Source organism: Vibrio sp. B183, assembly GCF_000740665.1.
GTDB lineage: Bacteria > Pseudomonadota > Gammaproteobacteria > Enterobacterales > Vibrionaceae > Vibrio > Vibrio coralliilyticus.
Map to the genome: position 1 here is coordinate 1 of NZ_JPQB01000015.1, position 230,686 is coordinate 230,686.

Below are 230,686 nucleotides of genomic sequence, written 5' to 3' on the forward strand. Positions count from 1 at the left end.
GCAGGTGGATTTTTACTCTTCATCAAACCGGATTAAAAGCTTTGAGGCTTTGCCATTGCAGCGCTGGCTTTATTGCTAGCAACCTGGCTGCCTGCACCTTTAGATAGGTAGCGCTCTTCTCGGAAAGGTGCAGCAATCACAGTAATCTCTTTCATTTCTGTGGTTCCTGGTGCTTTCGCCATCGGAGCAGAGGCGTGGCCTTTAAATGCTGTCGGTACGATAATCTCAGAGCTTGTATTAACAGGGGCTGGTGCTGCTTCCGCTTCTACAATAGCAGCCGTGTCTGCAACTGGTTCTGGAGCAACTTGTGACTCAACCGCTTTAGGTGCAGGTGTCTTCACAGGTGTGGCTTCAACCGTAGCAGCTTGCTCAACAACTTTCGGCTCTTCAATCACTGGCTCTTGGCGACGTACGATAACTTTGCCCATTGCCATTTCAGGGCAAGCAAACCCACCAAGTGCTTGAGTAGCCACTTCTGGTGTTGCAGCCTGTTCAGCTTTTGCTTTGTGCTTCGGTTCTGGTTTAGAGATACCGTAGCTTGGCATGACTTTACCCATTGCCATCTCCGGTGAAGCAACACCACCTTTGCGTAAGCGGAATGGGTTAGGGCGACGATCGCGACCACGACGACGACGTTGGCCACTTGCACGTAGATGACGTGGAGAACGGCGGTTACGACGTTGTTTAGGTTGTTGTGCATCTTCTGCTGCGACTTCTTCAGTCGATTGCTCGATAGCTTCTGCTACAGCTTCAGCTTTAACCTGTTTTACTTCTTCAACCGCTTCAGCTTTCGCTTTCTGGTCTTTAACTCGAACCTGCTTGCTCAGTTTACGACGCTGACGGCGTTCTTTTACCTTGGTCGTTTTCTCTTCTGCACGGTTCGGTTTATCGTCTTTTTGCGCTTCAGCCGCGAGCTTCAAACCTTCCTCAGCAACCTTGCTCGCTTTCGCGTCGTCTCGCTGCTTGTTACGGCGATCCTGCTTAGGCTTGCGATTTTGTTGCTTACGTTCGTTCGAAGCTGCTTTGTTTTCATTGGCAGCTTCATCACGTTCGCGTTGAGGTTTATTGCGTTTGTTATCGCGTTTATCTTCACGATTCTCGTTACGATTGTCACGAGAATTGCGACGGCGTTGGTCGTTGCGATTACGGCGGTTGCGGTTGTTACGCTGACCGTCTTTCTTCGCTGATTTTTCTTGTTTCTCTTCAGTCTGTTCTTTTTCTGGTTCAGAGCTGAATAGACTACCCAACGCTTTGAAGAATCGAGAGACTAGACCCGGTTTCTCTTCACGAGGTTCTGATTTTTTCTCTGGTGCTTTCTTTGTTGGCGGTTTTGGTGCTGGCGCAGACTGAGCTGGTGCGGCAAAACCTTTTAGTGCTGGTTCTTCAAGCTTCTTAGGTTTAACTTCAGGCTCTACAACCTCACGGCCTTCGGCTTCTTTCATAGACTCGAGCTTTTTAGGCAGCAAGTAAGACAGCAAATCAAACTCTTCGCCTTCACGAACTCGAATCACTTCGAAATGCGGCGTTTCCATATCTGAGTTAGGAACTACCGTGATCTTGACTTCCTGAATGCGTTCAATGTGGTTGATTGAACGACGCTTTTCGTTCAGAAGGTAAGACGCGATCGGGACAGGAACAACAGCCAGAACTTGAGCCGTGTTGTCCTTTAATGCTTCTTCTTCGATCAAACGAAGAACAGAAAGAGCAAGAGATTCATTATCACGAACCACACCTGTACCGCTACAGCGAGGACAGATATGATGGCTTGCTTCTGCTAGAGATGGGCTCAAGCGTTGGCGAGACATTTCTAGTAGGCCAAAGCGTGAAATACGACCAATCTGGACTCGAGCGCGATCAAGACGAACTGCGTCTCGCAGACGGTTCTCAACTTCACGTTGGTGACGCACTGGCGTCATATCAATGAAGTCAATAACGACCAAGCCGCCTAGATCACGTAGGCGAAGTTGACGTGCAATTTCGTCGGCCGCTTCAAGGTTGGTATTTAGTGCAGTTTCTTCGATATCGCCGCCTTTCGTTGCGCGAGCGGAGTTGATATCGATTGACGTTAGTGCTTCGGTTGGGTCAATAACGATTGAACCACCTGATGGCAAGCGCACTTCTCGCTGGAAAGCTGATTCAATCTGGCTTTCGATCTGGTAGTGACTAAATAGTGGAACTTCACCGTCATACTTTTTGACTCGATTGACGAAGTCTGGACGAACTAGTTGGATATGTTCTAGCGCACGTTCGTAGATGGTGTTGCTATCGATAAGAATTTCACCAATATCACGACGCAAATAATCGCGAATAGCTCGGACGATAACGTTACTTTCTTGGTGAATAAGCAGTGGAGCTGGGTTGGCATCAGAAGCTTGTTTGATGGCGCCCCAGTGATTAAGTAAGACGTTAAGATCCCACTCTAATTCTTCAGCGCTTTTGCCTACACCCGCTGTACGTACGATAAGACCCATACCTTTTGGTAGGTCTAACGTGTCCAGTGCAGCTTTCAGTTGAGTACGCTCATCTCCTTCGATACGACGAGAAATACCGCCAGCACGAGGGTTATTAGGCATCAGAACAAGGTAACTACCTGCAAGAGAAATGAATGTCGTTAGCGCAGCACCTTTGCTGCCACGTTCTTCTTTCTCAACCTGTACAATTACTTCCTGACCTTCAGTCAGCACTTCTTTAATGCTTGGACGACCTTGGTAAGTGTAACCTTCAGGGAAATATTCGCGGGCAATTTCTTTTAGAGGGAGGAATCCGTGTCGTTCGGCACCGTAGTCAACGAAGGCTGCTTCCAGGCTTGGTTCGATGCGAGTGATACGTCCTTTGTAGATATTTGCTTTTTTGGATTCGTGGCCTGGGCTTTCGATATCTAAATCATATAAGCGCTGACCATCAACCAAAGCAACACGCAACTCTTCTTTTTGAGTTGCGTTGATTAACATTCTTTTCATTGATAAATCTCGTTGTCATTCTATGTTTTCTTGCTGCCTTGATGTGTCTTTCACGGTGCCGGATCCCATGGCTTAAATTTGTGCAGCCTCCCGGCTGGAGGGATGCTCTTTGGGCACGTCAGTCTTACAAACAAGTTTGGCTTGTAAGCCGCAATGATGGCGGATAATACTCAACATGAAAGATTTATGAGTAGGGCAACAAGTTGTACTAATCCCGGAAATGTCTTACGCCGTGTGCTGCATTTTGGTAAATTAGCGGGCTACTCAATATCTTGCTCAAAAACGATTGGGTTTGATTAAAATGCAACCTAATCATTCATTGCAGGTGTGAACTATAGCAGTACCCATTAAACTCAGCAATCTGCTTTATTATAAAACGCTAAAAAACCCATTTTTAATTTTTGTAAGATTCTGTATTTAAAGGCTTTGTGTGATAGTTTCTGAGAATTGTAAATATGTTGATGGATTTTTATCCGTAGCTGAACAGAAATTCATTCTTAGAGAGCGATTTACCAGATTGTTGCCTAGAAAACGTGAACTTACGCAAGTTAGAATGGTAGAATATCGAAATGAGCGAAATTAGAACAAAAGTCCAATTTGTCGATATCGACGAAGATATGGCTGGCCAGCGTATCGATAATTTTTTACGCAACCAACTGAAAAGTATTCCTAAAAGCATGGTTTATCGTATCTTGCGTAAGGGAGAAGTACGCGTAAACAAAAAACGAATCAAAGCCGAATATAAATTGAAAGCGGGAGATTTGGTTAGAATTCCTCCAGTTACGATTGAAGAGAAGCAAGACGAAGTTGCGCCGAGCACCAAGCTGAATAAAGTTGCTGAACTGGAACATATGATCATCCATGAAGATGAACATATGCTTATCCTCAATAAACCTTCGGGTACGGCAGTTCACGGAGGAAGTGGGCTTAAATTTGGTGCTATTGAAGCTTTACGGGCACTGAGACCGCAAGCTCGTTTTCTAGAGTTAGTGCATCGTATTGATCGTGATACTTCGGGAATTCTTTTGGTTGCGAAAAAGCGTTCAGCGCTGCGTCATCTGCAAGCTCAGTTTCGTGAGAAAACCGTGCAGAAATACTATTTCGCATTGGTGATGGGGCAGTGGAAGAGTAGTTGCAAGGTCGTAAACGCACCACTATTGAAAAATGAAGTGAACAGTATCGTTCGCGTCAACCCACAGGGTAAGCCTTCTGAGACCCGTTTTAAGATTATTGAAAAGTTTGCTGAGGCCACTTTGATTCAGGCGAGCCCAATAACGGGGCGTACGCATCAAATTCGTGTCCATACTCAGTATACTGGTCATCCAATTGCTTGGGATGACCGTTATGGTGATCGACGTTTTGATGCCTACACAGGAAAAGTTGGGTTAGACCGACTGTTTCTTCATGCCGCTAATATTAAATTTAAACACCCATCCAATGACGAGTGGATGGAAGTGAGTGCACCAATGGAAGCAAAGTTGGAGAAGGCGCTAGCGAGTTTACGTAAGCTGTAAGAGCAGTGAACTCTCTCACTCGAAGACTAGAGTTGTTTGCTTCGATTAAGAAGGCCAACTCTAGTTATTCCGTTTTTACAAGATTGAGAAACCTTGCGTTTCAAGCATATCAATTAAGTCAATCAGTGGTAGCCCAACCAAAGTATTGGGATCTTTCCCTTCTAACTTTTCAAATAGTGCGATACCCAACCCCTCACTTTTAAAACTGCCAGCGCAGTAATACGGCTCTTCTTTCTCTACATAGCGGCTGATCTGTTGTTGGGTTAGCCGGCGGAAATGAACAGTGAACGTATCCAGTTTGACATCTGTGATATTCGTCTCGGTGTTGTGAAGCGCAAGCCCGGTATAAAACTGGATGGCCTTACCGCTTTGGCGGCTTAATTGTTGGATAGCGTTTTCTCGATTCAGAGGTTTGCCAATGATTTTTCCATCAATCACACAGACTTGGTCGCTGCCGATGATAAGACTAGGCTGATTGGTATGGCATGATTCTGCTTTTTCCTTCGCAAGACGTTTCACTAGATCCTCAGGTCGCTCGTCAGAAAAAGGTGTTTCGTCACAGTCAGGTGAGGCGGTTTCAAAAGGGACCGATAGTTTATTGAGCAGTTGTTTTCTAAACGGTGAAGTCGATGCTAAAACAAGTTGGTATTGCGGCATTTTCCAGTACAATCTTTCAGGGAGTTAGCGATAGCTTAATAGATATTATGATGGTAATCCTAGCTCTTCTGATAAGAAGGAAAAAAACTGCAACTTTTTATCCTTTTTCTTTGACTCAAAACGAATTGGAAGATAGAATTCGCGCCCTATGCAAAAGGTAAAAATACCGCGAACGGTTGATCCGGCACGCGCTGCTCAGAAGCGACTTGACTATGATGGTATCATTCAGGTTAGTCTTTTTAAGCGTTTGTTCGAATCAGTTGAAGGCGTTAAACGCGACGCTCAAGTGTCATTGTCATTTGAGTTAGATGAACAGCGACTCGTTGTTATCTCTGGTAAAGCTAACATCGAAGTTGATTTAGAGTGTCAACGCTGTAATGAGGTTTTCGCACATGAGTGCGATGTCCAATTCACTTATACACCTTACAAGGGTGAAAAGACTGAAGAGGAAGCACCGGAAGAGTACGATTTGGTAGATCTGAACGAGTACGGTGAAATTGACCTGATACAGTTAGTTGAAGACGAGTTCATTCTAAACTTGCCTCAAATCGCAAAGCACGAAGAAGCGGATTGCAGCGTTAAATCAGACAATTTGGTATTTGGTGAAATTCCAGAAGAAATTGTGGAAGAAAAGCCGAATCCATTCGATGTTTTAAAAAACTTAAAGAAGTAATTCTTTAAGAATTAACATAGGAGTAGGGTCAATGGCCGTACAAAAGAGCAAGAAATCACGTTCAAAGCGTGGCATGCGTCGTTCACACGATGCCCTATCTACAGCTGCACTATCTGTAGACGCAACTTCAGGTGAAACTCACCTGCGCCACAACGTAACTGCTGAAGGTTACTACCGTGGTAAAAAGGTTATCAACAAGTAAGGTTGACCTTTGCCTAATATAACCGTTGCACTTGATGCAATGGGCGGGGATTTCGGTCCTCGCGTCACAGTGCCTGCCGCCGTGCAGGCACTGTCGCATTTCCCAGAGCTGAAAGTGATCCTCACAGGTGATCAGACCGCGATCACAACTCAATTATTGTCTCTTGGTTATCAGCCTGATGCTCGCCTGAGTATTCAGCATAGTGACCGAGTGATCTCAAACTCAGAAAAGCCTTCTCTCGCACTTCGAAACAGTAATGGCACCTCCATGGGGATGGCGATTGATGCTGTCGCTGAAGGTACTGCCGATGCCTGTGTCAGCGGTGGAAACACTGGTGCACTCATGGCTTTGTCACGTTTTCGGTTGAAATTATTACCAGGAATTGAACGTCCAGCATTAATTTCTGCCTTACCTACCGCTTCCGGTGGCAGAACTTGGATGCTTGATCTGGGCGCTAATGTGTCCAGTGATGCTGATTCATTGTTCCAATTTGCTGTGATGGGAAGTGCGTTAACTGAACAATACTTAGACCGACCTCCACGTATTGCGATTCTTAATATCGGTGCTGAAGAAATCAAAGGCAACGATCTCGTCAAACGCTGTGCTGAAATGTTGTCTCAGACGCAGTCCGTGAATTTTGTCGGCTATATTGAAGGTAATCAGTTACTCCACGATGCAGCGGATGTGGTGGTATGTGACGGTTTTGTTGGTAATGTTTGCCTCAAAGCATGTGAAGGTACAGCCCAGCTATTTATCGATAAGTTGAAATCGAGCATGATGGCCTCATCTATAAAGGGTTGGATTGCAAGAAAATTATTTTCTGGGTTATTTAATGAACTAAAAACATTGAACCCCGACCAGTATAACGGCGCAAGTTTGCTAGGATTGCGCGGCATTGTCATAAAAAGCCACGGAAGTGCTGATGTAGACGCGGTCATCAATGCCATTGGTGAAGCGTTACACGAGGTCAAACGACAAGTACCAAGCCGTATTAGCGATCGTTTGGAAGCGGTTTTACTCGAGAGGCATTATTAGTCTTCATGTATAGCAAAATTTTAGGTACTGGCAGCTACCTGCCATCTCAGGTGCGTTCAAACGCAGACTTGGAGAAAATGGTAGATACAAGTGATGAGTGGATTGTCACTCGCACAGGTATTAAAGAGCGTCGTATCGCAGCCGAGAATGAAACCGTCGCCGACATGGGATATATCGCTGCTCAAAACGCGATCGAAATGGCAGGCATCGATAAGAATGATATTGACCTGATCATCGTAGCGACCACCAGTAGCAGCCACACTTTCCCTTCTTCTGCTTGCCAAGTTCAAGCTAAGCTGGACATTAAAGGTTGCCCCGCATTTGATATTGCCGCTGCATGTTCAGGTTTTGTCTACGCACTTTCAGTTGCAGATCAGCATGTTAAAACAGGCATGTGTAAAAATGTGCTTGTAATCGGTTCAGATACTCTGTCTAAAACCTGTGACCCAACTGATCGTTCAACCATTATTCTGTTTGGTGATGGTGCAGGCGCTGTTGTTGTTGGTGCAAGTGAAGAGCCTGGGATTCTTTCAACGCATATCTACTCGGATGGCCGTTTTGGTGAGTTGCTAAGCCTTGAAGTTCCTGAGCGCGGCAAAGATGCTGACAAGTGGCTACACATGGCGGGTAACGAAGTCTTTAAGGTTGCTGTGACACAGCTATCAAAACTCGTTAAAGATACGCTGGCTGCCAACGATATGCATAAGTCTGAACTAGACTGGCTAGTGCCTCACCAAGCGAACTATCGCATTATTTCTGCAACAGCAAAGAAACTATCTATGTCGCTTGATCAAGTTGTCATTACACTAGACAGACATGGCAATACGTCTGCCGCTACTGTACCTACGGCACTTGATGAGGCTGTTCGTGACGGACGAATTAAACGCGGTCAGACGCTTCTACTAGAAGCATTTGGTGGCGGCTTTACCTGGGGCTCAGCACTGGTTAAGTTCTAATCCCAACCAAATTTAAAAGATTAAGATGCCTTTTTAGGCATCTTAATCTTTCTTACTTTGTTTTAAAGGAAAAGAAAATGAGCAATTTTGCTATCGTATTTCCAGGTCAGGGCTCACAAGCAGTCGGTATGCTTGCTGAACTTGGCGAACAGTATGAAGTAGTAAAAAACACTTTTTCGGAAGCATCTGAGGCGTTAGGTTACGACCTATGGGCGTTGGTTCAAAATGGCCCAGCTGAAGATCTCAACCAAACTTTCCGTACTCAGCCAGCACTGTTAGCATCCTCGGTGGCTATCTGGCGTGTTTGGCAAGAACTTGGCCTAGAACAGCCAGCAAACCTTGCGGGCCACAGTCTAGGTGAATATTCGGCATTAGTATGTGCTGGTGTGATTGACTTTAAAGAAGCAATCAAGCTGGTTGAGCTACGTGGTCAACTGATGCAAGAAGCTGTGCCAGCAGGCACTGGTGCTATGTTCGCGATCATCGGTCTAGATGACGAATCTATTGCTAAAGCATGTGAAGAAGCAGCTCAAGGTGAAGTGGTATCGCCTGTAAACTACAACTCACCAGGTCAGGTTGTGATTGCAGGTAGTAAAGACGCAGTCGAACGCGCAGGTGCTTTGTGTAAAGAAGCTGGCGCTAAGCGAGCTCTGCCGCTACCTGTTTCCGTACCTTCTCATTGTGCGTTGATGAAGCCAGCAGCCGACAAACTGGCTGTCGCTCTTGAAGAGATTGAATTCAATGCTCCTCAGTTGCCAGTGATCAATAACGTTGATGTTGTTGCTGAAACTGACCCTGCAAAAATTAAAAATGCACTTGTGCGCCAGCTATACAGCCCAGTCCGCTGGACTGAAAGTGTACAGCTAATGAGCGAGCAAGGTGTTGAAAAACTTCTTGAATTAGGCCCAGGTAAAGTTCTAACGGGTCTGACAAAACGTATTGTGAAGACACTAAGTGGCGCTGCAGTAAACGATGCTGCATCTCTAGAAGCCGCTAAGTAAACTTTTAAGGAATAACAATCATGATGAACCTAGAAGGCAAGATTGCACTGGTCACTGGCGCAAGCCGTGGTATTGGTCGTGCTATCGCTGAAATTCTTGTTGAACGTGGTGCGACGGTTATCGGCACTGCGACTTCAGAAAATGGTGCCGCTGCAATCAGTGAATACCTTGGTGAAAATGGTAAAGGTCTGGCACTAAACGTGACAGATATCGAATCAATTGAAGCAACTCTGAAAAACATTAACGATGAGTTTGGTGCAATCGACATTCTGGTAAACAATGCAGGTATTACGCGTGATAACTTACTTATGCGTATGAAAGACGATGAGTGGAATGACATCATCAACACTAACCTGACACCGATCTACCGCATGTCTAAAGCTGTACTTCGTGGCATGATGAAAAAGCGTGCAGGTCGTATCATCAACGTTGGTTCTGTTGTTGGTACTATGGGTAATGCAGGTCAAACTAACTACGCAGCAGCAAAAGCAGGTGTGATTGGTTTCACTAAATCTATGGCACGTGAAGTGGCTTCTCGTGGTGTAACTGTTAACACTGTTGCACCAGGATTTATCGAAACTGACATGACTAAGGCGCTAAATGACGAACAACGTGCAGCAACGTTAGCGAACGTTCCTGCTGGCCGCCTAGGTGACCCTCGTGAAATTGCATCAGCAGTAGCGTTCTTAGCTTCTCCAGAAGCTGCTTACATTACTGGTGAAACTCTGCATGTTAATGGTGGCATGTATATGGTTTAATGCCTAAGTTGGAACAAAACGGGCTATTTGCTGTCACAAAAATAGCCTATAGTTTGTGATAACTGGCATTGATATGCGCAACATTTGTGCATGATATAAGTCAAAAATGTATTGAATTTCGGTTAAAATCGCGAAAATTGTGGTTTGACCAGCAAGGACCCCCTTGCAACTTTCAATAGTTCGAATAAACTACGGAATCATCGCATTGAGCGAAATCTGTAAAGGAAAAGAAAAAATGAGCAACATCGAAGAACGCGTAAAGAAAATCATTGTTGAACAGCTAGGTGTGGACGAAGCAGAAGTTAAAAACGAAGCTTCTTTCGTTGACGATCTAGGTGCTGATTCTCTAGACACTGTTGAACTAGTAATGGCTCTAGAAGAAGAATTCGACACTGAGATTCCAGACGAAGAAGCTGAGAAGATCACTACTGTTCAAGCTGCTATCGACTACGTGAACAGCGCTCAGTAATATCTCTCCCAGGCGGCCTTCTGGCCGCCTGTGTTCTTTTAAACCCTTCTATACCTCTCATAGAATCATTTCAATCCCGGAGAATAAAATCGTGTCCAAGCGTCGTGTTGTTGTCACTGGCATGGGTATGTTGTCACCGGTAGGCAACAATGTAGAATCATCCTGGAAGGCCCTGCTAGCTGGTCAAAGTGGTATCGTTGATATCGAGCACTTTGATACTGAAAACTTCTCAACTCGTTTTGCAGGCCTAGTAAAAGATTTCGACTGCACAGAGTACATGTCTAAAAAAGATGCGCGTAAGATGGACTTGTTCATCCAGTACGGCATTGCTGCGGGTATTCAAGCCCTAGACGACTCTGGCTTACAAATTAATGAAGAAAACGCAGCACGCGTTGGTGTCGCTATTGGTTCAGGCATTGGTGGTCTAGACCTTATTGAAGCGGGCCATACTGCGCTTGTTGAAAAAGGCCCACGCAAAGTCAGCCCTTTCTTCGTACCATCAACCATCGTAAACATGGTTGCAGGTAACTTATCTATTATGCGTGGTCTTCGCGGTCCAAATATCGCGATTTCGACGGCGTGTACAACGGGTCTACATAACATCGGCCATGCTGCTCGTATGATTGCTTACGGTGATGCAGAAGCTATGGTCGCCGGTGGTGCTGAAAAAGCTTCAACTCCTCTAGGCATGGCTGGCTTTGGTGCAGCTAAAGCGTTGTCAACTCGTAACGACGAGCCTCAAAAAGCTTCTCGCCCATGGGACAAAGATCGTGATGGTTTTGTTCTTGGTGATGGCGCAGGTATCATTGTTCTTGAAGAATATGAGCATGCGAAAGCACGTGGCGCTAAAATCTATGCAGAGCTTGTTGGCTTTGGTATGTCGGGAGATGCTTTCCATATGACTTCACCTAGCGAAGATGGCTCAGGTGGTGCGTTGGCTATGGAAGCAGCAATGCGCGATGCAGGCATCACTGGTACACAAGTCGGCTATGTGAATGCACATGGCACGTCTACTCCGGCTGGCGATGTTGCTGAAGTGAAAGGCATCCGTCGTGCGCTAGGTGAAGAAGGTACTAAGCAAGTGAAAGTTTCTTCAACTAAGTCAATGACTGGTCACCTACTTGGCGCTGCTGGTTCTGTTGAAGCGATCGTGACCATCATGTCATTGGTTGATCAAATGGTTCCACCAACGATTAACCTAGATAATCGAGATGAAGGCCTTGACGATATTGACCTAGTACCACATAAGGCAAAACCTATCGATTCAGAGTACGCAATCTGTAACTCGTTTGGTTTTGGTGGTACTAACGGTTCTTTGGTTTTCAAAAAGATCTAAAGAGTCACAATCCAATTTGTGATAAAACGGCTTAATGCTTTGGCATTAAGCCGTTTTCTTTTATGTGGATATCAATTATGTACTTGGTAAATGGACACACCACAGACTCAATTTCCCTTTCTGATCGCTCATTTCAATATGGTGATGGTTGCTTTACGACCATGCTGGTTATCAAAGGTCGTATCCAACACTGGGATAAACATCAAGAGCGAATGCAATCCTGCCTGAACTTGCTCGGCATAACTCCTCCAAACTGGAGAGAGGTTGAGGGTTGGTTAGAAAAAGCGAGCATAGAGTCTACTCGTTCAGGGTTGAAGTTACACATTAGCCGAGGAGAGGGGGGACGTGGATATAGCCCTACTCAAGTGACCTTACCAAATGTTACTATTAGCGCCTTTAACTATCCGACTCATTATGAACAATGGCTAGCGGATGGTATTTGTTTAGGTGTGTGCCATAAGAGACTAGGGATTAATCCTTTACTCGCGGGTCATAAGCACAATAATCGCCTTGAGCAAATTTTGCTCAAGGCGGAAATGGATCAACAAGGCTTCCCCGACGGGATTGCATTAGATGTGAGTGGCCATGTGATTGAGACAACAATGGCGAATGTTTATTGGGTCAAACAGGGAGTCATCTATACCCCCGACCTGATGAACGCTGGTGTTGCAGGTGTTATGCGCCGCGTTATTGTAGAACGCTTATCGAGCTGTGGGCAAACGTTGTCTATTGGGCACTATACGTTTGAAGAGCTAAGTGATGCAGAAGAAGTTTTTATCTCAAATTCGATTCTTGGTGTCGCCCCAGTAAAAAGCATTGGCACACAGACCTTTTCAATAGGAACAATAACAAAAAAAATTCAGGAGATGGTTAACCCGTGATTAAGAGAATCACCTTATTTCTGGCACTTGTATTACTGATTACTGGTGCAGGATTTATTTATGTTACTAAACAAGTCGATGAGTATGTGACTCAGCCATTAAAGCTGCAAGAAGAACAGATTTATACGATTGAGACGGGTATGAGTTTCAACCGTTTACTGGCAGATTTGACAAACGATGAACTGATTGTTTCTAGCGATGTGGCAAGACTAGTGCGGCGATTCCACCCAGAACTGACGCAAGTAAAAGCAGGGACCTACCTTCTCACTCCCAGCATTAACCTTACACAAGCGCTAGAACTGTTCAAAACCGGTAAAGAGCATCAATTTGCAATTACCTTTGTGGAAGGTTCAACATTCGCCGAATGGCGAGCAGCATTAGAACAAGCCCCTTATCTAGAGCACAAAATATCTGGGCTCAGTGAAGCAGAGATCGCACAACAAATTGGCATCGAGAAAGCCAAGCTAGAAGGACTATTGCTCGCTGAGACTTATCATTACACGTTCGGTACCTCTGATCTCGATATCATCAAGCGCGCCGCAGATAAACTGCAAAAAATTCTTGATAAGCATTGGCAGCAAAGGCAAGAGAACTTGCCACTGAAGACGCCTTACGAAGCGCTGATCCTTGCTTCTATTATCGAAAAGGAGACGGCTGTTGGTGCAGAGCGTGAGCGTGTTGCAGGGGTGTTTGTAAACCGCCTTAATAAGCGTATGCGTCTACAGACTGACCCTACGGTTATCTATGGGATGGGAGATAAGTACGACGGCAACATACGTAAGAAAGATTTACGTACTCCAACCCCATATAATACGTATACGATTTTTGGTTTACCACCAACACCGATTGCGATGCCGGGGGAGGCGTCTATCGCCGCCGCGACAAACCCAGAAAACAGTAATTACTTGTACTTTGTGGCCAGCGGAACTGGCGGGCACGTTTTTTCTAAAACGCTGAGTGAACACAATCGCGCGGTACGCGCTTATCTAAGACAACTAAGAAGTAACAAATGACACAAGCGAAATTTATCGTAATTGAAGGCCTAGAAGGGGCAGGGAAAAGCACAGCAATTAATGCGGTGCTTGAGACTCTTAAACAGGCTGGTATTGAGCAGATAAAGAATACTCGTGAGCCGGGCGGAACAGCGTTAGCCGAGCAACTCAGAACTTTGGTCAAACAAGACCATGAAGGGGAAGAGTTGCAAGACATGACCGAATTACTCCTTATGTATGCAGCGCGGGTGCAGCTGGTTGAAAATGTGATTAAGCCAGCTTTAAACAACGGTACTTGGGTGGTGGGAGACCGACATGATATGTCTTCTCAAGCTTATCAGGGAGGCGGCCGTCAAATCTCCCAACACACCATGACAGCACTTAAGCAGACAACATTGGGTGACTTTAAACCAGATTTGACCATTTACCTTGATCTTGACCCGCGCATCGGTCTCGAACGCGCGAGAGGGCGAGGCGAGTTGGATCGAATTGAGAAAATGGATATGAGCTTTTTTGACCGCACCAGAGCGCGTTACTTGGAATTGGCTCAATGTGATTCGAGTGTTGTAGTGATCAATGCTGAGCAGACGATCGAATTAGTCGCGCAAGATATCAAGCAAGCGCTGCGTAGTTGGTTGGAACAATAACCATGAATTCTACCTACCCTTGGTTAACAGACATTTGGTGTGAATGGCAGGCAAGTCTGGAGTCAGATAGGTTTTCCAATGCAGCGCTACTGACAGCAGAAGAAGGGCTAGGCGTTGAGCAGCTAGTAGAGCGATTTAGTGAAGCTGCCATGTGTAGCAATTATGCCAGTGAAGCTTGCGGCTTTTGCCATAGCTGCCAGCTAATGAAGTCGCATAACCATCCTGATTATCACCTAGTGAAACCAGAGAAAGAAGGCAAAACTATTACGGTTGAGCAAATTCGTCAGTGTAACCGCCTAGCACAGGAGTCATCGCAGCTATCTGGACGTCGATTGTTTGTTATCGAGCCGGCTGAAGCGATGAATGACTCCGCTGCCAATGCGTTGTTGAAAACACTCGAAGAGCCCTCTAGCAGTTGTATGTTTTTACTGGTCAGTCATAAAGCACACCAGCTTTTGCCCACGATTACCAGTCGTTGCCAACATTGGCATGTAGTGACTCCGAGCTCAGAATTGCTTGCTCAATGGTTAAATGAGCAAGTTACTTCGACAATCCCTGCTTTTGCAGCACATATTAATGGCAATGCGCCACTGAAAACTCAAGCGTTTGTAGAGCAGGGGCAAATTGAAAAATATCAGCAGGTTGAAGAACAATTTCTTGAAGTGGCTCAGTTGAGAGGCGACAGCGTTAAGTTAGCAAAAGAATTGGCGACTTCACCCTCTGAGTATCTACAATGGATATGGTACTTGTTGACAGATGCTCAAAAGATTCACTTTGGCGTTCAGATGCCTTATTTCACTCCAGGCTCGAATGCTCTGTCGGCTAATCTTGGTTATCAATTGCTCTATACTCAGACAGCAAACCTAAGTCTGCTGCTTGAACAGTTACGTGAGCACACAGGTTTGAACAGCGAATTGCTTATCTTAGATTGGCTATTTAAATTTAATGAGGAATCATGTTTGTAGACTCTCATTGTCACTTAGACAAATTGGATTATCAGGATCTCCACTCTGGTATTGAAGATGTAGTTGCCAAAGCTCAAGCTGCTAACGTTTCTGAGCTACTGTCCGTTGGCGTTACGTTGGATTCTTTCCCTGGAATGATGGAGATGATCGAACCCTTCGACAACATATTTGCTTCATGCGGTGTTCACCCGCTGGATGTTGAGAGTGAGTTTGCCTTAGATCGATTACATGAATATGCCTCGCATCCCAGAGTTGTGGCGATAGGTGAAACGGGGCTGGATTACCACTATCAACCTGAGACTGCTGAGTTACAAAAGTTACGATTCCAACAGCAAGTTGAATTAGCAGTTAAACTGAATAAACCTTTGATCATCCACACGAGGAATGCTCGCCAAGATACGTTGGATATTCTACGTCGAGGTCAGGCAGATAAATGTGGTGGCGTGATTCATTGTTTCACTGAAGATCTTGCTTTTGCAGAAGCAGCGATGGAGCTTGGTTTTTATATCTCTATCTCTGGGATCGTCACTTTCAGGCAAGCTACTGAACTTAAAGAAGTGGTCAAAGCTCTGCCGCTTGAGAGACTATTGATTGAAACTGACTCACCATATCTCGCGCCTGTGCCACACCGAGGTAAACAGAACCAACCAGCATACGTGGTTGAGGTTGCCTCCTATATTGCCCAGTTAAAAAATACGTCATTGAGCGAAGTTGGGTTAAAAACCAGTGAAAACTTCCGAAATCTTTTTTTGAGGTAGAAAAAGAGTTTTGATTAAAAAAGGGGCGGAAGCTCCTTTTTTTGTGTCTGAAATCACTCTAGGTTACATAAATTCCCTTGTTTACTAAATATGTTGAAGCTGGGAGGCTGAAAGTATCAAATTGTAATTTTGTTACATAAAATAACAATTGGGTTTATTTTATTTACCCATCAAAATTAATCGGTGTTAATATTAATTTAATAAATATCAATTAGATAGGTTGTAAATATGGTCTCGATTTGCCGATTTTAGATTGTGATCTATCTATTAGTTTGAAACTAAATTCCGTAACCAGCTAGAAAGTTTGTTCACCATCAATATATATTTAGAGCCGGAAAATATACTACTAGATGTGGTTACATTTTTTCTGGGTGCTAACATTTAAGGCTACGGGGGTGTGCCGTTAGAGCCCAATAATTCTTATAACTTTTCAGGAGCATAAACATGTTTAAGAATCTTTTTGCTAACCTGCAAAAAGTGGGTAAAGCTCTGATGCTACCAGTATCGGTTTTACCTGTTGCAGGTATTCTACTCGGGGTAGGTGCTGCCGACCTGAGTTTCATTCCGGAAATTGTTTCCAACTTAATGGAGCAAGCGGGTGGCTCGGTATTTGGTCAGATGGCACTACTTTTCGCAGTAGGTGTTGCACTTGGCTTTACTAACAACGATGGTGTAGCAGGTCTGGCTGCAATCGTTGGTTACGGCATCATGACTGCGACGCTTGGCGTTATGGCTGGTGTTATGGGTGTTGAGAAAATCGACACTGGTGTTCTGGGCGGTATCCTTGTTGGTGGTGTTGCTGCATGGGCATTCAACCGTTTCTTCAAGATTCAGCTTCCAGAATACCTAGGCTTCTTCGCAGGTAAGCGCGCGGTGCCTATCATCACTGGTTTTGCTGCTATCGCATTGGGTATTGTTCTGTCTGTAGTATGGCCTCCAATTGGCGGTGCTATCGCTTCTTTCTCAGATTGGGCTGCACACCAGAACCCACAAGTTGCATTCGGTATCTACGGTATCGTCGAGCGTTCTCTAATCCCATTCGGCCTACACCACGTTTGGAACGTACCATTCTTCTTCGAAGCTGGTACTTGTGTGAATGCTGCTGGCGAAACACAAAATGGCGTTCTAACTTGTTACCTAGTTGCTGACGAAGCATCTCGTGCTGCAGGTAATGGCTTCGGTCAGCTTGCAGGTGGCTACATGTTCAAGATGTTCGGTCTACCAGCTGCTGCTATTGCTATCGCTCACTCTGCTAAGCCAGAGAACCGCGCGAAAGTAATGGGTATCATGGCGTCTGCTGCATTGACTTCATTCCTGACAGGTATCACAGAGCCAATCGAATTCTCATTCCTATTTGTTGCTCCTGTACTGTACGGTATCCACGCTCTACTAGCTGGTTCTGCATACGTTGTTGCAAACACTCTAGGTTTTGTACACGGTACTTCGTTCTCACACGGCCTAATCGATTTCATCGTACTATCTGGTAACGCACAGAAAATCGGTCTGATGGTGGGTGTCGGTTTGGTTTACGCGGCTATCTACTACGTAGTATTCCGCACTGTTATCAAAGCGATGGACCTTAAAACTCCTGGTCGTGAAGATGAATCTGAAGAAGCAGCCGCGACATCTGGTTCAGACATGGCAGGTGAGCTTGTTGCAGCATTCGGTGGCAAAGCAAACATCACTGGCCTAGACGCATGTATCACTCGTCTACGCGTTGCAGTAGCGGATACAGAGGCTGTTGATCAAGACAAACTGAAACAACTAGGCGCGGCTGGCGTAGTGGTTGTAGCAGGTGGTGTTCAGGCTATCTTTGGTACTAAGTCTGACAACCTAAAAACTGAAATGGATGAGTGGATCCGTAACCACGGCTAATACTCACTTACCCATTTAATTGATAGAGGAGGCCTAAGGGCCTCCTTTTGTTTTATTAGAACGTGACTCTCTGAAATCAAGCGCTGTTAGCGAATACGTTTGGTTGAATTTTATTGCATAGTGGAAGCGATAAAATACTCTGCTTTCTAACGACCTCCTTACCTTTCTATGACATTTTCTCATTGGACAACTGGAAAATTGCACGCTGTTTTATTTAAATCAAGAGCAGAGTGATGAAGAAAAGTACACTAGTTAAAAGCTTATTAGGTGTTGCGGCCGTCGCAGGGAGCGCAAGCGTCATTGCTGAAAGTTCAGAGTCCATGGATCTCTCGGTTGGAATGGCAGTAGACCAAGACTTAAGTGCAGTCATTGAATTGGATAATCAGTACCGTTTTACAGTAGGTAATGACGGAGCTGCATTCGACTACATACTAGCTCGTGGAGAGTTTGGTCAGGACGTACCTTTTACTTGGTATGTCGGTGCGGGTGCGTGGAGCGAATGGGACCATAAAGAGTTTGGGGCGCGTGTTCCCCTTGGTCTGAACTGGAACTTCAGCGAAGGCTGGAATATGTATGGTCAAATTCAACCAGAGTTAGATATGTATAGTGGCCCAGAATTACAGATTGGCGGAGCACTCGGCGTTAAATACACATTCTAGCTCTGACCAATCAAAAATGCCGACACTCAGTGTCGGCATTTTTATTTCAAGCAACAACAGCAATCACTGCTGCTGTTTGTTCATTGCTCGTTTAATACAGATAGCAGCGCCGCCCCAAGTTATTCCAAGGCCCAGTACCATCATAATAATCGCACCTGTTGTCATAATCAGGCCTCCTTACGACTTGTTGCGTTAATCAATACACCAATGACAAATAGAGCGGCAATCATTGCCCAACCAAGAGTTAGGTCGTAGCCACCGTAGCCTTCAGTGAATAGTGTTTGTAGTTTGGTTGCGAGAATAACTGCCAGCATAATTGGAGTGATGAAGCGCAGACAAACCACGAACCAAGCACCGATAGAAAAGTCAGAGATCTCATTGACGTATTCGCGTACATCACCAACTTTATTCAGTAGCCAAGCCATAAGAATAATCTCGACAAAACCACCCACCATGATGCCGACATTGTTCGCGAAGTGATCGACCAAATCTAGTAGTAGTAGGCCGCCATTGGTTGCAAATGCCATAGAAACGACAACACCAACACCAATAACAACGGTTGCTGCTTTCTTACGGCTCCACTTTAGTTTGTCGATAACGGCAGACGTCACGGCTTCCATGATGGAAATGTGTGAGCTTAGACCTGCAACAACTAGTGCGAAGAAGAAAAGTGGGCCTAGGATGTACGGCGCTGGCAGCAAGTTGATTGCAGCTGGCAGTGTAACAAATGCTAAACCAACGCCCGCTGATACGACTTCAGTCAGAGGCTTGCCTTGCTCTTGCGCCATATAGCCGAGGACTGAGAAGATCATGATGCCAGCTAGGATTGAGAAACCACAGTTAATCAAAACCGTCATGAAGGCGTTGTTAGTAATGTCTGACTTTTCAGGTAAGTAGCTTGAATAAGCCAGCATGATGGCGAAACCAATACTCAGAGTGAAGAAGATCTGACCATACGCGGCTGCCCAAACTTTCACATCCCAGATTTTGCTAAAGTCAGGCTCAAACATGTAGTTTACGCCATCTAGAGCACCAGGTAGGAAGACCATACGGCCAATCAGTAGCACGACCATGATAAATAGAATTGGCATCATGATCTTAGATGCGCGCTCAATACCTGCTTTGACACCACCGACAATAGCAGCGTAAGTGATACCCCATGCAATCAGCATTGCAATAGCAATTTTCCACTGAATGCTTCCTAGATTGGTTGGTGAGTTGTCACCTAAACCGAGGTATTCACTGAAGAAGAAGGCGTTAGTGTCAGTGCCCCAGCTCTGGTTGAAAGACATACCAAAGTAGGAAATCGCCCAACCGATAACAGCAACGTAGTAAACAGCAATAACCGCTGCAACACCTACTTGGAACCAGCCTAGCCACTCAAACTTAGAGTGAATTTTCGCTAGCGTACGAGGTGCGCTCCCACGGTATTTCTGACCCATGCTGAATTCAAGGATCATAAAGGGTATGCCTGCGGTGATCATGGCAAAAAGGTACGGTATAAAGAAAGCACCACCACCGTTTTCATAGGCCATATACGGGAAACGCCAGATGTTTCCCAGACCGATAGCCGATCCGACTGCAGCTAGAATAAATCCAGCGCGGGACCCCCATTGTTCTCGCTTCATAAAAAGACTCCTGTAAATCCGATATCTGAGATTGAAGATGCCTTAAAATCACCAGTCAGGCTGAACGGACGCCTGAGTAAACTTACTACTAGTAAAGCAGGCACGTGTCTGTTTGTGCCAATATGAATAATTAACTATCTTTTATTGCGTAAGTTTGTGGTTTTTTGTGCTGTGAAGTTAAAGGCTTCTCAGATTTTAGTTCTTTAAAGTTAAATGTGTGTTTGCTCTAACTGAAATATTCAGCTGTGCATGATGAAAAGACTAACTACTAACAATAGTTAAAGCAATAGATTGTAGTTGTGATGGTATTGTTCGTTTGTGGTAATAAAATTGTGTTTTATTGTATTTTATAGAGTGATTGGACTGACTTGTATTATTAAACTGGAAGCATTTTATGGTTTATGGCTTTTATGCAAAATATAACGCTTTTATAATTTAGAGAGCGTATGACTGAAAAATATACGCTCCATTAATCTATATTACTAAATTATTAATATTGTAAAGATATTGTATCTAGAAGCGCCAAGTTAATCCGAGGTTTGCTGAAAACTGGTTCATCCAATCAGTTTTGAATTTGATGAGACAACTTCCTTCCTGTGAAGCGGGCAGATTGCATACGCCACTGGTATCGTTATCGACAACTGTGCCAAGCCAACGCAGCTGAGTATTCAGTGCAAAGTGTTCAGTGAGAAGATATTCAAACCCACCAAAGATACTGGCTGAAAAGCCAAACTCGTCTGTGACCCAATCGGCATCTATGTATGAACCCCCAAGCCCTATACCAAGATAACCGTATAGAGACTCCTCTGCGGGGTAATAAATGCTACTCTGAAAGTGCAGGTAGTGCATGGTGGAGCTGAGGTTCACTGTTTCGACATCAGTATTTTGATTGGCGTAAAACAGGCCAATTCGCCCTTTATCCAACGTCATTTCTGCGCTTAATGCGAAACTCTCAGAGCCTTTTAGGTCATATTTTTGCTGATCTTGATTTTCTACTTCTCCGCCTGCGGTAAAGCCAAACCAAGGGGTCAGATAGATATCAGCTAAAGCGGGTGATGAGAACGTAAGTAAAATGCTACAAAATAAAGAGAGGTTCTTGCTGTTCATAGTCACTGTCCTATCAGAGTGATATACCCACTAATTGTGATAGTAACGTCATAATTACGCACAAAAAAAAGGGAATATTTGAAGATGACTCACAACGATGTTATTACTTTGTTACACAATAAAGGAGGTGTCTATGGAACACGATCTAAAATATGCGTTGGTCATCACTGTAACAGTCTTTACTGTTTTGATTGGTTTTGGTCTAGTCGCCATTACTTCAGCCTAGGTTGGGTATATGGACAATAGCGGTGTCGTTACCAGCGCTGCTATCCAGCTGGATACTCAACGTCTTGCTAAGTACACTGGTGGTAAAAATGCGCTGGTAGCCCAAGGTGGTGGACAGCGTGGTATCTTTACTTCCGGTGTGCTTGATGCCTTCCTTCTTTCTAACTTTGACCCTTTTCACGCTTTCTATGGTACCTCTGCTGGTGCACTAAACCTTTGTGGTTATCTGTGCCGTCAACGGGGAATAGGGCGCTCCTTTATACTCGACCTCACCACCGCTCCTGAGTTTTTCAATCTCTTCCGCTACATACGCCGTAAACAATACCTTGGGATTGATTGGGCACTTGATAAGATCAGCGATTTTCCTTATCGGCTTGATATTGATATGGGAAAAAGAGTATTGGCCAATAGGCAAGCCTTTGCTGCGGTGACCGATACTAGCCGGCTGTTCGATCACTATTTGCCTATGTTGCAGGATGACTGGAGAAAAGTGTTGATCGCCACATGCGCGATCCCAAGGCTTTATCAGGAGCCCGTTAAGTTTGGCCATGGAGAGTATGTGGACGGAGGAGTTTCGGCGTCTATTCCAGTTCAAGAAGCGTGGCGTAAAGAGGCGCGTTGCATTGTTGTGATTCGTACAGAAGGAGAAGATTTAGAGACGGACATAGAGCAAGTGACTCATGAGAATGAGGTTAAGTGGTATCGTGATTCATTTAACGTGGTGCAAGATCATTGGCAGCAAAAGCTGGTTCAATGGAAAGAAGACTGGGCGAGCTTTTTCACAGAACAGTTGCAACGTTCTCAGGAGGACAAATTGCAACATCGCCACTTGGAGTCACTCAATGGCGGGCGTTGGCTATTTGGAGCCGATGACATCTACCGATTAAGTCATCTACTGGGAGAGAAGTTTGATTCCGGATTGGCGGATATGTTGATGGTTCACTACCAGACCTATTCTCTTACTCAAGACTTTCTCCACAATCCGCCAGACGATTGTTTTATTGTACAGATAAAGCCTGAGCAGCCACTTAGATCTAATTCTTTGATGAGTGACCGAGACGATCTGCTTCATGACTACCAGATGGGGCTTGATTCAGGTTTTCGCTTTGTTGAAATGTATTCATCGCTGTCTAAATCCGCAACGACTGCCATTCAGAAGTAACTGTCATTCAGAAGTTACAAGGGAGCCCAGCAGGCTCCCTTTTTGATGTGAAGTCCAATATCAGGCAGAAAGAATACGCATACAGTTGGTTGATCCTACCACATCCATTACATCGCCTTGAGTGATGATGACCAGGTCGCCATCATGCAGTAACCCCTTGCCTTTCAAACACTCCACAGCGGCTTTAGCTGTTGGTAAGCCTGAGTCGCCTTTAGAATCAAAATAGACGGGCGTCACTCCACGATAAAGCGCAGTGTGGTTAAGAGTGCTTTCATTACGTGATAGGGCAAAGATAGGTAAACCAGAACTAAGACGAGACATCATTAATGCCGTTCGGCCGGACTCAGTCAGAGTAATGATGCCTTTGACACCTTTCATGTGGTTCGCGGCAAACATGGTCGACATAGCGATGGTTTCTTCACTGCCTTTAAAAACCGAGTCCATCCGATAGCTGGACCGGTTAATGGCTGACATTTTCTCTGCTCCCAGACACACCTCAGCCATTGAACGCACCGTTTCCAACGGGTATTTACCTGCTGCTGTTTCTCCTGACAGCATGACGGCATCAGTACCATCGAGGACCGCATTGGCTACATCCATGACTTCTGCACGGGTTGGCATTGGATTCTCAATCATGGACTCCATCATTTGTGTCGCGGTAATGACGGTGCGGTTGAGGCTTCTTGCCCTGCGAATGAGTTGTTTTTGCACACCAATTAATTCTGGGTCTCCAATTTCTACCCCTAAATCGCCGCGAGCGACCATTACGGCATCTGAAGCGAGAATGATGTCATCGATATTCTCCTCACTTTCCACTGTCTCGGCGCGCTCCACCTTTGCGACTAATTTCGCTTCAAGACCCGCATCTCGTGCTAGGCGGCGAGCGTACTTCATATCCTCCCCATTGCGTGGGAACGAAACTGCGAGATAGTCGACTTTGATTTGGGCGGCAATCTTGATGTCATTCTTATCTTTTTCAGTCAAAGCGTCGGCCGATAAGCCTCCGCCTTTTTTATTGATGCCCTTATTATTGGAAAGCGGGCCGCCAATGATGACTTTAGTAACGACTTGATTGCCAGATACCTTAGTTACCTGCAGCTGCACACGACCATCATCGAGCAGCAAAATATCACCCGTTGAGACGTCTTGTGGCAGCTCTTTGTAGTCGAGACCTACGGCACTCTGATCACCTTCCCCCTGAGCGAGATCACTGTCGAGGATAAAAGTGTCACCAACAGTGAGGTGAATTTTGTTGTCTTTAAATGTCGATACGCGAATTTTAGGCCCTTGTAGATCACCAAGAATGGCAACATGAGTACCGTACTGCGCTGCGATATTGCGTACGCGAGTGGCACGCTGGATATGATCTTCTGCGGTACCATGTGAGAAGTTCATTCTGACAACATTGGCTCCTGCCTGAATGATCGCTTCGAGAATCCCTTCTTTGTCCGTCGATGGACCTAACGTAGTGACGATTTTTGTTCTTCTTTGTATAGCGGTCATGATGATTTCCTTGATCAAGCTTTTTGGGTCGGCAATAAATTATAAAAATATAAAGACCCCAATTGAGTATATGCAAAATGCTGAGTTATGAGAGATTTAGGGATAACTTATCTTGTCAGGCACACATATTTATTAATGCAAAAAAATGGCGCTTTAAATGTGATATCTGTTTTGCAATTTGATTGAACGCCCAAAGAATCATGTTTATCCGTGATGCTTGTCACGGCAATCTACCAAAGCTCTTCACAATTACTTCGCAAAGTAAAAAAATTGCTTAGTTGTTGATATTTGGAGCACCCTATGTACATGGCTCAACCAGGCCATATTGATCATATCAAGCAGGTCAATGCTGGCCGTGTATATAAACTCATTGATCAAAAAGGTCCTATCTCTCGAATTGATTTGTCAAAAGAGAGCGAGCTTGCCCCTGCGAGTATTACCAAGATTACTCGTGAGCTGATTGATGCTCATCTGATCCACGAAACTACCGTGCAGGAAGCGACCAGTCGTGGCCGCCCGGCAGTGGGGCTACAGGTGAACAATGAAGGCTGGCAGTTTCTCTCAATGCGTCTCGGCCGTGGCTATTTGACCATTGCTTTGCATGAGTTGGGCGGTGATGTTCTGATTGACACTAAAATCGATATCCATGAAATCGATCAAGACGATGTGTTAGCTCGCTTGCTCCATGAAATCGATGAATTTTTCCAGACATATTCCGAGCAACTAGACCGTGTAACCAGTATTGCACTTACTCTTCCTGGTTTGGTGAACTCTGAAAAAGGCATTGTGTTGCAAATGCCGCACTACAATGTTGAAAACCTTTCTCTTGGCCCTGAAATCTACAAAGCAACAGGTCTTCCCGTCTTCATCGCTAACGACACCCGAGCGTGGGCATTGGCAGAGAAGTTGTTTGGTCATTCTCAGGAAAACGAAAACTCAGTACTGATTTCTATCCACCATGGTCTTGGTGCGGGTATTGTTCTTGATGGTCGTGTGCTTCAAGGGCGTCACGGTAACATCGGTGAACTTGGCCATATTCAAATCGATCCTAATGGTAAGCTTTGTCATTGTGGCAACCGAGGATGCCTTGAAACTGTTGCCAGCTCTCAGGCGATTCGTAGCGAAGTGGCGGAACGTTTGGCAAATGGTGAAGAATCAACGTTGTCAGACATTGAAGAGCTGTCAGTTGAAGATATTTGTGAAGCTGCAGCAAATGGTGATCCATTGGCAGTGGATGCTGTCGAAAAACTTGGTCGCTATCTGGGCTCGGCGATTGCGATCGTCATAAACCTCTTCAACCCGGAAAAAATTCTCATTGGTGGGGCGATTAACCAAGCAAAAGACGTATTGTACCCTGCTATCCAAAACTGCATTAAAGAGCAAAGTCTGCCTGTTTATCATCAGGATCTTGAAGTTGTAGAGTCTCGCTTCTACAAACAGGCGACCATGCCTGGCGCGGCATTAATCAAACAGGCCCTCTATGATGGGTTATTATTGATGAAGGTGATAGAAGGCTAAGCTCGCAGTTAATAAGCTTTATCTTTTATGTAAACCCATATAACCTTCAAGTTGTATGGGTTTATTTTTGTTTAGCCTAGCTTTAGGCTATTTTTGATATATTACAAAGTAGTTGAGAGATCGTATGTCCGGAGTTTTAAATAGCGTTGATCAGCGAACCAACCTTGTAGGTGAAAACCGATTAGAGTTGCTGCTGTTCAGTCTTAACAGCCGTCAGGTCTTTGCGATCAACGTTTTTAAAGTTCGTGAGGTTATCAAAGTCCCGCCATTGACTAAGATGCCTGGCTCGCACCACCATATTACGGGCGTGGCTTCTTTACGCGGTGTATCCGTACCTGTGATTGACTTACGTAGCGCGATAGGTTTTCCACCATCTCGTCAGGAAGACCAAGAACAAAATCTAATCATTACCGAATACAACCGAACAGTGCAGGGCTTTTTAGTCGGTCAGGTACGTAATATTGTCAATACAGCTTGGACTGAGATTCAGCCGCCGCCGAAAACGGCAGGTCGAGCAAACTACTTAACGGCTATTACGCAAATCAAAAATGAAGACCAGCAGCAAATTGTTGAAATCATTGATGTGGAAAAAGTACTGGCAGAGATCATCGATTACGATGTGTCTATTTCTGAAGGAGTGCTGGATGAAGATCTGTCTGCACAAATGGTTGGTCGCAATGTGCTTATTGTAGATGATTCTTCTACCGCTCGAGCCCAGGTTAAAGGAACGCTTTCTCAACTGGGGCTGAATATTCTTGAGTGTCGCGATGGTCTCGAAGCTCTGAGGCTTATTAAAGGCTGGAGTGAAGAGGGCAAAGATGTACCCCGTGAGCTTCTTTTGATGATTACCGATGCCGAAATGCCAGAAATGGATGGCTATAAACTGACTCACGAAATACGCAGTGACCCTAAGCTGAAAGATCTTTATATCACCTTGAATACATCGCTCAGTGGTAGCTTTAATGAAGCGATGGTGAAGAAGGTGGGGTGTGATCGATTCATTTCCAAGTTCCAGCCAGATTTATTGGTTGAAGTGGCACAAGATCGACTGCGTGATATTTTGTCGAGATAGTGTCTCGATTGATATAAAGCATGTAATTCAGTTAAATTATTGATAGTATTTATTCGATTATTTACTTTACGAATTAATTAATCTTCACTTTTCATCAGAAGCTAAAGGTAGTTCCTATTCATGATATGGTTCACGTCTAAGGTTGTGATGACCTTATGCATGTTACTGTACAGGGAATACAAAAAGAGACGTATGGACGCTGAAGACGATGTGTAACTCGTCTAACTGTTAATCTAAAGGGAGCCGAATGGCTCCTTTTTCCGTTTATGGTGGTTAGTGGAAATCTCGTGATTTGCTTTTGAGCCCTTCTAGCTTGTCCGTCATATCGATCAGCCTCCCAGCAATGATGTGCGTGACTTCTCCTTCTCTTTCTAGAATGCCTTTTACCATCATTACCTTGGCTGTGAGATAGGCCTGTTTTTGCGCTCGCGCCGTTGCCTGCCAGACCACGACATTCATGTTGCCGCTGTCGTCCTCTAAAGTGAAAAAAGTGACGCCAGCAGCGGTACCGGGAGCTTGTTTACCTGTTACAACACCGACGATGGTCACCAGGGACTGATGCGGCTTATGAATAAGCTCCTTCATTCTTGTAAAGCGCCCTAGGACACCTGCTTGTTCCAAAAGCGTAATAGGGTGTTTGCTGAGTGATAGCTCAATGGAAGAATAGTCTTCCAGCAGTGTTTGAACCTCTGAAGGCTTACTGATTGAGTCACTTTGTGGCTCTTCTAAATCTTTAAATAGAGGTAAATCGGATAACGAATCCATCATTGCCCAGCGGGTTTGAAAACGGTTATTCGCAATAGTCTGCATAGCATTAGCCGAAGCGAGCAGTTCCAGATCTCGCTGATTCAAACCGATATGCTTGAGTTGCTTGGGGTGTTGAAAGCCCTGCTTGCCGCGTGCTTTGAGTAGTTGTAGAGTGCTTTCTGCGCTGAATCCTTTGATTTGACGAAAGCCGAGTCGAATCGCCAGCCTGTTGCCGCAATGAACGACCTGATGATCATAATGTGACTGGTTGACGCAGACAGGCAGAATCAATACGTTGTGACGCCTTGCATCCTGAACTAGCTGCGACGCACTGTAAAAGCCCATGGGCAGGCTATTGAGGAGTGAAGCGTAAAAAGCTTCCGGATGATAATGTTTGAGCCAGGCAGAACAATACGCCAACACAGCAAAAGAGGCGGAGTGACTCTCAGGAAAGCCGTACTCACCAAATCCAAGTATCTGATCAAAAATGCGTTCAGCAAATTCTTCTTCATAGCCGCGAGCCAACATACCCTCAATCAGCTTGGTGCGAAACTTCACCAGATCGCCATTTTTTTTCCAAGATGCCATAGCCCGGCGCAATTGATCGGCTTCACCACCACTAAAGCCTGCTGCCACCATCGCCAGCTTGATTACCTGCTCCTGAAAGATAGGCACCCCCATAGTGCGAGATAAGACATCTTTGACTTCATCTGATGGGTAGGTCACGGGCTCGATACCATCACGACGTTTAAGAAAAGGGTGAACCATGTCCCCTTGAATCGGCCCCGGGCGAACAATAGCAATCTGGATCACCAGATCGTAATAAGTCTTGGGCCTGAGTCTGGGAAGCATGCTCATTTGGGCTCGTGATTCGATCTGAAATACACCGACTGTGTCGGCCTTCTGGATCATGCCATACACTTCAGGATCATCTTGCCTTCGGGTGATCTCTGCAATAGTCAGATCTTGCTGATGGAAGCGTTTGACCAACTGGAAACATTTATGGATAGCACTGAGCATACCTAGGGCGAGGACATCAACCTTCATTAGCTTGAGGCTTTCCAGATCATCTTTGTCCCACTGAATAACTGTCCTGTCTGCCATAGAAGCATTCTCAACTGGCACCAGTTCATACAAAGGGCCAGCGGCAATCACAAAGCCACCAACATGCTGAGACAAGTGACGAGGAAAACCGAGAATATCATTAACCAGAGCGATGAATTGTTCACCTTTGAGAGAATCCGGCTGAAGGCCAAGCTCGACGATCTGCGCCTGCCAGCCGAGCTCACGATCTCGACGGTTAACGTTTTTGATGAAGTAATCGAGTTGGCTTTCTTCAATCCCAAGCGCTTTACCTACATCGCGAACGGCACTTTTAAAGCGATAAGTGATCACTGTTGCCGCAAGCGCTGCTCGTTCACGGCCATACTTCTGATAAATGTATTGAATGACTTCTTCACGACGTTCGTGTTCGAAGTCTACGTCGATGTCAGGTGGCTCATCACGTTCTTTACTGATAAAGCGCTCGAAGAGAACGGAAATTTGTCGAGGGTCGACCGCTGTAATTTCCAGACAGTAGCAAACGACAGAGTTGGCTGCTGAGCCACGCCCTTGATAGAGAATATTCTGACGTTTGGCAAACATCACTATGTCGTGAATGGTCAGGAAATAGTAGGGGTAGTTGAGCTCATCAATCAGCTCAAGCTCTTTGTCGACAGTTTCTGAAATATCGTGAGGAATACCTTCGGGAAAGCGGCGACGCTTGCCACTGTCTACCAATTTGCGCAGATAGCTCATCGGCGTTTCACCACTGGGTACTAGTTCATGGGGGTATTCGTACTTGAGTTTTTCTAAACTGAACTGGCACTGCTCGGCGAGGCGAATACTCTCTTCCAGCCATTCTTGTTTAAACAGTCGGGCGAGCTTTTCTTTGCTTCGCAGTGTTCGTTCTGTATTAGTAAGTAGGTGCTTACCAATTTTATCAACGCTACTACCATGCCGGACTGCGGTCAGAACATGTTGTAGAGGAAGACGGTTAGCGGTATGCATGAGTACACCACCGCAAGCGGTGATTGGCACCATCAGTTCCTGAGCGAGTTCCTCACAGTGAGTAAGGTAGCTTTTATCGTCTGCATCTAAATGGCGCTGAACCCCTAACCACAATCTTGGTTGATGATGTTGAGCAAGCCAGTGTCCCCATTTCTGATCGCTATGTTGATGGCTGGGGAGCCAGACAATCAGGCAGTGGCGAAGCGACATTAAATCCCATTCTGCCAGCTGATATTGCCCTTTCTCGGTGCGTCTTCTTGCGTTTGTTATGATTCGACAGAGTTCGGCATAGGCTTCACGGTTTGGGCAAAGTAATACGAACTGACACTCATTGTTTAACCAGAACATACTTCCTATGATCAGTTTGATATTGAGGTTATGAGTTTTGATCGCTCTATAAGCTCTGACCACTCCTGCTACGGAGCATTCATCGGTAATCGCCAGTGCGTGATAGCGTAAAAAGTCTGCTTGTAGAATAAGCTCTTCTGCGTGAGAAGCGCCGGTGAGGAAAGAGAAGTTGGTCTGGCAGAAGAGTTCAGCGTACTTCATTATCGCATCTCCGCTTAGCTAAATAACCCATGCAGAAACCACTGCATTTCTTGATTGCGAAATACCCAGAGCCAACGTCCACTGTCACTGCGCGCAATAAAATAATCCCGCGTCATTTCCTCACCATCCCACCAGCCAGTCACAAAGCGTTCAGGGCCGTGCATAATATTGACCTTTTCTGTTAAAGGCTCAGGGTTTGGTAGCATCAAAGAGGGGCGTAAGCCAGAGAGCGAAACTTTAGTAGGAATGGGGAGTTCGGGGGCACACAATGAAATCGATTTCTCTGGTCTAGGGTCATCTGTTGGTGCGACTTTAAGGACTTGGTGATTACCTAGCTTAGCTTGTAGCGTGGCTATCAACTCCAGTTCCGTTTGTTGGCCTTTACGTCCTGCGAAAATGTCTTGACTGGTGGACTCAAGCTCGCCACTACGTACCACTTTCAGAGTCAAACCTTGGACTGGAGCATCAAGTTTAATGGACTCCATTGTCAGCTGACAAAGCTTAGCCCAGCGCTGAGCGAAGTAATCTCCACAGGCGGAAGTAAATGCAATCACACCAGCGGCATGATCGCGTTGATGGAGGGTCAGCTCAAGTTCATATGCGACCTGATTACGTAATGTCAGAAACCCTTCCAGTTTTTCCAGCAGTTTCAATAGCGGTTTTTCCAACCACTGGGTATTTTCGATATCGAACAGCAACTCAAGATAACTTTGGAAGTGCTCAGGTGGGTGGTAGAAGTTTACTGGATGTTTAAACTGACCCATCAGTCGTCCGACGTAGTTAACCAGGTCGATATCAAAACGTCTGGCGACTTCTTGCATCGGCAGTTCCAGCAGATCGTTGAGGGTCAACACTCCCACACGGGAGAGTTTTTCAACCTGTTTACTGTCAAGCTCAGTCGCTGAAATCGGATAAGATTTGAGTGCTTCACAGAGTTGAGATCTATCTTGGCTGATCAATGCACTTCCAGATTTTGCCAGCAGAATGGCAGAGAAAGGGGAAAAGCCGGTAGCGTACTGATACTGGATATTCAACTGCTGTAAATGCTGAGAGACTCGGCGCCAATAAGCATCCAGCCCACCATAGAGTGACAGCATATCAGTGACTTTTAGCAATAACCCTTGTGGCGGAAAGAGCACCAGATCAGAGGTCACCATATACAGCCACTGGGCGATATCCAGTAAGGTTTGTTGCTCGACTTTCTCATCATAGGGATGGACCTGAAGCGAGTGACACAAAGCGCTGGCGCTGCCCAGTCCCATTCCCGGTCGAATACCTTGTTCGTGCGCGGCGAAATTGCATTGCACGATTTGGAAACGTTTGGAATCAACCACCACCAAGGGCTGCTGAGCCTGTTCAGAGTACAGCGCATCCAGTTGTAGAGTAGGGAAATACAAATACAGCCACACCTGCATAGTTAGCCTTGTTTACGCAGTGGGAAAGGAAGAATGACAGGCTCAAGTCTGGACTCTGTTAATGAAGGCCAGAGTGTACTCATGTCCAGAACGAAGCTGGCATGTGGCCACCCACCTTTGCGTTTGGTGATGGTGATTTCAATTCCAAGTGAGTGGGGGAGTAGCGTCATGCTCAAACTAACGGGCAGAGAAAAGAGACTGCGCTGTTCGGTTTTAAACAAAAACGAGAGGCAATTTCCAGTTTCACTGGCGACCTGAAGTCGACGAGCATGGTGGACTTCTAGCCCAGAATGCCAAAGCAGCACGTTACTGCAAGCGCCGCTTTTTAGGCATTGCTCTGCAGCCCATAAGGCTTCGTTATCTGTTTTCGGATAAAGCAACAGAACATGATTCAGATCGAGGCCTTCTGCTGTCAGAGACTGCGCAGACAGATGACCAGGTGGTTGTATGAATACGGACAACCTATCCTGGCTGCTGTTTTTAAGGTGAGGGAGTAGCAGACGAAGCTCTCCGATGCCGGGAGTCGTTTGCAATTCCACCACACCATGAATGGGAAAGCCGCCTTCCAGTTTTTGATCCAGAAGATCAAAACCAGTCGGGTGGTGATCTCTGGACTCAGGAATGTGATTGCCCTGCCAAAGCCATTGTTTTTTCTTAAGATGTTCGATCAGTTCATACATAACAATTTACCTGTATATATATACAGTATAAATTATTATTATTTATCAGCAAGGGAAGGGCTGAATAAGTGGATAAAAAAACGCCTTGTGTTTCCACAAGGCGTTGAATATCTGAGAAGTTTTTTTCTATTTCTTTGGCTGTGCGTCAATGCACTGACCACGAACGTCTTTGCTCTCGTTCGACATCAGGTGAAGATAAAGCGGCATGATATCCAGTGGTGTTTTGAGCAACTCAGCGTCTTCCGCTGGGTAAGCCTTCGCGCGCATGGAAGTGCGTGTACCACCTGGGTTAATTGCATTGACACGGATGTGTGTATCGCTCAATTCATCTGCCAGAATCTGCATCATGCCTTCCGTTGCGAACTTAGATATTGCGTAAGTTCCCCAGAAAGCACGGCCAGCATGGCCAACCGTTGATGAAGTAAAGATAACGCTGGCATCATCTGATTTATGCAGTAGCGGAAGGATTGCCTGAGTCATCAGGAACTGAGCTTTAACATTAACCTGCATGATATCGTCGTAAGTGTCTTCACCAATCTGATCAAATGGGCTCAGTACACCCAGTTGACTGGCATTGTGTAGCACTCCATCAAGTCGACCAAACTGACTACCAATGGTATCGGCCATATCAATATAGTTTTGCTTGCTTGCGCCTTTCATATCCAGAGGAATGATCGCTGGTTGAGGATAGCCAGCAGCTTCGATTTCATCGTAAGTTTGCTCAAGCTTCTTCACTGTACGACCTAACAGAATGACGGTGGCACCATGCTGAGCAAATGAAATTGCGGCTTGTTTACCGATGCCGTCACCGGCACCTGTCACGAGAATGACTTTGTCTTTTAAAGCGTCTGAGGAAACGGAATAATCCACGACATGCATCCTTATTGTAATGTTCTGCTTTATGAATCCGTAAGATGGTGGTTACAATACACTAATTCGCACATTAGGGGATATCACATTGGAATTTTTGTTGGACTACGGGCTGTTTTTAGCCAAGATTGTGACTGTTGTAGTCGCAGTGATTGCGATTCTTGTTATAGCCAAAGCCGTAGGGGGTAAGAGTGGTGCTGCAAAGGGTGAATTGGAGATCACCAACTTGACGGATCAGCATAAAAACACCGTTGAGCAGCTTGAGCATCACCTGCATGATTCAGCGTTTATCAAAGCGCGTGATAAGGCAGAAAAGAAACAAGAGAAAGAGAAAACAAAAGCCCGTGAAAAAGAAGTGAAGCAGGCTTCAAAAGACGGTGATTTGGACAGCAAGCGTGAGCCTCACCTATTTGTTCTGGATTTCAAAGGCAGCATTGACGCCAAAGAAGTCGCGTCACTACGCGAAGAAGTGACCGCAATTCTCGCGGTAGCTCGTGAAGGGGATGAAGTACTACTGCGCCTAGAGTCTGGTGGCGGTATGGTGCATGGCTACGGCTTGGCATCGTCTCAACTTGATCGTATTAAGGCGGCTAAGCTACCACTAACGATTGCAGTAGATAAAGTGGCTGCCAGTGGCGGTTACATGATGGCATGTATTGCTGACAAGATTGTTTCAGCACCATTTGCAATCGTAGGCTCCATCGGCGTGATTGCTCAGCTGCCTAACTTCAATAAAGTACTCAAAAAGTACGATATCGAGTATGAACAGCTAACAGCAGGCGAATACAAGCGTACCTTAACCATGTTTGGCGAGAACACCGATAAAGCACGTGATAAGTTCAAACAAGAGCTCGAAGAAACACATGGCTTGTTTAAAGACTTTATTCGTGAGCGTCGCCCTGAACTTGAATTAGATAAAGTGGCAACTGGTGAACACTGGTTTGGCACTCAGGCGCATTCATTGGGTCTGGTTGATGAAATCAAAACCTCTGATGATCTGGTTGTGGAAGCGTGCAAAGATAAAACAGTCTTAGCGATTCACTACGTAGAGAAGAAAAAGCTGACATCTAAGCTGGCAGGTCTGGCAGGTGAAGCGGCTGATAACGTACTGATGAAGCTAATTGATCGTGGTCAGCGTCCTATCGTGTAAGCTGACTTCTTTTGTTTAGTTAAATGAAAAGCCCCTCAACTGAGGGGCTTTGTGTATTTGGTTACTGTGCTTTAGGTTGTGAATGGTTTGGCTTGCGGTTCGCTGGTCTACGACGTTTCTGTCCATTATTGCCAGTATTGTTTGAGGCTTTGCTATTGCCAGAACTGCCGTCCTTACGTTTGCCACCATTATTACTCTTGGAGCCATCACCGTTGGGCTTGTTATGGCCAAAATGACGTTTGTTTTTCCCCGCTGGCTTATGACCACGAGCATTGTCACCTGAGCGCTGACCATCGGCATGGTCGACTTTTGGCTTCTTAGGCTTTTTCGGTTTCTTAGGTTTGATTGGGCGAGTATTTAACTTAGATTCTGGCAGCACATTGACGGGCTTATAGCCTTCCAGCTCCAAACGAGGTAATACTTGCTGGATTAGTCGTTCAATACCAAATAGTTCACTGGCTTCCGCTGCTTCAACTAAAGAGATCGCTTTGCCGACTTCACCGGCACGGCCAGTACGGCCAATTCGGTGGACATAATCTTCTGCCACGTGAGGCAGCTCGAAGTTAACGACCTGAGGGAGTTGAGGAATGTCGATACCACGTGCGGCAATATCTGTAGCAACTAATACGCGCACTTCTCCGGATTTAAAATCAGCCAGTGCCTTGGTGCGCGCACCTTGGCTTTTGTTACCATGAATAGGCGCTGCCGTAATACCTTGATCATTAAGGTAATGAGAAAGTCGGTTCGCTCCGTGTTTGGTACGGCTGAAGACCAGAACTTGTCTCCAATCACCATCTTTGATGAGCTTCACCAGCATAGGTGCTTTTTTACGCTTATCTGCTGGGTAGATAGATTGTTCAATGGTGACCGCAGTGGAGTTCTCAGGGTTAACAGAGACTTCGACCGGATCATTGACTAGACCTTTGGCTAGTTCGCGAATCTCAGCTGAGAAGGTTGCAGAGAACAGTAGGTTTTGGCGCTTTTCCGGAAGCAGTGCGAGAATTTTACGGATATCGCGAATAAAGCCCATATCCAACATGCGATCTGCTTCATCCAGCACTAAAACTTCTAACTGGGAGAAGTTAATTGCATTCTGCTGGTATAAATCGAGTAATCGACCTGGGGTTGCGACAAGCACGTCTGTGCCTTTACGCAGCTTCATCATTTGTGGATTAATCTTCACTCCGCCGAATACGACATTTGAGGTCAGACGTTGATAACGGCTGTACTTGAACACGTTTTCCTGAACCTGAGCCGCCAATTCACGGGTCGGTGTCAGCACCAGTGCTCTTACATGGTTGCCTTTGACTCGGGTGCCATTATCTAATCGTTCTAGAATCGGTAATGTGAAGCCTGCGGTTTTACCCGTACCTGTCTGAGCCGCTGCCATGACATCTTTACCTGCTAACACTGCAGGAATGGCTTGCTCCTGAATTGGAGATGGTTTGTCATAACCCTGATCGTCGATGGCTTTGAGGAGCGGGGCAGAAAGGCCTAAAGCGGTAAAACCCATAAATTGTTCTCTGTTTAAGGTGAGATAAGTGCTCTGGCGGCAATCGACCACCAGCAAAAGGGCGCCATTCTGAGCCCTTTGGTCAGGAACATCAATAGAAATTATCTCTGAGAGCGGTTAAGTCTTGTCTGAAAGTTTAGCTTAGTAGTGACAAAAGCAAGCACGAGACCGGTCAATGCGCCAAACAGATGAGACTCCACCGCTACACGGGCATTGATTAACTCACTGGTCGATTGCGAGGCGCCCATGGTCATTTCCCAGCCCACTTTGGCTAATACACCAATGACAAGTAACCAGCTACCTTTACGACCTTGTAAGGATTCCTGAAGCGCATAATAGGCAAAGATGCCATGCAGCACACCAGAAAGACCAACATAGCTAGTCATGCTTGTTGCCAGGTTGAGTACACCCACGGATAAACTAATCACGAACAATACACAGAGCAGAGAAGTTACTCTTGGCTTAAACAGATAAGTGATAACCCACAAGCCAGCCAGATTCATGCCTAAATGAGCAAAGTTGGTGTGGGTGAAGTTTCCTGTTAGGATTCGCCACCACTGGCCTTCAGAAATAAGTTGATGATGCCAGTATGTCAGGCTGGCTAACGGCTCGAACTGCACGCCTAGGCAGACTAAGCTGATAGCAATTAACAGAAGAAGTAAACGCACGCTATGTCCCGATATTGTTCTCAATGTGGTAAGTCACTCAAAGCTTGTATTTGTGAGTGGATACAAAGCCTAACATCGAATGTTGAGCTGGTCATCTTACAGCATCCGACAGAAACAAACAGGCCTATGGGCACCGCGCGTATTCTCAGGCTCTCGCTTGAGAACAGCTACCTGTTTGAAGGTGAAAATTTTACTCAGCATAGTGAACTGAATAAGCTGTTGGATGAAGAAGGCTATCAACATTTTGTGCTTTACCCGGGAGAAGTGTCTGTCAGCCATGAAGAGGTAGCTAAAGCCATCGTTAGAGAAGAAAAAGTGCGAATCATTTTGCTCGATGGCACGTGGAAAAAGGCATACAAAATGTGGCAACTGTCTGAGAATTTGCAGGCATTACCTTTAGTACATTTGCCGGAGACCCTACAGGGCAATTACCGTATTCGCAAAGCGCCAAGTGACAATAGCTTGTCTACTGTGGAGGCTGGCTACCATATCCTGACTTTGCTGCAACCAGAGCGAGACTTCACCCCATTACTTGATACGTTCAATCACATGATTGACTTTCAAATCAAGCAGATGCCACCCGGTGTGTTTGAAAAAAATTACCGGTAATAAACGCAAACTCGTCATTTGAGGTCTAAAATTATTTTCAAGCGCAGCGTTGTACAGTGAATCTTTGTCAGAATATAATGACGCGCAATCGTTTAGTTATGGCTGTTACGTCATAAACGATGCTTCGTATAATCCCACTGATAGGGTGTGGGAGTCTCTACCTGAAACCGCAAATTTCAGATTACGAAGAGTGAAGTGCATTGCGCTTTTCTCTTTGTATGCCTGATTATCTTCACAAGAGAAAAGCGTTTGTTGAATACCAATCGAATTGAATGGGGAGACAAGCGTGAACCAAACCGAATTTATTCGCCAGTTACCGAAAGTTGAGCTGCATCTGCATATTGAAGGCTCACTTGAACCTGAGATGATGTTTGAACTCGCATTACGCAATCAAATCGCGCTGCCATTTACCACGCCTGAAGAGGTCAAAGCCGCGTATGAGTTTACTAACCTTCAATCGTTCCTTGATATCTACTATCAAGGTGCCAACGTGTTGATTCATGAACAGGATTTTTATGATTTAGCCTGGGCTTATTTGTTGCGCTGTAAGGCTGACAATGTCATTCACACCGAGATCTTCTTCGACCCACAAACTCATACTGAGCGTGGTATCGCGTTTGACACAGTGATCAACGGTATTCACCGCGCTTTGCGAGATGCGAAGACGCAATTGAATATCAGTAGTCGGATCATCATGTGCTTTTTACGTCATCTGGATGAGGAAAGTGCTTTTGCCACCTTAGAGCAAGCACTGGCACACAAAGATAAAATCATTGGTGTTGGTCTGGATTCATCGGAAATGGGTCACCCGCCAGAGAAGTTTGCTCGTGTTTTTGCCAAAGCACTCGAGGCTGGTTTTCTCACGGTCGCCCATGCAGGAGAAGAGGGGCCTGTTGCCAACATTTATAACAGCCTTGAATTATTGAAAGTGTCGCGCATTGACCATGGCGTTCGCTGCGCCGATGATCCGAATCTGGTGGTGTCGCTGGCTCAGTCGCGTATGCCGCTGACGGTTTGCCCACTGTCCAATACTAAGCTCAAAGTATTTGAGGAAATGAAACAACACAATGTTGTCGATTTATTGAGACAAGGGCTGTGTGTGACGATCAACTCAGATGACCCGGCCTATTTTGGTGGCTATATGACCGACAACTTTCTTGCTGTAGCAGATAGCCACATGTTGACGCAAGAGGAGTTGGCGCAATTTAGTCGCAATGCGATTGAAGCGAGCTTTATCAGTGACAGTGAGAAGCAACGCCTGACAAGCCAACTCGATGAATTTGTCGACAGGTGTTAACAGAAAGCGGAGCATAAGCTCCGCTTTCTGTTAATGAGATGAGAACAACTGCTGGTGCAGCCGCTGAGCATGGCCGTCGGTCATCGAAGAAATATAATCTGCAATCACACGATAACCTTCGCTTTCACATGTTGCCTGCTGCCATACATGACGAATTGGAGCTGGCAACAATCTTTCAGGATCAGCACTAAACGCTTCGAATATATCCATAATGATCTGTTGCCCCTTGTACTCGACAACTTGAACATGAGGCACCTGAATCACATACTCACTGACAAAGCGCTTAAGGACTTCCAACGCCTGAGCCATTTCTGGCTCCAGATAAGCGTTAAACGCCAGCAGCTCACTTTCGAAAGGCGCGTCAACGGGCTTGATGGAAATACTGGTGAGTAAAGCGTTCACCATGCCACCGATGGCATCTTTACGTTGGTGGTGAGTACCGGAAAACAGCATGTCCGTAATGGAGTCGATATGGGCTTCAAACCACGGCTCACCGTATTCTGAAAGCAAACTCGCCGCGCCTTCTATCCACTGGTGTCTTGTCACCATGCCAAGCACCACCGCATCTTCGAGATCATGCACCCCATAGGCAATGTCATCGGCCAGCTCCATGATAGAGCAGTCGATGGACTTAAAGCGGGTCTTTTTATGCTGACGCTCCGTTAATTGCTCATCGCGCATCTGGCTGAAAAGCTGTTTGTCTGACTCACTGAGCGGCTCAAGTACCCAGTCAAATAGTGGCTGGTCACAGTCATATAAACCTTTGGCGGGCGCCCACTCTTTGGCTTTGAGCTTACGCTGGTGAGAGACGCTGTCTGGAGTCACATCTGCGCATGTTTTACTGATTAGCGCCGGGTATTTGATTAGGCCAAGCAAAGTTCGCCGCGCCAGGTTCATACCAAAGTGCTCGGTATAAGGCTCAAGCTTGGTCACGATGCGAAATGTCTGTGCGTTTCCCTCAAATCCGCCATGCTCACGCATCATATAGTTGAGGGCGACTTCACCACCATGCCCATACGGAGGATGACCAATATCATGGGCTAAGCAAAGCGAGTCTATTAAGCTATCGCTAGGCAAAAGATCGCGAAACTCGGCTTGTTTCTTCTTTATCTGCGCGACGATTCCCGTCCCTAACTGAGCCGCTTCGAGAGAGTGGGTAAGTCGAGTGCGGTGAAAATCGTCAAAACTGTTGCCGTGAACCTGAGTTTTCGCCTGCAAACGTCGAAACGCTGCGGAGTGAAGAATTCTCGCTCGGTCACGTTGGTAAGGACTACGGTGATCGTCTCGACGAATCTTATGTTCATCATCGTGGCGTTGTTCCCATAACAGTTTACTGTTTGAACCCATATAAATTTTGGCCTTTAACTGCGTGAATAATATAGCGCTTTAACGACGCCGCCTGACATGTTGGTGGAGATGCATAGGTTTATTGTGCTTGAGTATGACGCTGAGAGCAAAGGAAGCTTCTCTCCTGGAGGTGGGAGAGTGGTATTAAAAAATCCCTGCATTAATGCCAGTCTCATTTTATGTATCCAAGTTTTTAGAATGATTCACCTCTTCCTGCCTATTTTTTATATCTTTCGTTCTAAATTGAACTCGCCAATATGAAATTGGTTTGTATTAAATTTGTGTCATTTAAACGTATGTACACAAAACAATTTGGAATCTAAGAAATGAAGCTAAATTTATTAACAACGTCAATTTTAGTACTCATAGCGTCTACTGCCACTGCGGGTGATTTTACTCGTGAAGATGAGAGATACATCTCTCCGGAAGAGTGGGCGGAACGGACAGATCCATTGGCACCGAAAGGGCCTGTTGCATCAGGTAGCCCGTTTTATGTCAATGAGTACGAAGAGAACTCTGAACTGCCTAAAATCTCGGCTTATTTATCTAACTGGGGCTTTTATGCTCGTGGGGTTGATCTATCCAAATTTTCCGAGGGTTACGACAAGATAATACTCTCCTTCTTTGGAATGTGTGGATCCGAAATAGGTGATAGCTCGAATACGTCCGCGGTTGAATCACTAGAGAGGCTTTGTGGTTTTGCCAAAGATGCTAACCCTGAGCATGGTAAGGATTTTGAGGTCCTGACCACCGATGCTTGGGCGGATATGGCAACCGATGGTGCCGGTGTCTTAACGGATGACGAAATTGCCGATGCAGGTAACCCAAACTGGGAAGAGGAAGATGTTTTGCTCCAGCGTTGGTACCAGGGAGAAGACAAAGTTGCAGGCTTCTTAGGGGCAATGAAAAAGCTTAAGGGGCAGAATCCAGATTTAGCCGTCGCCTTTAGTGTCGGAGGCTGGTCTCTATCTGAGCCGTTTTCACGCATGGCTGCCGATCCGGACAATCGCGCCATCTTTATCGCAAGTGTTGTGGAGATCTTCAAGCGCTTCTCTTTCTTTTCTCAGATTGATTTAGACTGGGAGTACCCTGGCGGAGGTGGTGCTGATGGTAACAGTTCAAGCGACGCGGATGGTGAGAACTATGCGACGTTGATTAGAGAGCTGCGGAGCGCTTTAGATGACGCAGGTCTTGAAGACGTCGAAATTGCTATTGCTGCCCCTGCGCCCGTCGATAAAATTCAAGCAGGTGATATCGGTAATGTCTATCGAGCGGGTGTCGATACGATTCATCTGATGACATATGATTTCTTTGGCACGCCTTGGGCGGAATCTCTCGCCCACCATACCAATACTTTTCCTTATGCAGAGGCTGAGTGGTCAGCGGATGATTCTATCAGCTACTTGATTGAAAATATGAATGTTCCATCTCAGGCGATTCAGATTGGGTACGCCACATACAGCCGTAATGCGACAGAAGCTCAGGTGACCAGCTTTTCTCCACTTGAGGGTAGTTACAGTATGCCTTCGGACCCTGATGTAAAAGTGGGTGGGTCATGGGAACCTGGAATTTACGAATGGTATGACATTGAACAAACCTTTGCTTCGATTTCAGAAATCGACGGCTTTCAAATTGACAAGATAGAAAGTTACAACTTGTATACCGATACACATGCTAACGCTGATTACATATACAGCCCCGAGAGAAAGTTCTTTATCTCTTTAGATACTCCACGTACTGCTTATATGAAAGCGAAGTATGTAGAAAAGTACAATCTGGGAGGGATTTTCACTTGGATGGCTGATTATGATAACGGCATTCTGCTTAATGCAGCTCGTGAAGGCTTGGGGTACCAGCAGACAGATGCTTCAGGCAACATTGATATGAAGAATATCATATACAGCTGTGGTACAAACATTACATCACCTCAGCAGTGTCGTGAGTTAACGAACCTAGAACCTGAAAACGCGGAAACGGCTGCGGATGCTGGAGCGGATATGAGTGCTGAGCTTGAATCCGGAGTGCAATATACGCTTGATGGCAGCCAATCAACCAGTGCACAGGGTGCGTTGACTTATGCATGGTCCTTGGTGGATGTGGAAGGTACAGATGCTTCGGCCATCTCTATTGATGACTCAACCCAAGCAACGACACATTTTACCGTGTCTGATGTAGATTCTGATGTGACGGCAACCTTCCAGCTTACCGTTACAGATGAAGCGGAAGCTAGCTCAAGCGATACTATGGTTTACACCTTGACGGTACCTACACCGGATAATCAGCCACCAGTGGCGGATGCGGGGCAAGAACAGTCCATTATCCGTGGTGATAGTTTTACTCTGAATGGCTCTAACTCGAGTGATCCCGAAGGGGAAGATCTGAGTTACCAATGGGTACAAACACAAGGCCAGAGTCTGCCACTTGAAGATGGTGGGGCGAAAGCTGTGATCGAGGTTGATAGTAGTAGCCTGAGAAACTATGACCAGACGCTAGCCTTTACACTAACAGTATCCGATGGAAGTCTAGAAGACAGTGATTCCGTGACGATTGTGGTGTCCGGAGATGCTGACGCCAATGAAGATCCTCACGCTGATATCGCCGTAACGGTAGAAGGAGGAGAAATTCATTTGGATGGTTCTAAGTCCAGTGACGATGGAAGGATTGAGTCATTCTCGTGGAGCGGTACGGCACCAAATGGTGACGCGCTGACGATTCCGGGCTCGGATCAACCCACGACGGTTTACACGCCTGAGATGGAAGGAGAGTTTAACTTCTCGCTAAACGTAACCGATAACTTCGGTGCAACGGACTCCGCAAGTGGAAGCGTGAACTTTACTTTCCCTGAAGGGGATAGCTGTGAACCTCAGCCAGACCCAGATGCGGGCAACCATCCAGCTTGGGATAGCAGTGCACAATACCCAGATTCAGGAACACTCGTTAGTCATAACGGTTTTGTATGGCAAAACCAATGGTATGCGAATGTAGGGGAAGAGCCAGGAGTCGCTGATGTTTGGGAACTGGTCAGTGACGTTGTACTGCCATGGGATGACTCGAAGTCGTATGCTCAATATTCTGAAGTGACTCATGATGGTTACTTCTGGATTGCGGCATACTGGGCGAGCGCAGGTGATGAACCAGGTGTTGCTACCATGTGGGAGCAACAAGCGGCTTGTAACTAGTACAATCGCATTGATGTAAATAACAACGGCTCCTTTAATAGGAGCCGTTTTAAATTTACGTTATGTCATCCGAGATTGTGGCTTGAAAAGAGCTGCTCAATTTTAACTAATCTCGTCCAAAGATAATTCAAAGCTTGGGGCAAACGTGGTGAGAAAGTAGTCCATTTCAGGGGTTCGTCTTTCTTGCAAAGTGACATCCAGGCGTTTTTTGGCCAGCGCATATTCATGGTTACCTGCACTGAGTTCTTCTAAGCATTTGAGGTAGGCGCAGATAGTATCGGCTTGTTTGACGATTGCTTCGTCCTCCGGATACGCAGCTTGAGAGACCAGATAAGGCGCAAAATCTTCCTGAAATTCTTCAGGCAGCATTGATAGTAGTTTTTTTTCCGCTGCGGCTTCTATCTTCTTATATTCCTTTGCGATTTCTGGGTTGTAATACTTGACGGGAGTGGGGAGATCACCAGTTAGCACTTCACTGGTATCGTGGTACATTCCCAGCAAGGCGATGCGTTCAGGATTGAGATTACCGCCATACTTTTTGTTTTTTATTAATGCCAGAGCGTGGGCGACAAAAGCAACTTGAAGACTGTGCTCTGAGATATTTTCTGTCGACACGGAGCGCATTAATGGCCAGCGCTGAATCAGCTTCATACGAGCGAGGTGAGCGAAGAAATGACTTTCTTTAGACTTACTCTCTGTCATGGATCTTCCTCCTAATAAAAAAGAGCACTCACTGAGTGCTCTTTAAGCATATGAAAGATCGAATCTAATTACTACTGGCTATACGTCGACAGGAATCGTTCAAAGCGTCCAATCGCCATTTCGAGATCTTCAACGTGTGGCAGGGTCACAATGCGGAAGTGATCGGGTTTTGGCCAGTTGAAGCCTGAGCCTTGAACCAACAGAACTTTCTCCTGAATCAGGAAGTCGAGAACCATCTTTTGATCATCTTTGATGTTGTACATCTTGGTGTCGATTTTCGGGAACAGATACATTGCGCCTTTAGGCTTCACGCAGGAAACCCCTGGAATCTGGTTGATCAGTTCAAAAGCGCGGTCACGCTGTTCCAATAAGCGGCCGCCGGGCAGGATCAGTTCATTAATACTTTGATAACCACCCAGTGCGGTCTGAATTGCATGTTGCATCGGTACATTGGCACACAAACGCATTGAAGCCAGCATATCTAAGCCATTAACGTATCCTTGCGCGAGATGTTTCGGGCCGGTGAGGAACATCCAGCCACCACGGAAACCACAAACGCGATAAGCTTTAGATAAGCCGTTAAAGGTAACAGTCAGTACATCATCTGAGAGTGTCGCAACAGAGGTGTGTGTGGCGCCGTCATAGAGTACTTTATCGTAGATTTCGTCAGCGAAGATAATCAGCTTGTGCTGACGGGCAATCTCAATCACTTCCAATAAAAAGTCGCGACTATAGACTGCACCTGTTGGGTTATTGGGGTTAATTAAGACGATACCACGGGTCTTTGGTGTGATTTTCTTGCGAATATCATCCAGATCTGGATACCAGTCTGCTTGCTCATCACAAAGGTAATGCACGGCTTTTCCGCCAGACAGGGCAACAGAGGCTGTCCAAAGTGGGTAATCCGGAGCCGGGACCAGCATCTCATCGCCATTGTTGAGCAAAGCCTGCATCGCCATAACGATCAGTTCTGATGCGCCATTACCGATATACACGTCTTCGACATCTAAAGAACGGATGCCTTTACGTTGATAGTGCTGAACGACGGCTTTACGAGCAGAGTAGATGCCTTTCGAGTCACAGTAACCTTGTGAAGTCGGTAGGTTGCGAATGACATCAACCAAGATTTCATCTGGGGCGTCAAATCCAAATGGGGCGGGATTACCGATATTCAACTTCAGTATTTTATGCCCCTCTTCCTCCATGCGCTTAGCATGTTTGAGTACAGGCCCCCTAATGTCATAGCAGACATTATCGAGTTTTGACGACATCCCGATATTTTGCATTGTGTAAAACCTAAAAATGATTGTATTTCTTTATTAAAGTACATCAAAAAGGTCTTTGTTAGAATAAAAAACTGAATTAATACGCTTTTTTGTATGCGCTTTGTTCGTTTGCAATCACAGGATTATGCAAAAGATGGGCTACAACCTTGATCTGGGTAAGGTCTATTAATAGAGTAGCGATCTAAAATGAATAAAAATCCCTAGGCATACGAGGCTGATTTGTCACATTTTCATCAAGCCGTTATTGAACTGATCGAACGCGTAAAGGATGCAGAAGACGGCGTAAACCGTCTGGTTCAAGTTCTTGAGGAAAAACCAGATTTTGCATTCATAGATTGGTTGGAAGCCCAGCCAATCTTTCCAAAGTTTTATTGGCAGTCTCGTGATACCCGTGAAGAAGTGGTGGCATTGGGGCAGTTACACACCTTTGTTGATCCTGCTCCGGCCTATACGATTCTGGCGGATGACCAACGCATCTGGGGTGGGCGTTCTTTTGACGGCCAGACAGAAAAGAATCGTCGCTGTATGTCTTCCTTTTTCTTCCTGCCGCAAATTGAGCTAATTCGTTTTGATAACCGCTGGTCATTAGCCGTCAACCTGACAGCCGACAAACACCGCACGCTGGCAGGGCTCAGTAAACTTAAAGTTGAAGCTGGCGCTCTACTGCCTGTTTCTGCGCAGATCAAAAGCATCAGCCACATACCGGAAAAGCCGCAATGGTCTGAACTTGTTGAGAAAGTTCTGACTGGTATAGAGAATGACGACTTTAAGAAAGTTGTGCTGGCCCGTAGAACTTCCGTACAGATGGACAGCACGGTAAGTGCTGCGCAGCTACTCAAATCAAGTTATCTGCAAAACCACCATAGCTTCCACTTTATGCTCTCTCTGGATAAAAAGCACAGCTTTATAGGCTCTACACCGGAACGTTTGTATGCCAGACAAGGTCAGGAGCTCTACACTGAAGCTTTGGCGGGCACGATAGGCCGAGGCGACAACGCCAGCCACGATATGGAATTGGCAAATTGGTTATCGCAAGACAGCAAGAATCTTAATGAGAACCAATATGTCGTCGATGACATTATCGATCGACTAACGCCTCACTCGGAGCATGTCGAGGTTGAGGAAGAAGCCCGTTTGGTTAGGCTGAGAAAAGTTCAGCATCTTAAACGCAGTATCCACGCACACCTTAAGCCAGGCATTAATGGTGTTCAACTGTTGGGAGCATTGCAGCCGACTGCAGCAGTTGCTGGATTACCACGTAAGGAGTCGATGGCCTTTATTCAAGACAACGAGCCCTTTGCACGTGGTTGGTATGCGGGCTCGATGGGTTTTATCAGTCATCAGCGTGCGGAGTTTTGTGTGGCGATACGCAGCGCTCTTATTCTCGGGGAAGAGGTTCAACTATTCGCAGGCGCGGGTATTGTTCCGGGCTCTGTGGCGGATAATGAATGGCAGGAGTTGGATAAGAAAATGTCGACCTTGCTATCGCTGATCACCGATATTCCTCCACTGGGAGTAGCGTCGTAAATGGGTAGTCAAAACCAAGCCGTCATCAATCGCATTTGGTGTCAGACCTTGCTTGAAGAGTTATCTCGTCTCGGGGTGACTGAAGTGTGTATTGCTCCTGGCTCACGTTCGACTCCATTAACGCTAGAAGCGCAAGAAAATACAAACCTGAATCTTCATACGCATTTTGATGAACGTGGTTTAGGTTTTCTCGCTCTCGGATTGGCAAAGGCGAGCAACAAGCCCGTCGCACTGATTGTGACATCGGGTACAGCGGTAGCAAACCTGTTGCCTGCGATTGCCGAAGCTAGACTGACGAGTGAAAAGCTGGTGGTGCTGACCGCAGACAGACCCATAGAATTGATTGACTGTGGGGCCAATCAGGCGATCCATCAATCTGGAATTTTCTCAACTCATGTCACCTCTAGCCTTGAGTTACCAAGCCCTTCGGACTCCATATCGCTTAAGTGGCTGCTGACTTCCATTGACCAACACATGTTTGAACAAGCAGAGAAAGGCGGAGCTGTTCACATCAATTGCCCGTTTCCTGAGCCTTTGTATGGTTCTGAATCGAAAGGAATATTTCAGGCATATCTTGATGAAGTAAAATCTTGGTCTCACTCTGACAAGCCTTATAGTTGTAAGGCTCGAACTCAATCATTACCCGCTCTTCACTACGCCGACTTAGCAGATAAGCCAGGAGTTATTGTCGTTGGTAGTGTCACCCTAGAGGAAGCACAGCAGGCGAAACTGCTGGCGGAAAAATTGGGCTGGCCATGCTTGTGCGATCCGCAATCGGGGACTTCATCTCCTTTCGCACATTATGATCTTTGGTTGCAGAGCCCGTCTGCAAAAGAAGTGCTGAATCAGGCTCACGTTATTGTGCAGTTTGGCTCGCGGATTGTATCAAAACGGCTCAATCAGTGGATATCTCAGCAAGTTGAATCCAGGCAAGCGGATTATCATTTTGTTTCTCCCCGCATAGAGCGCAACAACCAAAGTCACTTACCACAAACTCACCACGTAGTGGGCATCGGGGGTTGGATTGAGAGTTGGATGAAAGAGCTTGCAGAAGATAAGAGCTCTCATTCTGGTTGGGCAGCGGAGTTAGAGCATTATTCTCAGCGCGTGGCAGCGATATCTTCTCAATATGAACAAAGTCAGCAGTCAGCCAATGAGATTGCGCTGGCTACATCTATCAAAGAGTTACCACAGCAAGCTCAGGTCTTTTTGGGAAACAGTCTGTTTGTTCGTCTGGTGGATATGTTCGGTTCGCTGCCAAACCTTGAAACGTTTAGCAACCGAGGCGCATCGGGGATCGACGGTCTGATTGCGACTCTAACGGGTGTTGTACGAGCCACTTACAAGCCAAGTATATTGTTCATTGGTGATACGTCGGCATTGTACGATCTGAACTCTTTGTCTCTGTTGACCCATGAAAAAACGCCGGTCGTTATTGTGGTCACCAATAATGACGGAGGGGCTATCTTTGATTTGCTCCCTGTCCCTCAAGCGCAGAAACAATCTCTGTATCAGATGCCTCATGGTTATACCTTCGAGCATGCCGCGCTACAATTTGGTATTCGATACGAAAAACCAACTACGCTTGCTGCATACACTGAGTTAGTTGGTCAGCATCTACAACAGGGTGAGGGGGCATTGCTTGTCGAAGTGCAGACACCTCCTGAGCAGGCCTCCTCACAACTGAAAGAAATCACTCAGCGCCTTCATGCTCTATAACCGCCTTTACAACAATGTGAGCAATGATAGCTCGCAGCCGTTGATTGTTTACCTGCATGGTCTACTTGGCAGCAGTGATGATTGGGACCGCTGTGCGCAATTACTTCCAGAATACCCTACTTTATGTATTGACCTTCCTGGTCATGGGATGAGCAAATTGATGCATTGTCGCGATTTTAAAACGTGCTGCGATCAAATATCTGACGTTCTACTTACTCAATTTCCTCACCGACCACCTATAGTGTTAGTGGGTTATTCAATGGGAGCTCGAATTGCGATGGTAGGGCTCACTCAACAGTATTTTTCTGCACACAATATCCAAATGCTTATTTCTGAAGGTGGTAATTTTGGATTGTGTAGTGGGGCAGAAAAAACAGCTCGCTTAAACAATGACTCTCGCTGGGCTGAGCGATTTCATCATGAGCCAATTGAACAAGTGTTAGGCGATTGGTATCAGCAGCCGGTATTTAGTTCACTAAACCATGAGCAAAGACAAACACTCATACACAAGCGCAGTGCTAACCTAGGCCCATCAATTGGCAAAATGTTGATGGCAACCTCATTAGCAAAACAAGATTATTTGCTTGAGTCACTAACAGACTTGAGCATTCCAGTACATTACATTTGTGGTGAAAAAGACAGTAAGTTCAGCCGCTTGGCTGAACAGAGCGGTTTGTCTTATAGCCAGGTAGAGCAAGCTGGGCATAATGTTCATATCGAACAGCCCGAAGCATTTACCGCCATTGTTAAATCTCAAATTCGCGCATTTCTCTAACAGCGCAACGTCAACAAACAGGAATCACCATGGCAAAAACAGTCGGTATTTCAGAAGAAGAACTATACGCACCAGTACACTGGAACGATTGCACAGGTGAATATGAAGATATTCAGTACCATAAATCCGAAGATGGTATCGCAAAAATTACCATCGCCCGCCCTCAGGTACGCAATGCGTTCCGCCCTCAAACCGTAAAAGAAATGATCAATGCGCTAGCGGATGCTCGCTATGACGAAGGCGTTGGCGTGATCATTTTGACAGGGCTTGGCGAAAAGGCTTTCTGCTCGGGTGGTGATCAAAAGATCCGTGGCGATTACGGGGGCTATCAAGACGACTCAGGTACTCATCACCTGAACGTGCTTGATTTCCAGCGCCAGATTCGTACTTGCCCTAAACCAGTTATCGCGGCTGTTGCAGGTTGGGCTGTGGGTGGTGGTCACGTACTGCATATGATGTGTGACTTGACCATTGCCGCAGAAAACGCTCAGTTTGGTCAGACGGGGCCAAAAGTTGGTTCGTTTGATGGCGGCTGGGGTGCCTCATACATGGCTCGAATTGTTGGCCAGAAGAAAGCGCGTGAGATTTGGTTTCTATGCCGTTTCTATGATGCTCAAGAAGCTCTGGATATGGGGCTGGTTAATACAGTTGTGCCACTTGAAGAATTGGAAAAGGAGACCGTTCGCTGGTGTCGTGAAACATTGCAACACAGCCCGATGGCACTGCGTTGCCTGAAAGCTGCACTGAATGCTGATTGTGATGGTCAGGCTGGTCTCCAAGAGTTGGCTGGTAACGCAACCATGATGTTTTACATGACTGAAGAAGGTCAGGAAGGTCGCAATGCGTTTAATGAAAAGCGTCGACCAGACTTTAATAAATTCCCTCGTAATCCTTGATACGCAGTTCGGTTTATAGCGTAAAAAGTAAAGGTGTTTTGCTAAGCGCCTTTAGTTCTCGTTTAAATCGGAAGAATTAAATAAACAACAGCGTATATCAACGATTACAAAACGATTAGAAGGGATATTGGTATGAGAACAGCCAAACTGTATCGCTACGAGCTGCCTATGGATAGCGGAGTGATACTGAGAGAACAAAGGCTCACGGAACGAGAAGGCTTTGTGGTTGTACTAGAAAGTGACGGGGAAGTAGGTCGAGGTGAAATCGCGCCTTTGCCGGGATTTAGTATCGAGAGTATGGACGACGTATACTCTCAGCTCATCGAACAACTGGCCCTGTGGCAGAGTGGCCAAGCACTCGACTATACAGATTTATACCCATCGGTGGCTTTTGGTTTATCTATGGCTCAACTGGAGTTAGCTAATGGTCTTCCTGATACAGGCTGTTACCAAGCTGCGCCACTGTGTTCTGGAGACCCAGATGAACTGTTACCTAAGCTTGATAGCATGCAAGGCCAAAAAGTGGCGAAAATCAAAGTGGGGTTGTATGAACCTGTCCGGGATGGGCTGCTAGTCAGTCTGTTTTTGGAGTCTATTCCGGATCTGACACTAAGATTGGATGCAAATCGTGCTTGGACTGCAGAAAAAGCGCAGCAATTTGCCAAAAAAATTGCCCCTTCTTTGCGCCAACGAATCGCATTCGTCGAAGAGCCGTGTCAGGCTCCGGGTGATAGTTTTTCTTTTGCTATCGATACTGGGATAGCAATTGCTTGGGACGAAACTCTTCAACATGCTATCCGTAAAGATGACTTTAAGCTAGAAGACTTCAACGGCGCCAAAGCCATTATTATCAAGCCAACATTAATTGGTTCTCTAGAGCGCTGCATCGAGCTTATCAATCGTGCTAAAGAGCTAGGTATTAAGCCTGTGATCAGTTCAAGTATTGAATCCAGTTTGGGTCTAACACAATTGGCTCGCTTCGCACAATGGCAGCTACCTGAAGAGATTCCGGGCCTTGATACCATAGGTTTGTTTGCCCAGCAGCTAGAAGTTACTTGGCCTGGCTGTGAGCTTCCGGTGACTTCTCTGTCAGACCAGTCACTAATCTGGCAGTCTTAATGCACAACCAACTCTCTCCTTTGAAACAATGGGCTCAGTTGAGCCCATCTTTGTTAGCCCTGCACCATCAAGAGAGGCAATACAATTGGGCTGAGCTAGCGCAACTTGTGGATGAAGTTTCCGCAAGCCTATCTGCACAGGGGCTAGCGCGCGGCGAGGTGTTGACGTGTGTTGGTAAAAACAGCTTGGATCTATTGTTAGCCTATCTTGCGTGTATGGAGATTGGTGCTGTATGTGCCTTGACCATGCCACAGACCCAAGTGGAGCTAGAAACCAAGTTAACATCACTCTATATGACAGGATCTGAGCGGAAAGTCTGGGTGGCACCACCTAATTTGATGCTTTCTTCCTTGTCGACGATGACGATAGAGCGTGCAGATTTGACGGACTATCCCGCGGGTTATCAAGAAGACAATTTAGCTTCGATTGTATTTACGTCAGGTTCAACAGGAACACCGAAAGCGGTCGCGCACACCTCTGCCCAACACCTTGCTTCTGCATCAGGATTACTGGAAAAATTCACCTTCAAGCAAAGCGATAGCTGGTTGTTAAGTTTGCCTATGTATCATGTCTCTGGGCTGGCGATTATCTATCGCTGGTTGCATGCTGGCGCGACGTTAAAAGTGGGAAGCGGGCTACTTCAAGAAGATATTCGTCACGTGACGCATGCGTCGTTGGTTGCAACACAACTTCAGCGGTTATTGGACAGTAATACGCCACTGGAACTGACTCATGTCTTACTCGGGGGCAGTCACATCCCCGTTTCTCTGAGCCACAAAGCTGAGCAACAGGGGGTTGAAACGTGGCTAGGTTATGGGATGACAGAAGCCGCTTCTACTGTGACGGCTAAGCGGGTGGATAGCGACTATACGGCAGGGAAGGTATTGCCCAAGCGCAGAGTCAAACTTGAGGGGCAGAGGATTTATATCGGTGGTGAAACGCTAGCATCTGGTTATTATCAGCAGGGTGTTCTTGAACCTATCGTGCAAGACACGTGGTTTGATAGTAAAGATCTCGGTGAATGGACAAACGGTGAGCTGAGAATTATTGGCAGAGCAGACAATCTGTTCATCTCAGGTGGCGAAAACATTCACTGCGAAGAGATAGAAGCCGTACTCAACCAGCTCCCAGAAGTCATTCAATCCATCATAGTACCGACTGAAGACATAGAATTTGGACAACGACCTGTCGCAGTCATTCAAAGTCATCAACGTTTAGATATAGAGTGTATCGAGCAGCGTCTCGGTCAGTCCTTAACTCGGTTTAAGTGGCCTGTAGCCTACTATGAGTTGCCGGAGTTTCTTTGCCAGACGGGGATCAAAGTGTCGCGAAAAGCAGTCAAAGATTGGCTTTTAAATCAAATCGATAAATAAAGTGAAGTGCAGCATCGGTGACTAGTCGATCTTGCACTTCAGGGGGATGGTGAAATCACCACATTCTTCTCTGTTAACTGACGAGTGTTTTTTCTTTGGCTGAGCACTAATGCTCAAATTACTGAATTAAGCAATGGCTCGTACGTTAACTCAATCTGTAAATGCGAAAGTCAACTTAGTTGAAATTGATCTTTCATAGTCCAAATCTGAATTTATCAAACTTATAACTCTATCTCATAATGCTTTCGGGAATATGAGTATATGGATATAAGAGGCGTTCATGAAAGCCGTCATTGTGTTGGCAATATTGATTCAGATTCTAGTCGCAGTCCAAAGTGAAGGCTTAGTGCGATCACTGGCTGAGTTATCTGCGTTTCTATTTATCGCCGCTTTGGTCTTAATATACCAACGACAAAAGCGCAGAAAGCTCAAAATAGAGCCTGAAGAACTTTAGCTAAGTGTCAACCATGCCAATGAGCTGGTCGATATGGCAATCCACAGCGTGACACCAAACAGCAATGGCTTAGGCCCAGCAGACTTGAGTTTTTCCACCGAAATTCCGCAACCAATCAAAAACAGACACACCACTAAAGCCCGCTTAGCAACATCAAAGATTCCCTGATAGATCACCTCAAACTGTGGCAACAGATCGCTGACTGCAATGGCGACGCAATAAAACAAGATGAAGTAGGGGATAGTGATTTTCTTCGAATCACTGCGGAATAAAAAGGCACTGAACAACGCAACCGGAATAATCCAAAGAGCTCTTGCTAGTTTTAAGGTTGTCGCGGTGGTGAGTGCTTCATCACCGTAGGCGGATGCCGCACCAACGACGGATGAAGTGTCATGAATGGCAATCGCAGCCCATGTACCGAAAGTATGTTGATCGAGATTCAGCGCATGGCCAATCACAGGGAAGACAAACAGAGCTATAGAATTGAGGACAAATACGGTGGCTAAAGAAAGGCCGATTTGCTCATCGTTTGCTTTGATAGCAGGGGAAACCGCGGCGATAGCACTGCCACCACAGATGGCTGTTCCGGAAGAAATCAGGTACCCCGTCTCTTTATTTAGGCCAATGGCTTTTGCTACCCACCAGCCTATGAATAATGTGCCGATAATGGTGGTAACGATAAGGCCTATGCCATCGGAGGTAACCGCAAGGGCATTTTTGAATTGAATACCAAAGCCCAAGCCGACGATTGAATAAGCCAATAGCTTTTTGGTCACTTTTGCCAGATTAAAATCGTGTGGCACCATGCCCAATGAAGCCAGCAAGAAACCAATCACCAATGCGGTTGGTGAAGTAACCCATGGTGTTAGGCAGATGATCATTGCCAACCAAAATGGCAGTTGCTTTTTAATCGTTGTCATTACACAAAATAGCAATCAAAACAGCTGGTGAGTGTAACTAAAACCAGCCGATAAGTAGATTTGAATGAATTGAACATACGTTCATATTTAGTGAACGTATGTTCGCAAAGTTATTTCCAATCACCTCTGAGCTGAGAGACCTGATGCTGCATTAACTCAGTGGTTGCCGCCGCGGAATCAACAGGTTGGCCTGCTTCTATCTCTAACTTGGACCAGAATCTAGTTGGTAGGCCGCTACAAGCCTTTCCTTTATAGCGACTGAAGAAGCTACCCCACAAACCTTTAATCGCAATCGGGATCACTGGGACAGGACTCCGTTTTAGAATGATGTCCATGCCACGCATAAAGTCATTCATTTCACCATCGCTAGTGAGGCGTCCTTCAGGAAAAATACATACCAAATGGCCTTCTTCTAACGCTTGTTCTATCTCACCAAACGCATTGCGAATGGAGCGTCGGTTGGAAGCAGAGATAGGGATTACTCCCGCGCGCTTAAGAAAACGACGCAAAGGTGGAAGGTTGGCGTAATCTTCTTCCATCACAAAACGAATCAGCCTTGGGCAAACCGCGCTTAGCAGCAAAGCATCCATATAGCTAACGTGATTGCAGACGAGCAACGCTCCGCCTTTTTCAGGTAGGTGGTGTAAGTTTTTGTGTTTAACGCGATACATAGTATGGGTGAGAACCCAAACGATAAAACGCACGGCGAAAATGGGAACTCGTAAGAACAAGGTAATAGCAACCACTAGGTTCATGAGCGCGAGTAATAGGAATAGCTGTGGAATACTCATTTCTATAATCGCTAGACAGATGATACCGAGTACGGCACTGCCCACCATAAACAGTGAGTTATAGATGTTAAGTGCTGCAATCACCTGAGCGCGCTCTGTGACTTTGGCACGCTGCTGCATCAATGCATAGAGCGGAACAATAAACACGCCACCGGATGCTCCCAGCATCAGCAGCGAGATAAATACAGGCCACAGTGGCTGATAAGAGACAAAGTCTGTAAAGGTTTCAAATTCTGGCAGGCTGGTTGGTACAGACGTTGCCATTAAGAACCCAAAGATGGTGATACCTAAGCTGCCCAGCGGGACGATACCGATTTCAATGCGATGGTTGGATAGTTTGTCACAGGCCAAAGAGCCGAAGGCGATGCCGACAGAAAAAAGTGCCAATAGAAACGAGACTGCACTTTCACTGCCATTAAGGTAGATTTTTGTGAAATTGGGGAACTGGGTCAGGTAAGCTGCACCTAAGAACCAGAACCAGCTAATTGCCATCAAGGCTTGGAAGATCGTTTTGTCTGATTTAGCGATGGCGATGGTATTGCGGGTTTGTTTGATCGGCTGCCAGCGGAACTTTAAGTCTGGCGCGCTGGCGGGTGCTTCAGGAATTGAACGACTGGCGAGATAACCAAACACTGCAAACAATACGACGCATCCGGCTGCTACGTATTTGGCGCTTTCGGCTGAAGCAATAATTCCAGCACCTAGCGTACCAAGAAGAATTGCGAGAAACGTACCCGTTTCAACCAGAGCGTTGCCAGGCACCAGCTCTTGGGGTTTTAACTGTTGTGGAAGCAATGCGTATTTGACCGGGCCAAAAAACGCAGATTGTGTCCCCATCAAAAACAGTAGAATAAGAAGAATGATGTAGCTTTCAGTAATAAAGCCGATAGCGCCAAGGCACATGATACCGATTTCAGCGAGCTTTACTTTGCGAATGAACCAAGACTTTTCGTATTTATCGGCTAAAACACCAGCGGACGCGGAAAAAAGGAAGAAGGGAAGAATGAATAGTCCCGCAGCTAGGTTAATAAACAAGTCGCTAGAGATAGGTAGCGCTCCAACTCCAGCAAAAGCAACAAACAACAGTAAAACGTTTTTGAAGATGTTGTCGTTGAAAGCACCAAAAAATTGAGTCACGAAATAGGGCAGAAATCGTCTCTGCCCTAAAAGAGAGGTTTGGCTGTTTGGCATGATTATCCCTGTTCCTTTAGGATGCGATTACCAGTTCGCGATATAGTGAGATAGCAAGTTGTTGATGAGCTCTTTGCCGTCAACTGGCTCAGCTGCGAAGAATTTATCATCGACACTAAGTAGCGTAATTCCATGAACACCTGACCACAGAACGCGGCTTGCTTGCAACACTTCTTTCGATGAGCGATGAGGTGCAAGAACCTGTAGAAGCTGTTCAAGCATGCCAGTCATGTTATCAATACGTTCAGCTTGCCACTCAGGGAGGGTTTCGCCATTCATGTTGTGCTCAAAAATCAGCTGCCAGCGATGAGGGTGGCGCTGAGCAAAATCATGATAGCAGTAGGCTAACTCGTAGAGCGCGGTTTTAGGATCTTGGCTCTGTGAGACGACGACCTTAGCTTCTTCAGCCAGTTCATCGAGAGTCTGGGCAACAGCATGGAGTAGCAGTAAGTTGTAATTGCCAAACACATTGACTAGCGTGCTCGGCACATAACCGATCATATTAGCGACTTTACGTAGGCTTAACTCGTGGTAGGAGTTTTCGCTGAGGAAGTCTTTAACAGTGTCGAGAGTGAGAGCGATGAGCTCTTCACGCGTATGATCGTTTCTACGGGCCATGATAAATTTTCAAAAATGAACAACGTTCAATATTCTAATAAGGGTCTTGGCTAAGCGCAACTGGCGAAGCGCTAATTTGCAATACTTTGATACATGTATTCGACTTTGGCATATTTCATTCTCTAGATACAAAGGCTACTATTGCCCCATAAGTATAATTCTTACCTTATACAGGAAACCCTAAGGAAAAATATGAAACGACTTTTTTCCCTCGTTGCTTTGCTAATGGTCTCTGTTGCTATTACTCCTATCGCAGAAGCGAAGAAGTTTGGTGGCGGTAAGTCATTTGGTAAGAGCTTTAAAACAGCTCCTGCACCAAAGCAGCAACAGCAAAACACAAACACGATTGGTAAAGACCAGGGCGCAAAAACGCAAGGGTCGAGTAAAAAAGGCCTAATGGGCGGATTGCTTGGCGGTCTTTTAGCAGGTGGTCTTTTAGCTGCATTCTTCGGGGGCGCGTTTGAAGGAATCCAGTTCATGGATATCCTGATCATGGGCTTAGTGGCGTTTATCATCTTCAAATTGATGCGCGGTTTGCTTGGCTCGAAGCAGGGCAGTATGAATCAGCAAAGACAGCAGCCTGCATTTGGTGGTTCTGCACCTAAGTTTGAGCAACCGAATGTTCATAACTTCGAGCAACAGCCTCAGTCTGGTAGCCAAGGTGGCTTTGGCTTTGGTGCGCAATCTGATATTCCACACAACTACCCACCGGGTTTTGATAAAGTGGCCTTTATTAATGGCTCTCGTGAGCATTACCGAACTCTTCAAGGCGCATGGAACCACAACCAGCTTGATACGATTGAAGAATATGTTTCTCCAAGTCTGTTTGAAGACCTGAAAGCTGAGCGTGCGAAACTGGAAGGTGAGCAACACACTGATGTTATGTACGTTGATGCAGAAATCGTTCGTGCAGACTATGACGCAAGTAAAGCTCAGCTTAGCTTACAGTTTAGCGGCCGCTACCGTGATGCTGTAGAGAATGTTGAAGAGAACATTGAAGATATCTGGCACCTTGAGCGTGACCTAACGGTACCTAACGCTCCATGGTTGATTGTCGGTATTCAAGGTTAAGCACAATTTTGTAATAAACGCCCAAGCCAAGTGCTTGGGCGTTTTTGTATTGGGCCAAGACTTGATAAGATAATTCGATACAGAACAACAATAGGTAAGTAAAGTGGCTGAATTTAAATATAAAAACCTTTCTCAAGAAGAGCAGGACAAACTCGATGCTGCGGTATTTCGCCGTTTGCTCTCTCACCTTGATGAGAATAAAGACGTGCAGAACATTGATCTGATGATCCTTGCGGGGTTCTGCCGTAACTGTTTCAGTAAATGGTATAAAGCTGAAGCGGAAACTCAGGGCTTAGAGCTGGACATTGATGACGCTCGTGAGCGTGTTTATGGCATGACTTACGATGAGTGGAAGCAGAACCATCAGCCGAAAGCGACACCTGAACAACTCGCCGCTTTCGAAGCACGCCAGAAAAAGAGCTAATCAGAGCTTGCAGCTTATGGCTTAATATGAAAACGCCACTCAGATGAGTGGCGTTTGAGTTTCCAACTGACGTTGTTATTGTTATTTAGATTTGGCCAGTTGCTTCAAACGTCTCTAAATTCGTTAGGTAAGGTTGCAAATCGCCGATGTTTTGTTTTACCCAATCACTATTGTAGTAGGTGTCTAGGTAACGTTCACCACTATCACACAAAAGTGTCACGATAGAGCCTGTTTCACCACGTGCTTTCATTTCACTTGCTATCTGTAGTGCACCGTACAGGTTAGTCCCTGTTGATGCGCCCACTTTACGGCCAAGGATCTTTTCAAGCCAGTGCGCAGTGGCGACTGAAGCGGCATCTGGAATAGTGCGCATCTCGTCAATCACACCCGGAATGAAACTTGGTTCTACGCGAGGTCGACCAATACCTTCGATCTTACTTCCGCAGTTTCCTTTGAGTTCAGGGTTGCCTGTTTTGAAGAAATCATGGAAGACCGAATTTTCTGGGTCAACGACGCAAAGTTTAGTCGAGTGTTGCTGATAGCGAATAAAACGGCCAATGGTCGCGGAAGTCCCCCCCGTGCCCGGGCTCATGACCACCCATTTAGGAATAGGGTTATCTTCAAGCTTCATCTGGCTAAAAATGGAATTGGCAATATTGTTGTTTCCACGCCAGTCTGTCGCACGCTCGGCATAGGTGAACTGGTCCATGTAATGACCATTAAGTTCTTTCGCTAATCGATGCGATTCTGCGTAGATCTGATCTGAGCGATCAACCAAGTGTGCCTGACCACCATAAAACTCAATCTGCTCAATTTTCTTCTTCGCTGTGCACTTCGGCATGACAGCAATAAATGGTAATCCAAGTAGACGAGCAAAATACGCCTCAGAGACAGCGGTGCTGCCTGATGACGACTCAATAATGGTGGTTTCAGGGCCAACCCAGCCATTACAAATCGCGTATAGGAAAAGTGAACGCGCTAGACGGTGCTTTAGAGAACCTGTTGGGTGTGTACTTTCATCTTTGAGGTAAATATCGATCCCTTCCACACTTGGTAAATCCAGTTTGATCAAGTGGGTGTCTGCGGAGCGTTGGAAATCAGCCTCAATTTTTCGAATCGCGTTATTAATCCAGTTGTGATCTGTACACATGGGTATCTCCTTAGCATCGTTATGCTAATAATCTATCTATATAATAGGAGAAATACTTTGCCTAATTGCCTTTAATTTGTTTTATTTGGAGAAAACTTTTCTATCATGAGACGGTGAGTATGGAACTGGATAAAGTAGACCGAAAAATCCTAGCGTTGTTACAACAAGATGGGACTTTGTCGCTCAATGATTTGGCAGAAGCGGTAAACCTGACGACAACACCATGCTGGAAGCGATTGAAAAAGCTGGAAGAATCAGGGGTGATTGAAAAACGGGTCGCTTTGCTCAACCCAGAAAAGCTCGACTTATCTTTTACTGCCTTTGTTTTGGTGAAAACCTGCGATCACTCCCATGAGTGGTATAGTCAGTTTGTGTCTACAGCCTCGGATTTTCCTGAAGTAATGGAGTTCTATCGCATGGCCGGAGAATACGATTACATGATGAAAGTTCAGGTCAAAGATATGCAGTGTTTTGATAACTTTTATAAAAAGCTGGTTAACTCTGTCGCAGGGATATCCAATGTTACCTCAACCTTTGCGATGGAACCGCTCAAATACACAACAGCGTTGCCGATAGGAGAAACGTAAAGAAGTGTATAGACACGTAAAGTCTGGTAAATCAGATTTATAAATTTGGAGGTCTGGCTAATCTCACTAAAAATAATCATAAATAGAGTGAATAAAATGCCAGTCTCAAATCTAGTCTCATATTCCTCGACGGCGGCAATAACGTTGTTGCTGTTTGGTTGCAATAGTGGCGAGGAGGAAAGCTCTGCCACGGCTTTCGGTTCCGGCTCTGACATCACAAATACCTTTTTCACCAATCTTTCCGGTGATTGTCAGCAGTATTTAGGGAATTTTTTTTCTTCAGTTAACGATATTCAGCGGTCGCTACTGTTTACAGGACAAGTGGATATTTCCTCCAGTGGCACTAAGTGTATCGTGCAGTCGAATGCAATTCCCAATCATGACTTTAACGATGCGACTGCGTCATTTGCAACAAATGTGTCGGAGCAGAGTATTGGTTATGAATTCACAGCTTCTCCGAGCGCCGCTTCCAGTGTAACCGAGCTGAGTCTTGGCACATCAGAAGCGATTTTACTTAATGGTGTAAAAGTGGATTTGCTTGCTGCTGCTTGCTATGGCGTTGGAGATGAAAGAACAGGGTATGGTCAGGACCAGATTAACAACCCTTGGCGTTACGATCCTATGTCTTCCTTGAATGGTTTCGGTACTGATATCCACAATGCCCATGTACAACCAACAGGCGAGTATCACTATCATGGTAATCCGGTGGCAATGTTTATTCAGGATTGTGCTGGTGGTGAAGCGTCGCCTGTTATTGGCTTTGCTGCCGATGGTTTCCCAGTATACGGAAGTTGTTTTACTGACAGTTCAACAGGTCAAGTAAGGAAGGCGCTTTCAAGCTATCAACTGAAATCGGGAGCTCGTGTTGATGAAGGAAGCTATACCGCACCAGTTGTGGGAGGTAATGTAGCCAGTAGCAATTACGATGGACAGTTTCGCGGGGATTGGGAATATACGGTCGGGTTGGGGGACCTTGATGAATGTAACGGTATGACGGTAGATGGGCAGTATGGCTACTATGTCACGGACACTTTTCCTTGGGTACTCAACTGTTTTAAAGGCACAACCGATTCGAGTTTTAGTGGTTACAGTGCTGAGCGTTCACACGGGCATTCCCATTAGTAATGACTAACAACTTAAAGTGAGACAAAGAAGCCATTGGCGGCTTCTTTTGTGTGTTTACTTCACAGAAAACTGTTCAAACACCAGATTAGCAACTCGATTGATTACACGGTTACGCTGCGCCATATCAAGCTGAGTTTGCGTAAGGTAGATACTGAGGATGATTGGTTTGCGCTGTGAGTTCCACACTAGTGCAGTGATACCTCTGGAGCCTTGATTACCCGCTCCGGAGCGGTCGGCGATAGACCAGCTTTGAGGTAAAACGGAACGAATCAGAGGATCTGAGACCTTATTGTTTTTCATCCACGTCAGTAGTTGTTGTTGAGGTTCCTGATTCAACCCGTCTTGTAGTAAGAGGGTGTTGAGTAACTCCACCATAGTACTAGGTGACGTGGTATCTCGCTTATCTCCAGGTGTGGCCTGATTGAGCTCTGGTTCAAATCGATCCAGTCGAGTGACCTTGTCGTCGAGACTGCGGACAAACTGTGTAACCTGCTCTGGCCCGCCAATTTGATGCAACACGATATTAGCTGCAGTGTTGTCGCTCATCAGCATAGTCGCTTCACACGCCTTTTCAACAGTGATCTCTTGACCAATCAACTTCTCAGTAATCGGGGACCAAGTCACCAGATCGCTTTCTTTGACCTTGGTTGTGGCATTTAAGTTAAGCTTTTTTTGTTCAGCTAAGTAGAGTGCATTGGCACACATGAGTGTTTTAAATGTGCTCATCATTGGAAAACGATCATCGCCGTGATATTGCCATTGGTTGTGATTTTGTGTGTCGAGTACAGCAACGCCCAAACGACCGCCAGATTGCTGCTCAATCAGAGCTATCTGCTTTGTTAGTGAGTCAGCAAGCACTTGTGTAGAGAAAAGAAACAGAATGAGAGTGAGGAAATTTTTTTTCATCGCGATAAGCTAAACATAATGCATATGCCAGCATCCTAATCCGATGAGATGCTCAGAGTAAACCTGAATTCTCTGAGCATACAGAAATTTTACATTGGGTGTCTTTTTGGGGATTGGTTACTTGGTAAACCTCATCACACCTTCCTGAACAGCAGAAGCCACCAGATGGCCCTGACGATTGTATATTTCGCCTCGAACTAAACCGCGAGTATTACTTGAGGTTGGGCTTTCAATAACGTAAAGCAGCCACTCGTCCATCTTAAAAGGTCGGTGGAACCATATGGAATGGTCGATAGTGGCGACTTGGAAATTAGGCGTCATCAGTGATACACCATGTGGATGCAATGCTGTGACTAGAAAACCCCAATCCGATGCGTAGCCCAGCAGGTATTGATGAATCAGTTGGTTGTCCGGCATCTCCCCGTTAGCTTTAATCCACAGATATTGCTTTGGCTCTTCTTTGTGTGGTTTTAGTGGGTTCACTACCGTCACAGGGCGAGTTTCAATTGGTTTCTCGCCACAGAATGCCACTTTAATTTTCTCTGGCAAAAAGTCCGCGATTCGTTCCGCCAGCTCTGATTCTGAGGCGTAATTCTCTGGCCCAGGAATGTCTGGCATAGTGTTTTGATGCTCAAATCCCGGTGCTTCGCCATGGTAGGAAGCGGTGAGATAGAAAATCGGTCGGCCATTTTGAATCGCTTTGACTCGGCGAGTGCTAAAACTTCTGCCATCACGTAGGTTTTCTACATCATAAACAATCGGCTTTTCTGGATCCCCAGGGTAAAGAAAATAGCTATGGAATGAGTGAACCGTTCGATCATCAGCCACTGTGTATCGAGCAGCAGAGAGCGCCTGACCAATCACTTGCCCACCGTAAACCTGAGGTAGGCCGAGATTCTCACTCTGGCCTCTGAAAAGCCCTTCTTCCAGCTTCTCCAGTTTCAATAATTCCAGAAGTTCGTTGAGTGGCTTACTCATTCCTGTACCTTTAACAATTTAGTCAATATACGTCTATTTTAAGCACAAACTGATAAGTTAAACAGCTATTTGGCCGTTATGTGATAAAAATGACCAACGTGTTTAGGTGAGGGAGCATCACGTGGTTAGGAACATGACAAAGCGAACTCCACTGCATATAATCTTCCGGTATTCCATTGTTTATGTGAGGCTTTATGAAGAAAGCGTTGATGCTGTTTGTTTCCGCTATGTTGGGTATGGCATTGCTTGGTTGCCAGTCTCCGCAGAAAGTTGAAGGGGAAGTGGAAATGACAGCTGTATCAGGCACCGTCGCTTATCGACAATTCATTGCATTGCCTGACAGTGCGCTGGTAACCGTGACGCTGCAAGATATCTCACTCGCGGATGCGCCCGCTACAGTGATAGCAAAACACCGATTTGAAACGGGAGGTACTCAAGTACCTTTTAAGTTTGATTTAGCGTTTGATCCGAGAAAAATAAAGCCGCATCACACTTATAGTGTCAGTGCGCGAATCGAAGTAGACGGTCAACTGCGTTTCATCAGTGATACCGTATATCCAGTGATCACCGATCAGAATCAGACCAGTCACGTTGATTTAGTTTTGGTTGGAGTCAGCCACTAGTATGCAATGTTAGATGGCAGCCTAAGGCTGCCATCTAAACTTTCTCAAGCTCACCTTTCCATCGTTGGTGACTTCAATATCTTCCGCTATCAGCAATTCTCTTTGTCTGACTAAATGCTCACCTTTTAGCGAAATTCTTCCCTGACTATTAATGACCCTAAACCAAGGGAGTTTTGAGTCTTTTGGCAGGTTACCTAAGGCTTTTCCGACATGGCGAGCATAGCCCGGATAACCAGCAAGTTTGGCTATTTCTCCGTAAGTGGTTACTTTTCCACATGGAATTTGGTGAATCACCGCAAAGATTTGCGCTAAAAACTGGTCCATAATGATTTTGTCCTAGTTCGATTTTTCCATGGAAGGGATAAGGAGAGGGCATGGTATTTTCTACATTTCAGTTCTTAGTGACAACCTTGTTGGCTGTTGTTTGTGCTCGGGCTATCAGTCTGAGTGACGGCGACATTCCTGTTTTGGCTTTGATCATTCCTGCGTTATGGATATTTCCGCAAGGGGGTGTTGTTGGGCTTATTCTGATGGCCGCGCTAACGACCTATGGTTTGACGTTGCCTTATCAACCGATTGCACTTTCGATTAGCCAGTGGATATTATTCCCGCTGCTGATGGTGGTATTTTCCAGACGAAGCAGTTTAGGTGTCTTATTGACCGCTGCACTTATCGTGTTGACATTGCAGGTGGGAATTATGGTGACTCAGTCGGGAGGCAAACTCGGTGGAGATCCGATGATTACCGTTGTGCAGACTTTGTCGGTGATTGTGACATGGTGGGCTTCACGCCATTGGCAGTCTAACAACAAACATAGTTGGTGGGCATTGGGGCTGATTCTACCTTTGTGGATGGCTGACTTATCCTACGCGGCATTGGTTGCGCTATGTGTCACGGGAATATTTGCGTCCATGGAAAGCTTGTCTAAGTTAGAAAGCTTCCGTTGGGGGAAACTGCTGTGTTGGACACTCCCTACGGTTGGATTTGCAGCGTTAGTGGTAACGCCAACGGTTGAGGTGCCAAACCCTGTCTTTGTCGTGTGGATTTGCTTGCTGGGTACCGCATGGATGACCGACTACATATTGCGCAGCTCAGATGAGGAAGCCGATTTATAGTTAAAGAAGATAAGTTCATTTTAAAATATGCGCTTGGACAATTTCATTATCTATGCCAGAATTGCGCATATTTTAAACATTACTTATTGTGTGGTTGCACTATAACCACCTCCTAGTCGCACTGTCTTTTTGAACGTTCTCTATGCCAATAAAACGACGCTTCGGCTGGATAGCTGTATTGCTTTTCGCTATCTGGTTTCTGCCCGTCAAAGCCCAGAATCCCAGTTATAAAGTTGCCATGGAAGCAGACGACGTAGTGACGCGTGTTCTGTTTGATGCCGTTGCGTCTAAATTTCAGCTTGATGTTCAATACGTTTATTACCCTAGCTTTGATGCGATCCTCGACTCAGTGAAAGCAGGAGAGAGTGACTTTGCGGCGAACGTGACTTACACGCCAGATAGAGCGCTCTACTTTGATTTCTCTAGCCCAACCAATATTGAGTATACCTACGTCTACAGCGCTACTAATGCGACATTAGATAAACTTCATACCGTCGGTGTACCGAAAGGCACTATATATGGCGAGCTGATCCGCAAGGCTTTTCCTGCGATAGCATTGGTTGAGTATTCTGGTCAGTCTGAAGCTCTACAGTTACTCAAACAAGGAACGGTGGATGGTGTGGTTGATGCTATCAATCAGCTCAAGCCTATGTTGCTTGCGGGGTATGATGCGCAGCTGCTCAATCACCAGCTTTCAATCAAGCCTGTTTCTATCGTTTCACTTAAAGGTGCCCACCACCAATTATTGAAAATGATCGAGCACTATGTACATAGCGCTGAAGTGCAAAAGCTTTTACGCGAATCTATCAACCAATATCAATTTGAGATTCGTCAGCAGGCACTGCGACAAGCGGTACTCAATAGTGGTATCAACTTTAATCGTCCACTCAGAGTTAAAATCGAAAATATCGGTCAGTACGCCACTTACCTAAATGATGGTTCTATAGCAGGTATTACTGCGGATATCGTTCTTCAGGCATGTGACATCCTGATGTTGAACTGTAAGCTCGAAAGCACCGCGGATGAATCCTGGGAGAGCATGTATGGTGACTTGATTGCCAAACGTATTGATGTGCTTTCTCCAATTGCGATTTCTGAAGCCCGCAAAGACTTAGTCTACTACAGTGACCCGTATTATAAGCCTGAAGCGATACTAGTTAAGCGCGAAGGGTACAAAGATAATGTATACAGCAATGTCTCTGAGCTGATTGTTGAACGTATTGGTGTCGTTAAAGATGATTTTTACGAAGAGCTGCTAAGGGGGCTACTTCCTAAGAAGACATTGCTAACGTATGACAGCAGTGAGTCGCAATTGAAGGCGCTTATGAATCATGAAGTCGACTACATTGCGATAAGCCGAGCGAACTTTAATACGCTATTGCGAGAGTCAAAAGATCTACTTCCTTTGACGGAAGACCTATTGATAGGTGGATATTACACCTCAGACATTGCAATAGGGTTTGCCAAAAATCAGGTGGGGGCGTCCTTAGCGCCTTTGTTCAGTCGTGCGTTGAAGATGATCGACACCGAACGAATCGTCAAACGCTATGACTATCGGCCAGACTGGAAAGCCACTCTTCAGGCGGAACAGAGCTTTTCACGCCAGAGTAGGGCTTTGTTTATGTTGGTGTTAGGTTTCTTAGCGATCGTGGCTATATACCTTCACAGCCAGTCAACCACAGATAATCTGACCCGATTGAAAAACCGACGCTCAATGCACCGACGTTTTCGTTCTGGTATCAATGCTCATTACACCTTGCTCTATCTGGATATCAACCGATTCAAGTTTATTAATGATACCTATGGACATGAAATTGGCGACCAAGTCTTAAAAGCCGTAGCGCGCCAAATCGAACTTTATTGGAAAGGAAATAGTTATAGGATTGGGGGGGACGAATTTATATTGATTGGTCAGCCTGAGGAAGTAACTCTAAATGCTCTGATTGATAAGTTATCTTCATTGCACTTTGTTTCCGAAGACCATCAAGTCTCCTTGGATGTGTCTGTTGCGATTGGCATATCATGCCCAAGAGACCGCTTTATGACGCTGCAAGAAGTGCTGAACGAGGCAGACCAAGCTATGTACGATCATAAACGAGAGAAGCATCGCTGTATAATAAGCCGTCAGTCCAATGAGCAAAATGTTGTCCATTTTAGTAAGGGTGGTTAACGACTAATCACTTGGCACAAAATCGAAGGCAATATTAAGAATTTCCCTTGAATTACCTGCGGTGATGGCTGATAATCCCCTCACTCCTTAGCCATGCTAAGGAAACAGAATCTATGGAGGCCCTGGTCCTCCCGCAACAATAGCTCGTGAACTCGGTCAGGTCCGGAAGGAAGCAGCCGCAGCGAGTGACTTGTGTGCCGGGATGTGGCTGGGGCTTCCACCCATTAAAAAGCCCGCAAAGTGATTTGCGGGCTTTTTGCATTCTATGGCTCGTCCTGAAATGAATGAGATTATGAGTTTAAATATCAAATGTTTTTCTAGAGGTACATTTTCAAGTTTAGATAAGTCAAAATTTGTTGATTTAACGTCTAACCAGTTCAACCTATCGTATTGTTCTTTTATACCAATTCTCTAGTACTTTGGTACTTCTTGGTCACAGTCTAACTTGAACATTCTTAAGTCTTCAAATAGTGAGCTTTTTCTCGCAAGATCATAAATCTCTTCACAGAATATCGTCGCTGTTTCTGCACCTTTTACTCTGAACAATACTCTTTTATTGAATGGAGTATTAAATAGTTTTTCCTCAGACAAATAGAGAGCCATAATTAGTAATTTATTTCTTTTGGGGGATTTTCTAGTCCTTGATTTAGATTCATCAATGACATCGATGACATTATTCAAAGCCAATATATACCTGTTCTTAAGCACTCCACCCTGCAATCTAAGTTCTGCTGGATAGCATTCAATTCCAAAAGGATCAAAGCTCATAACTAGCTCAGCAAATTCCTTACTTACGCAAAGATCGCCGTTGTCTGATATGCTTCCGACACCTTTTATTGAGCCATCAGTAGCCTCCCAAACAATAGGCTCTGCTGAACTAGTTGGTTCGTAATCTGCTTTACTGTAAAGAGGTTCTCTGTTGTCTACACATGTAAAACTTGTACTCGAAACTTGGTAATTTTCGCTAATAATCGAGAATTTCATAGGTTAAGTTTATCGGTTTTAGACTGATTTGGAGGCCTTTCTTAAATCTTGTTATCAATTTTAAGGTGATGAGTTTGAAATCTATATAATCGTTCTACCAAAGTAGTGGTGCTTTCCAACATACGATAGAAAAGGGTGCACCTACATAGTGCTCCCCTTTAGTCACTAAATATCTCTAACCCAAACGTCTTTGACATGTTTCTTAAGCAAATCGATCACACTTTGGTGGACGAAAATTAACCCAAAATCTTCTTCGAGTTTAAATATCAAACGTTCCTCTAGAGGGATATGTTCAAGTCTAGAGAAGTCAAAATCTGTCGAATTAACGTCTAGCCAGTTCAGCTTACCATATTGTTTTTCTTTGTCCGTCAGTCTATAAGTTTGATGGATATACGGCATTCGATAGTCTTCATAAACCTTTATTTGATCATCTGAAGGCTGGCTTGGAGAACAGTCAACACGAGCATCTAACCATTCAACGCCATGCTGCACTAGCTGCTCTACTTTTGAGGCAATATCGCTGATAATAAACAGCTTTGGTGAAAAGGTCATCTCCAACAGCAAATCAGGTTCCACTGGAACTATAGGTGCTGGAGTTGCTTTGAACGGAAAGTTCTTGAAGTTTTGAGTAGATAGTATTTGATATTCGTTATGCATTTTAAAACACCGGTGCTTCTTCATCAAAGTTAAACGGTTCTTGCACAAGGCCTATAGCTCCATTTTTCTCTGCAATATCCCATACATGATTAACTAATTCCGCAGAGAAGAAAATAGTATCATCAGAACCTTTTACTCTAAATATGTGCTTCTTGTGTTCAGGGATTAAATTATACTTATTCTCACAAATAAAAAGCTCGTCAACAATTAACTCCGGAGGAAGTCCATAATCAGAGTTATCTTCCATATAAGTATGGCTTTCATCCACATTCATTACATCGATTATATTATTTGTGGCCATAATATATCTATTTGAATATTTTTTATCTTCAGATTTTAGCGCTGCTGGCATAAAGATTATCCCATAGGGATCCCAAGACATGATAGCTTTCATTATCAACTCGGATACCATCCTGTCACCTTTGTCAATAATATCGGGTATTTCATCTAGATCATGGTCACCTGCTAGCCAAATGATTGGGCTCAGGGCTGACACAGGAATATATGAATTATTTGAATAAAGATATTCTCTTGCATCATCTGGCTTAGCTATAATGTCGTTTGACAATAAGTTCTCACTAAATGTCGCTAGCATTTCGGTTTCTATCATTTACCTAGCTCCTTTACGTTTCTGAGACGACCTTTTTTTGAGTCAAAAATAATAATTTTAACTTCAGATTTATTTTTTACTTCTTTATAAATATTTTCATAGACAGAGTTTTTATTTGAAGAGGCAAAATACTCTTTGTCATTCTTTTCGTATGTATTATTTTCTACTATAGAACCATTATTTTTTTCTTTATATTCCTGAGTCTCTTCTTTATCTAACTTCCTATTATAAAAAACAAACTCTTTTGAGCTATAGTGGCTATCTCTTGATACACACATGCCACAACCTGTATTGTTTTCTTTGAATCTAACTCCATCTGACTTTAGCAAAAGTTTAAACTTAGATATATATTTTAAGATCTTATTAGATACTTTATCTATTTCCTTAACATAGATTTTAAAGTCTGTGTCACAATCTAAGTTTTTTAATGTTAAAGCAAGCTTAATTGCAACCACTTTATGATACCCAGTAGTTGAGTCAATCGATTTCTTTAGGCTCTTGTCTTTTACTTTAGCTGATTCGGCAGACATTTTAGCTTTTGAACTGTAAAAAGAACCCTCTATATTGGGGTCAGTATGGCCTGAAGAATGCTGTGGGGTCTCATAATAGCAACATATTTCTTCATCTGAGGAAAGCAAAACTAGGTTACTCCCATGATTCATGGACCAACCTTTCCTTTGCATTTGTAAAGTTCGAAAACTTGCTAGACTGCCTACAACCATATCGCTAATAATATGATGAGCATCAAGTGTACCGGATTTTAAGTTTAGAGGGTGTGAAGAACGAAGTTCAGCGCTCGCTAGTTTATATGAGTCTGACTGACGGACTACGTCACCTTCGAACTCTTTAACTGAACATTTGTTGTTTTCGTTTGTACTCGTCATGATTTAGCTTTCCCTTTGCTTCTAAGAGCATCAGAACATTGCCTTTCCCCTTTTCCTGCAGGCCTTTTGCAGATTTTACATCTAGGGCTATCTTTGTCTTTTTCTTCGTTCGCTTTATCGCGGCTTTTTCCCGACTGAGAAGACTTACCAGTATCATGCTTCACCTTTGCTGGATAAGCTCTTTCACTTTTACCTAAGATTCGTGCAAAAAGTTGATCAAATTCGCCCATTGCTTCTTTCAGCTTATCTGGCACCATTTTATCAATCACTTTGACTTCGTCGGCTAGCTTTAAGAAATACGCACCAAGCTCGTCCGCTCCCATTCTATTCGCGTAAGAGGCTAGCTCTGTCGCTACTTCGATACATGGTTTCAGTACATCGGAGATAATGTTGCTTGCTTGTTTGGCGTAGTCCATCCAATCCAGAGTTCTGAGGAACTTTTCGGGGTCTCCTTTTCCAAGGCCTCGAAGTACCGCAAGTAAAGTGTCTTTAGATGTCCCTTTGCCACCTTTTAGCGCGACTTTACAGGTACCTTTAACCGCGCTGCCGAAGGTTGGGATACAACCGATGAGGGTAAGGGAGAGTGCTAGCCAGTTTTCTGGCTTATCACGTTCAGCTTCATCAAGCAGTGTCATGACGTTAGCGGACAGATCTCGTACATCTGCTGCTTGGTCAACGACTGGAATCATAGTTAGTGCTGTGTTAGCGATGATTTGCTCTACTGAGGCGTCATCATTGAAGTCCCCAAGGATAACTCCCCATATCCAGCTAGCTGCACCGGACATACGCTTCCAAGCATTTTCCCAAAAGCCCACTTCACCTTTTTTTGTTTTCTCTATAAGCAGTTGTGCATTAGCATTTGGATTAAAGTTGGGGTTGGTTTTTGTCGGAACATTAGGTGCGAAATCGCGAGAGTCTTCACCATATTCGATAACAAACTCCCCAGGTGCGACACCTCCTACTGATGCCTTACCTTTATCATCCAGTTTGCCTTCAAAAACACCGCCTTTTTGATCGGTTAGCTTGTAGGTCGCACCTTGAACAGGGTCACCATCTGAATAAGAAAGGAAGAGATCAACAGTATAAGTCCCTTCAGCATCTTCGGTTACGGTGACAGAAGGATTTTGGGCACCACCAAGACACATGGTGTTGGCTTTGTTCATTGTCATTTGGTCTGACAAGCGACACACACCTTTTCCTTCCATTGAAACAGTTGGGGAGGCTGAGATGAACTCGGCTTCAGCTTCTATAGTGCCTGACGCTACACCTTTCTTATCGCCACCCGCATCGCCGGTACTTGCCGCGAATTTACTGCCTTTAATCGCAATACTATTGCCGCCATCCATAGATACGGTGGTCGTTCCATCTGCTAGATCAGCGGATTTTGCATTATTACCATATGGGATAGGTACAACGGCATTACCGACTGTGGTCAGACAAACGTCGGGCAATGTGGCATTGGCTTCACCGCCGGATCCCTTATGGACTACGCTAAGTCCATTAGCACAAACTGTTACACCCATGATGCACCTTGAGTTATTCAAACAAAGATAAGCAATGATATAAAAGAAAGTGCACATCAATCTAACTAAAAACATAGGTATAATGAATGGATTGCACTTCAAATTCACCAAAGTAATAGATCTTGGCTACATGTCTCACAAAATGGATGAAATTTTGTTGTTGCTCATCTCTTAGTGAAGTCGCTGGGCTGTGTCATTTCTACTTAAGACTCAATAGTTAATGCTCTATTCTGACATAGTGGACTGAAGCTGTAGCAATGTTGGAATGAAGCTGAGGGAAGATTAAGCCATTATTGTCTTGTTATTAGGAAGGTATAGAGCTGGTCGTACATATCTCTGGCGAGAAAAGCTGCGACCAGCTTGATCTGAGGCTGTCTGTGTGACTGCAAAAATACTATCCGCCCCAATTCTCAGCTTCAATTTTTGCCAGTGCTTTAGCGGCTTTCTGCAGGGCAGGGAGGAACTTGATGGCTTCATCCGGTTTGACTCGAATCACGGGGGCTTGAATAGCTAAACCGAGATTAGATTGTCCATTTGGTGACGGAACCAATACGGCGATACAGACTAAGCCGGGTAAAAATTCTTCGTCATCGATGGCAAAACCGTGGATTTTTGCATCGTCGATGTTTCTCTCCAGCTCATCAAAATTGGTGATGGTGTTGACCGTATATTGGGTTAGCGGGACGCTTTCTATCAAGCGGCGGCGCTGAGACTTGGACATGTGAGCAAGGAACAGTTTTCCTGTCGCGGAGCAATGCACGGGTACTCGTGAGCCGGGGTGGAGATGGAAACGCAATGGCGCTTCGGTTTCGGCACGATCGAGATAGATGATCTCGCCACTGGACAGAGCGGTCAGGTTACAACTTTCACCGACTTCCGCTCTAAGGTTTTCGAGAATGGTGCGACGTGCACTGTGCATGGTGCTATTGAGCAACAAATTCTCAGCCAACTTTCTTAGGCGAATGCCTGAGCTGTAATGCTTTTCATCGCCATCTTTCTGAATGATACCTGCTGATTCGAGCTGCTGAAGCATACGGTGTAGCGTCGGTTTTGGCAGTCCGGTCTCTTCCACTAAGCCTTGCAGTGAAATGAACTCGTCTTTCTGAGCGATCACCTCCAACAATGCAAAAAGTCGGAGTGTTGGCGTATCCCCCTGAATTTGAGGTGCTTCTTTTGTCATACTTTTATTCATCCTTGCGATACATCCAAGTCTAAGATTGTACAGTCCTAATAATAATATATCCATTTTCTGAATAAAAATTGATCTTTTGTTGTCTCGTCATTAACATTAAATTAATATATGGAACATTTTGTCTCACTAAATGGAGTTTGTTAAATGAAAGCGATAAAAAGGATCATCAACAAAGCTCAACAGAATCGTAAGCGGATCATACTGAGTGAGGCGCAAGACCCGCGTGTACTCGCTGCGGCTCGAATGGCAGTGGACAGGAAGATTGCCCACATCACTTTAGTTGGTGACAAACAAGTGATTCGTGATGCCGCCAAGTTGCATCAGGTCAGTCTTGCTGGGGTGCATATTGTCTCTCCTGACAGTTCACCACTTAAAGAAGTGCTGGCTGAGCGATACTACCTATTGAGAAAGGCGAAAGGGTTGTCTTACGACCAAGCACTGCAACAAGTGCAAGACCCGCTGATCTTCGCCAACCTGATGGTTCGTGAAGGCTTAAGTGATGGCACGGTCAATGGAGCGCAATACACAACTTCAGATGTGGTGAGAGCAGCGTTACAGATAATTGGCCCAGCGCCAGACAGTGAATTGGTGTCGAGTTTTTTCTTGATGATGCTGTGTGAACCGTTCCATAACCTTAAAGGGGGATTGATCTTCAGTGACTGTGGTTTAGTGATCGATCCTAATGAAAGCGAGTTGGCCTCCATCGCTGTGGCTGCGTCTCAAAGCGCACGTAACCTTTTGATGGAAGAACCTAAAGTCGCGATGCTGTCCTTTTCAACCAACGGCAGTGCCAAGCACGAGTCCGTCGACAAAGTTCGCCATGCTGCCCAGCTGGTGAAGCAGCGATGCCCAGATATCGCAGTCGATCAGGACGTTCAGCTTGATGCGGCTATAGTGACGGAAATTGCCGCTAAGAAGCTGCCAGACTCTCAAGTCAAAGGGCAATCAAATGTACTTATTTTCCCTAATCTGGAGGCTGGCAATATTGGATATAAATTGGCAGAAAGGCTCGGTGGGGCGGTTGCGATTGGCCCGCTTTTACAAGGTTTGAATCAACCAGCGAACGATCTGTCTCGCGGCTGTACCGCTGACGATATCGTGAATGTCATTGCTGTGACAGTAGTGCAGGCACAAGAAGAGAATAACACGCAACCGGACCCGGTTGACCCCGCGCTCACCAGCAGCGTGAATTAGGAGATTGAATGGAAATACCCGCTTTACTGGCCATACTCGTGACCATCGCCATTGGTACTTACTTTCAAACGGTAACGGGCTTTGGGTTAGGAATCATAGTGATTGGCCTGACGGTCAGTCTGAATTTGGTCTCTTTACCTGTTATCGCCGCTGTGGTCAGCATTGTTACCCTGTTTAACTGTCTGGTAGCTCTTGTTGGTAAGCCACTAAAGGGGGAATTGAAAATCATGCTGGCATTGGTCGTGGGTATCGTGCCTGGGGTCATGGCGGGTGTGTATTTGCTCGATGAACTGAGCGCGTCAGCGACCAATATCATGCGAGGGATGCTGGGGATCATGATTCTCGGTGCTGGGCTGAACTTCATGTTTAAGCCCAAAACGCTTGAAAACCGTTCTGCTTCCACTTCTTTTTTGTTCTCAGGGTTTGGCTCTGGTCTGGCTGGTGGTCTGTTTGGCATGGCTGGGCCGCCGATTGTCTACCACCTCTACAAACAGCCGTTTTCCATTGAGTTAGTGCGCAGCACTTTATTGATGGTTTTCGCGTGTACTTCGGCTTCTCGCACCGCTTATGTCTATCTTGATGGCAGCTTAGAATTGAACATATTGCTACTATCAGCAGTAGCTATTCCTTTGGTAACAGGGGTGACCATCATCGCGCGGCGTTTCCCACCCCCTTTATCCAATCAACAGCTGAGGAAGTTGGTATTTTCAGTACTGTTGATGATAGGCAGCTACCTGATCATTGCCTCTCTTCTTTCACTACAAGTTTAGCAACGCTCTGTTCACCGTTTTAGCATAGTGAACAGGTGACGACAGATGGTAAACAAGCAGTTTTCCTGATGATCAATAATGATGTTACGCTGATAATAAGGGCTGAGATCGACCCCCATGCCAACGCCATAGACGTCAATCTTGGCGTTATTCGTTGCTTGCTCGATGACTTGTTTAAGGTGGTTGTCGAGATAAAACGAATCGTTCGCTGTTGAAGTCGCGGTATCCATCGGGCACCCATCAGAAAAAACGATCAGAATCTTACGTTGTGCGCCTTGTTGGGTGAGCCGTTGGCTTGCAAACTGAATAGCTTCACCATCTATTCCTTCTTTGAAAATGTCGGCTTTACGAAGGCTGGCGATTCCTCGTCTTGCCCGGCGCCAGTGGGTATCAAAGTCTTTGAAAACAATATGGCGCACTTCATTTAAACGCCCCGGGTGCTGGGGTTGCCCTTGCTTCAGCCATTGCCGATAAGCTCTGCCGCCATTCCAGTTTCCTGTGGTGAATCCGAGAATTTCACATGGGATGTCGGCCAGCCCGACAGATTTAAGCAAGGTATCCATTAACATGCTGAGCTTATGGGCGTGTTTTTGCATTGAACCTGAGCAGTCGATCAGGAAGGAAATAGCAACGTTGGAAGAGGCGCCGACATCAGTTTGGAAGAAAATGTGGCGATCATGGGGCGATGTCACCACCCGTGTAATGGCGGCGGCGTCAACGATGCCTTCTTCCAACTGATCCTGATGACAATTTTGCTCTGGCATTAGCACACTGCTGGCTAACATCGCCGCCAGACGTCGGGTATTGATCGAACGCGCCATCATATCATCGGTGAGTTTCTGTCTTAGTTCATCGAGCAGAGCATGGCGGACAAGGGACGTCGCTTGGCGAATTTGATCAAATTCACGTGTATAAACCTGGTACTGCGCATCGGCCAATTCAAACACTTTACTCTGGCCGGTTTCGTCGGCTGGAATGTCAGTGTCTTCTATATCTCCGTCGACGATAAGGGCAATTTGCGCGAGGATTTTGATGTCTTCTTCGACGGTAGGTGTGCTTTGGCTATCGGACTCTTTTTCTTCGTTTTCAATGAGTTCGGAAACACACTGGGCAAGTTGCAGAGCGTAAGTCGAAAACTCGGCTTGCTGAGGCCTATTTTGTTTTAATGACTTGAGCGAATGCCCGATTAACGGCACGATTCCGGCGCGCGTCGCTTCAATCGACTCGGCAATCGGTTCAGCAACAGCAACGCCAGTTAATCTTGAATAGAGCACCTGCATAAGGGTAAACAGCAGAATACCGAGGCGAGACTCAGTAAAACCATTTTGATGATATTGCTCACTCCAATAAGCGAAGTTAAAGCGAGTGCTCCGTTGAACACCTTTGAAATGCTCTGGGATTAATGACTCTACCCGTACTTGTTCGCAGAAGTCGAAAAGCAGCCGTTCAATGTCATGTTCTGGTCGCCGTGCTTGGTGCATATGTGAGTCGGATAAAATCAGTCTCAGTGCGGCTGAGTCCATTTTTCCCTGCGTAGCCTGTTTACTTTTTGTCAGTTCGTGACGAGTTAAAAAAGTCAGGTCATTGGTGTGGGCAGACAGAAAATAAAAAGGGTGATTACCTTTGTACAGACGATCGCCTCGGTAACTTAATGTGTCTTCACCACTGATTGCGCGGGCAACAGAAACACTCAGGTCGAGGATCTTTTTCTGCTGAGAGGAAACACTAACCATGGTTGACGGGCTCCTGTGGCGTGGTCGCGCGGTTGTCAGAGAACAGAGCCTCCCCAAAGCAGCGGTAGTAATACTCAGCGACCAGTTCTTGCTCTTCATCTTCACAACGATTGACGAAAGACAGCCTGAAAGCGGTGGCGACGCTGTTGAAAATCTGAATGTTTTCCGCCCAAGTCAGAACGGTTCTTGGAGACATCACGGTGGAAAGGTCACCGGCGGCAAAGCCATTTCGGGTAAGCCCCGCAGTGGCAATCATCTTATTGACCAGTTGGCGTCCGTTTTCCGTGTTGAGCTGGGGGATCTTCGACAAGACGATTGCGGCTTCATGCTGGGCATCCAAATAGTTGAGAGTTGCGATGATATTCCAGCGGTCCAGCTGACTGTGGTTGAGGACTTGAGTTCCGCTGTACAGTCCAGAAAAGTTACCCAAACCGAGAGTATTGCATGTCGCAAACAGGCGAAAAAACGGATGAGGGGTGATCACGCGATTCTGTTCGAGAGACGTGTATTTGCCATCTTGTTCCAGCAATTGCTGGATAACAAACATCACATCTGGCCTGCCAGCATCGTATTCATCCAGTACTAATGCAATTGGCTGCTGTATGCTCTGAGGAAGAATACCTTCTTTAAATTCAGTGATCTGCAAACCATCTTTGAGCACTATGCTGTCTTTGCCAATTAAGTCGAGTCGGCTCAGGTGGCCATCCAAATTGATTCGCAGACAAGGCCAGTTAAGTCTCGCTGCGACTTGTTCGATGTGCGAAGACTTGCCCGTACCGTGCATGCCTTGGATCAAGGTACGCCTGTTTGAAGTGAACCCAGCTAAAATCGCCAGTGTGACCTCAGGATCAAAGCAATAGTTAGGGTCTATTTTAGGAACATATTCTCCTCTTTTTTCAAATGCTAACACCTCCAAATCACTGTCGATGCCAAAGGTTTCGCGAACGCTAACCTGCTTGTTTGGTGCCATGAGTGCCTGATCCATTTTCCTTCCCTCTTAATACAGCGCTGATCCCCATATGTTCAGTGACGATCTACTAGCTTGAACAAATCTGTGCTCGATTATGAGCAGGTCTGAATGACTTAACGACACTTTCTGTACAAAAAACTATCAATAATGTGATCCAGTTTTATTAATTAGAATGAATTGTTCCAATTTGATGAAAAAATTTGACGGCGAAAAAATCCCCAACTAAGGTGAATTTGAATCAAAAAAAGAGACAATTCATTCCGAAAAGTGAAATTTATGTCAATTCAAGGAGAAGGGAAGAATGAGTGAGCAAGAAAAACGCACGGTTGTTTCCGGCAATGCGACAATGACACCATCAGAAGCATTCGTTGAGACCATGGTTGCCAATGACGTAACAGATATGTTCGGCATCATGGGATCAGCATTCATGGATGCGATGGATATATTCGCTCCTGCAGGCATTCGATTGATTCCGGTAGTGCACGAGCAAGGCGCTGCTCACATGGCTGACGGTTACTCACGAGTTTCTGGACGACATGGTGTTGTTATTGGACAAAATGGTCCGGGCATCAGTAACTGTGTTACTGCGATTGCAGCGGCTTATTGGGCACACAGCCCAGTTGTGATTGTCACACCAGAAACGGGCACAAAGACTATGGGTCTTGGCGGTTTCCAAGAGTGTAACCAGCTGCCAATGTTTCAGGAGTTTACTAAGTATCAGGGCCATGTGACCCATCCAGATCGTATGGCGGAGTACACAGGTCGCTGTTTTGACCGAGCAATGAGTGAAATGGGCCCAACCCAGCTCAACATTCCTCGTGATTACTTCTATGGTGAAATTCAGACTGAGATTCCAAAACCAGCTCGTCTGGACAGAGGCCCAGGTGGTGAACAATCCCTTAATGAAGCGGCAGAGCTGATCGCAGAAGCGAAATTCCCTGTCATCATTTCAGGTGGTGGCGTGGTCATGGCTGATGCGATTGAAGAGTGTGCGGCACTTGCAGAACGTTTAGGCGCTCCAGTGGTTAACAGCTACCTGCATAACGACTCATTCCCAGCTAGCCATCCTCTTTGGTGTGGCCCGTTAGGCTACCAAGGTTCTAAAGCAGCAATGAAGCTGATTTCTCAGGCCGACGTGGTGATTGCGCTCGGAACTCGTCTTGGTCCATTTGGTACGCTGCCACAGCACGGCATGGATTACTGGCCGAAAGACGCCAAAATCATCCAGATCGATGCTGATAATAAAATGTTGGGTCTGGTTAAGAAAATTTCTGTTGGTATCTGTGGTGATGCGAAAGCATCAGCAGTGGCATTAGCGACAAGGCTTGAAGGACGTGCTCTGGCATGTGATGAAAACAAAGCAGTACGCTTGGACAAAGTCGCGACAGAAAAAGCATTGTGGGAAAAAGAGCTCGACGAGTGGACGCATGAACGTGACCCGTTCAGCCTAGACATGATCGAAGAAAATGCCAATGAAACGCCGTTCTCTGGTGGTGAGTATCTACACCCACGTCAGGTACTGCGTGAACTTGAAAAAGCGATGCCAGAAGATGTTATGGTGTCTACCGACATCGGTAACATCAACTCAGTGGCGAACAGCTATCTTCGCTTTGAAAAACCGCGCAGCTTCTTTGCAGCAATGAGCTTTGGTAACTGTGGTTACGCATTCCCAACCATAATCGGTGCTAAGGTTGCAGCGCCACATCGTCCGGCGGTTTCTTACGCAGGTGATGGTGCATGGGGGATGAGCCTGATGGAAACCATGACGTGTGTTCGTCACAACATTCCTGTGACTGCGGTGGTATTCCATAACCGTCAATGGGGCGCAGAGAAGAAGAACCAGGTCGACTTCTACAATCGCCGCTTTGTTGCTGGTGAGCTGGATAACCAGAGCTTCGCAGAAATCGCACGCGCAATGGGGGCTGAAGGGATTACCGTCGACAAACTGGAAGATGTTGGCCCAACTCTGCAAAAAGCCATCGACATGCAAATGAACGAAGGCAAAACCACCATCATCGAAATCATGTGTACTCAGGAATTGGGCGACCCGTTCCGCCGAGATGCACTGTCTAAACCTGTACGCTTCCTCGACAAATACAAAGACTACGTATAAGTCGCGGGCTGGCTGTCCGGCCAGAAAGTGGCCGGACTCAGGGATTGAGTAAGATGGTGGATGTAATGATTTCTAAAACAATGAAAATGCCGCGTAGTCTCTACTTTGAGGCGACAGGCATCGCACCGGGATTGCTGCTAAGTGTCGTGATTGCAGCGGCAGCAACCTTTGTCTCTGATCATTATGGAGGCCCTAAGTTTCTTTATGCATTGTTGCTGGGTATCTCATTGCACTTTTTATCCGATCACGAAAAGTGCGGTGCAGGTATCGAGTTTGCGGCAAAGAAACTGGTGCGGATTGGTGTGGCATTGCTGGGCGTGCGTATTGCTTTCAGCGATGTCAGTGCGATTGGGCTGGAAGGGGTAGGGATTCTGGCTGGCGCAGTCGTACTGACCATTTCATTTAGCCTTATATTGGCAAGACTGCTTAACGTATCGGGAACGTTTGGCCTGCTTGCTGGGGGTGCAACGGGAATCTGTGGCATTTCAGCGGCCATGGCCATTTCATCCACCATCCCTCAAAGCAAGGAGAACGAGCAATACACCCTGATGACAGCAATTGGTGTTGCTGCATTCTCAACAATTGCCATGGTGTTGTATCCACTGATTGTTAATTCACTTGGCTTAACAGCGAGCGAAGCGGGGATGTTCCTCGGTGGTTCGATTCACGATGTGGCGCAGGTAGTTGGCGCCGGATTCATGTTATCGACAGAAATCGGTGATGCATCGACGCTAGCGAAGATGTTCAGAGTCGCCATGCTAATGCCAGTGATTTTACTCATTGCATTAACTTTCAGGGTAAAAAGTCATAACGGCAATTCAGATTCGAATATATCAACACCAATAATGCCGTTCTTTCTGATTGTATTTATTGGATTAATTACGATTAACAGTTTTGGTTGGGTTTCTGCGCCATTGGCAGAAGGTATGTCTGAACTTTCTAAATGGTGTCTGGTGATTTCAATTGCAGCTTTAGGGGTAAAAACTTCATTTGAAAAGCTTTTCTCTCTCGGATGGAAACCAATACTGTTATTACTGCTTAATGCTGTCTTTATAGCAGGATATATGTTGACTGTGATTTATGGTCAACGAATGGTTTCTTAGTATTTGTGATTATTAGTACTGTAAGGATGTAATTATGGATGATAAATACTACATAAGTTCGATTAAAGATTTTTTCAATATAATAGAAACCATTGGTAATAATAGCGGTCCAACTTTATATCATGCACATGAAAATAATAACTCAATATTAGTTCCTAAACTTGGTTGTGTGCGTGCTAGAAATATATATGACTTAGAGCAAGAGACGTTATCAGCCATTAGAGTTTATGGCTTCCATTATCAGGATAAGCGTGAGATTAATGACTGGCTCTTGATGTGTATGGCGAGGCTACAAGGCTTTCCAACCAGGCTATTAGAATGGACTGAGAATGCCAGTAAAGCGCTGTGGTCTGTCTGCCACAGTGATAATGTTCAGAGTATGACGGTACTTAAAGCTAATGATAATCAGCATGTTAGATTTGTTGATTGTCCATACTCTCTGAAAAGCACAAAGATATTTAATGCTGCAAGCTGTGATACGTATGAGCGAGACCGAGAGAAGTGGTATTCCATCCACCCTCTGAAACGCAGCGCGACAGAATACTTTGAATCCTTGTATGCGGAAAAAGAATATGCAAATCGATTGACATTGATTCATATATTACCTTCAGTGAAAAAGAAACTTATAGAGGAATTGATAGCTATGGGTATTTCGTATCAACCTGAAAAAGAAAATACAGATGTGCATACTCACTTAAATGATGCAGAAATCATGAGTAATAAAAATAAAGGAGACATTTCCTCAGAACATGATAATAAAAATGAACAACGTGTTCTTGAACAATACGGAAGAGTTTATCATCAGGACTTTGATTTTGATTGAGCATAAAGTGTCAGTATTATTTAATAATTAAAATTGATAAATTTATTAAATAAATCTAGATTTTATTTTTAATTGAATAATTAAATAGTCATAAAACTGTAATCTGTGAACTCAACGTTTGAATTAAATAAAACTCAAAGATAAAGTGAGGGACCTTGTTAACAAAATGTTAACTAGTCTTGTTGCTCTAATTATAAATGGCAGATCATCTGCTGATATTAAACCAATAACGTAAACATAAAAGGACCTTGGAATATGAATATGCAAACTACTGCAGCGACATTAGTACAAGAAAACCAAGTCGATAGTGCTTTCTTACAATCATTTAGCGATGCGTGGAACAATCACGATGTTGAAGCCTTGATGACGTTCATGACTGATGATTGCGTATTCCACACGGTTGCTGGCGAAGGATTGTTTGGCACCACTATTGAAGGAAAAGAAGCGGTTCGTGACAGCTTTGCAGCGGTCTTCAAAAACTTCCCTGATGCAGCTTGGAGTGATCCGGTTCACTTCGTCTGTGGTGACCAAGCCATTACAGAATCAACGTTCTCTGCCACCAATCCAGATGGCAGTGTGACTGAAGCTCGTATGGTCGATGTCTTCACACTTAAAGATGGCAAGATCCAAGTGAAGAATGCGTTCAGAAAAACTCGACCAGCACAGACTCCTAATAAATAAACGCGCTAAGAAATCGTTATTCACGTGTTATGACCAGGAGAGTCGAATTATGAGTTTAGTCATGGACCAGCCAGCCTTTGATGCTGAAGAGCCTCAGGTAAAAACGACACAAGCAAAAGATAAGTACGATCCCAAGTACGATCCACTTAAAGACAAAAACCCGGGACAGGGTAAGGAATACGCGCCGACTTACTGGGTTGATACGGCAGGCGCACCGCCAGAAGACGACGGCCCGATCACATCCGATATGGATGTTGATGTCGCCATCATTGGCTCAGGTTTTACTGGCTTGAGCACCGCGATTCATTTAGCTGAAATGTACGGTATTAAAGCGACAGTGATTGAAGCCAACCGCTTAAGTTGGGGGTGTAGCACCCGAAATGGCGGGCAAGCGCAATGCGCCTCCGGAAGACTGAAGCGTTCACAATGGATCCAACGCTGGGGTGTTGATACTGCTCTAAAAATGCACCAAGAGTGTGTGGATGGAATGAACACCTTTAAGTCTCTGATCAAAGACATCGACTGTGATCCTCAGCCGGGTGGCCACTTCTATATTGCTCACCGTGCCAAGATCATGCCGACGTTGGAGAAGGAAGCCAAATTGCTTCGTGAGACCTTCAACTATGACGCGCAGATCTTAGATGCCGACACCGTGAAACGAGAATACGTTGGTGATCAGGAAGCGGCGGGGGCGATGCATGAGCCTGAAGGCATCGGTATTCATGCGGGCAAGCTGGCGTTTGGTTACCTGAAAAAGGCGCGAGCACTTGGAGTTAAAGTGCACCCTGCCAGTCCAGTCACAGGGTGGGAAACCCGAGGTGGTGTTCATTATCTCAAGACACCCGGCGGAGTGGTGAAAGCGCAGTCGGTCGGTGTGTGTACGGGTGGCTACACCAGTCAAGGTCTGCACTCTTCTCTCAAAAATCGTCTGTTACCGGTGTTATCTAACTCCATGGTGACGCGTCCACTGACTGCAGACGAAATAGCAGCATGCAATTTCAAAACCAATCAGGTGATCACCGATACACGTGTATTGCGTCACTACTACCGCTTATTGCCTGATAACCGAGTACAGATCGGTACACGAAGTGCTATCACCGGGCGTGATGCTCCGCAGAAAAAGTACGAAGACATGCTAAGAGCAGATCTAGCGCGTAAATTCCCCGCATTGGATCAGATTCAGGTCGATTACTCGTGGTGGGGTTGGGTAGACGTCAGCCACGACATGATGCCGCGGATTTATCAGCCAAATCCGAGCGAGTCCATCTTCTATGCGTTGGGCTATGGCGGAAATGGTGTGATGTATTCGGCGCAGGCTGGTAAGCGCTTAGCACAGTGGATAGCAGGTGAAGGCCATACACTCGACCTTCCAATATTTGAATCAAAACTTCCGTTCCCGAACGTGAGAGAAGTGGTGGAATCGGAGTTATTTGCACCATTTCGACGAGTCGGGCAGCGGTTCCTCTATCAATGGTATCAGCTAAAAGATGAGGTGCTGTAATCAGTTAAACGTTCCAGATTAGGGAAATACAAACGACCAGGAAAGTTGTACCAGGTCACCTTGTGAGCAAAGCGCAGGTAGGGAATCTGCGCGATATGAAAAGGTTAAGACTATGAAACTTATAAAGAATAAAATTGTAGCAGGCATGACAATTGTAGCGATGACAGTATTGTCACACACAGCGACTGCACAAACTTTCAAGATGGCAATCGGCGATGCTGCCGGTGGCACTCAATGGGAACTCGGCACTAAGTTTACAGAGTTGATGGAGCAAAAAACGGATGGCAAGGTCAAAATCGACCTGTTTCCGAATGGTCAGCTAGGTAACGAGCAAGACACCGTCAACGACGCGGCCATTGGACTGTTGGACTTCTCTGTTTTGGCGATCAATAACGTCACACCTTTCTCTCCAACTGTTGGCCTTTTAACTATGCCTTACGTGATTCAAAGTGCTGAAGAAGCCGTGCTATTGACGCAAGGCCCTGTCGGTCAGGAGCTGGTGGAAAACACCATCCGTGATGCTGGTGTGCGTGTTGTGGGCTGGGCCTATTCAGGCTTCCGTGTGCTGACAAACTCGAAAAAACCGGTTGCGTCTCCGGCTGACCTAAAAGGCTTGGTGATTCGTGTCCCTCGTAACGAAATTATGATTGCCTCTTATCAGGCGTGGGGTGTAAACCCAACACCTATGGCGTGGTCTGAGACGTTTACTGGTCTGCAACAAGGCGTGGTCGATGGTCAAGACAACCCTTACATCACTGTCTATGCGATGAAGTTTAACGAAGTGCAGAAGTACGTCACCAACATTCGTTACATCTTCTCGCTTGAGCCACTGATCATCAGTGAAAGTATCTTCCAGCAGCAATCTCCTGAAATGCAGAAAATCATTCTTGATGCAGGTAAAGAAGCAACGGAACACAGCTTTGCTTACCTACAGGAAACAGAAAGCAAAATTCGTAAAGACCTTGAAGACAAAGGCATGGTGTTTACAGACCCAGCTGACGGTGAGAAAGAGTGGATTGATAAAGTCACTAAATCTGTCTGGCCTAAGTTCTACTCAAGTATCGGAGGAAAAGAAAAGCTAGATAACGTTCTTGAACTACTGGGTAGACAATAACGACAAGATACACCCTATCTGTCCCGAGCAGGGCAGGTAGGGTTTTTACATGGCCTTACTTGTTTATCTGTTCAATACCCTTGAGCGACTGGTTGTCATGTAAAGATCAACATCGGAGGCTATATGTCAGTCGCTAAAACAATTAAAAAACACCTGAACAATGTCGAGGAATACACTTGCTGCCTGCTACTGGCAAGTTTTGTCCTGCTGTTGTTCTCACAGATCATTTCACGCCAGCTGTTCGATTACTCCATTCCATGGGGAGACGAAGTCGCCACCTATATGTTTGTTTGGTTTGCCTATTTAGGCGCGGTTGTCGCAGCCAAAATGTCGGCGCATAACCGAGTCAGTTTTCACTTCAAGTTTTTCCCTCCTATCGTCCAGACCATCAGTGAAACCATTGCAGATTTCCTTTGGTTACTGTTCAACGGTTACTTCGTTTATCTGAGCTATGACTTTGTGTTCAACAAAATGAACCTGTTCTGGAAATCTCAGACGACGGGGATTCCGATGAAGTATTTCTACATGATTCTTCCGATTGCGTTTTCACTAATGATGATCAGGATCCTCTGGAACAATTACGAGCGCTTGTTCAAAGGAGTGAAAAGTGAAGACCCAGAGGTCAAGGAGCTCAATAAACTGACAATGCAGAAGTCGCTGAACTCGCAGTAAGAGAGAGAAGTAACGATGGATGAATATTTAACTCTGATTTTGTTTGGCGGCTTTTTAACCCTGCTGATCTTAGGCGCACCGATTACTGTGTCTCTGGCAGGGGCATCAATGGCTGCTTATTTAATTCTGGATAAGAACCCGATAGCGTTAGTGCAAATCGCATTTACTTCAGTCGGTAATTTCCCTTTGATGGCTTTGCCTTCATTCGTACTGGCTGGCGCTTTGATGGAAGCGGCCGGAATTTCCAAGCGGTTGGTGGATATCGCTGAAAGCCTTGCGGGACCAGTGACTGGGGGGTTAGGTGCCGCCACTGTAATGGCGTGTCTGTTCTTTGGTGCTATTTCGGGCTCAGGGCCTGCGACGACTGCGGCGGTGGGTATGCTGATGGTGCCAGCGATGGTGAAACGTGACTATGAGAAAAGCTACGCTTCGGCGGTCACCGCTGCCTCAGGCGGTCTCGGGATCATCATTCCGCCGTCGATTCCTTTGGTCATTTTTGGTATTTCGGCGATGGGCTTGATGGCCCCACCGGAAGCCATTGCGCAGCACGGGCAGTTCGCCTCTCTATCGATTCCAAAGCTGTTTGTAGCTGGGGTTGTTCCGGGTTTGATCATGGCATCGACCTTAGTTATTACCAACTACATGATTGCGAAGCGCAAAGGCTATTCCGGCTTGACAGAAAACTGGTCTTTCGGTGATATCAGGCATACTTTGCGCCGTGGTGTGTGGTCCATATTAGCGCCGTTTCTGATCCTTGGCGGTATCTACAGCGGCATGTTTACGCCGACCGAATCGGCTGTGGTTGCGATCTTCTACTCGCTGTTTGTCGGGCTGTTTATTCACCGTGAATTGTCGTTTAAGAGCATTACTAAATCGCTGTCGACCACAACCTGGATTACAGGTCGCGTCCTGCTGATCTTGTTTGCTGCCACTGTGTTTGGTCGCCTGCTGATCGAACAGAAAATACCAGTGGTAGTGGCGGAATCTCTGCTTGGCTTCACCGACAACATGTACTTAGTGTGGGCGCTAACCATCACGCTACTGCTGTTCATTGGTATGTTTATGGAAACCCTAGCAGCGATCATGATCATTGTGCCGGTATTGCTGCCCATTATGTACATGCTTGGCGCGGATCCAACGCACGTTGGGATTGTGGTGGTATGTACGTTGTCGATTGGTTTTGCCACTCCACCACTGGGAGAAAATATCTTCGTTGCCTCGGGGATAGGCGGGGCCACAGTGGAGCAAATTACCGCTAAGATTCATCCATTTGTGCTTGCCTCGGTAATTGGTGTGTTTGTGATTGCCTTCTTCCCACAAATCAGCTTATGGCTGCCATCTATGGTCGGATACTAGGAGGTATGAACGTGAAATTACAACGAATTCTTCTTTTAGCCACTGTGATGCTGAGTGCTCTCAGCAGCGCGATAGTACAAGCTGAAGAGAGCCAGCAAGCGGTCAATGTACTGGATATCTCGGAGCCGCATGTCGCAACACAGGCAGAGCGCAGAGCAAAAACGCTGCTATCTAAAGCCGTGCTGCATATTCAGAACCAAGGCGATAAGGCGGTCAGTGATTTTTCTACTGACTCAGCATTTGTTGATGACGAACTGTATGTCTTTGCGGTGGGAGTCGATGGCCAGTTTCTCGCCAGCGGTGGCTCATCAATGGTGCTAATTGGTGACAGTGTATTGGATACTCAGGATGTGTATGGTAAGCCTTTCTTTCGTGAGATGATCTCGAAAGCGGTTCACAATGGCTATGGTGAGGTGGAATACCACTGGACCAATCCAACCGATCGAATGGGGGAGCCCAAGAAAACCTTCTTTGAAAGGGTGGGAGATGTGATTGTGGCCGTGGGCTACTATCCTGAGCGTTCCAGTGCGACTGAAGCAAAACAACTATTGTCGAGGGCTATGGCCGCAATGGTGAATTCAGAGCAGCAGAGTTTAGACGCATTCAACGATATTGATGGTGATTTTGTTCAAGGCGATCTGTATGTGTTCGTGCTCGATATTAACTCTGGTAAGTTTCTCGCTCACGGTACCTCTCCAGAGTTAGTGGGGCGTTCGCATAACGAAATTCTTAACCCAGATCTCAAACCAATTGTGACCGAGCTATTGTCATTGGCGCGTAAGAATGGGCGAGGGGAGTACTCCTACCGATGGTTGAATCCGTTATCAGGTAACGTTGAGAATAAACACACTTATTATCGAGTATTAGATAACAAGGTAGTCGCTGTAGGTTATTACACTAAATCGCAGTCGTCGTAATCTAATTAGAGTATAAATACAGGGCTTAATAAGGCCACTCTACGGAGTGGCCTTATTATTTCTTCATTAACAGATATTCATTAGTTTTTTGATTAACAACTTATTTTATTTAAATGAAAGGTTGGAGATGATTGTAACGATATTAAAATATGGGTATAGAACGTTAAGTTATAAGGCCGTCGGTTTTAATGATTATTCTTTCTTTCATTTATAAGTATTAATGGATTTTTCAGTCAAAGTAGGATTTCATCAGGGTAATACTTGAGGATTTAAATTTCCATTTCAGAATTTTTCTATTTAAGTTATTGAAATTGTTTGTTTTTGTGTAATTTACCGTCGCTTGCGTGAATGGGCTGGTTTTTATCGATGAAAAGGTATTAATATTTATCAATTGATTTAATTGATATTATTTTTATCTGAGTTTTTCAGCCATATATGTTTCTATATTGTTTCATTTCTTCACTTTTATTTTTGATTATTATAAAAATCTCAAGAATTAATAATGGTTGATTATTTAATTTTTTGACAATTTAAACGAGGTTGTTGAATTCTGGGATGCTTATCAAAATTTAATTAAGCAACTTTGCCTTATTAAGATTCCCACTAAAAAATAGTTTTGGTTCCGACTTTTCCTGTAAGACAGAGAATTACTGTATTAATACAGGTGATAGTGCATCGGAACAAACTATAAATTTGGCTTAACAAATAAAGGCATCACCTAAGTTTGATATAGGTGCCATAGGATTTAAATCATGAAAAAGACAACGATCAGTTTGTTGGTAACTGCAGCGTTAATGGGATCGCCATTGCTGGCTGTTCAATCTGCCATTGCCGCGCCACAGAATAGTATCGCCGCTTCTCAGAGTGAGTCGGTGGAAACACAGATTACAATGCAAGGCGTGGAGCAGTGGTACTCAACGGCTCAGGTCAAAGTGAGTAACGTGTCCGGTGAAACGTTGGATTTAGACAGTGCTGAAGTTTGGGTCACCACAAGTAAAGATGCGTCAGTGAACACCGTATGGGGTGCACCGGGTTTTAGCGTTAGTAGTCCAGCACCCAATACTTTTGTTTTTACACACGACGCGACGTCTGACCCGCTGTCAGCAGGTGCATCATTCGATCTGATATTTGGTCTTAACTCAACAAACGGAGATTTCATCGATCAAAACGACCTTAATGTTGAGCAAGTCATCATCAAGAATGACCCCGCGTTACAAGGTAAGATTGAACTGATTGCGCCAACATCCCCTCACTCCAGCCTGTCTTCAGCTTCCATTTTGGTTGAAGGGGAAAGTTACACAGAAACGGTTTCAGTCGCATGGGGCTCTACCTACACACTCGACCATTTAAAAGATGGTGAATATCAGGTCACCGCTTTGGATGTGTCGAGTGAAGAGGGGATTGCTACAGCGGCTTCGCCAACCACAACGGTGACAGTGGATAGTGACCAATCCGCACCAACGGCTTCCGTTCAATACGATGCATTTGTTTATTACGCGGGTATCGATCTTACAATGCCTGCCATTGAAGGAGTTGCTGGAAGCCTAACTACAAACGTTGCGGTACATCCTGCAGGCAGCGAAGATATTGAACGCAGCGTCATCGTGCCATTTGGTGGAAATCTGGATATTGGTAAACTGCTTGACGGCCACAGCTACGATCTAAGTTACTCGCCAGTCACCGTGAATAACACTTTGTACCAACCTCAGGACAACTTGAATATTTCAGTCAACAAAGACAGCGAGACTGAAGTAACTGCAGACGTTTCGTCCACTGATATTGATACTGAAGGTTTCCGTATCGTAGAAACAACGCTTTCAGGGCTGCCATCTGAAGCGATGCCAGTCTTGGTGAATTTAGTGGCGACAGATGGTTCTGGTCTTTATAGCTATGAGATCACAGAGAACACGTTCACCCTGCCTGATACGGTAAAACCGGGGGAATATCAGGTAGAGATTGATCCAGTTTCCGCTGGTGAGACGCGCTACGCCTACGATGGCGAAGAGTCAGTTACGGTGACCGAAGGTAGTACTCCGTTTGTGTTAGCCCTGCCGTTCCGAGAAGCGATGAGCCTGGCAGTGAGAGGTTTCCCTGATTTCGTTGCCAACGGCACCGTGACCAATGACAGCGAGCAGGCTACTCAAGAAATCGGAGCTACGCGCGTCGATGCAATCTTTAAGTACGCGGGCCTGAGTGGCTCCGGTGACCCAGATGTCATCTTGCCGAAAGATGGTCTCCCGCTCCATACGACCTACGCAAACGCTCAAACGGCTTCTGGAATTTCTGGAAAGCCTGTGTTGCCTGTCATGGTAGTTTACACCGCGAACGCCAGTGGTGGCGCAAGCTGGGGTGACCTGAAAGACAACAACCTTCTTTACAAACATTACGCTACCTTCATTACTCAGGCGACAGCCGCGCAGGAATACGCTCGTGGCGATGGCAGCTCGCCTATGTCGTTTGTACTGAACCCAGACTTCCTTGGTGAACTGCAGAAAAACCCATCTGACGTTGAAATGCTCAGTGTGTCGGGCAGTGTCGAAGTCAACAATCAGTTGGCGCGTGCTCTGGAGTTCATGGAAGAGACCTACGGCTATCAGCCACCTGTAGAAATCCCGCAGTTTGAGGATACGTTGAAGGGCTATATTGCGTCATTAAACTTCATCATGAACGCGCTCGCTGAGGATGTCACTTACGGTTGGCAGATTAACCTTTGGGCAGTGGGCTCTGCGAATTGGATCCATACGTCCGAGGATCAGTCTGAAGCTAAAGGCCAAGAAGTGGCTGAGTTTATCGCTTCGTTAGATGTCTACAGCGGCACCTACACTCCTGACTACATCGTGTTTGATAAATATGAACGAGATGGTTTTGGGTCGGAAGCGATTGCTAACTACGCATACAATGCAACGAGCTGGACACGTTATCTTTCTTACGTGAAAACCATCAGTGACGGTGCCGATTCACCAGCAATGATTTGGCAGATCCCTGGCGGCCATATGCCGACCGAAGAGGAAGGTAATGATCTCATCGGCGTTGAACATGAAGCGTCAGGCGGCTCTTACTTTATGGGTGACGCTCGTATCAGTACAGATATCAGTACTATTCGAGCAGGCTTACTCGATAAAGCTCTGAGCGCGGAGATCTACAACGGTGCGAGTAACGTTGGTGAACTCCTTGCAAAAGATAATGGCTATGATTGGTCGAGAATGGCGATGCATGATTTGCCGAAGAGTAATGTCTTCTCTATTTTCTGGGGAGGCGGCTCGACTACAGCAGTCGTATCGATTGGCTCCAACGGTACGGACAACGGCTGGTTAGACGGTAAGGTTGACGCCTACGCTCAAAGCCCTGCATGTCTGATGGGCAACGAATGTGATGGTTCTATCTGGGGTGGAGAAGGTGGAGAAACCCCACCTCCTGGTAATCAGCCACCAGTGATTGAACTATCACCAAATTACGAGGTTGATAGTGGGGAAACGGTCACCATTACGGCATCGGCAACCGATCCGGAAGGTGCACAAGTGAGCTACCAATGGACGGTACCTTCAGATCTAACAGTCGTTGGAGACACGAACAGTGCAACGCTCGAAGTGACCGCGCCTGTGACGGATTACAATCTGACCTACTCCATTTCGCTAGAGGCTTCAGATGGTGAGGAGTCAGCGGTTAAGTCAACACAACTGAAAGTGATTGGTGAAAACACCGGTGGTGGCGATGGCATTTGTGCGGATATTCCTGAATTTGAGCCGGGGCAATATGAGGAAGGCGCACAGGTGACATATCAAGGTAGCCTATATGAAGCTGAACGTTGGACGGATGCAGAATTAACGCCTGCGGATCCATATTCTGGCTGGGTGTGGATTGGAAGTTGTGCTGAGTAGTTTCCATTTAAACCACATTAAGTAATACCGCTAGGCCCGATATTGAGTATTCGATATCGGGCCTTTTGTGGGTTTTTTAAAACGACACTTCTACACTTACCCCTTCAATCCAGCGTTCTTCAGGAATGGGCTGATCGAAGCTTAAGTTAACTTTTAGATATGCAGGTTGGCCTTCAAAAGGGCTTTGTAGTTCTTGTGGTAACTTATTCACAACTTCAACTGGGCTTGAAACTGTTGCAATGTAGGTTTCCCCATCCGGATATTTCACTTTAGCCTGAGTGCCTATTGTGCTAAATCGTAAGTACTTTGGATCAAGAAATGCTGTGATTTCGGGCGTTGTGTTCTTTGTAATCGTAATCAGAGGGGTGTTTTCTGAAACTCGCTCTCCTTCAAGGACGTGAATGTCAATGACCCGCCCTTCAAATGGAGCTTTAATGGTTAAGCTCTCTTGAATTGAGCGCTTTACTACAAGTTCTTTCATCAATGAGCGATATTCGGTGGCGATTGGTCCCGCTAACTTTGTCTCAATATCAGTACGTTTTGACTCAGCGAAAGCAATTTTTTGGCTGCTTAACTGGGAGTTAAGAGCATTGGTTATATTGACAATGGACGCGTAGTCGACCTCAGATACCTGACCTTTTGAGCGGTAAGTATCGTAATTTGATTGAATTTTCTGAACTTTATCGAGATTACTCTTTGTTTGGTTTATTGCTTCAGCATATAAGGCTTCAATGTTAAACCCATTGTCGGTTGGTAGTTTCAGAAGTTCACTTTTAATGAAGTTAAGCTCCTGATCCAACGCAGAGTCTTTGAGAAACAGCAACGTTTGGTTATGCGAGACTTTCTTCCCTATATCTGAAGGAATGGGACCGACGATGCCTGTGTGGGTGGCGTTGATGGTAACGGGGTGTGAGGTAATTATCGCCGGAGCCACCACCAATACCTGTGTTTTAAATAAGTAGTAAGCCATTGCTATCAATGGACTAATGACTATAGCCAGAATCAAGTACCAGCGTATTCGATACCCGCCACGCTTAGCTTTGCCGTAGACGACTTTAACGCCATCCTCTGAGTGTGGGTTATTCTTCTTATCTAAATGAAAATTCACTTTCATATTAAAATCTCTTACCTTTCTTAAGTACCCACCAAGGAGCCATACTTGATTCTTCATGACTTCTTCTGACAACCTCATTCACCATTGAAAAAGCGGTTATGAGCCGCATGAAAAATTGGTAAATCGGGTAAAGAGGGAGCCATTTCATCTCTTTGATATCTTCTTTTTTTCGCTCAGACACCAAGCCCACATACACAATGAAAATGATGAGTGACAATGTGAAATAAACGCAATACAGCATGAGTGTCAGTGCCAAAACGAAGGCAATGGGATAGCTGTAGGTGATGAACAAAGTGAAGAAAACAACCAAAAGTGGTAGTAGTACGTTCTGAATTACCCCATATGTGATGGTAAAGATGAAGTTTCCCCATCCCAGCAGAGAAGGGGACAAACCATCTTTGTGCTTGCGAAGAAAAAGGAACAACAAATCACCGTCCCAACGCAGCCTTTGCAATACTAAACCTTTTAAGGTGTCAGGTACGTCAGTATGGCCAATAGCATGTGTTGCGAAGGCGAGCTTGTTCGTTGGGTATCGGCGCTTATATTGTTTGAGGCGCATTGTTAAATCTAAATCTTCCGCGGTATGGGTGTCCCAACCGCCAACTTGCTTGAGAATATTCTTTCTGAAAGCACCGAAGGCACCTGAAATGTTGTTGAGCACTCCCCAGTTTGCCATGCCGGTTTTTCCTGCTTGCATCGAAAGCATGTACTCCAGAGACTGCATTTTAGTCAGGATATTCTGGCTGTGATTCCTCACTCGTAAGGCACCACCACTGGCGATCACATCAGCGGAAGAAAACTGTTTCATCATCGTGAAAACCATGTCGTTATCAAATGACGTATCTCCGTCAACATTGATAACTATTTCACCTGAAGCAACTGATAAACCAGCATTTAATGTGGAGACCCTTCCTCCTCTTTGCCATTTTGGTACAACGCGTACTTTTCGATTTTTTACATGGGCATGGCGTTTTACCCCGTTTACTGCGGCTTGATAAGTCGCTTGGTTTTGCACAGCGCCATCAACAACGGCAAGGATCTCAATTGAGCCTGGGTATATTTGCTCAACTAGTGTATCTATCGTAATACCTATAGCTTCGCCTTCACCATAGCAGGTGATGACAAAGCTAATCGAAGGGAAGTGTTTTGGCTCTTCTGCAGGAGCTTGGTAAGCCCAGCGAAAAATCCCCGTTAGAACAAGTAAATAAAGCGGTAGCTCAATAATGATCATCAGAGGGAAAAGCAAAAACCATAGCTCCTGATTGTTCAGAAGCATGCCTCTAAAGTAATCGAGTAGCGTCAGGCTATCAGACAGCATAAACTTCTCTCAGAAGGTCATCTAACCAAGACTCAGGGCTACCATTTAACGTATTGTCAGGTAGGGGGCGGGCGAAAACGTTCAGTTCGAAATCATCTTCTTCAATAAGTTGACTGAGTTCTGAAAGCTTGCCTTGCAATGCGGATAAGCTTGAGCGGTGGGTTTTTGGCATAAGTACCAAAAGCACATCTTGCTTGTATTGACAGCAAATGTCTGTATCTCTAAATAAACTGCTTAATCGGGTAGTAATTTGTTCTATCAGAGCAAAGAGCTTTGCATCACCATATTGCTCCCCATAACGGTCTATGGAAGGTAAATATAGCGCTAGAAGTAGATGGTTCTCGCTGTGTCTCAATGCCACTTTATTAACCCAACTTAGCAAGTTAACAAAGTAGCCTGCTTCAACTCGACCTTTGATTGACAGCTCAGGAGCTTGGGTTGTTTTGCCATGTTGGTAAATGTATTCACCGGATTCACCCAGTTTGTATTGATAGATCTTTCTTTCGATAAGTTCGTGTACAGGAACTTTGGAGTCGCAGCTCATACACTGTGTTACGGTTGAAGCTTCAACAAATGTATTTGAGCAAGTGTTGCACTTCTGATTCTCTAAAGGACGATCATAATCAACGCCAATGTGGCGAAGCTGTGTGAGGCATTTTGGACATTCAAGTTTCCCTCGGCGAGCAAAACTTTGTTGAGCATCGACGTGTCCACAGGTGAAACAGTGCAACGAGCTTTGAGAGTCAATATCAATACTTTGGCAACTGGGACAAACATCAACATAATTCAAATGCCCACTGTTACATTGCGAGCAAATGCGAATTCGGTCGATTAGCGCTTCTTTTTCTATGATATTGCGGCTCTGCTCCGACAAAACATAGCGGTATGCGGAGTCTAGATCTGGATATAAGGCTTCAATAAGTGGGTATTGATATATAGAGGGCTCACTGACATTTTTAAGTGAGATTATTCGACGCTCGCGATTAACACCTAGCCAACCAATAACAGGGTCAAGAGCACTAATATCTGATACTGCTAAGAGTCGTTTTTGCGTATTACGCCACAATTCAAAAGAAGCATTTTCGTCAAACAGACCATCAGTTAAGCAAGCGCGTAAAGTGTGGTCTGTTTTAGTAAAAAGAGACCAGCTCCATCTCAGCTTTTGGTTGTAGAAAGATTTTAGAGCGTCCTCTTGAGCATCACTATTTGCATAATCAACACAAGCTGCGCCACCAAAGCCTTCAGGTAGTTCATTAATTGAAGGAATATGAATGACTAGATCAGTAAGGTGGTCTGAAGGAGGAGTGTCACTGATCCAGTAAAAGTCTTTTATTGATATCGGCATAGCTAGTCTCATTAGGTAACTAGTCTGACAATCGTGCCACTAGAAATCGCAGACAAGTCTAGTGCGTACTATCGTAAGTCTAGTTGAACAATATTTGCGTGGTAGGTGTATACATACAGCGCAGAATCCAGGCTCCTTTCTTGGCCGAGCGAAGCCATGTTGTGCCTAAATTCCAGCGCGTTTATCCCTAACGAAACGTCTCCTAGTCTTTGATAGAATCTAGTCGGCGCTGATTAAACTATAGTTGCGCGTCTCAAAAATAAGACTGAGATTTTTTAATTATTGAGTCATGAGGTTTTAGATTTTTAGATAAATTTTTATATGGTATGCATGTCTGATTGATATTTTAATGCATTGTTTTTATTAGATTATTCTGGGTTTCTTTCTGGTGCGCCAATTTTCTATGGGCAATAAGTATTAGAAGGTAAAGGCTGGTGGTTAACCCTTCCAGCCTTGGAGTAATGTATATCCTCTGTTTTAGTGAACCAGTTTCCACGCCATTTCCCAATACAATCCGACTCCCGGCTCATATTGATTGGCAGATTCTGACCACTGCTGACAATAGCCGCTGGCTTGACCATCCAGACATTGGTAAATGTTGCCATCTTTTTCCTGAAGTACCTGAGTGCCAGCTTGATAGCTTTCTAAGCTTTCAGGGAAGACGTAATCGTAGCGAGGTAAAGGGTTAGCGTTAGTCACTGAAAGTAACCAATGTTTATAGCTTTCAATGGCTTCTTCTTTCATGAAGATCAAGTGATCCCCATCTAGCTGTAGTGCACCATCTCCGGAGCGATAGTCAGGTGCGGTTTCTAGATGCTCGCGTGTTTCAAGGACGGGCTCAATCAATGGAAGATTACCCAATTCCACCAGTGCTTCACCTGTGTATGGTGGTACAAAGCTGTCTTTTAAGCCATATACCATGCCTATTGGAGTGACCTTATCCTCCAAATAACTAACGCCTTCGCCGATTTCAAACTCTGTCTGCATCATAGACCAGAAAAGTGAGGCTTCTGATCCCGTGGCAGATTCAGGTACGACTCCCTGCCAAGATACTGAGTTAGAGGTGTAAGTAACTGAGTTGGTGAGGATACGGCTAAAGTTTGTGCCGGGGACTTGCAGGAAGCCGCCATTCAAACCTTGACCAGAGGTGGTTGAAAGGAATCCGTGCCCTAGAATCGTGCCGAGAGACGTTCCAAGGAAAGTTATCTTGGTCTTATCTAAGTCAGGCACACCATCGGGCGAAGGTAAGAAGTCCAGCTCTTGCAAAGATGTATTGATTGCATTGAGGAGAGTGTGCATATCTAGGTTGCTTTGCACAGCACCACCTGGCAGGCTGGCTGCATTTTCCGGGGTCATGATTGAACCAACGTGCCCAGAATCATCCTCCGCTCTGGAGCCATGCCATACCCAGTCAATGGCGATAACAGCATGACCATCTTCAAGCGCCGGCGCGGCAGCGAAGCTGGCATCTGATTGGTCGCCATTAAGCCCGTGTGCGTAAATAACAACAGGGGTTGAGTGTGATAGCGCGTCTTTAGGAAATAAGATAGTAAAATCTAGCCAGACATCACGTGCTTTATCGGTGATTCGGCCTGTTTGCTTGTCTCGGAAGTCTTGAGACAGCATGCGTCCCTTGAGCGAATAGACCACTTCATTGCTGTCATGCACATAGCCAGAGTTATTCCAATCAAACTCAACCGTTGGTGCTGACTGAAGCACTTGCTCCTTTAATGGTGCGAACTGCTTTGTTGCGTCATCCTTGGTAACAGTGGTGAAAACTGTCAGAGAAAGAATCTCCTCTCTTTCGATGCCTTTAGTTTCGAGATACTCAATGTAAGGTTCGTAGAAATTGGATAGCTCTGATCCATCTTGGCTCAGTGCTTGTTCCACCCCTTTGGAAGGATGAAAGTGCTCACCGCTTTCACTTTTTAGCTTGTTAGTGACCACCGCAATGTGTGTATTGCCATAGTTAAATCTTGCTCTTGGGTAGACTGAAAGTACGTGGCTATCGTCGTCTTTGACATCCGCTGGCTTGCTCGATAAAGGAGCAACAGGCACTTTTTGGTCGGTGCTGAAGTCGAAAACCTGAACGGTGTTACCACCATCTTCAGGCAAGCTGGATGCATCAAATGGTTGGTGAAATTCAAAAAGTATGGGAGCCGCTACTGAGAATCCGGTTTTACCATTGACAATATCTTCAGGGGTAAAGCTCTTCGGGAGTTCTTGGATAAAGCTGTCGGAAAACACCGCATTCTTGATGTTAATACGAAGCCCAGTTTCTGACTGGCTATCCTCTTTTGTAAACGCCTGATTGCTTGGCCATGGTAAACCGCATGAATCGCTCGCTAATGGATTACAGTGATTGCTATCCACTGCACCCCATGCACTGCCTGTCAAAAATGTCATGCCCAATACAAGCTTGTTTAATTTCATAGTTTTTCTTCTCGCCTCGTTGTTGTGAATTCTTCTTGTCAGCACGTCTTGTGTTATAGATAAAATTATCCATATGCACTTGGTTGCTTTTGTCGAACTCTATGGCGAGAAGAAAATGAATGCTTGCCAATGATCATTAATAGTTATTATTTTTCATTTATTCATTCTCGGTAATGATCATTAATATTCATATTAAATGTAGAGTTAACACACTAACTTTTTGATATGAATAGATAAAATATCTTTATAAAAGCTTAAATCTTGCAGCGACTATAGAATTAGTCAGCAAGTAATAAGCTCGCTTTGAGGTGGATAACTTTCGTCTATGAGATATTTTTTACCGACCAACTTATGGTTTCTGCTAGGAAATGACACAGTAACCTAACCGATGGGCGTCAAAAATGATGTGTATTTGCGGAATTAAGCCCTACGCCTGCCCAATTTTATCTTGTCAGTGATTGCTCACTTTCGACATAATAACTCTTCGTACTATTTGAACCTTGAATGTATGTTTGATAGCGTAACTGTTTGTTAAATATAAGATATTGGTGGCTCGTTGCTGAGTTTTATAACAGTAGTGTTTCACTATCTAGGCTGTTTTACAGACGCGTTCACTGAGTGGGCTACTTCATCTTGATGGACGCTTTTAAGGATCGATAGATGCGTTTTCCCTTAACTACATTAGCTGTATCTGTGGCGCTTATTGCCGGGTGCAGTTCTCAAGGAGTTCAAACTGTGGCTCAACCTTCTCAACTAGAACTCGCGGTTCAGCAAGTTCCGGCTCCTGTGGCCAAGAAAGAGCCCTATGCGCTTAATAATCACGGTGAGCGCCGTATAGATAACTACTACTGGATGCGTGACGATGAGCGAAAAGATCCTGAGATCTTGGCGCATCTCGAAAAAGAAAATCAATACACGGATTCGGTGTTAAAGCACACTGAACAGCTACAGGAAAAACTATTCCAAGAGATCAAAGGGCGTATTGCAAAAGATGACAGTTCAGTTCCTGTAAGAGAAGGGAGCTATTTCTATTCGAACGAAGTCTCTGGCGACAATGAGTACCCTATCTACCAGCGCGCCAAAGATTTTTCAGGGACGGATAAGACCGTTATCTTAGACGTCAATGAGCTGGCGAAAGAGCACGAATTTTTCAGTACGGGTGGCTTATACGTTAGCCCAAATGAGAATTTACTGGCGTACGGTGAAGATACCCTAAGCCGCCGAATTTACACGATTAGAGTCAAAGACCTTGCCACAGGCGAATACCTCAAAGATGAAGTCGAAGGGGCATCGAGCGGTGTGGCTTGGCAAAATGACAATCAAGCTTTCTACTACATCAAGAAAGATCCTCAAACCTTGCTGGGCTATCAGGTCTATCGTCATGTGCTTGGCACGCCACAAAGCAGTGATGAGCTGATTTACCAAGAAGATGACAGCGCGTATTACATGTCATTAGGCAAGAGTAAAGACGGCGAACAAGTTTACATCTTCCACTCAAGTACTGAGACAAGTGGGGTGTCTGTCATTGATGCCAATGATCCTAAAGCCAAGGCTGAACCTTTCTACCCGAGAGAGGAAGGCATTGAGTACAGCATCGCTAAGCTTAACGACTGGTATTATATCTACACCAACTATCAGGCTGTGAACTTTCGTTTAATGAAAGTGCATAAGGGTCAGATGCATGACCGTTCGAAATGGCAGGATGTGATAGCCGCGGATGATAAAACTCAACTGGTCGATTTTACGCTGTTTGAAGACCATTTAGTTTATGAGCAGCGTAAAGACGGCTTAACCACGGTTAAGGTGCGTCAGCTTTCGACGGGCAAGGAGTTTCCATTAGCCTTTAACGACACCGCGTTTGCGGCTTACATGACTGGCAACCGAGAGCTCGATAACTCAAAGGTTCGTATTTACTACAGTAGCCTGACGACGCCGGGGACGTACTACGATTTCGATCTAAAGTCAGGTGAGTCCGAAATCATGAAGCAAACGCCAGTACTTGGTGATTTTGATGCCGATAACTACCAATCTGAACGTATTATGATCACCGCTCGAGATGGGAAGAAAGTGCCAGTTTCGTTGGTTTATCGTAAAGATAAGTTCAAGAAAGATGGTACCAATCCTATCTACCAATACGGTTATGGTTCATATGGTCATACGATCGACCCTACTTTTGGTTCAGCGCGTTTGAGCTTGCTGGATCGCGGATTCGTCTATGCGATAGCGCATATCCGTGGCTCTGAAATGTTGGGAAGACCTTGGTATGAAGATGGTAAAAAACTGACCAAACAAAATACATTCAATGACTTTATAGATGTTACCAAAGGCTTAACGGAAGCTGGTTATGGTGCTAAAGACAAAGCGTTTGCCGTCGGTGGATCGGCGGGTGGTTTGTTAATGGGAGCCATTATAAATCAAGCACCGGATCTGTATCGAGGCATTGGTGCTCATGTCCCGTTTGTGGATGTGGTAACAACCATGCTGGATGAATCTATTCCCCTGACAACCAATGAATACGATGAATGGGGTAACCCGAATGACAAGCCATACTACGATTACATGCTGAGCTACTCGCCGTACGACAACGTCAAAGCGCAGAGCTACCCGAATATGTTAGTGACAACGGGCCTGCATGATTCTCAAGTTCAGTATTTTGAGCCAATGAAGTGGGTGGCGAAATTGCGAGAACTGAAAACGGACGATCATGTGCTGCTGTTTAAAACTGACATGGAGGCGGGGCATGGTGGTGCATCTGGTCGCTTTAAGCGTTTACGAGAAGATGCACTTGAATACGCCTTTTTCTTAGATTTGCTCAACGAAGAGTAAAATTTAACCAAATTGTCGATATGCCCGCCTTGTGCGGGCATTTTTTATCGGCGCAACAAAGTTAACAGAAATTGGGTATTGCAAATAACCTTCTCATATATAAATAAAAATCGCTCTAGATAAACACTGAAGTACCCAGCCTGCTTTTTGTTGGAATCATTCACGGTTCTGATGTTTGGTTGATTTTCCCGATTGATTTGCGGAACAAAGATCACCACTCTACGTGCCGCCCAGAGTCGAGGTATCACTCTGGCTTATAGAACATAAAAACTAACAACGTAGAGCTTTATAATGAAAAAAATCATCACCTTGTTGTCTATCTCGGTGCCTTTGACCGCTGTTGCGGACAATGCACGCATAGATGCATTTATGACGGCGTTTCACGCCAATCCGCAAAAAGTCATGGATGCGTTACCAGAGAAAGAAGGAGACGAATATCAAACCATGAGTGCTGAAGAGCTTGAGCGCTTCAGAGATCAAATGCGTGAAACGGTTATGGAGAGAGCAGAGCCAGTCATTGCTCCTCGATTCTCAGCAAACCTGAACAACGATAACCCAGCGCGTCTGGTTGATGTGGGTAACGCACTGATTCGCAATCTGGTTGAATTGGATAGTGCGGCACCAGATTCAAAATATCTGGACGTTCAGCCTTGGTCTGATACTTACTGGCCTTTGTACTCCGGCGCAGCCGCGTGGCGTTATTCTGACCGTGAACTTTACGCGTCAGACTGGCAGGAATACTACGATTTTTCACATACCATCAAACCGTTGGATAGCTACTCGAGCGAGCAGCGCCACTTACTTTCTCCGGCAGAGAAGTATGACTTATTAGTCGGGGATAAAAACTTCACGCTGACTAAGCGTTCTTGGGACTCGGGTAAAGGTTACTATGAATCTCAGGGTAAAGTAGAGCGTTGGATGGGACTTTGCCATGGCTGGGCTGCGGCGGCTTACATGCTTCCTCGTCCTGAAAAGTCGATTACAGTACCTGATGCCAATGGAGAGATGCTTAAGCTCTATCCGTCAGACGTTAAAGCTCTAGGCACACTGCTTTGGGCTGAAGCGCCGTTCAATACACGTTTTATTGGTGGTCGCTGTAATATTCAAAACCCTGAAAAAGACGAAAATGGTCGTGTTATCGAACCTGACTGTGTGGACAACAACCCAGCAAGTTGGCACTTATCTGTACTCAACCAGATCGGTATTACGGGTCGTAGTATGATTATGGATGCGACATATGATTACCAAGTCTGGAACCAGCCGATCCTTGGCTATCAGGTTAAGTACTTTAACCCAGAGACTAATCGTTCATCAGGCAATCCAGCCGATGTGACCATTGCGATGGCGGACTACAAAAAAGATAAGTTCACCCAGTATCGTGCATCACGTGCTGTCTCAGTTGTTGGCGTACAGATGGTTGTTGATTATATGGTAGAGACGAATCCAACTCATCGAAACTACGACAAGCCAAAGCTTGATGGTGTATCGCGAGTAACGTATTACTACGATTTGGAATTGGATGCGCAGGGCAATGTGATCGGAGGCGAGTGGTATCAGAATCGTCACCCTGATTTCCTTTGGACACCAACCCCTGAAGCGGTAGCGAAGTCTTACTACGATGGCAGTGGCGAATGGGATGTGACTCAGTCAGTTCCACAGAGCTGGCAAGATAGAGCGCCTAAAGCGTCTCGCTATACTCAACCTATGACTTCTGTTGTTTCAGCTTTGTTTAATGCGGCTTCAGGCGATGAAAAACCAGCAGAGCAATGGAAACAAATTGCTACTCAAGGTAGCCAGTGTCTGGACGTTGAAGGAAGTTCTGCCACTCCGGGAGCTCGAGTATACGGCTGGAGTTGTCACAGCGGTGACAACCAACTTTGGCAGCTAACGACTGAAGGTAAGATGATCAGCAAGGTAGCACCAGGTCTGTGTCTGGATCAGCAAGGGTCAAGCATCACCATGGAAACTTGTAGCCAGCGCCCGAATCAGACATGGCGAATGGAAAATGGCCAGCTTAAAAATAGCCTAGATAACGCCTTGAAATGGAATTCCAACAGTTGGTTGGTCCAAGCTGACGTCAATGGCAGTCAGTGGTCTTGGAAATAAATCACTAAAACAATAACAATGCTCTCCTTACTAAAGAGCCCGCATACGGGCTCTTTTTTCATTCGATTATTGCAGGCAGCTGCCTTCAAATGACCAGTACCAGTAGTAACTGTAAGGATCGGCTCCCCAGTTAGTTTGGGTTGCGATAAAGCGGTTCCCGTAGGACTGCACCTCGGTGCCTTGTGGGTAATAGTAATAAGGTGACCATTCTTCTAAGTTGGCGCACAAGTCCTGTGGTTCTGGTGTCGGCTCTTTGAGATAGGCACTAACGCCAACATAAGCATCTGAGGAGCTACGCGCACCTGTGACCATCACATAAACATCGGCATCACCTACACCGCTGAAACCACAGTATTCGTTGTTATCGTGGTTGGTGGAAGCACAATCATGATCCGACAGTGAAGCAGGACGATTGATCGCGACATACATATCAACATTGCCATAGCCGTTATAGGTTTGTACCCAGATATCCTCAGCTGGTGCGTTCTTCAACACAAAATGTTGCTCGTCATTACCCGCTGATTCAATCGCATTTGGCGTATTGATTTGCAAGCTTACGATATCGGGGTTAGGTGTCGGCTCGGGATCTGGTTGTCCAGAATCGCACTGTGTCACCTGAATACCCACCTGAGCGAACGCGTTGTTCACCGCGGAAGTGTCGTATCCCAGTTCGTGAGCCGCTTTACAAACACCTTCAGCGCCCTGTTGAAAATCTGAGTTTGGTCGCCAGTAAAGTTGGTTAGCGGTAGCATAGGCGATGAACGCTTTTTTGATGTCCCAGTTTGAGCTGGTCGCGAGATGGTAAAACGCCTTGTTGAACACACCGGAGCTGTGGTGGACGTCGATACCATTGTAATACTGGTTGATATGGTCAATGGAAACGCCGTCTTTGCTTGGCTGAATGAAGTAACGCATGGCATCAGAGTACTTCATGACATGTTCGCCCATTTTCCAGTTGAAGCTGCCGTGAACGTACTGGCTGAGTGCCGCCGCAGCTACATCAGAGAAGGACTCATTCATCCCACCTGACATACCACGGTATTCCAGACCAGAGTTCTGCTCTGTAAAACCGTGGCTGACTTCATGCGCAATCACATCCCACGTGGCCAGTGGATACATTGACTGGTTACCATCACCAAAGGTCATCTGGCGACCATCCCAGAATGCATTGCCATAGTTAGAGCCATAGTGAACGCGCATGGTCAGTTTTTGCTGAATAGGTCGGGTGTTTAACCAATCCATGTACATATCGAAAACGCGTTGACCAAAATAGTGTGCGTCATTCATTGGAGCATAGGCCCCATTCACGCTGCGGTAGTTATTTACGTTACAGTCAAACTGATGAACTTGCCCGCCGTATTGCTGGTTGTTCATATTGAGTGTGATGATATTTGGGCTGTCCATTTGGCAATACTGGTTAACTTCAAAGCCGCCGTATTGCGTTTTAGGACCGAAGTAGTAGCGACCACTTTTGCGGTTACCACCTGGTCCTTCAGCTTCAATGAAAGCAATCCCTTCCCACCGGTCAAGCACGTCACCGGACTTAGCATCGACTAGAGTAATCGGCCTTGAAGGTCCCATACCATTCATCTGAATAAAGTCGACTTTGTAGACCAAACGAGCGATCTGTTGCTCATCTTGCCAGATCATTAGTTCAGCATTAGGGTCGCGAATCGCTTGAGAAGCAAAGCCTTGGCTATTGCCTTTTGCCAGTTCTATCGCTTGCTTTGCGTTGAGCATAGGTAAGGTAGAGCCAATATCGGCATCAATGCCTGTTAAGACTTTTCCGTCGACAGGCGTCACTTTACCTTGAGTGGAAACTTGAGCGACTAATGATTGACCGTAAACCGGGACACCATAATGCAGTTGTTGCTTGCGAAGCAGTGTCTGCGAGCCAGCTTTAACGCGACTGGCATCCTGATAAGCCAGCGGCTGATTGGGTGCTGAAAACGCCCGTGTTGTCGGCGGATTAAGGACTTGGGATAGGTCAACTTTAGAGTAGTCAACAACGTTGGCAGCTTGAGAAGCGAAAGCCATTGGAAACAGCATAAGTAAATTAACGTTACGCATACTTCACCTTTGTAGTTATTTTTCAATTGATTGGGGCAAAAATTGCGTGTGTAGAGTAGTGATATGCTGCTGAAACCATAAGTGCAATTGGTTTTATATGATGCTTGGGTGCAAAACATTTAAGCGCTTCTCTAATAAATGAGATGCTGAGTCGAGAAATGATAATCCCTATTTTATGTTTGGCGCTTTTTGGTCGCGTCCATCCCAGACGTTAAATATCAAAAAAGACAAAAAGTTAAAAATGATAGATTTATTTATGTCTTAAATTCAAAGTCTTAAATGTAAATTAAACATCCATTTTGTTTTGTGTTGATTCGTTATTTGTAGTTGTTGCAGCTTATTTAGACACTAACCTCACTTTATACGGTTAAGAATGAATTGAGGGTGTGATGAAGAAGAGTGTTCTACTGACATTGGTCAGTGCAGTGGTAATGATACAAGGGTGTACACGTAACGTGATTAACCAGACCGAGCTTGCTCAGGTGAAGAAAGTCGCGGTTGTGATGTATTCCGTTCCGGAGACCATTGTACGTGATGTCAGAGATCCAGAGGATATTTCCGAGGACAAACAAGTCATGGCATTTGATGCGTTGTCCATGGCGAGCCAATTGTTGGATGGCTCGGCAAAGAAAGTCGTGAATATGATGGACTCAACTTCTCACGTTCAAAAACAGATCGACGGGCAAGAAGCCGCGGACATCTCTTTGGTTGCAATGCTCAGTGAGTTAAGTGATGAAACAGGCTGGCAATACCTCACGCCACAGCAAGTGGCAGATAACACTGAGTATCAGCAGTTGAGCCTAAAATTAGCCAGTTCTCAGCATATGGCAATGGAGCGTTCGATTCGCCGACATGCTGCAGTGCCTGCGGGTTACGTTAATCTTGGCCTGCCTCATGGTCACGCTGAAGTGATGAGTTACCAAGATCGAGAAGAGTTTAAGTTGTGGGCGAGTAAAGTCGCTCGTGCTTTGAATGTTGATTCCATTATTTTAGTGAGCGATACCGGATACGCAACGGATGCAAAAAGCCTTCTGATGGGCGGTGGTTGTTACACCAAATCAGCTATGCACTACTCCATGTATAACGTTAATGGCGAGCAAATTGTTGATACGAGAGTGAGCTTTTCTGAGGCGCCGATGATTGAACAATCTGGCTGTGTCGATGGCAGCTTCTTTAAGTCAGACTACAAAGGCGCTCTGGTACAACATGGCCAAGAGCAAGGCCGGAAAATCGCGGAAAAACTGCGTTCATAAATTGTCAGAATAAATTTAGATTAATTTACTGTCCTGTAGACCGGCCTAAGTGTATTACTTAGGCCGTTTTTTTTATTGTCAGAACGGGCCTACAAACTCATACAAACTGTGACTGTATTTCACGCTTCAGTACGCTGTATGATTTTCGGAACTTAATAATCTCAGGGTAGTCAGATGGCTACATATAAAAATCATTGGAAGTTAAAGCATGGCTAAACGTTGGCTCTTGTCTGCTGCGAGCATAGCGCTGCTCGGCGGTGGCGCGTATTTTTATCTGCAATCCTCTGCTCAGCCAGAGGCGTTTCCTACTTTGGCAGTGGAAAAAGGCACCATTGAGAAGGAAGCCGTAGCGGTGGGTAAAATTGTCCCAGCGCATTCAGTCTCCATTAAGTCTCAGATCGACGGTATTGTTGGGGAGATTTATGCGCAGGTCGGAGAAAACATAAAGCAAGGACAGCCGCTGATAAAAGTTCGTCCCAACCCGACACCACAAGCGTTAACCGATGCCTCAACAGAGCTGATGAGCAGTGAAGCAACGTTGGAGTCGGCTAAGCAAAAGCTAGCGAACTTAGAGAGCCTAGTTAAGCAAGACATTATTCCTAGCAACTACGATGATTACGTTAGCGCGCGATCGGAAGTTAAATCAGCACAAGCTGCAGTGTTGCAAAAACGTCAAAACCTTGAGTTGATTCAAAGCGGTGAGGCATCCATCGGTGATGCTCGTCTAACTTCGACCATTTATGCGCCGATTGATGGCACAGTGTTGAACCGAAAAGTGGAAGTGGGCGAACCGATCATTTCAACTGAGTCGAGTCAGGCTGCGACAGAAATGATGTCTCTCGCAGACATGAACAGCCTTATTTTCAAAGGCAGCGTGAGTGAGCATGACGCTGCGCAATTAACACCGGGAATGCCAGTTCTACTGACGGTAGCACCATACCCTGATGTACAAATCGAAGGGGTTTTAACTAAGGTAGCGATTCAATCGGAGAACCTCAATTCACCAGAGGATACATCGACAGTAAAGAGCTTCGATAATGGCTTTGAAGTGGAAGTTGGGGAACTAAAAATTCCACAAGACGTTACATTACGTTCGGGATTCTCTTCTACAGCAAAGATCACGCTCAAAAAATCGGAAAATGTACTGACTTTGCCAGAGCGTGCACTGCAATTTGAAGGGGACACGCCAAATGTACTGATACCTGATAGTTCAGAGCAAGGTTTCCACAAGCAGAAGGTCAAGCTTGGTCTGTCAGACGGAATCAACGTTGAAGTATTAGAAGGCGTTGAGCTCGGTGAAGATATTATCGATAACAGTATGATGGGAGCCGCCCATGGCTAAACATCATCTCTCATACTTTGGATGTGCATTGCTGGCTGCAATCTTGAGTTTCCCCAGCTATGCCATTTCGATTGAACAAGCTTGGAAGCAAGCGAAACAGAGTGATCCCGATTACGAAAAAGCCAAGATTGGCGTCCAGATCGGTGAAACAGGTGTTGCTTCCAGCCGCAGCTCGTTGTTGCCATCCTTAAGTGCGACTGCATCAGCAAACTGGAATGAAGACAGTGACAACACCAATAACTACGGTGCAACGTTATCCCAAACAATATGGGACAGCAGTCTTTGGTCTGACTTAGATGAAGCACAAGCAAACTATCTGCGAACAGAGCTGGAGCTATCTCAGGCTCATAATGAATTAGCCCAGAAGTTATTGGCGACCTATCTTGATGTCGCTAGTGCACAAGGTGACCTTCTACTGGCAAAAAATAAGCTGGAAGAAGGTAATAAGCTGCTGAAGATTATCGAAAAACGTTACCAGGCCGGTAAGGTCAAATCGATTGACGTTGAAGAAATTCGAGCCACTCTGGTGACCGATAAAGCGGGGATCCTCAGCGCACAGGCTAAGCTAGAAGAGAAAAGAGCCGAGCTGGGGGCACTCATCAACCAGATGCCTGAGCATGTTGACCAAATTCGAACCGACAACCTGATTCAGCCTCCGATGTTGGTTGAGTCCCAAGAACAATGGCTTAAGTTGGCGAAAGACAGTAGCCCAGAGCTGTTAGTCGCCGCGCAAAAGGTCAAAGCCAGCGAGTTCGCACGCCAATCAGCCAAAGGCGGCTACTACCCAACGGTAAAGGGGAATCTTGGCTACAGCGACGATGACAAATATTCTAACGGAGAGTTTAATGCCGGGCTCACCTTGAGTGTGCCGATTGACCTCAACGGTGCGACGCGCGCTAAGGTGGACGAAGCGTCTCTGAATATATTGAGTGCTAAGCAGGACTTGCGCAGGGTTGAAATTGATATTCAGAAACGCATTGTCCAGCAGTTTACTCAGGTCGACATCAATTGGAATCAGGTTCTGATGGCCAATGAGGTGGTTGAGTCCCGTGCTAAGGTGTTGAGCAGTAAGGAAAAGCTCTACGATGCTGGACTTCTCGAAGCATCGGAAGTAATTGATGCTCATAACAATCTGTTTGATGCGAAGAACAGTTTGCAAAACAACCTCTACAACTACTGGCGTCAACGAGTTGGTTTGCTGCAAACGGCTGGCAAGCTCGACGATAATACGATGGCTCTCATTTCTCAGGCCTTTCATTCATGAGCAGCCTGCTTCAGCAAACCTGGCAGACGCTGATTGCGCATCGGATGAAGAGTATTCTGGCGATCATTGCGATCGCTTGGGGCGTCATTTCTGTGGTGGTGCTGATTGCTCTCGGCGAAGGCTTTTACCGCCATCAAAGTCAGTCTTTTTCATTTATGGTGAACAATGTTCAGGTGGTTTTCCCGGCTCAAACCAGTAAGCCTTGGCAAGGGTTACCATCGCGTCGTGAGATCCGTATTCCACAAGATAAAGTTGAGATGATTAAGCAGTCAGGCTTTGTGAAGGAAGCCGCCTCTGTCTATGCCAAATGGGATGCCAGCGTCACGAATATCAAAGGGCAAAACTTAGCTCGCGCCGTAAGTGGGATTGACCCAGCTTACTTTACTCTTTCGGAGCGTAAGCTTCAGACGGGCTCCCGCAATATTTCACCGAGTGACATTGCGAGCCACACTCGCGTTGCTGTGCTGGGCGATCAGATTGCCAAAATGGGTGGTATCGGGATTGGTGAGGAGGTCAAAGTTAATGGCATTCCTTTCTTGGTTATTGGTGTACTCAGCGACGAAGACACCGGTATTTCTTTTGGTGATAGCCGCAGAGTTTTCATCCCGCAAACCACCTATCGCGATCTATGGAACGATAAACCTTGGATGCTGTCGATGAAACCGATAGATGGTATGGACTCTGCCTCGTTCCGAGAGAGTATTGTTCGCTTTTACGCTAAACAGCTCCACTTTGACCCAAGTGATAAGGATGCGGTGCGTTTGCCTGACTTTAGTGAGGGAGCGGCTGTGATCAGCGGCATTCTTCGCGGGATTCAAATATTTCTGGGAGCCAGCGGTGCAATGACAATGGCGGTGGGGGCACTTGGTGTAGCGAACATTATGTTCCTTTCGGTCACTGAACGAACCCGAGAAATCGGTGTGCGATTGGCGATAGGGGCAACTCAGGGGTCAATACTCGGCCAGTTTATTGTTGAAGGGCTGATACTGGTCGCCGTTGGAACGGCCATGGGGTTAATGATCTCGTTTGCGCTGGTGGCACTACTGGGCACTGTAGCGTTACCAGAGTGGATTGGTTCGCCGGTGATTACACCCGATTCGATTGTACTGTCATTACTGGTCACTGTTGTATTAGCGTTAATGGCGTCTTACTTCCCCGCAAGACGAGCATCGCGACTGACGCCGGTGTTAGCGCTGAGTGCGAGGGCTTAAACAATGTTGCTACCAATGAGACAGATTTTTCAGGAAATGGCAGCAGAGAAGCTCAGATTAGGGCTGACAATATTGGCAGTTGCTTGGGCGACCTTGTGTATTGCTGCCATGTTGGCTGTGGGAGAGGGTATTCGCCAAGGGGTGTTGAAAACCGCGCAAAATGGTAATGGCAATTTGATTTACCTGACAGGTGGGATGGCAACCGTAGATTATGGTGTGTTCCATCAGGGTAAGCCACTGACGCTCAAAGCCGATGATGCCGATGTCGTCAGCGCGTTGCCGGAAGTTAAAGCCGTTGCACCAACAGCACTATGGGATGAAGACATCACGGTCGGTGATCGCGGTACTTGGCGACAGCCCTTGGCAGTCACCACTGATTTTCAAACCATGACCAATCTTGCTCCGCTTTCAGGTGGACGCTGGTTCAATCCGCTTGATCAAAAAGAGCAACGTAAAGTCGTTGTGCTCGGCTATCTATTGGCTGCTGACTTGTTTAACCCCGAAGATGATTTTAACTGGTTTGAGACCGTGACACTGAAAGTCAATCCGGTTGGGGAAAAGGTTAAAATTGGTAGTGAAGAATTTACGGTAGTGGGTGTACTGAAAAAGAATAGTGCTGATATCGAGCAGGGAGATCCCATTAATTATTCCAGTTTTGTTCCGCTTTCCACGTGGCAGCGTTTTCATCCCAATGGTGACATTGGTGGTATCAATGTCCAGCCGAAAAATAGTGTCGATAGAGTTAAGTTAGCGGAAACGATTCGTCAGGTGATTGCTCGTAAGCATGGCGCCAGTGTTACGGATCAGCAAATTGTTCAAGTAGAAGACATGTTCTTAAAGCAGAAAAGCATGCAGCAGTTTCTAGTTGGTTTGCAGAGCTTTCTTGGCATCATAGGTTTTGTCACACTCGCGGTAGCGGGAGTTGGTATCGCCAATGTCATGTACGCGACGGTGAAACGTTCAACCCGAGATATTGGTGTGCGAATGGCTGTGGGGGCGACGCCAACGGCGATTCGGCTCCACTATCTGGTTCAGTCGCTCATGACGATGGTGATGGGTGGAGCTCTCGGGCTTGCAGTCACTTACGCATTGGTATCGGCGATTGGTTCTGTCAGTCTCGAAGGCAATGTTTTTTATGAACGCTTGGGCAAACCTGTCCCAGAGCTTTCTTGGGTTGTGGTGGCAATTGTGATTGCTACTCTGGTTGTCATCGGCGTGGCGTCAGCGTGGTTGCCGGCGAATCGCGCCGCTAAGGTGACACCTATGGAGGCGTTACAAAGTGAATGATGTGGTCAAAAAATCAGGAGTCACTATGTCAGATAATGCATTGGTTCAACTGACGAATCTTTGTAAGTATTACTCAAGCGGTGAAGTGGAAGTTCGGGCACTAGATGGTGTAGAACTGACGATTGAGCAGGGCGAGTTTCTCTCTATTCTCGGCCCTTCAGGCTCGGGTAAATCCACTCTGATGAATATGCTCGGTTGCCTAGATAAACCAACCGATGGTGACTATTTGCTTGATGGGCAGAACGTGGCAGCCCTAAGTGCTAATGAATTAGCGGGAATACGAAACCAGAAAATCGGGTTTGTTTTTCAGAGCTTCAACCTGCTTGAATACGCAACGGCGCTTGATAATGTCGCGCTGCCTTTAGTGTATTCAGGTATCAAAGCTAAAGAGCGTCGCCAGCGCGCGGCCAAACTGCTTGAGCAGGTTGGGTTGGGCGACCGTCTCGATCATAAGCCTAATCAGTTATCCGGTGGTCAAAAACAGCGTGTGGCGATTGCGCGAGCACTGGTTAACGATCCGCAGATTATTTTGGCAGATGAGCCGACCGGTGCTCTGGATTCCAAGTCCGGTGCTGAAATCGAAGCTTTGTTTAATCAGTTACATGCGGAAGGACGAACCTTGATTATCGTTACGCATGACAATGCGCTGGCTGAACGTACCAAACGCATTATTACGATTAAGGATGGCAAGGTCATATCAGACAGACTTCCCGTCTCGGAGGTCGCATAAAAAAGCGAGCCATACGGCTCGCTTTTTTTAGTTCTCATGTGGTGGAGACAAGGTGTGATTAATGGCATGAGCCTGATGAGCACTGTGCCACTCCTCAAGCTTTTTCCGTGTTTCATTTGACGATGGCTGATTGAGGCAGTGTTCAGTAACGCATTGGTACTGCTGAATCAGCTTGTCATTGGCCTCCACCGATTGTTCAGAAATGTCGGTTGTCGCTTGCTTCAAACGTTTAGTCTTCGCTTTGTCGAATACTGATGTCATGGCGTTCTCCTTAGCTGATTTTATATACGTTGACGCGATTCAAAGCGCAGTCAGGTAGGTAAAGGGTTCGATTGTGCGCATGGAGAAGGTAAGGCATCCACAGCTCCCCTTTGCTTGGGTCAGCGCCAAATCCACTAAAGCTATCGATAAACTGGCCTTGTTGATCGAAGACTTTGATCGCGCGGTTGACCAAATCTGATACAAACAATTTACCCTCATCAAAATCGATACTGGTTGGCAGCAAAAAGTTGTCGTTATCCGTACCGTAACCTTGCTGGCCAAAGCTGCCTACGTATTTGTCATGACGGTCATAAATGACCACTCGGTTGTTGTTCTGATCCGTAATGCATTTTTGCCCGTCTGGCGTGATAGTGATGTCGGTTGGAGTAAAGAAATCTTGGTCACCGTGGCCCTTCTGACCAAAGGTACTCACTAGGCCTGCAATCCCCTGAGCGTTTAATCGCCAGCGGCAGATGCGATTATTGCCCGAGTCAGCGACGTATATATCTCGGCTGATCGGATCCACCGCGATTCCCTGAGGTTTAAACAGTTGCCAGTCGGCGTGACCTAAACCACCAAAGTAACTGAAAGGCACTAATTCGCCGATGAATTCATCGTATTGGTAAATGGTAATAATGCCGCTGATGTAGTTACTCACAATCAGTAACGGGAGATCAGGGTTAAGCTGACCAATTAACGGCGTGGTAGGCGTAAGTGAGCAGATGCCCAAAGAGCCAGGAAGAAGCGGTAAGCTACCCGGTCTTGCTGCATCTGGTTGGCTGCGCTCAGTAGCCTGAAGCTGATAGTTACCGGCATCCACTAACCAAAGCAACTGGTTTGGATCATCGAATTTGTCGCCAAGGAAGATGCGCACCCAGGTTTGCTGCCATCTTTGCGTCCATTCTAGCTGCGTGCTCAATGTCATCGACACCCAAGATGGTGCATCGAGCTGATGTATTGAATTGAGCCATTTATCTTGCTGCTGGAAGTGTTGGTCCCACCATTCGCTGACCATAGGGTACTGGCTGGTGTATCCACCTTGAGCGGTTGGTGAGGTATCGCCGGCAACCGAAGTCACGAAGTGAAGCTGGCCTTTTCGATCCCGCTCATCACCTAACTGGTCGATTACTAAAGTCGCTGTTGGTAGTTCTGGTGATAAGTCGGACCAATCAACTTTATGAATTTGTAGTGAAGCGAGAATGGGCTCAGTGATCAGTAACACGTCCTGATGCATCTTAGTGACCTGAATCGGCGAGAAGAATCCACTTAAACTGCCTGAGTAATGCCCGTCAATATCGTAGACCGATACAGAGTACTGCTTCGCGCCGGGAATGAGTATGCGGTCATCAATGACTGATACATCGCGAGCAAGGTCGATGTCATCTAGGTATGTTTTTCCGTTGGCAAACGGGACTGGGTTGCCATTCCAGTCACAGCGAACCACAGTGGCGAACCCAGTATTCGCAATATACAAGTGGCCATTGTTATCGCAGCTCAGACCCTGTGGCCACAGAAAATGCACCGCTTCTTGTGCATGAACGACATTAATATCCCTTAGCCAGTTTCCATTTTCGTCGAACACGACCAAACGGCTTTCGTTGTCGGGTCCTTCGTAAAATTCATCAGCGACACATAGTTTCCCTTCATAAAACGCTAATCCATTTGGCCCCTCGAGGTGAACGGGTTCACCTGCACCGAAGCGGTGAATGGATCGAATGTTTAGTGTTTGGTTGTATTCAAGGATATGGATGCGTTTGTTGGCAATGTCACTGACATAAATCCATGGTTTTTCTGGGTGAGGAAGAAGGCGAAAAGGCATATTAAATTGTTGGCTGCCACTTCCTACCGAACCAAAACTGGCGAGTAACTTTTTCATTTTCCGATCAAACACCAACAAACGATTGTGTGCAGTGTCTGCAAGCCAGATGCGACCGAAGCGATCGATGCAATTGCCTACTGGTGTATTCAGAGAAACATTTCCTGCCGCTCGGCAGGGTAGATTGGGCAAGTGGGTGACCTGCTTGCCAATATAGGTGTGATACGCGATTCCCATAGTTCTAGCCCTTTGACATTAATCATATGTAATCAAATACATAACTCTAGCAGTCAAAAATGACAGTTCCACGTTGCCACTTGTATAAACGAACGCTCAGGTATCTGGTGTGACGTTTTTGCAGGTAAGGTTCAACTATGCGTATTTTGTTGCATATTTGTTTGCGGAATAAGTTGCTTTGTGACGCATGATTGTGAACCTGCACACTGGGTATCTATAATTTAAGCGTGACCACCAAAGACTTGTTCACGACAGGAGGGTGGTATGAAACGGATATCGATTTTTATCATCAGCTGGTTACTGGCGATGTCATCGGCTGTGGCTAATGAAATATGGATTATTCCACTCAAGGGAGCGATTGGCCCTGCGACCAGTGATTATGTGTCTCGCGAGATAGAACAAGCGCATCAGACGGGAACGGTTAAGCTGATCCTACTCAAAATGGACACCCCCGGTGGGCTGGACAGTGCGATGAGAGACATGATTCGCTCAATCACTACATCACACATTCCAGTCGCCACATGGGTTGGCCCTTCAGGCGCAAGAGCCGCCAGTGCTGGTACTTACATATTATTTGCCAGTCATATCGCAGCGATGGCTGAAGCGACCAACCTTGGGGCCGCCACGCCTGTCAGTCTGGGAGGCGGTGCACCGCCGTCTACCACACCTGCTAATGAAGATGACTCAACTCAGGGAAGTGATGAGTCTGCACCTCAAAACTCAGAAAAAGTGCCTGCTAAAACGGCGATGGAAAAGAAAGTCATCAACGATGCGAAAGCTTACATCAAAGGTTTAGCTAGGCTACATGGTCGTAATGCCGAGTGGGCAGAAAAAGCCGTCAGTGAGGCTGCCAGTTTGGATGCGATGGAAGCGTTTGAATTAAACGTGATCGACTTTATAGCCTCTTCACCAGAACAGCTGATAGAAAAAGCCAATGGTCGCGAGGTGATGATTAACAGCGTTGCTACAGAGCTGGTGCTAAAAAACGTGGCTTGGGTCGAGCGAAAACCTGATTGGCGAGCGGAGATGCTTGCGGTGATTACCAACCCTAATGTTGCCTATATTCTGATGCTGATTGGAATCTACGGCTTACTGCTTGAGTTTTATAATCCAGGAATTGGCCTGCCCGGTGTGTTGGGTGGCATCTGTTTATTGCTGGCGATGTACGCCTTGCAAATGTTGCCCGTGAACTATGTCGGTTTAGCGTTGTTACTGCTCGGTATCGCGTTGATGATTGTGGAAGCATTTAACCCCAGCTTTGGAATTTTTGGTTTGGGTGGCATCACAGCATTTGTGCTTGGTTCGATCTTTCTCCTTGATAGCGGCATGCCCGGTTTCCAAATTGCGGTGCCTTTGATTCTCGGTATTGCGCTGTTTTCCGCGGCATTCATCATTCTTACTGTTGGTCTGCTACTTAAAGTGCGTCGTAAGCAGGTCACAACAGGGGTGGAAAATTACACAGGAAAAACGGCAGTGGTGTGTGAAGACTTTGCTGAAGGTGTTGGCAGGGTAAGAATGGATGGTGCGTTATGGCATGCAAAAGCGACAGATGAAGAAATACTAAGGCAGGGTGACAAAGTCGAAGTCATCCAAATTCAAGGGTTAAAGCTGACAGTGAGAGCGCAACAAGGCGCGAAAAACTAGGAGGCGTTTATGTGGATGTATACAGGTGGAGTGATCGCGCTATTGTTGATTGCAGTAGCGACTCAAATGTTCAAAGTACTGCGTGAATATGAGCGCGGTGTGGTGTTTTTCCTTGGCCGATTTCAAGAAGTAAAAGGGCCGGGGCTAATAATCTTGATTCCGTTTATACAACAAATGGTGCGTGTTGATCTTCGTACAGTGGTGTTAGATGTGCCGACTCAGGATCTGATCACACGGGATAATGTCTCTGTGCGTGTTAACGCCGTGGTCTATTTTCGGGTGATAGATCCGCAAATGGCGATCAACAATATTGAAAGCTATAGTGATGCGACCAGTCAGCTCTCCCAAACAACGTTGCGTTCTGTGTTGGGTCAACATGAGCTGGATGAACTGCTGTCGGAACGAGAACAACTGAACAAAGATCTACAGGCGATACTTGATCAGCAAACGGATGATTGGGGGATTAAAATCGCCACTGTTGAGGTGAAACATGTGGACCTCAATGACAGTATGGTCCGAGCTCTGGCTCGGCAAGCGGAAGCCGAACGTAATCGGCGAGCGAAGATTATACATGCGACTGGTGAGCTAGAGGCCTCGAATAAACTCAGAGAAGCGGCAGAGATACTCAATCAAGCGCCCAATGCGTTGCAGCTTCGATATATGCAGACGCTAACGGAAATCTCGACCGATAAAACCTCGACCATTATTTTCCCAATTCCGATTAACTTGGTTGAAACCATGGCTGAGTTTGCCAAATCACAGCAGAAAAATAATGAGTAGAGATGAAATGTCTTTGCTTACTAAACAAAGTGAACCTTAATTTGGTCGCGTTTCAGTGTCACTTCTAGTTTTCCGTTTGGGATAACGGGGTATGCTGACTTTTATGAGCCTGATTTATCAAAATCCAAACCCCCAAGGAATCATGGGGATTTGGATTAGCACAAGCAGATGTAGAGTCTAGACTAGCGCCATACTCCCCAGTCTCCGGTAGTGCCCGGCTCTTCGCCACGTGTCCACCATTGCGCTGTCCATGAACGGCCGTTATGAGTCACCACATCACCTTGCTCATAAGTGCTGTCGGCAGACCACGCATTATCCGGTTTCGTTGGTGGTGGCGTATCACCTTTCACCAAGGACAATTGATAGCTGAAGTTTGCGGTTGGAGCATGAACTTGATTTGCATGGATGTTTGAAGAGTCATACATATAGTGGTTCATTTCGGCATGCCAGATGCCAATAAACCAAGCCCCCGCGGTCAGGCTGTTAAATTGCCCAGCCAACTCAGCAGACCAAATTTCTTCACTGGTATTGTTAGCTGTAATCGCCAATGAGATATCGTGCTGTTCGCTGCCGTTCTGATCAAAGGTACGGAAACGAATGGTATCACCAGATTCCACTGGTCCAAACCCTTGTGGGACATAGTAACCAAGTACAGAGAGGTTATTGCCCGGGTCGGTTGGGTCCGTCGGGTCGGTAGGCGTGCTGCCATCCCCATTGAAGGTAATGTCACTACAGTTATAGAAACCTTCACCGGCTGGGTCTTCACGTTGCCAGCGGGTATAGAGAACCGCTTCGCCTGTTCTGTCAGCGGGCAATGTTATTTTGATGCGGTACTTTTTATCCGAACCGACTGCAACGTTACCCGCAGTATCCACCAGATCCAAGTCGGACCAAGTTAAAGGCTGGCTGCTATCGTATTCCGGTTTGCTCAAGTAAAACTGCCAGTAAGACGGGTTATGTGGCGCAGTGGCATTAAATACCAGTTCGAACTGGTTGTTGGCATCTAGCGACAGTGCCGTTTTCTGCCAATGTGGGGAAGCAACGTCTAGCCCTGCTTTTGCACTGTCACCAGCGCTACACAGTGTGCCATCTCGGACAATGGCATGTACGTGTGCCATATCTCGATAGTTAGCCACATTAGCTGCCACTTCATTACGTTGAACAAAAGGGTAGGCACCGGACTGATCAAAGGCTGCCTGACAAGCAGCATTCGGAATCTGATCGTCCCAGAACCCCCCATCTAAGTAGCAAGTATTCTGACGAGCACTTGGGTATTCGACCCAGCCATGAGCATGGACATTGACTGATGTGAGGGCCGTTAGGCCAGCTAGGGTAGCAAAACTGACATTCAAATAAGATTTCATAATCTTTCCTTATAGTGGTTATCGATCATCTGAAAGCACCTACGACGTGCAGACAGCGATCTCAACCTAGCAAGAATTTTATAAAATATTCATTTAAGTGATTAATAAGTCGTCGTTTTGATGTCAATTTGCCACATTGTCCGCATAGAAAAGTAATGCGCTGCTGGCCGCTGATTTTCCCTTCGAGTCACTTCAAATAAATTTGATTGCCAATATTTACTCAGATTCATACCTAAGCATTAAGTTGAGGTTTAGCAATAAAAATAGTTCATATGATTGTTTTATTTTAAAGTGTGAAATAAATCCGTGATAACCATACAAAGAATTGCTCTTGAAGTGGGGCGCACAAAGCGGGTGAGTTATCTTTGCAATTGTGTAGGCTAGCAACTACAGCTTAGTACTGCATGACGATAAAAATGATCAAACAAGGTTGTCCTATGTTTAAAAACTTGTCTTTAAAGAACAAACTGGCGTTGTCAGCCAGTGTTGCCATCATCGTTGGTGGTTTGCTGGTGGAGCTGCTCTCTTTTCGAGCGTCTTTACAACGTCTGGATATTGAAGTGACTCAGCGGCTTGAGAGCTCAACGGCATCTTACAATCAATACGTATCAGACTGGATCGAATCCAAAGAAAGGGCGCTGACGTCAATCGTGCCTGATGCCAATATGAGTTCGATTGTCAGTAACCTCGAACAGGTGAAGAATTCAGCAGGTTTGGACAATGTATTTCTTGCTTACCCCGACGGCTCTCAGGAGAACGCTAATGGCGTCGTCTTACCGCCAGGTAATGATGACCCGCGTAAGTGGGGTTGGTACATCAATGCGATGAAGAACCCGTCAAAAGTCTTTATGGATAACCCAACTGTAGCGGCAGCGACAGGTGCAAATGTGGTCTCTTTAGGTAGCGTGGTCAGCCTAGGTGGCGAAAACGTTGTGTTGGGCGCAGATGTAGAAATTACCGATATTATCTCAGGGCTGGACAAAGTAATTCTTCCAGGTGAAGGCTACATGTTTATTGCCAATCAGCAAGGTAATGTATTTACTCATAAAGATACCAAACTGCTAAACCAACCTGTGCAACAGCTCGGTTTAGACTTCGGTGTTATCCAGCAGGCGATGAGCTCGGGCAGTGATGTCTATACCGACGTTAATGGCGAGTTAAGCGTCGTTTACGCAGCGTCGATTCAAGGAACGCCACTGATTACAATTACTGTGCTTAATCGCGAGTCGTTAGTGGCTCCTTTGTACAGTGCAGTCTGGGGACAAATCGCAGTGACTATCTTGGTGGTCATTGTCTGCACTTTCTTGTTTAACATGTTGTGTGGCATTTTGTTCCGTCCGCTAACGAATGTATCAAACGCACTGGAACAAATAGCGCACGGTAGTGGTGATCTTACTCAGAGACTTGAAGTGGACAGCAATGATGAAGTGGGTCAGCTTGCCAATAACTTCAACACATTTGTTGGCAGCATGCGTCAACTCATCGCCCATATTCGCGAGCAATCCCAGCAGTTGTCTCAGCAATCAGAAGTCAGTAATCAACGTGCTAATCGAAATGTGGATGAGATCAACCACCAGCAGCAGGAAATCACTATGGTGGCGACGGCTGTTACAGAGATGGCTTCCGCAACTGCCGAGATTGCTTCTCATGCAGAACAAACCGCTCACTCTGCACAAGGCTCAGCGAAAAATACTGAGAATGGACGTGCTGTTGTTCTGGAGAACAAAAACTCCATTAACCGTCTCGCCAACGAGCTGCAAGAAGCAAGCAATGTTGTTGGAGAGTTAAACCGCCATTCTCAGGATATTTCAACCGTTCTGGCGACGATTCAGGGTATTGCTGAGCAAACCAACTTACTGGCACTGAATGCTGCGATTGAGGCCGCGCGTGCAGGTGAACAAGGGCGAGGTTTCGCGGTTGTCGCTGATGAAGTTCGAGTGCTGTCTCAGCGTACTCATGATTCAACTGAAGAAATAAAAGCGACGATCGATACGCTGCAAGTTACTACAGGTAATGCCGTTAAGTTGATGGAAAACAGTTCCGCTTTGGCGACGCATTCTGTGGAAGATGCGGACAAGGCGAGTGTGGCATTGGAAGAGATTAATACTGCCGTTCAAACCATTAGTGACATGGCGACACAAATCGCGACAGCGGCTGAAGAGCAAACCCATGTAACGAATGAGATTACGCAGAATATTACTTCAATCAAAGATGTCGCTGATCAGTTAGTTCATAGTGCTCAGGAAAGCTCGCAGGAAGCGGGCACAGTGAAGGGACTTTCTGGCGAATTAATGGCCAAGGTTTCGACATTTAAGCTCTGATATTTCAATAAATTATATCTTGATTAAGGCACTCTTTGAGTGCCTTTTTATTCACCCTAATAAAACGACCTGTTCAATTTTCTTTACTCAAAAACAAATATGCAATTGATTGCTTATTTGTTTTTTCCGCATATGTTTGTTTTTGGGACAACACAAATAAACAAAAAAGGAAAAAACAATGAAGACAAATTTATGCAACGTTGGGTTGGCTATTGCATGTTTTATCACTCCAGTCGCGATGGCAGATACAGTGTTGCCTGTCATTGCTGATGAAGTGAAATTCACTATGTCAGATGCAGAATTGACCGGTGTTTCAGGTCAGCACTTGAGCCAGATAGTGGAGCATGAAGGGGCTGCGTTCATTAAGTTGCACTTCAAACAGCTTTCACTACCAAAAGGGGCGGTTTTACGTGTTAAATCCGCTACTACGGATGAGATGGTTGAGTACACTGACAGCCAGCTAGATTGGTTTGCACAATCTATCTCAGGCGATGCACTTGTTATTGAACTGATAGCGAATTCTAAAGGTCAGCAAGGACAGTTTGAGCTCGATTACTACATGGCAGGTAAAGATACGGCAGAGCAAGAGATGTCGACACTTTCCACCTGTGGGGTAAATGAGAGAAAAGATGTGGCGTGTTGGGAAGATTCACACCCAGAGAAAGTCGCTTGGACAACGCCAGTCGCAAGGTTATTGATTAACGGCCGTAGTTTATGTACCGCATGGCGCGTAGGTCCGGATAACCGTATGTTTACCAACAACCACTGTGTTGAGAGTGAAACGGAACTTAAAAATACCGAAGTCTGGTTTAACTATCAGCGCTCGGCCTGCAATGGTTCGATGTCGACGACCGTCAAAGTGATGGGTGATCAAATGCTCAGTACAGACTATGAGCTGGACTACACGCTGTTTACCGTTGATGATTTCGCCAAGATCGCCTCGTTTGGTTACTTAGGTCTGGATGCTTCCGAGCCGACTTATGGAGATGGGATCTATATTCCGCAACACGGCTCGGGTAACCCGAAAGAGCTCGCGATTGAAAGCGACCAAAATGGCTCCGGACTGTGTCAAATCGATGTTGCTTCGGCCAATGGCCGAGGAGTGAACACCGATACAGGTTACTTCTGTGACACTATTGGTGGCTCTTCAGGTTCACCAGTGCTCAAAACCAGCAGTAACAAAGCGATTGCGTTGCATCACTTTGGTGGCTGTGAAAACCAAGGGGTGAAAATCAGTAAAATCTGGCCAAAAGTGGCGAGCCATTTTAACAACACTCTACCCGATGGCATGGTTGAACAACCAGGAAGTGATATCACTGAGCTGAGCCTAGATACGCCGTTGACTGGTCTTGCTTTAGCGAAAGGTGAGCAGAAAATGTATGTCCTTCGCTCAGATAAACGTGCTTCTGACGTCACTGTGTCTATTGCATCTGGATCGGGCGATGCTGATCTTTATGTTCGTTCAGGACTTCAACCAACTAGGAGTGCCTACGACTGCAGACCATATCGCTCTGGTAATACGGAGTCATGTGATGCAGTGAATGCGAGTGAAGATCTTTACATCATGCTCAATGCGTACAGCAATTTTTCAGGCGTAACCTTGTCCGTAACGGCAAAATAGTCTGAGTCAAGCCTAGGGCACTTCGGTGCCCTTATTAACCATTTTCTGTATTGATATAAAAGTGACAACTTATTGTTACGACTTGATGTAAAACGAATAATTCTCAAAATGTAAATAAATATCCTAAGTTTTGGTGATTTTATAAAACTCCATGGAGGAGATAATGAACTACACTAAAACGCTTTTGGCTATGGCGCTTTCCACGGCTTTCATGAATGCACACGCAGAAGACAAAGTATGGATATCTATCGGTGCTGATGCATCCAAAACAGTGGCGAAATCAGGGGCACAAGCTGTGCTGCCAAATTCACTGGCTAGCAGTGGGAGTGTTTGGGTTGGGCAGGTTGATGAAACGGAACTAGCAGAATTGTCTCACAACATGCATGAAGAGCATCATCGTTGTGGGGGCTACATGGTTCACCCTTCGGCTCAGAGTGCAATGGCGGCAAGCGCGATGCCACTGGCCCTCAATACTTTTGCAATCCCTGATATTTCTCAACAAACAACCGTTAATGCATGGCTGCCGCAAGTGGACTCGGCGCAGATCACTGGCACAATCACTTCGCTGACGAGCTTCAACAACCGTTTTTACACTACCACCTCTGGTGCGCAAGCGTCTGATTGGATTGCCAGCGAGTGGCGTTCCTTGATTTCAGGGGTGTCTAATGCCAGTGTTGAGCAGTTCTCTCACTCAGGTTACAACCAGAAATCTGTGAGCTTGACGATTCAGGGCTCAGAAAGCCCTGATGAATGGGTTGTAATTGGTGGTCATCTAGATTCCACTATTGGCTCACGAACGGATGAACACACAATTGCCCCCGGTGCTGACGATGATGCGTCGGGCATCGCAAGTGTGACGGAGATAATTCGTGTTCTGGCTGAGAACAATTTCAAGCCTAAACGCTCGATGGCCTTTATGGCTTACGCAGCAGAAGAAGTAGGGCTGCGTGGCTCTCAGGATATCGCCAACTCCTACAAATCTCAGGGTAAAAATGTCGTGTCTGCCCTTCAGTTGGATATGACCAACTATCAAGGTTCTGCTCAAGATATCGTCTTCATTACCGATTACACTGACAGCAGCTTGACTCAGTTCTTAGCTAACTTGCTTGACGAATATCTGCCAGCGTTGAGTTATGGCTATGATCGTTGTGGCTATGCGTGTTCAGACCACGCTTCTTGGCACAATGCTGGGTATTCTGCTGCGATGCCTTTTGAGTCAAAGTTTAATGACTACAACCCTAAGATTCACACTTCACAGGACACCTTAGAGAATTCGGATCCCACCGGTGCTCATGCAACCAAATTTACTAAGCTTGGTCTTGCTTACGCAGTGGAGATGGGCAATGCATCTGGTGGAACAACGCCTCCTCCTACTGATAACGTCCTTCAGGATGGTGTGCCAGTGACTGGCTTATCGGGAGAAACTGGCAGCGAGGTCGCGTACAGTTTCGAACTGACTTCTTCTAAAACACTTGATATTAAGACCTCCGGTGGCTCTGGTGATGTGGATCTTTACGTTAAGTTTGGTTCGGAAGCCAGTAAACAGAATTGGGACTGCCGGCCATACCGTTATGGAAATAGCGAAACTTGTACATTCAGTAATGCCACACCGGGTACTTACCATGTTTTGTTAAACGGATACTCTTCGTTTAATGGCGTCACGCTTGAAGCCTCTACACGCTAAGAGCAGATAATTGATGGCCCTTTATGGGGCCATCTTACCTAGCGTTCATATTGCTTAAGCCGCTGAATTAAAGCGCAAAAGAATATAGACTTCCCCGATTTTCTCGTCGCTTCTTCCTTTTTAAAGATAATAAATTTATATAATAATGGTTGCATATATTTGTGATATCAAGCTAAGGTAATTGTGTTGGCTGGGTGTATAGACGGTTTGATGATGGGCACAAGCTCACGATTTGCTGATGATTCGGCAACCAATATACAAATTAAAATGCAGACCGGAATTCATCCTTACGTTCTTTTTATCGCTCGTTCATGTAGTGAGGAGGCGTAATGAATATAGGTTTTAAAACGCGTATCTATCTCGGTGTTGGCTTGTTGGTGACGATCTCTTTGATTGTTCTTGGCACGCTTAACATCCTATCTATGAAAGAAAAAATGGTCACGTCTTTGGTAAATGAGACTCAAAACAAACTGAGTTTCCATGTGACTGAACTCGAACAATTGATGCAGTTTCGTATCAATGCAATTGCGACTGGTGCAGAGCAATTCGACCCTAGCTTGTCTGATGCTGATAATCAGAAACTGGTCAATCTACTTGCCAAAAGCACAGGGATTTCCAATGTCATCATGACCTATGAAGATGGACGGAACTACATGTCTGTCGAGAGTAGCAATCAATTCGACTTCAGAACTCGTGATTGGTACAAAGCGGCAAAAGTAGCTTCCTCAGTGGCATTGACGGATATTTATCAAGACAAAGTTACTGGAGAAAAAGTGGTCAGTGCGACCATGCCCGTTAAACAAGGCGGTCAGGTTGTTGGTGTATTGCTTGGGGATATCCAGTTAGGTGAAATCATCAGTACGGTTAGCAACATGCGCTTTGCTGGTGGGGCGGCAACGCTGACTGATCAGAACGCAGTATTTTTTGCCAGTGATGATCCTAATGATATCGGTCGGACACCTTCTCAAGTGAGCCCGAACTTTATTGAGATGGAGCGGATGTTCAGCAGTCAGCAAAATGGTCATCTGACTTTTCCTTACCTTGGTATTCAGTTTGATGGTTATTTCCAGAGAGTAAATCTGACAGACAACATGTACTGGACTCTGATGGTATTCGTCGACCAAGCCACAGCGTTAGCGCACGTTGACAAAGCCGAGCAAGAATCAATCATTACGGGCTTTTTGCTGTTCCTTGTCAGTTTTGGCGCTATCTTTGTCATTCTTCATTATGCCTACAAACCTTTGCTTGGCCTAAAGTCTGCTGTATTGGATCTGTCTCAGGGGAATGGTGATTTAACCCAGCGCCTTGAAGTGAACAGTAATGATGATCTCGGGCAGATCAGCCAGGGTTTTAATCAGTTTGTAGAAAACCTTCAGCAGATGATGTTACAAATTTCAAATGCCAGTGAAAGCATCTCTTCTAGTCTGGTTCAGTTAGGTCAAACCGCGAAAGAGAATGAATCCAAGTTGCTTACGCACTCCAGTGAAACGGAACAAGTCGTCACAGCAATTACTGAGATGAGTGAAAGTGCGCGAACGGTAGCCGAAAATGTTCATCAATCCAATCGAATCACCGAAGCCGCCAGTGGAGAGGCACAATCGTCACTGGATATCGTGAATAACGCAGTATCGACGGTGAGTGCGTTGGTGACGGAAGTGGATGACATGGCAAACCGTATTGTCAGCATGAAACAGGATGCGAATCGTATTAGCGAAGTGTTAACCGTAATTGGTGAAATCTCGGAGCAAACTAACTTGCTGGCGCTTAATGCGGCGATAGAAGCAGCGCGTGCTGGTGAACAAGGCCGAGGCTTTGCCGTAGTAGCGGATGAGGTTAGGGCACTGGCTGCAAGAACGCAAAACAGTACAACGGAAATCTCCGATATGCTCAGTCAGCTACTTGATGGTACCGAGAGTGTGGTTCGCGCAATGGAAGCAACCAAAGATCAGTGTCAGTCTACTGCTGAGAAAACGTCAGAGGTATCTGAAAGCCTTGGCATGATGACAGTTTCAGTCAAAGAGATTGATGATGTCAGCACACAGATCTCGGCAGCAACCGAAGAGCAAAGTACGGTAGCAGAAGAGTTAAGCCGCAACATGCTCTCGATCAGAGAGATTGTGGAATCGCTAGTAAGCAGCGGCCAGCAGACTGTTTCAGCAACAGAATCGTTGAGTGAATCCAACCATGAACTAGAAAGGTTAGTCGCCAACTTTAAATTACGATGACACTTTTAAGCCACCAGGAGGTGATGTATGAATCATGCAGCAACACTCGAGAAAGATGGCTTAAAAGCGAACGCGTTATCACCTTGTTATGTAGAGAAATATAATGAGGTGATCCGCCGTTTTTTTAGTCGTGATAAACGGTTATGGCCTCTGTTTGCTTCCCCAGAAGTGAGCATGCTTGCAAGTAGAAACTCTCCATTTTCTACTGAAGATTATCGTCAGCTGGAAAAAGCACTTCGCGAACGTGAAGATATTCCTGACCGAATGAATGCTCCTAATGATGCGTTTGATCCACTAGCGTTATTTGCAGCCCATCATTGTAAAGACTGGCAGGATCCAAGATCGGTTGAGAATGTCATTTCAACACCATGTGATCCGGCGATCCATGGAGCGATGCTGGCAACGATGAAAAACCCCAATTTGGTTTATAGCGAATATGCGGGTATGGCCGTGGAACTGGAGAAAATGGTGGTCCGCCAGATTGCTCATTTAGCTGGTTATGATCCTCAAACTGCTGGAGGTCTGTTTACGCAAGGCGGCACGTTTTGCAATCTTTATGGCTACTTGTTTGGTTTACGCAAAACGTTCCCAAAGTCCAAGTCTGAAGGGGTGGCAGGTCGCCGATTTTGTATGCTCAATTCAGAGTCTGGGCATTACTCGAATATGACCAATCTGTCTTTACTAGGTATTGATCTTGATAGGCAGGTCATTCGGGTTCGTATCAATCGAGATAACCAAATTTGTCTCGATGATTTGGAACGGCAACTAGAGACATGCTTTAAGCAGGGAACTGTGGTGCCGACGATTATGCTCACTTGCGGCACCACTGATACCTTTGCGATTGATGATATTCAGCAAGTTCGCCAACTGTCAGAACGTCTGTGCCGAAAGCATGAAATCGTTCGCTCTCCTCATATCCATGTGGATGCGGCTGTAGGCTGGAGTTTGTTGTTTTTCCTTGACTACGATATCCAAGTGAATCCTTTGTCGATCAATAGTGCCACGCTGACCAGTTTGCGTTACTTAAAGAAAATGATGGCTGGTCTGAAAGAAGCAGATTCTTTTGCCGTCGACTTTCAAAAGTGGGGCTACGCACCTTATACCTCGAGCTTATTGATGGTACGAGATAAGCAGGATTTTGAAGCTCTCCGGCAGGAACCGAGCTACTTCTCTTACTTTGAATCTCAACTCAAACAAAAGACTCACCTGCAATCGACAATCGAGTGCTCGCGAGGGGCCGCAGGTGTTTTTTCTGCTTATTCCGCGATGCAATTTCTCGGCAAGGAAGGCTATCAAGTAGTATTAGCTCATGGCCTACAGAATGCGAACTATTTGCGAATGAAGCTGGGCCAATTACCCGGTTGTAAGGTGGTATGTGCAGGTAACCATGGCCCGGCGGTTGCGCTGAGGTTATACCCAAAGCATACGCCTTCCGTTCTCCATGCCTTTGAACGTGAGCTCGCAATTAAGAACAGTGATGCCGCAGTTGATGAGTTGATTCAAAATACTTTGTTTCATCGCAATCATTTTCTTAAGCGGCAAGGGCAAGGGCTGAATACAAACTGGGTCGAATCTATCGCTCATACAGATTACGACTTTCAAGGACACTGTATAGCCTTGCCGGGTGAGAAGGCAGTGTTTCTCAATCCATATACATCTCGAAAGCAAATTGATGAGTATTGCCGCTTATTCGTATAAGGACCCATAGAACAGCTGTTTTAATCATTACGTGGTAACGGATGAACTAATCTTTATATATGAAGATTTGTTCGTCTGTTGCTATGAAGATAAACGCTGTATCGATTTTCTGCGGCTTAACCTACTGTTTTTCATCTAGTGTTGGTGCTGAAATCGTCCGGCTGCTTGAGCTTGACTGGTCAAGTCAGCGTGTCCTCACACACGTGTTGGCAGAGATATTACAGTCAAAGCACGTCGATACTGAAGTCATCACCATTCCTTCAACGCCACAATGGATGTACTTGAGTACAGGGAAAGCGGATATTCAGGTAGAGGTTTGGGAAGGGTCAATGGGGCCACAATACCAAGAATTGCTGGACAAATCTTTGATTGAAGAGGGAACAACCCATCAAGCAAAGACCCGAGAGGAATGGTGGTATCCAGACTATGTTGAATCTTTGTGCCCTGGGCTACCTGATTGGAAGGCTTTGGAGTCGTGCTCATCGGTTTTTGCCGAAAATGGTGACCAATTATGGACCTTTTATACCGGACCTTGGGAGAAGCCAGATAACGCGAGGATACGTGCATTTGGCCTCAACTTTAAAGTCGTTGTTCTACCAACCGGGCAAGCGATTAATCAGAAAATCCATCAATATGTTAGAGACAAAAAAACCTCTACTTATCTTTAATTGGACGCCCAACTGGGTTGAGTCTGTGTATTCGGGAAGCTTTATTGAGTTCCCTACCTATACACATGAGTGTGAAAAAGATCCTTCTTGGGGATCAAATCCTAAATATTTGTGGGATTGTGGTAATCCATCGGGTGGTTGGCTGAAGATAGCGATTTCCAATCAGCTTAAAAACCGTTCTCAATGCGCTTATGACGTAGTTCAACGCTTCCAACTTAATAACAGAGATATCGCGTTGGCGGCTACATTAGTCGATGTCGAACATTTTGATGTTAAAGGGGCTGCGAAGATTTGGATAGAACGTAACTCAGAGTATGTTGAACAGCTATTGATGTCGGTTAATTGCCAATAAACACTTCTCTACGTCAATCTTGATAATGGAACGTAATACACTTGTTTCGCCCACTCTGTTTCGCTTGGTATAGGGCTTTATCTGCTTTTCTAAAAACGCGATCCCAATCCGTTTCAATATCTTGGTAATGGCACAACTGAGTTCCGACTGAAATGGTTACAGCAAGGCTATCTTCATCGATATGAATCTTATGATTTTCAACGCTCTTTCTAAGCCTTTCTAAGGTTTCTTCAACTGTATGTACGTTATCGATAGGAATGATCATGACAAACTCTTCACCGCCCCAGCGAGCGATAATGTCATGGCTACGAGTATTATTCTTTAGCTGATTCGCTGTTGCTTTGAGTACAGTATCACCCACATCATGGCCGTGAGTGTCGTTGAATTGCTTGAAGTGATCAATGTCGATCACACTCAGAGCATAAGACTTATGTTGTTGCACATTATCAGACTGTGACAACCAGTTTTCGATATAGCGACGATTAGCTAAACCAGTGAGTGGATCCGTGGTGTTTTGACTCTCTAGCTCTTTAGTAATTCGCTTCATCTTCCACAGGCGCCGAATGACAAGGTATGCTAATGCAAAAAACAGAGTAATAAATAGAATCTCACGGGTACGTTGAGACCGCAGCTTGGTTTGCTGCAATTCATTTTGAGCCTCAAGCAACTCTATTTCCCGTTTATTTAATTGCCTTTCCAGAGCATTTTTCTCACTCAGAATCTCGTCGTCGTATGTCTGCCGATAGAAGTTTTGACGTACCTGTGATTGTTGTTTCATGTAAGCTAAAGCTTGTTGATAATCACCTTGCGCCTCATAAGCTTTGACCAATGTATCCAGAGTTTGAATTTCCCAAACCACTTCGTTGCTTTCTGAGGTATGCAGTACTTCGATGACTCGTTTGGCGTAGTCGATACTCTTTTGATAGTCACGAGCGACAAAACTGGCCTCGGCATAGGCTTCATAACATGTGGCTAAGGTGATGTTTGACTTGGTATCGAGAGCCTGGCTTTCTTCAATACATTGTCTGGCGAGTTTTAAAGCTTCTTGTGAGTTTCCAACGTCACTGTAACGCTGTGACATATTTGATAATGTTGAAAACTTAATCTTGTTTGACCCAGTTTTGTCGGCCTCCTTGAGAGCTTTCAACATGTATTGTTCTGAGCGTTCCTCTTTGCCCAACGCAAAATAGATAGCGCTAGCATTTGAGTACATGATGGCTTCAAACAGGCTATTGTCATAACCGTGTTTTTGATAAAGGTCCAATGCACGTTTGATGTATTTATTGGCACGTTTCCATTCTTCAGACTGCATGTAGACAGTGGCAATATTATTGAGCGTCATTGTGGTCTGAAAGTTGTCTCCAATCTCTGTCATCACCTCATAAGCGGTTTTGTAGTAACTGAGACTGGACTTAAGATTCGAACGCTGAATCTTAACGTTACCTAACCAACGATAGGTTCGACCCAATAGCCGCTTATAACCAATGTCTCTCGCAATCGGGACGACTTCATGCAGTAAGAATTCCCCTTCCAAAAGTAGATCAGACTCGATTAAGTGAATAGCTTTGTTGAGTGTTGCTTCTGCACTGACCCATTCAATACGACTGTCGTCGCCGAGTGAAAGTAAATCGGGTATGCGAGGCGTTCGTAATCCTTCATATTTACGAAGATTTTTGAGGCCAAAGTAATAAAGTGCCTGTTCAGACGCAGACGCGTTTGGCGGCAATTCAATATGTGAAAGGTCGACTTGGCCTGGTTTACAAAGTGAGTCGTAGTAAAAGGTTAGCATTGCCTTTTGCTTGGCGTTCGTATGTGAGTAGAGATAATCGCTATCTGTCTGGATATTGCACGCCGACATAGCGGGCAGGGGGAGAGTGGAAATAAAAATTGCGACAATTAGCACAAAGAATGGGGGCATTATTCACCGAGTCAAAAGATAACGATAGCTCATGCTTAAGTTTATCATTATATAAATAGCCTGCCTAACCGCAGGAAAGAAAAAGCCAGCTTATTGCGCTGGCTTTAAACATTTAATTTTGCTTCTCAGATTAGAAGGCGTAGTTCAACTGAGCACCGACTAACCAAGCACTCGTGTTGACCGTTGCTTCGATATTGTACTCATCAACAACAGTTTGAGATTCATTGATTGCAGCCTGTTCACCTGTTAAGTAACCGACAGACAGATCTAGCGTTAGCTGATCCGTTGCTGCATATGAACCACCGAATGTAAACCAGTGTCGGTCTGTGTCAGGAATAGACAGTGAACTGATTTGGTCGACAGGTGAAAGGTCGTACATATAACCTGCTCGTAACTCAATATCTTTGTTTAGATAGTGTGTTACACCAACAGAAACATGACCTGCATTCTTCCACTCATAGTCTTTAATCGATGCACTGTAGTTTTCCGAAGTCAGCTTATCAAACTCAGACCAAGCAACGTATTGTAGGCTGTAATGCGCGGCCCACTTAGCATTGAGTTTGTGGTAGCCGGAGAACTCAATGATATCCGGAAGGGGAATATCAACACTATCAGTCTTACCTTGTTCCCAAGCGTAGACATCGCCTTCGGCTGTTAGCTCAGGGCTGTATCGGTATGACAAACCAAATCGATTGTTTTCATCGACCACATAGGCGACACCTAGATTGAAACCAAGCCCTATGCCGTCTGCATCAATTCGCAGAGGGTTAGCGCTGTTAGGTGTTCGAGATATCTCGCCTTCGCCGTAAATAATATCGATGCCACCACCAAGTGACCATGCTTCATTCAACTGGTAGGCTGCTGAAAAGCCAGCATTGATGCTGCTAAGGTAAGTTTTTCCACCAAAGATCGGAGCTTCAAAGCTATCTTCAAACTCAACGTCGGTACCAAAGTTTGAGTGAACCGTCGCGCCTAGTGTCCAGTCTGTCCCCTCTAATGGGTAAACCACGTGAGCATTAGGAATGAAGGTGTTGTTATCCAACCCAGTATCACCAATTTCCTGTGTCGTAGAACTAGGCGGCGTGTAACGAATATTGCTGAAGTCTACCTGGCTGGCAATATTCACTGCACCAACAGAGATCATCGGCTTGTCGATTAAACTCATAGCAGCAGCATTTTTCGCTACAACTGAGGCATTATCAGCAATGATTGCATCACCCGCGTATGCGCGGCCCAAGCCAGTTGCAGATTGCGCATTAAGTTGGAAGCCCGCGGCGTGGCTTTGCAGAGCAACGAGAGGTAATGTGTAGATTACGAGCTTTTTCATGGATTAATTTACCTCATCGTTTTCATCTAAAATGTTTTCGTAGTCGTCTGATTCTATTGTGATTTTTGTCCCTTTTGTTTCAATCATCTCTAGAACAGCATCTTGCTGTGTCATTCTCGACTTTTCTACGTCACCAAGGTTTGTCGTAGACGGCAAACCGCTCTCATCCATTGGACCTTCATATGGGAATAGGAAAGTACCATGGCCACCGACAGTGGCTTTGATCACGCCCCGGATTTCGGTTTTCGTGGAAGCGTTGGTAGTCTCCATTATTGGGTTAAGAGCTAGGGCTGAAACTAACGGATCAGTTCCCGTCATGACATTGTTATCGGCATTGTTCGGGACAACAGTGTCTGGCATGTATTCGCCAATTTCACATTCGCTACCACAATCACCAACAGCTTCTAGCAGCAATGTTGGTTGATGTGCGTTGAGCTGACGTGAGATTTTGGTCGCAGGGTCAGAACCATCAATGGTTTGCTGTACACCTTGTTTCAATACCGGGATAAGAGCAGCATAGATTTCGTCTTCAAGCATCTCGATGCTGTCTTGGAGCTGATCGCTATGACTATTAAGTTGGGTAATACACTCTTCGTTGCTTGTTTCACTCGTACACAAATTCGGTATTAAGGTTTCAGCGATGGCGCGCTGAACATCAGAAGACTTTTTGATCGACTCTTCCATCTCGTCACCAAGGGTCAGCGAAGACATAGTCAGGTTTACTAACCCTTGACCTGGCACAGCGTAGTTGGAGGTGGTTAATTTTAACTCTCTTATCGGGTAACCATACTGGCCGTATGTAGCTTCTGTAGTCATAACCGACATGATGCCACCCAGGGATACACCTATAAGGTGAGTTTCTCTATCAGCTTGAGAATCTCCAAAGTTCAATGATGCTCGTAGACCAATAAAGTCACTAATTGATTGGTGAATATTGGAACGAAGAGCCAATGGAGAGGTAATATTAATAAAATATGATTTATCCGCACGAGCACTGATTGGTTTACCACTATCGCAGTACTTTAATGTTGTTTCATCACTATAATTTGAGCTGTCACATACGATTCTCGCACCATGGTAAGGCATATCGATGGCAGCAAATACAAAGTTCTTGCCGCCAGTTACGTATTTTTTAGCCACCAATGAAGCATCATCTTTACTTCCCGTTATACCGTGAATGAATATAACGGCTTTATTCGATGTGTCTCTAATGTATTGGATTGCTGTCGCTAGAGTATCAGTTTGTCCCTTAATATATGGCAAGTAAAAATCAACAGGTATCAATGTTGATTCGTCATTTTGCAAAGTAATCTTTTCTGTCGCCACTGTGTTTGTGAAATATTCTGATGTTAAGTGTTCGCCATGAGTGCCTGTCATCCATTTATACATGGAAGGGCAACTCGCGACAGGATCATAAATATCTAGTTTGCACTTTTCTTCAGTGGCATTCTCTTGAGTAAGCGGCAGATAGTTGTTTGATTTCAAATGTGCGCTGACTATGACGTGGCGTTCTTGGTCATCACTGGAGATCCCTTTCTTTTTATATGTCACTTCATCCCAGAGGATTTCAGGGTTATCTGCAAGCGTTTGTTCAATGACGTTATCGATAACAGAATAACTATTTTGAGTTGTAAATTTCGAGGCATAAACGAGGCTGTGCTGGTTGCCTGTTGTGTTGTAAATATCGACAGCCTCTTGAGTTGTAGTTTGCAGCCATTGCTCATGTTCATCCAGTTCACTTGGATCTGTATTAAGCAGTCGAGTGAATCCGCTGGAAGGTTGTAATGGTGTGCCTTGAGTGGTTTTTACTCCATTCGTTACCGCAAGGTAATAGGGAGTGTCAGGCTGCAGTGCTGCACCACACTGGATAGTCAACTGACGTCCATCACTTGTCAGTTTGGTACCGTCAATTTCATTTCCCGAACTATCCAGTAGCAGTACGTTACCCTCTAATGAGGACGAATCTATTGCTGGTACTTGACCTGAGTTCACGCTATTCAGTGGAATCTCTATTGGTTCAACACAAAGTCCCCAACCGTCAACCGCAGCAAAGCTGGTTTCAAAACTTTGGTAGTAGGCTTCGTACTCTTCATTGGTCGAATAACTTTGAATAGAGGAAGGTTCATCGGGTAAGGAAATGGAACCATCTTCATCATATCCATAGCCATCATTTGGCATTGGTATGCTGTTTGATGTAAATGGAACTTCTACTGCAATGTTTTCTGTTGTGCTTTCTTCACCATCGCAGCCAGCGAGTATAAATGCGGCAGATAGTGATACAGCTAGTATATTGAGCTTTCTCATAATAGAGGTGCCTATACAGTTGTGGGGGTAGCGGTATATCAATGCGCATGTGCCTCTCTCACAAATGATTAAGCTTAAAAAAAGCTAAGAAAAAACTAAAAATCCATATTTTTTATAAACTTAACCATTGTTATCAATATGTTAATATTTTGGGTGTTTTGAGGCGATTGGACCAAAATGGGGCATGGAGCACATTACTTGTGCAACAGAGTGATTAACTTCACAGAATACTATTTTGGTAAGAGGAAAGTAGTTAAATGTTATGTTGCTTACATAACTTTTGTTAAAAGTTTTGCACAATATTTAGAATAAGATGCTAAAAACTAGCATCTTATTAGATGAATTGGCACTTCAATCTAAATCTGAAGAATTTCTTATTCTAATAAACTGGGAGTCCTTTCTTTAGTAGTGTTTTTTACCAAAATGTTGCACTGGTCGGAGAATTAAACGATTTTTCGCTACATTTTTATGGCAAATTACACCGATGATTGATAATGTGTGCTGCAATCTTTGTAGGGTTTTAGATTTTTGTGCTTAAATTTTGCGCTAAACAGATCTAAATCACTGTCCGTTCTAGTGGCCTTACGAAGAAGTCATGGATGCAAATGAAAAACTTGGAGTTTTACTCATGTATAAGAACAAAATCACTCAAGCCCTTCTTCTGGGTGCTGGTCTGGCAGTGGCCGCTACTTCTACCGCAACACTCGCTGCAGATGTCCCTGCAGGAACTAAGTTAGCAGAAAAACAAGAACTAGTTCGTGGTAACGGTACCGAAGTTGCGACGATCGACCCGCATAAATCTCAGGGTGTTCCTGAGTCTCACGTGATTCGTGATCTTCTAGAAGGCTTGGTGAACCAAGACGCGGACGGTAACACTATCCCTGGTGTTGCGGAGTCTTGGGAAACAACGGACAACAAAACATTCACTTTTCACCTACGTAAAGATGCTAAATGGTCAAACGGCGACCCTGTAACTGCCGGTGACTTCGTATACAGCTTCCAACGAGCTGTAGACCCAGCAACAGCTTCACCATACTCTTGGTACATGGAATACACCAAGATGGCGAATGCGAAAGACATCATCGCTGGTAAAAAGGACAAGAGCACTCTAGGTGTTAAAGCAACAGACGACCACACTCTAGTTGTTGAGCTTGAAACTGCGGTTCCTTACTTCGTAATGATGACTGGCCACACAACAATGAAGCCAGTTCATAAAGCGACAGTTGAGAAGTATGGTGATCAGTGGACTAAACCTGAGCACTTCGTTGGTAACGGTGCATTCGTTGTAAATAACTGGGTAGTGAACGAGCGTCTAGAGCTAACTCGTAACGACCAGTACTGGGACAACGACAAAACGGTTCTTAATAAGGTCACTTTCCTACCTATCGAAAACCAAGTAGCGGAAATGAACCGTTTCCTATCTGGTGAGATCGATTTCACTTCTACTCTTCCTACAGAGCACTTCAAGCGTCTTAAGAAAGAGCACCCACAAGAAGTATCAGTGGAAGGCAGCCTATGTACTTACTACTACTCATTCAACACAGCTAAAAAGCCGTTTGATGATGTACGCGTACGTAAAGCGATTTCTTACGCAATTGACCGTGACATCGTAGCAAATGCGATTCTAGGCCAAGGTCAGAAGCCAGCTTATTTCCTAACTCCGGAAATTACAGCTAACTTCAACCCAACATTGCCTGCTTATGGTCAAATGTCTCAGAAAGATCGTATTGCTGAAGCGAAACGTCTTCTTGAAGAAGCTGGCTTCGGTCCAGATAACCCACTTAAGTTCAACCTTCTATACAACACTAACGAAAACCACAAGAAGATTGCGGTAGCGCTAGGTTCAATGTGGAAGAAAACACTTGGTCTAGAAGTTACTCTAGAAAACCAAGAGTGGAAAACTTACCTATCTTCTAAAGACCAAGGTGATTTCGAAGTAGCACGCGCTGGCTGGTGTGGTGACTACAACGAAGCAACTTCATTCCTAACTCTAATGGTGAGCTCGAACACTACCGGTGGTCAGCACTGGGGTAGCAAAGAGTACGATGCGTTGATTGAAAAAGCGCTGAAATCTACTTCTGAGGAAGAGCGTACTAAGATCTACCTAGAAGCTGAAAAGATGATGGCGAAAGAAATGCCTATCGCTCCAATCTACCAGTACGTACGTTCTCGTCTACTATCAACTGAAGTTGGTGGTTTCCCAGCGAACAACGCTGAAGAGAAGATCTACTCAAAAGATCTTTACATCAAAGCTCAATAATTCTGAGCAGATAGAACTATAAAAAATTTGGCTCTACATGTGAGAAATCACATGTAGTGCCTTATTTCAGTCCAAATTTATGGAATATGGGCTGATCCTTTTCTTTTTAACCGTCACAGACTGAAAGAGTGAGTTTATGCTTAAATTCATCGCAAAAAGGATATTTGAAGCGATCCCAACTATGTTGGTATTGATCACAGTATCTTTCTTTCTAATGCGTTTCGCACCGGGTAACCCTTTCTCGAGCGAGCGTCCTCTTCCGCCAGAAGTTATGGCAAACATCGAAGCTAAATACGGCCTAGATAAGCCAGTATTTGAGCAATACACCACTTATTTGACCAACGTTCTCCAAGGTGATTTCGGACCGTCATTTAAGTACCTAGATTACTCTGTAAACGAGCTAATCTCGGTGGCGCTTCCAGTATCGGCAAAGGTTGGTTTTATCGCCTTTATCTTTACCGTGATTATGGGGGTGACCGTCGGAACCATTGCTGCGCTGAAGCAGAATACTTGGGTCGACTACACCATAATGTCGACTGCAATGCTAGGGGTTGTAATGCCATCGTTTGTACTGGCCCCAGCTCTGATTTATCTATTCTCCCTGCACTGGAATATCTTCCCTGCGGGTGGCTGGCATGATGGTGGCTTTAAGTATCTTGTACTTCCTGTTATTGGTATGTCTTTACTCTACGTAGCGACATTCGCCCGTATTACACGTGGTTCGATGATTGAAACGCTGAACAGTAACTTTATCCGTACTGCTCGTGCAAAAGGTCTAAGTTACCGCTACATCATTGTAAAGCATGCTCTTAAGCCAGCACTTCTCCCTGTTGTGTCTTACATGGGCCCAGCATTCGTAGGTATCATCACAGGTTCGGTAGTTATTGAAACTATCTTCGGCCTGCCAGGTATCGGTAAGCTTTTCGTTAACGCTGCATTTAACCGTGACTACTCGCTAGTAATGGGTGTAACCATTCTGATTGGTTTCCTATTCATTTTATTCAACGCGATTGTAGATATCTTACTTGCAATGATTGACCCGAAAATTCGCTACTAACAGGGAAGTTTGGTTATGTTAACGAAAAAAGAAAACCTTGAAGCGATTGAGAAGTTCTCTGAAAACTTAGAGATCGAAGGTCGCAGTTTATGGCAAGACGCCCGTATCCGCTTTATGCGTAACAAAGCGGCAATGGTGAGCTTGTTTATCCTATTTGTAATGACATTGGCGGTTATTGTTCTGCCAATGATCGCCCCTTATGCCTACGATGACACAGACTGGTATGCAATGCATGTAGGTCCAAGTGTAGATCATTGGTTTGGTACTGATAGCCTAGGTCGAGATCTATACGTGCGTACACTTATCGGTGGCCGAATCTCGTTGATGGTTGGTGTTATGGGCGCGTTGGTTGCGGTACTGATTGGTACGCTTTACGGTGCGGCTTCTGGCTTCATCGGCGGTAAAGTGGACCGTATCATGATGCGTATTCTGGAAATCCTGTACGCTGTACCATTCATGTTCCTAGTTATCGTACTGGTTACCTTCTTCGGTCGTAATATCATCTTGATCTTCGTTGCGATCGGTGCAATTGCATGGCTGGATATGGCGCGTATCGTACGTGGTCAAACCCTTAGTCTACGTAGCAAAGAGTTCATTGAAGCAGCCCATGTTTGTGGTGTGAGCAAGTGGAAAATTATCACTCGTCACATTGTTCCAAACGTTCTGGGTATTGTAGCCGTATACTCGACGCTGCTAATCCCAAGCATGATTCTGACTGAGTCATTCCTATCCTTCCTTGGTCTTGGTGTCCAGGAGCCGATGACAAGCTGGGGCGCACTACTTCAAGAGGGTGCACAAACGATGGAAGTTGCTATTTGGCAGCTAACATTCCCAGCGGCGTTCATGGTTGTAACTTTGTTCTGTTTCAACTACGTCGGTGACGGTCTGCGCGATGCGCTGGATCCAAAAGACAGATAAGTAAAAAGCAATAAATTATAAAATCTATAAAGATTAAGGAAGCAATGATGAGCTTATTAGATGTCAAAGATCTGCGTGTCGAATTTACCACTCAAGATGGTATTGTTACCGCAGTTAACGATCTAAACTTTTCTCTGAACCAAGGCGAAACTCTCGGTATCGTGGGTGAATCTGGTTCAGGAAAATCGCAAACAGTATTCTCTATCATGGGATTGCTGGCAAAAAACGGCATTATCTCTGGTAGTGCCAAATTTGAAGGTAAGGAAATCCTTAACCTTCCAGAAAAAGAACTGAATAAAGTACGTGCTGAACAGATCGCGATGATCTTTCAGGACCCAATGACGTCTTTGAACCCATACATGAAAGTTAGCGACCAGCTTATGGAAGTACTGATGCTTCATAAAGGTATGGGTAAAGCAGAAGCGTTTGAAGAGTCGGTACGCATGCTTGAAGCCGTGAAAATTCCGGAAGCACGTAAGCGTATCACTATGTACCCGCACGAGTTTTCAGGCGGTATGCGCCAGCGTGTAATGATCGCAATGGCACTACTATGTCGCCCTAAACTACTGATTGCAGATGAACCGACAACGGCACTAGATGTAACCGTTCAAGCGCAGATTATGGATCTGCTTAATGAGCTGAAAGATGAATTCAATACAGCCATCATCATGATCACTCACGATCTGGGTGTGGTTGCTGGGTCATGTGACAAAGTGCTTGTTATGTATGCTGGCCGTACGATGGAGTACGGTACTGTCGATGAAATCTTCTACAAACCAAGCCACCCTTATGCTGAAGGCCTACTCAAAGCCATCCCTCGTTTAGATACGGAAGGTGAGATTTTGCCGACGATTCCGGGTAACCCGCCAAACTTGCTACGTCTGCCAACTGGTTGTCCGTATCAAGAGCGTTGTCACCGTGTTATGGATCGTTGTAAGCGTGAAGCGCCAATCCTGACACCATTTGGTGATGGTCGTCAGCGTGCATGTTTTTCAGAATGGGAGGCTTGGGAAAAATGAGTGCAGATAAAAAATTAATTCTGGATATATCGGATCTTAAAGTTCACTTCAGCATTGCGTCTAAGTCCGCTTGGCCTTGGTCTAAGCCATCGAACCTGAAAGCCGTTGACGGTGTTAATGTTCGCCTTTATGAAGGTGAAACATTAGGTGTAGTAGGTGAGTCGGGTTGCGGTAAATCGACGTTTGCACGCGCCATTATCGGTTTGGTTGAAGCGACAGATGGTGAAGTGGTTTGGTTGGGTCAAGACCTGACTAAGATGCAAGACGTACAGCGCCGCGAAACGCGTAAAGAAATTCAGATGATCTTCCAAGATCCGCTAGCATCGCTTAACCCGCGTATGACGGTTGGGGACATCATCGCCGAGCCTCTGGAGACTTTCTATCCTGAGTTGTCAAAAGAAGAAGTAAAAGATCGCGTTAAAGAGATGATGGCCAAAGTAGGTCTTCTGCCTAACGTAATCAACCGCTACCCACACGAATTCTCAGGTGGTCAGTGTCAGCGAATTGGTATCGCTCGTGCACTTATCCTCAAGCCTAAGATGATCATCTGTGATGAGCCCGTTTCTGCTTTGGATGTGTCTATTCAGGCTCAGGTTGTGAACCTTCTGAAAGAGCTGCAAAAAGAGCTAGGGTTATCCCTTGTCTTTATCGCACACGATTTATCAGTAGTTAAACATATCTCTGACCGCGTATTGGTTATGTATTTGGGTAATGCTGTAGAGCTGGGTGAAGCTGAGTCGTTATTCGCTGATCCTAAGCACCCTTACACACGCGCTTTGATGTCAGCGGTACCAATTCCTGATCCGCACCTTGAACGCAATAAGCAGATCGAAATGCTGGAAGGTGATCTACCATCTCCAATCAGCCCGCCGTCTGGTTGTGTATTCCGTACTCGTTGCCCTCAGGCAACAGAAGCGTGTGCTAATACGAAACCGTCTATACAGGGCAGTGATGTTCATGCCGTATCTTGCCTGCATGTCAGTGTCTAGCCGATTCAGCCTGTGACGGGCTTAAGCGCGGCGTCCTTCGGGAGTCGCGCTTTTTTTACTTCAAATAATTCGAACAACAAAGCCAACTTATTCTGCTTTAGAGTAAGCTGGCTTTTTTTATACTTAGTCCATAGATATTAATCAGTTGAGAGTGTGATATGGGCAAGTTAGTAGAAGGTAAATGGGAAGATGTTTGGTATGACACTAAAACCAGTGGCGGTAAGTTTGTCCGAGAAGATGCTGGGTTTCGAGAATGGGTGGAAAATAAGCCTAATGCCAAGTTTCAGCCTGAATCAGGTCGCTATCATTTGTACGTATCGTTCGCTTGCCCGTGGGCTCATCGTACCCTCATATTCCGAAAACTGAAAAAGCTAGAAGAGCATATTGATGTGACTGTGGTGTGCCCAGATATGATGGGAGAGGGTTGGCAAATGGGCTTGCCTGAGCCTTTATTTGGGCATACTCGAATGCACCAAATCTACACTCAAGCTAAATCAGATTACACGGGGCGCGTTACGGTGCCAGTGCTGTGGGATAAAAAGAACAATACGATAGTGAGCAACGAGTCTTCAGAGATTATCCGCATGTTTAACTCAGAGTTTAACGAACTCACGGGCAATCAAGATGACTACTACCCGGATGAGTTAAGAACGTTGGTGGACGAGTGGAATGATTACATATATCCCAATGTGAATAATGGTGTATATCGTTGCGGGTTTGCAACGGCTCAGGAAGCCTACGAAGAAGCTTACGACAATTTGTTTGAAGCGCTTGATCGGATCGACACGCATTTAGCAACCCACCGTTATCTTGCTGGTAATGCTATCACTGAAGCGGATTGGCGATTGTTTACGACATTGATTCGGTTTGATGCCGTGTATGTCGGCCACTTCAAATGCAACAAGAAACGTATTGCAGACTATCCAAACTTGCATGGGTATATGAAAGAGTTGTACCAGATAGAAGGGATTGCAGAAACGACCGACTTTTATCACATCAAGCGTCATTACTACTTTAGCCACACAGGAATCAACCCAACGCAAGTGGTTCCCAAAGGCCCCGTGCTTGACCTAGAATCTGCTCACGGTCGAGAGAGCATTTAAATAGCAATAACCTGATTACGGCCCTGTGCTTTCGCTTGGTACAGGGCCGCATCTGTTATCTTCATTGTTTCGTCAATTCGGACGATACCTTCCTCTACGACCAATTCGCATAATCCTCCACTCAGCGTCACTTGCAGAGTTTGATCTCCAATCGATATTGGTGTTTGACTTAACTTTTCTCTCAATGCATTGGCAATGCTGAACGCGTTTTCTTTGTCGGGCGCTGAAAAAATAGTGCAAAACTCTTCGCCGCCAACTCGATAAAATGCATCTTGGTGTACTTGCTGACCTACGATTTTAGCCACCATTTTTAATACTGTGTCACCTGCGGCATGGCCATAGTTGTCATTGACTCGTTTAAAGTGGTCGAGGTCAAAGTGTACAAGGTAGTGATTGTGAACCAAATCCGGATTGTTGGAAGTGTCTGCTTCAAGAGCTAAGCGATTTTTTGCTCCGGTCAATGGATCTAGGAGAGCTGCATCACTGAGCTTACCTTTGATTTTGGTTTGCATATCCTCATGAACAAAAGAGATCGCCCAAATTAGAAAGTAAGGAATAGTGAAGTTGATTAAGGTATAGGGTGTTGAATTGATTAGTGGTGGATAAGAGGCAAGGATAGAAATCGCAACTAAATAGAAGGCGAATGTGATAGCTGAAGCGATATAACGGTTAAAAAATATATGGTACAAAGCGGGAAAACAAAATGCCCAAAAAACCAGAACAGAGTAGCCATCTGCAACTGCCATGCTGTAGATAAGCAGGGCAGTGAGACCAGAAATCAGTAGCGCCGAATGCCAAGGCCTGTAATGACCAAATTCGATTCTCAAATACACGTAGATACAGATAGCGGTATAGATAGAGTCGATAACACCGAACTTTGGTAAGTCCCAGAAAAAAAAGTTAACAATCGTAAAGCCTGTGCCGGTGATCGCCAGAAAAAAGCTGGTGATTTTCAGAACATTTTGTTCGAGTGAGGCTTGTGAGGAAAATAGCTTTACTGACATTTGAAACCCAAGCATGACGTTTGGGATAAGTGTAGCAATAAAAAAAAGCAGCAGTAAAATACTGCTGCTTTTTCATCAACATAAACCAATAGAGCTTAGTTTTGCTCTTGGTCTGCCTGAATTGCCGTCAAAGCGATTGTGTAAACAATATCGTCTACTAGTGCACCGCGAGACAAGTCGTTTACAGGCTTGCGCATACCTTGCAACATTGGACCGATAGAGACTAGGTCTGCTGAACGTTGTACCGCTTTGTATGTCGTGTTACCCGTGTTTAGGTCTGGAAATACAAATACGGTCGCTTTACCTGCTACTGGAGAGTTTGGCGCTTTAGATGCTGCCACGTTTTCCATGATAGCCGCGTCGTACTGAAGAGGACCATCGATGACAAGATCAGGACGCTTCTCTTGAGCTAGTTTCGTCGCTTCACGTACTTTATCAACGTCTGCACCCTTACCAGATTCACCAGTAGAGTATGAGATCATTGCAACACGTGGGTCGATACCAAATGCCGCTGCAGAATCCGCCGATTGGATAGCGATTTCAGCAAGTTGTTCAGCCGTTGGATCTGGGTTGATAGCACAGTCACCGTAAACCAGTACTTGATCCGGCAGAAGCATGAAGAATACTGAAGATACGATAGACGCATTTGGTGCAGTCTTGATGATCTGGAATGGCGGGACAATCGTGTTTGCTGTTGTATGAACAGCACCAGAAACCAGACCGTCAACTTCGTTGTTCTCAAGCATCATAGTGCCTAGGAATACGGAGTCTTGTAGCTTCTCACGAGCAACAACTTCCGTCATGCCTTTCGCACCACGTAGCTCAACTAAACGAGCAACGTAGTTTTCGCGGATCGCATCAGAATCAATGATCTGAACACCTGCGCCAAGTTCCACACCTTGCTGGGCTGCAACACGCTTGATCTCTTCTGGGTTACCCAGAAGTACACATTCTGCAATGCCACGCTCTGCACAGATAGCTGCCGCTTTTACTGTGCGAGGTTCGTCACCTTCAGGCAGAACGATACGTTTACCTGCACGACGAGCGAATTCAGTAAGCTGGTAACGGAATGCTGGTGGGCTTAGACGGCGAGACTTTTGAGTGCCTTCCGTCATAGACTCAATCCAGTTGCCATCGATGTGGCCAGCAACGTGTTCGTTGATGAACTCGATACGCTCTTTATCATCTTCAGGTACTTCAAGGCTGAAGCTCTGTAAGTTCAGAGATGTCTGCCAAGTGTTGCCTTGTGCTTTGAAGATTGGAAGGCCGGTGTCAAACGCTGGCTTACAAAGACCAACGATTTCTTCAGGAATGTCGTAGCCACCCGTTAGAAGAACCGCACCAATATCCACACCATTCATTGCTGCAAGTGCTGCTGCAACAATTACGTCTGGGCGGTCCGCAGAGGTTACCAATAGAGAGCCATGCTTAAAGTGCTCAATCATGTTTGGTAGTGAACGTGCACAGAACGTGATGCTCTTGATACGACGAGTGTTGATATCACCTTCGTTGATGATGTCAGCATTGAGGTGCTTCGCCATGTCGATTGCACGAGTAGCGATCAGGTCAATGCTCCATGGCACGCAGCCAAGAACGCGGATTGGAGATGTGTTAAAGATCTCCATCACTTTCATTTCGTTTTGCTTCGCGCTGTCTGCATCATCAAAGATTTCTGACAGGTCCGGGCGAGTACGGCCTGCTTCATCAACTGGAGCGTTAAGCTTGTTGATGATTACGCCGGAGATATTCTTGTTCTTAGTACCGCCGAAGTTCGAACATGCGACTTCGATACGCTCTTTAAGCTGCGCAGGGTTATCTGTGCCTGGTGTCGCAACAAGTACGATCTCTGCGCCAAGTGTTGCTGCGATTTCCGCATTCACTTGGTTCGCAAATGGGTGCTTACGAGTAGGTACAAGACCTTCGATTAACGTAACGTCCGCGTCTTTGTTGATCTGGTTGTAACGCTCTACTACTGTTTCCAGCAGCTCGTCCATGTTGTCGTTACCAATCAGGCTCTCTGCAACAGACATTGCCAAAGGTTCACCGATCTTCATATCGCTGTTGTAACCAACGATAGTTGAAGTCAGATCTGGTTGATCGCCACCTGAACGTGGCTGACAAATCGGTTTGTAGAAAGAAACCTTAACGCCTTTGCGCTCCATTGCGCGAAGAACACCCATGCTTACACTAGTAAGACCAACACCAGCGCTGGCAGGGATAAGCATAATAGTACGAGACATTCGTAGAGTACCTTTAGCTATTTTAGATAAAAGCCCAACTTCGTATTCCCTGAGATGGAATAGGAGTTACGCCCCTTAGTAAGAAAACCGGCTGACTTAAAAGTCAGCCGGTTGAGTCAATTAAAGACCTGCTAGACGCGCAGTGTCTTCAGCGATAACAAGCTCTTCGTTAGTAGAGATAACCATCGCTGGGATGCGGCTGTCAGCTGTAGTGATAGTACCTTCGCCGCCAAAACGTGCTTTCAGGTTAGCTTCACCGTCAACTTCGATACCGAATACGCCTAGACGGTTAAGAACCATCTCGCGGATTGGACCAGAGTTTTCACCGATACCACCTGTGAAAACGATCGCGTCTAGACGACCTTCTAGAGTCGCAGTGTAACCAGCCACGTATTTCGCTAGGCGGTGGCAGAATACGTCCATCGCGCGAGTTGCTTCTTCTTTCTCACCGTAGTTGTCTTCAACGAAACGGCAGTCAGATGTCACTTCAGTCAGACCAGCAAGGCCAGACTCTTTCGTTAGCATAGTGTTGATTTGCTCTACAGAGTAACCAAGTGCGTCGTGTAGGTGGAAGATGATCGCAGGATCGATATCACCACAACGCGTACCCATTACTAGACCTTCAAGTGGAGTTAGACCCATTGAAGTATCTACAGACTTACCGTTTTTGATTGCACAAACAGAAGCGCCGTTACCTAGGTGACAGTTGATGATGTTTAGTTCATCAGCAGGCTTACCTAGACGCTCAGCTGCTTCGCGAGCGATGAATAGGTGAGATGTACCGTGCATACCGTAGCGACGGATACCGTGCTCTTTGTACAGGTTATATGGAAGTGCGTATAGGTACGCTTCTTCTGGCATAGACTGGTGGAAAGCCGTATCAAATACCGCTGACATTGGCAGGTTAGGGAATGCTTTCTGAGCTGCTTTAATACCGATGATAGCCGCTGGGTTATGAAGAGGTGCTAGTGTTGCACAGTCTTCGATACCTTTAAGAACGTCGTCAGTGATAAGAGCAGATTGAGTGAACTTCTCACCGCCGTGTACAACACGGTGACCAACTGCTTTTAGCTGATCTGCAAGTTCTGGCTTAGAAGCAAGAATAGTTTCTACGATGAAAGAAAGCGCTTCATCGTGTGCTGCACCTTCACCTAGTTGTGCTTCGTGCTTACCATCCAGTTTCCATTTGATACGTGCTTCAGGAAGGTGAAGACATTCAGCAAGACCTGTTAGGTGCTCGTTGCCGTTTTCTGCATCGACAATCGCGAACTTAAGAGAAGAACTACCGCAGTTTAAAACTAAAACTAGCTTAGACATGAGTGACTACCTGTAATAATCAATTAGGATAAAAAATTAATCACAAGAATAGACGAAGCTCAAAAGGCTGCGTACTAATCTTGGTCAAAAAAACTTCGAATTCCGTATAAAAGACAGCAGTGATTCCCGCTCACTGCTCTTGCATCCGCTGCAGAAGGGTCCCGAGAGTTGCTTAAATTGTAAATAACAGCAACAATGAGATTGTGGGCCTGCAAAGGATAACGATAATAGCCAATAATAACAAAAAAATTTGAAAGAATATTAACTTTCATCAATTTTTTACGCTGAAAGTTGAATCTTTCAACTGAATTTTAGTTTTTAAGGCCCGATACTGGAGTGAGAGAGTCCTATGAGTAATAAAGTCGGTTTAGTTCATAACCTACGTGATGGGCAGAAGTACATGGAAACGTGGCCTATGCGCAAAGAACTCAATTTACTGTTTCCAGAGCAGCGCATTATCAAAGCCACTAAATTTGGTGTGAAAGTGATGCCTGCAATCGCTGCTATTAGCGTTTTGACCCAAATGGCCTTCAATAACTACTCAGCAATACCTCAATCGGTGATTATGGCATTGTTTGCTATTAGCTTGCCGATTCAAGGGATGTGGTGGCTTGGTAGCCGAGCGAATACCCAACTTCCTCCGGCATTGGCGGGCTGGTATCGTGAAATTCACCAAAAGATCGTTGAGAGTGGCTTTGCGTTAGAGCCTATGAAAAGTCGCCCTCGTTATAAAGAGCTGGCTCAAATTCTTAATCGCGCTTTTCGTCAACTAGACAAAAACGCACTGGAACGTTGGTTTTAGAGAACAAACCGGCGACTTCCAGTGAACACCTCAATTTTAATCACGATGGCTTTGCTGAGAAGCAGTAAATAAAGGAAAGGCTTCATCAACCAGCGCAGATCAGGTGAAGCCAAAACATATCCCTACTCCTCATAAAAAAACGCCCACCGAAGTGAGCGTTTTTTGCTATTTATTACGATTCAACATTAGTTGAACATTGCGATAGCATTTGCTGAGTCTACGTATTCTAGGTCGAAGCTTTCTGCTACTTCTTTACACGTTACTTTACCGTGAATAACGTTTAGACCTTCTAGGAAGCCGTTGTCCTCAAGAAGTGCTTCGCGGTAGCCCTTGTTCGCTAGCTTAACAATGTAAGGCAGTGTTGCATTGTTTAGAGCGAAAGTAGAAGTGCGAGCAACAGCGCCTGGCATGTTTGCTACACAGTAGTGAACAACGTCATCAACAATGTAAGTTGGATCTGCGTGAGTTGTCGCGTGTGAAGTTTCGAAACAACCACCTTGGTCGATTGCAACGTCAACAACAGCTGCGCCTGGCTTCATCTTAGCGATGTGCTCTTTAGTCACTAGTTTAGGTGCAGCAGCACCTGGGATTAGAACAGCGCCGATGACTAGGTCTGCTTCTAGAACATGCTTCTCAATAGCATCTTCTGTAGAGTAAACCACTTTTGCACGACCTTGGAATTCTTCATCTAGACGACGAAGAGTGTCTACATTGCGGTCTAGGATAGTGACGTCAGCTCGTAGGCCTACAGCCATACGTGCCGCGTTTGCACCTACTACGCCGCCACCAACAACAACAACTTTTGCTGGCTCAACACCTGGTACACCACCAAGAAGAAGACCACGGCCACCGTGAGATTTCTCTAAAGTTTGTGCACCCGCTTGAATAGACATGCGACCTGCTACCTCAGACATTGGAGCAAGTAGTGGCAAGCGACCCATATTATCTGTTACAGTCTCATACGCTATACAGACAGCTTTGCTCTTGATTAGCTCTTCAGTTTGTGGAAAATCTGGTGCTAGGTGCAAATAAGTAAATAATATTTGTCCCTCGCGGAGCATAGCACGCTCAACAGCTTGAGGTTCTTTAACCTTTACAATCATTTCTGCTTGCGCGAAAACGTCAGCAGCGGTAGGAAGAATGGATGCGCCTACAGCGATGTAATCATCGTCTGAAAAGCCGATGCCAGAACCGGCATTGGTTTCTACAAAAACCTGGTGACCTTGAGATACTAGCTCGCGAACGCTCGCTGGGATCATACCAACACGGTACTCGTGGTTTTTGATTTCCTTAGGTACGCCAATGATCATCCTGACTCCTCATTTTATTTTGGTTGTATTAACTATGTGTAGGGTAATTCTGTCGAATTAATATCTAGTATAGATACGATTGAATAAAATTTGATACTGAATATTAAAAAGTTGTAGTATATTTTTTTGCAAGGAAGTAATAAGGTGGAATAAAAAATGGCAGACAACAATAAGAAGCCGTCTAAGGATCTAGACCGTATCGATCGCAACATTCTAAACGAACTGCAGAAAGACGGTCGTATTTCAAACGTTGAACTGTCTAAACGAGTTGGTCTTTCACCAACGCCGTGTTTAGAACGTGTTCGTCGTCTGGAACGTCAAGGGTACATTACGGGCTATACAGCTTTGTTAAACCCGCAGTTCCTTGATGCATCACTGTTGGTTTTCGTAGAAATTACGCTAAACCGTGGTGCGCCAGATGTGTTTGAACAATTTAATGCAGCAGTGCAGAAGCTCGATGATATTCAGGAATGTCACCTAGTATCAGGTGATTTCGATTACCTATTGAAGACTCGAGTGTCGGACATGAGTGCATATCGAAAGCTCCTTGGCGATACGCTTCTACGTCTTCCTGGTGTTAACGACACACGTACGTATGTTGTTATGGAAGAAGTTAAACAGACAAACCAGTTAGTTATCAAAACACGCTAATCTTTGCAGAGTAGCGTAATACCTTTCGATATTCTGACTTAAGGTAATTGGGTTTTAAGTCCCGATATGGTTAAATCGATAGTCCGAGTGGCATAGCTGCTCGGACTATTTTTTTCCCTACTGATTAGCCGGGTGGATGTTCAAGCAAGGGTGTTGCATTCGGGTCAGTATCACGCAGTTGATAAGTTGGTTATGTTCAAAGAGAACAAAAATAAAGTTGAAACAATAATCAAAACCGGAGAAGAGCCTCAGTCTTCTCGTCTTGATGGCCCTCAACGCCTAAAAGAGTGCAGTCTTATCGTGATTGTGCTGTCTTCTATATTATTGTCCATCGCCTTACTCACGTTTAACCCTGCTGACCCCTCTTGGTCTCAAACCGCTTGGGGTGGAGACATCAATAACGCAGGCGGTTTGGTCGGTGCTTGGGTTGCCGATACATTATTTTTTACCTTTGGTTCGATGGCTTATCCGATTCCAATCATTATCACGATTACCGCTTGGGTCATGTTGAGAAAGCGAGGTGAAAACGAACCTATCGACTTGATGCTTTGGGGCACACGTCTTCTAGGTTTAACGATCCTTATCCTGACGAGCTGTGGTCTTGCAGATATTAACTTCGATGATATCTGGTACTTCTCTTCTGGCGGTGTAATTGGTGATGTGCTGACCAGTTTATCGTTACCTACGCTCAACATCTTAGGAACTACCCTAGTTTTTCTCTTTTTGTGGGGGGCGGGTTTCACGCTACTGACAGGGATTTCATGGCTATCGATTGTAGATTGGCTAGGTGAAGGTGCTATCCACTTGCTTACTAACCTAGTGAATAAAGCACGTGGTGAAAAGGAAGAACTTTTAGAACCTCAATTAACGACACCTCGTGATGATGCACAGAAAGCTCCGGTAGATGATGCTGAACAAGAAGATGCATTGTTTGCAGCGAATGCGGATGAGGAGCCTCGCCGTTTCAATATCCACATGCCTGACTCTCGCAAAGAGCCAACGGTGAGTGACCTAGTTGTCGAAAGAATCGACATTGAGCCTGGCTCGTACCAACCTGAACCGGAAGTGCTTCCTGAACCCATTGTCGAAGCGCCTCAAGCCGTTCAAAACAACGTATATGACCAAGAACCTAAAGAAGAGCGCACCAGACAGCTTGGTTCGACGATAGAAGAGCTCGAAGCGGCGGCTCAAAGCGAAGATGATTTTGCGGTTCAAGAGCAAGAAAGCATAAAAGAAAACATCGATGTAGCAGATAAAGAGCCTGAAACCGTGGAGCCTCCTGTGAACGCCGACCCTATTCAAGGTATGCCGTGGAGCACTGAAGAGGTTCATGAAGAGCAAGAAATAGTTCAGCCTCGAATTGACCCTACAGAGCTCGAACAGATCTCGACTGAGGTGGAACCAGACAGCAGCCATCAAGACCCTGTTATCTCGTCATTTGAAGTCGCTGATGAAGACAGTGATATTAACGCCTCCGTAGAAGTCGAAGATGTTGAAGAGGGCGATGAGGATGTCGCAGCGTTCCAGAACATTGTCTCGGATGCTCAGGCAAAAGTTGCTGCTCAGCAGAACCCGTTCCTTGTTCAGCAAGAAGCTAATCTCCCTACGCCAAAAGAGCCAATGCCGACATTAGAGCTACTGTATCACCCAGAAAAACGCGAGAACTTTATTGATCGCGCTGCGTTGGAAGAGATTGCTCGCTTGGTTGAAGCTAAGCTTGCCGACTACAAGATTAAGGCTGAAGTTGTCGATATTTTCCCTGGCCCCGTCATTACACGATTTGAACTGGACTTAGCACCAGGGGTTAAGGTCTCTCGTATTTCGGGCCTTTCTATGGACTTAGCTCGTTCTTTGTCAGCGATGGCGGTTCGTGTTGTGGAAGTGATACCGGGTAAACCATACGTAGGACTCGAATTACCAAACATGAGTCGTCAGACGGTGTACTTCTCAGATGTTGTTGGTAGCCAGCACTTTATCGAAGCCAAATCACCAACAACGGTCGTACTTGGCCAAGATATCGCAGGTGAGGCAGTTGTCGCAGATCTGTCGAAGATGCCACACGTGCTGGTCGCGGGTACCACGGGCTCAGGTAAGTCAGTGGGTGTGAACGTGATGATCTTGAGTATGCTGTACAAAGCGACGCCTGAAGAAGTACGTTTCATCATGATTGACCCGAAAATGCTTGAGCTGTCGGTGTACGAAGGTATTCCACATCTTTTATCTGAAGTGGTTACTGACATGAAAGATGCGTCGAATGCACTGCGTTGGTGTGTGGGTGAGATGGAACGTCGTTACAAGCTAATGTCTGCACTAGGTGTACGTAACATCAAAGGCTTTAACGACAAGCTCAAGATGGCGGCAGAAGCTGGGCATCCGATTCACGACCCACTATGGCAACCGGGTGATAGCATGGACGAAACGCCACCACTGCTGGAGAAACTGCCTTACATTGTGGTTATTGTCGATGAATTCGCTGACTTGATGATGGTGGTAGGCAAGAAGGTCGAAGAGCTCATAGCCCGTCTTGCTCAAAAAGCGCGTGCCGCTGGTATTCACTTGATTCTTGCGACGCAGCGTCCATCTGTTGACGTCATTACTGGCTTAATCAAAGCCAATATCCCAACCCGTGTTGCGTTTACGGTATCAACTAAAACAGATTCTAGAACCATTCTTGATCAAGGTGGTGCTGAATCACTATTAGGTATGGGTGACATGCTATACCTTCCTCCGGGCTCCAGCCACACGGTGCGTGTACATGGTGCGTTTGCTTCAGATGACGATGTACATGCTGTGGTAAACAACTGGAAAGCACGTGGTAAGCCTAATTACATTGATGAAATCACCAACGGCGATCAAGGACCAGAGGGGCTACTGCCAGGTGAGAAACCTGAAGGTGAGGAAGAGATGGATCCGCTGTTTGACCAGGTTGTCGAACACGTCGTGCAGTCACGCCGTGGTTCTGTTTCAGGTGTGCAGAGACGTTTTAAAATTGGCTATAACCGCGCAGCTCGCATCGTTGAGCAATTAGAAGCTCAAGGGATTGTAAGTGCGCCGGGGCATAATGGAAATAGAGAAGTGTTAGCCCCTGCACCTGGCCGTGAGATGAACTAATGTCATCATGAGAGACCAAAATAAAAAGGGTTGGCACATATGTGCCAACCCTTTTAAATTTCTAGCTTCTAGCTTCTAGCTTCTAGCTTCTAGCTTCTAGCTTCTAGCTTTCGCAAACTGTGCAATAACGATAACGGCCAATGCCGCTAGGTTTGCTGCGAAGATAACGACCAACCATTGAGGCATAGAGAGCGAAAGAAACTGCCATACGACTTTGCTACAGTCACCAAATGCTTCAAACATCCAAGGTGCCCATTTGTTGAGAGGTGCCCAATCGGGGAAGGTGACAAACAAATCGCAGGTTGCAAACGGAGAAGGGTTAAATTGGTAATCGACGTGCTCCAGAGCTAGCATTAAGCCTTTATATGAACTCGCTCCCCAAGCTGCGAGTCCCAGCCAGCGTGTTGCTGTGTTGTCCGGTGCTATCAAACCGATTATGGCTGCGGCGCCGATTCCTAGCATAGCGACGCGCTCGTAGATACACATAACACAAGGTGCGAGCATCATGACGTGCTGAAAGTATAATGCTGCAGCCTCAAAGAAGATGGCAAAGGTTAATAGCAGTAACCAAGACAGGCGCGATTGGGAAAAAGACTTAATGGTAGAAAGAATGTTCACAGAGATATCCTGTTTATAAAAAAAGCTCTGACTAATCAGAGCTTTTTATCGTGGAAAAGTTTCGGCTTCAACTAAAACTTTTGAGTTTTCTTGATTAATGTCCGCCAGAGACAGCTGGAGTCAGCTCACCTACATGTGCTGAAATCCAACCTGCGTCGTAAAACCACGCTGTCATCGGCTCAACAAGGAACACAATACCTGCAAGACCAACCAGCGCAAGGACGATCGTGTAAGGCAGAGCCATGATAACCATGCGGCCATAAGATAAGCGAATCAGAGGCGCAAGAGCTGAGGTCAACAGGAATAAGAAGGCTGCCTGACCATTTGGCGTTGCGACCGAAGGAAGGTTGGTGCCTGTATTGATTGCTACTGCGAGTAGGTCGAACTGGTCGCGAGTGATTACTCCCTCAATCAGTGCAGTTTTCACCTCGTTGATGTAAACCGTACCGACGAATACATTATCTGACACCATCGAAAGTATGCCGTTAGCAATATAGAAGAGTGCCAACTGAGCCCCTTTATCCTCGACGTGTAACACCGCATCGATAACAGGCTTAAATAGCTGCTGGTCGATGATAACGGCAACAACAGCGAAGAAGACCGCAAGAAGCGCAGTAAATGGCAATGCTTCTTCAAACGCTTTGCCCATTGAGTGTTCTTCGATGACACCAGTAAATGCGGTAGCAAGAATGATGACAGACAAGCCAATCAAGCCAACAGCCGCCAGGTGAAGTGCTAGTCCGACGATAAGCCAGATCGCAATTGCACCTTGAATCCACAGCTTCGCGACATCTTGTTTAGTACGTGTTTTACGTTCTGCGTTGTCAAAGTCGACTAGGATTTGACGAACGTTATCAGGTAAGCGAGCACCGTATCCACAGATTTTAAGCTTTTCAACAAGTACACAAGTAATTAAGCCGCAGACAAAAACGGGTGCCGTAACCGGTAGCATACGAATAATAAATTCGCCGAACTGCCAGCCAGCCTGATCAGCAATGATCAAGTTTTGTGGCTCACCAACCATGGTCATTACGCCACCCAGTGCCGTACCAACACCTGCATGCATCAATAGAGAACGCAAAAACGCACGGTAGTTCTCTAAGTCATCGCGCGTTAGCTCTGAAAGGTGATCGTCTTGCGTGTGGTCGTGTGATGCTGTTGAGCCTTTGCCCGAAGCGACTTTGTGGTAGATCGCGTAGAAACCGACCGCGACACTAATGACAACCGCAATCACGGTTAGTGCGTCAAGGAACGCAGACAGAAAAGCTGCGGCAAAACAAAAGGCTACCGAGAGCAGGCTTTTTGAGCGAATACCGAGCAGTATCTTCGTAAAGATAAACAGCAGTAGCTGTTTCATGAAGTAGATGCCCGCTACCATGAAGATCAAAAGCAATAGCACTTCGATATTGGCGACTAGCTCGTGTTTGACTTGCTCTGGGCTGGTCATTCCAATCGCAATAGCCTCAATGGCTAATAAACCACCCGGTTGAAGAGGGTAACATTTGAGGGCCATCGCGAGAGTAAAAATAAACTCGGCGACCAGAAGCCAACCCGCTACGAATGGGTCGATAAGGAAAAAGACAATCGGGTTGATGATAAGAAATGAAATAATGGCAACTTTATACCAATCTGGGGCCTTTCCTAAGAAATTCTTAATGAAAGCATTCCCGAGTGACATCGGCATGATACTAATACTCTTAAATGTTGTTATGAATAGACACTGCGTGTGCTTGTATCTATATATCTGTGTCATTGTGGGCTTAGATCATCACCAAATTAATTGTGGCGAATGACAAGAAAAAACGCTGAAACAGACCTGATTCAACAGTGACTTAGAAAAACAACATAAAGCAAAATGATATGTGGCCTTGCCAAGTCACTCCCTGAGAAAGACAAGCACTCCTTACTTTGGTCGCAACTGTACTCCTCAAGTTAATTTAGTCAATAATAAAGTTTATCTTGATAAATCGCTCAGTGGACTTTTGTTTAAAAACGCGATCAGAGTGGCGTTAAGGCGGGATGAGAGTTGTGAAAAAAAACAATTCATGGCAGCTCGGCCTCGAAAAGGTCGAATAAGATAGATTATGTCATTATATTGAATGGAAATGACAGTTTAATATTGCAAAATTAAAAACTTATGTTTTGCAAACTAAGTCAATACCCATAAGGGCTAGCAAGTGTGAAGTTTTTATTAAATTTATAATAAATTAGCTTTGACTCAAAGACATAATAACGCAATCGCTCAGTATAAATTAGAGCTGTAACTCTATTGGTGTTTTGCGTCAAGTTTACTTTCGGTTTGTTTCCGATAACTAAGAACTAGTGGTATGATGAGTTCTATTCGACCCTATAAATAAAAATATTGGATAGTTAAATTAATGGTCATCAAGGCAAAGAGCCCTGCAGGTTTCGCAGAAAAATACATCATTGAGAGTATTTGGAAAGGGCGCTTCCCTCCAGGTTCTATTCTTCCCGCTGAACGCGAGCTCTCTGAATTAATAGGGGTTACCCGAACGACACTGCGAGAAGTGCTACAGCGCTTGGCGCGTGACGGCTGGTTAACCATCCAACACGGCAAACCAACCAAGGTTAACCAGTTCATGGAAACATCGGGGCTACATATCCTCGATACTCTAATGACCTTGGATGCAGATAACGCAACTTCGATTGTTGAAGATTTGCTTGCGGCAAGAACAAACATCAGCCCTATTTTTATGCGCTACGCGTTTAAAGCGAATAAAGAAAGTGCTGAGCGTACTATTAGTGGTGTTATCGAATCTTGTGAGAGCCTTCTTGCTGCAGACTCTTGGGATACGTTTATGGAGTCCTCGCCTTATGCAGAGAAAATCCAACAACATATCAAAGATGACGGTGAGAAGGACGAAGCTAAGCGTCAGGCAACTTTGATTGCTAAAACCTTTAACTTCTATGACTACATGCTGTTCCAACGTCTGGCGTTCCATTCAGGCAACCAGATTTACGGATTGATTTTCAACGGTCTTAAAAAGCTGTACGACCGCGTAGGAAGTTACTACTTCTCAAGCCCGGAAGCACGTAATCTAGCACTGCAATTTTACCGCGATCTACTGGAAGTTTGCGAAACAGGTGATCGTGACCGAATCATCGTTGTTGTTCGTCACTATGGTATTGAAAGTGGGCAGATTTGGAACGAGATGAAAACCTCTCTGCCAACAAGCTTCACTGAAGATGACAGCTAAGAATGGTAATCGAATAAAAGAAAACCCGCCGATTGGCGGGTTTCTTGTCTTTTAGGTCTGAGTTTATCTAGCAGACATCGCAGTCGTCGTATCCGCCCGCCTCTTTAAACCAGTTAGTTAGGTGCGTTTTCAGGTCTTTTAATTCATCTGGACCAATTAGCGCTAATCCGAGATCTTCAGCTCGTGTAATATCGTTGTAGCGCAATGGTCGGAAGCTGACGAGCATGGCTCGCGCTTGAAGGCCACCCAACAGATCGCGCAAAGATTCGAGCTTGTATAAGGTGTCATCACCGTCATCGCGCATACCTTTAGTTTTACACTCAATGATATGAAGTTTGTTATTGGCGACCGAGGCAACATCAAGCTCATTACGCACTTCACGATCACCAAGCTGACGATAAACCTGCACATTGAGTGAATGATCCTGAATGGTTGGCATATCTTTTTGGATCTGACGCACTGTGCTGTGAACTAACGTCTCTAACCATTCACCATTTGAGAAGCGACGGGCGTCTTCATCTGCGAAGGTGAGAACACCATGCTCATAAGTTGCAATTTCGGCTTCGACCAAGTCACTGAGCAGCATATTGAGCTCGCGGTAACCTTGTTGTTTCTCGGATAGTGCGACATCGAGCTTTTGCTCTTTACGGCACGTAGTAGCGAGATAGTTAAGTGTCGCAAGACCAGGACCAAGTTCAAGTGCATTGCTTGCCCATCGTTCTCCAAGCTCATACAGTTTCTGATCAAGCTGTGGAGGAAGCTGTTGGTCATTAAACTCGCCCCTAGCGCCAAATACTGTTAGGTAGTCGTCAATCGTAATTCGATCTTCTACTTGAGTATCTTCTTTACCGTCTGGGTATAGCCAGCAAAGGCGGTCACTATTTGGTTCTACGACAAAAATCGGCCAATGAAAAGTACGAAACACCTCGTAAACAGACAGCAGACGATGACGCAGTCCACAACTGGCGTTTAACTTAACGTCTTCTCCGCGTGCACTAAGGTCGTCAGCCAGAATGCCGACAGCACGTTTGATTCGTGAAGTATTCGCGACATTCGGAATCTCAAAAAACTCTGATGTAATGTCTCTTTTTGCCAGAACGCTATGTAATCGATGATACATATCTTTCTGGCTCTTAACGCCAATAAAAACAATGTGATCACTGACGGTCCGGTTATCCAATAATGGAGTGACTAATCGGATTGGGTCCTGATCAATGATGCCAACATGAACTGCCATAAACCTTCCTCATGCTTGGCTTGCGAAAAATGTGAAGTTAGAAGTGGGCAAGCCTTAATAACCATATAACGACAGCGCAAATAAAAAACAAGGGCGATTAATGAAATTAACCGCCCTTAGTGAATAATTTGCATTGTCTTTACAAAACTAGAGTTTAAAGCGATGCACCAGTTCACCTTGTTGGTTGGCCAGTTGGGTCAGATCCGCACTAGTTTGTGCGATTTGAGCCATGGCTTGGTAGCTGGTGTCGGCAATCTGATTGATTTCATCAATGTTGCGAGCAATTTCCCCTGTGGTTTCACTTTGTTCGGCAGCTGCTTGGGAGATGTGTCCACTCATTTGGCTTATTTCAATAATCAATGCCTGAATTTCCTCCATTGCGCTATTGGCATTGGAAGCTTGAGCAACTGACTGATCCATATCATCCATACAGCTTTGAATCACTTTATTGGCCGATGTAGAGCTGTTCTGTAGGTTACTGATCATGTTTTCAATTTCTGACGTTGATTCCGTCGTTCGTTGAGCCAACACCCTAACTTCATCTGCTACAACGGCAAACCCGCGTCCTTGTTCACCTGCTCGTGCAGCTTCAATTGCAGCATTGAGCGCCAGTAGGTTCGTTTGTTCTGCGATATTGCGGATCACATCCAAAATCGAGCCAATCTGACTGCTCATGCTCTGGAGGTCTTTAACGGCGTCAACTGACTGGGTGAGGCGACTCTCAAGTTGGTTAATGGTGGTGATGTTGTCATTCATGATCTGACGACCTGATTCTGAGGCCGATTCAACCTGTTCAACCATCTGCTGCGAGCTTTGTGCACTTTGCGCGACTTCTTGAACCGAATGCGCCATTTCTGTCATAGCGGTTGCAACGTTAGCGGTTTGCTCACGCTGCTGGCTGAGCTGCGATTGCGCTTTGGAGGAAGTTTGCTGGTTAATGTTAGCGGTATCAGTAAGATTGTCGGATGCGCTGTTGAGCTTCTTCAAAATGTCGTGAAGATTGTCTGCTAGCGAATTGATATGGCTACTTACACGGCTGAACTCATTGTTGTGGCGATTTTCTATGCGCTGGGTCATGTCGCCTTGTGTCAGGCTTTCAAGTGTTGAAAGGATACGAGTGAGTGGCGTGCGCACACTATGGGCGATGTGGTAGCCAATACCGAGTGCTAAGGCAATGACAAGAATGCCCAATGTGACTGAATTGATCACCCCTTGGTCATAGACTTCACTCGCCTCTGCTAGGGAAGCGTGTAGGCCTTGTTGTGCCGCTTCACTGAAGGAGGTGAGCACTGCCATAGTGTTATCTACTTCCAGAGTTAGGTTAGCAATATTGGCATACAACGCAGCTTTGGCTTGTAAGTACGAAGCGTGCTGATCGAGTACGCCGCCTTTTTTACCAATATCTGTGGTGAACTGCTGTACTGATTCATCAAACACCTTCTTAATTTCAGGCATTTGTGTGGTTAGGCCACGGTATGCGTAATTAAGGTGTGTGACGGCTTTTTTGTTTTTAGCGACCGCTTTATTTACCAGCTCTAAATCGCTGCTAGCGAGAGCGTCGGACGTAATCACCTCTGCGTCCTTCAGTTTAATAAAGTAGCTTTTAGCCATTACTTTGACGGAAATACTGCTCTGGTCATCCACATACTCTTTCATTCCAACTCCGAGCTCAGAATGAAGACGCTGGAAGCGGCGTGATGATTTCTGAACATCAGCTAGAGCTGCAAACATGTTTCGATAATTATTCATAGCTGCATCGGCTTCGGTAAAATAACGCAGCTCCATTGCTTTTAGCTGTTCGATGCTTGCCTGGAGTTCCGAGTTGCCGGTACTGGCCTTAGCCAAATCTTTCAGAGCTTGGTCGTAGCGACTTTTAGCGTCTTCGAACTGACCGCGAATTTCGTCCATTCGATCAGAGCTCTGCGTTGTTAAAAAGTCTTTAAAAAGTTTGTCGGCAGAGAGTAGGTAAACACTGGTTTGGTTAGACTGCGATACCAAAGGTAAAGCGGTATTAGATACACTGCCAAAGTTGGAGTGAATTTGTTGCATCCCTCGCATTGTCATAATGGTTGAAATAACAAACATTATGATGATCAATGCAAACCCAGCGTACATACGCTTGATCACTGAGCCCTTCATAGATCTCTCCCTAAATAATACGTAATGTCTTAAAAAATTAACAAAAAGAGAGTCATTGTATTGATAGCGAGACACGCATTTTATGACGCATAATACAAATTTAGCCATCTGCTACTATCAGTACGGTGTATATGTTAAGTGAACACTGTTTTTTATTGTGATCTGAGCGAGCTTAGCGCATACTCCTTTGCAACGTTCAACGAAAACAACACTTAATGGAGTGCTTCATGGCCGAAGAAACCATTTTCAGTAAAATTATTCGCAAAGAAATCCCTGCCGACGTGGTTTATCAAGATGATCTGGTCACGGCATTTCGCGATATTAATCCACGTGCTCCAAGTCACATTTTGATCATTCCTAATAAGTTGATTCCAACAACAAACGACATTGAAGAAGCAGACGAACTGATAATGGGTCGCATGTTTACTGTTGCTCGCAAGTTGGCGAAAGAAGAAGGGATCGATGAGGATGGATACCGATTGATTGTTAACTGCAACTCTCATGGTGGCCAAGAGGTATATCACATCCACATGCATTTGGTCGGTGGGCGACCACTTGGCCCAATGTTGATGAGCTAAGGTTACACATTTTTTATGAGGACGGCGGTATTTATACAAACTTTTTATCAATACCGTTGTCCAACCGCGACGATGATGAAATTCTAATAAATAATTCGGAGTACGAAGTGCGTAAACACGTTCGACTCGCATTCGTGATATTCAGCTCTGCTGCTCTTTCTGCATGTGCCAATCTATCGGCTGGAAACTTATTTAGCCACTACAGCGCTCAAAACAACGAAGTCTATCAGGCGGTCAAAACAGGTCAGTATCACAAGGCGGAAGAAGCCTTACCTGAAGAGGTGGCTGGTGACATTCTTGATAACTTCGAAAAAGGGCGAGTGTATCTGCTTAATCAACAGTATGAAGACAGTAAGTCAGCATTTGAAGCTAGCGATAACGCAGTTCGAGTTCAACAAGACAAAGCTACGATATCAGTGACAGAAACGGCGGCCAGTGTTGGTGCTTTAGCTGTTAACGACAATTTAGATATCTATAAACCTGCCGATTATGAGCTGGGCTTCTTACATCTCTATCTAGGGTTGAACTACCTTAAGAAAAACAGCCTCGAAGGTGCCTTGATTGAAATGCGCAGGGCTAATCAAGTTCAAGAACAAGCGCGTAAAGACCGCGAAAGAGAACTTGAGTCGGCACAAAATGACATGCAGGCGCAGGGGTTAAGCCCTAACTTGGGTAGTGTGCTATCTAATTATCCCGATGCAGGTAAAACCTTGCAGGCGGTGCAAAATGGTTATCTTCTTTATTTATCAGCGCTTTTGTACGAAGCCGATAATGCACTGAATGATGCCTATGTTGATTATCGACGCGCGTTAGCTGTGATGCCTGATAATGCACAAGTGATTGATGGTGCGAAACGTGTCGCTAAACGCCTTGGTATGAACGAAGACCTGGTTCAGCTAGAGAAACGTTATGGTAAAACTAGTTTCCTTGATAGCGACAAAGCAAGAGTCATAGTTTTAGAAGAGCAGGGCGTAGTAGATGCTCTGCAAGGTTGGAGGCAAACTCTGCCACTTTATGACAGTCGTGGGAACGGCGCTTTGTATACCATCGCGCTTCCTTATTACCCTAAACAAGTAAGCCAATCATTTTCGCCTATGCAGCTTAATGGTCAAAAGCTTCAAAGCGACTTACTGACGGATGTTAACTTAATGGCACAGCGCGACTTGTCAGAGCGAATGCCAACCATAATCATCCGTCAGGCGCTGCGTGTTTGGGCTAAAGACGAATTACGCAAAGGTGCCGCGAAAGATGATGAATTAGGCAATGCAATATTGAACATCTGGAACACATTGACCGAGCAACCAGATACGCGCAGTTGGTTAACATTACCGGGTGAAATTCGCAGCAGCAGTGCTGTAGTTGAGCCGGGTACTCAAACCATCGTTGTTGGTGAACAGCAACATCAATTTGACGTTGAGGCGGGACGAACCGCTATCGTTTGGATCTCTCGTCAGGGAGGCAATGCTACAATTTGGCATAAACAGTTAGGAAAAATTCGATGAAAAAATGGCTTATTGCAGCAGTGGCTGCGTTAATAATGGTGGGTTGTTCTAGCAACACTGCTGGATTACGTATCGATGGTGAGTCGCAAACCGTTTTGTTTGGAGACAACGTGTTAGCGGGTCGTCTACAAATTGAAGATATCTCTACTACTCAGGTTGATGGTCGTGCTCGAGGTATTGTTCGACTCGCTAGTCAATACAAAGGTGATCTGCATATCCAGTACAGATTTTACTGGTACGACGACAATGGTCTAGAAGTGAATAACAAGCTAGGCCCATGGCGTCAGGCGATCATTCGAGGTATGGAAACGATCGCTATTTCTGAAGTTTCAGTGAATCCGAATGGCACGCAGTTCCGCGTTCAGATTCGCGAAAATGATAACTAAATCGAACTAAAGTCCACTAACTTTAGTCATACACTCATAACACAAGATTCTATAAAGATTTGAGGAACCAAGAATGAAAAAAAGTGTTATCGCATTACTTGGCTTGGCTGTCATCCTGGGCGGTTGTTCGAACAAAGTCAGCTATGGTGATGCACAGGCGGTTGAGACGACAACGATTGATTTTGGCTCAACAGACCTGCAGAAAATTGCGGGCGAAATGGTCGACAGCATGATGATGTCAGGCTCTGTGTCAGCCATTACACGTGACTCTCGTCCGATTGTTTTTGTTGAACGTATCAAGAATAAGACAAGTGAGCATATTGATACTGAGTCGATTACCGATACTATCAGTACTAAGATGTTGAACTCTGGTAAGTTCCGTTTTGTTGATATGGACCGCGTTGAATCAGTTCGCGAGCAACTTAACTTCCAAAACAATGATGAGCTTGTAAACCAAAGCACTGCGATTCAGTTTGGTAAAATGGTTGGTGCGCAGTACATGCTATACGGCAACCTGTCGAGCATTGCTAAAGCCGGTGGTAGTGACAAAGACGTATACTACAAGATGACAATGCGCCTGATGGATTTGGAAACAGGCCTGATTGAATGGGCAGATGAAACTGAAATCCGCAAACAAGAGTCTAAGAGCTTCTTGGGTCTTTAATCTATAGAGGAGTGATTTATGGCAAGGATGTCGTGGCATGAGGCATGTCAGCTAGACGGTTCATTGAAGTCATTAGATCACTTCTTTTCTATCTCTCCGGATTATGCTCAGACGCTGACCGGAGGCCTGACTAATCGCTGCTGGAAGGTTGTTACCCAAAGCGGCGATTGCTTTGTCTGGCGTCCCAATACTTCGATAACCAAAGCCTTTTCTATTTCACGCTTTCAGGAATATCAAATCCTGACAGCGATAGAAGATTCCCACCTAGCACCTAAAGCTATTCACATCAACGAACAAGGGTTGTTGGTGGAATGGATTGAAGGTGAATCATTAACTGATGGATTGCCTTTTGATTCTCTGCTTAAAACAATGATCAAAATTCATAGTTTAGAGACGGCTCGAATCCCTGTGGCGCCATTTAACTTTACCGCTCGTGTCGATCATTATTGGATGTTGCTGCGAGAGGAGCTGAGGTCTGATGATTACCTGAGCATTTACCAGCAGTGGCGAAGTGCTCCGAGCCTAGCTGACATTGGTAGCACTTTATGTCACTTTGATTTGGCTGGTTATAATATGGTCAAGCAGTCGGAAGGCAATATGGTGATAGATTGGGAGTATGCCTCGATGGCTGACCCAAGGTTGGATCTTACATTGAGTATTGGGGTGGTGGGGGAAAAGCCGCTTGAGTCGGTTTATCGATATTGCCAACTTAGGGAAATTGAGGGTGTTGATGACTGGGTTGAAGGTGTGATGGCTTGGCAACCTAGAGCAACTATGATGGCCATGTTGTGGTATTTACTTGCCTATCAGCTTTGGGGGGATGAGCAGTACCTTGTCCAAGCGCAAGCTTTGCGTGACACATTTTGTAGTTAAGATCACTGTTTGAATGCCTCATAGATATAATTCTATGTGCTGACTTTAAAACCTTAGTATTCGTGGTAGATTAAACCGATAAGAATTGAGGGTGATAGAATGATTATTTACTTACATGGTTTTGACTCCACCAGTCCGGGAAACCACGAAAAAGTGCTCCAGTTGCAGTTCATTGATGAAGACGTCCGTTTCATTAACTACAGCACTTTGCATCCCAAGCATGATATGCAGCATTTGTTAAAAGAAGTGCATAAAGCGATAGAACAATCTGGTGATTGTAACGCCATTATTTGTGGAGTTGGCTTAGGTGGTTATTGGTCTGAGCGAATCGGCTTCTTATGCGGTATTAAGCAGGTGATTTTTAACCCTAACTTGCACCCAGAAAATAACATGCAAGGACGCATAGATCGTCCTGAAGAGTATGAAGATATCGCCACAAAATGTGTTGAAGAATTTCGTAGTAAAAACAAAGACCAGTGTTTGGTGATCCTATCTAAAGATGATGAGGTGCATGACAACCGCCAAACGGCTCAGGCACTCGAGAAACATTACCAAATTATCTGGGATGAAAATGAGACTCATAAGTTTAAGAAAATCTCTCAACATCTGCAGACCATTAAGGCGTTTAAAGCCGACAGCTAAACGTCATTTCTAACCAAATTTCTTCAAAAGCGACGTCAATTGAGCACGTCGCTTTTTTCTTACTCATTCAAATTTAAATTAAGGAAAAATTAAGTGTGATTGGCGTAATCTTTTGTTGCGCGGCACACTCTGCCCTATATAATGAATTCACCATAAATTTTTTGATAAATATCAAAAAAAATTGAGAGCAAACCAATAAGTTTGCCCATTATGAGCTAATGCCCGAGCACGTTAGCCTTGAGTCTTCAGACTGTTATTCCAATTATCGCGTTGTATTTGACGAAAAAACCTCTAATGGCCCTTTGATCGTAAGACTGAAACTGATTCTGCAGATTGGCCAACATTACACAATTTCATCGGGGCGAATTCTTCGACTCGAAACATAGTTTTTATCTTTAGAGGAAAGTTGCTGTGACTCGAATTATCGTAGTAGGCGGCGGTGCAGGCGGATTGGAGCTTGTTACCAAACTAGGTCGTACATTAGGTCGAAAAAGACGGGCAAAAGTGACCCTAGTGGATCGCAAAGCCAGTCATTTATGGAAACCACTTTTACACGAGGTGGCAACAGGTTCTTTGGATGAGGGTGTTGATGCGTTAAGCTATCGCGCCCATGCGAAAAACCACCACTTTGATTTCCAGATGGGTAGCCTTGAAGACATCGACAGAGAGCGCAAAGTTATCACGCTGGGCGAGCTAAGAGATGAACATGATGAGCTTTTGATGCCAGGCCGTGAGCTTGAATATGACATCCTTATCATGGCGTTGGGCTCCACTTCTAATGACTTCAATACTCCAGGCGTAAGAGAGCACTGTATTTTCCTTGATAGTACAGAGCAAGCTTATAAATTCAGAACTGAGATGAACAATGAGTTCCTCAAATTACACGCCAAGCATGGTCATGGCACTGTTGATATTGCAATTGTAGGTGCGGGAGCAACAGGCGTTGAATTGTCGGCAGAACTTCATAACGCCGTGAAAGAGCTTCGTACCTATGGCTTTGGTGATCTCGACTCCAGCAAGCTAAACGTCAATCTGATAGAAGCTGGTGAGCGTATCCTACCTGCATTGCCAGCCAGAATTTCCAGCGCTGCACACCACGAGTTAACTAAGCTAGGTGTTAATGTGCGCACAACAACCATGGTGACGGAAGCAGGTGCAGGTGGCCTCACTACTAAGGATGGGGAAAAGATTCCTGCTCAGATTATGGTTTGGGCTGCCGGGATTAAAGCACCTGACTTCGTGAAAAATATTGGTGGATTGGAAACTAACCGAATCAATCAACTCATCGTGAAAGACACTCTACAAACGACTCTCGATGATGATATTTTCGTGATTGGTGATTTGGCTCAGTGCACTCAAGCTGATGGATCATTTGTACCACCTAGAGCTCAAGCGGCGCACCAAATGGCGAGCTGCGCATTTTCTAATATTGTTGCTAAGCTCAATGGACGCGAACTGAAAGCTTATGTCTACAAAGACAAAGGCTCTTTGGTTTCTTTGAGTCAGTTTTCTACCGTGGGGAGCCTAATGGGCAACTTAACCAAAGGTTCTATGATGGTAGAAGGTCGTATTGCTCGAGTGGTGTACATTTCCTTGTATCGCTTGCATCAGATGGCTTTACATGGCTTGTTCAAAACAGCCCTGATCATTTTGATGGGGCGGATAAACCGAGTGCTTCGCCCTAATCTTAAACTGCACTAATCATATCCAAAAGAAAGAGCACCCTAGGGTGCTCTTTTTTTCGTTCATTCTACGGCAGTGAATTAACGAATATTTAAAAATGGAACTCCGCTACATGTGCGAGTGGGCTCTCCTCTTTATTTTTTGTATTGAGAGACAGATTCCCTACAATCTGGTACTCATTACCTAGGCGTTTGACCTTTAGTGAAAGTCCGCCAATAAAGTGGAGTTGGTAACTGGTAACGATACTTTGCATACAGCCGTTTACGTCAAACAAATCGGTGACTTCATCAAAACAAGCCAATTTGTGGTTCTCCGAACCATCATTGAAGTAGTAGCTTTTTGATACTTTGGTATCGTCTAAGAGTAGTTTGAGCAGTGAGCCTACTGAGTCTGAGTTGAAGATGATCATATTGTTTTTCTTAGTTTTCTTTTAATTGGACGATCATACTATCTGACATCTTTGAAGAGCGGAGAGTTAAATAACTTTACTAAACGTTAAAATCTCTAAAGTTATTGTTATTCACTTTTTTTGAGATTATTTGTTGTTAGTTGGGATGATGGAATACACGAGCCCTTGCTTGGGCTGTCCATTGAATAGATAGCGATTTGCGGCGCTTACTTCAAACACTGCACCACATGATTCGGCCAGTTTTTGACTTGGAATATTGTCGGGATCACAAACAACCTCAATACGCGTGATTTTAAGTTGCGCGAAGCAAAACTCGATTAGCGCATCTAAGGCTTCTTTCGCATAGCCTTGTTTATGATACGAGTCATTCAGCCAATAGCCTAAACTGGCCATATTAAAGGTGTGGTAAAGCTCATTGATCGCGACCATGCCAATCAGCGCATTATCATTGCGACGATAAAGGCCAAAACCGTAAGCTTCTGATTTCACCCAGTTCAATCGAGTGGCAAGCACAAAGCGTTCTGCTTCTTTAATCGTGAACTTATCATGGCACCAATCTATCCAGCGATGAAGGCTGGGAGATTGAACGACACATTGAGCTAGCTTTTCAGCATCTTCTTGAGGAATCAGCTTCAAAACTAATCTGGGTGTGATGATGTGGTAATCCGGCCCCATAATGCTCCTTTATAGAAAAACAGCCCTTGAAAGGGCTGTGAAACGCTATTTATTTCAGATTATTGTGCGACACGTCGGACCTGAATAATCATCCCTAGCAGAGGATGATCTAAGAAGTGGGTTTCGGTGCTTCGCATACGGCGTTTTTGGTCCATGCGGTAGCTCTTTAGAAACTCTTCGGTATGTACTGTTGGCGTCACATCTTCCATTAAGCCGACTTGAACCGTGTCTTCGGCAACCATGTTGTCTGTGGGTGTGAACTCAAGAGGCTTTGCTTCGAATGTCACATCTCTTACGCTTGGTGCTTTCAAGTCCAGTTTAACGTCCGCATAAAGGTAGTGCTCGACGTAAACTTGCAACTTGCCGTCCAACTCATAAAGTGGCTTTGCAATGCTTTCTTCGGTGACTCCGTCAATGACCTCTGTACCAATATCCGAACCTTTCTGCGAACCGTCAGCATTGAATTGACCAGAAAAATCTCGACCGGCCTGAATATGGAAGGTTGGCGCGACATAGCGATTGCCGTCGCCTTGTCTCCATGCAGTATGCAAGAGTACTTTAAAGCCGGCGTGATTTTTTAGCTTCCGAGCTTGAGGGTTCAACTCATAGGATGAAGCGGGTAGCATTTCAACGCCTTTTTGCTTGCGGTAACTGGCGTCAATGAAATTGCCGACTCGTTTCATCGAAATTTCAGGTACAGAGTTTGGCCAAGACTCAGCGGTTTGTTCTGGGTTTACCGCACGCTTAAAAATGATCACTTCTATATCAAATTGGCGCTGGGCCCATGAAGGCATCGCGACAACAAGAAGTAGTAGCGGGATCAGCTTTTTCATTACAACTCCATCATAAGGTGAGCGCACCTTGGAAAATTAGTTAAGCTTGACCTAGTCAGGCTTGTGGTAAAAGGTTCTGCTGGAACTCGCCCAACATATCACCAACAAATTGAATTCTCTTGCGTCTGTCGACCAATGGTACCGTAAACTTGAACTTAGTTGGGCCTTCCATCGCGAATTTTTGTGGCTGAGATTGCAATAGTTTAACCAAATACATTGGATTAATGTCAGCGTCCGGATAGAACTCGATGAATCCACCTTTGTCGTGGGCTTCAATTTTCTTCACTTTTAGAGAATCAGCTTCAAGTTTCATTTCTGATACAGAAAGGAGATTCTTGGTTGCATCTGGCAATAGTCCAAAGCGGTCAATCAGTTCAATCTTAAGATCGTCCAGTTCGGCTTTGTCTGATACGCTCGCAATCTGCTTATACATAGATAAGCGCGTGTTGATATCTGGAATATAGTCATCTGGCAGAAGGGCAGGTAGACGCATTTCTACCTCAGTTTGTTCTCTGAGTAATTCGTCTAAAGAAGGCTCTTTCCCTTCTTTCAGCGCTTCAACAGCCTGCTCCAGCATCTCCATATACAGCGTAAAACCGACAGATTGAATTTGCCCGCTTTGTTCATCCCCCAACAGCTCACCTGCACCACGGATTTCGAGATCGTGAGTGGCGAGTGTAAAACCTGCACCTAAATCTTCCAGTGATGCAATCGCATCTAGACGTTTAATGGCATCTTTAGTCATGGCTTTAGGGTGAGGTGTGAGTAAGTAGGCGTATGCCTGGTGGTGAGAACGACCAACGCGACCACGTAACTGGTGCAGCTGTGCCAGACCGAGGTTATCTGCTCTATCCATAATGATGGTGTTGGCAGTCGGGACGTCGATGCCAGTTTCAATGATGGTCGTACACACCAACAGATTAAATCGCTGATGGTAGAAGTCATTCATGATGCGCTCAAGCTCACGTTCGCGCATCTGACCGTGAGCCACGGTAATGCGCGCTTCAGGAATGAGCTTCTCTAAATCAGCAGCGACTTTTTCGATGGTTTCAACTTGGTTATGCAAGAAGTATATCTGCCCACCACGCATGATTTCACGCAGCACGGCTTCTCTTACAACGGCATCATCGCGTTGACGAACAAAAGTTTTAATCGCCAGTCGTCTTGCTGGTGGTGTTGCGATGATCGATAAATCGCGCATCCCACTCATAGCCATATTCAGCGTTCTTGGAATAGGCGTTGCTGTTAACGTCAGAATATCAACGTCTGCGCGCATCGCTTTCATTTTCTCTTTTTGTCGTACACCAAAGCGGTGTTCTTCGTCGACAATCAACAAGCCAAGGTCTTTGAATTTGATGTCGTTAGAAAGCAGCTTATGTGTACCAACCACCAAATCGACTTTGCCGTCTTCGATATCTTGCAGTACTTGCTTTTGCTCCTTCGCTGTTTTGAAACGTGACAGTACTTCGACTCGAATCGGTAAGTTAGCAAAGCGGTCTCTGAAGTTTTCAAAGTGTTGCTGGGCAAGCAGTGTGGTAGGAACTAAGACAGCCACTTGCTTACCGTTGTCCGTAGCAAGAAAGGCAGCACGCATCGCCACTTCGGTTTTACCAAAGCCTACATCACCACATACTAGACGATCCATCGCTTTGGCTTGGCACATATCGGACATAACCGCATTGATTGCCATGGACTGATCATCGGTTTCTTCAAAAGGGAACCCGGCTTTGAAAGTGGCGTACTGGTCACGGTCAAGGGCAAACTTATAACCCGGCTTAAGCTCTCGTTTCGCGTAAACATCAAGTAGCTCTGCGGCCACATCACGCACTTTTTCAGCGGCTCTGCGACGCGCTTTCGCCCAAGCTTCGCCACCCAGTTTATGCAGTGGAGCGGACTCTTCTGCGCCACCGGAGTAACGACTGATCAAGTTTAATGCCGCAACCGGTACGTAGAGCTTGGCGTCATTTTGGTATTCCAGTGTGACGTATTCGGTTGTCATTCCACCTGCTTCCAGCGTTTGCAACCCGATGTAGCGGCCGATACCGTGGTCGATGTGAACGACAGGCTGACCGGGCTTAAGCTCGGCAAGGTTGCGTATGACGGCATCACTGTTTGTAGTTTTGCGATCTTTACGGCGACGCTGGATAACTCGGTCACCGAGTAAGTCACTTTCGCATATCAAAGCAACCTGATTATCGCCAAATAGGAATCCATGCTCAGAGGCGCCCAGTACTAAGGTGAATTTATCGTTGCTTTCTGTCGCGGCAGAGAAACTTTCGTGTTCGACCGGTCGAAGTTTTATGCGTTGCAGCAGTTCAAGGAGTGCTTCGCGGCGGCCTTCAGATTCGACTGAGAAAACGATTTTACCAGTGAAGCTTTCACTAAACTGGCGCAGTGCCGACATCGGTTCCTTGTTTTGGTGCTGAACAGCCAACTCTGGTAATGGTTGAATAGCTGGGTTAGTACGCCCTTGTTTTTCCACAACCGCATCAGCAGAAAGTTGTACCTGAGGCAGCGTTTTAAAGCGACTAAAGAGCTCATCTTTCTTCAGCCACAATTCTTCTGGCGGCAACAGAGGTCTCAGTGGGTCCACTTTACGTTGGTCGTATCGGTAGTCGACATCACTGAGGAAGTGGTCGATGGCTCCTTCTAAATCACCGACTGTAATTAACTGGCTGTCATCGGCGATGTAGTCAAACAAGGTTTCGGTATGCTCAAAAAACAGTGGTTGCCAGTACTCAATACCCGCAGGCCAAGTTCCTTTAGACACCTGCATGTAAACGGACTCAGGTTCACGTCTGGCTTCGAATCTCTGACGCCAGCGGATCCTGAAGTCTTCAATAGCACTCTCTGAGGTCGGGAATTCATGAGCAGGTAGCAGCCTGATCTCTTGAACATCGTCAATTGAACGTTGGTTTTCTGGGTCGAAAGTACGAATTGTATCAATCTCATCATCGAAGAAATCGATGCGGAATGGGTCACTGGCTCCCATAGGAAAGAGGTCTAAGATGGAACCGCGGCTGGCATATTCGCCAGGCCCAAAGACTTGATCAACGTGTCGGTATCCGGATTTCTCCAACTGAATACGCAGCTTTTCCAATGAGTAGAGGTCGCCGACTTTGACCATCAAGGTATGCTGCATCAGGAAGTCTCGAGGAGACTGTCTTTGTAGCAATGTGTTGATAGGAACGATGGTAATCCCACTGTTTTGTGTCGGCAGTTGGTACAAGCGTGCGATACGATCCGAAATGATCTCCTGATGGGGAGAAAAGTTATCGTACGGCAAGGTTTCCCAGTCTGGGAAAAGGGAAACTTCCTGCTGAGTAAACTGCTCGATTTCTTGTAGCAGTTTTAAAGCTGTTTGCGGGTCAGCAACAGCGAGCAGGGTATGACTAGAATGTTGATTAGCAAGTTCAGCAATCGCAAGGGCTAAACTTGCCCCTTGTAAATTGCCGACCTGTTTTTTGTCTCCGGCTCCGGATGGGTTAGCCAGATTAAAAAGCGATGTATTAGACATAATGGAATTATTGTTTGTCGCGATTCAGTGAACGCTGACGAAGTAATTTTTGTTGCTGATAGAGAGCGGCTTTGATCAGGAGATCTTCATCCTGATCGCGCAATAAATCGTATTTGACCGTAATAATGTATTGATCATCCTGTTGCTCGCAGCTCTCAACATGGCCATAGCAATAGATAGCGGCAGAGGGGTGCTCCATAAACATTTTGACTCGTGTTTTGGTATCGACTGTCAGTGCGCTTTCTGCGGTATAGCTAAACTTACTCGCACCAAACGACTGAGTGAGGTGTCGATACTGTTCGTCATCTTGTTGAGACAGCATAAACGTCAGCAACAAGTTCAGCTTGGCATTTTGAGTGTCGAGCAGTTCGATAACATGTCTGAAGTCGTTGTTTTTCAACTCAGTACGAGCATTGTCATTAAGCAGATCAAGATGGCTGAACTCGCTGGCCACCAAAAACGGCGCTGGAATTTCTCCCTCAAACTGATCAAAGCTTGGAAATGCCTGATCTTGAGTAAGAGGCTCAACATTCACGGTCATTTTGTGGTGTACAGTAAAGTATTCTTGATCAGACATGCGGAAATTCCTTTAAGTTATCCTTTGATTATCGCTATAAGAAGCAACTAATCAAGGTATGTCATTGTTTATCACACATTTTGACGCCTAATTAGCAATTAGGGGCTACAACCGCCTGCTATAAATCGTTACAGTAACGCCTATCAAACGTTATTGGTTTTATATATGTTCCATCCGGTTTCCACCTTTATCGGTTTGCGTTACTTGCGCGGGCGTTCCGGTGACAGGTTCAGTCGTTTTGTTTCCTATATGTCGACCGCAGGTATCACAATTGGTGTGATGTCTCTGGTGACGGTTCTGTCAGTGATGAACGGTTTTGAAGCTCAGCTCAAAGGTCGCATTTTGGGCGTACTGCCTCAGGCTATTGTGTCTGAAGCGGATGGCAAAACGCCTTATACCGAAACAATCCCTGACTTTGCCAAACAATTGTCTACTGCGGCGCATCCTGAGCCTATTGTTCAAAGTGAAGCGGTGATTCAAAGCTCAGACAACCTTTCTGCGGGTCTACTTATTGGCATCAAGCCTAGTGATCATGACCCGATTGAATCCCATTTAATTGCAGGCCGATTGTCTTCTCTTCAGGCTGGCAAGTATCAAGTGTTTATTGGTCACACTCTCGCAAGAGCGATGGACGTGTCGCTTGGCGATAAAGTGCGCCTGATGGTGACCAGTGCGAGTCAGTTTACACCGCTGGGGCGTATTCCTAGTCAGCGTATCTTTACTGTGGCTGGCATTTACAACACAGGCTCAGATGTTGATGGTCAACTCATGCTAACTCATATTGATGACGCCGCGCGCTTATTGCGTTTCAAGAAGGACACCATCACTGGGTGGCGCTTGTTTTTTGATGACCCATTTGTGGTGGGCGAACTGAGTAAGCAGCCATTACCCGAAGGTTGGCAATGGCAAGACTGGAGGGATCAGCGAGGCGAACTGTTTCAAGCCGTCCGTATGGAAAAAAATATGATGGGCTTAATGCTAGGTTTGATTGTGGGTGTTGCTGCATTCAACATTATTTCAGCTCTGATTATGGTCGTGATGGAAAAGCAGTCTGAAGTCGCGATTTTGAAAACTCAGGGAATGACAGATAGACAAGTTCTAGCGATTTTCATGGTTCAAGGTGCAAGCAGTGGAGTCATTGGTGCCTTATTTGGTGGCACTTTAGGCGTGCTGCTAGCCAATAATATTAATATGTTACTTGAGAGCGCGGGCATTGCTCTGTTTGCCGTAGGAGGCGAACTACCGATTGTGATCAACCCTACTCAAATCAGTATCGTAGTTGCTTTGGCTATTGCACTAAGCCTATTAGCAACACTTTTCCCTTCTTATCGTGCATCTTCCGTTAAACCAGCTGAGGCTTTGAGATATGAGTAACCTGCTTCAATGTCACAATATATGTAAAACATACCGCGAGGGCTCTCTTGATACTCAAGTGCTAAAAGGCGTGAGTTTTGATTTAAAGAAGGGGGAACTGGTGTCGATCATTGGCTCGTCGGGTTCAGGAAAAAGTACGTTACTGCACATCTTGGGTGCCTTGGATGATACTACTCAGGGTGAAGTTACTTTTCTTGGCCAAAACCTTTCTAAGCTGAGTTCGAATAAGCAAGCTAAGCTTCGCAACCAGCATCTTGGCTTTGTTTATCAGTTTCATCATCTTTTGGTGGACTTTAGTGCGCTGGAAAATGTTGCCATGCCATTGCTTATTGGCGGAACTAAAACAGCGAAGGCGAAAGAGGCGGCAAAAGTGCTGCTGGATAAAGTCGGCTTGAGTCATCGCATGGATCACCGCCCTTCTGAGCTGTCTGGTGGTGAACGTCAACGTGTTGCTATCGCACGCGCATTGGTTAACAGCCCAGATTTAGTATTGGCCGATGAGCCGACCGGTAATCTGGACCATAAGACCGCGTTGGCAATCTACGATTTGATGCGAGAGCTTAATGAACAATCTGGGACTGCATTTTTAGTCGTCACGCACGATGGCGAACTGGCGAGTAAGATGGATCGCCAACTGCATATGCAAGATGGCCTGTTACTAAAAGTTGAGGAGGCGTAATTTGTTCTCTTCACTTTCACTGTTTATCGGCGGCCGTTTTAGTCGTGCTAAGCAGCGTAATAAAATGGTGTCATTTATCTCACTGTCTTCCACGATTGGTATCACGGTGGGTGTGGCGGTGATCATTATCGGTTTGTCAGCGATGAATGGTTTTGAGCGTGAACTCAAAGATCGAGTATTGTCCGTCATTGCTCATGGAGAGTTTGAGGGAGTTCGTGGCCCGATCGAGGAATGGCAGTCGGTTATTGAGCAAGCAGAGAAGCATCCTAAAGTTGAAGCCGCAGCACCTTACGTTAAGATCACGGCATTGGCTGAGAAAGGCCAACAACTTAAAGCGCTTGAAGTTCGAGGGATAGATCCAGATAAAGAATCTGCAGTTTCGAATATGAGCCAGTATATCGATAAAGCTGTCTGGTCTCAGTTTAAAGCGGGCGATAAGCAAGTGATACTAGGGCAAGGTGTGGCTGACTTGCTTGGGGTGTCGCGAGGTGACTACATCACCTTGATGATCCCAACCTCGGGTTCAACAACTAAGGTTCAGGCTCCCAAGCGGGTGCGTGTGAAAGTTGCTGGGTTGCTAAAACTCAATGGTCAGATTGACCATAACCTCGCTTTAGTTCCTCTGCAAGATGCTCAGCAATACGCCAAACTGGGTGAGGCCGTTACAGGTGTGTCGTTGAAAGTGTCTGACGTTTTAAATGCGACACAAATTGTGCGAGAGGCCGGAAACACATTGAATGTGTATGTCTACTTACGCAGTTGGCAGCAAAACTATGGCTTCTTATATCGAGATATACAGCTCGTCAGAACAATTATGTATTTGGTGATGGTTCTGGTGATTGGTGTTGCTAGCTTCAATATTGTGTCGACGCTGATGATGGCGGTGAAAGATCGCGCCTCAGAGATTGCGATATTGAGAACCATGGGCGGTACCGATGGGCTAATCAAGCGGATCTTTGTTTGGCAAGGTGTGTTTTCTGGTGTTTTAGGCAGCGTTGTAGGTAGTATCCTTGGCGTAGCTGTTGCCATGAATCTAACCAAGCTGATTAAAGGGCTCGAAAGTTTAATTGGTCATCAGTTCTTATCAGGTGATATTTACTTTGTCGACTTTCTTCCTTCTCAAGTCAACATATCAGACGTCTGCTTAGTGTCGGGGACGGCGATAGTGTTAAGTTTGCTTGCTACTTGGTATCCAGCATCGCGTGCTAGCAAACTCAATCCGGCGAGCGTGCTTAGCGCGAAATGACACTTCGACCAAAAACAAAAAAAGGACCTGTATGGTCCTTTTTCATTTTTAAACAACATCGCAATTGCAATTGTTTGATTGTCCCGTCGAACGCTAAATAGTTCGATTTTTACTTTTTAAGTAGTCCACCTAATCTGATCTTTCTTTGCTGCCAGCTTCGAACAACGGAATAGCGCCACAGAGCTTTGATACCGAAGTAGCCTGCAATAGCCGATACGATACCGCAAATCATGCAACCAAGTAGGAAAGGAGGCCCAATGGTACTCATTTGGTGCATGATGAACTCCCAAGAAAGCTCAAAGTGAAATGGCTGAGGTGGGATATGCATCACCCAAGCGCCAACTTTATAAGCAAAGTAAAACAGTACAGGCATGGTAATGGGGTTACTCACCCATACTAAGGCGACGGAGAGCGGAAGGTTTACGCCACAAAGAATGGCTAAACCCGCAGACATAATCATCTGGCTGGGTAGAGGAACGAAAGCCATGAATAGGCCGACAGCAAATGCTCCAGAAGCCGAACGGCGATTGAGACACCAAAGATTTGGGTTGTACAGCACGTTGCCAAAAATTTTGAGTGCTTTCTGACGCTTTATTACTTCGTGGTCAGGCATAAAGCGTTTGATGAATTTTCTTGGCATAGGGAAATATGACTCTCTACTTAAATTACTGGACGCTTATATCGTTCTCTTTCCTTATATCAACCGCTCAGTTCTGGTGGTATATGCCAGCATGGGAGTGGTTGCTTCCCTGTATCTTGACCCTGATACTCAGTATAAGGTCAAAATCGCTAAGGTGGTGTGTTGGTCCTGTGTTCGCATGCCTGATACTAGTGATACACAGTAACCTTTTACGCCATCAGCAAGCAATGCTTTTCCAAGCAGGTCAGGATATTACCATAAATGCGGAGGTTGACAGCTTTTTTAAGCAAATAAGTCACGGCTTTCAAGGGGAAGTAGTGGTGAGATCAATTAATGGTGAAGAATTAAACACGTTTGTTCAGCCGCGAATAAGGCTTGTTTCTCCAATGGAGCTTTCTCCCGGTGATGAGATTGGGGCCAGAGTCAGGCTTAAGCCTATTGTAGGTCTACTCAATGATGTTGGCTTTGATGCAGAAAAATATGCATTACAGCAGCGAGTAGTGGGTAGAGCGAGTGTTGTAATCAAAACGCCTTACTGGACTCGTCATGCTGGCTCTGTACGTTATGAACTGTATCAACAAGTGTTGAACTCGGTAGAGTTTCTACCAAGTAAAGGTTTGATTTTAGCACTGACGTTTGGCGTACGAGAGAGTTTGTCTTTCGAGCTGAAAGAGCAGCTAAAAGCGAGCGGACTGAGTCACCTTATCGCGATATCCGGTTTGCATATTGGCATTGTGTTTTACCTTGGCTGGTGCTTTGGCAAATTACTCCTTAGGATTTTTCCCACAGCATTAGCTGCTCCGTTTGTTATAGCATTAGTGTGTGCTTATTTTTATGCTTGGTTAGCTGGATTCTCTATCCCCACCCAACGAGCATTGTGGACATGTTGTCTGGCAGTGTTGTTGCTCCGCTCTTTTAAGCGCCTCCCAGCAAGTTATAAATGGCTAATTATCCTATCTTGGCTTTTACTGACTGACCCGTTTTCAGCGGCATCATCAGGTCTTTGGCTGTCTATGTGGGCAGTCGCGATAATTTTGGTGTTTGTTTCGTTGCAGAATAGATTGTGGTCACCTTGGGTAAATGCGCTCGTGCTGCAACTGACTTTGGTTATTGGAATGACACCAATAGTGGCAATATCGTTTCAAGGCCTGAGCTTAGCCAGTTTCGCATACAACCTTATCTTCGTCCCTTGGTTCAGCTTCGTTGTTGTGCCGCTAAGTCTCTTGGCACTACTGGCTGAAACCGTTTTTAATGTATCAGTGTTTTGGCAATGGGTTGATATCACTATTGAGCCCGTATTCTATGCACTTTCTTTCGCTGACAGCAGTTGGGTTCCATTAAGCCACTTTCTGGCGGTTTTGTTCGTCGGGGCGCTGTTGCTGCTGTTGTTCTCTACTTTTCTTAGCATCCAAGGGAAAGCGCTATTTATATTGTGTGCGTTGGTTTGGGTTAGCGACTGGAAAGAGAAACCGGTATGGCAAGTCTTCGTTTTGGATGTTGGTCATGGCTTGGCTATTGTAGTGAAGCAAGGTTCACGAGCCATAGTCTACGATACCGGAATTGCGTGGGAGGGGAGCAGCATTGCTGCGCAGGTGATTACGCCTTTCCTTCATTATCACGGTGTGAGTAAACTGGATATGTTAATTATATCTCATACCGATGGTGACCATGCAGGTGGCCTAGAGGTGTTGTTACGCGACTGGCAGCCGGAACTTCTAATGGCTAGCCAGCAACTTACCCGAGCTCAAATGTGCTTAAAGGGGAATATACTCGCATGGGGCGAGTTAACATTGGAGTTTTTGTGGCCGGTTGAATCAGTGCAACGTGCCTATAATCCTCATTCGTGCGTTGTTAGAGTGTCCCACCCAGAATACAAACAATCAACTCTGTTGCCCGGAGACATCGACGCGATTGTCGAATGGCTTCTTGTCAGACAACCTGATGCGCTTCGTAGCGATGTTTTGGTTGTCCCACATCATGGCAGTAAAACGTCTTCCATACCGCGGTTTATTGAAGCGGTTAGCCCCAAGGTGGCCATCGCTTCATCTGCGTTGTATGGAAAGTGGCGACTCCCAGATCCTAATGTGGTCAAACGTTATACAGACAGAGACGTACAATGGTTTGATACGGGGGCTTACGGTCAAGTTAGTGTCAATTTCTATTCAAACCATTGGAAAATTGACGCGATAAGAGAGTGGAAAGGGCTGGCTTGGTATAGGCAGATGCTACGTAAGGGAGTAGAATAGACCGAATATTGTAAGAAAAATAAGCAGTTCTATGTCTCTTAATCAAGATGAAACGACCCTGCAAACTTTTAAGCGTTTATGGACTTACATTCGCTTGTACAAAGCAGGTTTGGCTGTAGCGGTCGTTGCTCTCATTATCAATGCGGTAGCCGACACATATATGGTGTCACTCCTAAAACCTTTGTTAGATGAAGGTTTTGGCGATACCGAATCTAATTTTCTTCGCACTTTGCCTTTCATTGTCTTCGGTATGATGGTTATTAGAGGGTTGAGTGGTTTCGTCTCTTCGTATTGCTTGAGCTGGGTATCAGGTAACGTTGTGATGCTGATGCGTCGACGGATTTTTAGCCAGTTCATGCACATGCCAGTGTCTTATTTTGACAAAGAATCGACCGGTGGATTGCTATCTCGCATTACCTATGACTCAGAGCAAGTTGCAGGGGCGACTAGCCGAGCTTTAGTGAGTATTGTACGTGAAGGCGCGAGTATCATAGGCTTACTGGTTCTAATGTTCTGGAACAGTTGGCAGCTTTCATTAGTGCTCTTCATTGTGGCGCCTGTCGTCGCTTGGGCTATTGGTATCGTGTCAAAACGTTTCCGTAAGATCTCTAAGAGTATGCAGGATACGATGGGGCATGTGACGGCCTCCGCTGAGCAAATGCTTAAAGGGCACAAAGTGGTGCTTAGCTATGGTGGACAGAACGTTGAACGCGAGCGCTTTGATACCGTGAGTAACCAGATGCGTCAGCAATCGATGAAGCTGGTCGCGGCCCAGGCGATTGCAAATCCGGTGATTCAGATAATCGCATCGATTGCTCTTGTTGTTGTTTTGTTTCTAGCGAGTGTTGATTCAATCAAAGAGCAACTGACTCCAGGTACGTTTACTGTGGTTTTCTCTGCGATGTTCGGTCTACTGCGCCCACTTAAAGCACTAACCAATGTTACGTCGGAGTTTCAGCGTGGTATGGCTGCAAGCCAGACCTTATTTGCGTTGATGGATCTGGAAACAGAGCAAGATAACGGTAAGTACGAAGCTAAGGCCGTTCGTGGTGAAGTTGCAGTTAAAAATGTCACATTTACCTACCAAGGCAAAGAAGCACCAGCGCTGCGTAATGTCAGCTTTGACATACCGAAAGGAAAAACGGTCGCACTTGTTGGTCGTTCAGGGTCTGGTAAAAGCACCATTGCGAACCTCTTTACCCGATTCTATGACGTTGACTCAGGCAACATTGAGCTCGACGGACATGATGTGCGTGATTACAAGCTGACTAACCTACGCAGCCATTTTGCGCTAGTGTCGCAAAATGTCCACTTATTCAACGACACCATTGCCAACAACATCGCTTATGCCGCGACGGATGAATACAGCCGAGAGCAGATTGAAGAAGCTGCTCGCTTAGCTTATGCAATGGACTTTATCGACAATATGGACGATGGGCTTGATACCGTTATTGGTGAAAATGGTACTAGTCTCTCAGGTGGCCAGCGCCAGCGAATCGCTATCGCTCGTGCCTTGTTACGTGACGCGCCAGTTTTGATCTTGGATGAAGCAACCTCTGCACTTGATACTGAATCTGAAAAAGCGATTCAATCTGCGTTGGATGAGTTGCAGAAAAATAAAACGGTACTTGTTATTGCACACAGGCTGTCAACGATTGAAAGCGCTGACGAGATTTTGGTCGTTGATGAAGGTGAAATCGTTGAGCGCGGTGACCATAGCACTTTGATTGAAAAAGATGGTGCCTACGCACAGCTTCATCGGATACAGTTTGGTGCTTAAACCGTGATTGAAAAAATCTGGTTTGAAAACCATCCTTTACGCTATGTTTTGTGGCCATTGTTATGGCCACTCAGTTTAGTATTTGGAGTTATCAGTCGTTCGAGGCGCCAGGCATTTGTATCTGGGAGTAAAGCCAGTTACAAAGCACCAGTTCCTGTTGTTGTGGTCGGTAATATTACCGCTGGTGGCAATGGCAAGACTCCTGTCGTTATTTGGCTGGTGGAGCAATTACAATCCATGGGTTACAAACCCGGGGTGGTGTCTCGAGGATATGGTGCTAAAGCGCCGAGCTATCCACTCATTGTTGAAGAACAAACACCGACCAAGCATTGTGGTGATGAGCCCAAGTTAATTTTCAAACGAACGGCAGCTCCTGTAGCGGTATCTCCGGTACGAAGTGATGCAGTCAAAGCTTTATTGCCTCTTGGCGTTGATATTGTCATTACAGATGACGGCTTACAGCACTATGCGTTACAAAGAGACATTGAAATCGTAGTGGTAGACGGTAATCGTCGCTTTGGCAGTGAGCAACTGATACCACTTGGGCCCTTACGTGAGACTACCGAACGATTGAGCGAAGTCGATTTCATCATCACTAACGGTGGGTTAGCTTACGAGAACGAAGCCGCCATGGCTCTGACACCGAGTTTGGCCGTGAACCTAAAAAACCGAGAGAAAGCCCCTGTTAGTCAGCTTGAACAGCTGGTGGCGATGGCGGGTATTGGCCATCCACCGAGGTTTTTTGACACATTAGAGAGTCTCGGTGCGAGCCCCGTCGTTACCCAAGGCTTTTCCGATCATAAAAATTTTGAACCTTCAGAGTTGCAAACCTTGGCTAGCCGCGGACAACATCTGATCATGACAGAAAAAGATGCAGTAAAATGTGCCAGTTATGCAGAAGAAAACTGGTGGTATCTTCCAGTGACTGCTAGCTTTAGTCCCCAAGATGAGACGCGCATTTTAAGTAAGATTAAAGAGGTTAAAGAAAAGTATGGACCATCGACTGCTTGAGATTGTAGCTTGCCCTGTATGCAAAGGTAAGCTTACGTTCGACAAAGACAAACAAGAGCTGATCTGCAAGTTGGATCGCCTTGCTTACCCGATTAAAGAAGGTATCCCGGTCCTACTGGAGCCTGAAGCGCGCCAAATGAGCATGGAAGAGGGGCGATAATGTCATTTACCGTCGTTATACCTGCACGTTATGAATCCACACGTTTACCAGGTAAGCCATTAGCTGATATTGGTGGTAAACCAATGATTCAGTGGGTCTACGAGCAATCACTGCAGGCTGGTGCTGAGAAAGTTGTCGTTGCGACTGACGATGCGCGAGTGGAGAGTGCGGTACAAGCATTCGGTGGTGTGGTTTGCATGACATCCTCTGAACATGAGTCGGGAACTGAGCGTTTAGCTGAAGTTGTGAAAGTCATGAACATTCCGGACGATCATGTGATCGTGAATGTACAAGGCGATGAGCCACTGATTCCGCCAGCAATTATCACACAAGTTGCAAATAATCTAGCGAGCAGCCAAGCTCCTATGGCAACGCTAGCGGTTGAAATTTCCCATGAAGACGAAGTCTTCAACCCGAATGCAGTGAAAGTTCTGACAGATAAAGATGGTTATGCGATGTACTTTAGTCGTGCGACTATTCCGTGGGATCGAGATAACTTTGCCAATGGTGGCAAGGTGATTGCTCAACCTCTGATGCGTCACATCGGTATCTATGCTTATCGCGCAGGGTTCATCAATACCTATATCAACTGGGAACCAACTGCTCTAGAGAAGATTGAGAGTTTAGAGCAGCTTCGAGTCTTGTGGTATGGTGAGAAAATTCATGTCGAGGTGGCTAAGCAAGCGCCACCTGCTGGAGTTGATACACCAGAAGATTTAGAAGTAGTGAGGAAGCTCATTACTCATCAATAAAGAAAAGGCCCGTTAGGGCCTTTTTAGTTGCTATATCTTTCCATCATAGTCGTTACGTTTTGGGCATGTACCCAGAATTTCACGTCGCCCTGACTCTTTAACTTCTTCTAGTATGACGTCAAACCCCCAGAGCCGATACATGTGCTTTAATACTTCGTCGTAGCTATCATCGAGTGGAATACGATCATGTGGGACATATCGAAGTGTCAGTGAGCGATCACCTCGTACATCAACGTTAAAGACCTGAATATTCGGCTCTAAACTGCTGAGGTTGTACTGGCCTGCCAGCTTCTCTCTGATTTCTCGGTAACCCAGATCATTGTGAATCGCGGTGACTTCGATGTAGTTCTTTCTATCATCATCAGTAATAGCGAAGAGCTTAAAGTCGCGCATTAGTTTAGGAGATAGATACTGGCTGATGAAGCTTTCATCTTTAAAGTTTTTCATTGCAAAATGAACTGCTTCTAACCAATCGGTCCCCGCCAGTTCTGGGAACCACTCTTTGTCCTCATCCGTAGGCTCTTCACAAATTCTACGAATATCACGGAACATCGCGAACCCAAGAGCATAAGGGTTGATACCGCTGAAATAAGGACTGTTGTACGCAGGTTGTGCGACAACACTCGTGTGACTATGTAGGAACTCAAGGATGAAGCGTTCTGTCACCAATCCTTCATCGTACATATGGTTAAGAATGGTGTAATGCCAGAATGTAGCCCAACCCTCGTTCATTACCTGAGTTTGTTTCTGAGGGTAGAAGTATTGGCTGATTTTGCGAACGATACGTACGATCTCTCGTTGCCATGATTCTAGCAGCGGTGCGTGTTTTTCAATGAAGTATAAGATGTTTTCCTGAGGTTCAGAAGGGAAGCGAATCTTGGACTCTTCCTGTTCGACTTTACCTTTAGGGACGGTTCTCCATAGATCGTTCACTTGGGATTGAAGATACGCTTCGCGCTCCTCCTGACGCATTTTTTCTTCCGCTATAGAGATTTTCTCTGGGCGTTTATATCTGTCTACGCCAAAGTTCATCAATGCGTGGCAGGAATCGAGAAGCTCTTCAACTTCTTTCACGCCGTACTTTTGCTCACAATCCGCAATGTACTTTTTGGCAAACAATAGATAGTCGATAATAGAGCTGGCATCAGTCCAAGTTTGGAATAGGTAATTGCCTTTAAAAAATGAATTGTGGCCGTAACAGGCATGCGCCATTACCAATGCTTGCATGGTGACCGTATTTTCTTCCATCAGATACGCGATACAAGGGTCGGAATTGATCACGATCTCGTAGGCTAGGCCCATTTGGCCATGCTTATAACCCTGCTCGGTTTGGATAAATTTTTTGCCAAATGACCAGTGATTGTAATTGATTGGCATACCAATGCTTGAATAGGCATCCATCATCTGTTCAGAAGTAATGACTTCGATCTGATTAGGATAGGTATCTAATCGATAATGCTCTGCAACACGCTTTATCTCAACGTGATAGCGTTCGAGGAGATCAAATGTCCAATCTGGGCCATCTGGCAATGTCTTTTTCTTGGTTGGCTTTTTGGTTTTTGTTGTCATAGTGGCCTCCCTAAGCAGTTTCTTTTCTGAAGAGCTCTCGGAATACTGGGAATATGTCTTCAACGCTGCGAATATTCTTCATTGCAAAGTTGTCGAAGGCACCTTCTAGTTTCTCGTACTCATGCCACAAGGTCTGGTGAGAGCGTCGCGTGATTTCGATGTAGGAGTAGTACTGACAATTTGGTAATAGGTTTTTGGTAAGCAACTCACGACAACGTGGAGAGTCGTCGGCCCAGTTATCGCCGTCGGAAGCTTGCGCGGCATAAATGTTCCACTCGCCGACAGGATAACGATCTTCAACGATTTCCTTCATCAGTTTTAGGGCGCTTGAAACTATTGTGCCACCCGTTTCTTGAGAGTAGAAAAACTCATGCTCATCAACTTCTTTTGCCTGAGTGTGATGGCGAATGAATACGACATCAACGTTTTCATAAGTACGGGTCAAGAATAAATAGAGCAGTACGTAGAAACGCTTGGCGATATCTTTGGTTGCTTGGTCCATTGAGCCTGACACATCCATCAGACAAAACATTACAGCTTGGCTGGATGGAATAGGGCGGCGTTCGTAGTTTTTAAATCTTAAGTCAAAGGTATCAATGAAAGGGACGGTGTCGATTTTCCGTCTGAGATCTTTAATTTCCTTCTTGAGTCTTTTTTCTTCCAGTAGTTGAGCGGGTTCACTCATTTTCACTTGATCGAGTTCTTCTTCCAGCTCTTTCAACATACGCTTTTTACCCGCGGTCATTGCCGTCCGACGCGCAAGAGATTGCTGTAAGGATTTTACAATCGCGATGTTGGCTGGCACACCCGCGGTTTGATAACCCGCACGGTGAGTCTTCCACTCTGTAATCTTGTTGATTTGGTTTTTCTCTAGATTTGGCAGCTCCAAATCTTCGAACAGGATATCCAGATACTCATCTTTTGAAATCTGGAAAACGAATTCATCCTGACCTTCGCCATCTGGGCTTGCATCTCCTTCACCGGAGCCACCGCCCTGACCGCCACCTTTAGGGCGTTCGATTTTATCGCCAGTAATGAACTGATCGTTACCAGGGTGGACACGTTCTTTTACACCACCTTTGCCTTGGTGAAAGATTGGTTCTTTGATGTCTTTGTGAGGAATCGCGACATCCTCGCCTGTTTCGGTATTCGTGATTGAACGGCGATTGACTGCGTCTGCGACAGATTCTTTGATTTGTTCTTTATGACGACGTAAGAAACGCTGGCGGTTTACCGCGCTCTTATTTTTTCCGTTCAGTCGTCGGTCAATAAATTGCGCCATGAGTCACCCCTCTTTTGGTACATGCACTTATCAAGAGCATGCATCTTGTTCGCATCCAATAACCTGCCAGAGAATATGCTCCGGCAGGTACTTCATTGGCTCTCCTCTCTCGTTCAGAGGAAGGTTGTCTCAGCTATTAAGATGATTTACGTACGCGTAAATACCATTCCGATAGCAAGCGGACTTGTTTCTCGGTATAGCCTTTCTCCATCATACGAGCGACAAAGTCGTCGTGTTTCTTCTGGTCTTCAGAAGAGGTTTTCGCATTGAAGGAGATAACGGGTAATAGTTCTTCCGTATTTGAGAACATTTTCTTCTCAATGACAGTGCGAAGTTTCTCATAGCTAGTCCAAACTGGGTTTTGTCCATTGTTGTTAGCACGAGCACGAAGAACAAAGTTCACAATCTCATTACGGAAATCTTTAGGGTTACTAATGCCTGCTGTTTTTTCGATTTTCTCAAGTTCGTTATTTAACGCAGAACGGTCGAATAGCTGGCCTGTTTCTGGGTCACGATATTCCTGATCCTGAATCCAGAAATCGGCATAAGTGACGTAACGGTCAAAGATGTTTTGTCCGTATTCAGAGTAAGACTCGAGGTAAGCGGTTTGAATTTCTTTTCCGATGAACTCGACGTAGCGCGGAACCAGATAGCCTTTCAAGAATTCCAAATATTTCTCAGCGGTTTCTTGAGGGAACTGCTCACGTTCGATTTGCTGCTCAATAACGTAGAACAGATGAACTGGGTTCGCTGCGACTTCGGTTTGATCGAAGTTGAAGACTCGAGACAGGATCTTAAACGCGAAACGTGTTGATAGGCCTGACATGCCTTCATCGACACCAGCGAAATCTCGATACTCTTGGTAACTCTTCGCTTTAGGGTCAGTATCTTTCAGGGTTTCACCATCGTAAACGCGCATCTTGGAGAAGATAGACGAGTTTTCAGGCTCTTTAAGTCGAGAAAGAATACTGAACTGCGACAACAACTCTAACGTACTTGGAGAGCACGGAGCTTTCGCCAGTTCAGAGTGATCCAACAGTTTCTGGTAGATCTTCACTTCTTCCGCAACGCGCAGACAGTAAGGCACTTTGACGATGTAAACACGGTCAAGGAATGCTTCGTTGTTCTTGTTATTGCGGAAAGTTTGCCACTCTGACTCATTCGAGTGAGCCAGTATCATGCCGTCGAAAGGCAGAGCTGATAGGCCTTCGGTACCGTTGTAGTTACCTTCCTGAGTTGCAGTTAGTAGAGGGTGAAGCACTTTGATCGGTGCTTTGAACATCTCTACGAATTCCATCAAGCCTTGGTTGGCACGACACAGAGCACCTGAGTAGCTGTATGCATCTGGGTCATCCTGGGAATAATGCTCAAGCTGACGAATATCGACTTTACCGACTAGTGATGAAATATCTTGGTTGTTTTCGTCCCCCGGCTCTGTTTTCGCAACTGCGACCTGATCCAAAATAGAAGGACGCACTTTCACAACTTTAAACTTGGTGATATCACCGCCAAACTCATGGAGACGTTTTGCCGCCCATGGCGACATAATTGAACGTAAATAACGTTTTTCGATGCCATACTCACGTTTAAGCAGTTCGCCGTCTTCACCAACGTCGAATAAGCAGAATGGATGGTCGTTTACTGGGCTTCGTTCGCCGTCTGCTGAAAGCACATAAATAGGCACTTGTTGCATCAGCGCTTTGAGCTTCTCTGCAAGGGAGGATTTACCGCCACCTACAGGGCCGAGCAAATAAAGAATCTGTTTACGCTCTTCTAAGCCTTGTGCGGCATGTTTTAGGTAAGAAACGATTTGTTCTATCGCTTCTTCCATGCCATAGAAGTCTTTGAAGGTTTCATATCGGGAAATGACCCGATTTGAAAAAATTCGGCTTAAGCATGGATCTTGCGCAGTATCGATTAGCTCTGGTTCGCCGATAGCCATCAGTAGACGCTCTGCGGCATTAGCGTAAGCACTTTTATCATCTTTACATAGCGTCAAGAATTCCTGTAAAGATAATTCTTCATCCTTGGCAGCTTCGTAGCGCGCTTGGTAATGGTCGAAAATACTCATAATGAATTCCCCTCTGAACCTGTCTTTATAGACAATCAACCCGCATAGAAAAAACAAATCCTTTCCTATTAAAGACTAGTTGGTTTTTAGAATTTTGCTTAAAAAATATGTGTTTATTTGCAAATTGTGATGTTTGACCACTTGTTGACGATAAGTGGAATTTGAGCCCTGTTAAATGCAAATAAGTTGATATCCTTGGTGTGAATGTATTTTCTTATTGGTATAGTTTTTGCTTATTAAAACAGGTGATTAATCACTCAAGAGGGTGTTGTTTTGGTGTATGGCGTTTCGTATAATGCTACCCAGATGTCCAATCCCATCATAAATTAGGTATTAAATTGAAAACTTCCTGGCTTAAACTAGCGACGGTCACTGCTCTTACGATCGCTCCGCTTGCCTATGCAAAAATTTCTCAATGGTCTTTAGGTGTTGCGGCTTCTTATTCCCCTGCGGTGTACAAAGACACGCCGTCCAATGAAACCGTGATCCCTCTAGTGGGTTATGAAGGTGAGCACTTATTCTTACGTGGGTTTAGTGCTGGTTATCGTCTTTTTCCTGCTGGTTCGCCTCAAAACATCATCTTTCGCGCAGCTTACGATCCACGAACGTTAAAACCGAGTGATTCTGATAATCGCGCTATCCAACAAATGGATGAACGTAAAGCGACTGTTTTAGGTGGAATTAGTTACCAGTTAATCACTTTGGCAGGTGTACTGGAGGCTACCGCTGGCACGGATTTAGGTGGTACTCATAATGGATTATACGCTGAAGCTGCTTGGCGGTTGCCGTTTCGCCAAAAAGGGTGGGGAATTACTCCGTCGATCGGATATGCGTATAACAGTGACAAGATCAATGACCATTTATACGGTGTAAGCGCAGCAGAAGCGGCAAGAGCACAGGCATACGACCCAACTTTTAGTGCATTTGAAGCAGATTGGGATGGTCAGTATTTTATTAGTGCTTCTGCCTATTTGCATATTACGCCGAGTGTACGAGTAACAGGTGGGGTTCGTTATACCAACTTAGAAGGGTCGATTGAGAGCAGTCCGCTTATTGAAAGTGGAGTGACAACATCAGCCAACATTGGCATCGCTTACGTATTTTAGTGAGTTAATATGCGAATAATAAAAAGGGTTGCTCAAGAGCAACCCTTTTATTGTATGCGTTCTGATTAAGCATTGAATATCTGTTTTAACTCGTTGTTGCACAGATGGTATTGACGAGGGCAGTTACGCCAAGTGGTTAGCATGCGGCGGTACTTCTCCAGCATCGGCATCTGGGCGTTAAAATGGTGGTCGCCTTTATCAAATTGTGAATATAGACCTTCAGAATCGACAAGAAATCGTACGTAATTTACATGCTGGGCTTCTGTTGCAATGTCAAAACCTAAGAACATCAGGCGGCGTTGATCTACGTCGGCTTGCTCCACTTCGGATAGCATCTTTGTAGATTCTTGCATTGCGTGGAACATCTCCATGATATCAATGATTTCGCGACATTCTGCCTCTTTCAGACAGCCAAATTCTTTGTCCAGTTCACGCATCTGAAGCCCGTAACCACGCTCAACGATGGTTTGTAAACGACTGTATTTTGCCGCGTTTTCTGGGTCCATTTGAGACATCAAGTAGTACTGGTTAGATAGGATCAAGCGCTGGGCGTTGGTCATTTCCATGGTGGCCTCACTAAAATAATCTAATACATCTTTAATGTGCTTAGGTTATCTTTTCATTACGCACTGAAACATGATCTCAACACATGTTTATTATGAAAAATGTAAAGAAATTTCAGTTTAAATGGTTACTTCTTGTGGTAGTGGTTATAGATGTAATCGCGGTCGGAGAAAACACGTAACCACTCCGGTTTGAATACCGCAAACATTGCCATCGTCATTCCATTGAGCAGGCCTTCTGGGAACGCTAGAAGAGGAACAAAAACCATATAATTGTCGAATATGGTTTCCCAGTCGTGAGTGCCTTGAACGACATGATAGACAGAGTTGATAATAAGGTGAGCACTACCTGTGAAGGCTCCATTGAAAAATCCAGCAACGAAGATGAACACAAAGATGTTTCTCGGTAAGTATTGATAACTTACCAGAAAGACTAAGTAGCTGATTGATATTGGGAGTAAGCAAGAAAATAAGACATATTCAGGTAACTCGCTAAATGCTAATTGTCCAAAGAAGGCCAGTAGCAGCGCAACGACGATTGAGATGGCGTAAGCGCTTCGCCAACCATACATTAACGTTAAAGACGTCAGTGCCAGAAAATGGATTGATAAACCTTCCTTCACTCCTGCTTGTGCTGACCACAAAGCGAACAGTGCAAAAATTACGGCAAATGTCAGGTGCTGAAATCCTCTTTCATCGGAGAGTTTCGGAAGTAATACGCGAAATACATCCTTCCAGATAAAGTTCACTGAGAGCAGTATGAAAAACAATGCAAAGAGTTCGGGAAGTAGCAAAATGACCTCATAAAAAAATACCAACCGCGATCTGGTTGGTATTTTTTATGAAATGTTTAGCAGATGGTATCAATATTTTACGTTTGAGTGATACTGCTCAAGGATTGAAACGATATTGTCCATGGTTTCTTTGGACGGCGGGTTAACGCCTTCTAGAGGATAATCCAGCCCTAGCGCTTCCCATTTGTGGGCTCCTAACTTGTGATATGGCAAAAGTTCGAGCTTTTCAATGTTGTCCATGTCTTTGATGAACTCGCCAAGCATATGTGCAGCTTCTTCATCATCGGTATAACCAGGTACTACGACGTAGCGAATCCATGTTTTTTGGCCAATACGGTGCAAGTAGCGGGCAAAGTCTAAGGTACGTCGATTGGAAACACCAATAAAGTCATGGTGTACTTCGTCTTTCATGTGCTTTAGATCCAGCATGACTAGATCTGTGGCTTCAAGTACTTCATCTATGACTTCGGTATGCTTACGAATATAGCCATTGGTATCGAGACAGGTGTGGATTCCTTCTGCTTTGGCGGAACGGAAAAAGTCGCGGACAAATTCAGGCTGTAACATCGCTTCACCACCTGAGCAAGTAACACCACCACCAGATGCATTCATAAAGTGACGATAGCTTTTCGCTTCGTGAATGATCTCTTCAACCGTGACTTCCTTACCACCATGAGTGTCCCATGTATCGCGATTGTGGCAATACATGCATCGCATTAAACATCCCTGCATAAAGACAATAAAACGAATTCCTGGGCCATCAACTGTTCCACAGGACTCGAAAGAATGGATACGACCGGTTGCTGACATGTGCTCATCTCTAATTAGTGATTTGTTCGTTATTTTATTACAAAAAGTAGGGTTTAAATAGCATTTCAGGTTTTTATCATCAAGATTTTACTGACTAATAAAAAAAGCGCACATAGACTAAAATGTATGTTATAAAAATGTTGCCAAATATGGTTTTTATAATAACTAATAAACAAACAGGCTAGGCAAGTTTTAATTGCATCCGATTGATGTTTAAGGATTTCTTATGGATATGCTTGCGCTATCGCAAAAACAGAAAGTCACACTGTTTTTAATTGTACTGACGATAGGATTTGTCATACTCGCAGTGTTTACCTCCTCTAGGCTTACTCAAATGAGTGAGCAGTATCATTCCAGTGGTGATATTTCTTCTGGCTCCATTTCAATCTATCAGACCCAAAGTAAAATTCTTACCTTAAGTAGTGAGCTGGATAATCTAGAGGGTGCTCAGGTTGCGAAAGCAAAACAAGATATTAGCGATATTGTTGAAGCCGTTAACAATGATGTCGCTTTCCTCAATGTACTGAACCTAAAGAGCTATGCCAACGAACTGGAACAAAGTATAGGAGACTTCCAAGCTGCAGCTAATCCTTGGTTAGAGCTCAAGCAAGAACTTGGTTTTAATATCGATGAAGGCAAGCTAGGGGAATTGAAAAAGCTTGCCAATATTATCGAGCAGAAAATTGCTGAAACTGGGATGGTAACGCTCAACTCAGATTTCCAAGCGATGGTTAAGTCACAACAAAACTACTTACTACAACCGAATGAAGAAAACCTAAAGCTGTTCAATCGTGCCATGGGTGCATTCGAAAGCATGTCCAATGTATACGCCATGTTGGATTTGTATGAGAAAGAGATAGAGCAATATAAAGCGACATTCGTCCGAGTGAGTGAGCTTTCCAAACAATTAGGTAGTGTCGAGCAGCAGCTAATTTCAACCAAGATGCAATTGACTCAATTGATTGCAGCGGTCACAAGTGAATTAGGCGGTATCAGTTCACAGTACCAGCTGTCTGCAGAAAAGTCCTCTGAGCAAACATTATGGTCTATCTTAGTCGCTTGCATCATTCTTGCCGTTTTCACCATAGCTATTTTCATCATGCAGAGCACTTCCTTATCTCGATCTCTGACCAAGACTCGTGAGATTTTGCACAATGTCTCGGCAGGTGATTTGTCGAAACGGATAGCTTTGACTAAGAACCCCAATGATGAATTTAACCAACTGGCGATCAGTATAAATGAAAGCTGTGAAAATTTGGGTGAGCTGGTCTCTGGTGTGCAATCCAGCGGGCAGGCATTGTCTGGCAATGCAGTTGAACTTAACCAAGGCCTAGATATGCTGGCTCATCACCAGTCTGAAGTGCTGGGGCAGACTCAATTATTGGCATCTGCTACAGAAGAAGTCAGTGTGACGACACAAGAGGTGTCTAATTCACTGGAATTTGTATCAGAAATCAGTCGTTCTTCTACTGACTCGGCAGAGAAAGGGGCACAAATCATTGGAGCCGCGATTGGCTCGCTTGAAGAGGTTGGATCGATACTGACATCCGCGGCTGGACATATTCAGCAGTTGGAAGAAGCGTCTTCCAAAGTTGATTCGGTTATGGACATTATCAACGGCATTGCAGAGCAAACCAACCTTCTGGCTTTGAATGCGGCAATAGAAGCTGCGCGTGCTGGTGAGCAAGGGCGTGGGTTTGCCGTCGTGGCAGATGAAGTTCGTAGTTTGGCGGTAAGAACCGTTGATGCGGTCGCCGAAATTTCTGAAACCATAGACACAATGAAAAAAGAAAGTGCTGAAGTTATCCAGTACATTGGTCAATCTGAAACGTCGATGCGAACAGGGCAGGAAAAAGGCCATGAGGCGATGCAAGCACTGCGCACCATTACAGAAAAAGCCGATGAAGCTTCGCACCAGACAGACGTCATCTTTGCGTCCATTAAAGAATTAGCAACGACCAGTCAATCTATGGCAGACAGCATGACTCAAATTTCAAGTGCTATGAAAGAGCTTGAAGAAAACAATGAACAACTACGCTCTGTCAGTCAGGTAGTGGAGCAGAGAGCTGGCAGCCTTAATAGCGACTGCCAGAGGTTTACGATTTAGAAGAAAGCATACAATGCGAGGCCACCTGTGCCGTACATTGAATCTTTTGCTTCTTTGTAGTCAGGAGTTTTCGCTGTAGCCGTAACGGTTGCACCAAAATGCTCGTTATACCAAGCAAAGCCAGCCACTGCGCTGGCTTGTTTTTCTTCTAGTGTTACATCATAGATACTTGGGTTTTCACCGTTGCGATTCGCGTAGTCGACCACACCCGAGCGGTCGCCTTCAATTGTGATGTCGTTAAAGCGGTAGCGAGCTTCAATACCACCAAATATAAACCAACCACCTTGTGAAGCCCCTAGCATACCTGCGCGGAATGGGTTTTCATTATCAATGTTTGCCGCTCCCATGCTTCCCCCTAAGTCCGTTCCCCAACGGAACATGAAGCCTGTTGATACATCACTGCGGAAATTACCAGCGTTCACTTCGGAAACGTTTGAAATCTCCCAGTCTGTATTTGCGATGGCGCGTTCACGCCAAAGATTGAAGTGGCTAAGATAACCAAGGCTACCAACAAACTCGTCATCGACCTGATATGCCCAACCACGAGGTTCATCAGATCCTGTAATTCCGTGAACGATATCTTGTGCTTGATCCGCGAGTGAGCTTTCACCTGTCGTACCTAGCGTAAGATTGAAACGTTGCGCTTGCTGAGGATGAAGGCTGATGTAGTTAAATTCAGTATGGAGATAACCAGCATAAGGTCGGTCATTTACCATTGGTGTGGTGGCATTAATGTCTGACGGTGTATACATTTTGTGGCCAAGTGTAAATTCGTACTTGTCCAGAGAGGCGCCGCCCCAGAATGATAAGCTCATGGGGTTAGTCAACCAATTGGGTGTAACAGCGCCCGAGGTATAGGTGAGAAACAGTCCGTTGGTATAATCCTGATCGACACCAAATACGCCATCATTATCAATTGAAAACGATACGGTTGAGCGCTCGGAAGCTACAGCACTTGAGGCCAACAGTATCAAAGGAAGAGTGCGTAATAGGTTCATTTCAATACATCATTTCTGAATGGAGCCTAGATATTACTCCATATCGTATTCTTCAGAGAGGAAAGAAAGAAAATTGAAATATAAATGTGGCTTGAGTCTAACTTTTGATTTGCTTCGCAATAAAAAAGCCCCGCTTAATTAAGCGGGGCTTTAAAGTCAATCAACCAAACTTATAGTGATTCGGTGAAAGTACGTGCGATAACGTCTTGTTGCTGTTCTGCAGTCAGAGAGTTAAAGCGTACAGCGTAACCAGAAACACGAATAGTTAGCTGTGGGTATTTTTCAGGGTGCTTAACAGCGTCTTCTAGAGTATCGCGGTTAAGTACGTTCACGTTTAGGTGCTGACCACCTTCGATACCTGCTTCGTGGTGGAAGTAACCGTCCATCAGACCAGCAAGGTTAGCACGCTGTGAAGTCTCTTCTTTACCCAGTGCGTTTGGCACGATAGAGAAGGTGTAAGAAATACCATCTTTCGCGTGAGCAAACGGCAGTTTACCAACAGACGTCAGAGAGGCTACCGCACCTTTTTCATCACGGCCGTGCATTGGGTTTGCACCTGGAGCAAACGGAGCACCTGCGCGACGACCGTCTGGCGTGTTACCTGTTTTCTTACCGTATACAACGTTAGATGTAATAGTAAGGATAGACTGAGTAGGAACAGCATCGCGGTAAGTCTTAAGCTTACGGATCTTGTTCATGAACACTTCTACCAGTTCACAAGCGATGTCATCTACGCGAGCATCGTTGTTACCAAATTTAGGGTAATCGCCCTCGATTTCGAAGTCGACTGCAACACCATCTTCGTCACGGATTGGCTTCACTTTCGCATGTTTAATTGCAGATAGTGAGTCAGCTGCGATAGATAGACCGGCAATGCCACAAGCCATAGTACGGTAAACGTCACGATCATGTAGAGCCATAAGCGCAGACTCGTAAGAGTACTTGTCGTGCATGAAGTGGATGCTGTTTAGGGCAGCCACATACTGCTTCGCTAGCCAATCCATGAAGTGGTCAAGGTTGTTCCACACTTCGTCGAAGTCTAGTACTTCTGAAGTGATCTTAGGCATTTCTGGGCCAACTTGCATCTTCAGCTTCTCATCAACACCACCGTTGATTGCATAAAGCATAGTTTTCGCAAGGTTAGCACGAGCACCGAAGAACTGCATTTGCTTACCAACAACCATTGGAGATACACAACAAGCGATTGCGTAGTCGTCTGACTCCATGTCTGGGCGCATTAGATCGTCATTTTCGTACTGGATTGAAGAAGTATCGATAGATACTTTCGCACAGAACTTCTTGAAGCCTTCAGGTAGCTGCTCAGACCATAGAACAGTGATGTTCGGCTCTGGAGAAGGACCCATAGTGTATAGAGAGTTTAGGAAACGGAAGTTAGTACGAGTAACTAGTGTACGACCGTCAAGACCCATACCACCCATAGATTCTGTCGCCCAAATTGGGTCGCCAGAGAATAGGTCATCGTACTCAGGTGTACGTAGGAAACGAACCATACGTAGTTTCATTACGAAGTGGTCGATCATTTCCTGAGCTTGTTCTTCAGTGATCTTACCTGCAGCGATATCACGCTCGATGAAGATATCTAGGAACGTAGAAGTACGACCTAGAGACATAGCCGCGCCGTTTTGAGACTTAACAGCCGCTAGGTAGCCGAAGTAAGTCCACTGGATAGCTTCTTGAGCAGTTTCAGCAGGACGAGATATGTCACAACCGTATTTCTCAGCCATCACTTTCATTTGGCCAAGTGCGCGGTGCTGCTCAGCGATTTCCTCGCGAAGCTGCATAGTCATTTGAAGATCTTCGCCATTCTCAAATTTCTCTTGTAGAGAAGCGAATTGAGCTAGCTTGTCTTTAATTAGGAAGTCGATTCCGTATAGAGCTACACGACGGTAGTCACCAATGATACGACCACGACCGTATGCATCTGGAAGACCAGTCAGAACACCAGATTTACGACATTTTAGGATGTCTGGAGTGTAGATATCGAAAACACCCGCGTTGTGTGTTTTACGGTAATCTGTGTAGATTTCTTTGATCTTAGGATCGAGCTCACGACCGTAAACCTTACAAGAACCTTCCACCATACGAATACCACCGTTAGGGATGATAGCGCGCTTTAGTGGGGCGTCAGTTTGAAGACCAACGATCGTTTCCAGATCTTTGTTGATGTAGCCTGCATCGTGAGCAGTGATGGTAGAGATAACTGAAGTATCAAAATCAACAGGTGCGTGAGTCGCGTTTTCCTGTTTAATACCTTCCATTACCTTTTCCCAAAGCTTATTTGTTGCTTCAGTACCTTCAGAAACAAGGAAAGATTCGTCGCCTTCATAAGGTGCATAGTTCTTTTGAATGAAATCACGAACGTTTACTTCGTTTTGCCAGTCACCTTCAGCAAAACCTTCCCAAGCTTTAGCAAATTGCTCTGCCATGACATACCTACCTTTTTAGTAGAAAAAACACGTACCTTTCTAACCATTGAGCTAGTTAGCTTTCCTTTACAGGAGCGGTACACTCTTTATGAATAACAATATGTATAGTCTCTAAAATCGATCATTGTGTGCGTTTTAAACTATAAATATTGTCACTAACTTTTACATGGTTTCTTATTAACTTGGTTTCAAGGTTAAACTAAAAAAAATTTGCAAACCTTAAACTAAATCAATAAATCCTCAAAAAAGTCGATAAAAAGAGGGTGGCATAGCTTGCCACCCACAATTTTTTTGAATTCCTATAGCCAGGCTTTAATACCGTATTGGCCTTCAAGCATACCCACTGCCAGCATCGCAATTAGACAGATAACAAGTACGCCTACTGGAATGACGATTTTATCGACGAAAGACAGGCGAGCTGCACGTTCTTTATCACCAATCAAGCCATTGTTATCCAGAAGCATAGTCAATGCCCAAGCCAATACTGGGTTAACGACAGCAGAACCAAAGATACAGATACCTGCGGCTTGGGAGTCTTTCGAGTCTTTAACCATCTGCATACCAGCTTCAAGTAGAGGCAGCGATACACCAACAAGCAATGCTACACGCATCACAGGTGGCCATACAGCGATGTCCATCGGGAAGCCAAGAATTGCAATGATCATCACTAATAGGCCAAGAAGGATTGCACCGCCTGGGATAGGACGTTTCGCAATCGCAGCTGGGATCATGTAAGTGCCCCAAGATGACGTAATATTACCGCCACCCACGGCTGTACCAACCATCTGACGAACAGAACACATGGTCATGGTGTCGTCTACATCCATCAGTACTTTTTCTGTCTTCTTAGGGTAGTTCAGTTCTTGGAAGATACGATGACCTAAGAAATCAGGAGACCACATAGCGACAGCCAGAATGGCGAAAGGTAGTGACGCAATGAAGTGTTCCATGTTTGGTAGCCCAAGCATCCAACCTTCTTCGGTACTGCCCCACCAGTAAACTGGGTTCAGGTTCGGTAAGCCAGTTTCTGTGACGAACTTGATGTCGAAGCCTGCGCCAAGCACGAGTGCAATCGCTAAGCCTGTAAATGCACAAACGGGAATAGCAAGCCAACGTTTGTTTACTTTTGCCAAGAACGCATAAAGAGCGATGGTTACGGCCAAGACAATCAGACCAACATAGCCCATGCTACCTGCGGCTACTGTGTCCGATTGAAGACCTACAGCCCAAGCTTGGATAGAGTTTATCTGGCTCATAGTGCCGGTGAGGCCCAGGAATATCAGTAATCCACCTGCAGTACCTTCTGACGTGAGGTTTACTAACTTGGATCCACCTTTCAGGAAGCTCAGCAGTAAACCGAAAACACCGATCAGGATAGCCAATGCAAGAGGGTGTGCGCCAGCTAAAGCGATGGTGCCGATAAGAGGAATCATTGGCCCGTGGTTACCTGCGAGGTTTGCTTTCGGGTTGATGAAACCAGACGCCAATACACAGAATAGAAGGGCAGGGATGAGCATTTCTACTCGTGCCACCTCGATAGCGAAGTCCTTACCTAGGTTGATGTGATCCCAAGCAGCGGTCAGGCCTTCAGCCCAAGACATCATCACCGCTGAGTACATCGCGATAATGCCGATAGTTCCTGCTAGCGCGGGTACTAAGTCTTCGAGCTCGAAACGGAAGTCACGACCAGGTAAGTTTAAACCGAAGCGACGAGGCTTCATGATCTGAAGTTCATGATCTAGATAATCTGAACGGCTCTCAAATTCGGAAGCTGGGCGGTGCAGCTCACGATAGCTCTTGTTTTCGATATCCGAATCAGAGTGCGGTTTATTGACTGCGTCTGACATAGATTCCTCATATTCTAAAAAGTTAATGATTCTTCAAAGAGTCGCCCGTAATTATTGTGGGTGGGCGATCTTATAAAAACCTGACTTAGCGTCCTGCATTTGGGTCCTTGAGCTATCGTCTGTGGAGCGCATTTTACGTGCTTAAGCATAGACGATAGAAAAGACAAAAATTCGCTTATTGAGGCTTTTATCTTTGACGCGAGTGTAACGCGCTACCCCTAAGGAGTGATTGATTTAGATCACTTTATGAAAGAATGTGAAAGAAAACTACACAGCGAAGGCCGTATAAGCGAGTCGTTGAATTATAAAGTGAAAATTATTTTCACATTGTGAGTTTTATGACTATCGATTGGAGGAAAAAGAGCACTTCAATTTCCATTATTGAGAGAATTGTTGAGATAGATCTGGTTTTTATAAAAATGTTAATTTATCACTTCGGTAGATAATATGTTTATTAAAATGATTTATGCGTATTATGGAGCGAATTACTCTATAAAATGAATGTTTACTCATATAAAGTGGCTATATATCCCTAAAATGAAGGTTAATAATTTGTTGCATGTTGGTCTGGGGAGTGCTAGTTTGTAGCGAAATGTGGGTGGAACCCAGCAATTAGCCGGCGGAAAAGCCGTTTATCGAGTCGGCAATTATAATAAAGACAGGGAGTATTAGCGCATGAATGATGTACCAGCGCTGGACATAAAGGAACTGCACAAAACATTCGGGCAAAATGAAGTCCTTAAAGGTATCTCGCTTGAGGCACACAAAGGGGACGTTATCTCCATTATCGGTTCATCAGGTTCAGGTAAAAGTACCTTCCTAAGATGTATCAACCTTCTTGAAACGCCTACTGAAGGTGAAATTTGGGTTAACGGTGAGTTGATCCAAATGAAAAACAATCGCCAAGGTGAGGCTGTTCCTGCCAATGAAAAACAAGTACAGCGTATCCGCTCCAGACTTGCCATGGTATTCCAAGGTTTTAATCTCTGGTCACATATGACGGTGCTTGAAAATGTCATAGAAGCACCCGTGCATGTGCTGGGCGTACCAAAAGCTCAGGCTTTGGAAAACGCTGAACTTCTGCTCAAGAAAGTAGGTCTTTACGAGCGTAAAGATTACTACCCAGGCCATTTATCTGGCGGCCAGCAACAACGTGCAGCGATTGCGCGTGCATTGGCTGTCGATCCTGAAGTCATGTTATTCGATGAACCTACCTCAGCACTTGATCCAGAATTAGTCGGTGAGGTGTTAGGTGTAATGCGAGATCTGGCTGAAGAAGGTCGAACCATGCTGGTTGTAACGCACGAAATGGCGTTTGCACGTGATGTTTCTAACCACGTCATGTTCTTGCACCAAGGTCTAGTGGAAGAGCAGGGAGACCCTGCTAAGCTCTTCACTAACCCAGACTCAGAACGTCTACAGCAGTTCATCTCATCAATTTACTAAGCTTGCTCTTATAGCAGGCGAAAGACAGACACAATACAAGATAAAAATCACAATCACAGGAGTATGGAAATGAAAAAGTGGTTAGTAGTTGCAGCTTTGGCTGCTACAGCAGCAACAGGTGTCGCTCAAGCGAAAGATTGGAAGACAGTTCGTTTTGGTATTGAAGGTGCATATCCTCCATTTAGCTGGACGGAGGCTGATGGTTCTCTTAAAGGCTTCGACGTAGACATGGCAAATGCTCTATGTAAGGAAATGCAGGTTAAATGTAAGATTGTTGCACAAGACTGGGATGGCATTATTCCTTCTCTGTTAGCGCGTAAATACGACGCTATCATCGCAGCAATGTCTATCACTGAAGAGCGTAAGAAGAAAGTTGATTTCACGGGCAAATACGCTCTGATCCCTAACAAATTCATCGCGAAAAAAGGCGCCGGTCTAGATTTTGACAACCTAGATGGTCAAAAAATCGCGGTTCAACGTGCAACAACTCATGATAAGTACCTAACTGATAACTACGGTGACAAAGTTGAGATCGTACGTTACGGTTCTTTCGACGAAGCATACCTTGACCTAGCAAACGGTCGTGTTGCCGCTGTTCTTGGCGATGCATCTGCACTTGAAGAAGGCGTACTAAATAAAGCTGGTGGTGAAGCTTACGAATTTGTTGGCCCGTCACTAACGGATCCAAAATGGTTCGGTGAAGGTTTTGGTATCGCAGTACGTAAGCAAGATAAAGATCTTACTAAGAAGCTAGACGCTGCAATCCTATCTCTACGTGAGAAAGGTGTTTACCAAGAGATTGCTGCTAAGTACTTCAACTACGACGTTTACGGTCAGTAATCATCGGAAAGCGACCGCTGGTTCTAGTTCCTAGAAGTAGCCAGCGGTCGAATTATATCTATGGCTTGTTGATTGCTCCTGAGTCAGTAAGCAAGCTTTGAGTCTAGGGATCAGGAACTCACCTATGCTGGATTTACAAGGATACGAAGCCTCTATATTTAAAGGGGCCATAGTGACCATAGAAGTAGCGCTACTTTCGCTGCTACTTGCGATGGTTTTAGGCATGCTGGGCGCATTGGCCAAAATGGCGCCATACCGCTGGGCACGCGCAATTGCAACGCTTTACACCACAGTGATTCGTGGTATTCCCGATTTAGTTTTAATGATGCTGATTTTCTTCGGCGGACAAATTCTTCTCAACAACAGCTTGTATGCCATTAATGAATCGTTAAATGAGTGGTTTGCTTCAAGCGACCCAAATCATGAGTGGACGTCTTATCTACCAGATTACATTGATGTGAGCCCATTCGTTGCTGGTGTTTTAACCATTGGCTTCATTTTCGGTGCGTACATGGCGGAAACGTTCCGTGGTGCGATTATGGCAGTAGATAAGGGCGAGCTAGAAGCAGCGAAAGCTTATGGCATGAGCTCAGTACTGGCATTCCGACGCATTTTATTACCGCAGATGATTCGTCATGCACTGCCGGGTTTTGGTAACAACTGGTTGGTGCTGCTTAAGACAACCGCACTGGTTTCCATTATCGGTCTGGAAGATATGGTGCGTATGAGTTCGCTTGCCGCAGGCTCAACGAAAATGCCATTCACTTTCTACATGGCTGTTGCGATCATTTTCCTTTTCTTCACCAGTGTCTCAACGGGCTTACTCAAACTTGTCGAACGCAAATTCAGTATTCATGCGAGGTAAGAAATGGACTTTTCACTGATTATCGAAAGTTTGCCAATTTATCTTGATGGGTTATGGACGACGGCATGGCTGGTGGGCTTAGCTCTGATTATTGGCCTTTGCGTCGCGATTCCTCTTGGTGTGGCGCGTAATAGCACAAATTACTTAATTAATGGACCGAGCTGGGCATTTATCTACTTTTTCCGTGGTACACCGTTGCTAGTTCAGCTCTACCTGATTTACTACGGTATGGATCAGTTCTTCCCAGTTAAAGATACTTTGTGGGAGAACGCATGGTTCTGTGCGCTTGTGGCGTTTGTGCTTAACACATCAGCGTATACAGCAGAAATCATTCGAGGAGCGATAAACGGCTTACCGAAAGGTGAGGTCGAAGCCGCTAAAGCGTATGGTATGGGAACATTTATGACTTATCGCCGTATCATTTTGCCGAGTGCATTACGCCGTGCATTACCAGCTTACAGTAATGAAGTCATTTTCATGCTTCACGGTAGTGCCGTTGCAGGTATTGTCACGATTGTTGACCTGACGGGTGCAGCACGCTTGGTAAACTCTCGCTACTATGCGCCGTTCGAATCTTTCCTCACTGCAGGCCTGTTCTACATGGCACTGACGTTTATGATTCTCTGGTGCTTTAAGTTAGCTGAGAAGCGATTCCTAGCGTACTTGAGGCCGCTGAGCTAATCGTAGTTCAAAACCTAAAAAGGCTTCCGATTGGAAGCCTTTTTTGCATCTGGAACTCATCAACTGAGGATAATCAACACTGTTCCCGCGAGTGTCATCAGAATATTCGCGATAGCGTAAGTGCCCGCATAACCCAGTGCCGGAATAGTCGATTTAGCATAATCGTTAACGATATCCATCGCTGGTGCACAGGTTCGAGCACCGATAATGGCACCAAACAGCAGTGCTCGGTTCATTTTCAAAATATAAGCACCCACAAGGTAAGCAAGTGCGACAGGAACCACACTCACAAGGAATGATAGACCGATGACCTGTGGGCCAACCTGCGCTAAGTGCTCAAACATCTTACCGCCAGCACTTAGGCCAATACCGACCATAAAGAACATCAAGCCGAGATCTTTGACCATATTCAGCGCGCCCTGAGGGACATAGCCGAACGTAGGGTGGTTAGCTCGTAAGAAGCCTAGCGTGATACCAGAGAGTAGAAGGCCAACCGCGTTACCTAAGCCAAATGAAACTTGACCAAAGGTCATGGTGATAAGGCCAAACATGATACCAAGGATGAAGAAGCTGCAGAAAGCCAACAGATCTGCCATCTGGCTGTGAATCGAGATGAAGCCGATTTTTTCTGCTAAGCCGTGAACGCGGCTCTTCTCGCCACTCACTTGCAGCACATCACCTTTAGCTAGGACGATGTCTAAATCCATCGGCATTTCTATCTGCGCGCGCACTACCCGGTTAAGAAAACACCCATATTCGGACAGGTTCAGATCTGACAGGCGTTTGCCTGCTATGGAGTCACTTTTTACGACAATCTCTTCTTCGACAATCCGCAAATCCAGCAGATTACGGTCGAAGACCTCTTTGCCGTTCCTAAAACTAGGGTCTAGTCGCGCATGGCTATCGGGGAAGCCAACCAGTGCAATCTCATCACCTTCTTGGAGAATGGCATCACCGTCTGGATGGGCGAGAATGCCGTTTCGACGAATACGCTCAATATAACAGCCAGTTTGTCGGTAAATACCGAGCTCTCGTAGGTTCTTACCATCAATCCAGTCGATCAATTCCTGACCGACACGGTAAGCTCGGATGATCGGCAAATAAACCTTTCGTTGCCCAGTACTGCCTAAACCACGCTCTTGAGCAATTTGCTGAGCAGAGTCGGATAGATTTTGCTTTTGAAGTTTTGGCAGTAGCTTGGCAAATGTGATCATACTGATCAAGCCAATCAGATACGCCATAGCATAACCAACGGAGAGGTTCTCAATAACCTGAGAAAAATCCATACCACGCGGAGTGGTGGCTAAGCCGGAGTTGAGTGCATCTTGTGCACCTACTAATACAGGGGTTGCTGTTAGGGCTCCCGCCATCATCCCTGCGGACAAACCAAAGTCTAACCCCATGCTGTGGCTAGCGAAATAAGTGATACATACAGCGGTCGCAAGCACCACCATGCTTAGGATGAAGTAGTGTTTACCATCTCTGAAGAAAATACCGAAGAAGTTTGGCCCTGCCTCGATACCAACACAGTATATGAAGAGCATAAACCCAATGGTTAAAGCATCGGCATTAAACGTAAAGCCTAGGTGACCCATGATGAGAGAGGTAAGTAAAACGCCTATTGAGTTGCCAAGCTGCAGATTTCCAAAGCGAATTTTTCCGATAGCTAAGCCAATAGCGAGAACTACAAAAATGAGGAGGATGGGGTTTTGCTCAAGCAAATTTACAACGTCGATGTTCACGGGGCAGCTCTTATGTCAGTGCCAGAGGATAAGTTAAGTGTGCGAATTGTATCTGAATATTGCAAAATGATAAGTGAAAAATCTTATAATTTACTATTAGCTGACTTGGGCTACGAATTCACAATATTGATTTAATTTAAAGTAAAAAAAAGCCGCTTATTACAGCGGCTTTCTTTCAATTCGGAACTATTACTCGTCGAAAAGACCTAGGTGCTCTTTCGCGTAAGCTTCGAAGTCATCGCAGCCACCGATGTGCTCTTGATCTACGAAGATTTGAGGAACAGTTTCAACTGGCTTACCTACAGTTTTTTCAAGGTCAGCTTTTGAGATACCTTCTGCGTGGATATCAACGTAACGGTAGTTGAAGTCGTCACGCTTTGCTTTTAGTGTTTCTGCGTGCTCTTTTGCGCGTACACAGTATGGGCAAGCTGGGCGACCAAAGATAACTACGAACATATTGTCTTTCTCCTTTATTTTGTTACGTGCAACTATGCCCGAATCAAAGTCGGAAATAAAGTCGCAATTACCTCTTGGTTTGATAGGTAAAATCTATTGATTGATTTTTGCCTGTAATCTATACAATTTTACCAAATAAGCGACATAATTAACTCGTGGAGTTGCTCGCGAAAGTCTTATTATTTATGAGGTTAATCGTCACAAATTGCACTGTGTCAATTTAATTTCTCTCGCTTCAGGGCACTCTATTGAAAGTCATTAGCAAGGAGTGTTCGGCTATGTTTCAGTTCATGACCTCCACCCGTATTGTCTTTGGTGAAGGTGCCTTACAGTCATCTCTTTCTATTCTTAATCAATACGGTTACAGCGTGTTGCTTGTCTCGGGCCAAAGTCTAGATAGAGTCGAGATGGTTGTCGACTACATCAAGTCGCAGGGGATGCGCTATCAGCACGTTTCTGTTTCTGGTGAACCTAACATCGTAATGATTGAAGAAACTGCTTTAGTGGGGCGGAAATTCAAACCAGATATGGTTGTTGCCATGGGAGGCGGAAGTGTTTTAGACATGGGGAAAGCCTTAGCGGCGATCATTCCCAACCAGGGCGACGTTTATGACTATGTGGAAGTCGTCGGGCGTAATGTGCCGTTAAAGGCTAAACCGATCCCTTTTATCGCTATCCCAACGACAGCAAGTACGGGCTCTGAGGTAACCCGTAACGCTGTCCTGCGCTCAGGGCAGGACAAAGTTAAAGTGAGTTTACGTAGTCCGGAGATGCTGGCGGATGTGGCCATCGTTGACCCGACATTGACCTATGGGACCGACTCTTACAAATCGGGCCGTGGAGCAATGGAGACTTTTACTCGTTTAATGGAAGCCTATGTTTGTGGTGACCCAAACCCACTAACCGATATGATATGTGAAGAAGGACTTCGCAGGCTGAGTACTTCGATTCTGTCCGGGTGCCTTGAAGATAAAGCGCAAGCTCGCTCTGACCTCTCTTTTGTTGCTATGCTGGGGGGGATGGCTAGCACTAATGCCAAACTTGGCGCAGCGCATGGGTTGGCCTCGGCTTTGGGTGGCAAGCTGGAAGCGCCCCATAGCGTGATTGCGGCGAGGCTTGCACCCCATGTGATGATGGAAAATATAAAAGCAGCACAGGATGCAGAAAGGCAAGACGTTTTAGCTCGTTACAAGAAGATGGCGATTTTGCTGACGGGTAGAGTGAATGCTAAACGGGAAGATGGGGTACTATGGGCCAACATGATGCTTGATAAACTCTCCTTACCTACGTTGAGTCAGTTTGGCGTGTGTAGTACGTCTTTTGATATTGTTGCGGAAGATGCACTTAAGTCTGTGGCAATCAAAGGAAACCCCTTGCCACTTACCAAGCAGAGATTAACTTATATTCTTCAACAGGTATGCAATTGTAATGATGATTGTCTTGTGGAAGAGTCGAGTGAGCAGTCAAGCGCTCAGGTCGTGAAGAGTGGCTTGGCTGACGTAGAAGTTCGATTACAGAACTCTTAAACATTGAAATAAAAAGGAGCGCTAATGCGCTCCTTTTTAAAACTGGGACAGCTTATCGTACCGAGAGTCTTTCAACGCATCTTTGACGCGTTTGAGGTTTTCTCTAAAGCCAGAGCCTCGGCGAAGGGTAAAGCCGGTTGCCAAGACGTCAATCACGGTCATTTGTACAACACGACTCGCCATCGGCATGTAAACGTCTGTGTCTTCAGGCACGTCAAGTGAAATCGACAATGAGCTCGCTTTGTCCAAAGGTGAATCTTTTGCTGTGATAGCGATGACTGTTGCACCATTTTCGCGTGCTAAGTTGGCAATCTCGACTTGGCTTTTAGTACGGCCAGTGTGAGAAATCAGTACAATCACGTCATTATCTGTACAGTTGATACAGCTCATGCGTTGCATGACGATATCTTCAAAACAGGTAATCGGGATATTAAAGCGAATAAACTTGTTCTGCGCATCACGTGCAACGGCAGAAGAAGCGCCAAGGCCAAAAAACGAAATGCGTTTCGCTTGAGTCAGCAGGTCAACGGCACGGTTGATTTGCATTGAATCGAGGCTATTCTTGGCTACATCGAGACAAGCCATTGTTGATTCGAAAATCTTATGTGTGTAGGCGTCTGGGCCATCATCTTCCTCAACGTTGCGGTTCACATAAGGTGTACCATTTGCGAGGCTCTGTGCCAGATGAAGTTTAAAGTCGGGGAAACCTTTGGTATCCAAACGGCGGCAAAAACGGTTAACAGTTGGCTCACTCACATCAGCCATTTTGGCCAGTGTAGCAATACTAGAGTGAATCGCAGTCTGAGGAGATGCCATAATGACTTCGGCAACCTTACGTTCAGACTTGCTGAAATTCTCTAGGTTTTTCTGAATTTTTTCTAATGTATTCATAGTGTTCACGAGGGTATAGAGAACAACTCACTGGATATACCTGTTGGTAAAAGAGGTCACAAGTCGTCACCTAAAGGCAATAACTATCCAGCGCCATGCGTCCAGTATAAACCTAAGCAAAAGGTTTACAGTAATTTTTATACGGTTCAATTAGTGAGAATATGACAAGCCTCAAACTAAATTTTGCCAAAACTACATAAATGCGTGTTATATGCAAAGGTTTTCGCGGTTTGAGGCTGTCGATGTTCGGCAAGTTACAGCTTTTTCGAAAGAAATTTTCAGTTTTCTTTGATTTTTTGAGCGGCGGATTGGATCCTCGCCATCAATTTTGGTGCTTGTTTTGCAATCTCTCGCTGCTCTTCGAGAACCATGCTCAGGATGTCTCGTCCAGTAAGAGGATTAGCTAGTACAACTCGGAATACAATGGTATTCATTCTGTCCCACTGCTCGGGGTTGAGGCGAGTTCGAGAAACAAAAGACTTACCTGTTTCGCGTTGTCGTTTCTGAATGAACTTTGTCAGCTCATTGAGCAACTCATTTATTTCCGACTTCTGCTTAGGACCGGCTTTTTCAAGAGCACTGCGGATCTCAGCTGGAATGTATCGATAGGTCAGTAGACACAGTTCCGGCTCTGAGACGAGTTCGAAATCGTTCTGCTGTTTGATCAACTCGGCGAAGTACTTGGCTTTTTCAATACTTTGATCGATCAGTAGCTCGTAACCAGGGCGACTGATGATATGCATCGCGGCATAAACCAGCATGGCCATACCAGAACGAGAGCCTTCTAACGTGTGACTGCCTAGGTCTTTCGAGCCTTTACGCAAGATATATTGTGCGTGGTGCTCGATAGATTTCATGGCTTCAGGATCTTTAAACAACACCATGCCCGCACCCATCGGGATGTAGAGCTGTTTGTGAGCATCAATGGTTATCGAGTCTGCTAACTCTACGCCGTCCAAGAGGTGACGATAGTTGTTAGACATCAGGGTCGCACCGCCCCATGCTGCATCAATATGGAAATGGCAACTTTCACGCTGACAAATAGCCGCGATATCGGCGATTGGGTCAATCGAGCCAGTCTCTGTTGTACCGGCAACACCAATCACTGCAAAGGGCTTAATGTTTTGCTGTTTTAGCTGAGTTATTTTTTCCTGCAGCGCTTGAGGACAAATACGGTTATTAGTATCTGTTTTAATGGCAACCAAACCTTCTTGCCCTATGCCAAGAACGTCTGCCGCTTTTTTCAATGAATAGTGCCCGCGCTCAGAAACTAATACAGCAAGACCTTCATAGCCATAATATTTCATGGCTTTGAATAGTCCTTCCTTTTCTACACCTTTGAAATCACCTGTCGCTTTTAAGGCGTTGTTTCTCGCAACCCAAAGTGCCGTAATGTTGGCGATAGTTCCACCAGAACAAAAAGCACCCAGAGAATGATTAGCACTGTGCATCCATTTAGCGTAAAACTCATCGTTCTGGTTGTATACCAGTCGGTGAAGCATACCAAGTACTTGGCGCTCTAAAGGTGTAAAAGCTTTGGATGTTTCGATTTTGACCAAGTTTTGATTGAGCGCGATCATGATCTTAGACAGTGGCATCAAAAAGTAGGGCAGTGCCGAAGTCATGTGGCCGATAAAGCTCGGTGCAGAAGTATGAACTGAATGTGATACTAAGGTATCAAGCAAATGTTGAGTATGCTCGGAAACGAACTCGGGTTGCTCAGGAAGTGACGCATTGGAGAAGTCTTTTTCGATTTCTCTAAGTGGTTTTTCTTCCGCGACGATATGTTCGCGCAAAAACTGGTTCAGGTTTTGCGATAACTTTTCTTCGATTTTTGTCAGTGTTGAGTCTGGCCCTTCAGGGACGGTAAAGATTCGGAGTAAACTCTCGAAACTCGCGTCAGCCGTTTTATGTTCCGATACCATACAGCTACATTGCTCTTATCTTTTTTGTTGCAGCGGGACAATCTAAACGAAAACGGGCGCAAAGTCCCGTCTTAATTGTTTGATCTTAGATACTGTGATTTGAACGTTGCCGCTGAAGAAAAGGTCCAGCGGCAATATCCATTATGTATCACATGAAATGGTTTCTAGGTCTTTAATCGCTTCATTGTAGCGCTTTAACGCATCATCAATTTTTGTTGGATGGCTCAACAAATCTGCGAAAGCCGAGCGAAGATCGTAGTTCTTCTCATGCGGCTTTGATTGACGATCACTGAAGGTGACCTGCGCCAGTCGACCTAGCTCGTCGCTACGCGAAGACAAGGTTTTAATGTCCTTCTGCTCAAGCTGAAGCCAAGCTTCAACGGGCTGACTGGTAGCAATCTTAGATGGGTCGTTTTCAAGGTAGTAGTGAACAGCAGCGCGGTTCAACTCAAAATGGTTTTTTCGACCTTCCAGAAACCACTCACTGACTTCTTTTAAGTCAGGGTATTGTTCAGAAGTTAGCTTTGCGAGATCTTCGTACCAGTGTAGAGAAGCATCAACATAGGCGTCGTATTTCTTGGACAAACATGCATTGTCAGCTGCGGCAACCATAGTAGAGGTTGCGCCCAGCAGCAAAGCAATAAGTAGACGTGTCATAATGATTCCTTTTGAAGAATAGTTATTATAAACCCACTAAATTAGCAAGCGCTAAATTATAACGTGTGGTTGAGCCCTAATATAGTGAATCTGAACATAAAATCATGCGATCTAGCCTGCAAGAGAGACAAAGAAAAGCATCAATACGGGCACTAATAGGCTTAATATAAATCCACTCACTATCGCAATTGGTACACAACGTACCCCACCAGTGGTTTGTATAACGGGTAACGTAAAGTCCATCGCCGTTGCACCAGCATAGCCAATCACTGTACAGGGCTTAGTGCGTATAGCGAGGGGAATCAATACTAAGGCAACCAGTTCTCGGAGGAGTTCAATCATAAATGAGGCTCCACCGTAGACAGGGCCAAAAGCATCACCCATCAGAATGCCAGCTAAAGAATACCAGCCAAATCCAGATGCCATTGCCAAGCCACGGTAAAGATCGATGTCTAAAATCATGGCTGCAATCGCACCGCCTATCATCGACGTGGCAATGATCACTAGGGCGATGATCATGCCATGCTTGTTTAGCAGTATTTGGCGAAGAGTCAGGCCACTGTTGCGCAACTGAATGCCAATGAAAAAGAGTAGGACAAACAAAATCCACTCGCTGGCAGTATCGACCCAACTCAAATCGATAGGAAGCATCAAGCCTGCGACTAACCCACCACCAACAACAACGATCAGCTTGGCCGATTCCATAGCCATACCGGATAAAGGGAGTTTGGTTTGCTTGGCATCTGTTTCAATTGGGAGAAGTTTGTCGATAAAGGGGAGTGCAGCTAAGTTACTCAAACTCAGGCAAACGAAGAAGACTGCGACATATTGCAGGATCAGTTGTAGATTTTGGCCCAGATTATCGAGCGCTGCGAGGCTCAGCCCCATTAATGCCAAAATGACATAGATAAGGTTGGAGGTCGTGGCGTTGATTTTATCGAGAATTGATGGTTTGGAAATCGATATCAGATACCCCACAACGAGTGGGGCAAAGATGAATATCATCCCTGAAAACATGTGGCTTCCTGTGTACTGGTACGTTTAGCGCTAGAGTCCGCTAGCGCTAATTAACTCATTGATTTGTGTATTGAACTCAATATCACTTAAATTACTGAGTTTGTACAGTATATCTGCACCAGTCAGGTCAAATTCAACGGTGTGTTCATCGATCTTGTCATCTTGACGACGAAACATCAGGATATGATTGGCGATACGGGCGATATCCAAGTAACTGACATCCACACTTTGCCTTTGCGTGGTTTGATTGGTAGCGACTTCGAGGAAATCACTATCAAAGCCCCAATGTTCTAGCACAAGTCGACTTGCATTGGAGCACTGGTTATTAAATATCTGGAACGCGATGTCTTCTGCGAGGTAATTACCTTGCTCCAAGTACATATGGTATTCGTTCACGATGCAAAATAAGCCAATATCAGCTAATAAACCTGTCAACAAAGCCTTATCTGTTTCCAGATTGCTATATCTTGGGTCGTTTGACTCTTTGAAGCCTTTCACCACCATCACCATGGTAGCTGCCAATTCTCTAGAGTTATGAGCACTGTTAATCAGAACTTCATTGCAGCTACGGCTTAAATTCACGGAGTGCTTAAGCTGTTCGATAGCTTGTGCGGTCACAATATCACGCACTCGTAAAATGCCGAGACGTGATACCGCCGTGACCAAGTCGGTACACGTAATATTGCGGCGGTTGAAGATGACCGAATTAGCGACTCGGATAACAATGGCTGCAAGGCCTGGGTCTTCGAGCAAGCTATCCGCAACGTCCAATACTGTAGTTGCGTCTTGGGTACATAATTTTTGTATTTTTAAAACAACATCTGATATCGGTGGCAGGGTAATCTTGCCCGAGTTGATGGCGTGTTCAACTAATGTTGAAAATTCAGACTCGATGCCTTTAACCAGAAGTTCATTGTTTTCAGGAAGCCAATAAAAAGATAGGTGGTTCATGCTTGATCAGCTAAAGATTCTACTAGTTACAGTTTAACTTCCCAGACCATTATTATGCAAATTATTGATAAGTTAATTGAGAGTTTTTGTCCGATGTATTTTTTGCAGTGAAGTATGGAAACGACACTAGTGTGATGTCAGTCCCGAATTTATATGAATTTAGTTTTATTGGTGTGAGCTGTGCACAGACTTATTTTGTAACGTTAACTATCATTTATAGTACTTGCAGTCGGTATGCTAATAAAAACATAAACCATAGCTTCGCTGGCTGATTTACATTTTTCGCTTAAAGCTGCTGCTATCTGGTGATCATAAATAATCGGGGTTTTCTAGATTAGAAGGATCAATGGATATGACAGAGCAACAATTTATTAATTACGTTAACAAGTTTGGTAGTTTCCAAAAACGTTCAATGTTTGGTGGAACGGGTTTATTCAAACAAGACGCAATGTTTGCCCTAATGAGTGCTGACAAAGTGTTTATTCGAGGTGGTGACTATTTAGATGACAAATTGACGGATTTGGGCTGTATCAAGTACCGTCATGTTAAAAAACAAACGACTGCGACGGTGAATTATTACGATATTACTCATCTATTTAATAATAAAAATGAGCTTTTAGATGAGATTGTTGAGAATTCGATTAAGTTTTCGGTGTCTCAGCGTCACTATAAGAAGTCGTCAGCGAGTCGTCGTTTAAGAGATCTGCCGAACATGCAGCTCACACTAGAGCGCATGGTGAAAAAAGCGGGTGTTGTTGATGTTGACACCTTCTTGGAGCTCGGTGCACCTGAAGTGTTCTCTAAAGTGAAAGCGACATACGGCAATGATGTCGATGTTAAGCTACTTTGGAAATTTGCTGGTGCTATTGACGGTGTGCATTGGAAGCTTATCCAAGAGCCGCGCAAACGTCAGCTTCTAGCGAGTTGTGCGTAATACAATTGCTGAATAACAAACATCAAAAAGCCGAGGTCAATGACCTCGGCTTTTTAGTATTTGTTTATCTCATTCTGAAATGTGTTATCAGAACTTGAATCGCGTTGTGAACATTAGCTGGTCACCGTAGAAATCATTGATGCGCGCTTCAGCACCAATTGAGAAAAGCTCTGTTGAGTGGAAACGTACGTACGCTGAACCAATCCAGTCATCGTTATCTTCGATGGAGACGTAGCCTGCTTTGCCGCCTACTTCTAGTTGCGGACCTAGCCATTGACGAACCCCTAGGTTCAATTCCATACCCGTGTCAGTGCCTTTACCTTCTTTGCCACCAAAATCGACAAGGCGGAATAGCATTTCACCAGTAAAATCAGCCCAGTTGTTGATTGGTGCGTGGAAGCCAAAGCCTGCTGCCGCGTCATAATCACCTTCAAATTCTGAATCAACACGGCCAATCACATGAGCGTTTGGGTGGATAGATTTACTTGCAGCCGCGCCGAACGTTACAGGACTTGCGCCAATGCGAGCTTCCAGGTAATCGTAGCTGAAGTTACTCATTACGGTTGGGCTGTTTGGGTCGGTCTCTGCAAAAGCTTGACCAGATGCTAGCACAAGGGCTGCAGCTAAGATTGTTTTACGCATACGAAAGAAAAACCTATTCTTGTTAATTTCCTTGGTTTGGTGCGACGGAGCGCTGCCATATCGAGACATCATAATGCATTGTTGTAGTCCTACACTACAAAAATGTCATTGTTTTGTCGTTATTTACATGTTGAAGCAATCAATATGCCAAAATACGCACAATTTGGTGATCTATTCTCCAAAATTAATTCGGTTTTTTGCGACAGCATCTAATATCTGTTCTGTATCGAGAATGGCAGCCCAGGGCATCAAGTCAGCATTGTTCTCTATCATATATTGGGTAAGTTGTTTTTTGATGACATCGCGTAAGTTGTCCCCTCGCCAAGGTTTGGCAATGTAAAAATGCAGGCTGGAGTGATTCACAGCTTCTACTGTGTCTTCCAATCCGGCTTGGCCAGTTAGCAATACTTTGCGTGCCGTTTGAGTGGATCCGTTGTCATTAAGTTCAATGAGAAAGCTAATGCCAGTTTGTTCGGGCATTATGTGGTCGCAAAGAATGAGCGCTAGCTTCCCTCCCTCCTGCTCAGTTTCTTCTATGATAGATTTCGCTTCCGCGACAGATTCTGCGGCTTCAAGGTCGAAGTGTTCTTCAAAGCAGTCCAGATCCTGAATCACACTGTCTAGCACTTCGCGCTCATCATCGACACATAAGATTAGGTATTTAGTCATGTTGAGTCCTCAAATTGTGTCGTGTGTCTGCAAGGGGAGCCACACTGACATTTTGGTGAATCGATTAGGTTCAGACTGAACTTCAATCCGCCCCCCATGTTGATGAACAATTTGCTGGCAAACTGATAGGCCAATGCCTAATCCAAAGTTGCCTTCCTTTTTAGTGGTAAAGTTGAGGGCAAAAATTTGACGCTGTAGCTTTTTGGAAATACCACAACCATTGTCTTCAATTGAAATAACGGCCCATTGTTGGTCGTTATAGCTGCGAGTCTCAGATTGAATCAAAAGTGTCCCTCTTTCAGGAAGAGCGTCAATGGCGTTGGATATGAGGTTAGTCCAGACTTGCTGCAAAGCCATTGGCATACACTGTATCAGTGGTAAATCACCGTACACTTTTTCTACGCTGTGCATTTTGAGTTTATTTTCAAAGATGACCAGAGTATCTTCAATACCTTCATGAATGTCAGATAATCGAAACGTCTCATCGTCTGGCCGCGCGTAACCTTTAAGGCTCTTTACCATATCAGCAATACGTTGAGCACAAACATTGATGGATCGTAAAGTTGATCCTGTAATGTGATAACTCTCAAGAAGGTCGAGCTCATGCGCTACATCAGCTTTGTTGCTTTGAGTACGCTTCAACCATTCTTGATTGTCTTCTAACCCGAGTTTGACCAGCTTTTTAGCGATTCGACGTTCACCCACCTGAGATTCTATATTTTTGGCTAGTTGCCGTTCATCAGAAGTTGACCTCGGTTTGGAATCGAGAGATTTACCCAGAATATCCGCTCCTAGAGTTTTGAGTCTGGACTGACCATTATCATCACTGACTAATTTATGAATGTTAGCCGTTAGCGTTTCCGTACTGCGAAGAATTGCCGCAACAGGATTGTTTAGCTCATGGGCAACGCCCGCGACCAATTGGCCTAGCATTGCCATCTTTTCACGCTCAATGAGTTGTTGATGGGCAGACTCTAGGGATTCAAGCGTCTTTTGCAGTTCGAGCTTAGTATTGATACTGCGCTGCAGGCGACGATTGAAATGACGCAGAAGTAGGTTAGTAAACAAAGGAAGCAGGGTGGTGTTGGAATGCATGACTTTAGCGAAAATGTCTCGGTCGAGTTTTATCACTTCAGTTTGTTTTAAAGTCAACGCCGTCGAGAATGAGGGCTCACCCGTGACAAACGACATCCCTCCGACAATATTACCTTTGTTGTGTCTTACCACCTCGCGCTGTATTCCTAGTTCGTCTTTTTTATATAGCGCAACTTCTCCTTTGGTAATGAACCAGAGAAATTGATTTTCTTCTCCTTCAATGGTGAGCAGATGTTCAGATGAATAGGTTCGGCAAGCGCGAGTGTCGTCCTGATCTGAGAAGAACTCGTGCAAAGCTGAGATAACTTGCTCAGCGAGCTCTTGATCGGAGAGCGTGTGATGATCAGTGATAAAACCCTCGCGATAGCTGCGCATTTTGAGTTCGATGTGCGCTCTGAGAAGACGCTGTTGATCGAGTATTTGACTATATGCGAGAAGGTTTTCTTGGTCGTGCTTTAGAATGAAAGTCGTGAGTTCTTTTTTGACCGTTTTGTATACCAAGTTGTCCTGCAACGGTTTAGTCAGACAATGATCCAGTCTACCTTCATTGACGGCAGACAGTATCGCTTGTATGTCTTGTCCGCAGCTGATCAAAATCTTACGTGCGCTTTGTGTATAGTGGCTTTTGTCTAACTGAATCAGAAATTCAGCGCCATTAAAGTTTTCATGATGGCTAGCCAGTACCAGCGCGACAGGTTGCTGGTTTTCCTGACAGTAAGCTAGCGAAGCGTGCGCGTCTTCGATTGTATCAGCCGTATGTATGTCGAACCTTGCCGCGAATTGACCCAGTTCTCGTCGCAGTTGCTCTACACTAATAGGATTGTTGTCTAAGCACAGTAAGGCATACTGATTCACTGTTGTCGCCTGTCTCTAATGAACTCCCTGATCTGAAATTACTCTAACAAGGATTACTCAGAGTGACTGAGACACAGGTTTTAGATTCGTCTTCGATTTGCGAAGAAAGCCAATACTCTGATTTAACTCAATGTTTTTTGGTGTAAACTGCAAGAAATACCTAAGTGAAGATAAATACATGCATCAGTTGAAAAAATACGGCGCTATTGGTGGCGCAATCGCTTTGGCTTTATGTTGGCCTCTGGCGGTAGGACAAATTGGACAAAATGTTATCCATGATGGGATCACGCATCTAAGCAATGATTCAGTGAAAGCTGAAGTCGTTTCCTACAACCGCGGCTACCTCTCTTCTGAAGTACAAACTCGTTACACGGTTGCGGATCCAGAGCTTGCCAGCCAACTGGAAATTGATGGGTTGCCGACGGAATTCGTCGTGAATAGCCATGTCACTCACGGTTTGTTTAGTTTGAAAGCAGAGTCCACGTTGGAAAATGCCGAGCAGTTTCCTTTAACGATGACAACGGTGACTCAACTTAACGGCAATACGGACTACTCGTTGGAGCTGGGTAACTGGCATCAAACAACCGAAGGTGACGGCGGCGCTATGGTATCAGTGACACCTTCGTCTCTGAAAGGCCATGTTACGGTGTTGGGAGAAGTCAGCTACGACCTTAACATTCCTTCCGTAGAAGTCGATTTCGATACAGGTGAAAAGATGCTGCTGTCGAACATCACAGGCTCGGGCCTTGGCAGAAAGCAAAACAGTTTTTGGCTGGGCGACCAGAAAATCAACATTGCGGAAATGTCGGTTCTCGATTCCACTCAGGCCCCTTTGTTCTCTCTGAAAAGTGGTCAGTATCAGTTTGCTTCTTCACTTGATGATGCCTCTCAACGTGTAAATAGCAAACATGTTGTGAGCGTTGATAAATTACTCATGTCTGAAGACGAGGTGGACAACTTGGTGCTGGATTTAGAATTCGGCGATTTAGACAGCAGCTCATTTGAGCATTTGGTTAGTATGTATCAGAATAATCCGGTACTGACGGCTGACGATATCCAAGATGCGATTCCTTACGTGGAAACCCTATTTTCTAAAGGTTTCTACCTATCTATGAATAAGATGGCTCTGACCTTAGGTGACAATGGCGAGTTCGAAAGTACATGGAAAATTACCGTTCCAGAAGGAACCACCAATGTCACTCAAAACCCTGCCAACATTCTTCCTTCTTTAACGGGGAACTTAGACACGTTTTTCTCCAATGGATTGGTTGAACAGTATCCTTTCATTAAACAGGGTGTCGATGAAGCGATGGTAATGGAGTTTGTCAGTCAGAACGATAAGGGCTACCAGATTCAGGCTGAGCTAAAAGATGGCAATCTTGTATTCGAAAACGGGCAGCAAATACCTTTGATGGCGATACTATTACCAGCAATGATGCAGCCATAAGTTAGGATTTTTATAACTTACATGAAAAAGAGGTCTAAAGACCTCTTTTCTTGCTTTTTATACGTGAGAAAACGTGCTATTAATCCTGTCATTACTTATTGAAAGCATGAGCAAGGAATCTCGAAATGGACAATGTTTATAACTTTAGTGCCGGACCAGCGGGGCTGCCTAGAGCTGTAATGGAAAAAGCACAATCCGAATTCGTTGAGTGGAACGGATTGGGCACATCTGTGATGGAAATTAGCCACCGAAGCAAAGAGTTTATTAAGGTTGCTGAGGATGCAGAACAAGATCTTCGTGACCTACTGAACATTCCTGACAACTACAAAGTCTTGTTCTGTCAGGGTGGTGCTCGTGCACAGTTTGCTGCTGTCCCATTAAATCTATTGGGTAGTGCTAAGAAAGCGACCTACGTTGATGCAGGGTACTGGGCAGAAAGTGCAATCAAAGAAGCAGAAAAATACTGCGAAGTGGATGTATTTAATGCCAAAACCACAAAAGAAGGTAAATTGGCTGTCACTGATGCGTCAGAATGGAAGATTGACCCTCAATCCGCTTATGTGCATTTTTGTCCAAATGAGACTATCGATGGTATCGAGATTTCAGAACTGCCTAGGACGGATAAACCGATCGTTGCGGATATGTCATCCAACATACTTTCAAGAGAGATCGATGTCTCTCAATACGGGGTTATTTACGCTGGTGCTCAAAAGAATATTGGCCCTGCGGGGATCTGTATTGCCATCGTCCGTGATGACTTGCTGGATCTTGCCCATGAACTTTTACCGAGTTTTATCAGCTACAAGATGTTGGCAGAGAAAGACTCAATGTTTAACACGCCACCGACTTTTGCTTGGTACTTGTCTGGCTTGGTGTTTAAGTGGTTGAAAGAGCAGGGCGGCGTCGCGGCTATGGAGCAGATTAACCGCGAGAAAGCAGCGATTCTTTATAAATGTATTGATAGCTCTGATTTCTATAAAAACGAAGTCTGTGCTCAGAATCGTTCACGAATGAACGTACCTTTCCAGCTTGCTAAACCTGAACTGGATGGCCTATTCCTAGAACAGGCAGCAGCGAAAGGCCTTGTTTCGTTGAAGGGCCATCGTGCTGTCGGTGGTATGCGTGCTTCAATTTACAATGCAATGCCTGTAGAAGGTGTAAAAGCTCTGGTTGAATTCATGAAGGAATTTGAAGCAGAAAACGCTTAACCCGGAGAGATAAAGTAAAGGCTTAGCCATTGAGGCTAAGCCTTTTTTATTGATTAAAGTTTAAAACGAGCGACAACTTGTTCCAGTTCCTCGACTTTTCGGTAAAGCTGGCTGACCGCTTGAGCGCCATCTTGAGTGGTGCGAACCGAGTTGTCGGCAATTTGGCTTATGGTATTGATGTCACGCGACATCTCTTGTGCGGCTGTGGCTTGCTCGTTTCCGGCTGTTGCGATCATATCTATCATCTGGTTGACATCCTGAGCACGGGATACGATCTGCGTCAGGGCGTCCCCAGCGGAGTTAGACAGGGTTACGCCTTCTGCAACTAAGTGAGTTCCTTCGCTCATCCGCTCTACGGCCTGACGTGTTTCGTTCTGAATCGAGCTGATCAAACCGCCTACTTCTTCGGTCGCTTTTGAGGTTCTCTCAGCCAGACTGCGCACTTCATCAGCGACGACGGCAAATCCTCGACCAAGTTCACCGGCTCGTGCGGCTTCAATGGCTGCATTGAGCGCGAGCAAGTTGGTTTGTTCGGCGATATCGTTAATGACTTTGATAACGTTACCGATCTCTTCTCCGCGTTTACCTAAACTGTCGACAGTTTCTGCGGTTTCATTGACGACTTCGGAGATCCGATTCATGCCATTGACGGTTTCTTGCATCAATTTACCGCCATTGGTTGCTTCCTCACCAGCCTGACGTGAACTTGCTGCAGCGTCAGTGCTTTGATCGGCAACCTGATTGACGGTAACAGTCATCTCTTCGACAGCACTGGCGATGAGTGTAGCTTTGTCTGCTTGTTCCTCAATACCAGAAGCAACCAATTTAGTTGTGTCCTCGACCATTTGCGTGTTGCTAGCAACTTCAGAAGCAACACTTGTGATATTGGATAACACACTTCTGAGAGATTGTTGCATTGCATCAATTGCACGAGCGAGTTCACCCAGTTCATCTTTGTTGGTTTCATTGATCGGCGGTTCTGACAAATCACCGTCAGCAATGGACTTGGCTTTTGCTGCAATCACATCCAGTCTCTGACGTATGATGTTTAGTAGTCCCCAAGCGACAGCAATACCGACAACCAATACCACAATAACATTGATAGTCAGCCAGAAGATAATGGTCGACATATTGTTGTTGAGTTCTGCTAAGGCTTGGATAGAGTCGTTAGTCTCTTCTGTGGCGGAGTTATTGAGGATTTCTTCCAGTGGAAGAATAATAGATTGCTTCAATTCACCGACCAGCATGTTTGCTGATCTTTTACCCGAAGGGTTGTAGCCTTCAAAGACCTCCTGAGCAATACGAATAATGTCGTAGTAATACTGTTCAACCTCGTCGATTTGGCTTGAAGCTTGGGGATCTGGTTCTAGGGGACGGAGTTTATCAAGATATCCTGCAAAGGCACCGGCATCATTGTTAAAGGTGTCTCGTGCTGCTGGGTCACCCATGATGTAGGCATTGAGCGTTGCAATCATATCGCCGGCTTCGTCAACCAACTCAAGATAATAACGAATACTCGGTAAATCTTGATTCAAAGTTCTATCGAGCTCGGTGCTTTTATAGGCTTCGGTAAAACGCTTTTCTGCGAGTTGATCGAGTAAATCCTCCAACGGTGCCCCAATGTTTTTGGTCAGCTGATTGATTTTATCGATAGCCTGCTGTTCATCGGCGGGGTTGAATTTGGTGAAGATGCCTTGATTAACGCGTTCAATGTACTGGTTCGCTAGACTAATGATGCGATCCATTTTTGCTACGTCAGAGGCTTTAGCCGACTCTAACGCACGTAATCGCAAGTATTGTTGCTGGAATTCATTGGCATTCGTTTCAAAAGCATTGCGTTGCCCTGCATCGCCATTGAGATATTCGAGGGCGTTAGTTTGTAGGCTTCCAATTGCATCCAATACGTTGAAATAGGCCAACACTCCGGGTACATCATCAGACTCTATTTCCTGTGAAATGGTGGCAGATTTGTTGACGAGAGACCAGACGATGAAAGCTAAAATCAGGGTGGTAATTATTATTATTGAAAAGCCCATATAGAGGGCATGGGACAGACGAACGTTCATCTCTATCTCTCCATCGGGAGTTGGATTCCAATGAACTAAGTATGGAACCTATGAACCAAGGCGCAAATAATTAATAAATTTATCCGTAGTAGGCGAGTTATAAGGGATTGATGACAATAAAAAATCGCAGCCTAAGCTGCGATTTTAAAATGTGTCAGAGTGGGTTGCTTATCGACGTTTAGGCTTGCGACCTGCCGAAGGTTTTCCGCCCGCTGGTGGCTTACTGTTACCATGACCGCCCGGCTTACCATTTCGACCACCTGTTGGTTTACCACCGTTACCTGAGTTGCGGCTATTGTTTGGCTTTTTCTGACCAGAGCCGTTCATCTTTTCAAACCCTGGCTGACTTTTAGTATGTTTAGTCGCGAAACGGTTTGAGCCATGACGACCAGATTTTCTTCGCTGTGCGGGAGTCAGGGCTTCATTGTCTTCTGCTGGTACCAGACAGCTCTGCTTGTCACCAATTAAGTGCTTTTTGCCCATGCTGATGAGCGCTTCGCGAATCAGAGGCCAGTTAGCTGGATCGTGGTAACGCAGTAGAGCTTTATGTAAGCGGCGCTGGCGCTCACCTTTTGCCACTGGCACTTCTTCACGTTGTTTGTACTTAACGCGCTTAAGCGGGTTAGTTTCCGAGTAGTACATTGATGTGGCGTTGCACATCGGTGATGGGTAGAAGTTTTGTACCTGATCACACTCGAAGTCGTTCTTCTTAAGCCACAGCGCTAAGTTCAGCATGTCTTCATCTTCGGTGCCCGGGTGCGCAGAGATGAAGTAAGGGATCAGATACTGTTTCTTGCCTGCTTCTGCACTGTACTTCTCAAACATTTCTTTGAAACGATCGTAAGTGCCCATGCCTGGCTTCATCATTAGGTTCAGTGGACCTTTTTCTGTGTGCTCAGGTGCGATCTTCAGATAACCGCCAACATGGTGAGTAACTAACTCTTTAACGTATTCAGGTGACTCGATGGCCAAATCGTAACGAACGCCAGAAGCTATCATCACTTTTTTTACACCTTCCACTTTACGTGCTGCGCGATACAGATCGATAGTGTGCTTGTGGTCAGTATTCAGCTTGTTACAGATCCCAGGGAAAACACACGATGGACGGCGACAGTTTGCTTCAGCTTTCGGATCGCTACAGCCGAGTCGATACATGTTTGCAGTTGGACCACCAAGATCCGAAATGGTACCAGTGAAGCCTGGTACTTTGTCTCGGATCTCTTCAAGCTCGTTTATGATCGACTCTTGAGAACGGTTTTGGATGATACGACCTTCGTGCTCAGTAATAGAACAGAAAGAACAGCCACCAAAACAGCCACGCATGATGTTCACGGAGGTTTTGATCATGTCGTAGGCAGGAATCTTTGCTTTACCATATTTCGGGTGCGGTACACGTGCGTAAGGCAGGCCGAAAACGTAATCCATCTCCTCCGTTGAGAGAGGAATCGGAGCTTGGTTAACCCAAAGTTCACGATCACCGTGACGTTGAATTAATGCGCGACCAGAATATGGGTTAGTCTCAAGGTGCATAATACGGCTGGCATGAGCGTAGAGAATTCGGTCATTATTCAGCTTTTCAAAATGCGGGATACGTACCGCAGTTGTTGCCGCATCGTGACGAGAAGGACGAATAGCGATAGGCTTCGCTTCAGGCTCTTCAGTTTTCGCTTTGGTGTCACACTGTTCTTCTACCGCATATGGGTTCGGTGGGATGAAAGCTTCTTTACGCGGTTTTTCAATACGTGAAGAGTCAATGATCTTGTAGCCTTCTGGCTCCGCTGGCAGGCTGACAACCGTACCGCGAATATTAGTCATCGTGCCAATCTCTTCACCATCAGCCAATCGGTGAGCAACTTCAACCAGTGCGCGCTCTGCGTTACCAAATAGTAAGATATCTGCTTTTGCGTCAAACAAAATGGAGCGACGAACTTTATCGGACCAGTAATCGTAGTGGGCTAAACGACGTAAGCTGGCTTCGATTCCCCCAAGAACAAGTGGCACACCTTTGTAAGCTTCACGACAGCGCTGAGAGTATACTAATGTCGCGCGATCAGGGCGTTTACCGCCTTCGTTGTTTGGTGTGTAGGCGTCATCATGGCGTAGCTTACGGTCAGCTGTATAACGGTTGATCATTGAGTCCATGTTACCAGCGGTGATGCCGAAGAACAGGTTTGGTCGACCCAATTGAGTGAAAGCATCTTTATTGTGCCATTCAGGCTGCGCAATGATACCGACACGAAACCCTTGAGCTTCAAGCAGGCGACCGATAATTGCCATACCAAAGCTTGGGTGATCAACGTAAGCGTCGCCAGTCACGATGATAATGTCACAGCTGTCCCATCCTAGGGCATCCATTTCCTTGCGACTTGTCGGTAGGAAAGGGGCATTACCGAAGCACTCTGCCCAGTATTTTTTGTGCTCATGAATAGGGGTGATATTGCTGTACATATTTTGTTCTCTGTTCCAGGGAGCGCGAATTATAGCGGCTTGAGAGACTACTATCTACCTCTACATGTCCCTAGATTTTTCATGCCTAAAGGACGTCCTATTAGTTATGCATCAGGTTGTTGTTAGTTGTGTTAGCTATATAACGGATTACACTGTCATATGGGACTAATATTATAGAGTGGTGATGAATATCAAACTTGAGGTGTGTGCTTATGCATGGCGTAGATTCAGAGATAGCTGTGGAGGAGAAAGCAGCCCCTCATCGTCAGCGAAAATACCAAACGTACACCTGGCAGCTAGATCTTGTTACTCAGGAGTTTAGTTGCGAGCCCGAGGCGATGAAACGGCTTTTTGGCTGTCATAAACCCACCATTTCAGCCAAGGAACTGCTCAAGCTGCTGCCGACAACTCAGCGTCGTATGGCTCGTACTATGTTTAAGTCCGCATTAGCTTCCGACAAAACTCACTCATTCCATTGCTGCTTACTTACACCCAATAGCTTGTTCACTTACGTAGAGTTCATCATCCAAGCGGAAAGTGAGTTTGTGTTAAAAGGCGTGGTTGCTCCGTGTTTGGTTATTCCATCGAGAATGGTGGCAGCGGATATTTTTTATTCTGTATTTGAGAACAGACACCATGGTGTCTTAGTAACGGATTCAGAAACCCGAATCCTTGCGTGTAACCGCCATTTTGAGCGAATTACAGGCCATCAGCTCGAAGATATTCTGGGCTTAAAAACGAATATTCTGAACGCAGAAAAACTTAGCGCAGATTATTACCGTGACCTGTGGCACAGCATCGAACGGCATGGTCACTGGAGTGGTCCTATGCTGACTAAAAAAGCGGACAACTCCGTCCTACCCCAAGAATTAACTATTCATAAGATTGAGCCGGGAAACGGTGAATCTTACTTTCTGGGGTTGTGTGCAGATTTATCTAATCAGCTTCACCGAATTGACGACCGAGAAACTGGCGGTGTTGATTTACTGACTCAATTACCGTCTCCAGAGCGGTTTTTAGAGCAGCTGGACAAAGAGTATGGTGATAACCAAGGTGAAGAGTTGCTGATAATGCTGGCGTTACAACCGCAGTTTCCGTTGGCGAATGAGCAAGAGGTTAAACGTCAGTTTGCTAGCTACATTGCTGAAAACTCCTTGGTTCCGTATGCAAGCTATATTGGTGATGGTCGGTTTGCGGTGACATTGAGTGTAGAAAACTCCCAGGGGACTGAAAATGTTCGAGCTATTAGGAAGATGATTAAAGCCTTTTTCCACAGCTTCAAGCATGCTCAGGGCACTGTCGCTCAATCGCTCAAATTTGGTCTAACAGGGGTTTCCGTAATGCACTCAGATGCCAAGTCGCCCAGGCAGCTGTTGTCTCATGCATTGCAGTCTCTGCTTGAACTCCATTCTGGCGAAAGTAAGAGGATTGCGTTTTATGATCGCGAGATCCATGAACAAGTGGAGCGTAAAAAGCAGCTAGAGAGTTGGGTCGAGCAAGCCATCTTGGCGGAGACAATCGACGTTTTTTTCCAGCCAATTATCGATATTAAGAAGGGTAGAATCGACAAATTTGAGGCCCTATGTCGTTTTCCTGTCAACGAAACGACGAGTGCATCAACGCAGGAACTTATCAACATTGTCGAAGACCTTGATTTAATTGTCAGTTTGGATGACGTCGTTAACCGAAAAGCTATGTCTGTGCTACCGGAGCTGCAGCAACTGTTTGGCGACCGTGTTGGGCTATCTGTCAATCGTTCCTTCAATACCAAGCAAGACATCGCGGAGATCCTTCGCCACAGCGCCCAGCTCATCGACCAAAGTGGCATCAAACCGGATATGTTGACGATTGAGTTTACGGAAAGTGCGTATTTTGATGGCGACAGTTACCAAGAGCAGTTGCTTGCAGCGATTCGAAAAGCTGGCGTATCCATTGCTGTTGACGATTTTGGTACAGGATGTGCGTCTTTCGATTATCTCAATAAGAGCTACTTTGATGTTTTGAAAATTGATCGAAGCTTTGTCCAAGGCATTCGCTTTGCTAGTCGGCAATATCATGTCGTCAATACCATTATTCAGTTGGCTCAGAAATTAAAACTTAAGGTCGTGGCTGAGGGCGTTGAAACAAGAGATGAATACCTAACGTTGCGCAGCCTAGGTGTGGATTGCATTCAGGGCTATTTTTTCTCAAAGCCTCTTTCAATCCAAGATCTTAGAGTTGTAACCAACTACTGTACCTTACCTCCAATCGTGGCTGAATCTGACAACAATATCGGAACATTAGCGGATCTGATTACACCGCATTTACCGCACGTTGATCCTGGGGAACCTTTATCTCTTGTTCACACCTATTTTAAAGTGGATGCAATCAACGTCTTACCTGTTGTTGAATCTCATCAATGTGTGGGAATCATTAGCAGAGCAGCAATGAATTTGCATCTGACTCCCAATATGGGCACTGACCACGAGACCAATAAAGAGCAAACAATGTGGCACAAATCTGCGCACCGCATGATGTCTCCACCTGAGTCGTTATTGTCTTGGCATACTTCATTGACTGAAGTGGAAGACTTGATGATGACCACGCCATTGCCTTGGATATTGGTTGATGATGAATCGCGATTTAAAGGGATCGTTGAGCAAGAAAGGATATTGCATCATTTATTGGGGAAGATAATTAAAAATTAATACTATCAATAACGGCAAATTCACCTAAGTTTATAAGTGATACCGAACAATATAATGCTTTTGGGTGAGTCTTGATGTTGGGAGATCTCCGTTCTCGTGGTTCGATTGAATCGTATGTTAAAGGTAAAGCTGAGCTAAATTCTATTGAATGGCGGTGGGAAGCAGAATCTCACCACTTCTCAATAGAGCGCGATGAGTGTGTGCAGTTGTTTCAGTCTGACTTTCCTAATCTGACCAACAACTTTTTACTATCTTGCTTGAGCTACCAAGACCAGTCTGCACTTGTTAAACAGTTCGAAGAGGCCCATAAATCACTTCAAAAGAGGCGATTTAGTTGTTGCTTAAATCTAGATCAGGGCAAGGTCAGCTATGTCGAGTTTACCTTTAATGGTGACAAACAAGGGCGCGTGCTCGGTCACTTGGCGCCTTTGGTAACTTTTGACAAAAACAGTGACTTCGTAAGTCAATTGTTTGAGCAACTTTTTGATAATCCTCACCATGGTGTTGTAATCGCCAACTCTGAAAAAAACGTCATTGCCTGCAATAGCTATTTTCAAGAGCACACAGGGTACTCGCATCCCGATTTGGCAGGAAGAAATCTCGACAAGCTGGATTCGGGTAAGCACAGCAAAGATTACTATCAAAATCTCTGGAAAGAGGTCGCGCGAAAAGGGTTTTGGTCTGGTGTTATTCTTATTAAAACCAAATCAGGCAACACGATCCCGCAAGACTTAACCGTTCAAAAGTTCTCTTTAGGCGAAAATATATTTTATGTGGGTTGGTATTTAGATCTGTCTAAAAACCTCTATCGGGTGGCAGATGTCGAGCATGGTGGGGTTGAGCTTTTGACTCAGCTCCCTACTGAGCAGCAGTTTACTCAATCAGTGGCGAGCCGATGGATGGACGAAGCCGAAGAGCATATAAGTATGGTTGTCGCTTTTGTGCCTAAATTTAATAGTGAGGATGATTTTGAGCACAAGTCGGTATTGTCAGAACATTTGGCGAGAAATCGCAATGCTCAACAGGTCGGTTATATTGGTAACAACCACTTTGTCGCCTGTTTAGAGTGTGAGAAACGACCTGGTCCTTCTCAGGTCAGAATTATTCACCAAACCATCCGACGTTTCTTTAGTTCACTGAACCAAAAGGCAGGCAAAGAGATCCATTTGGCGATAGTTCACGGCAAAGTAGGTGTCTCGGTACTGGGCCATGATACCCACAATCCTAAATTACTTGTTTCGCATGCAGTACAAGCGATGCTAGAGCAGCAAAATGATGCTCGGGGACTCATCACTTTTTATCATGGTGCCATTCACCGAGAGGTGTTACGTCGTAAGGAGCTAGAAGAGTGGGCCGTTAAGCTGATTCGCTCCAACGCTGTAGAAGTGTATTACCAACCTATCGTCGATGTTAAAACGTGGGATATTGTTAAGTTTGAAGCGTTAAGCCGTTTTAAAGCTCCCAATGGAAAAATACTCAATACCCAGGAAATGGTCACGGTCGCAGAAGACCTAGATCTAGTATCGGACTTGGATTGGTGTGTGGGAAGAAAAGCGTTGGAAGACTTATCCGTGATTCAGGAGCGGTATGGTGAAAAGTTAGGGATGACGATCAATCGCTCTCTTAACACTAAGCTAGAAACGGATGAAGTGCTTCAGAGCGCAGATGACTTGGTGCATCAGTTCGCTAAAACTCCTGAACTCGTAACAATTGAGCTGACAGAAAGCGCTTACTTTGATAGCGAATCAGAGCAATCTTCTTTGATCAGAAACATACGACGAAGAGGTGCCAGCGTCGCGATAGATGATTTTGGGACGGGTTACAGTTCCTTCAGCTACCTCAGTGACTGTAATTTTGATCTATTGAAGATCGATAGAGAGTTCGTCACAGGTTTAAGAGTAGGGACCCATAAGTACCATATTGTAAAAATGATCACGGAGCTGGCGCACACTTTGAATGTTAAAGTAGTAGCCGAAGGCGTGGAGACTCGACAAGAGTTGGAGGTTATCTGCAGTGTTGGCGTGGATTACATTCAGGGCTACTTTTTCTCAAAACCTTTGCCCATTGATCAGCTTGAAAGTGCCTGGAGTTATTGTGAGAGGCTGGAGGAGTTTCTCACTAGAGCGTCTAGTATGCGGCAGGTCGGGATCCTCAATATCACGCAAACTTATATACCGACCTTAGAGCCTCAAGACACATTAGAAGCTGCCAGAAACCTTTTTGACTCAAAGCAGTACAATCTCGAGGTTATCCCTGTTGTTGATGGCACCACTTGTGTGGGAGTTGTTGGTAGAGAAGAACTGAATCATCACCTCTCGACAACTCTCGGCACAAAACTGGAAACGCCTAAAGATTTGGTTGCATTGAAGAGAAAACTCAATCAGGTGATGAGGCGTGACATCCATCGTGCTTCATATCAGATAAAAATGTCTGAAGTGCCAGAATTGATAAAAAGTGGCATCAAGCCCCCTTGGTTGGTTGTCAACGAAACCGGACAGTATTTGGGTGTGGTCACAAGTCAGGATCTTCTCAGCCATTTTGCCAACGAATAGCTAGGAATCGCTGGTGGCACTTATCTAAGCAAGTCTGCTATTATCCGCTTCCATTAAAAACAATAGTGATAGCTCACACCATGGTTCAGCAATTGTTAGCAGTGTTTCCGCCTATGCTTTTAGGCGCTCAGTTGATTCTGACGCTTATCTTAGTCAAAGGGGATATTTGTCCTGGCCAGCGAGGCCGTATTCATAAAGTACTCCCCGTACTCGCCATTATGTGGCTAGCCGTCGCGTCGTTGAAAATCGAAGCCATGATGGTGGTGTTTGCGATTGCTTACTTTTACTCGCAGGTTCAGACCAAAAAAACTCGGGTACAAGGCCCATTGTGGGTGATGTACCTTGCTAATGGTCTGGCCTTGGCTTATGTCGCCATTGGCATTGGTGAGCAGCCTGATTTAGCGGCAAGTTTAAACGTATTTGTTCAGATCATTCTTCTAGGCGCTCTGTTTGCTCATTTACTCCTTACGGTCGCTCGCACTAGGCTTCAGGCTTTTCATCGTATTTTGCCAGTAACGGGTGTTATCTCAGCAATGTTGATGAGCCTAGCAATTCTCTTAAAAGCTTTTGGCCTAGAAGAAGCCGCCCTAACTCAGGCGACTCAGCCTTTATTGGTAGGTTTTGCGCTTCTGATTACTTCGGTCCTCATCTGGTGTTGGCACATCATTGTGTCGAAAACCGTCAACAAAATTCAGTTAGCAGTAGCATTACTGACATTAGTTTCGGCCACAACGTTTAATCAAGGCTTGTTCGTTCTTTAGAAGCGGCTCACTTTAAATTTGAGGATTTGAAGCTACGCTTGTGTTAGGTGATCAGCACAGGAGTGTAGCTATGGATCTAAGTAATGCTGGAAGATTAGATAGCGTCATCTTGCTTGGTATTGTTAACGAAAAGCTGAGATTGGAATGTAACAGTTTTGAGGAGCTTGTGACCATGTATGAAATGGATATCGAAATTGTGATTGGCAAGCTCGATGTCCTCGGTTATCAGTATGATCCTCTCACCAATCAGTTTAAATCTTACGACAGATAACATGTAAAAAGGAGGCTGAATGCCTCCTTTTTCATACTGTTTTTATCCCTTCTAAATGGCTCTTCGATTGCTGTCGTGCGGTATTAAAAAACGCCTGAAGGTAACGTTTATCTTTGTCTGAGTTGCGAGTCGCAGCGAAAAGGCGTCGCCATAAACCATCACCAAGCGAAATACTGGTTATTAACCCCTGACGAGAGAATTCGCTGATGGCCCAGTTTGGTAACGCGGCGACTCCCAAGCCTGCTGAGACCATTTGGACTAGCATCAGAGTGTTGTCAGCCTGTTTCCATTTTGCTGGTTCAATGCCTGCCGGGTGGAGAAAATGTTTCACCACATCCAGTCGGTTTTTTTGTACCGGATAAGACAACATGGTTTCGTTTTCCAAATCACTTGGTTCGACAGATGTGTTTGCCGCCAATGGGTGATTGGTCGCGGTGACAAGGCGCATTTCAAAATCAAACAAGGGTTCGTAATGGACTTCTGACCTAGGCTGGATATCCGAGGTAATGACTAAATCCAACTCGCCACTCATCAACGCAGGCAGAGGCTCGAAACCAAACCCCGATGAGAAGTCCAGAGTCACGCTTGGCCAAGCAACTTGGTACTCCCTCAAAGCTGGCATTAACCATTGGAAGCAAGAGTGGCATTCAATTGCCATGTGCAGGCGTCCATTGACGTCTTCTTTCAGGCTGGCAAGTTCATTCTCTGCTCGGGCTAATCGTGGCAGCACTTGATCCGCCAAATTCAGAAGAATCTCGCCTTCAGATGTAAACCTTACCGGGCGTGTTTTGCGCAGAAATAACTGACCGCCAATTCTGGCTTCGAGATCTTTTATTTGATGAGACAAGGCTGACTGAGTCAGATGTAACGTCGTTGCGGTGGCGGTTAACGACCCCGTATCTCGCAACGTTGCTAATGTTTTCAGATGCTTAAGCTCAATCATGAAATCCCTTCAACCGTAGTCGCTGATGATGAATATAACTAACTTACCTGCATTTTTTAGGGGTGTAAACATCTAGACGTCTAAAAATTTAAATGATTTTTAATATAGAGCTTTTACATGTAGAGCATAAGTAACATGAAATAATCTAATAAACAGGTTGAATAATTGGAACTTGTTCCGTCATGAGGTTGGCGAGATAGTTTAGCCATCCAGACGCCTTCTATGCCGTCTGAACAGAACATGCATCTACGATTACAAACCAGAAGGATTAGGGCTATGACAACAACTCATATTTTGGGATACCCAAGAATTGGTGAAAAGCGTGAACTTAAGTTTGCGTTGGAGAAATACTGGCGTGGTGAAATTGAACAGGCTGAGCTAAAGGCCGTTGGCGCTGAGCTACGTAACAAGAACTGGCAGACGCAATCTGATGCAGATCTGAGTTTCGTTACTGCCGGTGATTTTGCATGGTATGACCATGTACTTACCACGACTTTATTGTTGGGCCATGTGCCTAAACGCCATCGCGATGGCTTCCCGGATCTGGATACCTTGTTCAAAGTGGGGCGTGGGCAGTCGCAGGTGAGTTGCGATTGTAATGGCTCTGCGGCATCAGACATGACCAAATGGTTTAACACCAATTACCATTATATTGTGCCAGAGTTCAGTGAAGACGATAGTTTTGACGTCAGCTGGCCGCAACTGTTTGAAGAGGTGAGCGAAGCTACGAAAGCTGGTTACAACGTGAAACCCGTTCTACTGGGGCCCATCAGCTACCTTTACCTTGGCAAAGAGGTGGATGAAGGGTTCGATCGCCTAACCTTGCTACCACGTCTTCTCACTGCCTATCAGAACATCTTGTCAAAGCTGTCTAAGCAAGGGGTCGAATGGGTGCAGATAGATGAACCCGTATTGTCGCTAGAACTCGAAAAACCTTGGTTAACTTCATTCAAACTCGCGTATCAGGTGATTCGCAGCGACATAAAAGTGCTGCTGACAACGTATTTTGATTCCGTTGATGACACATTAGATAAGATTGTTGAACTCGATGTTGATGGTTTTCATATTGACCTAGCGGCCGCACCTCAGCAACTGAGCACCGTAGTATCTCGTTTGCCCAAAGAGTGGATACTGTCCGCAGGCGTGGTTAATGGACGCAACGTTTGGCGCACTGATCTCAGCACACAGCTTGAGCTTTTGCAGCCTGTTAAGCAGCAATTAGGTGATAGGTTATGGGTCGCGAGTTCATGTTCATTACTGCATAGCCCAGTTGATTTAGAGCTTGAACCTGCGTTGTCGGAAGAAGTTCGCAGTTGGTTCGCCTTTGCCAAACAGAAGGTCCATGAAGTTGCTTTGTTAGGCAAAGCACTGGACGGCAACCAGCAAGCCATTCAAGAATGTGTTGTCTATAGTGCTCCAATTGAGGCTCGAAAAACAGCAACACACGTTAACAAACCTCAGGTGCAGGAGCGATTAAATCAAATCACCAAATCGCTGGCAGAGCGCAGCGCACCCTATGAGGAACGCGCAGAGTATCAAAGTGCTGTGCTAGGTTTACCACTTTTCCCAACAACGACTATTGGCTCATTTCCTCAAACTCACGAAATACGAGTTCAGAGAAGTGCTTACCGTACTGGTCAATTGTCTGACTCTGAATATGTAGCAGCCCTAAAAGGGCATATCGAAGACGCCGTGAAGCGACAGGAAGCATTGGATCTCGACGTGCTGGTTCATGGTGAAGCTGAGCGAAATGATATGGTTGAGTATTTTGCAGAGAACTTGGCCGGTTTTCAAACAACAAAGTTTGGCTGGGTTCAGAGTTACGGGTCTCGCTGTGTGAAGCCTGCGATTGCCGTTGCAGACATTGAACGCGAGAAGCCTATTACCGTTGAGTGGTCGACTTATGCACAATCGCTGACGTCCAAACAAATGAAAGGTATGTTAACTGGGCCTGTAACCATCCTTTGCTGGACGTTTCCTCGTGAGGACATCAGTCGCAAGGAGATCACCAATCAACTAGCGCTTGCATTGCGTGATGAAGTGTCTGATCTGCAGGATGCGGGCATCAATATCATCCAGATTGATGAGCCGGCGATTCGTGAAGGTTTGCCACTTAAAAAACGTGACCATGCAGAGTATTTAGAATGGGCTGTGGATGCTTTCAAAATTTCCGCAGCCAGTGCAAAACCAGAAACTCAGATACATACGCACATGTGTTACTCAGAGTTTAACGAGATCATCGACTCAGTCGCAGCACTGGATGCAGATGTGATTACGATTGAAACATCGCGCTCAAACATGGAGCTCCTTAAAGCGTTTGAAGAGTTTAATTACCCGAATGAGATTGGCCCAGGTGTCTACGATATTCACTCGCCTAACATCCCGAGTGAGGAGTGGATTGAAGGATTGATCAACAAAGCGGCTGAGAAGATCCCAGCGAAAAGGTTATGGGTGAATCCAGATTGTGGCTTGAAAACACGAAACTGGGCTGAAACAGAAGCGTCGCTAGCTAATATGGTGTCGGCGGCGAAAAAACTGCGTAAAGAGTTTGCGTAACGAAGGGACACCGTTGATGTGAAAATGCCGATCTATCGATCGGCATTTTTGTGTTTAGATAGAGTTAGATAGATTCGCCATTCACGGTTACTTGAACATCAATATTGCCGCGAACAGCGTTAGAGTAAGGGCACACCTGATGGGCAACGCGAGTCAATTCCAGAGCCTGTTCCTGAGGTAAATCCACTTCTGCAGCGAGGCTAATAGTCAGCGCAAATCCGCCATTATCATTTGGGCCAATCCCGACTTCTGCAGTGACTGGTGCTTGACTGATCGCCACTTTCGCTTCTCGAGCAACGTGCAAAATGGCATTAGAAAAGCAGGCAGAGTAACCAGCCGCAAATAGTTGCTCTGGGTTAGTCGCTGCGCCACTGCCGCCCATTTCTTTAGGGTAAGCAAGT

185 protein-coding genes, 1 other RNA gene and 1 riboswitch (1 of these 187 cut by a window edge) are annotated in these 230,686 nt (G+C 45.4%); of the genes, 108 read left to right on the forward strand and 78 right to left on the reverse strand.

Going from position 1 to position 230,686, the window contains the following annotated elements; genetic code table 11:
• Positions 1–32: 32 nt before the first annotated feature.
• Positions 33–2,960 (reverse strand): ribonuclease E, encoded by a 2,928-nt coding sequence (gene rne / locus IX95_RS16420; RefSeq protein ID WP_038162032.1) that lies wholly within the window; start codon positions 2,958–2,960, stop codon positions 33–35.
• A 569-nt stretch (positions 2,961–3,529) separates the two neighbouring features.
• Between rne and rluC the strand changes: the two genes are divergently transcribed.
• Positions 3,530–4,474, forward strand: a complete 945-nt coding sequence (gene rluC, locus IX95_RS16425) for a 23S rRNA pseudouridine(955/2504/2580) synthase RluC (protein WP_006959292.1) — start codon at positions 3,530–3,532, stop codon at positions 4,472–4,474.
• A gap of 75 nt (positions 4,475–4,549) precedes the next feature.
• Here the strand turns inward: rluC and IX95_RS16430 are convergent, their stop codons facing one another.
• Positions 4,550–5,131 (reverse strand): Maf family protein, encoded by a 582-nt coding sequence (locus IX95_RS16430; RefSeq protein WP_038162035.1) that lies wholly within the window; start codon positions 5,129–5,131, stop codon positions 4,550–4,552.
• Between the two features lie 148 nt (positions 5,132–5,279).
• On the opposite strand from IX95_RS16430, the gene yceD reads away from it, so the two are divergent.
• The 15 genes from yceD to IX95_RS16505 all read left to right on the forward strand — a co-directional run bounded on the left by yceD (position 5,280) and on the right by IX95_RS16505 (position 18,338).
• Positions 5,280–5,804 carry a 23S rRNA accumulation protein YceD gene (gene yceD / locus IX95_RS16435; RefSeq protein WP_006959290.1) on the forward strand — a complete coding sequence of 175 codons (525 nt, stop codon included), beginning with the start codon at positions 5,280–5,282 and terminating at the stop codon, positions 5,802–5,804.
• Between the two features lie 31 nt (positions 5,805–5,835).
• Positions 5,836–6,006, forward strand: a complete 171-nt coding sequence (gene rpmF, locus IX95_RS16440) for a 50S ribosomal protein L32 (RefSeq protein ID WP_006959289.1) — start codon at positions 5,836–5,838, stop codon at positions 6,004–6,006.
• 9 nt (positions 6,007–6,015) lie between these two features.
• Positions 6,016–7,041, forward strand: a complete 1,026-nt coding sequence (gene plsX, locus IX95_RS16445; protein WP_038162038.1) for a phosphate acyltransferase PlsX — start codon at positions 6,016–6,018, stop codon at positions 7,039–7,041.
• Between the two features lie 5 nt (positions 7,042–7,046).
• Complete coding sequence (locus IX95_RS16450; RefSeq protein WP_006959287.1) at positions 7,047–7,997, forward strand: beta-ketoacyl-ACP synthase III; 951 nt, start codon at positions 7,047–7,049, stop codon at positions 7,995–7,997.
• Between the two features lie 77 nt (positions 7,998–8,074).
• Positions 8,075–8,998: an ACP S-malonyltransferase gene (gene fabD / locus IX95_RS16455; RefSeq protein WP_038162040.1), complete on the forward strand. Its 924-nt coding sequence runs from the start codon at positions 8,075–8,077 to the stop codon at positions 8,996–8,998.
• Positions 8,999–9,021: 23 nt separating this feature from the next.
• Positions 9,022–9,756, forward strand: coding sequence for a 3-oxoacyl-ACP reductase FabG (gene fabG / locus IX95_RS16460; RefSeq protein ID WP_029236328.1), 735 nt, complete (start codon positions 9,022–9,024; stop codon positions 9,754–9,756).
• Positions 9,757–9,991: 235 nt separating this feature from the next.
• Complete coding sequence (gene acpP / locus IX95_RS16465; RefSeq protein WP_004406112.1) at positions 9,992–10,225, forward strand: acyl carrier protein; 234 nt, start codon at positions 9,992–9,994, stop codon at positions 10,223–10,225.
• A gap of 91 nt (positions 10,226–10,316) precedes the next feature.
• Positions 10,317–11,561 (forward strand): beta-ketoacyl-ACP synthase II, encoded by a 1,245-nt coding sequence (fabF, locus tag IX95_RS16470; protein WP_006959284.1) that lies wholly within the window; start codon positions 10,317–10,319, stop codon positions 11,559–11,561.
• Positions 11,562–11,638: 77 nt separating this feature from the next.
• A complete protein-coding gene (gene pabC, locus IX95_RS16475) occupies positions 11,639–12,442 on the forward strand; it encodes an aminodeoxychorismate lyase (RefSeq protein WP_038162047.1) in 804 nt (267 codons plus the stop codon).
• Positions 12,439–13,455 carry an endolytic transglycosylase MltG gene (gene mltG, locus IX95_RS16480; RefSeq protein ID WP_038162050.1) on the forward strand — a complete coding sequence of 339 codons (1,017 nt, stop codon included), beginning with the start codon at positions 12,439–12,441 and terminating at the stop codon, positions 13,453–13,455. The genes pabC and mltG overlap by 4 nt, the downstream gene beginning before the upstream one ends.
• Positions 13,452–14,081 (forward strand): dTMP kinase, encoded by a 630-nt coding sequence (gene tmk, locus IX95_RS16485; protein ID WP_038162052.1) that lies wholly within the window; start codon positions 13,452–13,454, stop codon positions 14,079–14,081. The genes mltG and tmk overlap by 4 nt, the downstream gene beginning before the upstream one ends.
• 2 nt (positions 14,082–14,083) lie before the next feature.
• Positions 14,084–15,046, forward strand: coding sequence for a DNA polymerase III subunit delta' (locus IX95_RS16490; RefSeq protein ID WP_006959280.1), 963 nt, complete (start codon positions 14,084–14,086; stop codon positions 15,044–15,046).
• Entirely contained in the window at positions 15,037–15,804 is a 768-nt protein-coding gene (locus tag IX95_RS16495) for a TatD family hydrolase (RefSeq protein WP_021455317.1), read from the forward strand. Before IX95_RS16490 ends, IX95_RS16495 begins: the two co-directional genes overlap by 10 nt.
• 444 nt (positions 15,805–16,248) lie before the next feature.
• Entirely contained in the window at positions 16,249–17,679 is a 1,431-nt protein-coding gene (gene ptsG, locus IX95_RS16500) for a PTS glucose transporter subunit IIBC (RefSeq protein ID WP_006959276.1), read from the forward strand.
• A gap of 233 nt (positions 17,680–17,912) precedes the next feature.
• Positions 17,913–18,338 (forward strand): hypothetical protein, encoded by a 426-nt coding sequence (locus tag IX95_RS16505; RefSeq protein ID WP_019277923.1) that lies wholly within the window; start codon positions 17,913–17,915, stop codon positions 18,336–18,338.
• Positions 18,339–18,401: 63 nt separating this feature from the next.
• Here IX95_RS16505 and IX95_RS26320 read toward each other — a convergent pair whose 3' ends face one another.
• The 3 genes from IX95_RS26320 to IX95_RS16515 all read right to left on the reverse strand — a co-directional run bounded on the left by IX95_RS26320 (position 18,402) and on the right by IX95_RS16515 (position 21,073).
• Positions 18,402–18,503, reverse strand: a complete 102-nt coding sequence (locus tag IX95_RS26320) for a MetS family NSS transporter small subunit (RefSeq protein ID WP_019277924.1) — start codon at positions 18,501–18,503, stop codon at positions 18,402–18,404.
• A 2-nt stretch (positions 18,504–18,505) separates the two neighbouring features.
• Positions 18,506–19,966, reverse strand: coding sequence for a sodium-dependent transporter (locus IX95_RS16510; RefSeq protein WP_019277925.1), 1,461 nt, complete (start codon positions 19,964–19,966; stop codon positions 18,506–18,508).
• Between the two features lie 513 nt (positions 19,967–20,479).
• A complete protein-coding gene (locus tag IX95_RS16515) occupies positions 20,480–21,073 on the reverse strand; it encodes an outer membrane beta-barrel protein (RefSeq protein WP_019277926.1) in 594 nt (197 codons plus the stop codon).
• Positions 21,074–21,206: 133 nt separating this feature from the next.
• On the opposite strand from IX95_RS16515, the gene cydH reads away from it, so the two are divergent.
• Both cydH and IX95_RS16525 read left to right on the forward strand, forming a co-directional pair.
• Positions 21,207–21,299 (forward strand): cytochrome bd-I oxidase subunit CydH, encoded by a 93-nt coding sequence (gene cydH, locus IX95_RS26325; RefSeq protein WP_019277927.1) that lies wholly within the window; start codon positions 21,207–21,209, stop codon positions 21,297–21,299.
• Positions 21,300–21,308: 9 nt separating this feature from the next.
• The gene (locus IX95_RS16525; RefSeq protein WP_038162057.1) at positions 21,309–22,460 is read left to right on the forward strand and encodes a patatin-like phospholipase family protein; all 1,152 of its coding nucleotides are present in this window, start codon (positions 21,309–21,311) and stop codon (positions 22,458–22,460) included.
• A gap of 60 nt (positions 22,461–22,520) precedes the next feature.
• Here IX95_RS16525 and pyk read toward each other — a convergent pair whose 3' ends face one another.
• Positions 22,521–23,963: a pyruvate kinase gene (pyk, locus tag IX95_RS16530; RefSeq protein ID WP_006959264.1), complete on the reverse strand. Its 1,443-nt coding sequence runs from the start codon at positions 23,961–23,963 to the stop codon at positions 22,521–22,523.
• Positions 23,964–24,263: 300 nt separating this feature from the next.
• Between pyk and mlc the strand changes: the two genes are divergently transcribed.
• Both mlc and IX95_RS16540 read left to right on the forward strand, forming a co-directional pair.
• The gene (mlc, locus tag IX95_RS16535) at positions 24,264–25,481 is read left to right on the forward strand and encodes a sugar metabolism global transcriptional regulator Mlc (protein ID WP_006959262.1); all 1,218 of its coding nucleotides are present in this window, start codon (positions 24,264–24,266) and stop codon (positions 25,479–25,481) included.
• A 124-nt stretch (positions 25,482–25,605) separates the two neighbouring features.
• A complete protein-coding gene (locus IX95_RS16540; RefSeq protein WP_019277930.1) occupies positions 25,606–26,553 on the forward strand; it encodes a chemotaxis protein CheV in 948 nt (315 codons plus the stop codon).
• Between the two features lie 273 nt (positions 26,554–26,826).
• Here IX95_RS16540 and IX95_RS16545 read toward each other — a convergent pair whose 3' ends face one another.
• The 4 genes from IX95_RS16545 to IX95_RS16560 form a co-directional block, all read right to left on the reverse strand.
• The gene (locus IX95_RS16545; protein ID WP_038162060.1) at positions 26,827–29,898 is read right to left on the reverse strand and encodes an error-prone DNA polymerase; all 3,072 of its coding nucleotides are present in this window, start codon (positions 29,896–29,898) and stop codon (positions 26,827–26,829) included.
• Positions 29,899–29,912: 14 nt separating this feature from the next.
• Positions 29,913–31,313, reverse strand: coding sequence for a Y-family DNA polymerase (locus IX95_RS16550; protein WP_038162062.1), 1,401 nt, complete (start codon positions 31,311–31,313; stop codon positions 29,913–29,915).
• 2 nt (positions 31,314–31,315) lie between these two features.
• Positions 31,316–31,993, reverse strand: coding sequence for a translesion DNA synthesis-associated protein ImuA (gene imuA / locus IX95_RS16555; RefSeq protein ID WP_038162064.1), 678 nt, complete (start codon positions 31,991–31,993; stop codon positions 31,316–31,318).
• Positions 31,994–32,119: 126 nt separating this feature from the next.
• Positions 32,120–32,863, reverse strand: coding sequence for a YciK family oxidoreductase (locus IX95_RS16560; RefSeq protein WP_019277934.1), 744 nt, complete (start codon positions 32,861–32,863; stop codon positions 32,120–32,122).
• A gap of 88 nt (positions 32,864–32,951) precedes the next feature.
• Here IX95_RS16560 and sohB point away from each other — a divergent pair, with 88 nt between their 5' ends.
• Positions 32,952–34,013: a protease SohB gene (gene sohB / locus IX95_RS16565; RefSeq protein ID WP_029236329.1), complete on the forward strand. Its 1,062-nt coding sequence runs from the start codon at positions 32,952–32,954 to the stop codon at positions 34,011–34,013.
• Positions 34,014–34,074: 61 nt separating this feature from the next.
• On the opposite strand, the gene IX95_RS16570 is transcribed toward sohB, so the two are convergent.
• Entirely contained in the window at positions 34,075–35,526 is a 1,452-nt protein-coding gene (locus IX95_RS16570; protein WP_038162068.1) for a DEAD/DEAH box helicase, read from the reverse strand.
• Between the two features lie 101 nt (positions 35,527–35,627).
• Positions 35,628–36,194, reverse strand: a complete 567-nt coding sequence (gene rrtA, locus IX95_RS16575) for a rhombosortase (protein ID WP_038162071.1) — start codon at positions 36,192–36,194, stop codon at positions 35,628–35,630.
• 3 nt (positions 36,195–36,197) lie between these two features.
• On the opposite strand from rrtA, the gene IX95_RS16580 reads away from it, so the two are divergent.
• Together IX95_RS16580 and IX95_RS16585 are read left to right on the forward strand one after the other, a co-directional pair.
• Positions 36,198–36,803, forward strand: coding sequence for a tRNA-uridine aminocarboxypropyltransferase (locus tag IX95_RS16580; RefSeq protein WP_081885441.1), 606 nt, complete (start codon positions 36,198–36,200; stop codon positions 36,801–36,803).
• Positions 36,804–36,907: 104 nt separating this feature from the next.
• A riboswitch (purine riboswitch) is annotated at positions 36,908–37,007 on the forward strand.
• Positions 37,008–37,089: 82 nt separating this feature from the next.
• Positions 37,090–38,100 (forward strand): adenosine deaminase, encoded by a 1,011-nt coding sequence (locus tag IX95_RS16585; protein ID WP_038162077.1) that lies wholly within the window; start codon positions 37,090–37,092, stop codon positions 38,098–38,100.
• Positions 38,101–38,130: 30 nt separating this feature from the next.
• On the opposite strand, the gene IX95_RS16590 is transcribed toward IX95_RS16585, so the two are convergent.
• A complete protein-coding gene (locus tag IX95_RS16590; RefSeq protein WP_038162079.1) occupies positions 38,131–39,447 on the reverse strand; it encodes an anti-phage deoxyguanosine triphosphatase in 1,317 nt (438 codons plus the stop codon).
• A gap of 326 nt (positions 39,448–39,773) precedes the next feature.
• Here IX95_RS16590 and IX95_RS16595 point away from each other — a divergent pair, with 326 nt between their 5' ends.
• A complete protein-coding gene (locus IX95_RS16595) occupies positions 39,774–42,626 on the forward strand; it encodes a glycosyl hydrolase family 18 protein (RefSeq protein ID WP_038162081.1) in 2,853 nt (950 codons plus the stop codon).
• Positions 42,627–42,728: 102 nt separating this feature from the next.
• Here IX95_RS16595 and yfbR read toward each other — a convergent pair whose 3' ends face one another.
• Entirely contained in the window at positions 42,729–43,328 is a 600-nt protein-coding gene (gene yfbR, locus IX95_RS16600; RefSeq protein WP_006959241.1) for a 5'-deoxynucleotidase, read from the reverse strand.
• Positions 43,329–43,399: 71 nt separating this feature from the next.
• On the reverse strand, positions 43,400–44,614 hold the full coding sequence (locus tag IX95_RS16605) for a pyridoxal phosphate-dependent aminotransferase (RefSeq protein WP_006959240.1): 1,215 nt from the start codon (positions 44,612–44,614) through the stop codon (positions 43,400–43,402).
• Positions 44,615–44,833: 219 nt separating this feature from the next.
• On the opposite strand from IX95_RS16605, the gene IX95_RS16610 reads away from it, so the two are divergent.
• The 7 genes from IX95_RS16610 to IX95_RS26680 all read left to right on the forward strand — a co-directional run bounded on the left by IX95_RS16610 (position 44,834) and on the right by IX95_RS26680 (position 52,477).
• Positions 44,834–46,141: an isochorismate synthase gene (locus IX95_RS16610; RefSeq protein WP_038162085.1), complete on the forward strand. Its 1,308-nt coding sequence runs from the start codon at positions 44,834–44,836 to the stop codon at positions 46,139–46,141.
• The gene (gene menD / locus IX95_RS16615; protein ID WP_038162088.1) at positions 46,142–47,860 is read left to right on the forward strand and encodes a 2-succinyl-5-enolpyruvyl-6-hydroxy-3-cyclohexene-1-carboxylic-acid synthase; all 1,719 of its coding nucleotides are present in this window, start codon (positions 46,142–46,144) and stop codon (positions 47,858–47,860) included.
• Complete coding sequence (gene menH, locus IX95_RS16620) at positions 47,850–48,635, forward strand: 2-succinyl-6-hydroxy-2,4-cyclohexadiene-1-carboxylate synthase (protein WP_038162091.1); 786 nt, start codon at positions 47,850–47,852, stop codon at positions 48,633–48,635. Before menD ends, menH begins: the two co-directional genes overlap by 11 nt.
• A 29-nt stretch (positions 48,636–48,664) precedes the next feature.
• A complete protein-coding gene (gene menB / locus IX95_RS16625; protein ID WP_019277945.1) occupies positions 48,665–49,531 on the forward strand; it encodes a 1,4-dihydroxy-2-naphthoyl-CoA synthase in 867 nt (288 codons plus the stop codon).
• Between the two features lie 132 nt (positions 49,532–49,663).
• Entirely contained in the window at positions 49,664–50,650 is a 987-nt protein-coding gene (gene menC / locus IX95_RS16630) for an o-succinylbenzoate synthase (RefSeq protein ID WP_038162093.1), read from the forward strand.
• Positions 50,650–52,023, forward strand: a complete 1,374-nt coding sequence (gene menE, locus IX95_RS16635) for an o-succinylbenzoate--CoA ligase (protein WP_038162096.1) — start codon at positions 50,650–50,652, stop codon at positions 52,021–52,023. The genes menC and menE overlap by 1 nt, the downstream gene beginning before the upstream one ends.
• A gap of 280 nt (positions 52,024–52,303) precedes the next feature.
• On the forward strand, positions 52,304–52,477 hold the full coding sequence (locus tag IX95_RS26680) for a hypothetical protein (RefSeq protein ID WP_006959233.1): 174 nt from the start codon (positions 52,304–52,306) through the stop codon (positions 52,475–52,477).
• On the opposite strand, the gene IX95_RS16640 is transcribed toward IX95_RS26680, so the two are convergent.
• The 3 genes from IX95_RS16640 to IX95_RS16650 form a co-directional block, all read right to left on the reverse strand.
• On the reverse strand, positions 52,474–53,397 hold the full coding sequence (locus IX95_RS16640; RefSeq protein ID WP_038162098.1) for a YeiH family protein: 924 nt from the start codon (positions 53,395–53,397) through the stop codon (positions 52,474–52,476). The genes IX95_RS26680 and IX95_RS16640 overlap by 4 nt on opposite strands.
• A gap of 110 nt (positions 53,398–53,507) precedes the next feature.
• Entirely contained in the window at positions 53,508–55,379 is a 1,872-nt protein-coding gene (locus tag IX95_RS16645; RefSeq protein WP_006959231.1) for an MFS transporter, read from the reverse strand.
• A gap of 27 nt (positions 55,380–55,406) precedes the next feature.
• Positions 55,407–55,997 carry a TetR/AcrR family transcriptional regulator gene (locus IX95_RS16650; RefSeq protein ID WP_006959230.1) on the reverse strand — a complete coding sequence of 197 codons (591 nt, stop codon included), beginning with the start codon at positions 55,995–55,997 and terminating at the stop codon, positions 55,407–55,409.
• Positions 55,998–56,189: 192 nt separating this feature from the next.
• Here IX95_RS16650 and IX95_RS16655 point away from each other — a divergent pair, with 192 nt between their 5' ends.
• Complete coding sequence (locus IX95_RS16655) at positions 56,190–57,068, forward strand: Tim44 domain-containing protein (protein ID WP_019277950.1); 879 nt, start codon at positions 56,190–56,192, stop codon at positions 57,066–57,068.
• A gap of 103 nt (positions 57,069–57,171) precedes the next feature.
• On the forward strand, positions 57,172–57,492 hold the full coding sequence (locus IX95_RS16660; RefSeq protein ID WP_038162104.1) for a DUF1244 domain-containing protein: 321 nt from the start codon (positions 57,172–57,174) through the stop codon (positions 57,490–57,492).
• Positions 57,493–57,577: 85 nt separating this feature from the next.
• On the opposite strand, the gene IX95_RS16665 is transcribed toward IX95_RS16660, so the two are convergent.
• Positions 57,578–58,642 (reverse strand): PLP-dependent cysteine synthase family protein, encoded by a 1,065-nt coding sequence (locus IX95_RS16665; protein ID WP_006959227.1) that lies wholly within the window; start codon positions 58,640–58,642, stop codon positions 57,578–57,580.
• A gap of 119 nt (positions 58,643–58,761) precedes the next feature.
• Here IX95_RS16665 and IX95_RS16670 point away from each other — a divergent pair, with 119 nt between their 5' ends.
• A complete protein-coding gene (locus IX95_RS16670) occupies positions 58,762–59,229 on the forward strand; it encodes an Lrp/AsnC family transcriptional regulator (RefSeq protein WP_019277953.1) in 468 nt (155 codons plus the stop codon).
• Between the two features lie 96 nt (positions 59,230–59,325).
• A complete protein-coding gene (locus tag IX95_RS16675) occupies positions 59,326–60,351 on the forward strand; it encodes a YHYH protein (RefSeq protein ID WP_200876941.1) in 1,026 nt (341 codons plus the stop codon).
• 57 nt (positions 60,352–60,408) lie between these two features.
• On the opposite strand, the gene bla is transcribed toward IX95_RS16675, so the two are convergent.
• A complete protein-coding gene (gene bla / locus IX95_RS16680) occupies positions 60,409–61,260 on the reverse strand; it encodes a class A beta-lactamase (protein ID WP_038162110.1) in 852 nt (283 codons plus the stop codon).
• Positions 61,261–61,377: 117 nt separating this feature from the next.
• On the reverse strand, positions 61,378–62,238 hold the full coding sequence (tesB, locus tag IX95_RS16685) for an acyl-CoA thioesterase II (RefSeq protein ID WP_006959223.1): 861 nt from the start codon (positions 62,236–62,238) through the stop codon (positions 61,378–61,380).
• A 194-nt stretch (positions 62,239–62,432) separates the two neighbouring features.
• Between tesB and IX95_RS16690 the strand changes: the two genes are divergently transcribed.
• Positions 62,433–62,861: a YbaY family lipoprotein gene (locus IX95_RS16690; RefSeq protein ID WP_038162112.1), complete on the forward strand. Its 429-nt coding sequence runs from the start codon at positions 62,433–62,435 to the stop codon at positions 62,859–62,861.
• Between the two features lie 21 nt (positions 62,862–62,882).
• On the opposite strand, the gene IX95_RS16695 is transcribed toward IX95_RS16690, so the two are convergent.
• On the reverse strand, positions 62,883–63,185 hold the full coding sequence (locus IX95_RS16695; protein WP_019277957.1) for an MGMT family protein: 303 nt from the start codon (positions 63,183–63,185) through the stop codon (positions 62,883–62,885).
• Positions 63,186–63,235: 50 nt separating this feature from the next.
• Between IX95_RS16695 and IX95_RS16700 the strand changes: the two genes are divergently transcribed.
• The 3 genes from IX95_RS16700 (at position 63,236) to ffs (ending at position 66,363) form a co-directional block, all read left to right on the forward strand.
• Positions 63,236–63,976, forward strand: a complete 741-nt coding sequence (locus IX95_RS16700) for a hypothetical protein (RefSeq protein ID WP_019277958.1) — start codon at positions 63,236–63,238, stop codon at positions 63,974–63,976.
• A gap of 142 nt (positions 63,977–64,118) precedes the next feature.
• Positions 64,119–66,146 (forward strand): GGDEF domain-containing protein, encoded by a 2,028-nt coding sequence (locus IX95_RS16705; protein WP_081885442.1) that lies wholly within the window; start codon positions 64,119–64,121, stop codon positions 66,144–66,146.
• Between the two features lie 120 nt (positions 66,147–66,266).
• An RNA gene (gene ffs / locus IX95_RS25940) (signal recognition particle sRNA small type) lies at positions 66,267–66,363 on the forward strand.
• 194 nt (positions 66,364–66,557) lie between these two features.
• On the opposite strand, the gene IX95_RS16710 is transcribed toward ffs, so the two are convergent.
• The 6 genes from IX95_RS16710 to IX95_RS16735 all read right to left on the reverse strand — a co-directional run bounded on the left by IX95_RS16710 (position 66,558) and on the right by IX95_RS16735 (position 71,984).
• A complete protein-coding gene (locus IX95_RS16710) occupies positions 66,558–67,130 on the reverse strand; it encodes a hypothetical protein (protein WP_038162116.1) in 573 nt (190 codons plus the stop codon).
• Positions 67,131–67,295: 165 nt separating this feature from the next.
• On the reverse strand, positions 67,296–67,787 hold the full coding sequence (locus tag IX95_RS16715; protein WP_038162118.1) for a hypothetical protein: 492 nt from the start codon (positions 67,785–67,787) through the stop codon (positions 67,296–67,298).
• Position 67,788: 1 nt separating this feature from the next.
• Positions 67,789–68,397 carry an imm11 family protein gene (locus tag IX95_RS16720; RefSeq protein WP_038162121.1) on the reverse strand — a complete coding sequence of 203 codons (609 nt, stop codon included), beginning with the start codon at positions 68,395–68,397 and terminating at the stop codon, positions 67,789–67,791.
• Positions 68,394–69,281, reverse strand: coding sequence for an AHH domain-containing protein (locus tag IX95_RS16725; protein WP_038162124.1), 888 nt, complete (start codon positions 69,279–69,281; stop codon positions 68,394–68,396). Before IX95_RS16725 ends, IX95_RS16720 begins: the two co-directional genes overlap by 4 nt.
• Positions 69,278–70,804, reverse strand: coding sequence for a PAAR-like domain-containing protein (locus IX95_RS16730; RefSeq protein WP_038162127.1), 1,527 nt, complete (start codon positions 70,802–70,804; stop codon positions 69,278–69,280). The genes IX95_RS16725 and IX95_RS16730 overlap by 4 nt, the downstream gene beginning before the upstream one ends.
• Positions 70,805–71,198: 394 nt before the next feature.
• Positions 71,199–71,984, reverse strand: coding sequence for an IclR family transcriptional regulator (locus tag IX95_RS16735; RefSeq protein WP_006959205.1), 786 nt, complete (start codon positions 71,982–71,984; stop codon positions 71,199–71,201).
• Between the two features lie 156 nt (positions 71,985–72,140).
• On the opposite strand from IX95_RS16735, the gene pta (IX95_RS16740) reads away from it, so the two are divergent.
• Complete coding sequence (gene pta, locus IX95_RS16740) at positions 72,141–73,190, forward strand: phosphate acetyltransferase (protein WP_038162130.1); 1,050 nt, start codon at positions 72,141–72,143, stop codon at positions 73,188–73,190.
• 8 nt (positions 73,191–73,198) lie between these two features.
• Positions 73,199–73,960 (forward strand): sulfite exporter TauE/SafE family protein, encoded by a 762-nt coding sequence (locus IX95_RS16745; protein ID WP_038162133.1) that lies wholly within the window; start codon positions 73,199–73,201, stop codon positions 73,958–73,960.
• Between the two features lie 11 nt (positions 73,961–73,971).
• Here IX95_RS16745 and IX95_RS16750 read toward each other — a convergent pair whose 3' ends face one another.
• Together IX95_RS16750 and IX95_RS16755 are read right to left on the reverse strand one after the other, a co-directional pair.
• Positions 73,972–75,693: a cobaltochelatase CobT-related protein gene (locus IX95_RS16750; RefSeq protein WP_038162136.1), complete on the reverse strand. Its 1,722-nt coding sequence runs from the start codon at positions 75,691–75,693 to the stop codon at positions 73,972–73,974.
• Positions 75,686–76,678, reverse strand: a complete 993-nt coding sequence (locus IX95_RS16755) for an AAA family ATPase (protein WP_038162139.1) — start codon at positions 76,676–76,678, stop codon at positions 75,686–75,688. The genes IX95_RS16750 and IX95_RS16755 overlap by 8 nt, the downstream gene beginning before the upstream one ends.
• A gap of 286 nt (positions 76,679–76,964) precedes the next feature.
• Here IX95_RS16755 and xsc point away from each other — a divergent pair, with 286 nt between their 5' ends.
• The 10 genes from xsc to IX95_RS16805 all read left to right on the forward strand — a co-directional run bounded on the left by xsc (position 76,965) and on the right by IX95_RS16805 (position 90,821).
• On the forward strand, positions 76,965–78,776 hold the full coding sequence (gene xsc / locus IX95_RS16760; RefSeq protein ID WP_006959195.1) for a sulfoacetaldehyde acetyltransferase: 1,812 nt from the start codon (positions 76,965–76,967) through the stop codon (positions 78,774–78,776).
• 65 nt (positions 78,777–78,841) lie between these two features.
• Positions 78,842–79,879 carry a YeiH family protein gene (locus IX95_RS16765; protein WP_038162739.1) on the forward strand — a complete coding sequence of 346 codons (1,038 nt, stop codon included), beginning with the start codon at positions 78,842–78,844 and terminating at the stop codon, positions 79,877–79,879.
• Positions 79,880–79,913: 34 nt separating this feature from the next.
• Entirely contained in the window at positions 79,914–80,702 is a 789-nt protein-coding gene (locus IX95_RS16770; RefSeq protein ID WP_038162142.1) for an FRG domain-containing protein, read from the forward strand.
• A 255-nt stretch (positions 80,703–80,957) separates the two neighbouring features.
• Positions 80,958–81,383 carry a nuclear transport factor 2 family protein gene (locus tag IX95_RS16775; RefSeq protein WP_019276709.1) on the forward strand — a complete coding sequence of 142 codons (426 nt, stop codon included), beginning with the start codon at positions 80,958–80,960 and terminating at the stop codon, positions 81,381–81,383.
• Positions 81,384–81,432: 49 nt separating this feature from the next.
• Entirely contained in the window at positions 81,433–82,884 is a 1,452-nt protein-coding gene (locus IX95_RS16780) for an NAD(P)/FAD-dependent oxidoreductase (RefSeq protein WP_006959187.1), read from the forward strand.
• Between the two features lie 112 nt (positions 82,885–82,996).
• Entirely contained in the window at positions 82,997–83,998 is a 1,002-nt protein-coding gene (locus tag IX95_RS16785; RefSeq protein WP_038162145.1) for a TRAP transporter substrate-binding protein, read from the forward strand.
• Between the two features lie 123 nt (positions 83,999–84,121).
• Entirely contained in the window at positions 84,122–84,670 is a 549-nt protein-coding gene (locus IX95_RS16790) for a TRAP transporter small permease (RefSeq protein ID WP_006959181.1), read from the forward strand.
• Between the two features lie 15 nt (positions 84,671–84,685).
• Complete coding sequence (locus IX95_RS16795) at positions 84,686–86,026, forward strand: TRAP transporter large permease (protein ID WP_038162149.1); 1,341 nt, start codon at positions 84,686–84,688, stop codon at positions 86,024–86,026.
• Positions 86,027–86,073: 47 nt separating this feature from the next.
• On the forward strand, positions 86,074–86,943 hold the full coding sequence (locus IX95_RS16800) for a cache domain-containing protein (RefSeq protein ID WP_253819517.1): 870 nt from the start codon (positions 86,074–86,076) through the stop codon (positions 86,941–86,943).
• 752 nt (positions 86,944–87,695) lie between these two features.
• Positions 87,696–90,821 carry a hydrogenase expression protein gene (locus tag IX95_RS16805; protein ID WP_038162151.1) on the forward strand — a complete coding sequence of 1,042 codons (3,126 nt, stop codon included), beginning with the start codon at positions 87,696–87,698 and terminating at the stop codon, positions 90,819–90,821.
• 76 nt (positions 90,822–90,897) lie between these two features.
• Here IX95_RS16805 and IX95_RS16810 read toward each other — a convergent pair whose 3' ends face one another.
• The 4 genes from IX95_RS16810 to IX95_RS26540 all read right to left on the reverse strand — a co-directional run bounded on the left by IX95_RS16810 (position 90,898) and on the right by IX95_RS26540 (position 97,031).
• Positions 90,898–91,935, reverse strand: a complete 1,038-nt coding sequence (locus IX95_RS16810; protein WP_038162155.1) for an HlyD family secretion protein — start codon at positions 91,933–91,935, stop codon at positions 90,898–90,900.
• Position 91,936: 1 nt separating this feature from the next.
• Positions 91,937–93,253, reverse strand: a complete 1,317-nt coding sequence (locus tag IX95_RS16815; protein WP_038162158.1) for a glycosyltransferase family 2 protein — start codon at positions 93,251–93,253, stop codon at positions 91,937–91,939.
• Complete coding sequence (locus IX95_RS16820) at positions 93,243–94,598, reverse strand: diguanylate cyclase domain-containing protein (protein WP_038162159.1); 1,356 nt, start codon at positions 94,596–94,598, stop codon at positions 93,243–93,245. The genes IX95_RS16815 and IX95_RS16820 overlap by 11 nt, the downstream gene beginning before the upstream one ends.
• Before the next feature lie 477 nt (positions 94,599–95,075).
• Positions 95,076–97,031, reverse strand: a complete 1,956-nt coding sequence (locus IX95_RS26540; protein WP_038162162.1) for a chitin-binding protein — start codon at positions 97,029–97,031, stop codon at positions 95,076–95,078.
• Positions 97,032–97,691: 660 nt separating this feature from the next.
• On the opposite strand from IX95_RS26540, the gene IX95_RS16830 reads away from it, so the two are divergent.
• Positions 97,692–99,857, forward strand: a complete 2,166-nt coding sequence (locus IX95_RS16830) for a S9 family peptidase (protein ID WP_038162164.1) — start codon at positions 97,692–97,694, stop codon at positions 99,855–99,857.
• A 291-nt stretch (positions 99,858–100,148) separates the two neighbouring features.
• Positions 100,149–101,963 carry a ricin-type beta-trefoil lectin domain protein gene (locus IX95_RS16835; RefSeq protein ID WP_038162167.1) on the forward strand — a complete coding sequence of 605 codons (1,815 nt, stop codon included), beginning with the start codon at positions 100,149–100,151 and terminating at the stop codon, positions 101,961–101,963.
• Between the two features lie 66 nt (positions 101,964–102,029).
• On the opposite strand, the gene IX95_RS16840 is transcribed toward IX95_RS16835, so the two are convergent.
• Positions 102,030–104,033 carry a M4 family metallopeptidase gene (locus IX95_RS16840; RefSeq protein WP_038162172.1) on the reverse strand — a complete coding sequence of 668 codons (2,004 nt, stop codon included), beginning with the start codon at positions 104,031–104,033 and terminating at the stop codon, positions 102,030–102,032.
• Positions 104,034–104,422: 389 nt separating this feature from the next.
• Here IX95_RS16840 and IX95_RS16845 point away from each other — a divergent pair, with 389 nt between their 5' ends.
• From IX95_RS16845 to IX95_RS16870, 6 genes are all read left to right on the forward strand, one after another.
• Positions 104,423–105,286 (forward strand): hypothetical protein, encoded by an 864-nt coding sequence (locus IX95_RS16845; RefSeq protein WP_038162175.1) that lies wholly within the window; start codon positions 104,423–104,425, stop codon positions 105,284–105,286.
• Positions 105,287–105,494: 208 nt separating this feature from the next.
• Positions 105,495–106,628 carry an efflux RND transporter periplasmic adaptor subunit gene (locus tag IX95_RS16850; protein WP_019276694.1) on the forward strand — a complete coding sequence of 378 codons (1,134 nt, stop codon included), beginning with the start codon at positions 105,495–105,497 and terminating at the stop codon, positions 106,626–106,628.
• A complete protein-coding gene (locus tag IX95_RS16855) occupies positions 106,621–107,892 on the forward strand; it encodes a TolC family protein (RefSeq protein WP_038162179.1) in 1,272 nt (423 codons plus the stop codon). Before IX95_RS16850 ends, IX95_RS16855 begins: the two co-directional genes overlap by 8 nt.
• Entirely contained in the window at positions 107,889–109,103 is a 1,215-nt protein-coding gene (locus IX95_RS16860; protein ID WP_038162182.1) for an ABC transporter permease, read from the forward strand. The genes IX95_RS16855 and IX95_RS16860 overlap by 4 nt, the downstream gene beginning before the upstream one ends.
• Before the next feature lie 3 nt (positions 109,104–109,106).
• Positions 109,107–110,390 (forward strand): ABC transporter permease, encoded by a 1,284-nt coding sequence (locus tag IX95_RS16865; RefSeq protein ID WP_038162185.1) that lies wholly within the window; start codon positions 109,107–109,109, stop codon positions 110,388–110,390.
• 25 nt (positions 110,391–110,415) lie between these two features.
• Positions 110,416–111,120 carry an ABC transporter ATP-binding protein gene (locus IX95_RS16870; protein ID WP_029236211.1) on the forward strand — a complete coding sequence of 235 codons (705 nt, stop codon included), beginning with the start codon at positions 110,416–110,418 and terminating at the stop codon, positions 111,118–111,120.
• A gap of 27 nt (positions 111,121–111,147) precedes the next feature.
• Here the strand turns inward: IX95_RS16870 and IX95_RS16875 are convergent, their stop codons facing one another.
• Positions 111,148–111,381, reverse strand: a complete 234-nt coding sequence (locus IX95_RS16875) for a hypothetical protein (protein ID WP_038162187.1) — start codon at positions 111,379–111,381, stop codon at positions 111,148–111,150.
• Positions 111,382–111,391: 10 nt separating this feature from the next.
• Positions 111,392–113,434, reverse strand: coding sequence for an NHL repeat-containing protein (locus IX95_RS16880; RefSeq protein ID WP_038162190.1), 2,043 nt, complete (start codon positions 113,432–113,434; stop codon positions 111,392–111,394).
• Positions 113,435–113,698: 264 nt separating this feature from the next.
• Between IX95_RS16880 and IX95_RS16885 the strand changes: the two genes are divergently transcribed.
• Entirely contained in the window at positions 113,699–115,078 is a 1,380-nt protein-coding gene (locus tag IX95_RS16885) for an NfeD family protein (RefSeq protein ID WP_021456943.1), read from the forward strand.
• Between the two features lie 9 nt (positions 115,079–115,087).
• Entirely contained in the window at positions 115,088–115,858 is a 771-nt protein-coding gene (locus IX95_RS16890) for a slipin family protein (protein ID WP_038162194.1), read from the forward strand.
• Positions 115,859–116,040: 182 nt separating this feature from the next.
• Here the strand turns inward: IX95_RS16890 and IX95_RS16895 are convergent, their stop codons facing one another.
• Positions 116,041–117,222, reverse strand: coding sequence for a lytic polysaccharide monooxygenase (locus IX95_RS16895; RefSeq protein WP_038162197.1), 1,182 nt, complete (start codon positions 117,220–117,222; stop codon positions 116,041–116,043).
• Between the two features lie 437 nt (positions 117,223–117,659).
• Here IX95_RS16895 and IX95_RS16900 point away from each other — a divergent pair, with 437 nt between their 5' ends.
• The 7 genes from IX95_RS16900 (at position 117,660) to IX95_RS26970 (ending at position 127,791) form a co-directional block, all read left to right on the forward strand.
• On the forward strand, positions 117,660–119,543 hold the full coding sequence (locus IX95_RS16900; RefSeq protein WP_038162201.1) for a methyl-accepting chemotaxis protein: 1,884 nt from the start codon (positions 117,660–117,662) through the stop codon (positions 119,541–119,543).
• 178 nt (positions 119,544–119,721) lie between these two features.
• Positions 119,722–121,164: a serine protease gene (locus tag IX95_RS16905; RefSeq protein WP_038162204.1), complete on the forward strand. Its 1,443-nt coding sequence runs from the start codon at positions 119,722–119,724 to the stop codon at positions 121,162–121,164.
• Positions 121,165–121,327: 163 nt separating this feature from the next.
• The gene (locus tag IX95_RS16910; protein ID WP_038162207.1) at positions 121,328–122,848 is read left to right on the forward strand and encodes a M28 family metallopeptidase; all 1,521 of its coding nucleotides are present in this window, start codon (positions 121,328–121,330) and stop codon (positions 122,846–122,848) included.
• A gap of 329 nt (positions 122,849–123,177) precedes the next feature.
• Complete coding sequence (locus IX95_RS16915) at positions 123,178–125,073, forward strand: methyl-accepting chemotaxis protein (RefSeq protein WP_038162209.1); 1,896 nt, start codon at positions 123,178–123,180, stop codon at positions 125,071–125,073.
• A 27-nt stretch (positions 125,074–125,100) separates the two neighbouring features.
• Complete coding sequence (locus IX95_RS16920) at positions 125,101–126,771, forward strand: pyridoxal phosphate-dependent decarboxylase family protein (RefSeq protein WP_038162211.1); 1,671 nt, start codon at positions 125,101–125,103, stop codon at positions 126,769–126,771.
• A gap of 83 nt (positions 126,772–126,854) precedes the next feature.
• The gene (locus IX95_RS26965) at positions 126,855–127,439 is read left to right on the forward strand and encodes a glycine betaine ABC transporter substrate-binding protein (RefSeq protein WP_253819512.1); all 585 of its coding nucleotides are present in this window, start codon (positions 126,855–126,857) and stop codon (positions 127,437–127,439) included.
• Positions 127,405–127,791: a glycine betaine ABC transporter substrate-binding protein gene (locus IX95_RS26970; protein ID WP_253819511.1), complete on the forward strand. Its 387-nt coding sequence runs from the start codon at positions 127,405–127,407 to the stop codon at positions 127,789–127,791. The genes IX95_RS26965 and IX95_RS26970 overlap by 35 nt, the downstream gene beginning before the upstream one ends.
• Positions 127,792–127,804: 13 nt before the next feature.
• On the opposite strand, the gene IX95_RS16930 is transcribed toward IX95_RS26970, so the two are convergent.
• The 3 genes from IX95_RS16930 to IX95_RS16940 form a co-directional block, all read right to left on the reverse strand.
• The gene (locus IX95_RS16930) at positions 127,805–129,580 is read right to left on the reverse strand and encodes a tetratricopeptide repeat-containing diguanylate cyclase (protein WP_019276676.1); all 1,776 of its coding nucleotides are present in this window, start codon (positions 129,578–129,580) and stop codon (positions 127,805–127,807) included.
• Between the two features lie 259 nt (positions 129,581–129,839).
• Positions 129,840–131,036 carry an outer membrane protein transport protein gene (locus IX95_RS16935; RefSeq protein WP_038162213.1) on the reverse strand — a complete coding sequence of 399 codons (1,197 nt, stop codon included), beginning with the start codon at positions 131,034–131,036 and terminating at the stop codon, positions 129,840–129,842.
• Between the two features lie 3 nt (positions 131,037–131,039).
• Positions 131,040–133,340, reverse strand: a complete 2,301-nt coding sequence (locus IX95_RS16940) for an Ig-like domain-containing protein (RefSeq protein WP_171354576.1) — start codon at positions 133,338–133,340, stop codon at positions 131,040–131,042.
• Between the two features lie 628 nt (positions 133,341–133,968).
• On the opposite strand from IX95_RS16940, the gene IX95_RS16945 reads away from it, so the two are divergent.
• From IX95_RS16945 to IX95_RS16970, 6 genes are all read left to right on the forward strand, one after another.
• Positions 133,969–135,600, forward strand: coding sequence for an ABC transporter substrate-binding protein (locus IX95_RS16945; RefSeq protein ID WP_006959116.1), 1,632 nt, complete (start codon positions 133,969–133,971; stop codon positions 135,598–135,600).
• A gap of 136 nt (positions 135,601–135,736) precedes the next feature.
• Positions 135,737–136,657, forward strand: a complete 921-nt coding sequence (gene oppB, locus IX95_RS16950) for an oligopeptide ABC transporter permease OppB (RefSeq protein WP_006959114.1) — start codon at positions 135,737–135,739, stop codon at positions 136,655–136,657.
• 15 nt (positions 136,658–136,672) lie between these two features.
• On the forward strand, positions 136,673–137,575 hold the full coding sequence (gene oppC, locus IX95_RS16955) for an oligopeptide ABC transporter permease OppC (protein WP_006959112.1): 903 nt from the start codon (positions 136,673–136,675) through the stop codon (positions 137,573–137,575).
• Between the two features lie 47 nt (positions 137,576–137,622).
• A complete protein-coding gene (locus tag IX95_RS16960) occupies positions 137,623–138,594 on the forward strand; it encodes an ABC transporter ATP-binding protein (protein ID WP_006959110.1) in 972 nt (323 codons plus the stop codon).
• The gene (oppF, locus tag IX95_RS16965) at positions 138,591–139,583 is read left to right on the forward strand and encodes a murein tripeptide/oligopeptide ABC transporter ATP binding protein OppF (RefSeq protein WP_038162222.1); all 993 of its coding nucleotides are present in this window, start codon (positions 138,591–138,593) and stop codon (positions 139,581–139,583) included. The genes IX95_RS16960 and oppF overlap by 4 nt, the downstream gene beginning before the upstream one ends.
• 158 nt (positions 139,584–139,741) lie before the next feature.
• On the forward strand, positions 139,742–140,686 hold the full coding sequence (locus IX95_RS16970) for a glutathione S-transferase family protein (RefSeq protein WP_038162225.1): 945 nt from the start codon (positions 139,742–139,744) through the stop codon (positions 140,684–140,686).
• On the opposite strand, the gene IX95_RS16975 is transcribed toward IX95_RS16970, so the two are convergent.
• The 3 genes from IX95_RS16975 to IX95_RS16985 all read right to left on the reverse strand — a co-directional run bounded on the left by IX95_RS16975 (position 140,683) and on the right by IX95_RS16985 (position 145,247).
• Positions 140,683–141,690, reverse strand: a complete 1,008-nt coding sequence (locus IX95_RS16975; protein ID WP_038162228.1) for a GGDEF domain-containing protein — start codon at positions 141,688–141,690, stop codon at positions 140,683–140,685. The genes IX95_RS16970 and IX95_RS16975 overlap by 4 nt on opposite strands.
• Before the next feature lie 95 nt (positions 141,691–141,785).
• Positions 141,786–143,930, reverse strand: a complete 2,145-nt coding sequence (pta, locus tag IX95_RS16980; RefSeq protein WP_019278000.1) for a phosphate acetyltransferase — start codon at positions 143,928–143,930, stop codon at positions 141,786–141,788.
• A gap of 120 nt (positions 143,931–144,050) precedes the next feature.
• On the reverse strand, positions 144,051–145,247 hold the full coding sequence (locus IX95_RS16985; RefSeq protein ID WP_038162231.1) for an acetate kinase: 1,197 nt from the start codon (positions 145,245–145,247) through the stop codon (positions 144,051–144,053).
• Between the two features lie 349 nt (positions 145,248–145,596).
• Between IX95_RS16985 and yfbV the strand changes: the two genes are divergently transcribed.
• Complete coding sequence (gene yfbV / locus IX95_RS16990) at positions 145,597–146,049, forward strand: terminus macrodomain insulation protein YfbV (RefSeq protein ID WP_019278002.1); 453 nt, start codon at positions 145,597–145,599, stop codon at positions 146,047–146,049.
• Positions 146,050–146,234: 185 nt separating this feature from the next.
• Here yfbV and ald read toward each other — a convergent pair whose 3' ends face one another.
• Positions 146,235–147,359, reverse strand: a complete 1,125-nt coding sequence (gene ald / locus IX95_RS16995) for an alanine dehydrogenase (protein ID WP_038162234.1) — start codon at positions 147,357–147,359, stop codon at positions 146,235–146,237.
• Between the two features lie 156 nt (positions 147,360–147,515).
• Here ald and lrp point away from each other — a divergent pair, with 156 nt between their 5' ends.
• Positions 147,516–148,010, forward strand: coding sequence for a leucine-responsive transcriptional regulator Lrp (gene lrp, locus IX95_RS17000; protein WP_006959094.1), 495 nt, complete (start codon positions 147,516–147,518; stop codon positions 148,008–148,010).
• Between the two features lie 192 nt (positions 148,011–148,202).
• Entirely contained in the window at positions 148,203–151,121 is a 2,919-nt protein-coding gene (locus tag IX95_RS17005) for a DNA translocase FtsK (RefSeq protein ID WP_038162749.1), read from the forward strand.
• 96 nt (positions 151,122–151,217) lie between these two features.
• Here the strand turns inward: IX95_RS17005 and dsbB are convergent, their stop codons facing one another.
• On the reverse strand, positions 151,218–151,739 hold the full coding sequence (gene dsbB / locus IX95_RS17010) for a disulfide bond formation protein DsbB (protein WP_038162236.1): 522 nt from the start codon (positions 151,737–151,739) through the stop codon (positions 151,218–151,220).
• A 94-nt stretch (positions 151,740–151,833) separates the two neighbouring features.
• Positions 151,834–153,423, reverse strand: a complete 1,590-nt coding sequence (gene nhaB, locus IX95_RS17015) for a Na(+)/H(+) antiporter NhaB (protein WP_006959088.1) — start codon at positions 153,421–153,423, stop codon at positions 151,834–151,836.
• A gap of 694 nt (positions 153,424–154,117) precedes the next feature.
• Between nhaB and fadR the strand changes: the two genes are divergently transcribed.
• Positions 154,118–154,957 (forward strand): fatty acid metabolism transcriptional regulator FadR, encoded by an 840-nt coding sequence (fadR, locus tag IX95_RS17020; protein WP_006959086.1) that lies wholly within the window; start codon positions 154,118–154,120, stop codon positions 154,955–154,957.
• Between the two features lie 67 nt (positions 154,958–155,024).
• Here the strand turns inward: fadR and IX95_RS17025 are convergent, their stop codons facing one another.
• Both IX95_RS17025 and IX95_RS17030 read right to left on the reverse strand, forming a co-directional pair.
• Positions 155,025–156,194, reverse strand: a complete 1,170-nt coding sequence (locus IX95_RS17025) for a DUF1887 family protein (protein ID WP_006959084.1) — start codon at positions 156,192–156,194, stop codon at positions 155,025–155,027.
• Between the two features lie 147 nt (positions 156,195–156,341).
• A complete protein-coding gene (locus IX95_RS17030) occupies positions 156,342–158,333 on the reverse strand; it encodes a methyl-accepting chemotaxis protein (protein ID WP_038162238.1) in 1,992 nt (663 codons plus the stop codon).
• 227 nt (positions 158,334–158,560) lie between these two features.
• Here IX95_RS17030 and hinT point away from each other — a divergent pair, with 227 nt between their 5' ends.
• The 7 genes from hinT to IX95_RS17065 all read left to right on the forward strand — a co-directional run bounded on the left by hinT (position 158,561) and on the right by IX95_RS17065 (position 164,679).
• Entirely contained in the window at positions 158,561–158,911 is a 351-nt protein-coding gene (gene hinT, locus IX95_RS17035; RefSeq protein ID WP_038162239.1) for a purine nucleoside phosphoramidase, read from the forward strand.
• Between the two features lie 107 nt (positions 158,912–159,018).
• Positions 159,019–160,413, forward strand: a complete 1,395-nt coding sequence (locus IX95_RS17040; protein WP_038162241.1) for a COG3014 family protein — start codon at positions 159,019–159,021, stop codon at positions 160,411–160,413.
• Positions 160,410–160,799, forward strand: a complete 390-nt coding sequence (locus IX95_RS17045) for a YcfL family protein (protein ID WP_038162243.1) — start codon at positions 160,410–160,412, stop codon at positions 160,797–160,799. Before IX95_RS17040 ends, IX95_RS17045 begins: the two co-directional genes overlap by 4 nt.
• A gap of 73 nt (positions 160,800–160,872) precedes the next feature.
• Complete coding sequence (gene lpoB, locus IX95_RS17050) at positions 160,873–161,463, forward strand: penicillin-binding protein activator LpoB (protein ID WP_006959073.1); 591 nt, start codon at positions 160,873–160,875, stop codon at positions 161,461–161,463.
• Positions 161,464–161,481: 18 nt separating this feature from the next.
• Complete coding sequence (locus IX95_RS17055) at positions 161,482–162,336, forward strand: phosphotransferase (protein WP_021455148.1); 855 nt, start codon at positions 161,482–161,484, stop codon at positions 162,334–162,336.
• 99 nt (positions 162,337–162,435) lie between these two features.
• Complete coding sequence (gene ycfP / locus IX95_RS17060) at positions 162,436–162,978, forward strand: alpha/beta hydrolase YcfP (protein ID WP_038162245.1); 543 nt, start codon at positions 162,436–162,438, stop codon at positions 162,976–162,978.
• A 411-nt stretch (positions 162,979–163,389) separates the two neighbouring features.
• Positions 163,390–164,679 carry an NAD(P)/FAD-dependent oxidoreductase gene (locus IX95_RS17065; protein ID WP_038162246.1) on the forward strand — a complete coding sequence of 430 codons (1,290 nt, stop codon included), beginning with the start codon at positions 163,390–163,392 and terminating at the stop codon, positions 164,677–164,679.
• Between the two features lie 73 nt (positions 164,680–164,752).
• Here IX95_RS17065 and IX95_RS17070 read toward each other — a convergent pair whose 3' ends face one another.
• From IX95_RS17070 to IX95_RS17090, 5 genes are all read right to left on the reverse strand, one after another.
• Positions 164,753–165,070, reverse strand: a complete 318-nt coding sequence (locus IX95_RS17070) for a hypothetical protein (protein ID WP_021455151.1) — start codon at positions 165,068–165,070, stop codon at positions 164,753–164,755.
• A gap of 126 nt (positions 165,071–165,196) precedes the next feature.
• Complete coding sequence (locus IX95_RS17075; RefSeq protein ID WP_038162248.1) at positions 165,197–165,745, reverse strand: GNAT family N-acetyltransferase; 549 nt, start codon at positions 165,743–165,745, stop codon at positions 165,197–165,199.
• A gap of 59 nt (positions 165,746–165,804) precedes the next feature.
• On the reverse strand, positions 165,805–166,578 hold the full coding sequence (locus tag IX95_RS17080; protein WP_038162250.1) for a peptidoglycan binding protein CsiV: 774 nt from the start codon (positions 166,576–166,578) through the stop codon (positions 165,805–165,807).
• 55 nt (positions 166,579–166,633) lie between these two features.
• Positions 166,634–170,095: a transcription-repair coupling factor gene (gene mfd / locus IX95_RS17085; RefSeq protein ID WP_038162255.1), complete on the reverse strand. Its 3,462-nt coding sequence runs from the start codon at positions 170,093–170,095 to the stop codon at positions 166,634–166,636.
• Between the two features lie 7 nt (positions 170,096–170,102).
• Positions 170,103–170,672, reverse strand: a complete 570-nt coding sequence (locus tag IX95_RS17090; protein ID WP_038162258.1) for a hypothetical protein — start codon at positions 170,670–170,672, stop codon at positions 170,103–170,105.
• Between the two features lie 165 nt (positions 170,673–170,837).
• Here IX95_RS17090 and lolC point away from each other — a divergent pair, with 165 nt between their 5' ends.
• The 3 genes from lolC to lolE are packed head-to-tail and all read left to right on the forward strand — an operon-like array spanning position 170,838 to position 173,971.
• Positions 170,838–172,046, forward strand: coding sequence for a lipoprotein-releasing ABC transporter permease subunit LolC (gene lolC, locus IX95_RS17095; RefSeq protein WP_038162260.1), 1,209 nt, complete (start codon positions 170,838–170,840; stop codon positions 172,044–172,046).
• Positions 172,039–172,725: a lipoprotein-releasing ABC transporter ATP-binding protein LolD gene (gene lolD / locus IX95_RS17100; protein ID WP_038162262.1), complete on the forward strand. Its 687-nt coding sequence runs from the start codon at positions 172,039–172,041 to the stop codon at positions 172,723–172,725. The genes lolC and lolD overlap by 8 nt, the downstream gene beginning before the upstream one ends.
• A 1-nt stretch (position 172,726) precedes the next feature.
• Positions 172,727–173,971, forward strand: a complete 1,245-nt coding sequence (gene lolE / locus IX95_RS17105) for a lipoprotein-releasing ABC transporter permease subunit LolE (protein ID WP_038162264.1) — start codon at positions 172,727–172,729, stop codon at positions 173,969–173,971.
• 109 nt (positions 173,972–174,080) lie between these two features.
• Here lolE and IX95_RS17110 read toward each other — a convergent pair whose 3' ends face one another.
• Entirely contained in the window at positions 174,081–174,611 is a 531-nt protein-coding gene (locus IX95_RS17110) for a DUF2062 domain-containing protein (RefSeq protein ID WP_006959060.1), read from the reverse strand.
• A gap of 8 nt (positions 174,612–174,619) precedes the next feature.
• Between IX95_RS17110 and IX95_RS17115 the strand changes: the two genes are divergently transcribed.
• The 5 genes from IX95_RS17115 to kdsB are packed head-to-tail and all read left to right on the forward strand — an operon-like array spanning position 174,620 to position 180,560.
• Positions 174,620–176,857, forward strand: coding sequence for a DNA internalization-related competence protein ComEC/Rec2 (locus IX95_RS17115; RefSeq protein WP_038162268.1), 2,238 nt, complete (start codon positions 174,620–174,622; stop codon positions 176,855–176,857).
• A 31-nt stretch (positions 176,858–176,888) separates the two neighbouring features.
• On the forward strand, positions 176,889–178,637 hold the full coding sequence (msbA, locus tag IX95_RS17120) for a lipid A ABC transporter ATP-binding protein/permease MsbA (RefSeq protein WP_006959058.1): 1,749 nt from the start codon (positions 176,889–176,891) through the stop codon (positions 178,635–178,637).
• 3 nt (positions 178,638–178,640) lie between these two features.
• On the forward strand, positions 178,641–179,648 hold the full coding sequence (gene lpxK, locus IX95_RS17125; protein ID WP_038162270.1) for a tetraacyldisaccharide 4'-kinase: 1,008 nt from the start codon (positions 178,641–178,643) through the stop codon (positions 179,646–179,648).
• Positions 179,629–179,808 carry a Trm112 family protein gene (locus IX95_RS17130; protein ID WP_006075338.1) on the forward strand — a complete coding sequence of 60 codons (180 nt, stop codon included), beginning with the start codon at positions 179,629–179,631 and terminating at the stop codon, positions 179,806–179,808. The genes lpxK and IX95_RS17130 overlap by 20 nt, the downstream gene beginning before the upstream one ends.
• Entirely contained in the window at positions 179,808–180,560 is a 753-nt protein-coding gene (gene kdsB, locus IX95_RS17135) for a 3-deoxy-manno-octulosonate cytidylyltransferase (RefSeq protein WP_038162278.1), read from the forward strand. Before IX95_RS17130 ends, kdsB begins: the two co-directional genes overlap by 1 nt.
• Positions 180,561–180,590: 30 nt before the next feature.
• Here the strand turns inward: kdsB and IX95_RS17140 are convergent, their stop codons facing one another.
• The 3 genes from IX95_RS17140 to IX95_RS17150 form a co-directional block, all read right to left on the reverse strand.
• On the reverse strand, positions 180,591–182,129 hold the full coding sequence (locus IX95_RS17140) for a SpoVR family protein (protein WP_038162281.1): 1,539 nt from the start codon (positions 182,127–182,129) through the stop codon (positions 180,591–180,593).
• A 10-nt stretch (positions 182,130–182,139) separates the two neighbouring features.
• Entirely contained in the window at positions 182,140–183,411 is a 1,272-nt protein-coding gene (locus IX95_RS17145) for a YeaH/YhbH family protein (RefSeq protein ID WP_038162283.1), read from the reverse strand.
• Between the two features lie 136 nt (positions 183,412–183,547).
• Positions 183,548–185,482 (reverse strand): PrkA family serine protein kinase, encoded by a 1,935-nt coding sequence (locus IX95_RS17150; RefSeq protein WP_006959053.1) that lies wholly within the window; start codon positions 185,480–185,482, stop codon positions 183,548–183,550.
• 338 nt (positions 185,483–185,820) lie between these two features.
• Between IX95_RS17150 and IX95_RS17155 the strand changes: the two genes are divergently transcribed.
• Complete coding sequence (locus IX95_RS17155) at positions 185,821–186,588, forward strand: MipA/OmpV family protein (RefSeq protein WP_038162285.1); 768 nt, start codon at positions 185,821–185,823, stop codon at positions 186,586–186,588.
• A gap of 65 nt (positions 186,589–186,653) precedes the next feature.
• On the opposite strand, the gene IX95_RS17160 is transcribed toward IX95_RS17155, so the two are convergent.
• The 3 genes from IX95_RS17160 to pflA all read right to left on the reverse strand — a co-directional run bounded on the left by IX95_RS17160 (position 186,654) and on the right by pflA (position 188,755).
• The gene (locus tag IX95_RS17160; RefSeq protein WP_006959051.1) at positions 186,654–187,154 is read right to left on the reverse strand and encodes a YfbU family protein; all 501 of its coding nucleotides are present in this window, start codon (positions 187,152–187,154) and stop codon (positions 186,654–186,656) included.
• Between the two features lie 125 nt (positions 187,155–187,279).
• Positions 187,280–187,945, reverse strand: coding sequence for an energy-coupling factor ABC transporter permease (locus IX95_RS17165; protein ID WP_038162287.1), 666 nt, complete (start codon positions 187,943–187,945; stop codon positions 187,280–187,282).
• A gap of 69 nt (positions 187,946–188,014) precedes the next feature.
• On the reverse strand, positions 188,015–188,755 hold the full coding sequence (gene pflA, locus IX95_RS17170; RefSeq protein WP_038162289.1) for a pyruvate formate lyase 1-activating protein: 741 nt from the start codon (positions 188,753–188,755) through the stop codon (positions 188,015–188,017).
• A 226-nt stretch (positions 188,756–188,981) separates the two neighbouring features.
• On the opposite strand from pflA, the gene IX95_RS17175 reads away from it, so the two are divergent.
• Entirely contained in the window at positions 188,982–190,862 is a 1,881-nt protein-coding gene (locus tag IX95_RS17175; RefSeq protein WP_038162291.1) for a methyl-accepting chemotaxis protein, read from the forward strand.
• On the opposite strand, the gene IX95_RS17180 is transcribed toward IX95_RS17175, so the two are convergent.
• From IX95_RS17180 to IX95_RS17190, 3 genes are all read right to left on the reverse strand, one after another.
• A complete protein-coding gene (locus IX95_RS17180; RefSeq protein WP_038162293.1) occupies positions 190,859–191,860 on the reverse strand; it encodes a lipid A deacylase LpxR family protein in 1,002 nt (333 codons plus the stop codon). The two genes, IX95_RS17175 and IX95_RS17180, sit on opposite strands and share 4 nt — an antisense overlap.
• 170 nt (positions 191,861–192,030) lie before the next feature.
• Complete coding sequence (pflB, locus tag IX95_RS17185; RefSeq protein ID WP_006959046.1) at positions 192,031–194,307, reverse strand: formate C-acetyltransferase; 2,277 nt, start codon at positions 194,305–194,307, stop codon at positions 192,031–192,033.
• Positions 194,308–194,606: 299 nt separating this feature from the next.
• On the reverse strand, positions 194,607–196,154 hold the full coding sequence (locus tag IX95_RS17190) for a DUF3360 family protein (protein WP_006959045.1): 1,548 nt from the start codon (positions 196,152–196,154) through the stop codon (positions 194,607–194,609).
• A gap of 675 nt (positions 196,155–196,829) precedes the next feature.
• On the opposite strand from IX95_RS17190, the gene IX95_RS17195 reads away from it, so the two are divergent.
• From IX95_RS17195 to IX95_RS17210, 4 genes are all read left to right on the forward strand, one after another.
• Positions 196,830–197,600, forward strand: coding sequence for an ABC transporter ATP-binding protein (locus tag IX95_RS17195; protein WP_006959044.1), 771 nt, complete (start codon positions 196,830–196,832; stop codon positions 197,598–197,600).
• A gap of 69 nt (positions 197,601–197,669) precedes the next feature.
• Positions 197,670–198,440 (forward strand): ABC transporter substrate-binding protein, encoded by a 771-nt coding sequence (locus IX95_RS17200; protein WP_006959043.1) that lies wholly within the window; start codon positions 197,670–197,672, stop codon positions 198,438–198,440.
• A gap of 124 nt (positions 198,441–198,564) precedes the next feature.
• A complete protein-coding gene (locus tag IX95_RS17205) occupies positions 198,565–199,305 on the forward strand; it encodes an ABC transporter permease (protein WP_038162295.1) in 741 nt (246 codons plus the stop codon).
• A 3-nt stretch (positions 199,306–199,308) separates the two neighbouring features.
• Positions 199,309–199,986 (forward strand): ABC transporter permease, encoded by a 678-nt coding sequence (locus IX95_RS17210; RefSeq protein ID WP_019276061.1) that lies wholly within the window; start codon positions 199,309–199,311, stop codon positions 199,984–199,986.
• A 59-nt stretch (positions 199,987–200,045) separates the two neighbouring features.
• Here IX95_RS17210 and IX95_RS17215 read toward each other — a convergent pair whose 3' ends face one another.
• Both IX95_RS17215 and IX95_RS17220 read right to left on the reverse strand, forming a co-directional pair.
• Positions 200,046–201,728, reverse strand: coding sequence for an aspartate:alanine antiporter (locus tag IX95_RS17215; protein WP_019276062.1), 1,683 nt, complete (start codon positions 201,726–201,728; stop codon positions 200,046–200,048).
• A gap of 189 nt (positions 201,729–201,917) precedes the next feature.
• A complete protein-coding gene (locus tag IX95_RS17220; RefSeq protein WP_006959039.1) occupies positions 201,918–202,184 on the reverse strand; it encodes a GrxA family glutaredoxin in 267 nt (88 codons plus the stop codon).
• Between the two features lie 278 nt (positions 202,185–202,462).
• On the opposite strand from IX95_RS17220, the gene IX95_RS17225 reads away from it, so the two are divergent.
• A complete protein-coding gene (locus tag IX95_RS17225; RefSeq protein ID WP_019276063.1) occupies positions 202,463–203,710 on the forward strand; it encodes an iron-containing alcohol dehydrogenase in 1,248 nt (415 codons plus the stop codon).
• A 36-nt stretch (positions 203,711–203,746) separates the two neighbouring features.
• Here the strand turns inward: IX95_RS17225 and IX95_RS17230 are convergent, their stop codons facing one another.
• From IX95_RS17230 to IX95_RS17250, 5 genes are all read right to left on the reverse strand, one after another.
• Positions 203,747–204,601, reverse strand: a complete 855-nt coding sequence (locus IX95_RS17230; RefSeq protein WP_019276064.1) for a MurR/RpiR family transcriptional regulator — start codon at positions 204,599–204,601, stop codon at positions 203,747–203,749.
• Between the two features lie 278 nt (positions 204,602–204,879).
• Entirely contained in the window at positions 204,880–206,526 is a 1,647-nt protein-coding gene (panP, locus tag IX95_RS17235; protein ID WP_038162298.1) for a pyridoxal-dependent aspartate 1-decarboxylase PanP, read from the reverse strand.
• A gap of 141 nt (positions 206,527–206,667) precedes the next feature.
• Entirely contained in the window at positions 206,668–207,183 is a 516-nt protein-coding gene (locus tag IX95_RS17240) for a hypothetical protein (RefSeq protein ID WP_006959035.1), read from the reverse strand.
• A 111-nt stretch (positions 207,184–207,294) separates the two neighbouring features.
• Positions 207,295–208,200 carry a lysine exporter LysO family protein gene (locus IX95_RS17245; protein ID WP_038162300.1) on the reverse strand — a complete coding sequence of 302 codons (906 nt, stop codon included), beginning with the start codon at positions 208,198–208,200 and terminating at the stop codon, positions 207,295–207,297.
• A gap of 30 nt (positions 208,201–208,230) precedes the next feature.
• Entirely contained in the window at positions 208,231–209,151 is a 921-nt protein-coding gene (locus tag IX95_RS17250) for an HDOD domain-containing protein (protein ID WP_006959033.1), read from the reverse strand.
• Positions 209,152–209,497: 346 nt separating this feature from the next.
• Here IX95_RS17250 and IX95_RS17255 point away from each other — a divergent pair, with 346 nt between their 5' ends.
• On the forward strand, positions 209,498–210,085 hold the full coding sequence (locus tag IX95_RS17255; RefSeq protein ID WP_029236136.1) for a TfoX/Sxy family DNA transformation protein: 588 nt from the start codon (positions 209,498–209,500) through the stop codon (positions 210,083–210,085).
• A gap of 87 nt (positions 210,086–210,172) precedes the next feature.
• Here IX95_RS17255 and IX95_RS17260 read toward each other — a convergent pair whose 3' ends face one another.
• The 3 genes from IX95_RS17260 to IX95_RS17270 form a co-directional block, all read right to left on the reverse strand.
• Complete coding sequence (locus IX95_RS17260) at positions 210,173–210,727, reverse strand: hypothetical protein (protein ID WP_006959030.1); 555 nt, start codon at positions 210,725–210,727, stop codon at positions 210,173–210,175.
• Between the two features lie 171 nt (positions 210,728–210,898).
• Positions 210,899–211,396 (reverse strand): response regulator, encoded by a 498-nt coding sequence (locus IX95_RS17265; RefSeq protein WP_038162303.1) that lies wholly within the window; start codon positions 211,394–211,396, stop codon positions 210,899–210,901.
• A 9-nt stretch (positions 211,397–211,405) separates the two neighbouring features.
• On the reverse strand, positions 211,406–213,346 hold the full coding sequence (locus IX95_RS17270) for an ATP-binding protein (protein ID WP_038162306.1): 1,941 nt from the start codon (positions 213,344–213,346) through the stop codon (positions 211,406–211,408).
• A 178-nt stretch (positions 213,347–213,524) separates the two neighbouring features.
• On the opposite strand from IX95_RS17270, the gene IX95_RS17275 reads away from it, so the two are divergent.
• Positions 213,525–214,793: a DUF945 family protein gene (locus IX95_RS17275; protein ID WP_038162751.1), complete on the forward strand. Its 1,269-nt coding sequence runs from the start codon at positions 213,525–213,527 to the stop codon at positions 214,791–214,793.
• Positions 214,794–214,918: 125 nt separating this feature from the next.
• Positions 214,919–216,001, forward strand: a complete 1,083-nt coding sequence (gene serC / locus IX95_RS17280; RefSeq protein ID WP_038162308.1) for a 3-phosphoserine/phosphohydroxythreonine transaminase — start codon at positions 214,919–214,921, stop codon at positions 215,999–216,001.
• A 53-nt stretch (positions 216,002–216,054) separates the two neighbouring features.
• Here the strand turns inward: serC and IX95_RS17285 are convergent, their stop codons facing one another.
• Positions 216,055–218,067: a methyl-accepting chemotaxis protein gene (locus IX95_RS17285; RefSeq protein WP_038162310.1), complete on the reverse strand. Its 2,013-nt coding sequence runs from the start codon at positions 218,065–218,067 to the stop codon at positions 216,055–216,057.
• 168 nt (positions 218,068–218,235) lie between these two features.
• The gene (locus IX95_RS17290; RefSeq protein ID WP_038162312.1) at positions 218,236–220,515 is read right to left on the reverse strand and encodes a YgiQ family radical SAM protein; all 2,280 of its coding nucleotides are present in this window, start codon (positions 220,513–220,515) and stop codon (positions 218,236–218,238) included.
• Between the two features lie 212 nt (positions 220,516–220,727).
• Between IX95_RS17290 and IX95_RS17295 the strand changes: the two genes are divergently transcribed.
• From IX95_RS17295 to IX95_RS17310, 4 genes are all read left to right on the forward strand, one after another.
• Complete coding sequence (locus IX95_RS17295; protein ID WP_038162316.1) at positions 220,728–223,202, forward strand: EAL domain-containing protein; 2,475 nt, start codon at positions 220,728–220,730, stop codon at positions 223,200–223,202.
• 74 nt (positions 223,203–223,276) lie between these two features.
• Positions 223,277–225,754: an EAL domain-containing protein gene (locus IX95_RS17300; RefSeq protein WP_051912594.1), complete on the forward strand. Its 2,478-nt coding sequence runs from the start codon at positions 223,277–223,279 to the stop codon at positions 225,752–225,754.
• 80 nt (positions 225,755–225,834) lie between these two features.
• Positions 225,835–226,515 (forward strand): hypothetical protein, encoded by a 681-nt coding sequence (locus tag IX95_RS17305; RefSeq protein ID WP_038162318.1) that lies wholly within the window; start codon positions 225,835–225,837, stop codon positions 226,513–226,515.
• 70 nt (positions 226,516–226,585) lie between these two features.
• Positions 226,586–226,786 carry a DUF4250 domain-containing protein gene (locus IX95_RS17310; RefSeq protein ID WP_019275688.1) on the forward strand — a complete coding sequence of 67 codons (201 nt, stop codon included), beginning with the start codon at positions 226,586–226,588 and terminating at the stop codon, positions 226,784–226,786.
• A gap of 31 nt (positions 226,787–226,817) precedes the next feature.
• Here IX95_RS17310 and metR read toward each other — a convergent pair whose 3' ends face one another.
• Positions 226,818–227,729: an HTH-type transcriptional regulator MetR gene (gene metR, locus IX95_RS17315; protein ID WP_006959006.1), complete on the reverse strand. Its 912-nt coding sequence runs from the start codon at positions 227,727–227,729 to the stop codon at positions 226,818–226,820.
• Positions 227,730–228,005: 276 nt separating this feature from the next.
• Between metR and metE the strand changes: the two genes are divergently transcribed.
• The gene (gene metE, locus IX95_RS17320) at positions 228,006–230,285 is read left to right on the forward strand and encodes a 5-methyltetrahydropteroyltriglutamate--homocysteine S-methyltransferase (RefSeq protein WP_038162320.1); all 2,280 of its coding nucleotides are present in this window, start codon (positions 228,006–228,008) and stop codon (positions 230,283–230,285) included.
• Positions 230,286–230,349: 64 nt separating this feature from the next.
• Here metE and IX95_RS17325 read toward each other — a convergent pair whose 3' ends face one another.
• A protein-coding gene (locus IX95_RS17325) for an organic hydroperoxide resistance protein (protein ID WP_019275685.1) crosses the window boundary here: on the reverse strand, positions 230,350–230,686 show its 3' portion. The gene runs 86 nt beyond the window's last position; only the last 337 of its 423 coding nucleotides appear in the window; the start codon falls outside the window, past its right edge; the stop codon is at positions 230,350–230,352.

Excerpts from the sequence above, each read along its gene's own strand:
- rne (WP_038162032.1), bottom strand. The coding sequence starts at position 2,960 with ATGAAAAGAATGTTAATCAACGCAACTCAAAAAGAAGAGTTGCGTGTT.
- rluC (WP_006959292.1), top strand. The coding sequence starts at position 3,530 with ATGAGCGAAATTAGAACAAAAGTCCAATTTGTCGATATCGACGAAGAT.
- IX95_RS16430 (WP_038162035.1), bottom strand. The coding sequence starts at position 5,131 with ATGCCGCAATACCAACTTGTTTTAGCATCGACTTCACCGTTTAGAAAA.
- yceD (WP_006959290.1), top strand. The coding sequence starts at position 5,280 with ATGCAAAAGGTAAAAATACCGCGAACGGTTGATCCGGCACGCGCTGCT.
- rpmF (WP_006959289.1), top strand. The coding sequence starts at position 5,836 with ATGGCCGTACAAAAGAGCAAGAAATCACGTTCAAAGCGTGGCATGCGT.
- IX95_RS16450 (WP_006959287.1), top strand. The coding sequence starts at position 7,047 with ATGTATAGCAAAATTTTAGGTACTGGCAGCTACCTGCCATCTCAGGTG.
- fabD (WP_038162040.1), top strand. The coding sequence starts at position 8,075 with ATGAGCAATTTTGCTATCGTATTTCCAGGTCAGGGCTCACAAGCAGTC.
- fabG (WP_029236328.1), top strand. The coding sequence starts at position 9,022 with ATGAACCTAGAAGGCAAGATTGCACTGGTCACTGGCGCAAGCCGTGGT.
- acpP (WP_004406112.1), top strand. The coding sequence starts at position 9,992 with ATGAGCAACATCGAAGAACGCGTAAAGAAAATCATTGTTGAACAGCTA.
- pabC (WP_038162047.1), top strand. The coding sequence starts at position 11,639 with ATGTACTTGGTAAATGGACACACCACAGACTCAATTTCCCTTTCTGAT.
- tmk (WP_038162052.1), top strand. The coding sequence starts at position 13,452 with ATGACACAAGCGAAATTTATCGTAATTGAAGGCCTAGAAGGGGCAGGG.
- IX95_RS16490 (WP_006959280.1), top strand. The coding sequence starts at position 14,084 with ATGAATTCTACCTACCCTTGGTTAACAGACATTTGGTGTGAATGGCAG.
- IX95_RS16495 (WP_021455317.1), top strand. The coding sequence starts at position 15,037 with ATGTTTGTAGACTCTCATTGTCACTTAGACAAATTGGATTATCAGGAT.
- ptsG (WP_006959276.1), top strand. The coding sequence starts at position 16,249 with ATGTTTAAGAATCTTTTTGCTAACCTGCAAAAAGTGGGTAAAGCTCTG.
- IX95_RS16505 (WP_019277923.1), top strand. The coding sequence starts at position 17,913 with ATGAAGAAAAGTACACTAGTTAAAAGCTTATTAGGTGTTGCGGCCGTC.
- IX95_RS26320 (WP_019277924.1), bottom strand. The coding sequence starts at position 18,503 with ATGACAACAGGTGCGATTATTATGATGGTACTGGGCCTTGGAATAACT.
- IX95_RS16510 (WP_019277925.1), bottom strand. The coding sequence starts at position 19,966 with ATGAAGCGAGAACAATGGGGGTCCCGCGCTGGATTTATTCTAGCTGCA.
- IX95_RS16515 (WP_019277926.1), bottom strand. The coding sequence starts at position 21,073 with ATGAACAGCAAGAACCTCTCTTTATTTTGTAGCATTTTACTTACGTTC.
- cydH (WP_019277927.1), top strand. The coding sequence starts at position 21,207 with ATGGAACACGATCTAAAATATGCGTTGGTCATCACTGTAACAGTCTTT.
- IX95_RS16525 (WP_038162057.1), top strand. The coding sequence starts at position 21,309 with ATGGACAATAGCGGTGTCGTTACCAGCGCTGCTATCCAGCTGGATACT.
- pyk (WP_006959264.1), bottom strand. The coding sequence starts at position 23,963 with ATGACCGCTATACAAAGAAGAACAAAAATCGTCACTACGTTAGGTCCA.
- mlc (WP_006959262.1), top strand. The coding sequence starts at position 24,264 with ATGTACATGGCTCAACCAGGCCATATTGATCATATCAAGCAGGTCAAT.
- IX95_RS16540 (WP_019277930.1), top strand. The coding sequence starts at position 25,606 with ATGTCCGGAGTTTTAAATAGCGTTGATCAGCGAACCAACCTTGTAGGT.
- IX95_RS16545 (WP_038162060.1), bottom strand. The coding sequence starts at position 29,898 with ATGAAGTACGCTGAACTCTTCTGCCAGACCAACTTCTCTTTCCTCACC.
- IX95_RS16550 (WP_038162062.1), bottom strand. The coding sequence starts at position 31,313 with ATGCAGGTGTGGCTGTATTTGTATTTCCCTACTCTACAACTGGATGCG.
- imuA (WP_038162064.1), bottom strand. The coding sequence starts at position 31,993 with ATGTATGAACTGATCGAACATCTTAAGAAAAAACAATGGCTTTGGCAG.
- IX95_RS16570 (WP_038162068.1), bottom strand. The coding sequence starts at position 35,526 with ATGGGTTTTACCGCTTTAGGCCTTTCTGCCCCGCTCCTCAAAGCCATC.
- IX95_RS16580 (WP_081885441.1), top strand. The coding sequence starts at position 36,198 with ATGTCCCGATATTGTTCTCAATGTGGTAAGTCACTCAAAGCTTGTATT.
- IX95_RS16590 (WP_038162079.1), bottom strand. The coding sequence starts at position 39,447 with ATGGGTTCAAACAGTAAACTGTTATGGGAACAACGCCACGATGATGAA.
- IX95_RS16595 (WP_038162081.1), top strand. The coding sequence starts at position 39,774 with ATGAAGCTAAATTTATTAACAACGTCAATTTTAGTACTCATAGCGTCT.
- yfbR (WP_006959241.1), bottom strand. The coding sequence starts at position 43,328 with ATGACAGAGAGTAAGTCTAAAGAAAGTCATTTCTTCGCTCACCTCGCT.
- IX95_RS16605 (WP_006959240.1), bottom strand. The coding sequence starts at position 44,614 with ATGCAAAATATCGGGATGTCGTCAAAACTCGATAATGTCTGCTATGAC.
- menD (WP_038162088.1), top strand. The coding sequence starts at position 46,142 with ATGGGTAGTCAAAACCAAGCCGTCATCAATCGCATTTGGTGTCAGACC.
- menH (WP_038162091.1), top strand. The coding sequence starts at position 47,850 with ATGCTCTATAACCGCCTTTACAACAATGTGAGCAATGATAGCTCGCAG.
- menB (WP_019277945.1), top strand. The coding sequence starts at position 48,665 with ATGGCAAAAACAGTCGGTATTTCAGAAGAAGAACTATACGCACCAGTA.
- menC (WP_038162093.1), top strand. The coding sequence starts at position 49,664 with ATGAGAACAGCCAAACTGTATCGCTACGAGCTGCCTATGGATAGCGGA.
- menE (WP_038162096.1), top strand. The coding sequence starts at position 50,650 with ATGCACAACCAACTCTCTCCTTTGAAACAATGGGCTCAGTTGAGCCCA.
- IX95_RS26680 (WP_006959233.1), top strand. The coding sequence starts at position 52,304 with ATGAAAGCCGTCATTGTGTTGGCAATATTGATTCAGATTCTAGTCGCA.
- IX95_RS16640 (WP_038162098.1), bottom strand. The coding sequence starts at position 53,397 with ATGACAACGATTAAAAAGCAACTGCCATTTTGGTTGGCAATGATCATC.
- IX95_RS16645 (WP_006959231.1), bottom strand. The coding sequence starts at position 55,379 with ATGCCAAACAGCCAAACCTCTCTTTTAGGGCAGAGACGATTTCTGCCC.
- IX95_RS16650 (WP_006959230.1), bottom strand. The coding sequence starts at position 55,997 with ATGGCCCGTAGAAACGATCATACGCGTGAAGAGCTCATCGCTCTCACT.
- IX95_RS16655 (WP_019277950.1), top strand. The coding sequence starts at position 56,190 with ATGAAACGACTTTTTTCCCTCGTTGCTTTGCTAATGGTCTCTGTTGCT.
- IX95_RS16665 (WP_006959227.1), bottom strand. The coding sequence starts at position 58,642 with ATGTGTACAGATCACAACTGGATTAATAACGCGATTCGAAAAATTGAG.
- IX95_RS16670 (WP_019277953.1), top strand. The coding sequence starts at position 58,762 with ATGGAACTGGATAAAGTAGACCGAAAAATCCTAGCGTTGTTACAACAA.
- IX95_RS16675 (WP_200876941.1), top strand. The coding sequence starts at position 59,326 with ATGCCAGTCTCAAATCTAGTCTCATATTCCTCGACGGCGGCAATAACG.
- bla (WP_038162110.1), bottom strand. The coding sequence starts at position 61,260 with ATGAAAAAAAATTTCCTCACTCTCATTCTGTTTCTTTTCTCTACACAA.
- tesB (WP_006959223.1), bottom strand. The coding sequence starts at position 62,238 with ATGAGTAAGCCACTCAACGAACTTCTGGAATTATTGAAACTGGAGAAG.
- IX95_RS16690 (WP_038162112.1), top strand. The coding sequence starts at position 62,433 with ATGAAGAAAGCGTTGATGCTGTTTGTTTCCGCTATGTTGGGTATGGCA.
- IX95_RS16695 (WP_019277957.1), bottom strand. The coding sequence starts at position 63,185 with ATGGACCAGTTTTTAGCGCAAATCTTTGCGGTGATTCACCAAATTCCA.
- IX95_RS16700 (WP_019277958.1), top strand. The coding sequence starts at position 63,236 with ATGGTATTTTCTACATTTCAGTTCTTAGTGACAACCTTGTTGGCTGTT.
- IX95_RS16705 (WP_081885442.1), top strand. The coding sequence starts at position 64,119 with ATGCCAATAAAACGACGCTTCGGCTGGATAGCTGTATTGCTTTTCGCT.
- IX95_RS16710 (WP_038162116.1), bottom strand. The coding sequence starts at position 67,130 with ATGAAATTCTCGATTATTAGCGAAAATTACCAAGTTTCGAGTACAAGT.
- IX95_RS16715 (WP_038162118.1), bottom strand. The coding sequence starts at position 67,787 with ATGCATAACGAATATCAAATACTATCTACTCAAAACTTCAAGAACTTT.
- IX95_RS16720 (WP_038162121.1), bottom strand. The coding sequence starts at position 68,397 with ATGATAGAAACCGAAATGCTAGCGACATTTAGTGAGAACTTATTGTCA.
- IX95_RS16725 (WP_038162124.1), bottom strand. The coding sequence starts at position 69,281 with ATGACGAGTACAAACGAAAACAACAAATGTTCAGTTAAAGAGTTCGAA.
- IX95_RS16730 (WP_038162127.1), bottom strand. The coding sequence starts at position 70,804 with ATGGGTGTAACAGTTTGTGCTAATGGACTTAGCGTAGTCCATAAGGGA.
- IX95_RS16735 (WP_006959205.1), bottom strand. The coding sequence starts at position 71,984 with ATGACAAAAGAAGCACCTCAAATTCAGGGGGATACGCCAACACTCCGA.
- pta (WP_038162130.1), top strand. The coding sequence starts at position 72,141 with ATGAAAGCGATAAAAAGGATCATCAACAAAGCTCAACAGAATCGTAAG.
- IX95_RS16745 (WP_038162133.1), top strand. The coding sequence starts at position 73,199 with ATGGAAATACCCGCTTTACTGGCCATACTCGTGACCATCGCCATTGGT.
- IX95_RS16750 (WP_038162136.1), bottom strand. The coding sequence starts at position 75,693 with ATGGTTAGTGTTTCCTCTCAGCAGAAAAAGATCCTCGACCTGAGTGTT.
- IX95_RS16755 (WP_038162139.1), bottom strand. The coding sequence starts at position 76,678 with ATGGATCAGGCACTCATGGCACCAAACAAGCAGGTTAGCGTTCGCGAA.
- xsc (WP_006959195.1), top strand. The coding sequence starts at position 76,965 with ATGAGTGAGCAAGAAAAACGCACGGTTGTTTCCGGCAATGCGACAATG.
- IX95_RS16765 (WP_038162739.1), top strand. The coding sequence starts at position 78,842 with ATGATTTCTAAAACAATGAAAATGCCGCGTAGTCTCTACTTTGAGGCG.
- IX95_RS16770 (WP_038162142.1), top strand. The coding sequence starts at position 79,914 with ATGGATGATAAATACTACATAAGTTCGATTAAAGATTTTTTCAATATA.
- IX95_RS16775 (WP_019276709.1), top strand. The coding sequence starts at position 80,958 with ATGAATATGCAAACTACTGCAGCGACATTAGTACAAGAAAACCAAGTC.
- IX95_RS16780 (WP_006959187.1), top strand. The coding sequence starts at position 81,433 with ATGAGTTTAGTCATGGACCAGCCAGCCTTTGATGCTGAAGAGCCTCAG.
- IX95_RS16785 (WP_038162145.1), top strand. The coding sequence starts at position 82,997 with ATGAAACTTATAAAGAATAAAATTGTAGCAGGCATGACAATTGTAGCG.
- IX95_RS16790 (WP_006959181.1), top strand. The coding sequence starts at position 84,122 with ATGTCAGTCGCTAAAACAATTAAAAAACACCTGAACAATGTCGAGGAA.
- IX95_RS16795 (WP_038162149.1), top strand. The coding sequence starts at position 84,686 with ATGGATGAATATTTAACTCTGATTTTGTTTGGCGGCTTTTTAACCCTG.
- IX95_RS16800 (WP_253819517.1), top strand. The coding sequence starts at position 86,074 with ATGCTGAGTGCTCTCAGCAGCGCGATAGTACAAGCTGAAGAGAGCCAG.
- IX95_RS16805 (WP_038162151.1), top strand. The coding sequence starts at position 87,696 with ATGAAAAAGACAACGATCAGTTTGTTGGTAACTGCAGCGTTAATGGGA.
- IX95_RS16810 (WP_038162155.1), bottom strand. The coding sequence starts at position 91,935 with ATGAAAGTGAATTTTCATTTAGATAAGAAGAATAACCCACACTCAGAG.
- IX95_RS16815 (WP_038162158.1), bottom strand. The coding sequence starts at position 93,253 with ATGCTGTCTGATAGCCTGACGCTACTCGATTACTTTAGAGGCATGCTT.
- IX95_RS16820 (WP_038162159.1), bottom strand. The coding sequence starts at position 94,598 with ATGCCGATATCAATAAAAGACTTTTACTGGATCAGTGACACTCCTCCT.
- IX95_RS26540 (WP_038162162.1), bottom strand. The coding sequence starts at position 97,031 with ATGAAATTAAACAAGCTTGTATTGGGCATGACATTTTTGACAGGCAGT.
- IX95_RS16830 (WP_038162164.1), top strand. The coding sequence starts at position 97,692 with ATGCGTTTTCCCTTAACTACATTAGCTGTATCTGTGGCGCTTATTGCC.
- IX95_RS16835 (WP_038162167.1), top strand. The coding sequence starts at position 100,149 with ATGAAAAAAATCATCACCTTGTTGTCTATCTCGGTGCCTTTGACCGCT.
- IX95_RS16840 (WP_038162172.1), bottom strand. The coding sequence starts at position 104,033 with ATGCGTAACGTTAATTTACTTATGCTGTTTCCAATGGCTTTCGCTTCT.
- IX95_RS16845 (WP_038162175.1), top strand. The coding sequence starts at position 104,423 with ATGAAGAAGAGTGTTCTACTGACATTGGTCAGTGCAGTGGTAATGATA.
- IX95_RS16850 (WP_019276694.1), top strand. The coding sequence starts at position 105,495 with ATGGCTAAACGTTGGCTCTTGTCTGCTGCGAGCATAGCGCTGCTCGGC.
- IX95_RS16855 (WP_038162179.1), top strand. The coding sequence starts at position 106,621 with ATGGCTAAACATCATCTCTCATACTTTGGATGTGCATTGCTGGCTGCA.
- IX95_RS16860 (WP_038162182.1), top strand. The coding sequence starts at position 107,889 with ATGAGCAGCCTGCTTCAGCAAACCTGGCAGACGCTGATTGCGCATCGG.
- IX95_RS16865 (WP_038162185.1), top strand. The coding sequence starts at position 109,107 with ATGTTGCTACCAATGAGACAGATTTTTCAGGAAATGGCAGCAGAGAAG.
- IX95_RS16870 (WP_029236211.1), top strand. The coding sequence starts at position 110,416 with ATGTCAGATAATGCATTGGTTCAACTGACGAATCTTTGTAAGTATTAC.
- IX95_RS16875 (WP_038162187.1), bottom strand. The coding sequence starts at position 111,381 with ATGACATCAGTATTCGACAAAGCGAAGACTAAACGTTTGAAGCAAGCG.
- IX95_RS16880 (WP_038162190.1), bottom strand. The coding sequence starts at position 113,434 with ATGGGAATCGCGTATCACACCTATATTGGCAAGCAGGTCACCCACTTG.
- IX95_RS16885 (WP_021456943.1), top strand. The coding sequence starts at position 113,699 with ATGAAACGGATATCGATTTTTATCATCAGCTGGTTACTGGCGATGTCA.
- IX95_RS16890 (WP_038162194.1), top strand. The coding sequence starts at position 115,088 with ATGTGGATGTATACAGGTGGAGTGATCGCGCTATTGTTGATTGCAGTA.
- IX95_RS16895 (WP_038162197.1), bottom strand. The coding sequence starts at position 117,222 with ATGAAATCTTATTTGAATGTCAGTTTTGCTACCCTAGCTGGCCTAACG.
- IX95_RS16900 (WP_038162201.1), top strand. The coding sequence starts at position 117,660 with ATGTTTAAAAACTTGTCTTTAAAGAACAAACTGGCGTTGTCAGCCAGT.
- IX95_RS16905 (WP_038162204.1), top strand. The coding sequence starts at position 119,722 with ATGAAGACAAATTTATGCAACGTTGGGTTGGCTATTGCATGTTTTATC.
- IX95_RS16910 (WP_038162207.1), top strand. The coding sequence starts at position 121,328 with ATGAACTACACTAAAACGCTTTTGGCTATGGCGCTTTCCACGGCTTTC.
- IX95_RS16915 (WP_038162209.1), top strand. The coding sequence starts at position 123,178 with ATGAATATAGGTTTTAAAACGCGTATCTATCTCGGTGTTGGCTTGTTG.
- IX95_RS16920 (WP_038162211.1), top strand. The coding sequence starts at position 125,101 with ATGAATCATGCAGCAACACTCGAGAAAGATGGCTTAAAAGCGAACGCG.
- IX95_RS26965 (WP_253819512.1), top strand. The coding sequence starts at position 126,855 with ATGAAGATAAACGCTGTATCGATTTTCTGCGGCTTAACCTACTGTTTT.
- IX95_RS26970 (WP_253819511.1), top strand. The coding sequence starts at position 127,405 with ATGTTAGAGACAAAAAAACCTCTACTTATCTTTAATTGGACGCCCAAC.
- IX95_RS16930 (WP_019276676.1), bottom strand. The coding sequence starts at position 129,580 with ATGCTAACCTTTTACTACGACTCACTTTGTAAACCAGGCCAAGTCGAC.
- IX95_RS16935 (WP_038162213.1), bottom strand. The coding sequence starts at position 131,036 with ATGAAAAAGCTCGTAATCTACACATTACCTCTCGTTGCTCTGCAAAGC.
- IX95_RS16940 (WP_171354576.1), bottom strand. The coding sequence starts at position 133,340 with ATGAGAAAGCTCAATATACTAGCTGTATCACTATCTGCCGCATTTATA.
- IX95_RS16945 (WP_006959116.1), top strand. The coding sequence starts at position 133,969 with ATGTATAAGAACAAAATCACTCAAGCCCTTCTTCTGGGTGCTGGTCTG.
- oppB (WP_006959114.1), top strand. The coding sequence starts at position 135,737 with ATGCTTAAATTCATCGCAAAAAGGATATTTGAAGCGATCCCAACTATG.
- oppC (WP_006959112.1), top strand. The coding sequence starts at position 136,673 with ATGTTAACGAAAAAAGAAAACCTTGAAGCGATTGAGAAGTTCTCTGAA.
- IX95_RS16960 (WP_006959110.1), top strand. The coding sequence starts at position 137,623 with ATGAGCTTATTAGATGTCAAAGATCTGCGTGTCGAATTTACCACTCAA.
- oppF (WP_038162222.1), top strand. The coding sequence starts at position 138,591 with ATGAGTGCAGATAAAAAATTAATTCTGGATATATCGGATCTTAAAGTT.
- IX95_RS16970 (WP_038162225.1), top strand. The coding sequence starts at position 139,742 with ATGGGCAAGTTAGTAGAAGGTAAATGGGAAGATGTTTGGTATGACACT.
- IX95_RS16975 (WP_038162228.1), bottom strand. The coding sequence starts at position 141,690 with ATGTCAGTAAAGCTATTTTCCTCACAAGCCTCACTCGAACAAAATGTT.
- pta (WP_019278000.1), bottom strand. The coding sequence starts at position 143,930 with ATGTCTCGTACTATTATGCTTATCCCTGCCAGCGCTGGTGTTGGTCTT.
- IX95_RS16985 (WP_038162231.1), bottom strand. The coding sequence starts at position 145,247 with ATGTCTAAGCTAGTTTTAGTTTTAAACTGCGGTAGTTCTTCTCTTAAG.
- yfbV (WP_019278002.1), top strand. The coding sequence starts at position 145,597 with ATGAGTAATAAAGTCGGTTTAGTTCATAACCTACGTGATGGGCAGAAG.
- ald (WP_038162234.1), bottom strand. The coding sequence starts at position 147,359 with ATGATCATTGGCGTACCTAAGGAAATCAAAAACCACGAGTACCGTGTT.
- lrp (WP_006959094.1), top strand. The coding sequence starts at position 147,516 with ATGGCAGACAACAATAAGAAGCCGTCTAAGGATCTAGACCGTATCGAT.
- IX95_RS17005 (WP_038162749.1), top strand. The coding sequence starts at position 148,203 with ATGTTCAAAGAGAACAAAAATAAAGTTGAAACAATAATCAAAACCGGA.
- nhaB (WP_006959088.1), bottom strand. The coding sequence starts at position 153,423 with ATGCCGATGTCACTCGGGAATGCTTTCATTAAGAATTTCTTAGGAAAG.
- fadR (WP_006959086.1), top strand. The coding sequence starts at position 154,118 with ATGGTCATCAAGGCAAAGAGCCCTGCAGGTTTCGCAGAAAAATACATC.
- IX95_RS17025 (WP_006959084.1), bottom strand. The coding sequence starts at position 156,194 with ATGGCAGTTCATGTTGGCATCATTGATCAGGACCCAATCCGATTAGTC.
- IX95_RS17030 (WP_038162238.1), bottom strand. The coding sequence starts at position 158,333 with ATGAAGGGCTCAGTGATCAAGCGTATGTACGCTGGGTTTGCATTGATC.
- hinT (WP_038162239.1), top strand. The coding sequence starts at position 158,561 with ATGGCCGAAGAAACCATTTTCAGTAAAATTATTCGCAAAGAAATCCCT.
- IX95_RS17045 (WP_038162243.1), top strand. The coding sequence starts at position 160,410 with ATGAAAAAATGGCTTATTGCAGCAGTGGCTGCGTTAATAATGGTGGGT.
- lpoB (WP_006959073.1), top strand. The coding sequence starts at position 160,873 with ATGAAAAAAAGTGTTATCGCATTACTTGGCTTGGCTGTCATCCTGGGC.
- IX95_RS17055 (WP_021455148.1), top strand. The coding sequence starts at position 161,482 with ATGGCAAGGATGTCGTGGCATGAGGCATGTCAGCTAGACGGTTCATTG.
- ycfP (WP_038162245.1), top strand. The coding sequence starts at position 162,436 with ATGATTATTTACTTACATGGTTTTGACTCCACCAGTCCGGGAAACCAC.
- IX95_RS17070 (WP_021455151.1), bottom strand. The coding sequence starts at position 165,070 with ATGATCATCTTCAACTCAGACTCAGTAGGCTCACTGCTCAAACTACTC.
- IX95_RS17075 (WP_038162248.1), bottom strand. The coding sequence starts at position 165,745 with ATGGGGCCGGATTACCACATCATCACACCCAGATTAGTTTTGAAGCTG.
- IX95_RS17080 (WP_038162250.1), bottom strand. The coding sequence starts at position 166,578 with ATGAAAAAGCTGATCCCGCTACTACTTCTTGTTGTCGCGATGCCTTCA.
- mfd (WP_038162255.1), bottom strand. The coding sequence starts at position 170,095 with ATGTCTAATACATCGCTTTTTAATCTGGCTAACCCATCCGGAGCCGGA.
- IX95_RS17090 (WP_038162258.1), bottom strand. The coding sequence starts at position 170,672 with ATGTCTGATCAAGAATACTTTACTGTACACCACAAAATGACCGTGAAT.
- lolC (WP_038162260.1), top strand. The coding sequence starts at position 170,838 with ATGTTCCATCCGGTTTCCACCTTTATCGGTTTGCGTTACTTGCGCGGG.
- lolD (WP_038162262.1), top strand. The coding sequence starts at position 172,039 with ATGAGTAACCTGCTTCAATGTCACAATATATGTAAAACATACCGCGAG.
- IX95_RS17110 (WP_006959060.1), bottom strand. The coding sequence starts at position 174,611 with ATGCCAAGAAAATTCATCAAACGCTTTATGCCTGACCACGAAGTAATA.
- IX95_RS17115 (WP_038162268.1), top strand. The coding sequence starts at position 174,620 with ATGACTCTCTACTTAAATTACTGGACGCTTATATCGTTCTCTTTCCTT.
- msbA (WP_006959058.1), top strand. The coding sequence starts at position 176,889 with ATGTCTCTTAATCAAGATGAAACGACCCTGCAAACTTTTAAGCGTTTA.
- IX95_RS17130 (WP_006075338.1), top strand. The coding sequence starts at position 179,629 with ATGGACCATCGACTGCTTGAGATTGTAGCTTGCCCTGTATGCAAAGGT.
- kdsB (WP_038162278.1), top strand. The coding sequence starts at position 179,808 with ATGTCATTTACCGTCGTTATACCTGCACGTTATGAATCCACACGTTTA.
- IX95_RS17140 (WP_038162281.1), bottom strand. The coding sequence starts at position 182,129 with ATGACAACAAAAACCAAAAAGCCAACCAAGAAAAAGACATTGCCAGAT.
- IX95_RS17145 (WP_038162283.1), bottom strand. The coding sequence starts at position 183,411 with ATGGCGCAATTTATTGACCGACGACTGAACGGAAAAAATAAGAGCGCG.
- IX95_RS17150 (WP_006959053.1), bottom strand. The coding sequence starts at position 185,482 with ATGAGTATTTTCGACCATTACCAAGCGCGCTACGAAGCTGCCAAGGAT.
- IX95_RS17160 (WP_006959051.1), bottom strand. The coding sequence starts at position 187,154 with ATGGAAATGACCAACGCCCAGCGCTTGATCCTATCTAACCAGTACTAC.
- pflA (WP_038162289.1), bottom strand. The coding sequence starts at position 188,755 with ATGTCAGCAACCGGTCGTATCCATTCTTTCGAGTCCTGTGGAACAGTT.
- IX95_RS17175 (WP_038162291.1), top strand. The coding sequence starts at position 188,982 with ATGGATATGCTTGCGCTATCGCAAAAACAGAAAGTCACACTGTTTTTA.
- IX95_RS17180 (WP_038162293.1), bottom strand. The coding sequence starts at position 191,860 with ATGAACCTATTACGCACTCTTCCTTTGATACTGTTGGCCTCAAGTGCT.
- pflB (WP_006959046.1), bottom strand. The coding sequence starts at position 194,307 with ATGGCAGAGCAATTTGCTAAAGCTTGGGAAGGTTTTGCTGAAGGTGAC.
- IX95_RS17190 (WP_006959045.1), bottom strand. The coding sequence starts at position 196,154 with ATGTCAGACGCAGTCAATAAACCGCACTCTGATTCGGATATCGAAAAC.
- IX95_RS17195 (WP_006959044.1), top strand. The coding sequence starts at position 196,830 with ATGAATGATGTACCAGCGCTGGACATAAAGGAACTGCACAAAACATTC.
- IX95_RS17200 (WP_006959043.1), top strand. The coding sequence starts at position 197,670 with ATGAAAAAGTGGTTAGTAGTTGCAGCTTTGGCTGCTACAGCAGCAACA.
- IX95_RS17205 (WP_038162295.1), top strand. The coding sequence starts at position 198,565 with ATGCTGGATTTACAAGGATACGAAGCCTCTATATTTAAAGGGGCCATA.
- IX95_RS17210 (WP_019276061.1), top strand. The coding sequence starts at position 199,309 with ATGGACTTTTCACTGATTATCGAAAGTTTGCCAATTTATCTTGATGGG.
- IX95_RS17220 (WP_006959039.1), bottom strand. The coding sequence starts at position 202,184 with ATGTTCGTAGTTATCTTTGGTCGCCCAGCTTGCCCATACTGTGTACGC.
- IX95_RS17225 (WP_019276063.1), top strand. The coding sequence starts at position 202,463 with ATGTTTCAGTTCATGACCTCCACCCGTATTGTCTTTGGTGAAGGTGCC.
- IX95_RS17230 (WP_019276064.1), bottom strand. The coding sequence starts at position 204,601 with ATGAATACATTAGAAAAAATTCAGAAAAACCTAGAGAATTTCAGCAAG.
- panP (WP_038162298.1), bottom strand. The coding sequence starts at position 206,526 with ATGGTATCGGAACATAAAACGGCTGACGCGAGTTTCGAGAGTTTACTC.
- IX95_RS17240 (WP_006959035.1), bottom strand. The coding sequence starts at position 207,183 with ATGACACGTCTACTTATTGCTTTGCTGCTGGGCGCAACCTCTACTATG.
- IX95_RS17245 (WP_038162300.1), bottom strand. The coding sequence starts at position 208,200 with ATGTTTTCAGGGATGATATTCATCTTTGCCCCACTCGTTGTGGGGTAT.
- IX95_RS17250 (WP_006959033.1), bottom strand. The coding sequence starts at position 209,151 with ATGAACCACCTATCTTTTTATTGGCTTCCTGAAAACAATGAACTTCTG.
- IX95_RS17255 (WP_029236136.1), top strand. The coding sequence starts at position 209,498 with ATGGATATGACAGAGCAACAATTTATTAATTACGTTAACAAGTTTGGT.
- IX95_RS17260 (WP_006959030.1), bottom strand. The coding sequence starts at position 210,727 with ATGCGTAAAACAATCTTAGCTGCAGCCCTTGTGCTAGCATCTGGTCAA.
- IX95_RS17265 (WP_038162303.1), bottom strand. The coding sequence starts at position 211,396 with ATGACTAAATACCTAATCTTATGTGTCGATGATGAGCGCGAAGTGCTA.
- IX95_RS17275 (WP_038162751.1), top strand. The coding sequence starts at position 213,525 with ATGCATCAGTTGAAAAAATACGGCGCTATTGGTGGCGCAATCGCTTTG.
- serC (WP_038162308.1), top strand. The coding sequence starts at position 214,919 with ATGGACAATGTTTATAACTTTAGTGCCGGACCAGCGGGGCTGCCTAGA.
- IX95_RS17285 (WP_038162310.1), bottom strand. The coding sequence starts at position 218,067 with ATGAACGTTCGTCTGTCCCATGCCCTCTATATGGGCTTTTCAATAATA.
- IX95_RS17290 (WP_038162312.1), bottom strand. The coding sequence starts at position 220,515 with ATGTACAGCAATATCACCCCTATTCATGAGCACAAAAAATACTGGGCA.
- IX95_RS17295 (WP_038162316.1), top strand. The coding sequence starts at position 220,728 with ATGCATGGCGTAGATTCAGAGATAGCTGTGGAGGAGAAAGCAGCCCCT.
- IX95_RS17300 (WP_051912594.1), top strand. The coding sequence starts at position 223,277 with ATGTTGGGAGATCTCCGTTCTCGTGGTTCGATTGAATCGTATGTTAAA.
- IX95_RS17305 (WP_038162318.1), top strand. The coding sequence starts at position 225,835 with ATGGTTCAGCAATTGTTAGCAGTGTTTCCGCCTATGCTTTTAGGCGCT.
- IX95_RS17310 (WP_019275688.1), top strand. The coding sequence starts at position 226,586 with ATGGATCTAAGTAATGCTGGAAGATTAGATAGCGTCATCTTGCTTGGT.
- metR (WP_006959006.1), bottom strand. The coding sequence starts at position 227,729 with ATGATTGAGCTTAAGCATCTGAAAACATTAGCAACGTTGCGAGATACG.
- metE (WP_038162320.1), top strand. The coding sequence starts at position 228,006 with ATGACAACAACTCATATTTTGGGATACCCAAGAATTGGTGAAAAGCGT.